Here is a 162,182-nt window from a genome sequence, read left to right on the forward strand (position 1 = left end):
AAAGGTGACTGTGCGCCACCCCCGCCACTGAATATCTAATCGATACAAGCGCCCCCGCCAAAATTCCTATCTCACATAAAACATGGACTATAGAATCTGGAACTTGAAACTTAAGGTTGAATAACCTACGTAGTCCCCCAGAACCCAATCAAACCGTCCCAATCTCCCCCCCATCCTCCCGCTGAATCACCACCGTGGAAGACCGCGGCCTAACCCGCTTCCCCCCAACAGCCCCCTCGGTAGCATCCTCCGAAACTGGCCAATTCCCCGGATGCTGAATATTGACAAACAACGTCCTGTTATCCGGCGTAAACGCAATCCCCGTCACCTCACACCCGTTGGGCCCCACGAAAAACCGCCGCAACCCCCCTTGGTTCTGCCCATTGACCGGCACCTGCCGCCCCGCCGCATCCACCAGCAGACCTGGAATCACCGCCAACAGCTGGTCGTTGGTGTAGTCACTGACCGTCGACTCACTGTTGTCCGTCTCGAACCACAGCACCCCGCGACTATCGAATCGCATCCCGTCAGGGCTGGCGAACTGGTTGAGTTCCGTCAGTCCAGAACGGTTGATCTCGGCCCCACCGCCCGCATTGGCGCCAAACACGAAGATGTCCCAGGTCAAGCGCAGGTGATCGTCGCTGTCATGCCAGCGAATGATATGGCCATGACGGTTGGGCCCGCGTGGATTGACCGCGTCGACCTTGTCCGGCGTGCGCGTACTGTTATTGGTCAGTGTGAGGTACACATCGCCGTTGAGCGGATTGACAGTGGTCCACTCCGGCCGATCCATCGGCGTAGCGCCCACGGCGTCGGCAGCGCCACGGGTATTGAGCAAGATGCCCGGCAGGTCACCAAAGCGTGCACCCAGCGTGCCACCCCCGGTGGTAGGGGTAAGCACGTCCAGCGGTAACCATACCCCCGTGCCATCGGCCTCGAAGCGAGCCACGTACAGCGTGCCGTGGTCGAGGTACTTGGCCCCTGTGGCCAGGCGGTTGGCAGCCTGAGCGTCGGCGGGGTCCCACGGTGCCTGCGACACCCACTTGTAAAGGTACTCGTTGTTCGAATCGTCACCCATGTACCAGACCAGAGGCTTGCCAGCGACTGGCACGCCCGGTGCACAGCCTTCGTGACGAAAGCGACCCAGCGCCGTGCGCTTGGTGGCCAGGGTGGTGCGGTCATACGGGTCGATTTCGACGATGTAGCCGTAAGTGCTGGCTTCGTTGCGGTAATCCTCCAGTGCACTGGTGCCTTTGGCCGTTACATCGAATCTGGCAAACTCGCCAGCGTCTTCACCGCTATCACCCGCGGCGCTTTCCCACTGGTACTGGCTGCTGGAGGTGGCCACGCCCAAGCGGCGCTGATCCTCCGGGCACGTACCGTGGTTGACGAAAATGCCTGGCCAGTTCTCTTCGCAGGTGAGGTAGGTGCCCCAAGGCGTGTAGCCATTGCCACAGTTGTTGTTGGTGCCACGGCAGTGGGTGCCGGCAGTGGAGTATGGGGTCTTGACATGAGCGGTGCCGCGCAGCGGGCCGCTGATGTGCATGGGCGAGGCGGTGGTGAAACGCCGGTTCAGTGGATCGTTCTCCACCACCTGCCAGTGGCCATGCACGTTGCGCAGGCGTACCACGCCAGCGCCATGTGCGTTGATTTCCTTGCGAACTTCTTCTGCCGGCCGCTTGCCGTTAGCTGCCCTGGTGGGGCCGGCCGGGTGCAAAGCTGCAGGGTCGATGTACTCGAAGTTAATGGCCAACAGGCCATCATCCGAGCTGCCATCGATGGGGAAGAAATGCATGCCGTCATGGTGCATGCCCATGGCGTTGGCCTGGTCGACAGCGGTATTGCTGCCGTCAGGCTTCCAGGGCGCGGCTTTCCGGTTGAGTGGTGTTCCCCAGGGGGCCAGGACGCGTGCACGATAGCCCTTGGCAATGGTGCACGCATCGGTGCGTGACCCGGGGATCGAGTCGAAGCCCAGCGTCAGCCCTGACCTGGCAGCGTTACCGCTGGCCGACACACCAGGGCCGGCAGGCCTGCGAATCTCAGCCCCATTGACACAACCGCCCAAGCCGGTGCCGGCGATCAAGGTGACGGCGGCGGCCAGACCGCCGCGCATCACACTGCGTCGGCTCAGGTAAATGTCCATGACAGTGGCCATGGCCGTGTTGGTGCCGGGGTTTCGGTCCAGGTTGTCGCCGGTATCACGACTCATCACATGTCCTTGGGTTGCAGAATTGATCCAGACCGCACTCTAGTGGGCAATTGTGATATTTCGTTTGCAGAACCATGAACGGACGTTGCAACCCTGTGGTGTATCTGGCAGGAGCCTCGGAGAAGGGCGCCGTCCCAAGGTTGCTAAGTGGCGCCTGGCGCCCAGGCTCGATGCCCACTGCTCAGAGCGGTTATGCCTACTGGTGCGGATCAGCCCAGGATCCACCGCGTTTCAGCCCTGGGCAGCCTTCGGTGGTGACCTAGAGCAGCGCGTTGATCTGGGCAACGCCCATGCACGGCATGCGATGCGGTACGGGCCTCGTACCCGATTGCGTGGATGCTTTAAGCCGCTGCATTCACTTGGATGCCGTCCCGTGCCTAAGACACTGTCAGGCAGGTTCCAGCAAATAGGTGGGGTCTTTCCTGCAAAAACAGATGAATTGCGCTAAATCAGGGCCGAATCTCGATCATCGTGCCATCGCGCACCAGGCTCCAGACTTCTTGCATGTCGCGGTTACGCATGGCGATACAGCCGTCTGTCCAGTCCAGCGTATGGAAATACCACTCGGGGTATTCGTCATTGATCGGCGTGCCGTGGATCATGATCATGCTGCCGGCCTTCACGCCTGCCTGGCTGGCCCGGGCCGCATCGCTGACGTTGGGGTAGTCGATGTGCATGGCCAGGTTGAAGCGCTCGCTCTGCTTGCGCCAGTCCAGCCAGTAGAAGCCTTCCGGGGTTTTCTTGTCGCCTTCGCGCTGCTTGGGGCCCTTCGGTTGCTTGCCCAGGGAAATGCGGTAGGTCTTGATTGGCTCGCCGCGGCTGATCAGTTGCAGGCGACGCTCGGACTTGATGACCAGTACCTTGTCGACCTGAGGCTGCACGGCCGGTTGCGCAGGCGAGCCCGTCTGCACCGCCGAGACCGGTTTGCGGATGATGGTTTCGGTGTAGGCCGCCTGGGACATCGAGGCAACGCCAAGGCAGAGGAGGGCAAGCAACCAGCGCATGTAGCAATATCCTGAAGGCTCTGTGCCGGGCTTCGCGAAAGGCCCGCGGCGGTAATCATCACCGGGCGGCATTTCGTAAACCCTAACGGGGTGTGGGCGACACGTTCATCGGCGGCAGGTATTCATGGCCTATGGGGAACTGCTGCTCGATTCGGTCGCGATAGTAGCATTCTAATGTCCGCGCCACGGTCCGGAAAGCCAGGGCATCCCAGGGGATCTCATGCTCCTCGAACAGCCTTACTTCCAGGCTCTCGACCCCGACGGCAAACTCAAGGTCCGCCAGCTCGGCGCGAAAGAAGACATGCACCTGGTTGATGTGCGGCAAATCGAACAGCTGGTACAGCGTCATCGAGCCTACACGCGCGCAGGCTTCTTCGATGGTCTCGCGACGGGCGGCCTGGTCGAGCGTCTCGCCGTTTTCCATGAAGCCGGCTGGCAATGTCCAGAAACCACGGCGCGGCTCGATGGCGCGGCGGCACAGCAGCACTCGGCTGCCATGGGTAGGCAGTACACCGGCCACCACGTTGGGGTTCTGGTAGTGGATGGTGTGGCACGCGGGGCAGACGTACCGCAACCGTGTGTCGCCCTGGGGGATCTGCTCGATGACCGGCTGACCGCACGCACTGCAGAAATTCATGGAGGCTTCCTTTTGTCGTGGCCTATCTTGGCGCGGCGGGTCGGTCGCCGCAAGCAGCAGGGGTTGGGTGGCTGACGGCTTTCGTGCATCATGCAGGGCAGGCCTTGGATACGAGTGAGCGCGATGCTGGACGAGCTACTTCGCCGAATGAGCAACCACCAACCTGCAACCCTGGAATCGGATCGGCGGTTCCCGGAAGCGGCGGTACTCTTGCCCATTACCCGCAGCGAAGTACCTGAGCTCGTGCTGACCCTGCGTGCCAAGGGGCTTTCGACCCACGGTGGCGAAGTCGCATTCCCGGGTGGCCGGCGCGATCCCGAAGACCCGGACCTGGTCTTCACCGCCCTGCGCGAGGCTGAAGAAGAAATTGGCCTGCCGCCGGGGTTGGTAGAGGTGCTTGGCCCGCTCAGCCCCCTGATATCTCTGCATGGCCTCAAGGTAACGCCGTACGTCGGCGTCATTCCCGACTTCGTCGAATACCGCCCCAACGATGCCGAGATCGCGGCGGTGTTCACTGTTCCGCTGGAGTTCTTTCGCCAGGACCCACGTGACCATACCCACCGCATCGATTACCAGGGCCGCAGCTGGTATGTGCCCAGTTACCGCTACGGCGAATACAAGATCTGGGGGCTGTCGGCAATCATGATCGTCGAACTGGTCAACCTGTTGTTCGACGCCGGAATCTCCCTGCACCATCCCCCTGTACGTCCTACCGACAAACGAGCAGGGCCCACCCTGCCATCTGCACCCCAGCCTGAGGAGCAACCATGAAATATCGCCTGGGCGACCTGCGGGTCGAGACTCATCCCACCAGCTGGGCTGCGCCCAACGCCACGCTCATCGGCAATGTCCGTCTCCAGGCCCATGCCAGCGTCTGGTTCGGCGCTGTGCTGCGTGGCGACAACGAGCTGATCGACATCGGTGAAGGTAGCAACGTGCAGGACGGCACCGTGATGCATACCGACATGGGCTCGCCCCTGACCCTGGGTAAAGGTGTGACCGTTGGGCATAACGCCATGCTTCATGGCTGCACGGTGGGCGACTACAGCCTGATTGGCATCAACGCCGTCGTGCTCAATGGTGCGCGTATTGGCAAGCACTGCATCATCGGCGCCAATGCCCTGATTGCCGAGGGCAAGGAAATTCCCGATGGCTCTCTGGTCATGGGCTCGCCCGGCAAGGTGGTGCGCGAGCTGACCGAGCAACAGAAACGCATGCTCGAGGCCAGCGCAGCGCACTATGTCCATAACGCCCAGCGCTACGCAAAGGAACTGGTGCCCGACGATGAGTGAGGTGAGCGAGCGCCCCGTGGCGTCCCCGTGCGTCAATATCTGTGCCCTGGATGAGCAGGATATCTGTACCGGCTGCCAGCGCAGCGTTGCAGAGATCGGCCAGTGGGGCCGGATGAGCAACGACGAGCGGCGTGGGGTGCTCAGGCGCTGCCACGAGCGCGCTACCGAAGCCGGGCTGGTGCTCTAGCGGTCCTGCGGTTGCCTCCCAGGGCGGGCGACGGTAATCTGTGCCGCTTGCCCAAAGACTACCCGCCATGCTCTTTCTGATTGCCTATATCAGCAGTGTCGTGCTGATCAACTACGCCTTCTCCAGCGCCCCGCACCTGGACGTCATCTGGTCCGCCTGGGGTGGCCTGGTCTTCATCCTGCGCGACATGGTGCAGACCCGCTTCGGGCATGGGGCACTGGTGGCCATGCTGGCGGCCCTGGTGCTGTCCTACGTCACCTCCGAACCCGCTATCGCCCTGGCCAGCGCCACGGCGTTCTTCGTCTCCGAGCTGATCGACTGGCTGGTCTTCAGCGTCACCCGACGCCCGCTGCGCGACCGGCTGTGGTTGAGCTCGGCCTTGAGCATCCCGGTCGATACGTTCATCTTCTTCGGCATGATCGGTGCGCTCACACCCATGGTCATCGGTACCGCCATGGCGTCGAAGTTCGCCGGCGTCACGGCCGTCTGGCTGGCCATGGCATTTCGCGCCCGACGGGCTGCCGTGGCGGGCTGATGGTGTAGAATAGCGGTCCTTTTTCAGCGGGTGGTGCCGAGTCAGGCGCGGCCCCGGATGCCTTCGAGGACCTGAAATGACCCGTATCGGAACCCCCCTGTCGCCGACCGCGACCCGTGTACTGCTCTGTGGCTGTGGCGAGTTGGGTAAGGAAGTGGTGATCGAGCTCCAGCGCCTGGGTGTGGAAGTGATCGCCGTCGACCGTTACGCCGACGCGCCGGCCATGCAGGTGGCCCACCGCAGCCACGTGGTCAACATGCTCGATGGGGTGGCGCTGCGCGCTGTCATCGAGGCCGAGAAGCCGCATTACATCGTGCCGGAAATCGAAGCCATCGCCACCGCCACGCTGGTGGAGCTGGAAAACGAAGGCTTCAACGTGGTGCCCACTGCACGCGCCACGCAACTGACCATGAACCGTGAAGGCATTCGTCGTCTGGCTGCCGAAGAACTGGACCTGCCCACCTCGCCCTACCACTTTGCCGACACCTACGAAGACTATGCGGTGGCTGTCGCCGATGTCGGCTACCCCTGCGTGGTCAAGCCTGTGATGAGCTCGTCCGGCAAGGGGCAGAGCCTTCTGCGCAGCGATGCCGACCTGCAGAGCGCCTGGGCCTACGCACAGGAAGGTGGGCGCGCCGGCAAGGGGCGGGTGATCGTCGAAGGCTTCATCGATTTCGATTACGAGATCACCCTGCTGACCGTGCGTCATGTCGGGGGCACCACCTTCCTCGAGCCGGTTGGGCACCGTCAGGAAAAAGGCGACTACCAGGAGTCCTGGCAGCCGCAGGCCATGACCCCCAAGGCGCTGGCCGAGTCGCAGCGGGTTGCCAAGGCGGTCACCGATGCCCTGGGCGGGCGAGGGCTGTTCGGTGTCGAGCTGTTCGTCAAGGGCGATCAGGTCTGGTTCAGCGAGGTGTCGCCACGCCCGCACGACACCGGCCTCGTCACCCTGATCTCCCAGGACCTGTCGCAGTTTGCCCTGCATGCCCGCGCCATTCTCGGGTTGCCGATTCCGGTAGTGCGCCAGTTCGGTCCAAGTGCTTCGGCTGTCATCCTTCCGCAGGGGCACTCGAAGCAGACCGCCTTCACCAATCTCGGCGCTGCGCTGAGCGAGCCGGATACCGCGATCCGCCTGTTTGGCAAGCCTGAGATCAGCGGCACTCGTCGCATGGGTGTTTGCCTGGCCCGTGACGAATCCATCGAAGCGGCGCGCGCCAAGGCGACCCGTGCGGCCCAGGCCGTGCAAGTAGAGTTCTGATAGGCCGTTGGGGCCGCTCAGGCGGCCCCAACGCTCCTGCTATGAGGCCACCCTGAGCGTCCTAGAGCTCGGTATTGCGCGTCTCCTTCAGGCACAGCACGGCAATCAAGCTGATCACGGCCGCCGCTGAAACATACCCGCCCACCCAACTCAGGCCGCCCATGCTCACCAGCTTCTGAGCGAAGAACGGCGCTGCCGACGCGCCCACGATACCGCCCAGGTTATAGGCTGCCGAAGCGCCGGTATAACGCACATGGGTCGGGAACAGCTCTGGCAGCAAGGCGCCCATCGGCGCGAAGGTCACGCCCATCAGGAACAACTCGATGGTCAGGAACAGCGCCACGCCCGTGGTCGAACCCGAGGTCAGCAGCGGTTCCATGGTAAAGCCCGAAGCCACGGCCAGCAGGCCGCCGACGATCAGCACAGGCTTGCGTCCGTAGCGATCGCTGAGCCAGGCCGACAGCGGCGTCGCCAAGGCCATGAACACCACCGCAAAGCACAACAGCCCCAGGAACGTTTCACGGCTGTAGCCCAGCGTGCTTACGCCGTAGCTCAAGGAAAAGACGGTGGAGATGTAGAACAGTGCGTAGCACACCACCATGGCGGCGGCACCGAGCAAGGTCGGGCGCCAGTGCTTGGCGAACAGGTCCACCACCGGCAGCTTCACGCGCTCCTGGCGGGCCACCACCTTGGCGAACACCGGGCTTTCCTCGAGCTTCAGGCGCACATACAGCCCCACCAGGACCAGGGCGGCGCTGAGCAGAAACGGTATGCGCCAGCCCCACTCGCGGAACTGTTCGTCGCTAAGCGTCAGTGCCAACGTGAGGAACAGGCCATTGGCTGCCAGAAACCCGATCGAAGGGCCTAGTTGTGGGAACATCCCGAACCACGCCCGTTTACCGTGCGGTGCATTTTCGGTGGCCAGCAGTGCCGCACCGCCCCATTCGCCGCCCAGCCCCAGCCCTTGGCCAAAGCGCAACAGGCAAAGGATGATCGGTGCCCACACACCAATGCTGTCATACCCCGGCAAAACGCCGATGGCGGTGGTGGAAACGCCCATCAATAGCAGTGAGGCAACCAGGGTGGACTTGCGTCCGATACGGTCGCCGAAGTGACCGAACAGTGCTGAGCCCAGTGGCCTGGCCAGAAAGGCGATGCCAAAGGTCAGGAAGGCCGCCAGCATCTGGGCAGTGCCGGACCCGGACGGGAAGAACACCGGCCCGATGACCAATGCGGCTGCCGTGGCGTAGACATAGAAATCGTAGAACTCGATGGCGGTGCCGATGAAGCTGGCAGTGGCAACCCGCGCGGGCGAGTTGACCGGCGCGGCAGGTGCGCCGGCGTAGGTGCTGGTTGTCATTCAAAGGTCCCTGGCAGTCTGGGGCAACGCCATGGTGCTCTGTCAGCCTGCAACGGACACACCGATTGCAGCCGGCTGAACAGCGGTTCGCATGGCGCTGGCGCGATTGTTGTTGTGTTCGCCTGGCTGACGATAGCCCAAGGGGATAGGGGCGGGCGGACACTGCTCAGGATGGTGAAGCAGGGCCGCAGGGCGTTTCAGCGAAGCGGACTGACCGTGGAGCGCCGAGTGCGGGTAGCAGGCGGGACGGCAGGGCTGGGTAAGCGTTGCCCGAGTATAGCTATCGGGTTGCCGTCCATACCAGTACCTTGCTGGCGCAATTGTCTTCGGTTTCAAGGATTTCCAGGCGATAGCGGCCGATTTTCAGGCACACCGCACTCTCCGGGATGCTTTCCAACGCTTCGGTCACAAGGCCGTTGAGGGTCTTTGGTCCGCCATCGCACGGCAGGTGCCAACCCAAGCTACGGTTGATCTCCCGCAGCGAGGCCGTGCCGTCGATGACATAGGTACCGTCAGGCTGCTTGTGCACATGGGGATTGCCCAGGCTCTGGTCATCTTCGAACTCGCCGACGATTTCCTCGAGAATGTCTTCCAGGGTGACGATACCCAGTACTTCACCGTACTCATCCACCACCACGCCCAGGCGCCGCTGCTGCTTGTGGAAATTGAGCAACTGCAGGTTCAAGGGCGTGCTTTCGGGCACGAAATAGGGCTCGTAGCACGCCTGGCGCAGTGCTTCGAGGGTCAGCTCGGCCTGCGGCAACAAGTGGCTGATCAGCTTGGTGTTGAGGATGGCTTCAACCTGGTTGATGTCGTTGTGATACACCGGCAGACGGGTGTGGCGGCTGACGATCAGTTGCTCGATGATGCGCGCGATCGGCTCGTCGAGGTTGATGCCATCGACCTCGTTGCGCGGCACCAGAATGTCGTTGACGGTGATCTTGTCCAGCGACTGGATGCCGTCGAGCAAGCCCCGTCGTGGTGTTTCCGGGTGCTCGTCGTCCTCGAAGGCGTCGGCTTGCTCGGGGTGCAGGGCGACTGCGGCGGGCTGCTTGCGCAGTGGGCGCAGCAGCAGCTTGGCGCAGCCGTCGAGTACACCGGCCAGCGGTTGCAGCAGTACCAGTGGCGGCTTGAGCAAGGCGCCCAGGCTGACGAAGACGTGCGGGTTGCGTCTGGCCAGGCGACGCGGCAGGTACTCGGCGAACACCAACAGAACGGCAGCGGCAGCAAGGCCTGCCTGCCACAGGCCATTGTCACCGCCTTGGCGCAGCCCGATCAGGCAGGCCAGCGCCAGCACCAGCCATTTGCCCAGGCTGGCGCCCAGGACCAGGGCAGGGCCCGAGAGCTTGGGTGGGCTGTCATTCTCGCCGCCCGACACCATCGTGTGCAGGCGTGCGGTCTCGATGGCGGTGAGCAGTGCAGACCACAGCAGGGCGATTGCCGAGGTGCCGAGAAGAGGTGCGTACGGCAGGATGTTCATGTAAGGCCGTCAGATGTGCAGGATGAATTCGCGAACCAGCTTGCTGCCGAAATAGGCCAGCATCAGCAGGCAGAAGCCTGCCAGGGTCCAGCGGATGGCCTTGTGGCCCCGCCAGCCCAGGCGGGTACGCCCCCACAACAATACGCTGAACACAACCCAGGCCACGCAGGCCAGCAACGTCTTGTGCACCAGGTGCTGGGCGAACAGGTTGTCAAAGAACAACCAGCCGGACACCAGCGACAGGGACAGCAGGCACCAGCCTGCCCAGAGAAAGCCGAACAGCAGGCTTTCCATGGTTTGCAGTGGCGGGAAGTTTCGAATCAGGCCTGAGGGGTGCTTGTGCTTGAGTTGATGGTCCTGGACCAGCAACAGCAACGACTGGAACACGGCGATGGTGAACAGCCCGTAGGCCAGAATCGACAAGAGGATATGGGCAAGAATGCCCGGTTCCTCATCGATCAGCGGCACGGTCCCCGGCGGCGCGAATTGGGCCAGCAGCGCAGTGACCGCACCGAGCGGGAACAACAGCACCAGCAGGTTCTCCACCGGGATGCGCAGGCATGCCAGCAAGGTCAGGGCGATGACGGCCACGGCGATCAGGCTGGCGGCACTGAAGAAATCCAGGCTCAGGCCAAGCGGGGTGATCAGCTGGAAGAACAGCGCACCGCCCTGGGCGATCACGGCAATGGTGCCCAACAGACCGGGTAGCCGTTTGTCGATCTTGCGGCCCTTGGCCAGGGATGAGCCCTGGTAGATGGCCGCGACGATGTAGAGCGCAGCGGCAATCAGGTTGGGGATGAGGCTGGGAGAGGAGACCATAAGTCCTGGTGGGCGAGCCTTAAAGAGACGGAGTTTGGCATAAACCGCGCCGCTCTAGGAAGACTGACGGGCGCGCAAGGCGGAGGCGGCGCAGGCACGGGGCAAACCCACGTCGCGACTGGCGAGTGCCACTGAAGGTGTGCGCGGTCGCTTCACTTCGCTATAATCGCCGCCTTGCTGTGCCTGGCGGGTGTGCATTTCCCCGCGGGCGCCTGACAACCTCGGCTTTTACTGGGCCAGAAAGGATCATCATGTTCGAAAACCTGACCGACCGCCTGTCACAGACGCTGCGCCATGTCACCGGCAAGGCCAAGCTGACCGAAGACAACATCAAGGACACGCTGCGCGAAGTGCGCATGGCCCTGCTCGAGGCCGACGTTGCCCTGCCGGTGGTGAAGGATTTCGTCAACAGCGTGAAGGAACGTGCCGTCGGCACAGAAGTGTCGCGCAGCCTCACCCCAGGCCAGGCCTTCGTCAAGATCGTCCAGGCCGAACTCGAAAGCCTGATGGGGGCGGCCAACGAGGACCTGGCGCTCAATGCCGCCCCGCCTGCCGTGGTGCTGATGGCCGGCCTGCAAGGTGCGGGCAAGACCACCACCGCCGGCAAGCTGGCGCGCTTCCTTAAAGAGCGCAAGAAAAAGAGCGTGATGGTGGTGTCTGCCGACGTCTATCGTCCCGCGGCTATCAAGCAGCTCGAGACCCTGGCCAACGACATCGGCGTCACCTTCTTCCCGTCCGACATCAGCCAGAAGCCGGTCGCCATCGCCGAAGCCGCCATTCGCGAAGCCAAGCTCAAGTTCATCGATGTGGTCATCGTCGATACCGCAGGCCGTCTGCACATCGACGCCGACATGATGGACGAGATCAAGGCCCTGCACGCCGCGGTCAAGCCCATCGAAACGTTGTTCGTGGTCGATGCCATGACCGGCCAGGACGCCGCCAACACCGCCAAGGCGTTCGGGGAAGCCTTGCCGTTGACCGGCGTGGTGCTGACCAAGGTCGATGGTGATGCGCGTGGTGGTGCGGCGCTGTCGGTGCGCGCCATCACCGGCAAGCCGATCAAATTCATCGGCATGGGCGAGAAGAGCGAAGCGCTCGAGCCGTTCCACCCCGACCGGGTGGCCTCGCGCATCCTGGGCATGGGCGACGTGCTCAGCCTGATCGAGCAGGCCGAGCAGACCATCGACAAGGCCAAGGCCGACAAGCTGGCCAAGAAACTGAAGAAGGGCAAGGGCTTCGACCTTGAAGACTTCCGTGACCAGCTTCAGCAGATGAAGAACATGGGCGGCCTGGGCGGGCTGATGGACAAGCTGCCGAGCATCGGCGGCGTCAACCTGTCGCAGATGGGCAATGCCCAGGGCGCTGCCGAGAAGCAGTTCAAGCAGATGGAGGCGATCATCAACTCCATGACGCCGGCCGAGCGCCGCGATCCCGACCTGATCAGCGGCTCGCGCAAGCGCCGCATTGCCCTAGGCTCCGGTACCCAGGTGCAGGACATCGGCCGGCTGATCAAGCAGCACAAGCAGATGCAGAAGATGATGAAGAAGTTCTCCAGCAAAGGCGGCATGGCCAAGATGATGCGAGGGCTCGGCGGCATGCTGCCGGGCGGCGGCATGCCCAAGCTGTGAAGTTTTCGGGGCAGACCGTCTTCGTGCCGGCCCCTCACCCCGCGCAAGCGGGACAACGGTCGCGATTTTCGCGGCTTACGCAGCAAGTCTGGACGGTCGGGCAAGCTTCGACCGAAAAAGTCATTTGCAAATGTCCGTGTATTCCTTGAGAATATGCGGCCTTTTGGGCACCCGTGTGCCTATTTGGCATTCAGATTTGCAGTACCAACTGCAGCACCGACTATAGGAACGATGTTCACATGGTAACCATTCGTCTGGCCCGTGGCGGCTCGAAAAAGCGCCCTTTCTACCACCTGACCGTGACCAACTCGCGTAACGCCCGTGACGGCCGTTTCGTTGAGCGCGTAGGTTTCTTCAACCCGATCGCTGCTGGCGCCGAAGTCAAGCTGTCGGTCAACCAAGAGCGCGTCACCTACTGGCTGAGCCAGGGCGCACAGCCGTCTGAGCGTGTTGCTCAGCTGCTGAAGGACGCTGCCAAGGCTGCCGCCTGAGCAATATGAACGCGACGCCAGAAAAGGCTGACGACCTCATCGTCGTTGGCAAGATTTTTTCGGTTCACGGCGTTCGCGGCGAGGTGAAGGTGTATTCCTTTACCGATCCGATTGAAAACCTGTTGGATTATCCAAGCTGGACGCTTCGGCACGAAGGCAAGGTAAAGCAGGTCGAGCTGGTCAGCGGTCGTGGCTCCCAAAAGGGCCTGGTCGTGAAACTGAAAGGTCTCGAGGATCGTGACGAAGCCCGTCTTCTGAGCGGTTACGAAATCTGCATTGCGCGGAGCCTTTTGCCCAACCTGGCCGCCGATGAGTACTACTGGTACCAGTTGGTAGGTCTGAAGGTCATCAACCAGGACGAACACCTGTTCGGCAAGGTCGATCATCTGTTGGAGACCGGTGCGAACGATGTAATGGTGGTCAAGCCGTGTGCAGGCAGCCTGGATGATCGCGAGCGTTTGTTGCCCTATACGGCGCAATGCGTGCTCGATATCGACCTGGATGCAGGCGTGATGCGGGTTGAGTGGGACGCGGACTTCTAATCGATGGGTAACCTTCGCGTAGACGTCATCACGTTGTTCCCCGAGATGTTTTCGGCCATCACGGAGTACGGCATTACCAGCCGCGCGGTGAAACAGGGGTTGCTTCAGGTAACGTGCTGGAACCCGCGGGACTACACCACAGATCGTCACCATACGGTAGATGATCGGCCGTTTGGCGGTGGTCCTGGCATGGTGATGAAAATCAAGCCTCTGGAAGATGCCCTGGTCAACGCCAGGCAGGCAACCGGAGCTGCGGCGAAGGTGATCTATCTCTCGCCACAAGGCCGCAAGCTGACTCAGCAGGCGGTCAAAGGCCTGGCCGAACAGGAATCATTGATCCTGATCGCCGGTCGTTATGAAGGCATCGACGAGCGTTTCATTGAAGCTCATGTCGATGAGGAGTGGTCGATTGGCGACTATGTGCTTTCCGGTGGCGAGCTGCCGGCCATGGTACTGATCGATGCGGTTACACGGCTGCTGCCCGGAGCTTTAGGGCATGTGGACTCGGCGGAAGAAGACTCTTTCACCGATGGTCTGCTTGATTGCCCGCACTACACCCGACCTGAGGTGTATGCGGATCAGCGTGTTCCCGACGTGTTGCTTAGTGGCAACCATGCACACATCCGGCGTTGGAGAATGAAGCAGTCCCTTGGTAGGACCTTCGAACGACGCGCCGATCTTCTGGAAAGTCGCTCGCTTTCTGGAGAAGAGAAGAAGCTGCTCGAGGAATACCTCCACGAGCGGGACGATAGTTAAACGTATCGATGGTGGATCACGATCCATCTTAGGAGCACAGCATGACCAACAAGATCATCCAGCAGCTCGAAGCCGAGCAGATGAGCAAGGAAATCCCGACCTTCGCACCCGGCGACACCGTTGTCGTTCAAGTTAAAGTGAAGGAAGGTGAGCGTTCCCGTCTGCAGGCGTTCGAAGGCGTCGTTATCGCCAAGCGCAACCGTGGTCTGAACAGCGCCTTCACCGTGCGCAAGATCTCCAGCGGCGTTGGTGTAGAGCGTACCTTCCAGACCTTCAGCCCACAGATCGACAGCCTGGCCGTGAAACGTCGTGGTGACGTGCGTAAAGCCAAGCTGTACTACCTGCGCGATCTGTCCGGCAAAGCCGCTCGCATCAAGGAAAAACTGTCCTGAGTACAGTTTGCCCGGCGGCCCAGGTCGCCTAGCGAGAAAGAAGCAGCCTTCGGGCTGCTTTTTTGCGTTTTGAACTTCGTACAGGTGACAGCCATGACCACCCGAGACCAGGAAATTCAGCGCCGCACCGAGCTTTCGGTCACCCGCGTGACCAAGGCGGTGTTCCCCAACACCACCAACCATCACAACACCTTGTTCGGTGGCACGGCCCTGGCGTGGATGGACGAAGTGTCCTTCATCGCGGCCACGCGTTTCTGCCGCTTGCCGTTGGTGACTGTTTCCACCGATCGCATCGACTTCAAGCACCCGATCCCGGCGGGCTCAATCGTCGAGCTGGTGGGTACGGTGATCAAGGTAGGCAATACCAGCTTGCAGGTGCAGGTGGATGTCTTCGTCGAAAACATGTATCTCGATGGCCGGGAGCGGGCGATTCACGGCGTCTTCAGTTTCGTTGCCATCGACGAGGACAAGCGTCCGGTGCCGGTACTGCAGGAAATATCAAAACCTGCATAGGCAAGGCGTCGCCGGAGCGCCGCTCCCGCACGAAATTCGACAGGCTTCTTGCCAGTGCCAGTGCCAGTGCCGTTGCTTTAGCTTTTGCTTCTAAGCGCGCGGTAGCCCAGGCACCGCAGATCGCGACTTCAGGAGGCCGAGCGCAGGGCTTGCGCAGGGAGGTGACAGGCATGGATGCCTGTCAAGCGCTGGGCCCCAGGATGGGGCCTGCAGCGCGGTCCTCCCGGGAGCAAGCCCGGAGCGAGGGAACCCCGGAGCGCAGCGTAGGGGCCGGATGACAGGAGCAGGCGGTTTTTGCTTACTTTTTGCCAAGACAAAAAGTGAGCCGCCGTAAGGGCGGAAGGGTGACTGTGCGCCCCCCTCGCCAATGAATACCAACTTGCCACATACGCCCAAGCTAAGGCGCCAAGGCCCCAAGGCGCTCAAACGTTCATACCGATTATTTAATCTCACCGCGCCCCCTTCGCCGCCGGTCCATAAAAACCCGCGAACCTCGATAAGCACTGCAAGCCAGCCCACCCCAAATACAGACAACCCGCCAATCGCTATGAAACACTACCGCCCCCACAGCCGCAAATAGCCCCCAGCATGCCCGCCCTGGACCACCCGCTCATCGATCAATTCCTGGACGCCCTGTGGCTCGAAAAGGGATTGTCCGACAATACTCGCACCTCTTACCGCAGCGACCTCGCCCTGTTCAACGGCTGGCTACAAGCACACTCGGTCAACCTCCCCGATGCGGGCCGCGAACTGATTCTCGACCACCTGGCCTGGCGCCTGGACCAAGGCTACAAGCCGCGCTCGACCGCACGTTTCCTGTCCGGGCTACGCGGTTTCTTCCGCTACCTGCTGCGCGAAAAGCTCATCGCCATCGACCCGACGCTTCAGGTAGACATGCCACAACTGGGCAAACCGCTGCCCAAGTCGCTGTCCGAGGCCGATGTGGAAGCCTTGTTGCAAGCCCCGGAGCTTGGCGAGGCCATCGGCCAGCGCGACCGCGCCATGCTCGAAGTGCTGTATGCCTGCGGCCTGCGCGTCACCGAGCTGGTCAGCCTCACGCTCGATCAGGTCAATCTGCGCCAGGGCGTACTCAGGGTGATGGGCAAAGGCAGCAAGGAGCGGCTGGTGCCCATGGGCGAGGAGGCGGTGGTGTGGCTGGAGCGCTACCTGCGCCACGGCCGTGCCGAATTGCTCAACGGCCGTCCCAGCGATGTGCTGTTCCCTAGCCTGCGCGGCGAGCAGATGACCCGGCAGACCTTCTGGCATCGCATCAAGCACCATGCCCAGATGGCGGGCATCGACAAGGCCTTGTCGCCGCACACGCTGCGACACGCATTCGCCACGCACCTGCTCAACCACGGTGCGGACCTTCGCGTGGTGCAGCTGTTGCTGGGCCACAGCGATTTGTCGACCACGCAGATCTACACCCACGTGGCCAAGGCACGGTTGCAGCAACTGCACGCCGAGCACCATCCACGCGGATGAATGTTTTTCATGTTCGCCCAACCGGCAGTCTGCGGCGGCTTCAAGCCAGGCGTGATGTGGTAGGCTTGGGCGGTTAGCACCAAGGGCCGCCCAGTCACCTCGTCGTTTTACTCAGGTGACGCTCTGCGGCCCCTGTCCGCCCTCAGGAGTATCCATGCGCGTGACCCCGTTTTTCGCCGCCGCCGCCTTGGCGCTGGCCAGCACCTTTGCCGTGGCTGCGGCGCCCGATACGCCAGTCGGCGCCGAGCAGGCCATTCGCAAGTCATTGCAGAACCTGTCCCTGGAAGTGCCTGTCGAGAGCGTGGCCAGCAGCCCGGTCAGCGGCCTGTACGAAGTCAAGCTGCAAGGCGGGCGTGTGCTGTACGCCAGCGCTGATGGCCAGTTCGTGATGCAGGGCTACCTGTTCCAGATCCAGGACGGCAAGCCCGTCAACCTGACCGAAAAAGCCGAGCGCCTGGGCATAGCCAAGCTCATCAATGGCATTCCGGCAGGTGAGATGGTGGTGTATCCGGCCAAGGGCGAAACCAAGTCCCATATCACCGTCTTCACCGACACCACGTGCCCGTACTGCCACAAGCTGCATGCCGAAGTGCCCGAACTCAACCGCCGCGGTATCGAAGTGCGTTACGTCGCCTTCCCGCGTCAGGGCCTGGGCTCGGCCGGCGACCAGCAATTGCAGGCGGTGTGGTGCTCCAGCGACCGTCGCAAAGCCATGGACAAGATGGTCGAGGGTGATGAAATCAAGGCAGCCAAGTGCACCAACCCGGTCAGCAAGCAGTTCCAGCTGGGGCAGTCGATCGGCGTCAACGGTACACCGGCCATCGTGCTCGAAAATGGCCAGGTGATTCCGGGTTACCAGCCTGCACCGCAGGTCGCCAAGCTGGCGCTTGCCAAGTAATACAGTTCTATACGCCGTCGTCATGGGGTGACGGCATGTTTCACGGTCGGCAAAGGTGTCGGCCGTTCAATGGGGAGTTCACAGTGAAACCGGTCAAAGTAGGCATCTGTGGGTTGGGGACCGTCGGTGGCGGAACCTTCAATGTACTTCAGCGCAACGCCGAGGAGATTGCCCGCCGTGCCGGGCGCGGTATTGAAGTGGCACAGATCGCCATGCGCTCGCAGAACCCGAACTGCCAGATTACCGGTACCCCCATTACCGCTGATGTGTTCGAAGTCGCGAGCAACCCCGAGATCGATATCGTCATCGAGCTCATTGGGGGCTACACCGTGGCCCGCGACCTGGTGCTCAAGGCCATCGAGAACGGCAAGCACGTGGTCACCGCCAACAAGGCGCTGATCGCCGTGCATGGCAACGAAATCTTCGCCAGAGCCCGTGAAAAGGGCGTGATCGTCGCCTTCGAAGCAGCGGTGGCCGGCGGCATCCCGGTAATCAAGGCCATTCGCGAAGGCCTGTCGGCCAACCGTATCAACTGGCTGGCGGGGATCATCAACGGTACCGGCAACTTCATCCTCACCGAAATGCGCGAAAAAGGCCGTGCCTTCCCGGATGTGCTGGCCGAAGCCCAGGCGCTTGGCTATGCCGAAGCCGACCCGACGTTCGACGTCGAAGGCATCGACGCGGCGCACAAGCTGACCATCCTGGCATCGATCGCGTTCGGCATTCCGCTGCAGTTCGACAAGGCCTACACCGAAGGCATCACCCAGCTGACCACGGCGGACGTGAACTACGCCGAAGCCCTGGGCTACCGCATCAAGCACCTGGGCATGGCACGCCGTACCGCCGAAGGTATCGAGTTGCGCGTGCACCCGACGCTGATTCCGGCCGACCGCCTGATTGCCAACGTCAATGGGGTGATGAATGCCGTGATGGTCAACGGCGACGCCGCCGGCTCGACGTTGTACTACGGTGCAGGCGCAGGAATGGAACCAACCGCGTCCTCGGTGGTGGGTGACCTGGTGGACGTGGTCCGTGCCATGACCTCTGACCCGGAAAACCGCGTACCCCACCTGGCGTTCCAGCCCGATTCGCTGTCAGCGCACCCGATCCTGCCGATCGAAGCCTGCGAGAGCGCCTATTACCTGCGTATTCAGGCCAAGGATCATCCAGGGGTGCTGGCCCAGGTGGCGAGCATTCTGTCCGAGCGTGGCATCAACATCGAATCGATCATGCAAAAGGAAGCCGAAGAGCAAGACGGCTTGGTGCCGATGATCCTGTTGACCCACCGGGTGGTGGAGCAGGGCATCAACGACGCTATCGTTGCCCTCGAGGCCCTGCAGGATGTGGTAGGCCAGGTCGTGCGCATTCGCGTCGAGCAGCTCAACTAGGGTTGGCCTGAACAGCCTTGTGACGAACGTCCGGCAATGCTGTTTTCGGACATGCGTGACCGAGTACCGGGGCTTCTCGCACAGAGCCCCAGCGACACCCCCGGCGCTGCAGCCATACGCAGCGTAGGGGCTTTAGAACACCCTATAGTCACGGCAAGCCAAGGCGTGCCGCCCAGGAACGAGGCCTCCGGCCCTTTTCTGCTGCGGGTAAACCAGGCTTGCCGCTCAAACCAAAGGTTTGTCCCATGCGCTATATCAGTACCCGCGGCCAGGCACCGGCCCTGAACTTTGAAGACGTATTGCTCGCCGGCCTGGCTACCGACGGTGGCCTGTACGTCCCGGAAAACCTGCCACGTTTCACGCAGGAAGAAATCGCATCCTGGGCGGGCCTGCCGTACCACGAGCTGGCCTTCCGCGTCATGCGCCCGTTCGTCGAGGGCAGCATCGCCGATGCCGACTTCAAGAAAATTCTCGAAGAAACCTACGGCGAATTCGCCCATGCTGCCGTTGCCCCGCTGCGCCAGCTCAACAGCAACGAGTGGGTGCTTGAGCTGTTCCACGGGCCGACCCTGGCATTCAAGGATTTCGCCTTGCAACTGCTCGGTCGCTTGCTCGACCACGTGCTGGCCAAGCGTAACGAACGTGTGGTGATCATCGGTGCCACCAGCGGCGACACCGGCTCTGCGGCCATCGAAGGTTGCCGTCGGTGCGACAATGTCGACATCTTCATCCTGCACCCGCACCAGCGGGTTTCGGAAGTGCAGCGTCGGCAGATGACGACCCTCTTCGGCGAGAACATCCACAACATCGCCATCGAAGGCAATTTCGATGACTGCCAGGAAATGGTCAAGGCGAGCTTCGCCGACCAGTCGTTCCTCAAGGGCACCCGCCTGGTAGCTGTCAATTCGATCAACTGGGCGCGGATCATGGCCCAGATCGTCTACTACTTCCACGCAGCCCTGCAGCTTGGCGGCCCGGCCCGTTCGGTGGCCTTCTCGGTGCCCACCGGCAACTTCGGCGATATCTTCGCAGGCTACCTGGCACGCAACATGGGCCTGCCGATCAGCCAGCTGGTGGTGGCCACCAACCGCAACGACATCCTGCACCGCTTCATGAGCGGCAACCAGTACGTCAAGGAGCAGTTGCACGCCACCTTGTCGCCGTCGATGGACATCATGGTTTCGTCCAACTTCGAGCGCCTGCTGTTCGATCTGCACGGTCGCAACGGCGCGTCGATTGCCGAGTTGATGGCCAACTTCCGCCAAGGCGGCGGCTTCACCGTCGAACAGGACCGCTGGACCGAGGCGCGCAAGCTCTTCGATTCGCTGGCCGTCACCGATGAACAGACCTGCCAGACCATCGCCGAGGTGTTTGAGACGACCGGCGAGGTGCTGGACCCGCACACGGCCATCGGCGTCAAGGCCGGTCGCGAGTGCCGCCGTAGCCTGGATACGCCCATGGTTGTGCTGGGTACCGCACACCCGGTCAAGTTCCCTGAAGCGGTCGAGCAGGCAGGCGTTGGCAAGGCGCTTGAATTGCCCGTGCACATGAGCGACCTGTTCAGCCGTGAAGAGCGATGCACCGTATTGCCCAATGACCTCAAGGCAGTACAAGGCTTCGTCAGCCAGCACGGCAATCGCGGCAAGCCGCTCTGACCTTGCAGGCTCCGGGTCGGGCCGATCCGGAGCCTCAGTGGTTTCGATGCATTAATTCAGAAAAATCCTATTCTGGCCGATCGTCATCGCGCCTAGATTAGCCGGTCCTCCCAGCAGGAGCGGCTCATGCAACAGCCCCATGTACTGATTCATCAGGTGCGCCCGTCCCACCAGATCCTTCTGCACCAGGCCCTCAATGCCCAGGGCGTGTTTCGGGTGCGGGTCTGTCAGGACAAGGCCGAGCTCGACGCGTGCCTTTCGGGCGCATTCTCCCCGGATTTATTGATTTTCGACCATGCCATGCCCACCCGCACAGGCATTGCGATACTCAAGCGGCTACCGATGGCCTGCCCGGTGCTGTTCGTCGGTCAGGCAGGTGCCCGGCGACGCAACCTGGCTGATCAGGCCCGCGGTTTTGGCTTGCAAGTCATTGCGGAGTTGCCATGGCCATTGTCTTCCCCGGCCCTGCAAAGGGTGTTGCAAATACTGCCAAGCCCGTCCGAACGTGAAAGGTCGCAACCCATCAACGCACCGACGGCGCATTCAACAGCATGAAGGGTTAGAACTTTCCGCTTTGCTTGCAGGTCTGCTCCTTACAACTCATCAAGCAAGCGAGTAATCCGGATGGAACGAATCTGCAGACTGCTCAACCAAGCCCTCACCCCTTACCAGGCGCACTTGGGCCTGGCCGATAGCCACGGTAACCGGCAATTGACCGTCCACGACCACCTGGCCAGGGTGGTATTACAGCGCACGGTCAGCGAGCGTCAATTGCAGGAGCAACGTCTGCTGGTGGACATGGTCGATGGTCTGCACCGTGATCTGCAGATCGCCGAAGGGCGGCTGCAACCTTGCGTGATTGCTGCATTGCAGCAGCGTCAGCAACCTCAGGGAACCTTTGCCTGAGCGAGTCATCAGATTGATCAGTACAGCCGGCCACTGCTTTGCTCCCGCATGGCCACTGCTGTCGCTGGAAGCCCAAGGGCTTTCGCTTGACCCCGGACGTTCTTCCCCAGCGTCCGGGGTTTCTTTTTATCTGGGTTGGGGATCTTGAAGGTTGATCGGCCCAGCGGCGTGGCGCTCGTCCTGTTCAGGGCGTTCGGCGTGTGCCGCCGTGTGCTCGCTGAAGAAAGCGCGACTGTGTTCAAGGTAGTCCGCCCGCTGAGCGAGGTCGAGCCAATGCGCATACAGGTTCGGTAGCACCGTCTGGCGCAGCTGGGTCAAGACCTGATCGATGTGGGCCATGGCGGCTTGCCCTTGCGGGCTGGCCGAGCAGCCTACATGCAGGAATTGGTAGGGCTTCACACCCTGAACCGGGTGAAATTGGTAGTCAGCAGGCGATCCGCCCTGTTGCTGGATCAGATAGCGAACTTCCGGCCAGTAGCCGAGCACCAGGCGCAGTCGGCCCAAGCGTTGCATCTGCAGCAGGTTGGCGGTGGCCTGCGTGCCGTAGTGCCGGCTGACGGAGGCATCTGGCAAGTGGCTCAGCGTATCGTCGATCACAGCCCCGTAACTGCGCTCTGCCACTACCCCAAGGCGTAGCGATGGGTCGCTCAGCAGGCCTTGAAGATCGACCGCCTCACCGTCGAGGTGGGGCGCCACCAGGGCGTGGTTTTCCTTGCGCACGACCAGGCCGCTGGTTTGCACGCCCAGCAACGGGATGGAAAAGCGCACATAGCGAGCGCGCTCGGCAGTCCACAGCAGCATCGGATCACAGGTCAGGCTGCTGCTGTCCTGCAGCATCTGCAAGCCACGCGCACGATTGACCCGCACGGTGCTGTGGGCATATTCGGGCATCTGCTGGATCAGCTGCGGTAACAGCTGGTCGATCACCCCACGACCTTCTTCCGGGCCCTCGGATACGCTGAACGGTGGCAGATCGCGCATCAGCCACAGCAATCGCTCCTGAGCGCTTGATGGCACGCTCAGCAGTGCAGCCAGTAGGGCACCCGTCCATGCCAACCTAACGGGGCGCAGGCAATGGAACAGCGACAGGCTCAGACAGCGCCCGCCTGACGCAGGGCGGCGACGGCGGCCGCATCATAGCCCAGCTGGCTTAGCAGCTCGTCGGTGTGTTCGCCCAGTGCTGGCCCGACCCAATCGGCAGAGCCTGGGGTGTCGGATAGCTTTGGGACGATGCCCGGCATGCGCACTGCCTTGCCATCGGGCAGGCGCGCCTCCAGAAGCATCTCGCGCGCCAGGTACTGAGGGTCGCTGAACATGTCTTCGGCCGAGTAAATGCGGCTGGCCGGCACCTCGGCTGCGGTCAGGGCCTGCATAAGCTGCTCCAGTGGCAATCCGTTGGCCCAGCGATCGATGACCCCGTACAGCTCATCGCGGCGCAGGTCTCGCCCGTCATTGGTGGCCAGGCTCGGGTCCTCGGCCAGGTCGCTACGGCCGATGGTCAACATCAGGCGCCTGAAGATGGCATCGCCATTGGCGCCGATCTGTACATGCTTGCCGTCTGCGCTGGTATGGATGGAGGAGGGCGTGATGCCCGGCATGATGTTGCCCGTGCGCTCGCGGATGAAACCGAAGACGTCGAACTCCGGCACCATGCTCTCCATCATGGCGAAGATGGCCTCGTACAGCGCCACGTCGACCACCTGGCCCAAACCCCCGTTGACCTCGCGATGACGCAGGGCCATCAGTGCGCCGATCACCGCCCACAACGCCGCTATGGAGTCGCCGATGGAAATACCGGTGCGCACGGGCGGGCGATCCTCGAACCCAGTGATGTAACGCAAGCCACCCATGGACTCGCCCACCGCGCCAAAGCCTGGTTGCTCCTTCATGGGCCCGGTCTGGCCGAAGCCTGACAGGCGCACCATGACCAGCCGTGGGTTGAGCGCATGGAGCACGTCCCAGCCAAAACCGAGCTTCTCGAGCACGCCCGGACGGAAGTTTTCGATCAGGATGTCCGCCTCGGCCAGCAGTTTGCGCAGGACGTCGCGCCCGTCGGGGTGCTTGAGATTGAGGGTGAGCGAGCGCTTGTTGCGCGCCTGCACGAACCACCACAGCGAGGTGCCCTCGTAAAGCTTGCGCCACTTGCGCAACGGGTCGCCGCCGTCGGGCGATTCCACCTTGACCACCTCGGCGCCGAATTCGGCGCAGATGCGCGATGCGAATGGCCCGGCGATCAAGGTGCCGAGCTCGACCACTTTAAGGCCGGCGAGGGGTTTGCTTGACGTCGACATGGGGCATCCGTGGCAGCTATGAAGAGCGGTGTTTTTATCACAGCTGCGATGCGGCAGATACTGCCGCGGCGCAACCGTGGACTGGATCGGTTAGACTGTGCGACTTTTCTTCAGGCAAGAAGCACCCCGACCATGGCCCAGCCGTCCACCACCTACAAATTCGAACTGAACCTGACCGACCTCGACCGCAATGTCTACGAGAACGTCAAGCAGACCATCGCGCGGCACCCGTCGGAAACCGAGGAGCGTATGGCGGTTCGTCTGTTGGCCTATGCGCTGTGGTACAACGAAAACCTGACATTCGGCCGGGGGCTGTCGGACGTCGATGAGCCGGCGCTCTGGGAAAAGAGCCTGGACGACCGCGTGTTGCACTGGATCGAAGTAGGCCAGCCAGATGCCGATCGCCTGACCTGGTGCTCGCGCCGTACCGAACGCACCAGCCTGCTGGCCTACGGTAGTCTGCGTGTGTGGGAAGGCAAGGTGGTGAGCGCGGTGAAGAACCTCAAGAACCTCAGCATCGCGGCCGTGCCTCAGGAGGTGCTCGAGACCCTGTCCACCGACATGCCCCGCAGCATCAAATGGGATGTGATGATCAGCGAAGGCACGGTGTTCGTGACCGATGACCGTGGCCAGCACGAAGTGCAATTGCAGTGGCTGCTGGGGGAGCGTGGCTGAACCATCCCATGCGTATCGAATCTCGCCCGCTGCCCCCGACCCTGCCGTTTCTTGGCAACCTGCCACCCTTGCTGACGCGCCTGTACGCCGCCCGTGGCGTGCTAAGCGAGGCCGAGCTGGACAAGAGCCTGGCGCGCCTGCTGCCCTACCAGCAGCTCAAGGGCATGGACGCGGGCGTCGACCTGCTGGTGCAGGCCATCGACCAAGGCCAGCGCATTCTGATCGTCGGTGACTTCGATGCCGATGGCGCCACGGCCAGTACCGTCGGCGTGCTGGGTTTGCGCCTGCTCGGTGCGGCCCACGTGGACTACCTGGTACCCAACCGCTTCGAATACGGGTACGGCCTCACGCCGGAAATCGTCGAAGTGGCATTGCAGCGCCAACCGCAGCTGCTGGTCACGGTCGACAACGGGATTTCCAGCGTCGACGGGGTCGCGGCGGCGAAGGCGGCTGGCCTCAAGGTCCTGGTGACCGACCACCACTTGCCTGGCGAGGCGCTGCCGGACGCCGATGCCATCATCAACCCCAACCAGCCAGGCTGCCCGTTTCCGAGCAAGTCGCTGGCAGGCGTCGGGGTGATTTTCTACGTGCTCATGGCCCTGCGCGCGCGCTTGCGCAGCCTGGGCCGCTACGACACCCGGCCGCAGCCGAACATTGGCGAACTGCTGGACCTGGTTGCCTTGGGCAGCGTAGCTGACGTGGTGCCGCTGGACGCGAACAATCGCATCCTGGTGCATCAGGGCCTGGAGCGCATTCGTGCCGGGCGCGCCCGGCCTGGCCTCAAGGCAATTCTGGAGGTAGCCAAGCGCGACCACCGGCGCATCACCTCCACCGACCTGGGTTTCATTCTGGGCCCGCGGCTGAACGCCGCCGGGCGCCTGGACGACATGAGCCTGGGTATCGAGTGCCTGCTCTGCGAGGATTATGCCCTGGCGTTGGACATGGCTCAGCAACTGGATGGCCTGAACCAGGACCGCAAGTCCATCGAACAGGGCATGCAGCGTGAAGCACTGGCCCAGTTGCGGGACTTGCCGGTCGAATCGATGCCCTATGGCCTGTGCCTGTTCGATGCAGAGTGGCACCAGGGCGTCATTGGCATCCTGGCTTCTCGCCTCAAGGAACGGTATCACCGCCCAACCATCGCTTTCGCCGATGCCGGTGACGGCATGCTCAAGGGCTCTGCGCGCTCCGTGCCGGGGTTTCACATCCGCGACGCGCTCGATGCGGTGGCCGCGCGCCATCCGCAGCTGATCAGCAAGTTCGGTGGCCATGCCATGGCGGCTGGGCTGTCCCTGCCCGAAGCCAACTATCCCGCGTTCGCCGAGGCCTTCGACCAGGAGGTCCGCCGCCAACTGTGCGAGGACGACCTCACCGGGCGACTGCTGTCTGATGGCAGCCTGGCGGTGGAGGAATTCCACCTGGACCTGGCCAAGGCGCTGCGCCAAGCCGGGCCTTGGGGGCAACATTTTCCGGAGCCGCTGTTCCACGGTGTGTTCCAGCTGGTCGAGCAGCGCGTGGTGGGTGAGCGCCATCTGAAAGTCGTGCTCAAAAGCGAGTGCGGCACGGTGCGCCTGGACGGCATCGCCTTCGGTATCGACCGCGAGGTTTGGCCCAACCCGACCGTGCGCTGGGTGGAGCTGGCCTACAAGCTGGATGTGAACGAGTTCCGCGGCAATGAAAGCGTGCAACTGATGATCGCCCACATGGAGCCGCGCTGAGCCAGGATCTGTGTGAAACGTTTCGAGAAGAGGCCTGGCTGTATTTAACCCAGCCTCACCGCGTATCGAGGCTTTTCACACAGCGCCCCGGGGCATCACTGCCAAATCCCATGGAACCTTCCCCCTACCCAATCTGGTCTAGTCTGAACACAGACCGGTACCGGGCCAGGAATGTGTGAACGAGTGCCCGGCCGGATCACTTTGCAGCCATTGGGAGGTGCCCTCATGAGCATGCTGCTCGAGCCTTACACCCTGCGTCAGCTGACCCTGCCGAACCGTATCGCCGTATCACCGATGTGCCAGTATTCCTCGGTCGATGGCCTGGCCAACGACTGGCACCTGGTGCACCTGGGCAGTCGCGCTGTCGGCGGTGCGGGCCTGGTCGTCACCGAGGCCGTGGCGGTCACGGCCGACGGGCGCATCACCGCTGAAGACCTCGGCCTGTGGGAGGACGCGCAGATCGCCCCCTTGCAGCGCATCACCCGTTTCATCACCGCTCAAGGGTCCATCCCGGGTATCCAGCTCGCCCATGCCGGGCGCAAGGCCAGCACCTACCGCCCTTGGCTGGGCAAGCATGGCAGCGTCACATTGGAGGAGGGCGGCTGGCAGCCGGTCGGGCCGTCGAAGATCGCGTTCGATCCTGAGCACACCGTGCCCAGTGAGCTGACCCATGCGCAGATCCAGGACGTGGTGCAGGCCTTTGTCGCCTCGGCCAGGCGTGCGCTGGACGCGGGCTTCAAAGTGGTCGAGGTGCACGCTGCCCACGGTTACCTGTTGCACCAGTTCCTGTCGCCGTTGAGCAATCAGCGTCAGGATGAATACGGCAGCTGCTTCGAGAACCGCATCCGCCTGACCTTGCAGGTGGTCGAAGCGGTTCGCGCAGTCTGGCCGGCCGAGTTGCCATTGTTCGTGCGGGTGTCGGCCACCGACTGGGTGGAAGACGGCTGGAACCCGGACGAAACCGTCGAGCTGGCCCGGCGCCTGCGTGTGCTTGGTGTGGATCTGATCGATGTGTCTTCAGGTGGCACGTCCAGCAATGCCGAGATTCCGACCGGCCCTGGCTACCAGACCCGCTTTGCCGAGCGCGTGCGCAAGGAGTCGGAGATGGCCACGGGCACCGTGGGCATGATCACCGAGCCTGCCCAGGCCGAGCACATCCTGCGCACAGGCCAGGCCGACTTGATTTTCCTGGCCCGGGAGCTGCTGCGCGACCCGTACTGGCCGTTGCATGCAGACGACGACCTGGGCGGGCACCAGGCCACCTGGCCGGCGCAATACCAGCGGGCCACCAGCCGGTCGAGCCCAATTCACGAATCGGACCTGCGCGACTGAAAGGACGTGGATGCCGGCGGCGGGTGTGCAGGCACCGGCAAGCCGCCTCCGGCGATGCAACATCTGGAAGCAAATCCTCTGTGCCGTGTTGTGGGGCAAGTCTTAATCTGGCTGCTGACTTCCATGATGTGGAGATGCGCATGATGAATACCCGGGGTTTGCTTGATCAATTGCTCAAATCCGGCCAGCAACTGCTAGAAAAGCAGGCAGGCGGGGCCAAGACGGGTGCAGGCGCCGGCGGGCTCGGCGGGTTGCTGTCAGGCGCAGGTGGTGGCCTGCTTGGCGGCGGTGCGCTGGGCGTGTTACTCGGCAGCAAGAAAGCCCGCAAGTTTGGTGGCAAGGCGCTTACCTACGGGGGGCTCGCCGCGCTTGGCGTGCTTGCCTACAAGGCCTATGGCAACTGGCAGGCCCAGCAGGCCAACCAACAGACCCCCACCCCAGAGCCCCAGACGGTAGACCGCGTACCTGCGGCCCAGGTGGAGCAGCACAGCCAGGCGGTGCTGCGTGCACTGGTCGCTGCGGCCAAGGCCGATGGTCATGTGGATGAGCGCGAACGCGCGCTGATCGAGGGGGAGTTCACCCGCCTGGACGGTGACCGTGAAGTGCAGCAGTGGCTGCATGCGGAGCTCGACAAGCCGCTGGACCCGGCCGAGGTGGCCCGGGCGGCCCAGACGCCGGAAATCGCTGCCGAGATGTACCTGGCCAGCGTGATGATGGTCGATCAGGAAAACTACATGGAACGTGCTTATCTGGACGAACTGGCGCGCCAGCTGGGGTTGGCCCAAGGGTTGCGCGAGGAGCTGGAAAAGCAGGCGCGGCAGGTCTGAGCCGCGCGTGCAGTTTTGGCCTGATCGGGAGGGTCACTGCGTTGTCTGGGCGTTCTGTCAGAACATGACACGCAATTCTGTAGGACGCCTGGGCTATACTTCGGCGATTTTTCCTGCTCGTAGTGAATCCCTGAGGGCTGAATGTGAAGAACTGGACGTTGCGCCAACGGATCCTGGCAAGTTTCGCCGTGATCATCGCCATCATGCTGCTGATGATCGTGGCGGCCTATTCGCGCTTGGTGACCATCGAATCTGCCGAGCAGGAAGTTGGGGCCGACAGCATTCCAGGGGTCTACTACAGCTCGATGATCCGCAGCGCATGGGTGGACAGTTACGTCACCAGCCAACAGTTGGTCGGGCTTTCTGACCGGCGCGAGATCAGCTCGGCCGACATGGAACTCTTCAAGAGTTTCGAAGACCGGCTCAAGCAACACATGGCCAGTTACCAGACCACCATTCGCGATGGCGAGGACCAGGCCCGCTTCGACGCCTTCGTGAAGCTCGAACAAGCCTACATGCAGAACGTCAACCAGGTGCTCAGTGCGTATCGCGAACGCAATTATGCCGAAGCCCAGCGTTTGATCGCCCAAGTGCTGACCCCCACCTGGGTCGAAGGGCGCAAGCACCTGAACGAGGTGATCGAACAGAATCGCCTGTCCGCCGACGCGGCCACCCGAGAAATCGTCAGCGCGGTGAACACGGCCAAGGGCAGCATGGTTGTGTCACTGTTGCTGGCCATCGTGGCCGCCGGTATCTGTGGCTTGCTGCTGCTGCGCGCCATCACCTCGCCCATGAGCCTCATCGTGACTGCGCTGGACAGGCTTCGCTCGGGTGACCTGAGCATGCGCCTGAACCTGGATCGCCAGGACGAGTTCGGCGCGGTTCAGGGTGGCTTCAATGAAATGGCCGAGGCGTTGGCCAATCTGGTGGCGCAGGCGCAGCGCTCGTCGGTGCAGGTCACCACCTCGGTGACGGAAATCGCGGCCACCTCCAAGCAGCAGCAGGCCACCGCCACCGAGACGGCCGCCACCACAACCGAAATCGGTGCCACCTCGCGTGAAATCGCCGCCACTTCCCGCGACCTGGTGCGCACCATGACCGAAGTCACCTCGGCCGCCGATCAGGCGTCGAGCCTGGCCGGCTCCGGGCAGCAAGGGCTGGCGCGCATGGAAGAAACCATGCACCAGGTCATGGGTGCGGCCGACCTGGTCAACGCCAAGCTGGGCATCCTCAACGAGAAGGCCAGCAACATCACCCAGATGGTCGTCACCATCGTCAAGGTGGCCGACCAGACCAACCTGCTGTCGCTCAACGCGGCCATCGAAGCCGAGAAGGCCGGGGAATACGGCCGCGGTTTCGCCGTGGTGGCCACCGAAGTGCGCCGCCTGGCTGACCAGACGGCGGTGGCGACCTATGACATCGAGCAGATGGTGCGCGAGATCCAGTCGGCCGTGTCGGCCGGGGTCATGGGCATGGACAAGTTTTCCGAAGAGGTGCGCCGCGGCATGTTCGAGGTTCAGCAGGTCGGTGAGCAACTGAGCCAGATCATTCATCAGGTCCAGGCACTGGCGCCGCGTGTACTGATGGTCAACGAAGGCATGCAGGCCCAGGCCACCGGTGCCGAGCAGATCAACCAGGCGCTGGCGCAACTGAGCGACGCCAGTACCCAGACCGTGGAGTCGCTGCGCCAGGCCAGTTTTGCCATCGACGAGCTGAGCCAGGTCGCCGCCGGCCTGCGCGGCGGCGTGTCGCGCTTCAAAGTCTGAAGGCGATGATCGACATGCAACCGCGCGCCGTGCCGGCAGGCCACGACAACGGTGCGCTGTACCTGCAGTTTCACCTGGGTGACCAGCGTTTTGCCCTGTCTGTGCAGGACGTGATCAAGGTGCTGCCCCGTCAGCCCCTCAAGCCAGTGCTGCAAGCGCCGCACTGGGTGGCGGGCATTCTTGCCTACCGGGGGCAGTTGGTGCCGGTGGTGGATTTGGCTGCCCTGTGCGTGGGGCGGCCGGCGTTGCAGCGTACCAGTACCCGCCTGGTGCTGGTGCGCTATCGCAGCGCACTGCAACTGGGCCTGATTCTGGAGCATGCCACTGAAACCCTGCGCTGCCGTGCTGATGAATTCAAACCCTATGGCGTAAACAATGACCCCGCACCTTACCTGGGGCCGGTCCGCCAGGATGCCCTGGGTCTGGTGCAGCGCATCGAGGTCGACCAGGTGTTGCCCGAGGCCGTGCACCGAGTGCTGTACCCTGACCCACAGGGCGGGACCTGCACATGAACGAACGGCATTTCTTTCATTTTCTGCGTGAGCGCATAGGTTTGGATGTCGAATCGGTAGGCGCGTCGATGGTCGAGCGTGCCCTGCGTCAGCGCAGCGCGGCACTGGGTGCCAGCGGCCTGGACGACTACTGGGTGCGCCTGCAGCAATCGCTGGCCGAGCAGCAGGCGCTGATCGAAGCGGTGATCGTGCCGGAGACGTGGTTTTTCCGCTACCGCGAGTCCTTCACTGCGCTGACAGGCCTTGCGCACAAACGCCTGGCCAAATTGGCCGCCGCTCGCCCACTGCGCTTGCTCAGCCTGCCCTGTTCGACAGGGGAGGAGCCCTATTCACTGGCGATGGCGCTGCTCGATGCCGGCATTCCCCCGGCATCCTTCCTGATCGACGGTATGGACATCAGCCCTGCGTCCGTGGCCAAGGCCAGCCAGGGTCTCTACGGGCGCAATGCGTTTCGTGGCGATGACCTGGGTTTTCGCGAACGTTATTTCGATGTCGCTGACGAAGGCCATCGCGTGCATGACCGTGTGCGCCAGCAAGTGACCCTGCAGGTGGGCAATGTCCTCGATCCGGCATTGGCCAACCGGGAGGGCCTCTACGACTTCGTGTTCTGCCGCAACCTGCTCATCTATTTCGATGTGCCTACTCAGCAACGGGTGTTCGAAACCCTCAAGCGCCTGCTTCATCCTCAAGGCGTGCTGTTCATCGGGCCTGCCGAAGGCAGCCTGCTGGCTCGCCTTGGCATGCGCCCGGTGGGTATTGCCCAGTCGTTTGCCTATGTCCGCCAGGACGATGTGACCCAGCAACGCCCGGCGCCGGCCGTGCCGATTCAACGCGACCCCATCAAGCCGTTGACCGGCTACCGCTCGGCCAGCGCCCCGGTGCCGCGCTTGCGCGGGTCCCTTGGGCCTGTGCCTGACCGGCAGACCGTCGAAGCCCCCCGGACCGGCCCCCACGAATTGCTGGCAAGCATTGCCGAGCATGCCAATGCCGGCAATAGCCAGCAGGCGCGTGATGCCTGCCAGCGCTACCTGCGCCAGTACCCGCCGTCGGCCCAGGTGTACTACTGGTTGGGCCTGCTCAGCGACACCGAAGGTGATTTGCAACAAGCACAGGTTCACTACCGCAAGGCGCTGTACCTTGAGCCGCAGCACCCAGAAGCGCTCGTTCACCTGGCCGCGCTGTTGCAGGCCCAAGGTGACCAGGCCGGGGCCCTGCGTTTGCAGAGCCGTGCCATGCGTGCCGGTCGGGAGGCTGACCGATGAACGATGAGGCTGTGACCGACCTGCTCGCCGAAACCGATGTGCGCATCGACGACTGCTGGAATCGCATCGGTGTGCATGGCAACAAGCAGTGCCCGCTGCTTGAGCGTCATGTCCATTGCCGCAACTGCGAGGTGTACGCCGCCGCTGCCACGCGTCTGCTGGACCGCTATGCACTGGTGCAGGACACCGATGCCCAGCCGGACTTGGAGCCAGTCGAGCAGGCCTGTACAGGGCGCTCGATGCTGTTGTTCCGCCTGGGGGAGGAGTGGCTGGCGTTGCCTACCGCATGCCTGGCCGAGATCGCGCCCTTGCAGGCCGTGCATTCGCTACCCCATCAGCGCTCGCGCGTGCTGTTGGGCGTTGCCAATGTACGCGGTGCCTTGGTGCCGTGCCTGTCGTTGCAGGAGCTGCTGGGTACGCCTGGCAGCGTGACTGAACAGCGCAGCACTCGTGGCTTGCCGCGCATGCTGATCCTGGCGGCCGAGGGTGGCCCGGTGGTCATGGCCGTCGAGGAAATCGACGGCATTCATCGGCTTGATCGGCCCATGGACCCTGCTCACGACGCCATGCGCTTCACGGCAGCGGTGCTGCAATGGCGCGGGCGCAGCGTGCGTGTGCTGGATGAACAACAGCTGTTGTCTGCCGTACAGCGGAGCCTGTCATGACACCTGAGCAAATGCGCGACGCCTCGTTGCTCGAACTGTTCAGCCTTGAAGCCGAGGCCCAGACGCAGGTGCTCAACGCCGGGCTGCTGGCCCTTGAGCGCAACCCCACGCAGGCCGACCAGCTAGAAGCCTGCATGCGCGCGGCCCATTCCCTCAAAGGGGCTGCACGCATCGTTGGGGTGGATGCCGGTGTCACCGTTGCGCACGTGATGGAGGACTGCCTGGTGGCAGCCCAGGAAGGTCGCCTGCGCCTGAGCGCGGAGCATATCGACGCGCTGCTGCAGGGCACCGACCTGTTGATGCGCATTGCCACACCTGGCGACACCGCCGCCCAGGACGATGTGCCCGGCTTCCTGGTGCTGATGGCCGCCGTATTGGAGCCCGGGGGGCCGAGCGCAGCACCTGCCGTTCCCGCACAGGCCGGTGCACCGATGGCGCCGCCGCCGGTGGCGAGCCAGGCACCGGCGGCGGCGCCTGTACCAGCGTCTGAGCCGCCAGACGATGCTGAGCCTGCGCCGCGTCGCAAGGCCGGCAAGCGCACAGTAGAGGGGGGCGAGCGGGTGCTGCGGGTGACCGCCGACAGGCTCAACAGCCTGCTCGACCTGTCCAGCAAGTCCTTGGTGGAAACCCAGCGTCTCAAGCCCTACCTGGCCACCTTGCAGCGTCTCAAGCGCATGCATGGCCAGGGCATGCAGGCGCTCGATGGGCTGCGCCTGCAACTCGAAGACAGCGGCCATGGTGGCGAGGTGCTCGAGGCCTTGGCCCAGACCCAACGCTTGTTGGCCGAAACCCAGCAGATCCTGCGTCAGCAAGCGGCCGACCTGGACGAGTTCGGCTGGCAGGCCAGCCAGCGTGCACAACTGCTCTACGACACCGCCCTGGCCTGTCGCATGCGACCATTTGCCGATGTGCTGGCCGGGCAGAGCCGCATGGTGCGCGACTTGGGCCGCGCCCTGGGCAAACCGGTGCGCCTGATCATCGAAGGGGAGAAAACCCAGGTCGATCGTGACGTCCTGGAAAAACTCGAAGCGCCGCTGACCCACTTGCTGCGGAACGCGGTCGATCATGGCATCGAACTGCCAGACAGGCGGCTGTTGGCGGGCAAGCCCGAAGAAGGGCTGATCCGCCTGCGCGTCTCGCACCACGCCGGGATGCTGAGCCTTGAGCTGATGGACGACGGTGCCGGCGTGGACCTGGATCGCCTGCGTGCCAGCATCGTGGAACGTACCCTGTCTCCGGCCGAAACCGTCGAGCGCATGAGTGACGATGAATTGCTCACCTTCCTCTTCCTGCCGGGTTTCAGTCTGCGGGATACGGTGACCGAAGTGTCCGGGCGGGGTGTGGGGCTTGACGCCGTGCAGCACATGATCCGCGAATTGCGCGGGGCAATCGAACTGACCCAGACGCCTGGGTTGGGGTGCCGCTTCCACCTGCAGGTACCGCAAACCTTGTCAGTCGTGCGCAGCCTCGTCGTGGAAGTCGGCGGGGAGGCCTATGCCTTCCCTCTGGCGCATATCGAACACACCCTGGCGGTGGACGCCAACGACATCGTGCAGATAGAAGGGCGGCAGCACTTCTGGCATGACGGCCAGCACATCGGCCTGGTAGCCGCCAGCCAGTTGCTGCACCGGCCGGCCGGGCAAACCGATCAGAACAGCCTGCGGGTCGTGGTCATCCGCGAGCGCGAGCGCTTGTATGGCGTGGCGGTCGAGCGGCTGATCGGCGAGCGGGTGCTGGTGGTGATGCCGCTCGATCCGCGTCTGGGCAAAGTGCAGGACATTTCTTCAGGGGCGCTGCTGGACGACGGCTCGGTGGTGCTGATTGTCGATGTGGAGGACATTTTGCGCTCGGTCGACAAACTGCTCAGCACCGGTACGCTCGAGCGCGTCGAGCGCGGCGGTGCCGGCGCCTCTGGCCTGGCGCGCAAACGCATCCTGGTGGTCGACGACTCGCTGACCGTGCGTGAGCTGCAGCGCAAGCTGCTGGGCAATCGCGGCTATGACGTCGCGGTGGCGGTCGATGGCATGGATGGCTGGAACGCTCTGCGCGGCGACGATTTCGACTTGCTGATCACCGACATCGACATGCCGCGCATGGACGGCATCGAGTTGGTCACCCTGGTGCGCCGTGACCAACGCTTGCAATCGCTGCCCGTCATGGTGGTTTCCTACAAGGACCGGGAGGAAGACCGACGGCGCGGCCTGGATGCCGGGGCCGACTACTATTTGGCTAAAGCCAGTTTCCACGACGATGCGTTGCTGGATGCTGTAGTCGAACTGATCGGAGGTGCTCACGGATGAAGATCGCCATCGTCAATGACATGCCCTTGGCAGTGGAGGCCTTGCGCCGGGCCGTCGCGCTGGAACCTGCCCATGAGGTGGTGTGGGTGGCCAGCAACGGCGCCGAAGCCGTGCAACGCTGTCAGGAGCTGCAACCGGACCTGATCCTGATGGACTTGATCATGCCGGTGATGGATGGCGTGGAAGCGACTCGCCGGATCATGGCCGACACCCCGTGCGCCATCGTCATCGTTACGGTCGATCGCAAGCAGAATGTGCACCGGGTATTCGAAGCCATGGGGCATGGTGCACTGGATGTGGTCGACACACCGGCGCTGGGTGCGGGCGACGCCCGCGAAGCCGCCGCGCCATTGCTGCGCAAGATTCTCAACATCAGCTGGCTGATTGGACAGCAGCGCCCGCCGACGCCCAGGCCGGTTGCCGCACCGCTGCGTGAAGCGAGCCAGCGACGAGGGTTGGTGGCCATCGGTTCCTCGGCAGGTGGTCCGGCGGCCCTGGAAATACTGCTCAAAAGAGTGCCAGCCGGGTTCCCGGCCGCGATCGTGCTGGTCCAGCATGTGGATCAGGTCTTTGCCGCTGGCATGGCCGAATGGCTCAGCAGTGCGGCCGGGCTGCCGGTGCGCCTGGCGCGCGAAGGCGAGCCACCGCAACCTGGGCAGGTGCTGCTGGCCGGAACCAACCACCATCTGCGCCTGCTACAGAACGGGCAACTGGCCTACACTGCCGAACCGGTCAATGAAATCTACCGCCCCTCCATCGACGTTTTCTTCGAAAGCGTGGCGCGCTACTGGTCAGGCGAGGCAGTGGGGGTATTGCTCACCGGCATGGGGCGTGACGGAGCACAGGGGCTCAAGATGATGCGCCAACGGGGTTTTCTGACCATTGCCCAGGACCAGGCCAGCAGTGCTGTCTATGGCATGCCCAAGGCTGCTGCGGCGATCGATGCCGCAGTGGAAATCCGCCCGCTTGAAGGCATAGCCGGGCGTCTGACGGAAATTTTTTCACAATGATGAAGCGTAACGAATCATGCCGCCCGGCCGGCAGTGTTCAGGTGAACAGCCATGAATGAGCTCCCCATCGAAGGGTTCGCCGCCGCCGATGAAAATTCGGCGATGGTGCTGCTGGTCGACGATCAGGCCATGATCGGGGAAGCCGTGCGGCGGGGCCTGGCCCATGAGGACAACATCGATTTTCATTTTTGCGCCGACCCGCACCAGGCGGTGCAGCAGGCCATGCGCATCAAGCCCACGGTGATCCTGCAGGACCTGATCATGCCCGGGCTCGATGGCCTGACGCTGGTGCGTGAGTACCGCAGCAACCCGGCCACCCAGGACATCCCGATCATCGTGCTGTCGACCAAGGAAGACCCGCTGGTCAAGCGCGCCGCGTTCGCGGCCGGGGCCAACGATTACCTGGTCAAACTGCCCGACACCATCGAGCTGGTGGCGCGCATTCGCTATCACTCGCGTTCCTACCTGACCTTGTTGCAGCGCGACGAAGCTTACCGCGCCCTGCGGGTCAGCCAGCAGCAGTTGCTCGATTCGAACCTGATGCTGCAACGGCTGATGAACTCCGATGGCTTGACGGGCCTGTCCAATCGACGCCATTTCGATGAGTACCTGGAGCTTGAGTGGCGACGGGCGATGCGCGAGCAGCAACAGTTGTCGCTGTTGATGATCGACGTCGATTATTTCAAGGCCTACAACGACACCTTTGGCCACCTGGCCGGAGACGAAGCGCTGCGGCGCGTGGCAGAAGCCATCCGTGGCTCGTGCTCGCGGCCTAGCGACCTTCCGGCCCGCTACGGCGGCGAGGAGTTCGCCCTGGTGTTGCCCAACACCTCCCCAGGTGGCGCCAGGCTGGTTGCCGAGAAACTGCGCCAGAGCGTGCTGGGCCTGGCGATCGAGCACACGGCACCGGCTGCCGGAGCGTACCTGACCGTCAGCGTGGGCCTGGCCACGCAGGTTCCCGCTATCGGCAGCCTCTGTCGGCAATTGATCTCGGCGGCGGACAAAGGGCTGTACCAGGCCAAGAACGGTGGCCGCAACCAGGTGGGTGTCGCCTAGCGCGCTGGGCGAGGGGTGCTCCTTTCGAGCGGCTGCACCCGGCGGCTGGTTGTCGATGCCTGCCAGGCGGGTCTGCCGCCACGCGGCCGACTCGGTTATACTCGCAGGCTTTTCACCGAATTCGCACGAGTAGCCTGCCCATGGAAATCCAACCGATCCTGAACACCATCAAGGACCTCTCCGACCGCTCCCAGTCCATTCGGGGGTATCTTTGACTACGATCTCAAGCATGACCGCCTGATCGAAGTCAATCGCGAGCTGGAAGACCCCAACGTCTGGAACAAGCCCGAGTACGCCCAGGCCCTGGGCCGTGAGCGGTCCATGCTGGCGCAGGTCGTCGAGACGCTGGACAAGCTGTCCAACGGCCTGGCCGATTGCAAGGACCTGCTGGACATGGCCGTCGAAGAGGGCGACGAGGGCGCTGTCGGCGACGTCGTGACCGAACTGCATGGCCTTGAAGAAAACCTGGCCCAGCTCGAGTTCCGTCGCATGTTCAGCGGCGAGATGGACATGAACAACGCCTACCTCGACATCCAGGCCGGCTCCGGCGGGACCGAGGCGCAGGACTGGGCCAACATTCTGTTGCGCATGTACCTGCGCTGGGCCGACAAGCGTGGTTTCGACGCCACCATCATCGAACTCTCCGAGGGCGAAGTGGCTGGCATCAAGGGCGCCACCGTGCACATCAAGGGCGAATATGCCTTCGGCTGGCTGCGCACCGAGATCGGCGTGCACCGCCTGGTGCGCAAGAGCCCGTTCGACTCCGGCGCCCGCCGCCACACCTCGTTCTCGGCCGTGTTCGTCTCGCCCGAAATCGACGACAAGGTCGAAATCGAGATCAACCCGTCGGACCTGCGCATCGACACCTACCGCTCCTCGGGCGCCGGCGGCCAGCACGTGAACACCACCGACTCGGCAGTGCGTATCACCCACGTGCCGACCAACACCGTGGTGGCGTGCCAGAACGAACGCTCCCAGCATGCCAACAAGGACACCGCCATGAAAATGCTGCGGGCCAAGTTGTACGAGCTGGAGATGCAGAAACGCAATGCGGCCTCGCAGGCGCTGGAAGACAGCAAGTCGGACATTGGCTGGGGCCACCAGATCCGCTCGTACGTGCTGGACGACTCGCGCATCAAGGACCTGCGTACCGGCGTGGAACGCAGCGACTGCCAGAAAGTGCTGGACGGTGACCTTGACCAGTACCTGGAAGCGAGCCTCAAACAGGGGCTGTAAGCCACACCCTATCGCCGCGCCACCGGCCTCGTGCCGGTAGCGCGCGCCCTGCCCGCCAAGGGCAACGAATACCTGATGGAAACAAAGACGACATGAGCGACCTGAAGACCGAATCGCAAGACCTGCAACAGGAAGAAAACGCCCTGATCGCCCTGCGCAAGGAAAAGCTTGCAGCAGAACGCGCCAAGGGCAATGCCTTCCCCAACGACTTCCGTCGCGACAGCTACTGCAACGACCTGCAGAAACAGTACGCGGACAAGACCAAGGAAGAGCTGGAAGCAGCCGCGATCCCGGTCAAGGTGGCGGGCCGCATCATGCTCAACCGTGGCTCGTTCATGGTCATCCAGGACATGACCGGCCGCATCCAGGTCTACGTCAACCGCAAGACCCTGCCCGAAGAAACCCTGGCTGCGGTCAAGACCTGGGACCTGGGCGACATCATCAGCGCCGAGGGCACCCTGGCTCGCTCGGGCAAGGGTGACCTGTACGTCGAAATGACCCAGGTGCGCCTGCTGACCAAGTCGCTGCGTCCGCTGCCCGACAAACACCACGGCCTGACCGACACCGAGCAGCGCTACCGCCAGCGCTACGTCGACCTGATGGTCAACGAAGAGACACGCCACACCTTCCGCGTGCGCTCCCAGGTCATCTCGCACATTCGCAAGTTCCTCATCGAGCGCGACTTCCTCGAAGTCGAGACGCCGATGCTGCAGACCATCCCGGGCGGTGCAGCGGCCAAGCCGTTCGAAACCCACCACAATGCGCTGGACATGGCCATGTTCCTGCGTATCGCGCCTGAGCTGTACCTCAAGCGTCTGGTCGTCGGTGGTTTCGAGAAGGTCTTCGAAATCAACCGCAACTTCCGCAACGAAGGGGTTTCGACGCGCCACAACCCCGAGTTCACCATGCTCGAGTTCTACCAGGCCTACGCCGACTACCGCGACAACATGGACCTCACCGAGGAACTGTTCCGCGAGCTGGCGCAGCTGGTGCTGGGATCTACCGATGTGCCGTACGGTGACAAGGTCTTCCACTTCGGCGAGCCCTTCGTGCGCCTGTCGGTGTTCGACTCGATCCTCAAATACAACCCGGAGCTCACCGCTGCCGATCTGCAGGATGTCGACCGCGCCCGCGACATCGCTCGCAAGGCCGGTGCGAAGGTGCTGGGCCATGAAGGCCTGGGCAAGCTGCAGGTGATGATTTTCGAAGAGCTGGTCGAGCACAAGCTGGAGCAGCCGCACTTCATCACCGAGTACCCGTTCGAGGTCTCGCCGCTGGCCCGTCGCAACGACGAGAACCCTGCGGTGACCGACCGTTTCGAACTGTTCATCGGCGGGCGCGAAATCGCCAACGCCTACTCCGAGCTCAACGATGCCGAAGACCAGGCCGAGCGCTTCCTGGCCCAGGTGGCCGAGAAGGATGCCGGTGACGACGAGGCCATGCATTACGACGCCGACTTCGTGCGCGCGCTGGAATACGGCATGCCGCCAACGGCGGGCGAGGGCATCGGCATCGACCGCCTGGTGATGCTGTTGACCAACTCGCCATCGATCCGCGATGTGATCCTGTTCCCGCACATGCGTCCGCAGGGCTGAGTGAAGTCGAAAAAGCCGCCTTTTCAGGCGGCTTTTTCTTGCCTGAAGCATTATGTTGTCATTACCGGCCCGCTCGCGATCCAAGCGCCTGCGAAGCAATCTGCGATTCCAACGCCTGGGGGCAGATCGGACGCGAACGGGCATGCTCCGACCAGACACCGTACATGAGGTACTCCATGACAACCGCCATGGCTCAACAAGGGGCTGCAGGCATCGCCACTGCCGTTGCCGAAAGCGTGCGCTACCAGGGCCGCAAGACGGCCCGGCAAGGCAGTGAGCAGCGTCGCCAACTGATTCTGGACGCCGCCATGCGCATCGTGGTGCGCGATGGCGTGCGGGGCGTGCGACACCGTGCCGTCGCCGCAGAGGCAGGGGTGCCGCTGTCGGCCACCACCTACTACTTCAAGGACATCGAGGACCTGCTCACCGACACGTTCGCCCAGTACGTCGAACGCAGCGCCGCCTACATGGCCAAGCTCTGGCTCAACACCGAAGCAGTGTTGCGCCAACTGCTGGCCCAAGGTGACGGCAGTCCCCAGGCACGGGCAAAACTGGCCGATGAAGTGGCGCGCATGACGGCCGATTACGTGCAGCGCCAACTGCTCACCCGCCGCGATTTCATGATGGCCGAGCAGGCGTTTCGCCAGGAAGCGCTGCTGTGCCCACGCCTGGCCGATCTGGTCTGTGCTCACGAGCAGATTCTGCTGCACGGTACGCGCCAACTGCTGCAGGTCGTTGGCTCGCGACAGCCCGAACAGGATGCACAGATGTTGACGGCGATTATCGAGCAGATGGAATATCAGGGCCTGCTCAAGCACGCCGAGGCGCAGGCCGATGGGCCGATGCTGGCGATGCTTACCCGATACTTGCAGTTGGTGCTGGCGTCGGCTTGAGCCCGACCTTTTCGAGGAAGAAACCTGATGAAAGCCTGGCGTGTGGTGCTGTTGACGCTGTCATTCCTGATGCTGGGCGGTTGTCTGGTGACCTTTTCCGAACCGCTACCCGGTAAGTCCTCGGCCCCCAAGGGGCTGGTGGGCAGCTGGACCACCAAGGACGCCTGGGGCGAGCCGCTGAAGCTGGTCATCACGCGTGCCGACGCAGGTGCCTACAAAGCGGTGGCCACACCCAAGGGCAAATCTGCCCAAACCTATGTATTCAATGTGGCCCAGCAGGGTAACCGCTGGTACCTGTCGGCGCGAGTGCCTGGCGACCTGGGCGGCAACTACGTGATCGGTGGTTTCGATATCGTCGATGGCAAGGAGCTGGTGGTCTATAACCTCGATCTGCAGCAAGTGCAGCAGGCCGTGAACAGCAAGGAATTGAGCGGGCACAGCACCGAGGTGGCGCAGGACAACGGCGAGGGTCTGCTGGTCGACAGCCCACCAGCGCGTGTCCTGGCCTACCTCAACGACCCAGCGAATTCGGACCTGTTCGTGGAGGCAGTGCGCTTCAAACGCGCTGGCCAGTGACAGGGCAAGTCTCTGGTGATTCGCGGATGCGCCAAGGGCGCACTCTCGCCTCGGCTGCTCGACACTTGAGTCGGCTGACACGAGCGGGACATGGCTTGGCCTGATGGCCGATAAGGATTTCTTTGTGGACGAGTACCAGCAAACCATTCGCGCACTGTCCGACCGCATCGTGGCTGCGCAAACGCCGATTCGCGTGCTCGATGCAGTCAAGTGGGACGATGGCATCCGTCGCGGCTTCTTCGAGGCCAAGGGCAAGGTCCCGCCTGCCGTGGACCGTGCCTATTATCAGGCGCGCTCACTGGGGTTCGACTCCAGCGCTGTAAAGGCGGAGTTCCAGGCTATCGAGCGTGACATCATTCGCCAGCTTGGCCAGTTCAGCCCCGTGGGGCAGATCATGAAACGCATGTGCCGCGAGTACCGCATGGTCGTGCGCATGCTCGAGGCCAGGGGTACGCAAGATTTCGGTCTGATTTCCCAGGAGCTGTACGGCGCTGCCTCCGATGTTTTCCATGCCGGTGACCCGACCCTGGCCGACCTTGGCCTGATGCTGTCGGACTACCTGAACAACATCGATGGACGCGGTGACCTCAAGGACGAGCCGAAGGACCTGACGGCCAAGCAGGCGGTGGAAATCCTCCAGTGCCGGTTGAACAAGGTGTTCGGTGAAGCCGAGGGGACCATTCGCGTGTTCGAGTCCGACGGTATCGTGGCCGATGCCGCCGCCGGTGCCGACTACATCAAGGTGCGTGCCGATGCCATGTTCAACGCGCGCGATGTACGGGCCCTGGAAGTGCACGAGGGGTTGGTGCACGTGGGCACTACCCTCAATGGCCTGAACCAGCCTATCTGCACGTTCCTGGCCAAGGGCCCGCCGTCCTCGACGGTGACCCAGGAAGGCCTGGCCATCCTGATGGAAGTCATCGCTTTCGCCTCCTACCCCAGCCGCCTGCGCAAACTGACCAACCGCACCCGCGCCATACACATGGTCGAGGACGGTGCGGACTTCATGCAGGTGTACCGGTTCTTCCAGGAGTAGGGCTTCGACATGGGGCAAAGCTACAGCAATGCCAGCCGGGTATTCCGTGGGTCGGTGCCCAATGGCTTGCCATTCACCAAGGACTTGTCCTACCTCAAGGGCTTCATCATGGTTTACAACTACATTCAGTTGGCTGTGAAGAAGGGCAAGCTGGAGCAGATACCGCTGCTGTTCTGTGGCAAGACCACCCTCGAAGACATGCGCACCCTGCGCCAGCTTGTCGAGGAGGGCCTGGTGGAGCCGCCCAAGTACCTGCCTGAGCAATTCCGCGACTTGAACGCCTTGTCGGCCTGGATGTGCTTTTCCAACTTCCTCAACCACTTGAGCCTGGACCGTATTGAAACCGACTACGCGAATATCCTTTGACGGGCTCCGCCTGCTGACGGCGGGCATGGTGCTGGTGCTGCTGGGCGGGTGCAGCGGCTTGCTGTTCTACCCTGAGCGGGGCCAAGCGTTCACGCCAGAGCGCGCCAGGCTCGCCTACAGCGATGTCACCCTGGTCGCCGCCGACGGTGTACGCCTGCATGCCTGGTGGCTGCCGGCCAAGCCAGGTGTGGCGGTCAAGGGCACGATACTGCACCTGCACGGTAATGGGGGCAATCTGCCCGGTCACCTGGGCGGCAGCTACTGGTTGCCGGAGCAGGGTTACCAAGTGCTGATGATCGACTACCGAGGCTACGGCCTGTCCGATGGCAAGCCGCGGCTACCTGAGGTCTATCAGGATATCGCCGCCGCCATGGCCTGGCTCGACCAGTCTCCGCAGGTCAAGGGCAAACCCCTGGTCTTGCTGGGGCAGAGCCTGGGCGGTGCCATGGCCATCCACTACCTGGCGGCCCATCCCGAGCAGCGCGAACGCTTCAGCGCTCTGGTGTTCGACGGCGTTCCGGCCAGCTACCGGGCGGTGGGCCGATACGCCTTGAGCACCTCGTGGATGACCTGGCCGCTTCAGGTGCCGTTGTCCTGGCTGGTGCCCGATGCCGATAGCGCCATCGAGTCCGTCGGGCAGCTGACCAGCCCGCCCAAGCTCTTTTTCCACAGCATCGATGATGACCTGGTGCCCATGAACAACGTCATCCGCCTGTATCAGCAGGCACCCCCTCCACGGGTGCTGCAGTTGACCCGAGGTGGACACGTGCAGACGTTCGCCGACCCTACCTGGCGTGAAGTGATGCTGCGTTTTCTGGATGACCCCAGCCACTTCACCGGCCTGCGGCGGCTCGCCGAAGTGCCCAATGCCTATGACGAGAAGAACCCGCAATGAGCGAAGAACGCAACGCCATACCGCTGATCCTGACAGGAGTCGGCAGCATTATCGTGACGGTAGGGGCCCTGTGGTACTACGGCTACCTGCACTTCGCCAAGCCTGAGGATGCCTTGTTGCTGCAGGATTTCACCATGCTCAAGACGGTACCGGGCGAAGACTACAAGGTGTCACTGGAGCCGGCAGCGCAGGTAGCCCAGTGCGCCGATGGCGTGCTGGTACTGTTCGACACCCAGCAAAAAGGCCTCAGTGGCGTGCTCGTCGACAGCCGCAAGCGCGCCGTACGCTGCGTGGGCGCCGATACGCCGCAGCAGGTGCGATAGGGCCTACTTGGCTAACCGGTAGCACCAAAAAAGAACCCCGCGCTGGAGGGACGCTCCAGCGCGGGGTTCTTGTTCCTGCCGTGCAGCGTTACTTCATCGAAGAACGCGGTGCAACTGGCTGGTTGTCATTGGAAATGGTCACTTCCACACGACGGTTCTGGGCGCGGCCCGAGTTGCTGGAGTTATCCGCTACCGGATATTCCTTGCCATAGCCCTGGGCAACGATGCGCGCTGGGTCTACGCCTGCGCGGACCAGTGCCATGCGTACGCTGCCGGCGCGACGCTCGGACAGGGACTGGTTGTAGCTGGCCGAGCCGACGCTGTCGGTGTAACCCTCGACGATCACTTTGCGCTCAGGGTTTTCCTGAAGGAACTGAGCCAGCTTGGTGATATTCGGGTAGGCATTGCTCTTGAGCTCAGCCTTGTTGAAGTCGAACAGCACGTCGCCGAAGGTTACCAGGGTGCCGCGCTCGGTCTGCTTGGCGTTCAGGCTTTGCTGCAGCTTGGCGATCTGGGCGTCACGGGCGTCCAGCTTGGCCTGTGCGCGCAGCGCGGCGGCGTTTTTCAGGTCGCCTTCAGCAGTGCGCAGGGCGATGGTCTGCTTGGCCACTTCAACACGCTGGTTGGTCAGGTAGGCCAGTTGGTCGACCTTCTGCTCGTCTTCGCGGTCCATGTAGGCTTTGTCAGCCTTGTTCAGCCAGTCCTGGGCATCCTTGGTTTCAAGGGCAGCCACTTTGCTGGCCTGCGGATCGCTCTGCAGGGAAGAGAAGTTGGTGCGAGCCGCTTCCAGGTTGGCGTTCGGGTCGTGCGAGCAGGCAGCGAGACCGACGCTCAGGGCCAGGAGGGCGGGAATCATGACGTGTTTGCGCATAGTGTTCATCCTTTGATCGAGTGCGAAGGCTAAGGGAGACAGGGCAGGGCTCATTGAGCGCTGCGCAGGCCTTCCTCACGTACGTCCTGGGCGCCTTGACGGGCGTCCTGTACGGCCTTCTGGGCCTTGGCCGCCTGGGCCTTACGTTCGGCGAGACGCGCGTCCCATTCGGCCTGTTCGGCCAGACGCTTGGCTTCGTCGTACTTCTTGTCATGCATGGCGATTTCGGCCTGCTTGAACTTGTCCTGAGCTGCTTTCATTTCGACAGCAGCGTACTCGGTGCCGCCTGCGCTGACGGCAGAGTTCACGGCGGACTGGGTCACAGCATACTGTTCGGTTGGCGGGTTGCCTGCACAGCCAGCCAGGACCAGGCTACTGCCCAGGGCCAGCGCGGCCAGCTTGAACCCGCGCACGTAAGTGGATGAAGGTTTGACAGTGCGGGTTTTCATGGTGGTCAGCTCCATTGGATCACTCCTGATAATGACGATGTCCGTAGCAGTCCATCGCTCATTCCCCGGACCGTTTTCATGCGCTTCAGCTGAATGGCGCACAAGTACCGGTGTGCAGGGTTTTAGCGTGATGGCTATTGGCTCCGACTGGAAGAATTTTCGAATAGTTCAGTAAAAAGTCCAGATTACGAGTAACTCTTTCTGACTAATCGGTCAGCTGAAATTCAGCGGAACTTTTGCCTGCCCAAGCGGTTTTCGCTACGGCCAGCAACCGAAGTCTTGGTCGGGCGACGGTCATTTCTCATCTCCCCCCGCCCCGTTCAGCGCATGCAAATGCTGACGCGAAAGTGCGAGGAAGCGGGGCGTGGGCCCTACGTCTTCGTACAAGGGATCACCCTCTTCATCGGTGGCGATGACCTGGCGTCCCTGGACATAGGGGAAGCTTGCCTCCAGCTCCTCCAGCGCCGCACCGACCAGTTCGCCAAGTAGCGCTTCGGCGGTTCGCTTGGGGTACATGTCGATGAGCGCTGCCAGGCGCGCTTCGGACTCCAGATCAAGGTGCAACACATGTTCGGTACGGCTGAGGGTGCCGGCCGCGTTCTGTTCCCAGTGCTGGGCGAGTTCACGAATTTTCATGATGACCTCTGTTAGCGCCTGCTAGGGCATGCAAGGCATGAGAGTGGTGAGCATCGACATTAGTTTGCTTTGGGTGTGCATGGCTTGCCATCGCCGCCTTGCTCTTGGCACTCTGGCATGAGGTCGCGGCCTCACAGGCAGCGCGATGAGCCTAACAAGGCATGCCAGGCGCTTGAGCTGCGCCACGGAGAGGGCCAATGACCGATATCGATGTGCGTTTGCGTGAAGATGTCCATGTGCTGGGAGAGCTGCTCGGCGACACGATTCGTCACCAGTATGGCGATGAATTTTTGCAGAAGATCGAGGATATTCGTCACAGCGCGAAAGCTGATCGACGCAATGCCGGCGAAGAGCTCAGCTCGACCCTGGGTGATCTGGACGATGACGAACTGTTGCCGGTGGCCAGGGCATTCAACCAGTTCCTCAACCTGGCCAACATGGCCGAGCAATACCAGTTGATACGACGCCGCGATGCCGACCAGCCCGAGCCCTTCGAGGCCCGCGTGCTGCCGGAGCTGCTGGCCCGCCTCAAGCAGGCCGGCCATGACGATCAGGACCTGGCGCGGCAGTTGGCTGGCCTGGATATCCAGCTGGTGCTCACAGCGCACCCTACCGAAGTCTCGCGGCGTACCCTGATCCAGAAGTACGACGCCATCGCCGCCCAGCTGGCTGCCCAGGATCATCGCGACCTGACCCCCGCCGAAACCGCGCAGATCCGCGACCGCTTGCGCCGTCTGATTGCCGAGGCCTGGCATACCGAGGAAATCCGCCGTACACGCCCCACGCCCGTGGATGAGGCCAAATGGGGCTTCGCCGTGATCGAGCACTCGTTGTGGCACGCCATCCCCAACCACCTGCGCAAAGTCGATCACGCCCTGCAGGAGGCGACCGGCCAGCGGCTGCCACTGACGGCGGCCCCCATCCGCTTCGCTTCGTGGATGGGCGGCGACCGGGACGGCAACCCCAATGTTACCGCCAAGGTCACCCGGGAAGTCCTGCTGCTGGCGCGTTGGATGGCAGCGGACCTGTTCCTGCGCGATATCGATGCGCTGGCGGCCGAGCTTTCCATGCAACAGGCCAGTACGGCCTTGCGCGAGCACGTGGGCGACAGCCCGGAGCCTTACCGTGCGCTGCTCAAGCAACTGCGCGAGCGCTTGCGGGCAACTCGCAGCTGGGCCCATTCGGCACTGTCTGCCAACGTACCGCCTGGGCCTGACGTGCTGGTGGACAACCGCGAGCTGGTTGCACCGTTGCAATGGTGTCACCAGTCGCTGCATGACTGCGGCATGGGCATCATCGCCGATGGCCCGCTGCTGGACTGCCTGCGCCGGGCCGTGACCTTCGGCCTCTTCCTGGTCAGGCTGGACGTGCGCCAAGACGCCGCGCGTCACCGTGATGCGCTGAGCGAAATCACCGAGTACCTAGGCATGGGCCGGTATGCCGACTGGGATGAGGAACAGCGTATTGACTTCCTGGAACAGGAGCTGGCCAACCGTAGGCCGCTGCTGCCAGCCCACTTCGAGCCTCAGGACGAGACGGCCGAGGTGTTGGCCACCTGCCGGGAGATCGCCGCGGCGCCAGGCGCCTCGCTGGGCTCGTACGTGATTTCGATGGCAGGTGCTGCGTCGGACGTGCTGGCGGTGCAATTGCTGCTCAAGGAAACCGGCCTGACCCGTCCGATGCGGGTGGTGCCGCTGTTCGAAACCCTGGCTGACCTGGATAACGCGGGCCCGGTGATGCAGCGTCTGCTGGCGCTGCCCAGTTATCGCGCCGGCCTGCATGGCCCTCAGGAGGTCATGATCGGCTATTCCGATTCGGCCAAGGATGCGGGCACCACGGCCGCGGCCTGGGCCCAGTACCGCGCCCAGGAAAGCCTGGTGCGCATTTGCGCCGAGCACCAGGTCGAGTTGCTGCTGTTCCATGGCCGGGGCGGTACGGTGGGGCGCGGCGGCGGCCCGGCTCACGCCGCCATTTTGTCGCAACCGCCGGGTTCGGTCGCCGGGCGGTTCCGCACCACCGAACAGGGGGAGATGATCCGCTTCAAGTTCGGCTTGCCTGGCATTGCCGAGCAGAACCTCAACCTGTATCTGGCCGCCGTGCTCGAAGCCACGCTGCTGCCACCGCCGCCCCCGCAGCCGGCCTGGCGCGACCTCATGGATCAGATGGCTGCCGATGGGGTCAAGGCCTACCGCGACGTGGTGCGTGAGCACCCGGACTTCGTCGAGTACTTCCGCCAGTCGACCCCCGAGCAGGAGTTGGGGCGCCTGCCGCTGGGCAGTCGCCCGGCCAAGCGACGTGCCGGCGGTATCGAAAGCCTGCGCGCCATCCCCTGGATCTTCGGCTGGACCCAGACTCGACTGATGCTCCCAGCCTGGCTGGGTTGGGAGACGGCACTGAACAACGCGCTGGCTGCCGGGCAGGGCCCGTTGCTTGCGCAGATGCGCGAGCAGTGGCCGTTCTTCCGCACGCGCATCGACATGCTGGAGATGGTCCTGGCCAAAGCCGATGCCCAAATTGCAGAGGCCTACGACCAACGTCTGGTGCAACCGCACCTGCTACCTTTAGGTACACAGCTGCGCGACCTATTGTCGCAGTCGTGCCAGGTCGTGCTGAGCCTGACCGGGCAGCAGGTGCTACTGGCGCATAGCCCCGAAACCCTGGAATTCATCCGCCTGCGCAACACCTACCTGGACCCGCTGCATCGGCTGCAGGCAGAACTGCTGGCGCGTTCGCGTGACCGCCAGGCCGCTCTGGACAGCCCGCTGGAGCAGGCGTTGCTGGTGACCATCGCCGGTATCGCCGCGGGGCTGCGCAACACCGGTTGAGGGGAGGGGGCGGGGCTGCTTCAGAAAGGTGCAGGGGGGCATCGAACAGCGACGGCACGGGGGTTGCGCTGGGCGCAACCACTGACCCGCTCGACCTGAAGTGGTGCATTCATGCAACTTTGGGACGCTTGTCGGGCTGGCAGGCGCTGTGTATCTTGAGCAGCCTTCTGACCGATTCATGGTCATACCTAATTTCCGGACTTGGCCCTGGTTGCCGAATCCATTGAATTGCATACAAAAATTTGAGGAGCACAAGATGCGCGTAATTCTGCTGGGAGCTCCCGGGGCCGGTAAAGGTACTCAGGCAAAGTTCATCACCGAAAAGTTCGGTATTCCACAGATCTCCACCGGCGACATGCTGCGTGCGGCGGTCAAGGCCGGCACGCCCTTGGGCCTGGAGCTGAAAAAAGTCATGGATGCCGGCCAACTGGTCTCCGACGAGTTGATCATCAGCCTGGTCAAAGAGCGCATCGCCCAGCCTGATTGCGCCAACGGCTGCCTGTTCGACGGTTTCCCGCGCACTATCCCACAGGCAGAGGCCATGGACGATGCGGGCGTGAACATTGATGCCGTGGTCGAGATCGCCGTGGACGACGAAGAGATCGTTGGCCGCATGGCAGGCCGTCGTGTGCACCTGGCCTCGGGCCGTACCTACCATGTCCAGTACAACCCGCCGAAAATCGAAGGCAAGGACGATGTCACTGGCGAAGACCTGATCCAGCGCGATGACGACAAGGAAGAAACCGTTCGCCATCGCCTGTCGGTCTACCACAGCCAGACCAAGCCACTGGTAGACTTCTACCAGAAGCTGTCGGCGACCAACGGTGGCAAGCCCAAGTACAGCCACATCGAAGGTGTGGGCTCGGTAGAAGCGATCACTGCCAAGGTACTGGCCGCGCTGAGCTGATCGGCACATTGTCATTGAACGACGGCCCGCTTGCGGGCCGTTGTCGTTTTTGGCCTTGTGCGGTGTGGGCGTATCCCCGGCAGCCCACACGGCGGCCCTTTGGGACACGAAGGCGCGGCTGCTCTATACTCGCGCTCTTTCCCACTCACACCTGGATACCTGTTCGATGACCACCTTGTTGGCCCTGGATACCGCCACCGAAGCCTGTTCCGTTGCACTGCTGCATAACGGTGAGGTAACCAGCCATTACGAGGTGATCCCACGCATGCATGCCCAGAAGTTGCTGCCAATGATCAAGCAACTGCTGGCCGAATCCGGCGTAGCCCTGGGCACGGTCGATGCCATTGCGTTCGGCCGTGGCCCGGGTGCGTTCACTGGTGTGCGCATTGCCATCGGCGTGGTGCAGGGGCTGGCTTTCGCCCTGGAGCGGCCCGTGTTGCCGGTGTCCAATCTCGCAGCGCTGGCCCAGGGCGCACTGCGTCAACAGGGTGCCCAGCAAGTGGCCGCCGCCATCGATGCGCGTATGGACGAAGTGTACTGGGGCTGCTATCAGGCCGTAGCCGGGGAAATGCGCCTGCAAGGTGCTGAAGCGGTGCTGCCACCCGAATGTGTGGCGTTGCCAGCAGGGGCGCAAGGACCATGGTTCGGAGCAGGTACGGGTTGGGGCTATGCCGAGCGCCTGGCGGTCACTGCTGACGCAAGCGACCCCTCGGCCTTGCCCAGTGCCCTTGATGTGCTGAGCCTGGCGCGCTTTGCCTGGGCCCGGGGTGAAGCCATCGCAGCTGAGCAGGCTCAGCCGATTTACCTGCGCGATAACGTGGCAACGCCCAAAAAGCAGTAAGGCTGTTCGTCGGGCACGCTCGATAGTGCTACAACCTTTTGCATAAAGTGTGGTCAAGTTCTCAATCGAGCATTAGCGGCGGGCCATCAATGCTGCTAAATTGCCATCATTGGTCCTGGGTGCTCATGCCATGCGTGTCGACGGTTTCTCATCACAGTCCTTTCCGATCAAGCGCACGCCGCGCAAGGCAGCGGTGCATGATGACGTGGCCGATGATGGCGAACTGGTGGAAGAGATCGCCATGGCAGCCCAGGAGCCTGCTGCTCGTCGCCGTACCGGGACGCTGCCAGCCCGTCAGCAGGACATGGTGTTCCCCCGCGCCCGTGACCGGCGCACCGCCTCGGCACTCGCCAGTTACCTGAGCACAGCGGGCTTTACCGACTGGGACATGGAAGTACTGGGGCTAGACCTGTACATTTGACGGATGAGCCTGCCGTCCATCCCCTATTTCATTGGCTGCCCCTCGTGGAGCGAAAACGCCTGGCGTGAGTACCTGTACCCTGCCGACGCCAGCGCCGCGCAGATGCTTGGGCTGTACAGCCAGGTCTTCAATGCCGTCGAAGGCAATACCACGTTCTATGCCAGGCCATCGCCTGCCACGGTGGTCCGGTGGGCGGCAACGATGCCAGCGCATTTTCGCTTCACGGCCAAGTTCCCCCGCGACATCAGCCACGGTGGCGACCTGCGCGACCATCTCGAACCTGCCTTTGACTTCATTCGCCTGATGGCGCCGCTCGGGCCGCGCGTGTCCCCTTACTGGCTGCAGTTGCCCGCTTCGTACGGCCCGGGGCGACTGGCAGAGCTGAGCCAGTTCCTGCAGCAGGTGGGTGTAAACGTTGCAGTGGAGGTGCGCCATCCGGCGTTCTTCGCCAAGGGCGAGGATGAACGCGCGCTCAACCGCCTGCTGGCCGACTTGGGTGTCGAGCGGGTGTGTCTCGATCCCAGGGCGCTGTTCAGCTGTACCTCCACTGACCCCGCCATCGTGCATGCCCAGTCCAAGAAGCCCAACGTTCCGCCGCGACCAGCCGCGTTCAGTCAGCGTCCGCAGGTGCGCTTCATCGGCCATCCGGCGCTTGAGTACAACGAACCCTTCCTGACCCCTTGGGTGGACAAGTTGGCTGCGTGGATCGAAGAGGGGCGCAGCCCGTACATCTTCTTGCACACTGCTGACAACCGCCTGGCGGCCGCGTTGGCGCAACGTTTCCACCAGCGGCTCATGCTACGCCTGCCCGGGCTGGCCGCACTGCCGGAATTGCCGCGAGCGCCGGAGGTCGAACAGCTGGGCCTGCTCTGATTTCTTCCCCATTGCCGGAGTGCTTGATCATGGATGTGCAAACCCTGCGAGCCGAAGCCTTCAAGGCCTTGCATCAACGCGATGGCGCCTTCGTCATGGCCAACCCCTGGGACGCCGGTTCAGCCAAGCTGCTGGCCAGCCTGGGTTTCGAGGCCTTGGCCAGCACCAGCGCCGGGCTTGCCTTCAGCCTGGGGCGCCCGGATGCCGAAGGGGCGCTAAGCCTCGATGACGTGCTGGACAACGCAGGCGAAATCGTCGACGCCACCGCATTGCCAGTGGCTGCGGACCTTGAGAACGGCTTCGGGGATCTGCCCGAGGATTGCGCCCAGGCCATTCTGCGCGCTGCTGAAGCAGGGCTGGTCGGTGGCTCCATCGAGGACGCCAGTGGCCGCGCCGCGTCACCTATCTACGACAAGGGCCTTGCGGTGGAGCGTGTTCGTGCTGCCGTGCAGGCGGCGCGCAGCCTGCCTTTTCCCTTCACCGTGTGCGCGCGCGCGGAAAACCTGCTGCACGGGCGCCAGGACCTGGACGACACCATCGAGCGCCTGCAGGCTTTCGCCGAGGCGGGCGCCGATGTGCTCTACGCCCCTGGGCTGCGTACGGCCGAGGAAGTGCGGGCAGTGGTGCAGGCGCTGGCGCCTCGCCCAGTGAACGTGCTGATGGGCATGGCGGGGGTGCCGTTATGCGTCAACCAGCTTCAGGACCTGGGTGTACGGCGCGTTAGCGTCGGTTCGTCGATGGCGCGTGCGGCCTTTGGCGCCTTACAGCGGGCTGCGCAGGAAATCCGTGAACAGGGTACGTTTGGCTACGCCGAGCAGGCCTTGCCGTTCGATCAGCTCAATGAGCTGTTCCGCCGCGGATGAAAGTCGTTCTGCTGCTTCTGGGCGTGCTGGTGCTGGCCGCCGGCCAGGCGTGGCACCTGGGCTGGCGCCCGCCTGCGCAGTGGAACCCGCTTGCCCCCTTGGACGTCAGCCAGCCGCCCAACTGGCTGACTGGCTTCAAGCTCAAGCGTCTGCGCGACGACCCGGCGCTTTGCCAACAGGCGCTTCAAAGCAGTCAACTGCGCTACCGGGCGCAGGCTGACAGCCCAGCCTCGGCCAAATGCCCACTGAGCAATGTCTGGCGTATCGAAGGTGGGCAGGCCCGCCTGAGCAGCAGTTTCCTGGCCAGCTGCCCGCTGGCGGTCGCCTACGCCCTGTTCGAGCGCCACGGCCTGCAGCCGGTGGCTCAGCGCGTGCTGGGCCAGTCGGTGGTGCAGGTCGATCACCTGGGTAGCTTTGCCTGCCGCAACGTCTACAACCGCAAGGCAGGGCGCTTGAGCCAGCATGCCAGCGCCAACGCCCTGGACATTGCAGGTTTTCGTCTGCGGGACGGCCAACGCATCGTCCTGGCGCGCGACTGGCAGGGGACCGGGGACAAGGCGATGTTCTTGCGTGAGGTACGTCAGGCGGCGTGCGAGCACTTCAGCACGGTGCTGGGGCCGGAGTACAATGCTGCGCACCGCGATCACTTTCATGTAGACATGGGCCGTTGGCAGGTGTGCCGTTAGCCTCAGGCGTAAGCGCGCACGTTGTTCAACACCACTGGGCGCGCCCAGTGCATGTCGAAGGCCAGGTCGTGCTGCTGGCGTGCCAGGGTCGGTTCATCGAACGGTTCGGGGGCCGGGTCCAGCAAAGTGCTGTCGAACTCGGCGATCGGCAGGAACAGAGGCCGTGGTGCAGGGCCGGGACCCGGTTCAGCTAAGGGTTGGCCCTGACGGGCGACCACGGGCCGAACCCAACTGTTGTCGATATCAAGCTGACGCTGCTGCTCGATCATTTCCAGCGCACCGAACGGCTCGGGGGCGGGCGGCAGCAGGTTGGCCTCCAGTTCGGCCTTGGGCAGGAACAACGGCTCGGGTGGCGCGACCACGGTGTCTTGCACCGGGCAGGCGCGTTGCGTGTCGATCAAGGCCAGGGCACGGGCGCCGCCGACAGGTTCTCCGCTGGCCTGGTCGTACTGCACGAATGACTGGCTGACGCTGTCGACGGGCGTTTCAGATTGCTCCGCCATTGCCCGGGCGAAGAAATCCTGCCACAGGTGGCTGACGCCCCCCAGTGCCTGGGTGTTGTGCTGACTGTAGTTGTCGACAGGCGACAGGTAGGTCAAGCCGATAGGAAGAATTTCTGACATGGCAGTCGCGCGCGTTGTGCTCTGGCAGAATAGCGGGATATTGCCTGTATCGGCCGCGTTGGCCGGTTCATTAAGGGCCAGGTTGTTTTTTTCAGGTGTGAGCGATGCAAGAGCAAGGCGTGGGGATCAGGGTCGAGGCGATGTCCGAGGAGTATGCGGGCCAGGCGCAGGCATGGGCGCAGCGCTTGGGCTTGCCCTTGCAGGATGACGACGCGCAGTTCGCCGTTCAGCTGGGCCCCGAGGGTTTGCAGGTCCAGCAGTTGGGGCCCCAGGCCCCCGGCCCGGTGCGGGTCGACTTCGTCGAAGGCCAGGCTGCCCACCGGCGCCAGTTCGGCGGTGGCAACGGGCAGATGATCGCCAAGGCCGTGGGCATCGCCCAGGGTGTGAGGCCGGTGGTACTCGACGCTACCGCAGGGCTTGGCAAGGACGCCTTCGTGCTGGCCAGTCTGGGTTGCCACATGACCCTGATCGAGCGCCAGCCGCTTGTGGCTGCGCTACTGGAAGACGGGTTGGCGCGGGCCCGTGCCGATGAGGACGTCGGGCCAATCGTCGCGCGCATGCGCCTGCTGACGGGCAACGCCATCGAGTGCATGCGCAACTGGGAAGGCGAGCCGCCGCAGGTGATCTACCTGGACCCGATGTTTCCCCACCGGGACAAGAGCGCACTGGTGAAAAAGGAAATGCGCGTGTTCCGCCCGTTGGTCGGCGACGACCTGGACGCCCCGGCGCTGCTCGACGCGGCGCTGGCGTTGGCGACCCACCGCGTGGTGGTCAAGCGACCGCGCAAGGCGCCGATCATCGACGGACCCAAACCCAGCCACGGCCTTGAGGGCAAGTCGAGCCGCTATGACATCTACCCCAAGAAGGCCTTGAAAGGCTGAGCACCGCATGAGAGTGGCCGGGCCCTGCGCCGCAGGCAACCCTGGACGATCAACGTGGGTTGTCGAGTCTGGTCCGACTCAGGGCCTGAATGCGCGCAGAAACACCTCGACCACCTCGCACACATGCGCCTCGGCCGCTTCGCCGCACAGCGGCTCGGCGCAGCCCAGCATCAGGCGGTAATCCGGCGCGCCTTTTACCAGGCAGAAGAAATGCTCCGCTGCCCTGAGCGGGTCATCGATCCGCAACAGCCCGCGCTCGTCGGCCCCGCGCAGCAAGGCCTCCATTCCCGCCAGCACCCGCTTGGGCCCGGCCTCGTAGAAATACTCGCCAAAGCCTGGATCGCTATTGCCCTGGGCCATGATCAGGCGACTGAGCTTGACGGCTTCGTCACTGCTGATCAGGGCCTGGAAACTGCGGGCGATGGTCAAGAGCACTTCTTCTATCGGCGCGTGCTCGGGGTATTCGAACAGTTGATCGGGCAACTGCAACTGACACGTGGCCATGACCGCCGAGCAGAACAGTGTCTGTTTGTCGGTGAAGTGGCTGTACACCGTGAGCTTCGATACACCCGCTGCCGCCGCGACCGCATCCATGCTGGTACTTGCGTAACCCAGGCTCAGAAACAGCGACTTGGCCGCTTCGAGAATGGCCTGGCGCTTGGCAAGGTCCTTTGGGCGGCCTGGGCCGCTGGAGACGTCGTTGGACATTGGGATCTGCATCTGCCTTGAAGGTTGCCTATCTTATACGGCTTGAGCGTGGCTCGCTGTTCTTGACCGCAATAGCGCGCAAACGCTCCAAAAAAACCTCGGGATGCTCTTCCCGTGCCTTGATGGCTGACTTACTATACCGGCCAGTTCAAATATTCGATCAGCATTTTGCGAAGGGATTCCCGATGTTGCCCCGTGCCCTCAGCCTTGCCCTGCCCATGGTTCTCTTGATGCTTACGGCGTGCAATCAGGAACCTGCATTACCTGCGGTGGTTCGCCCTGCTTTGGTGGTTCAGCCGCGGCCAGCCGAGGCGATGGCCGATAACTACCCAGGCGAGGTCAGGGCGCGACTGGAGCCGGAACTGGCTTTTCGCATTAGTGGCAAGGTCAGCAAGCGGCTTGTCGAAGAAGGGCAACGGGTCAAGCTCAACCAGCCGCTGGCTGAGCTGGACCCGCAGGATGTGCGCCTGCAGTTGGAGGCTAACCGCGCGCAGGTAGCCGGTGCCGAGGCCAACCTGGCGCTGGTGCGCACCGAGCGTGACCGTTACCAGAAGTTGCTCGACAAGCAGATGATCAGCCACTCGCAGTACGACAACGCCGAAAACCTCTATCGCGCTGGGGTCGCCAGGCTCAAGCAGGCCAAGGCCGAGTTCGACGTGGCGGGTAACCAGGCCGACTACGCTGTGTTGCGCGCGCCTCAGGCAGGGGTGATAGCCAGGCGCCTGGTCGAAGTCGGTCAAGTCGTCGCTGCGGGTCAGACGGTATTGACCTTGGCAGCTGACGGCGAGCGCGAAGTGGCCATCGCCGTCCCCGAGCAGCAATACGCCCGCTTCGCCGTGGGCCAGCCGGTCACCGTGGAGCTGTGGTCGCACCCGGGGCGGCGCTTCGAGGGGCGGATCCGCGAGCTGTCGCCGGCCGCCGATCCGCGCTCCAGAACCTACGCGGCTCGGGTTGCCTTTACCTCCAACGAGGTGCCGGCAACGCTGGGGCAGAGCGCCAGGGTATTGGTCGCCCACCCAGGGCAGGTGCCGTTGTCGGTTCCCCTGTCGGCCGTCACGGCTGAAGCCGGCCAGGCGTACGTCTGGCGGGTCACTGGCGAGCACCGTGTGCAGCGGGTCACGGTGCAGCTTGGCGCCTATGGGACTGACAGCGTGCCTGTGCTCGCGGGGCTTGCGGCTGACGACTGGGTGGTGGCAGCCGGCGGTCATGTGCTGCGCGAAGGCCAGCAGGTGCGACCCGTGGACCGCGCCAACCGTACAGTCGACCTGACGGGCAAGGAGTAACTCGGGATGGGTTTCAACCTCTCTGCCTGGGCGCTGCGCAACCGCCAGATCGTACTCTTTTTGATGATACTGCTCGCGGGCGTTGGCGCGCTGTCCTACACCAAGCTGGGTCAGAGCGAAGACCCGCCCTTCACCTTCAAGGCCATGGTCATCCGCACCCTGTGGCCCGGCGCCACCGCTGAGGAGGTGGCGCGCCAGGTCACGGAGCGCATCGAGAAAAAGCTCATGGAAACCGGCGAGTACGAAAAGATCGTCTCGTTCTCGCGCCCCGGTGAATCGCAGGTGACCTTCATGGCCCGCGACGCTCTGCACTCGGCCGATATCCCCACATTGTGGTACCAGATACGCAAGAAGGTCGCCGACATCCGCCACACGCTGCCACCCGAGGTGCAGGGCCCGTTCTTCAACGATGAGTTCGGCACCACGTTCGGCAACATCTATGCGCTGACTGGGCCGGGTTTCGACTACGCGGTCCTCAAGGACTATGCGGACCGTATTCAGATCCAGCTGCAGCGGGTCAAGGATGTGGGCAAGGTCGAGCTGATCGGTTTGCAGGACGAGAAGATCTGGATCGAACTGTCCAACGTCAAGCTGGCCACCCTCGGCATCCCTTTGCAGGCGGTGCAGCAGGCGTTGCAGGAGCAGAATGCGGTGAGCACGGCCGGGTTCTTCGAAACGCCCAGCGAACGTGTGCAACTGCGGGTCAGTGGGCGATTCGACAGTGTCGAGCAGATTCGCCAGTTGCCACTGCGCGTGGGCGAGCGCACGTTTCGCCTGGGCGATGTGGCGCGCGTGTACCGGGGCTACAACGATCCGCCTGCGCCGCGGATGCGCTTCATGGGCGAAGACGCCATCGGCCTGGCGGTGTCGATGAAGGATGGGGGTGACATCCTGACCTTGGGCAAGGCCCTGGAAGCGGAATTCGAGCGTCTGGCCCGCGGCTTGCCGGCCGGCTTGTCGCTGCGCAAGGTGTCCGACCAGCCCGCTGCGGTGAAGGCAGGGGTTGGCGAGTTCGTCCAGGTGCTGTGCGAGGCGCTGGTGATCGTGTTGTTGGTCAGTTTCTTTTCGCTGGGCGTGCGCACGGGGTTGGTGGTGGCGCTGGCCATCCCCCTGGTGCTGGCCATGACCTTCGCCGCCATGTACTACTTTGGCATCGGCCTGCACAAGATCTCACTGGGTGCGCTGGTGCTCGCCCTGGGGTTGCTGGTCGATGACGCCATCATTGCCGTGGAGATGATGGCGATCAAGATGGAGCAGGGCTTCGACCGCCTGAAAGCGGCAAGCTATGCGTGGACCAGCACGGCATTCCCCATGCTGACCGGCACCCTGATCACCGCAGCCGGGTTCCTGCCCATTGCCACGGCTGCCTCCAGCACCGGCGAGTACACACGGTCGATCTTCCAGGTGGTGACCATTGCGTTGCTCACCTCCTGGGTGGCCGCCGTGCTCTTCGTGCCCTACCTGGGCGAGCGGTTGCTGCCGGATCTGGCCAAGCGACACGCCGCTCGCCACGGTAACGGCGGCGCTGCACCGGACCCGTATGCCACGCCCTTCTACCAGCGTGTGCGCCGTGTGGTGGCATGGTGCGTGCGGCGCCGCAAGACCGTTATCGTGCTGACCATCGCCGCGTTCGTGGGCAGCGTGTTCCTGTTTCGCTTCGTACCGCAGCAGTTCTTCCCGGCCTCCGGGCGTCCTGAGCTGATGGTCGACCTGAAGCTTGCCGAAGGCGCATCGCTGGTCAACACGGGCGAGAAAGTCCGGCAGCTTGAGCAGTTGCTCAAGCAGCAACAGGGCATCGTCAACTATGTCGCCTATGTCGGTTCAGGGTCGCCGCGCTTTTATTTGCCTTTGGATCAGCAACTGCCCGCTGCCAGCTTCGCCCAATTCGTGGTATTGGCTGACTCCATGCAAGCACGCGAAGACTTGCGCAGTTGGCTGATCAGCACGGTCGAGCAGCAGTTCCCTGATCTGCGCGCGCGCGTCACCCGGTTGGAAAACGGCCCACCGGTGGGCTACCCCGTGCAGTTCCGAGTGACAGGCGAGCACATCGAACAAGCACGCGCCCTGGCCCGGGAAGTGGCAGAAAAGGTGCGGGAGAACCCCCATGTGGTCAATGTGCACCTGGACTGGGAAGAGCCCAGCAAAGCCGTGTTCGTGGAAATCGACCAGGACCGCGCCCGCGCCTTGGGCGTCAGCACCCGCCAGTTGTCCAGTTTCCTGCAAAGCTCGCTCACAGGCACCGCGGTCAGTCAGTACCGCGAAGACGATGAGCTGATCGAAATCCTGCTGCGAGGCACCTCACAGGAACGCAACGACCTGAGCCAGCTCGCCAGCTTATCGCTGCCCACGGACAACGGGCGTAGCGTGGCCCTGTCACAGGTGGCCACGCTGACCTACGGCTTCGAGGAAGGCATCATCTGGCACCGCGACCGTCTGCCGACGGTGACCGTGCGGGCCGATATCTACGACAAGGTACAGCCGGCCACTGTGGTCAAGCAGGTACAGCCTACCTTGCAAGGCATCCGGGCCAAGTTGCCCGATGGCTATCTGCTAGAGGTGGGTGGCACGGTGGAAGATGCCGAACGTGGGCAGAAATCGGTGAATGCCGGCATGCCGTTGTTCATCGTGGTCGTGTTGAGCCTGCTGATGATTCAGCTGCGCAGTTTTTCTCGCACGGTCATGGTCTTTCTGACGGCGCCGCTGGGCTTGATTGGCGTGACCCTGTTCCTGCTGGTGTTCAACCAGCCGTTCGGGTTCGTCGCCATGCTGGGGACCATTGCCCTGGCGGGCATGATCATGCGCAACTCGGTCATTCTGGTGGACCAGATCGAGCAGGATATCGCATCCGGGCTAGGGCGCTGGCAGGCCATCGTCGAAGCCACGGTGCGCCGTTTCCGGCCTATCGTGCTGACGGCCTTGGCGGCCGTGCTAGCCATGATCCCGTTGTCGCGCAGCGTGTTCTACGGGCCAATGGCCGTGGCGATCATGGGCGGGCTGATCGTCGCCACCGCCTTGACCCTGCTGTTTCTGCCGGCGTTGTACGCCGCCTGGTTCAAGGTCAGGGAACGCGACTAGCGGCCTTTTTGCTGCGGTGTAAAAAGGGCCCGCGGCGGGGCCCCTTTCAGGTAGCGATCAGAGTGCGCCAAATACCTTCTTGGCCAGGCTCGTGGCGGCCTGGGCAGGGTTCTGCCGAATGCTCTGCTCCTGCTTGGCGATCATCTCGAACAAACCGTCCATTGCCTTTTCCGTCACGTAGTTCTCGATATTGGCGTCATTCTTGATCAGCCCCAGGCCTTTGGCCTGTGCGGCGAAGGCGTTGTACTGCTGGGCCACGCCGACCTGGTCGGTCGCTTGCTTGACGATGGGCAGGAACTTGGCACGGATCTGCTCGCGGCTGCTTTTGTTCAGGTACTGGGTGGCCGAATCCTGACCGCCGCTTAGAATGCCCTTGGCATCGGTCACGGTCATGTTTCTCACGGCGTTGACGAGAATCGCCTGGGCCTGCGGCACGGCCGCCTCAGCGGCCTTGTTCATGCCGGCTTCGAGCGCGTCCACCTGGTCGCCTTTGCCGAACATTTTCATGGCCTTGGCCGCCTTGCCCAGGTTGCCGGGCAGCTCGATACGCACGTCCGGGTTGTTGCTGAAGCCGCCCGGCGTGCTCAGCTGCTTGACGGCCAGTTGCGCGCCTTGGGTCAGTGCGTCTTTCAGGCCACCGGTGGCGTCCTTCTGGCTGAGGTCGCCAAGCGACAGGGCAAAGGCGCTGGCCGACAGCAGCAGGCCGGCGCACAGGGTGGTCAGACGCAGGGAGAAGCGGGTCATGGCAGTGTCCTTGTATTCAGAAAAAGGTTCATAGTGTCGCCGTTGCCAGGCCATCATCCCCGTGCAGGGCAACCTGGCGGATCGACAAGCGCAACTCGGCCGACAGCACGCGCTTGGCCACGCCTTCGGCCAACCCGCCTAGCTTGTTGCTGTAGCTCAGTTTGCCGTGTGCATTCTCGCGCAGCACACCTTGGTCGATCAGCGTCTGGATGAAGTGGCGGAACAGGCTTTTGTCGAAAAATTCCGGTGCGTTCAGGCCATGCAAGATCGAAAGGCGCTGGGCCATCATCACGCACAGTGCTTCGAGCGCTTCGGCGCTCAGGGTACCTTGGCCGCTGTTGAGCAGCAGCGAAGTCGCCATGTAGAAGCGCTGCAGGGTCTGGGTGATGCTGCGCGCCAGCAGGGTCAGCAGCACGAACTGACGAGAACTGGGCGCTGCACGGACAAAGATGTCGTGGTCCTGGCGAAGCAGGCCTTGCTCGACCAGCGCGCCAAGCCACTGGTCGATCACCTCGTCCAACTGCTCAGGTTCCCAGCGCAGGAACAGCTCCGCCTGCAGGTAGGGGTACAAGGCATGGACATATTGGCCAAGCAAGGCGCGGCTCATGCGCGAGCTACTCAGGAAGAAGCTTGCCAGCAGGGCCGGCAGGGCAAAGATGTGCAGGACATTGTTGCGGTAATAGGTCATCAGTACCGCGTTGTTTTCATCCAGGTACAGAATGCGCCCAAGCGCGTCCTTCTGCTCTGCCACCAGGTCCATCCCGCGCACATGCTCGATCAGGGCCTGACCGTCGCCTTCGGGCACTGTGGTATGTGAGGAGTAGGGCACCTGGCGCATTAACGCCAGGTACAGGTCGAGCACGCGCACCAGCGCACGTTCGTCCAGGGCCAGCTTGCTGGTGGAAAGCAGGGCCAGCGCCACCAGGTTGACCGGGTTGATGGCCGCTGCGCCGTTCAGGTGCCTGGCGACGGTATCGCCCAGGCGCGTCGTGGTTTCGCTGAGCCAAGCCGGACGGTACTGTGGCCCGTGGTCCTGGTCTCGCCAGCCGGGTTGCTGCTGGTCGAGAAAGCTGGCCAGGCGGATGGGTTCGCCGAAGTTGACGTAGACCTGGCCAAAGCGTTGCTTGAGCGCACCCAGCACTTTGAAAATGTCGAAAATGGATTCTTTCTTCTTGCTCGCCCCGCGCAACTCCCCGAGGTAGGTACGGCCTTCGAGTACGCGCTCATACCCAATGTAGACAGGCACGAACACGATCGGCGTGCGTGAGGAGCGCAGGAAGCTGCGCAGGGTGATGGCCAGCATTCCCGTGCGCGGCTGGAGCATGCGGCCGGTACGCGAGCGGCCGCCCTCGACGAAGTACTCCACCGGGAACCCTTTGGTGTACAGCGTATGCAGGTATTCGTTGAACACGGCGGTGTAGAGCGGGTTGCCCTTGAACGACCGGCGCATGAAGAACGCGCCACCACGGCGCAACAGGTTGCCCACCACGGGCATGTTCAGGTTGATGCCGGCCGCCACATGCGGTGGTGTCAGGCCGTTCTTGAACAGCAGGTAGGACAGCAGCAGGTAGTCGATATGGCTACGGTGGCAAGGGACGTAGATCACCTCGTGGCCCGGGGCGATGCCCTGGACCTGCTCGATGTGGTTGACCTTGATGCCGTCATAGATCTTGTGCCAGAACCAGCTGAGTACCACTTCGAGAAAGCGAATGGCCGTGTAGGTGTAGTCCGAGGCGATTTCGTTACCGTAGTGGCGGGCCTGTGCCTCGGCCTTGGCTTGGGGCACGTGCTCGCGCTCAGCGTGCTCGGCGATGGCCTGGCGCACCAACGGCGCATGGATCAAGCCTTTGACCAGGTTGCGTCGGTGGGAGATGTCCGGCCCGATGACCGCTGTCTTGAGGTTGCGCAGGTGCACGCGCATCAGGCGCTGGGCCATGCGCACGGTGCGGGCGTGGCCCTTGTTGTGCTGCACGAGTTCGCGCAGGTGAATCGGGGTGGAGAACTGCACCCGGGTCTTGCGTCCCAGGATCAGCACGGTCAGCAAGCGGCGCAAGCGGCCGGTCACCGCCCAGCTGTCGGCAAACAGCAGCTTCCACGGGCTTGACTCGCTGTCGGGCGATTGCCCCCAGAACACACTGACCGGAATGATCTGCGCATCTTCCTCGGCGTGCTGGCCGAGCACTTCGACCAGACGCTCCAGGGTAGGCGGGGCGCCACTTTTGTCATGGCGCCCCAGCCAGTCCGGGTCGGGGGTGAGGTAGAAGAACGCAGCCGCCTCGTGCAGGGGGCCGACGACCACTGGCAGTACCGGGCGTGGCAGCCCTGCCTTGGTGCATTCGTGGTCGAGCACCGCCAGGTCCGTCAGCGCAGGCGAAGGCAAGGCGTAGAACACAGGGCGACTGCGGTCGAGCTTGAGGGTCAGGGCTGACTGATTGATGGTTTCGGAGCGCACCCACAGGTACAAGAACCGGCGCAGAACGCCGAATACCAAGCGGTGCAGGGGAGAACGGGTCATGAAAAGAGCCCTGGTTGAGGGTGAAGAGTGCCGAGCGCAGCGATCACTGCGCGGTTAGCCCAGATAGGCCAGTCGTTCGCATTGCGCCTAGCTTGACGTGCACGTGGCCTGTCTTCAATTTTTTTATGCGCCAGCACCGATCAGGCCTGCCGCTTGCAGGAGATTTACGCACGCGGCGCTGATTCGGGGCGATTGTCTCGTGTCTGCAAGGCGATTTTCACAATAAAAATCCGGAGTAGTGCAGATGTCGTCTCGTGAGACTGGGAACGTGAAGTGGTTCAACGATGCCAAGGGCTATGGCTTCATTCAACGGGAAGGGGGCGCAGATGTCTTCGTTCACTACCGGGCCATCCGGGGTGAGGGGCATCGTAGCCTGGTCGAGGGCCAGCAGGTCGAGTATGCCTGCGTGCAGGGCCAGAAAGGCCTGCAGGCCGAGGATGTCGTGGGTCTCTGAGCGACCAGGCTCAAGCCTGAAGCTGCAAGCCGGCTGTGCTTGCAGCTTCAGGGACGCCCATCAGGGCGACGTGCGCCAGGTGATTTCCTCTTCGCCGTCGGCACTGATACGCACCCAGCGGTCAGCATCTTCCTCGCCGTCTTCCTCTACCCAGCCGCCGGGTGCACAGCGTACTTCCACACCCAGAGCCGCGTGGGCATCACGACCACAGGCGATATCATCGGCCCAGGGCGTCTGGTCGCTTTCCAGGTACAGGCTGTTCCATTTCCCTACAGCCTTGGGTAACCAAGTGACCGGAATGTTACCGGCCTGGCACTTGTAGGTCTGGCCTTTCTGCTTCCATTCGGTGCACGGGCCGATGGCCTGGGTCAGCCAGGCTGCAATCTGCTTGTGGTCGACTTCGGCGTCTTTGAGATAAATCTCGATATCAGGTTGGCGCATAACACCTCCGGGTGTGCTCATGCTTGGCGCACGAAATAGTCAAAACGCATGGAGACGGTGACCTCGAACGGTTCCGGCTGCTCGATCACGCGCGCCCGACGCTCTGCACTGGCGCGCCAGCCATGCGGGGTCATGGCGAGCAGGGCAGCGCGGGCTTGGGGTTCGGCCAGGCTCAGGCGAAATTCCAGGACCTCGCCATGGGCGTGATACATGCCCTGGGGCACGAGGGCCAGGTGCTTGTCGTCAGCATAGGGGCGCACGTGGTCGTAGAGCACTTCGCGCAGCTCCATCAGGTGGCCGCTGGTAGGGCCTACGCGCATCAGGCCACCGCCTGGGCTCAGCACACGGCTGGCTTCGGCCCAATCGAGCGGGCTGAAGACGCTGGCGATGAACTGGCAGCTGGCATCGGCCAGCGGCACGCGCGCCATGCTGGCTACCATCCAGGTGACGTCCGGTGCGCGGCGGCAGGCACGCTTGATGGCCTCGCGGGAGATATCCAGGGCGTAGCCTTGGGCATCAGGCAGTGCCTGGGCCAATTGCGCGGTGTAGTAGCCTTCGCCGCAACCGATGTCCAGCCAAGTACCTGGCTGGCGCTCGACCGCCAATTGCGCCAGCCGTCCGGCCACCGGTGCATAATGGCCAGCGTCCAGAAAATGACGGCGTGCCTCGACCATGGCCTGGTTGTCACCTGGGTCGCGACTGTTCTTGTGCTGCACCGGCAGCAGGTTCAGGTAGCCCTGGCGCGCGCGATCGAAGCGGTGGCCCGCTGGGCACACCACACCGTTGTCCAGCGGGCTCAGGGCAGCCTGGCAGAGTGGGCAGGTCAGCATCAGACGAGCAACCGTACCAGGGTCTGGTAGTAGATTTCGGTCAGCAGGTCCAGGTCGCTGGCCAGGATGCGCTCGTCGACCTGGTGAATGGTGGCGTTGACCGGGCCAAGTTCGACCACCTGGGTGCCCATGGTGGCAATGAAGCGGCCATCGGAGGTGCCGCCGCTGGTCGAGGGTTGGGTGTCGCGGCCGGTGACGCCCTTGATGCTGGCCGAAACCGCATCGAGCAGCTCGCCCGGCTCGGTCAGGAACGGCAGGCCGGACAACGCCCACTCCACCGACCAATCCAGTTCATGCTTGTCCAGGATCGCCGAAACCCGAGCCTTCAGGCCCTCCACGGTGGACTCGGTGGAGAAGCGGAAGTTGAACAGCGCCGTCAGTTCGCCGGGCACCACGTTGGTTGCACCGGTCCCGGCGTTGAGATTGGAAATCTGGAAGCTGGTTGGGGGGAAGAAGGCGTTCCCCTGGTCCCAATGCTCGGCTGCCAATTCGGCCAGCGCTGGCGCGGCCAGGTGGATCGGGTTGCGCGCCAGGTGCGGGTAGGCGACGTGGCCTTGCTTGCCGCGTACGGTCAGCGTGGCGCCGAGCGAGCCGCGACGGCCATTCTTGACCACATCGCCCAGCACGTTGGTGCTGGAGGGCTCGCCGACGATGCACCAGTCCAGGCGCTGGTTGCGCGCCTTGAGGCGCTCGACCACGGCCTTGGTGCCGTGATGGGCCGGGCCTTCCTCGTCACTGGTGATCAGGAAGGCAACCTGGCCCCGGTGGCCTGGGTAGTCACGCACGAAGCGCTCGCTGGCCACCACCATGCACGCCAGGCTGCCCTTCATGTCGGCCGCGCCACGGCCGCAGAGCATGCCGTCGGCATCGATCAGCGCCTGGAACGGCTCGTGTTGCCACTGCTGGACCGGGCCGGTAGGCACGACATCGGTATGGCCAGCAAAGCACAGCACCGGGCCTGCCTGAGTGCCATGGGTGGCCCAGAAATTGTCGACGTCCTCGATGCGCATCGGTTCAAGCTCGAAGCCCACGGCGCCCAGGCGCTGCATCATCTGCGCCTGACAATCGGCGTCGACGGGGGTGACCGAGGGACGACGTATCAGGTCGCAGGCCAGTTGAAGGGTAGGCGAGAGCTCGGCAGGGGCCGTCATGGGGAACTCCGGGGCAAGGCAAGGCGGGAAAACTGAGGGGCGTTATCTTATATCAAATGATGCCGGGCTTCACGGCCCAATCGCCGACAAGCCCGCCCCTGCACGCATTCGCACAATACGCAGTCCTTTTGCAGGCGACTTGCCGGTGATGGCCGGCAGGTCGGCCTGCAAGGCCTCACGCCTAGGGCGTCTCGACAGCCTTTTCCGTAGCCTTTGCTTCAGGCTTGGGCAGTGATGACAGAAACGCCATCACCAGCGCGGCCAGGTAGGGCAGCGACTGCACCAGGAGCATGGCGACCCAGAAGCGCATGTCCGAGCTCGGCAAGCCCTGCACCAGGTAAATTCCGGCTGCAGCGCCCCACAACAGCAGCATGATGAACAGTTCTTCCCGCGCTTCGGAAATCGCCACCAGCAAGCCATGGCTGTCGGCATTTTTCGGCGTGCGGAAGAACGGCATGCTGCTGGTGAAGAACCCGTACAGCACGGCCTTGGCGATGGTGTGCGACAACGCCAACCCGGCCAGCGCAGCGGCCAGTGCATCCTTGAGGTTGACCCCAACGGCGCGGCGATACAGGAACACGATCTTGCCGACCTTGAAGAAGAACAGCGCCAGCGGCGGGATGGCGAAGATCATCAGCGGCGGGTCCACCCGGTGCGGCACGATGATCATGGCGGCAGACCACAACAAGGCCCCCACCGTGAAGAAGATGTTCATGCCGTCGGCAATCCACGGCAGCCAGCCGGCCAGGAAGTGGTAACGCTGGCCGCGGGTCAATTCACTGCCTTTGCCGCGCAGCAGGGCAGCGGCGTGGTGCTTGATGATCTGGATGGCGCCATAGGCCCAGCGGAAGCGCTGTTTCTTGAAGTCGATGAAGGTGTCAGGCATCAAGCCCTTGCCATAGCTGTTGTGGGCGTAGGCCGCCGACAGGCCCTTCTCGAACACCCGCAGGCCAAGTTCGGCGTCTTCGCAGATGCACCACTCGGCCCAGCCCAGTTCGTCCAGCACGCTGCGCCGGGTCATGGTCATGGTGCCGTGCTGGATGATCGCATCGCGGTCGTTGCGGGTGACCATGCCAATGTGGAAGAAGCCCTTGTACTCGCTGTAGCACAGCTTCTTGAAGGCGCTCTCGTGCTGGTCGCGGTAGTCTTGCGGCGACTGCACCACGGCGATCTTCGGATCGGCGAAATGCGGCACCATGTGCTTGAGCCAGTTGCGGTCGACGCAGTAGTCCGAGTCGATCACCGCGATCACTTCGGCATCCTTGGCCGTGTGCGGGAGCAGGTAGTTGAGCGCTCCGCCCTTGAAACCGGCCAGGGGTGCGACGTGGAAGAACCGGAAGCGCTCGCCGAGCTTTTCACAGTGGGCCTTGAGCGGCTCCCACACGGCCAGGTCCTTGGTGTTGTTGTCGATGACCAGCACTTCGTAGTCCGGATAATCCAGCGCGGCCAGGGCATCGAGGGTCTGTTTGACCATTTCCGGCGGTTCGTTGTAGCACGGCACATGCACCGACACTTTCGGTCGGTAGGCACTGTCGCCGTGCACCGGCAGGAATTCGCGCCGCCGCTTGTGCGTCCATACCGCCTCGGCCAGCTCATGGGCTTCGGTCAGCAGCACGATGAACACCCCCAGTGCGCCAAGGGCCAGGAGCACGCCTACCGTAAGGCTGAACCAGGTGCTGTACTGCTGGCTGTAGTCGTAGGCGATCCACACCAGCACCGATCCGCACAGGAACGTGATGAACGTCAGGAAGGTGCGCCCACGCTGGCGCAGGGCCGAGCCATCGATGAACAGCACCATCAGTGCAATCATCGCCAGCACCACCGAGGCCACTGCCAAGGCTCGCCATTGGGGAATGGCGACCACGGGGCCTTCGAAGTTGAATTTCTGCTGGCGTTCGGCGTTGAATACGCCCCAATAGGCCCCGACCGAGCCTTCATCGCTGGCTTTCCAGGGTTGGTCGTAGGCTTCGATCACAAAATAGTTGAAGCCGCGTCGGTTGAGCGTGTTGACCAGGGTGCGCAGGTAGATGGCCTGGTCGGCCTGGGTGGCATCGGCACCACCGCGCATCCGGCCATTGCTCGGCCAGCCCACTTCCGAAAGCAGCAGCGGCTTGCGGGGAAACTGGTGTTTCAGCTCCCGCGCACGGTCGAGGACGAACTCGACCGAGTCCTTCATGGGCACGAATTCCCAGTAGGGCAGGATGTGGGCGGCGATCAGGTCCACATGCTTGGCCAGTTGCGGGTTCTGTTTCCAGATGTGCCACTGCTCGCTGGTGGTCACCGGCACTTTCACGGCCGCGCGTACACGGTCCAGGTACTGGATGAGGTTTTCCGGCGTCACTTCCTCGCGGAACAAGGCTTCGTTGCCGACCACCACCCGTACCACGCTGCGCGAGGTGTTGGCCAGTTCGATGGCCGTGGCGATCTCGCGCTCGTTACGCTCAAGGTCCGGGCTGATCCAGATCCCCACCGTTACCCGCAGGCCGAATTCCTCGGCCAGCTTCGGGATGTGCGCCTGGGTGCCTTCGACGGTGTAGATACGGATGCTGTCGGTGAGCTTGCTCATCTGCTCCAGGTCCTGACGCATCTCGTTGTCGTCCGGGTACTGACCCTTCTGCGGGCTTTCACCCAGGCGAAACGGCGAGTAGGAAAAGCCGGAGATTTGTTCGGGCCAGGCCGGTGCCGATACCGGGCGATTGATCAGCGCCCAGAAACCGGTGAACAGCGCCGCGATGGCCAGGACCACTACCAGGTTCAGGCCGAATTTACGTGAAGACATTGTCGTCCATAAGTGTCGAAGTGTTACGACATTAAAGCAGGGTTAAGGTGTCTTTCCTAACCGTGCAGGGCATGGCCTGGCTGGCCTATAATGCGCGCCGGTTTTTTGGGGTATTGACATGAGCACAGAAGATCCACGTTTTGCAGGGGTGGCCCGGTTGTATGGCGACCAGGGCCTGCAGCGCCTGCAGCAGGCCCACGTGGGCATCGTCGGGATTGGCGGGGTGGGCTCGTGGGTGGCCGAAGCCTTGGCCCGCTCGGGGGTGGGTGAGATCACCCTGTTTGACTTGGATGATGTGTGCGTGAGCAATACCAACCGTCAGGCCCATGCGCTGGAAGGGCAGGTGGGCCGGCCCAAGGTCGAGGTGATGGCCGAGCGCCTGCGGGCCATCAACCCGGCGTGCAAGGTCCACGCGGTGGCCGATTTCGTCACCCGCGAGACCATGGCCGAGTACATCACCGAACAGTTCGACTACGTGGTGGACTGCATTGACAGCGTCATGGCCAAGGCAGCCCTGATAGCCTGGTGCCGGCGGCGCAAGATCGGCATCGTCACCACCGGTGGTGCAGGTGGCCAGATCGACCCGACCCAGATCCAGATCGCGGACTTGAACAAGACCTTCAACGACCCGCTGGCCTCAAGGGTGCGCTCGACCTTGCGCCGCGACTACAACTTCTCGCGCAATGTCAGCCGTAACTATGGCGTGCCCTGTGTGTTTTCCAGTGAACAGCTGCGTTATCCCAAGGGGGATGGCAGTGTATGCCTGCAGAAGAGTTTCGTGGGCGAAGGCGTACGGCTGGACTGCTCCGGCGGCTTTGGCGCGGTGATGATGGTGACGGCCACGTTCGGCATGGTTGCCGCCAGCAAAGCCGTGGAGAAGCTGGTAGCGGGCGCCAGGCGGCCATCGGAGCGTGTCCGGCCGGAGTGAATGCGCAGTGGCATCAACGCCCAGAAGCCAGCACCGCCATTCGCTGCACCACGGCATGCAAGCCGTTGCTGCGTGAGGGTGACAGCTGGCGTTCAAGGCCCAGTTGCCCGAACCAGTCCTGCACGTCCAGCGCCAGCAGCGCCTCACCACTCAAGCCCTGCACCCTCACCAGCAGCAGCGCCAGCAGACCGCGCAGCAAGCGTGCATCGCTGCTGGCCTTGAATTGCCAGTGGCCGTCCACGGCATCGGCCACCAGCCAGACCAGGCTTTCGCACCCGTGAACGCGATTGGCTTCGGTCTTCTCGGCTTCAGTCAGCGGTTCCAGGCGGTCCCCCCACTGCATCAACAACCTCGCGCGCTGCTCCCAGCCCTTGCTCTGCGCAAAGGCCTCCAGTGCCTGATCGGCTTGTGCTGGCAAGGTCATCGCAGCAACTCCAGCGCCTGGTCCAGCGCCTCGAAGAAGCGTTGCAGGTCGGCCTGGTCATTGTAGAGGCCCAGCGACACGCGGATCGCCCCGTCCAGGCCCAACCCCTGGAGCAGGGGCATCGCACAGTGATGGCCTGCCCGCACGGCAATGCCTTGTTCGGTGAGCAGGTGCGCGATATCGGCGTTGTGCACCCCTTCCACGACGAAGCTGGCCAACGCACACTGCGGCAGGCCTAGCAGGCGAATACCTTCGCGTTGCGTGAGGCCCTCGATCAACCGGGCATGCAACCCGGCCTCGTGAGCCAGCACCGCCGCCGCGTCCAGGCTCGCCAGATAATCGAGCGTAGCGCCAAGGCCGATCACCCCGGCGATGGGCGGTGTGCCGGCTTCCAGGCCCAGCGGCGCCGGCCTGAAGCTCGCGCGCTGGTACTCGGCCAGTTGCACCATCTCTCCGCCGAACTGCCAATGGCGCAGCAGCCCTAGCGCCTGGTCGCGCCCGTACAAAACGCCCACCCCGTCCGGCCCGTACAGTTTGTGACTGGAGAACACATAGAAGTCGCACCCCAGTTGCTGCAGGTCCTGGCGCCCATGCACCACACCCTGGGCGCCGTCTACCACCGTCAGTGCACCCTGTGCGCGGGCATGGGCGAGCAGGGCCGGCAGCGGCTGCCAAGTGCCCAGCACGTTGGACAACTGGCTGACGGCGAGGACGCGGGTGCGTGGCCCGATCATCTGCAGCGCCCGCTCCAGGTCGATGAAACCGCGTGCATCGACCGGCAATATCACCAGGCGCAGGTTGCGTCGGTGTGCCAGCTGCTGCCACGGGAGCAGGTTGGCATGGTGTTCGAGGGCGCTGATGGCAATCTCGTCGCCGGCCTCGAAACGAGACTCCAGGCCGTAGGCCAGCAGGTTCAGCGCAGCCGTGGCGCCATGGGTGAACACGATCTGGCCGGTCTGTCCGACATTCAACCAGCGGGCGACCTTGTCGCGGCTGGCTTCGAAGGCCTGGGTTGCCCGCGCGCCAGGCAGGTGCTGGGCACGGTGGACATTGGCCGCGCCGCTGCCATAGTAATGGCCTAGAGCGTCGAGCAGCGCCTGGGGTTTCTGAGCGGTGGCGGCGCTGTCCAGGTAGGTCTGGTGCTGGCGTTGCAGGGCGTCGATGGCAGGAAAATCGGCACGCCAGGGGGAGGGCTGGAACATATTCGCGGGGCCTGGAATGAAAATCGGGTCTGGCGCTGAGGCGCCAGACCCGATCTTAACACTTCATACCCGGTGGGGTTTTCAGTTGTGTGCGTGCAAGGCTTCGTTCAGCTCGATGGCCGATTTGTGGGTCTTGCACTCCACGGCGCCATTGAGCGAGTTGCGGCGGAACAACAGGTCGGCCTGGCCCGCCAGGTCGCGTGCCTTGACGACCTTGACCAGTTCGTTGTGCTCGTCCAGCAGGTTCACCTTGGTCCCGGCGGTGATGTACAGGCCCGCTTCGACGGTATTGCGGTCGCCCAGTGGAATGCCGATACCGGCGTTGGCACCGATCAGGCAGCCTTCGCCGACCTTGATGACGATGTTGCCGCCGCCGGACAGGGTACCCATGGTCGAGCAGCCGCCACCGAGGTCCGACCCTTTGCCGACGAAGACACCGGCCGACACACGACCTTCGATCATGCCCGGGCCTTCGGTGCCGGCGTTAAAGTTGACGAAACCTTCGTGCATGATGGTGGTGCCTTCGCCAATGTAGGCGCCCAGGCGTACCCGTGCAGTGTCGGCGATGCGCACGCCGGCCGGGACCACGTAGTCGGTCATCTTCGGGAACTTGTCCACCGAGAACACTTCCAGCAGCTCGCCACGCAAGCGCGCTTCGAGTTGCAGCTCGGCGAGCTCGGCCAGGTCCACGGCGCCGATGTTGGTCCAGGCCACGTTTGGCAGCAGGGGGAAGATACCGGCCAGGCTCACGCCGTGCGGCTTGACCAGGCGGTGGGACAGCAGGTGCAGCTTGAGGTAGGCCTCGGGCGTGGAGGCCAGTGCGGCGTCTTCAGCCAGCAGGGTGGCCACCAGCGGCTTGTGGCTTTCTGCCAGACGCGTGAGCAGGGCGGCTTGTGCGGCATCGACGCTTCTGACGGCGTCGGCCAGTTGCGCGGCCTGGGCGTTGCTGAAGGTGATGGCCTGGTTGCCACCCTCATAGCCAAGGATTGGTGCGATGGCCGCGACCAGCTCGGGGCTCGGGTCGATCAGGGGCTGTGCGTAGAACACTTCCAGCCAGGCGCCCTGGCGGTTCTGGGAGCCGACACCAAAGGCCAGGCTGAACAGGGAATTGGACATGTGGTTACCTCTTGCTAAATAGGGTAGGGACTCAGGCCAGGGCGGCGGCGTACAGGTCGGGTTTGAAGCCCACCAGCGTGCGCGTACCCAGGTCGAGTACCGGGCGCTTGATCATCGAAGGCTGGGCCAGCATGAGCTCGACGGCCTTGGCCTGGTCGAGATCGGCTTTGCTGGCGTCGTCGAGCTTGCGGAACGTGGTGCCGGCGCGGTTGAGGAGGGTTTCCCAGCCGTGCTCGTCGCACCAGCGGTTCAGGCTGTCACGGTCGATGCCTTGAGTCTTGTAGTCATGGAATTCGTAGGCGATGGCCTGGTCGTCGAGCCAGGTGCGAGCCTTTTTCATGGTGTCGCAGGCTTTGATGCCGTAGAGCGTGTAGGTCATTGTGTGCATCGGGGATACGTGTCGCCCCAATCTCTCCATTTCCGAATGTCAGTCGCGCGATTATGCGATAACCCTCCGCACGGCGCCACGGGAGGTTGTCCTGAACGGGCAGCGGTTGCTTCTGCAAACGCGTGCTGCCTTCCTTCATGGGCGGGAACGTGCGTCCAATTGAGCGAAACCACCGGTCATTTCCCGATACCGGCTGAACCCTTGGGCGGTAGATGTATCTTCATGTTACACATTAGTTCGCCACCTGCGACCTTGGTGCAGCGGCCAGGCACGCTTGTCACCCGTTACCATGCTGATCCAGGTGTACGTTTTGTCCTCGGGTACGGGGCCGTTTGAAGAAGGAAGACCCACTGGATGCAGTCCGCCTATACCGTCCTTATCCTGCTGATGCTGGTCAGCGTGTCGAAATTGGTCGGCCGCCTGATTCCCCTGCCTCTGCCGCTGGTACAAATCGCAGCTGGCGCTTTGCTGGCCTGGCCGACACTGGGGCTGCATGTCGCCCTCGACCCCGAACTGTTTCTGTTTCTGTTCTTGCCGCCGCTGTTGTTCGCCGATGGCTGGCGCATTCCCAAACGCGCGTTGTGGCGCATTCGCGGCCCGGTGGTGGCCCTGGCGGTGGGCTTGGTGTTGTTCACCGTGGTCGGTGCGGGCTATTTCATCCACTGGTTGTTGCCGAGCATCCCGTTGCCGGTGGCATTCGCGCTGGCAGCCGTACTGTCGCCGACTGACGCGGTGGCCGTGTCGGCCATTACCCAGGACCGCCTGCCTACGCCGTTGATGCACATGCTCCAGGGTGAGGCCCTGATGAACGATGCCTCGGGCCTGGTTACCTTCAAGTTCGCCCTGGCTGCGGCCATCACCGGTGTCTTTTCACTGACCGATGCCAGCCTGAGCTTCGCACTGGTGGCGCTTGGCGGTCTGGCCGTGGGGGTGGCGCTGAGTTGGCTGGTCGGCCGCCTGCGTGCCTGGATGATCGGCCGCGGCTGGGACGACCCGGCCACCCATGTGGTGTTCATGCTGCTGCTGCCGTTCGCGGCCTATGTGCTGGCCGAGCGCCTCGGGGTGTCGGGCATCCTCTCGGCAGTGGCGGCCGGCATGATGCAGAGCTGGCTCGACCTGCTGCCACGCCAGACCAGCACCCGCCTGCTCAATCGTAGCGTGTGGTCGCTGCTGGAGTTCGCGTTCAATGGGCTGATCTTCCTGTTGTTGGGCTTGCAACTGCCCGACATCGTCAAGGCGGTGGTCAGCCATGAAACCACGCTGTGGCCGACCCTGGCCTGGCGCTGCCTGGACGTGGTCGCCATCTTCGCGGCGCTGATCGTGCTGCGGTTCATCTGGGTGCAGAGTATCTGGCGCCTGGTGGGGGTTCTGCGCCGTTGGCGCGGCAAGCCTGCGCTGGTGATGTTGCCCACCGCACGCTCGTGCTGGTTGCTCACGCTGGGCGGTGTGCGAGGGGCCGTCACCCTGGCGGGTGTGATGTCGATTCCGTTGCTGATGGGCGCGGACAAGGCGTTTCCAGAGCGCGATCTGCTGATCTTCATTGCCGCCGGTGTCATCCTGCTGTCGTTGATCGGTGCCTGTGTCGCACTGCCGCTTTTACTGCGCGGCGTGACCAAAAGCCCTGACGAGCGCATGCAGCAAGAGGTGCATGAAGCCTGGCGACGCACCGCTGAGGCCGCGATTCACGCCTTGGAGGCCGAGGAGGTGGTCGATGCCAACGCGCCGCAGGATGCCGCCCAGGCCACACTGGCTACAGAATTGAAGGCTCGGCTGATGGCTGAGTATCGCGACCAGCTGGACCGGCACAATGACAGTGAAGAGGCCAGGGCCTTGGCCGAGCAGATGGACCTGCTCGAGCGCCGCCTGCGCTTGCGTGCGCTGCGGGCCCAGCGCTTGGAGCTCTACAACCTGCACCGCCAGCACCTGCTCGGTGACGAGGTGGTGCGGCATGTACTGGGCGACCTGGACATGAGCGAGGCTAACCTGGGCCAGGTCAAGTGAACTGGCCCCGTCTTGCCTAAAAGGCTTCAGCGCGTGTGCAAGAACGCGCGAATACGCTCGGCCGCCTCGATGCATTCGGACAGCGGGGCAACCAGGGCCATGCGCACGCGTCCGGCGCCGGGGTTGACCCCGTCCACTTCACGGGACAGGTACGAGCCGGGTACCACGGTCACGTGCTCGGCCTCGAACAGATCGCGCGTGAAGTCGGCATCGCTACCCGGCACCTTGGCCCACAGGTAGAAGCTGCCGTCCGGGCGCTGCACATCCATGACCGGCTCGAGGATGGCCAGCACGGCGTCATACTTGGCGCGGTACTGGTCGCGGTTTGCGCGCACATGCGCCTCATCCTCCCAGGCGGCGATGCTGGCCAACTGTGTCTGCACCGGCATGGCGCAACCATGGTAGGTGCGGTACAGCAGAAACGGCTTGATGATGTCGGCATCGCCGGCCACGAAGCCCGAGCGCAGCCCCGGCAGGTTCGAACGCTTGGACAGGCTGTGGAACACCACGCAGCGCTTGAAGTCATTACGCCCCAGCTCCGCACAGGCCGACAACAGCCCCGGTGGCGGTGCATCCTCATCGAAATACAACTCGCTGTAGCATTCGTCGGCAGCGATCACGAAATCGTGCGCATCGGCCAGTGCGATCAGCTTTTTCAAGGTGTCCATGGGCACCAGGGCGCCGGTGGGGTTGCCGGGTGAGCACAGGAACAGGACCTGGCAACGGGCCCAGACGTGGTCGGGCACCGCGTCGAAGTCGGGGTTCAAGCCGTTGCTTTCCAGGCACGGCAGGTAGTACGGGGTGGCACCGGCCAACAGCGCAGCCCCTTCATAGATCTGGTAGAACGGGTTGGGGCTCAACACCAGGCCATCGGCACTACGGTCGACCACCGCCTGGGTAAAGGCGAACAGCGCTTCGCGGGTGCCGTTCACCGGCAGGATATGACGATCGGCATCCAGCCAGCCAGCAGGCACGCCAAAGCGGCGCTCGCACCACTGCCCGATGGCCTGGCGCAAGGCAGGCAGGCCCAGCGTGCTGGGGTATACCGCCAGCTTGTCGAGGTTGTCGGCCATCGCCTGGGCCACGAAGGGTGGCGAGGCGTGCTTGGGCTCGCCAATCGACAGGGCAATGGCGCGTTTGTCAGCAGCGGGCGTAACGCTGCCCAGCAGGGCACGAAGCTTTTCGAAAGGGTAGGGCTGAAGCTGGCTCAAGGCAGGGTTCATTGGCGCAAGGTCTCGTCAATCATGTCGTCAAAAGGTCACGCGGGCAGGGCTGGCGCTGGCCTGCCCTGCTTGCAGTTGTTGCACGATGGCTTCCTGCAGGCGGCTGCACAGTTGCGGGTCGGACAGGGGCTGGTTGTCGGCGTCGGTGATGAAGAACACGTCCTCCACACGCTCGCCCAGGGTGGCAATCTTGGCGTTCTGCAACGACAGGTCGAATTCCAGGAAGATGCGCCCCAGCCGCGCCAGCAGGCCCGGCCGGTCGGGCGCGGTGATTTCGAGAATGGTCACCGGGCGCTGGGCGTCGTTGAGGATGGTCACCTGCGGCGGGAAGTCGAAGTGCTTGAGTTGGCGCGGCACCCGACGCTGGATGATCGTGGGGTAGTCTTCGGGGTTGCGCAGCGCCTCGGTCAGGCCGTCGCGAATCTGCCTGACCCGTTGCGGGTTGTCGCCGATCGCACCGCCGTCGTTGTCCAGCACGATGTAGGTGTCCAGGGTGAACTGGCTGCTGGAGGTGATGATGCGGGCGTCGTGGATGTTCAGGTTCAGCTGCGACATGGCCGCCACCGTCACGGCGAAGAAATCGTGCTGGTCAGGGGCATAGATGAAGATCTGAGTCCCGCCTTCGAATTCGCGCTGGGTGGTTTCCTTGATCAGTACCAGCGGGCCACCGTCAGCCGGCTGTTGCAGGATGGCGTCGGTGTGCCAGGCCACGTCGGAGGCGGTGTGCTTGAGGAAGTAGTCATCCCCCAGCTGCGACCACAGCTGCTCCACGTCATCTGGGTCGGTGCCTTCGCGCACCAGCGTGTCCAATGCCGAGGACTGGGTCTGGCGAATCTGCTCCTCACGATCCAGCGGGTTTTCGAGCCCACGGCGCAGGGCACGCTTGGTCTCGGTGTACAACTGGCGCAACAGGCTGGCTCGCCATGAATTCCACAAGGTGGGGTTGGTGGCGTTGATGTCCGCCACCGTCAGCACATAGAGGTAGTCCAGCCGTGTTTCATCCCCCACGTGCAGGGCGAAGTCGTTGATCACCTGCGGATCGGACAAGTCCTTGCGCTGGGCGGTGGTGGACATGACCAGGTGGTTCTGCACCAGCCAGGCGATCAACCGGCTGTCCCAGGCTGGGAGCTGGTGGCGCTCGCAGAACTTGAGGGCATCGACCGCGCCGAGCTCGGAATGATCGCCCTGACGGCCTTTGCCGATGTCGTGGTAGAGACCGGCCAGGTAGATCAGCTCGGGCTTGGGCAAGCGGCCCATGAGCTTGCTGGCCAGCGGGAATTTCTCCGACACCGGTGTGTACTGCAGCTTGCGCAGGTGCTTGATCAGGTTGAGGGTATGGGCATCGACGGTATAGATGTGGAACAGGTCGTGCTGCATCTGCCCGACGATCAGCCCGAACTCCGGCAGGTAGCGCCCGAGGATGCCGTAGCGGTTCATGCGCCGCAGGTTGCGATGAATACCGATTTCACACTTGAACAGTTCGATGAACAGACTGGTGTTGCGAATATCGTTGCGGAAGGTGTCGTCGATCAGGTGCCGATGCTCGCGCAGCAGGCGTACCGTGTCGGCACGCACACCCTTGATGTCCGGGTGCTGGGCCATCAGCACGAATATTTCCAGCATGGCGAACGGCGTGCGCTTGAACACGTTCGGGCGCACGGCCTCGATGTAGCCGTCATGCAGGCGGAAGCGCGCATTGAGCGGTTGAGTGGTACCACTGTCGTCGTCGGCGAGAATGACTTCCTCGAAATGCTGGATGATCAGGTCGCACAACTGGCTGATGCTCATCACCACCCGGTAGTACTGCTGCATGAACTGCTCGATGGCACGCTTGGGGTTTTCGTCGCTGTAGCCCAGCAGGGCGGCAATGCTGCGCTGGTGGTCGAACAGCAGGCGATCCTCGGCACGGCCGGCGAGCATGTGCAGGGCGTAGCGCACCCGCCACAGGAAATCCTGGGAGGAGGCCAGGAGCGCATTCTCGCTTTCCAGTAGGAAGCCTTCGCCGGCCAGGGCATGCAGGTTCAGGGTACCGTACTGGCGGCGCGCCACCCACAGCACGGTCTGGATGTCGCGCAGCCCCCCAGGCGAGCCCTTGACGTTGGGCTCGAGGTTGTACTCGGTGTCGTTGTACTTGTGGTGGCGCGCCTGCAGCTCGGCGCGCTTGGCCAGGAAGAACTCGCGGCTCGGCCACATGTGCGCCGTGCTGGTGACCTCGAGCATGCGCTGGCGCAGGGCTTCCGGGCCGGCGATGGTGCGGCTTTCCATCATGTTGGTGATGATGGTGAGGTCGGCGCGGGCCTGTTCGGCACACTCATCGACGGTGCGCACGCTCTGGCCGACCTCCAGGCCGATGTCCCACAGCAGGGTCAGAAAGCGCTCGATGGCATCGCGATACCGTTCGTGCTCGGCCTCTCCCAGCAGGATAAGCAGGTCGATGTCCGAGTGCGGGTGAAGCTCACCGCGCCCGTAGCCGCCGACCGCCACCAGGGAAATGCCGCCCTGCTCGCCCCAGTCGAACTGGTTCCACGCCTGCTGCAGGACGTTGTCCACCAGCCAGGCCCGAGCTTGGATCAGCGGGCGGATGGCGTGGCCTGCGCGAAAGCGCTTGTCCAGCACCTCGCCCGCCTGGCGAATGGCCTTCTTGAAGGCGGGTATGGGGCTGGCCTTGAGGGCCAGTTCCGCCTGGAACTGACCACGGTCGAACAGTTCGGGGTCGAGCTGGAGCATGGGGTCAGGTTCCTGTCATCGAAGGCTGCTGGGGTGGCTCAGGCCGAGGTGCGGGCGATGGTGTCGTCCTTGCGCAGGGTGAAGATCTCGTACCCGGTCGCCGTGACCACCAGGGTATGCTCCCACTGCGCCGAGAGCTTGCGGTCCTTGGTGATCGCGGTCCAGCCATCGCCCAGCACCTTGGTGTCGGCCTTGCCCTGGTTGATCATCGGCTCGATGGTGAAGGTCATGCCTTCCTTGAGTTCCATGCCGGTGCCGGCGCGGCCGTAATGCAGGATCTGCGGCTCTTCGTGGAATACCTTGCCGATGCCATGGCCGCAGAACTCGCGCACCACCGAGAAACCGTTCTTCTCGGCATGCTTCTGGATGACTTCGCCGATGTCGCCCAGGCGACAGCCCGGCTTGACCAGTTCGATGGCCTTGTACAGGCATTCCTGGGTGACTTGGGACAGACGCTCGGCCCACACCGGCACGGTGCCGACGTGGAACATGCGGCTGGTGTCGCCGTGGTAGCCGTCCTTGATCACCGTGATGTCGATGTTCAGGGTATCGCCGTTTTTCAGGGGCTTGTCATTGGGGATGCCGTGACAGACCACGTGGTTGATCGACGTGCAGATCGACTTGGGGTAGCCCTTGTAGTTGAGCGGCGCCGGGATGGCCTGCTGGACGTTGACGATGTAGTCGTGGCACAGGCGGTCGAGCTCCTCGGTGGTGACACCGGGCTTGACGTGCTCCTCGATCATTTCCAGCACGTCGGCTGCCAGGCGGCCGGCGATGCGCATCTTCTCGATGTCTTCTGCAGTCTTGATGGTGACGGTCATTACAGGCTCTCTACTCGGCGCCGCAGGCGGCGCGTTCAAATCGGGAAAGGCGTCATTCTATCAGAGGTGCGGGCTCGTAGCGGCACGCAGCCCTTGCAAACACGCCACACCTGCACCGTCGCTGGTCGTGCGCTGGCGCACATGCCCTGCCGTCCGGCGGTTGGCGGGTGAGTTTCGTGTTTTGTTTGCGCGCAGCCTGTGGTATAACATGCGCCGCTTTCGGAGCCAGCTCCGTCTGCATCCAAACCCACACACGTGTCGACACGATGGCCTGGGTGCCCCGAGCTTCAGGGTTCGTGGGTTGGTCATTGGGATACGTGGAGGCCCAACCCGACTTATCAAGGAACTATCATGTCCCAAGTCAACATGCGCGATATGCTGAAGGCCGGTGTGCACTTCGGCCACCAGACCCGTTACTGGAACCCGAAAATGGGCAAGTACATTTTCGGTGCGCGCAACAAGATCCACATCGTCAACCTGGAAAAAACCCTGCCGATGTTCAACGACGCCCTGTCGTTCGTTGAGCGCCTGGCCCAGGGCAAGAACAAGATCCTGTTCGTCGGCACCAAGCGTTCCGCCGGCAAGATCGTCGCCGAGCAAGCTGCTCGTTGCGGTTCGCCGTACGTTGACCACCGTTGGTTGGGCGGCATGCTGACCAACTACAAGACCATCCGTGCTTCGATCAAGCGTCTGCGCGACCTGGAAACTCAGGCCGAAGATGGCACCTTTGCCAAGCTGACCAAGAAAGAAGCCCTGATGCGCTCCCGCGATCTGGAAAAACTGGACCGCAGCCTGGGCGGCATCAAGGACATGGGCGGTCTGCCTGACGCTCTGTTCGTCATCGACGTTGATCACGAGCGCATCGCGATCACCGAAGCCAACAAACTGGGTATCCCGGTCATTGGCGTTGTCGATACCAACAGCAGCCCGGAAGGTGTTGACTACATCATCCCAGGTAACGATGACGCCATTCGCGCTATCGAGCTGTACATGACTTCCATGGCTGACGCTGTCATCCGTGGCCGCAACAACGTTGCTGGCGGCACCGAAGTCTACGCTGAAGAAGCGGCTGCACCTGCTGCCGAGTAATAGACGCTAGCGTCGACTTGGCACGCGAAAAGGGGGCTATGCCCCCTTTTTGCCACCTTGAAATCCTGCTGTCGGCAGCCGTCCCTTTCATGGGCATGCAGGCACAGACAGCGGATTAGCAGAATTGAACGCCCGTCACAAACGGGTGGAATGGTTGAAAAACTTTCCAAGAGGATTTTGAAATGGCAGCAATTACTGCAGCGCTGGTCAAAGAACTGCGCGAGCGTACCGGCGAAGGCATGATGGATTGCAAGAAAGCCCTGGAAAAGGCTGACGGCGACATCGAAAAAGCCATTGACGACATGCGTGCCTCGGGCGCCATCAAGGCCGCCAAGAAGGCTGGCAACGTGGCTGCCGAAGGCGCTATCGCCGTCAAGACCGACGGCAAGGCCGCCGTACTGCTGGAAGTGAACTCGCAGACCGACTTCCTGGCCCTGCAAGACGACTTCAAGAACTTCGTCGCCGAAAGCCTGGAAGAAGCCTTCGCCCAGAAGCTGACCGACGCCGCTCCGCTGATCGCCTCGCGTGAAGCTGCCCGTGAAGCCCTGGTCGCCAAGTGCGGCGAAAACGTCAACATCCGCCGCCTGGTACGTGTGGAAGGCGACGTGGTCGGCGCCTACCTGCACGGCAACAAGATCGGTGCTGTCGTTGTCCTGAAAGGCGGTGACGTCGAGCTGGCCAAGAACATCGCCATGCACGTTGCAGCGTCCAACCCCGAGTTCCTGGACTCGTCGGAAATCTCCGCCGAAGCCATCGAGCGCGAGAAGGGTGTCTTCCTGCAGCTGAACGCCGACAAGATTGCCGGCAAGCCGGAAAACATCGTTGAAAACATGATCAACGGCCGTATCACCAAGTTCAAGGCTGAAGCCTCGCTCAAAGAGCAGGCGTTCGTCATGAACCCGGAAGTCAAGGTCGGCGAGCTGGCCAAGAAAGCCGGTGCTGAAATCGTTTCCTTCACCTACTTCAAGGTTGGCGAAGGCATTGAGAAGCCAGTCGACGACTTCGCTGCCGAAGTTGCCGCACAGGTTGCTGCTGCCAAGCAGTAAGACAGCCCCGTCTGTCGCCCCAAAGAGGCTGCCCGCTCACGCGCGCAGCCTCTTTGTCAAAGCGGCGAGGCGTTTACACGACGCTGCCGCCGCTGGCGCCAAAACGGTGCCACGCTACAGTTAGCAGGCTGCAAACAGCCCGCACGAATTTTCTACAGTACGCCGCAGGAGAGACTCGCAATGGCTCAGCAGGTGAGTGGTCGCCAACCTCGCTATAAACGCATTTTGCTCAAACTTAGCGGCGAGGCCCTGATGGGCTCCGAAGACTTCGGGATCGACCCGAAGGTGCTCGATCGCATGGCCCTTGAAGTAGGGCAGCTGGTCGGTATCGGTGTGCAGGTCGGCCTGGTCATCGGTGGTGGCAACCTGTTCCGAGGGGCTGCGCTGAGCGCCGCCGGCATGGACCGCGTTACCGGCGACCACATGGGGATGCTGGCTACCGTGATGAACGCCCTGGCCATGCGCGATGCGCTGGAGCGCTCGAACATCCCGGCACTGGTCATGTCGGCCATCTCCATGGTGGGCGTCACCGATCACTATGACCGTCGCAAAGCGATTCGCCACCTCAACTCCGGGGATGTGGTAATTTTCTCCGCCGGTACCGGCAACCCGTTCTTCACCACCGACTCGGCAGCCTGTCTGCGAGCCATCGAAATCGATGCCGACGTGGTGCTGAAGGCGACCAAGGTCGATGGTGTGTACACTGCCGATCCATTCAAGGACCCGCACGCCGAGAAGTTCGATCGCCTGACCTATGACGAGGTCCTGGATCGTAAGCTCGGCGTGATGGACTTGACCGCAATCTGCCTGTGCCGTGACCACGGCATGCCATTGCGGGTATTCAACATGAACAAGCCAGGCGCCCTGCTGAACATCGTGGTGGGCGGCGCTGAAGGCACTCTGATCGAGGAAGGCCAAGCATGATCAACGACATCAAGAAAGACGCGCAGGAGCGCATGACCAAGTCCATCGAGGCCCTGGGCCGCAACCTGGCGGCCATCCGCACCGGTCGCGCGCACCCAAGCATTCTGGACAGCGTCAAGGTCACTGCCTGGGGTAGCGAGATGCCGCTGAACCAGGTCGCTGCGATCAGCGTCGAGGACGCGCGCACCTTGAAGATCGTCGCTCACGACAAGAACCTGAGCGCTGCCATCGAAAAGGCCATCCTGACCTCCGACCTCGGGCTGAACCCGTCGAGCGCCGGCACCACCATCCGTGTGCCGATGCCTGCCCTGACCGAAGAAACCCGCAAGGGCTACACCAAGCAGGCCAGCGGCGTTGCCGAAGACGCCAAGGTCGCCGTGCGCAACGTGCGTCGTGATGCCCTGGCGGACTTGAAGAAGCTCACCAAGGACAAGTCCATCAGCGAAGACGAAGAGCGCCGCGCTGCCGATGACATCCAGAAGCTGACGGACAAGTTCGTCGCCGAGGTGGATGCAGCCTTCAAGGCCAAGGAAAAGGACCTGATGGCCGTCTAAGGCCGGGTTTTTTTAATGGAAAAGACCAAGCCAGCGGTGCCTCCCTCGGTGCCGCGTCACGTCGCGATCATCATGGACGGCAACAATCGCTGGGCGAAACGGCGCTTGTTGCCTGGCGTTGCCGGGCACAAGGCAGGCGTCGATGCCGTGCGCGCAGTCATCGAAGTGTGCGCCGAGGCCGGCGTCGAAGTGCTGACCCTGTTTGCCTTCTCCAGTGAAAACTGGCAGCGACCTGCCGATGAGGTCGGTGCATTGATGGAGTTGTTCTTCTCGGCGTTGCGCCGCGAGGCGCGTCGCTTGAACGACAACAACATCAGCCTGCGCATCATCGGCGACCGCTCGCGCTTTCACCCGGAGCTGCAGGCTGCCATGCGCGAAGCCGAGGCGCTGACCGCAGGCAACAGCCGCTTCATCCTGCAGATCGCCGCCAACTACGGTGGGCAGTGGGACATCGCCCAGGCCGCGCAGCGGCTGGCGCGTGAAGTTCAGGCTGGCCATCTTCGCCCCGACGACATCACCCCAGGGTTGTTGCAGACGTGCCTTGCGACCGGCGAGCAGCCTTTGCCGGACTTGTGCATCCGCACCGGCGGCGAGCATCGCATCAGCAATTTCCTGTTGTGGCAACTGGCCTACGCCGAGTTGTATTTCTCCGACCTTTACTGGCCGGACTTCAAACACGAGGCCATGCGCAGTGCATTGGCTGATTTCGCTTCGCGCCAGCGCCGCTTTGGTAAGACCAGCGAGCAGGTCGAGGCTGGAGCGCGTGCTTAATGCTTAAACAACGCATCATTACCGCGCTGATCCTGTTGCCCATAGCGCTGGGTGGGTTCTTCCTGCTCGAGGGGGGCAACTTCGCCCTGTTCATCGGTCTGGTGGTAACGCTCGGCGCCTGGGAGTGGGCACGGTTGGCGGGGTTGATGGCTCAGCCCCTGCGTGTCGCCTATGCCTTGGTCGTTGCCGGGGCGTTGATGCTGCTGTACATCCTGCCGGAGCTTGCACCCTGGGTGCTTGGGGCTGCCGTCATCTGGTGGGGGTTGGCCACTTGGCTGGTGCTGACGTACCCACGCACCAGCGAACTGTGGGCCAGCGCTGCCTGCCGGCTGCTGATCGGCCTGCTGGTGTTGCTGCCGGCCTGGCAAGGCCTGGTGCTGCTCAAGCACTGGCCGCTGGGCAACTGGCTGATCCTGTCGGTCATGGCTCTGGTCTGGGCCGCCGACATCGGTGCGTACTTTTCCGGCAGGGCCTTCGGCAAGCGCAAGCTGGCGCCGCAGGTCAGCCCTGGCAAAAGCTGGGAAGGCGTGTACGGCGGGCTGGCGGTCAGCCTGGTGATCACCCTGGTGGTGGGTATCAGCCGAGACTGGAGCATTGGTCAGCTGCTGCTGGGTCTGGCAGGCGCTGCGCTGGTGGTCATGGCCTCGGTGATCGGCGACCTGACCGAAAGCATGTTCAAGCGCCGCTCGGGCATCAAGGACAGCAGCAATCTGCTGCCTGGCCACGGTGGCGTGCTCGACCGCATCGACAGCCTGACGGCGGCCATCCCATTGTTCGCCGTGCTGTTGTGGGCGGCTGAATGGGGTGTGATGTGAGTCAAGTGCAACGCATTACCGTGCTGGGGGCCACCGGCTCCATTGGTCTGAGTACCCTGGACGTGATTGCCCGCCACCCTGAGCGCTATCAGGCCTTCGCCTTGACCGGCTACACCCGCGTCGAGGAGCTGTTGGCCCTGTGTGTGCGGCATCGCCCGGCCTACGCCGTGGTGCCGAGCGCCGACGCGGCGGGGCGCCTGCGTGCAGGCCTGGCAGCGGCAGGGTGCGCTACCGAAGTGCTGGAAGGCGAGGCCGGGTTGTGCCAGGTCGCCTGCGCCAGCGAAGTGGATGCGGTCATGGCCGCCATCGTCGGCGCCGCCGGCCTGCGGCCGACCCTGGCCGCCGTGCAGGCCGGCAAGAAGGTGCTGCTGGCCAACAAGGAGGCCCTGGTCATGTCGGGCGCCTTGTTCATGGACGCCGTGCGTCAGTCGGGCGCCGTGTTGTTGCCCATCGACAGTGAGCACAACGCCATCTTCCAGTGCATGCCCGGCGACTACGCGCGCGGGCTGAGCGCTGTGGGTGTGCGCCGCATTCTGCTGACGGCCTCGGGTGGACCGTTCCGCCAGACATCGACCCAGGCCCTGCAGGACGTCACGCCCGAACAGGCGTGCGCCCACCCGAACTGGTCGATGGGGCGCAAGATTTCCGTCGACTCGGCCAGCATGATGAACAAGGGCCTGGAGTTGATAGAGGCATGCTGGCTGTTCGATGCGCCGCCCAGCTTGGTCGAGGTGGTGGTGCATCCGCAGAGCGTGATCCACTCCCTGGTTGATTACGTCGACGGTTCGGTGCTGGCACAGTTGGGTAACCCGGACATGCGTACGCCCATCGCCAATGCCCTGGCCTGGCCAGAGCGAATCGATTCCGGGGTCGCGCCGCTGGACCTGTTCAGCATTGCGCGCCTGGATTTCGAGGCGCCCGATGAGCAGCGTTTCCCTTGCCTGCGCCTGGCACGACAGGCGGCGCAGGCAGGCAACAGCGCCCCAGCTGTGCTCAATGCGGCCAACGAAGTGGCGGTGCAGACGTTCCTCCAGGGCCGTATCCGCTTCCCGGAGATCGCGAGTATGATCGAACAGGTACTGGACCAGGAGCCCGTGGTGCCGCTGACTTCGCTGGAAGCAGTGTTTGCCGCCGACCAGCGCGCGCGCGAGCTGGCCTGGGCCTGGCTGCACCGCAACGGCCGCTGAGGCGGGCTCGCCCGGTCATCGACGACAGCACCCTATTGACCCATTGCTCATCATTCGGAGATGGACATGACAGCGCTCTACATGATCATCGGTACGCTCGTCGCCTTGGGTGTGCTGGTCACCTTCCATGAGTTCGGCCACTTCTGGGTGGCGCGTCGCTGTGGCGTGAAAGTGCTGCGGTTTTCCGTGGGCTTCGGTACGCCACTGGTGCGCTGGCATGATCGCCAGGGCACCGAGTTCGTCATCGCAGCCATTCCACTGGGCGGCTACGTGAAGATGCTCGACGAGCGCGAGGGCGACGTGCCCCCTGCACTGGTGGGTCAATCGTTCAATCGCAAGCCCGTCGGCCAGCGCATCGCGATCGTTGCCGCGGGGCCGGTCGCCAACTTTTTGCTGGCCATCTTCTTCTTCTGGGTACTGGCGATGCTAGGCAGCCAGCAGATCCGACCGGTAATCGGCACCGTCGAGAATGGCAGCCCGGCGGCAGCAGCTGGGCTGACGGCCGGTCAGGAAATCGTCTCAGTGGATGGCAAGCCGACCAACGGTTGGTCGGCGGTCAACCTGCAATTGGTTCGCCGCCTGGGTGAGAGCGGCACGCTGAACATCGGTGTGCGCGATGAAGGCAGCAGTACCGAGCAGCAGCGCCAGGTGAAACTCGACCAGTGGTTGAAGGGCGCCGATGAGCCCGATCCGATTCGCTCGCTGGGGCTTCAACCCTGGCGCCCGGCCATCGAGCCGGTGCTGGCCGAGATCGACCCCAAGGGGCCGGCCGGGGCGGCGGGCTTGAAGACCGGCGACCGGTTGCTGGGCATCGGCGGCCAGTCGGTGAACGAATGGCAGCAGGTGGTCGATAGCGTGCGCGCGCGGCCCGGCGCCCAGGTGGTAGTGCGTGTGGAGCGCGACGGTGCGCCCTTGGACGTACCGGTAACGCTGGGCGTGAAGGGCGAGGGTGAGGCGGCGGCAGGCTACCTGGGGGCGGGCGTCAAAGCCGGTCAATGGCCGGCCTCGATGCTGCGTGAAGTCAGCTATGGGCCGCTGGAGGCGGTGGGTGAAGGCCTGTCGCGCACCTGGAACATGAGCGTGCTCACGCTTGGGTCACTGAAGAAAATGCTGTTCGGTGAGCTCTCGGTAAAAAACTTGAGTGGACCGATAACCATTGCTAAAGTGGCGGGCGCTTCAGCCCAGTCCGGCGTGGGGGATTTCCTGAATTTCCTGGCCTACCTGAGCATAAGCCTGGGGGTTCTTAACCTGCTGCCCATCCCGGTACTGGATGGGGGGCACTTGCTGTTCTACCTGGTTGAATGGGCGCGCGGTCGTCCGTTGTCTGACCGGGTACAAGGTTGGGGGGTCCAGATCGGTATCAGTTTGGTCTTGGGGGTGATGTTGCTCGCCCTGATCAACGATCTGGGTCGACTATAAAAGCTTCGCTCAATTGCGAAACCTGTCGTTCATGACGGCAGGTTGTTTATTGCCAGTTGGAATAAAAGGACTTCATGAAACGTCTGTTGCTAACTGCGGTGCTCTCCGCACTGATGATCGCTGAAGTTCACGCCGAGTCCTTCACCATCTCCGATATCCGCGTCAATGGCCTGCAGCGGGTTTCCGCCGGCAGCGTCTTCGGTGCCTTGCCCCTGAACGTGGGCGACCAGGCCGATGACCGGCGCCTGGTGGAGTCGACCCGCTCGCTGTTCAAGACCGGGTTCTTCCAGGACATCGAGCTGAACCGTGATGGCAACGTGCTGATCATCAATGTGGTCGAGCGCCCGTCGGTGTCGAGCATCGAGATCGAAGGCAACAAGGCGATCAGTACCGAAGACCTGATGAAGGGCCTGAAGCAATCGGGCCTGGCCGAAGGCGAGATCTTCCAGCGTGCTACCCTCGAAGGCGTGCGTAACGAGCTGCAGCGCCAGTACGTGGCCCAGGGCCGCTACTCGGCCGAGGTCGACGCCGAGGTGGTGCCTCAGCCGCGCAACCGTGTGGCCTTGAAGATCAAGATCAACGAGGGCACCGTCGCTGCCATCCAGCACATCAACATCGTTGGCAACAACGTGTTCGATGACGACACCCTGGGTCAGCTGTTCGAGCTCAAGACCACCAACTGGTTGTCGTTCTTCAAGAATGACGACAAGTATGCCCGCGAAAAACTGTCCGGTGACCTGGAGCGTCTGCGTTCCTACTACCTGGACCGCGGCTACATCAACATGGACATCGCGTCCACCCAGGTGTCCATCACGCCTGACAAGAAACACGTCTACATCACCGTCAACATCAACGAAGGCGAGAAGTACACCGTCCGTGACGTGAAGCTCTCCGGTGACCTCAAGGTGCCGGAAGACCAGGTCAAGTCGCTGCTGCTGGTGCAGCCGGGCCAGGTGTTCTCGCGCAAGGTGATGACCAGCACGTCCGAGCTGATCACCCGCCGCCTGGGTAACGAAGGCTATACCTTCGCCAACGTCAACGGTGTGCCTCAGCCAAACGACCAGGATCACACCGTCGACATCATGTTCGTGGTCGATCCGGGCAAGCGTGCCTACGTCAACCGCATCAACTACCGCGGCAACACCAAGACCGAAGACGAAGTGCTGCGCCGCGAAATGCGTCAGATGGAAGGCGGCTGGGCCTCGACCTACCTGATCGACCAGTCCAAGACCCGTCTGGAACGGCTGGGCTTCTTCAAGGACGTGAACGTCGAGACCCCACCGGTGCCGGGCACCGACGATCAGGTCGACGTGAACTACAGCGTCGAAGAGCAGGCCTCCGGTTCGATCACCGCCAGCGTCGGCTTTGCCCAGAGCGCAGGCTTGATCCTGGGTGGCTCGATCAGCCAGAGCAACTTCCTGGGTACCGGTAACAAGGTTTCCGTTGGCCTGACCCGGTCCGAGTACCAGTCGCGATACAACTTCGGCTTCGTCGATCCCTACTTCACTGCCGATGGCGTGAGCCTGGGTTACAACGCCTTCTACCGCAGCACCAACTACGACGACCTCGATGTCGACGTGGCGAGCTACGCGGTGGACAGCCTGGGTGCCGGTGTGAGCCTGGGTTACCCGATCAGCGAGACGTCGCGCCTGACCTATGGGTTGAGTGTGCAGCAGGACAAGCTCAAGACCGGTAAGTACACCGTTGACGAGATCTTTGATTTCATCAACAAGGAAGGCGAGAACTTCACCAACTTCAAAGCCTCGATCGGCTGGTCCGAATCGACGTTGAACAAAGGTGTGCTGGCGACACGCGGTCACTCTCAGAGCCTGAGCCTCGAAACCACGATTCCAGGCAGCGACTTGTCGTTCTACAAACTGGACTACCGCGGCCAGCTGTTCAAGCCATTGAGCCAGAACTACACCCTGCGTCTGCACACCGAACTGGGTTACGGTGACGGCTTCGGGGGTACCTCCGGTCTGCCGTTCTACGAGAACTACTACGCGGGCGGCTTCAACTCGGTTCGCGGCTTCAAGGACAGCACCCTGGGGCCGCGCAGTACGCCAAGTAAACTTAACGAGAAGAACGGAACTCTGCTTGACCCCGACCAAGACCCGCTTCCATTCGGCGGCAACGTCCTGGTCCAGGGCGGCGTCGAGTTGCTGTTCCCGCTGCCGTTCGTCAAGGACCAGCGTTCCCTGCGCACCTCGGTCTTCTGGGACGTGGGTAACGTGTTCGACACCAACTGCGGCAACAAGCCGGACTGCACCAAGGTCGGTTTCTCCGACATGGCCAGTTCGGTCGGTCTTGGCGTGACGTGGATCACGGCCTTGGGCCCGTTGAGCTTCAGCCTGGCGATGCCGATCAAGAAGCCGGACGAGGCAGACACCCAGGTGTTCCAATTCTCTCTGGGCCAGACCTTCTAAGGTCGGCCCTTGCTTAACGACAACGGTTTATCCAGGAGTTCATCGTGCGCAAGTTGACCCAAATGGCCGTAGTGGCCGCGGCGCTGGTCGCCACCCCGGCTTTCGCCGAAATGAAGGTTGCCGTTCTGAACTATCAGATGGCACTGCTCGAGTCCGATGCCGCCAAGAAGTACGCCGTGGATGCCGAAAAGAAGTTCGGCCCTCAGCTGACCAAGCTCAAAGGCCTGGAAAGCAGCGCCAAGGGCATCCAGGATCGCCTGATCAAGGGCGGTGACAAGATGCAGCAGCAGGAGCGTGAGCGCCTGGAGCTCGAGTTCAAGCAAAAGGCCCGTGACTTCCAGTTCCAGTCCAAGGAGCTGAACGAAGCCAAGGCTGTTGCCGACCGCGACATGCTCAAGCAGCTCAAGCCCAAGCTGGACGGCGCCGTCGAGGAAGTGATCAAGAAGGGCGGTTACGACCTGGTGCTCGAGCGCGGTGCGGTCATTGATGTCAAGCCTCAGTATGACATCACCCGCCAGGTTATCGAGCGTATGAACCAAGCCCGTTGATATGACCGTGACCATGACGCTTGGCCAACTGGCCGAGACCCTCGGGGCCACCCTCAAGGGCCCCGAGACGCTGCAGATCACAGGCCTTGCCACCTTGCAGGAGGCCGGGCCGGGTCAGTTGAGCTTTCTTGCCAACCCGCAGTACCGCAAATACCTGGACGAGAGCCAGGCGGCTGCCGTGCTGCTCAAGGCCGCCGATGCCGAGGCGTTCGCCGGTCATGCCCTGATCGTTGCCGATCCCTACCTGGCATATGCCCGCATTTCCCACCTGTTCGACCCCAAACCCAAGGCTGTGGCGGGGATTCACCCCAGCGCCGTGGTGGCCGGGGATGCCCAGGTAGACGCGACGGCCAGTGTCGGGCCTTTCGCGGTCGTTGAAAGCGGTGCGCGTATCGGCGCCCATGTCACCATCGGTGCCCACTGCTTCATCGGTGCCCGCTGCGTGATCGGCGAAGGGGGCTGGCTGGCGCCGCGGGTCACGCTGTATCACGATGTCACCATTGGCAAGCGGGTGGTCATCCAGTCCGGCGCAGTGATCGGTGGTGAAGGCTTTGGCTTTGCCAACGAGAAAGGCGTGTGGCGCAAGATCGCCCAGATCGGCGGGGTCAGCATTGGTGACGATGTGGAGATTGGTGTGAACACGGCCGTGGACCGTGGCGCCTTGTCCGACACCTGCATCGCCGACGGCGTCAAGCTCGACAACCAGATCCAGATTGCCCACAACGTGCAGATCGGGGAGCATACGGCCATGGCCGCGTGCGTGGGTATCTCCGGCAGCACGCGTATCGGCAAGCATTGCACCATCGCCGGTGGCGTGGGCATGGTCGGTCATATCGATGTCTGCGACAACGTTTTCGTGTCCGGAATGACCATGGTGACCCGCTCGATCACCGAGCCGGGTGGCTATTCTTCCGGGACTGCCATGCAGCCTCTGGCTGACTGGCGCAAGAGCGCCGCGCGTATCCGCCACCTGGACGACATGGCCAAGCGTCTCCAGCAGTTGGAAAAACGCGTCGATACCGTGACCTCAGGTGGGCAGCCGACATCAGAAGGCTGATACCATTTCCTGAGCAAGAGTGAACAGTCGCTAGCTGGCTCCTCTTTGGATTGCAAAAGGAGCGTGTGGTCAGCACCTGCGCTCCCTATTCTTATACAGGCTTCCCCCCCGAAATGATGGACATCAACGAGATTCGCGAATACCTGCCTCACCGTTACCCGTTCCTGCTAGTGGACCGCGTGACGGATCTGGATTACGAGGCCCAGAGCATTCGTGCCTACAAGAATGTCAGCATCAACGAGCCGTTCTTCAACGGTCACTTCCCGGCGCACCCCATCATGCCCGGCGTCCTGATCATCGAAGCCATGGCCCAGGCGGCCGGCATCCTCGGTTTCAAGATGCTCGATGCCAAGCCTGCCGACGGCACCTTGTACTACTTCGTAGGCTCCGACAAGCTGCGTTTCCGTCAGCCGGTGCTGCCGGGTGACCAGCTGGTGCTGGAAGCGAAGTTCCTGAGCCGCAAAAGCATGATCTGGAAATTCGAATGCCGTGCCCTGGTCGACGGCAAGGCAGTATGCTCGGCCGAAATCACCTGTGCGGAACGCTCCCTATGAATTCGATTGATCCTCGGGCCATCATCGACCCTTCGGCCAAGCTGGCCGAAGGCGTCGAGGTGGGCCCTTGGTCGATCGTTGGCCCCGATGTCGAAATCGGGGAGGGCACCCTCATCGGCCCACACGTTGTGCTCAAGGGGCCGACCCGGATCGGCAAGCACAACCGTATCTTTCAGTTTTCCTCGATTGGCGAAGACACCCCGGACCTCAAGTACAAGGGTGAGCCCACCCGCCTGGTGATCGGCGATCACAACGTCATCCGTGAAGGCGTCACGATCCACCGCGGTACCGTGCAGGATCGCGCCGAAACCACCGTCGGCGACCATAACCTGATCATGGCCTATGCCCACATTGGCCATGACAGCGTGATCGGCAGCCACTGCATTCTGGTCAACAACACTGCGCTGGCGGGCCATGTGCATGTGGGCGACTGGGCGATCCTGTCCGGGTTCACCCTGGTGCACCAGTATTGCCACATCGGCGCCCATGCGTTTTCTGGCATGGGCACGGCCATCGGCAAGGACGTACCCGCGTTCGTCACCGTTTTCGGCAGCCCCGCCGAAGCGCGCAGCATGAACTTCGAAGGCATGCGCCGCCGTGGTTTCAGCGACGAGGTCATCCATGTGCTGCGTCGCTGCTACAAGATCGTCTACCGCCAGGGCCTGACGGTGGAGGATGCATTGCGCGAACTCGAAGCGCCGGCGGCGCAGCATCCCGAGGTCGAGCTGTTCCGCCAGTCGATCGTGAGTTCGGCCCGCGGCATCACTCGCTGACATGGCCCAGCTCTGCGTAGCCCTGGTCGCCGGTGAAGCCAGCGGCGACATCCTCGGTTCCGGCTTGATGCGCGCCTTGAAGGCGCGCCATCCCGATGTGCGCTTCATCGGTGTCGGTGGCCCGCTCATGGAGGCCGAAGGCCTGCAATCCTACTTCCCCATGGAGCGCTTGGCCGTCATGGGGCTGGTCGAGGTGCTCGGTCGCCTGCGTGAATTGCTCAAGCGCCGCAAGCTGCTGGTCCAGACACTCATCGAGCAGAAGCCGGACGTGTTCATCGGTATCGATGCGCCCGACTTTACGCTGGAGATCGAACTCAAACTGCGCCAGGCGGGGATCAAGACCGTCCATTACGTCAGCCCTTCAGTGTGGGCATGGCGGCAAAAGCGCGTGTTGAAGATACGTCAGGGTTGCGACCTGATGCTGACATTGTTGCCGTTCGAGGCCCGCTTCTATGAAGAGCAGGGCGTGCCGGTGCGATTCGTCGGCCACCCGCTGGCCGATACCATTGCCCTGCAGGCGGATCGGCCCGCGGCGCGCGCCGCCCTGGGCCTGGGCGATGGCCCGGTGGTCGCCCTGATGCCAGGCAGCCGTGGGGGCGAAGTCGGGCGCCTGGGTGCGCTGTTCCTGGATGCAGCGCAACGTCTGCAGCAGCAGGTGCCGGGTGTGCGCTTCGTGCTGCCCTGTGCCAACGCCGCTCGCCGCGCGCAGCTCGAGCAAATGCTCGAGGGCCGCAACTTGCCGTTGGCCCTGCTCGATGGCCGCTCGCACGAGGCGCTTGCCGCGTGTGACGCCGTCCTGATCGCATCGGGTACGGCCACCCTGGAAGCGCTGCTGTTCAAGCGACCCATGGTAGTCGCCTACCGCCTGGCGCCGCTTACCTACTGGATACTCAAACGGCTGGTGAAAAGCCCCTACGTGTCCTTGCCCAACCTGCTGGCGCGCCGTGCACTGGTGCCCGAGTTGCTGCAAGACGCCGCGACCAGCGAAGCGCTGGTCGATGCGCTGCTGCCCTTGCTGCGCGACGGTAGCGGGCAAACCGACTCGTTCGACGAGATTCACCGCACGTTGCGCCGGGATGCCTCCAATCAGGCCGCCGACGCCGTGCTGGCCCTGCTGGAGAAACGCTGAGATGCAGTTCGGTCTGGATTTCAACCTGGTCGAAGACTTGGTCGCCGGCGTCGACGAAGTGGGCCGCGGCCCCCTGTGTGGCGACGTGGTGACGGCTGCCGTGATCCTTGACCCAGCACGCCCGATCCTGGGGCTGAACGACTCGAAGAAGCTGACCCAGGCACGCCGTGAGGCCTTGTTCGACGAAATCTGCGACAAGGCCCTGAGCTTTTTCATTGCCCGCGCTGAAGTCGAAGAAATCGATCGCCTCAATATCCTGCATGCCACCATGCTGGCCATGCAGCGCGCGGTGGAAGGCTTGCACATCACCCCGAACATGGCCTTGATCGACGGCAATCGCTGCCCGCAGCTGTCGGTGCCCTCGGCACCGGTCGTGCAGGGGGATGCCAAGGTGCCCGCCATCGCGGCGGCTTCGATCCTGGCCAAGGTGACGCGGGATCGCGAAATGGGCGCCTTCGAGCTGATCTACCCCGGGTACGGCATAGGCGCGCATAAAGGCTACCCGACGCCGGTCCACCTGGAGGCACTGGCACGGCTCGGGCCGACGCCCATTCATCGTCGATCGTTTGCGCCCGTGCGTGCCGCCTGGGGTGTGCGTGAGGCTGTGACCGCCTCGCTGATCTGATACCCAACCCTGCCGTATCCAGGGGCTTGAGGCCCTGTGGGGTCGGGCTGGACCACGTTCCCGGGCATTTGCTCAGGCCGCCCTGCCGTCGCGCAGGGGCAACCGGCCCTCAAAACCCCTGCCCAATTGAGCTACAATCGCGCCCTTGTCGTTAAGCACTGCTACAGGATCATTCATGTCGGTTTCCTTCGTTCACCTGCGCGTCCACTCCGAATTCTCGCTGGTCGACGGTCTGGTCCGGATCAAACCGCTGGCCAAGGCGCTGGCCGGGATGAACATGCCTGCGGTGGCGATCACCGACCAGAGCAACATGTGCTCGCTGGTCAAGTTCTACAAGGCGGCCATGGGGGCGGGCATCAAGCCGATCTGTGGTGCGGACCTGTGGTTGGCCGGTGAAGATGCGCAGGCGCCGCTGTCGCGTATCTGCTTCCTGGCCATGAACCCTCTGGGCTACCGCAACCTGACCGAGTTGCTTTCCCGGGGCTGGACCGAGGGCCAGCGCAATGGCCTGGTCATCATCCAGCGTGACTGGATTGCCGCGGCCAGCGAAGGCCTGATCGCGCTTTCGGCGGGCAAGGAAGGCGACATCGGCATGGCGTTGCTGGGGGGGCGTAGTGAGGAGGCGCAAGCGCTGCTCGAGGACTGGATGGCCATGTTCCCCGAGCGCTTTTATGTCGAAGTCCAGCGCACCAGTCGCCCCAGGGACGAAGAGTATGTGCATGCCGCCGTGGCCCTCGCCGATCGGCTGGGTGCGCCGCTGGTGGCCACCAACGATGTGCGTTTCATCAAACAGACCGATTTCGACGCCCACGAAACCCGTGTATGCATCGGTGAAGGCTGGACGCTGGACGATCCGCGTCGCCCGCGCCTGTACAGCGACCAGCAATACCTGAAATCGGCCGAGGAAATGGCCGAGCTGTTCAGCGACCTGCCGGACGCCCTGGCCAACACCGTCGAAATCGCCAAGCGCTGCAATATCCAGGTGCAACTGGGCAAGTACTTCCTGCCTGACTTCCCCACGCCCAATGGCATGGGGATCGACGATTACCTGCGGCACGTGTCCCACGAAGGGCTGGAAGAGCGCCTGGCGGTGCTGTGGCCTAAAGAGACCACGCCCGACTACGAGCAAAAGCGCCAGGTCTACCTCGATCGGCTGAAGTTCGAGCTGGATATCATCATCCAGATGGGCTTCCCCGGTTACTTCCTGATCGTGATGGACTTCATCAAGTGGGCCAAGAACAACGGCGTACCGGTGGGACCTGGCCGAGGCTCGGGTGCAGGCTCGCTGGTGGCCTATGTGCTCAAGATCACCGACCTCGACCCGCTGGCCTACGACCTGCTGTTCGAGCGCTTCCTGAACCCTGAGCGGGTGTCCATGCCCGACTTCGACGTCGACTTCTGCATGGACGGCCGGGACCGGGTCATCGACTACGTGGCAGAGGCCTACGGGCGTAATGCCGTGAGCCAGATCATTACCTTTGGCACCATGGCGGCCAAGGCCGTGGTGCGCGACGTGGCACGCGTGCAAGGCAAGTCCTACGGCCTGGCCGATCGTCTGTCGAAGATGATTCCGTTCGAAGTGGGCATGACCCTGGAGAAGGCCTACGAGCAGGAAGAAATCCTGCGCGACTTCCTCAAGGGTGACGAGGACGCTCGCGAAATCTGGGACATGGCCCTGAAGCTCGAAGGCGTCACGCGCGGTACCGGCAAGCACGCCGGTGGCGTGGTCATTGCGCCGACCAAGCTTACTGATTTCTCGCCCATCGCCTGCGACGAAGAAGGCGGTGGCCTGATCACCCAGTTCGACAAGGACGACGTGGAGGCGGCGGGCCTTGTGAAGTTCGACTTCCTGGGCCTGCGCACCCTGACCATCATCAAGTGGGCGATGGAGATCATCAACCGTGAGCAGGCCAAGAAAGACCTGCCCGACCTGAACATCGACTTCATCCCGCTCGATGACCGCAAGACCTACGAGCTGTTGCAGAAGGCCGAAACCACAGCGGTGTTCCAGCTCGAATCGCGCGGCATGAAAGAGCTGATCAAGAAGCTCAAGCCCGACTGCCTCGAAGATCTCATCGCCTTGGTGGCGCTGTTCCGCCCCGGCCCGCTGCAGTCGGGCATGGTGGACGACTTCATCAACCGCAAGCACGGACGTGCCGAGCTGGCCTACCCGCATCCGGACTATCAGTATGACGGCTTGCAGCCGGTGCTGGCGCCGACCTACGGCATCATCCTGTATCAGGAGCAGGTGATGCAGATCGCCCAGGTGATGGCGGGGTACACCTTGGGTGGCGCCGACATGCTGCGTCGGGCAATGGGCAAGAAGAAGCCCGAGGAAATGGCCAAGCAGCGCGGCGGTTTCATTGAAGGCTGTGCCAATAATGGAATCGATGGGGATCTTGCGGGCAACATCTTCGACCTGGTAGAGAAGTTCGCAGGTTACGGCTTCAACAAGTCTCACTCGGCCGCCTATGGCCTGGTGTCCTACCAGACAGCCTGGCTCAAGACCCACCACCCGGCACCGTTCATGGCCGCGGTGTTGTCGGCGGACATGCACAACACCGACAAGGTGGTGGTGCTGGTCGAGGAAGTGCGCACCATGAAGTTGCGTCTGGACGCGCCAGATGTGAACTTCTCGGACTTCAAGTTCACCGTCAACGACGATGGCCGCATTGTGTATGGCCTCGGCGCCATCAAGGGCGTGGGTGAGGGGCCTGTGGAGGCGATCGTCGAGGCCCGTGCCGAGGGCGGCCCGTTCAAGGACCTGTATGACTTCTGCGAGCGTATCGACCTCAAGCGCGTCAACAAGCGCACCCTCGATGCGCTGGTACGCAGTGGCGCGCTGGACCGGCTCGGCCCGCATTTTCATGACGAGATCAAGGCTTACCATGCCCACATCGACATCAACCGGGCCATCCTGCTGGCGGCACTGGGCGATGCCATCAAGGCGGCCGAGCAGACGGCCCGCACGGCCGACAGCGGTCACATCGACCTGTTCGGCGGCATGTTCGACGAGCCGGACGCCGACGTGTATGCCAGTTATCGCAAAGCGCGACCACTGACGCTCAAGGAGCGGCTCAAGGGCGAGAAGGACACGCTGGGGCTTTACCTCACCGGTCACCCGATCGATGAATACGAGGCTGAAATCCGCCGCTTCGCGCGCCAGCGCATCATCGACCTCAAGCCCTCGCGCGAAACCCAGACCATCGCCGGCATGATCATCGCCCTGCGAGTCATGAAGAACAAAAAGGGCGACAAGATGGGGTTCGTCACCCTGGATGACAGGTCTGGCCGCATCGAGGCCTCGCTGTTTGCCGATGCCTATATCACGGCCCAGTCACTGCTGCAGAACGATGCGATGGTGGTGGTCGAAGGGGAGGTCAGCAACGACGATTTCTCAGGCGGCCTGCGGCTGCGGGTCAAGCAGGTGATGACCTTGGAGGATGCCCGTACCAAGCTGGCCGAGAGCCTGCGCCTGAAGGTCGCCCACGAGGCGCTCAAGGGCGATCGCCTCAAGTGGTTGGGTGAGTTGATCACCCGTCACCGCGGCGCCTGCCCGATCACGCTGGAATATACCGGCAGCGATGCCAAGGCCATGCTGCAATTTGGCGACCAGTGGGCCATCGACCCCGCAGACGTGCTGATTCAGACCCTGCGTGACCAGTTCGGACGTGAGAACGTCTTTTTGCAATACCGTTGAGCCGCTCAACATTTAATCTCGACCTGAAGGCGCCTGATCCCTTAAGGTATGGCGCCAAACGGATCAACCGGCCGGCCGCCTGGCCGTAGACCCAAGACGGATGACTATGAACCCGAACTTTCTCGACTTCGAACAGCCGATTGCCGACCTGCAAGCCAAGATCGAAGGCCTGCGCCTGGTAGGCAACGACAATTCGCTGAACATCAGCGATGAAATTGCCCGTCTGCAAGACAAGAGCAATACCCTGACCGAAAGCATCTTCGGCAACCTGACCAGCTGGCAGATCGCTCGCCTGGCACGTCACCCGCGTCGTCCCTATACCCTGGACTACCTGCAGCACATCTTCACCGAATTCGAAGAACTGCACGGCGATCGCCACTTCTCCGACGATGCTGCCATCGTTGGCGGTACCGCACGCCTGGACGGCAAGCCGGTCATGGTCATCGGGCACCAGAAGGGCCGCGAAGTGCGGGAGAAGGTTCGCCGTAACTTCGGCATGCCGCGCCCTGAGGGCTACCGCAAGGCGTGCCGTCTGATGGAAATGGCCGAGCGTTTCCGCATGCCGATTCTGACCTTCATCGACACGCCGGGTGCCTATCCAGGTATCGACGCCGAAGAGCGTAACCAGAGCGAGGCCATCGCCTGGAACCTGCGCGTGATGGCGCGCCTGAAGACGCCAATCATCGCTACGGTGATCGGTGAAGGCGGGTCGGGCGGCGCGCTGGCCATCGGCGTGTGCGACCAGCTGAACATGCTGCAGTACTCCACCTACTCGGTCATCTCGCCCGAAGGCTGCGCTTCGATCCTGTGGAAGACGGCCGACAAGGCTGCCGATGCCGCCGAGGCCATGGGCATCACGGCTGAGCGCCTCAAGAGCCTGGACATCGTCGACAAGGTTATCCCGGAGCCACTGGGTGGCGCTCACCGTGACCCTGCCGCCATGTCCGAAAGCATCCGCGCCGAGCTGGTGCAGCAGTTGGACATGCTCAGCGGGTTGGACCACGACGCACTGCTGGCTCGCCGTTACGATCGTCTGATGAGCTACGGCGTCTGATCGCCTTCGGGGCCGTCTGTCGGCCCCTCGGGTGAGCCTGGAACCCAGGCTCACCCGCATCCGTCACTCAGGTTGATGGAAGCCTTGATGATTGATCCCGCCCCCTGGCTTTGCGCCCGCACCTGGTACGTCGCCCTCTCTGGCGGCCTGGACTCCACCGTTCTGCTGCACTGGCTCGCCGCCTACGCCCGCAGCCATCGTGCACCGCCGCTGCGCGCGATTCACATCCAGCATGGCCTGCAACCGGTCGCGCAGGCGTGGCCTGCCCATTGCCAACGCGTCTGCGATGACCTGGGCATCGAGCTGCAGGTCATCGAGGTCGACGTCGCCCCGGGCCCGAGCCTGGAGCAGGCTGCCCGCCATGCCCGTTACGCCGCCTTCGAGCGGGTGTTGGCGGCAGATGACATGCTGTTCACTGGCCAGCACCGCGACGACCAGGCTGAAACGCTGCTGTTTCGCCTGCTGCGGGGCGCGGGGTTGCGCGGCCTGGCGGCGATGCCGAGGGAGCGGGCGATGGGGCAGGGCAGGCTGGTCAGGCCTTTGCTCGGTTGCTCCCGGCGACAGTTGCAACACTATGCACAGGCGCACGCGTTGGGCTGGGTCGAGGACCCTTCGAATGCCGACACCCGGTTTGCCCGCAACTATCTGCGCAGGGAGGTTCTGCCGTCCCTTCGGCAGCGCTGGCCGCACGCCGGGCAGAGCCTGGCCCGTGCCGCCGACCACCTGGGCGAAGCCCTGAGCCTGCTGGACGAGCTGGCCGAGAGCGACCTGGCGCCGGTACGCCAAAATGCCCCTGCTGTTTGGCCTGGACTCGATTCGCTGGACCTGGCCGGCCTGCTCGCGCTTTCACCTGCACGCCAACGCAATGCGTTGCAGTATTGGCTCAGCCACCGAACCCGCTTGCCCGACACGCGCCACTGGGCCGGCTGGGCGGACCTGCGCGACGCCGCTGGCGATGCCTGCCCCGTGTGGCAACTGAGCGATGGCCAACTGGTGCGCAGCCAAGGGCGCATCTGGTGGCTGAGCGGCGACTGGTTGCAAACGCCGCGTCAGGCCATGGCTTGGGAAAACGCCGATGAGCCGTTGGCCTTGCCGGGCAACGGCAGTGTGCGACTTGTTGGCGCAGGCTCGCTGACGGGCCTGCGTATCGGCTACCGTCAGGGCGGGGAGTGGCTGGACATCCCAGGACGCGGGCGGCGTGATCTCAAGCGCCTGCTCAATGAGCTGCAAGTGCCGCATTTTCTGCGCATGCGCCTGCCTCTGCTTTTCCAAGGTGAGCGGCTGCTGGCGGTGGCCAACCTGCCCAGTTTGGCTCAGGGGGATTACCGGCTGCATTGGCAGTTGCCGACGCGCGCGCAAGGTTTGAGCTAGTGGGTACATTCGGGTAGACTACCCTCCCTTCTTGATACAGCTTCTGTGGGTTCCGCGAAAACACAGGAGTTGCCGATTACCAAGCAGTTTTTTGCTGGGCTGATTCTTAGAAATGACGAGCGAGCGCCCTGCCAGGGTTACCCCTGGTCTGTACACACGCGGCAGTTTTTCGAGATGCACTGTGATTGACGCAGGTGATCGGGGGCGTTTGCCCTCCTTCGCTATCTCCGGCGGCGCTGGCCGCTTTAACGCAGACTTCTAGGGTTTTTCATGACGCGCTACATATTCGTCACGGGCGGTGTTGTTTCTTCATTGGGGAAAGGCATTGCCTCGGCTTCCCTGGCGGCCATCCTGGAGGCGCGGGGCCTGAAGGTCACCATGCTCAAGCTGGATCCGTACATCAACGTCGACCCAGGCACCATGAGCCCGTTCCAGCACGGTGAAGTATTCGTCACCCAGGATGGCGCCGAGACCGACCTGGACCTGGGCCACTACGAGCGGTTCATCCGCACCACCATGACCCAGAACAACAACTTCACCACCGGCCGCGTCTACGAGCACGTGCTGCGCAAGGAACGCCGTGGTGACTACCTGGGCGCGACCATCCAGGTCATCCCGCACATCACCGATGAAATCAAGCGCCGCATCATCAAGGGTGCAGGCGATGCCGACGTGGCCCTAGTCGAGATCGGCGGCACCGTGGGCGACATCGAGTCCCAGCCGTTCCTCGAAGCCATTCGCCAACTGCGCGTGGAAGTGGGTTCCAAGCGCGCGATGCTGATGCACCTGACGCTGGTGCCTTACATCGCCACCGCCGGTGAAACCAAGACCAAGCCGACCCAGCACTCGGTCAAGGAGCTGCGCTCCATCGGCCTGCAGCCTGACGTGCTGATCTGCCGCTCCGACCACCCTGTCGATGCATCGTCGCGCCGCAAGATCGCGTTGTTCACCAACGTTGAAGAGCGCGCGGTGATTTCGCTGGAAGACGTCGACACCATCTACAAGATTCCAGGTGTCTTGCACGCCCAGGGTCTGGACGACTTCGTCGTCGAGCGTTTCGGCATGCAGTGCAGCAGTGCCGACCTGTCCGAGTGGGACAAGGTGGTTGACGCCAAGCTCAACCCGGAGCATGAAGTCACCATCGCCATGGTCGGCAAGTACATGGAGCTGCTCGATGCGTACAAGTCGCTGATCGAAGCGATGAGCCACGCGGGCATCACCAACCGCACCAAGGTCAACCTGCGCTACATCGATTCCGAAGACATCGAGAACCAGGGCACCAGCCTGCTCCAGGGCGCCGATGCCATCCTGGTACCCGGTGGTTTCGGCCTGCGCGGTGTCGAAGGCAAGATCACGGCGGTGCAATACGCCCGTGAGAACAAGGTGCCGTACCTGGGTATCTGCCTGGGCATGCAAGTGGCGGTCATCGAGTTCGCCCGTAACGTGATGGGCTGGAGCGACGCCAACTCCACCGAGTTTGATCGCGACAGCGGCCACCCTGTCGTCGGTCTGATCACCGAGTGGGCCGATGCCACCGGCGCGGTCGAAACCCGTAGCGAGGCGTCGGACCTGGGCGGCACCATGCGCCTGGGCGCCCAGGACTGCCAGCTGGCTGCCGGTTCCAACGTGCATGCGTGCTATGGCAAGGACATCATCACCGAGCGTCACCGTCACCGCTACGAAGTGAACAACAACCTGCTGCCGCAGCTGGTGGACGCAGGCCTGGTGGTTTCCGGTCGTTCCGAAGACGGTGCCCTGGTCGAGGTGGTGGAGTCCAAGGACCACCCGTGGTTCGTCGCCTGCCAGTTCCACCCGGAGTTCACCTCCACCCCACGCGATGGCCACCCGCTGTTCAGTGGCTTCGTCAAGGCGGCGCTCGCCCAGAAGAACAAGGCCTGACCCATGCCCCAGAAGATCATCCGCGTCGGTCACATCGATATCGCCAACGACAAGCCATTCGTCCTGTTCGGTGGCATGAACGTTCTGGAGTCCCGCGACCTGGCCATGAAGGTGTGCGAAGAATACGTGCGGGTTACCGAAAAGCTCGGTATCCCGTATGTGTTCAAGGCCAGCTTCGACAAGGCCAATCGGTCCTCGGTCACTTCCTACCGCGGCCCTGGCCTGGAAGAGGGCCTGAAGATCTTCGAGGAGATCAAGCGCACCTACAACGTGCCGGTGATCACCGATGTGCACGAGCCCTACCAGGCCGAGCCGGTGGCCAAGGTCTGCGACATCATCCAGTTGCCGGCTTTCCTGTCGCGCCAGACCGACCTGGTGGTGGCGATGGCCAAGACCGGCGCGGTGATCAATATCAAGAAGGCTCAGTTCCTCGCACCCCAGGAGATGAAACACATCCTGACCAAGTGCGAGGAAGCCGGTAATGACCAATTGATCCTGTGCGAGCGTGGTTCGAGCTTCGGTTACAACAATCTGGTCGTGGACATGCTCGGCTTCGGTGTCATGAAGCAGTTCGAGTACCCGGTGTTCTTCGACGTGACCCATGCCCTGCAGATGCCGGGTGGTCGTGCCGACTCCGCAGGCGGGCGCCGCGCTCAGGTGACCGACCTGGCCAAGGCCGGCATGAGCCAGGGGCTGGCAGGGTTGTTCCTCGAAGCTCACCCCGATCCGGACAACGCCAAGTGCGACGGCCCGTGTGCCTTGCGCCTGGACAGGCTGGAGCCGTTCCTGGCTCAGCTCAAGCAACTGGATGACCTGGTGAAAAGTTTTCCGACGGTAGAAACCGCGTAAAGCACTTTTCTCGGGTAAAGTACCGTCCGATTCACCCCTGACCACTCGGTCAGGGGCTCCCTTCGCCGGGCCTGCCTCTGCATCCTCGTCCGGTGAACGGCAAGAATTTTCTAAGCTGCGTTGTTTTCGTCAATTCTGGAGTGCTTACAACAATGGCAAAAATCGTCGACATCAAAGGTCGTGAAGTTCTCGATTCACGTGGCAACCCCACCGTGGAAGCCGATGTACTGCTCGACAACGGCATCATCGGCAGCGCCTGCGCGCCGTCCGGTGCTTCCACCGGCTCGCGCGAAGCGCTGGAGCTGCGTGATGGCGACAAGAGCCGTTACTTGGGCAAGGGTGTGCTGAAGGCTGTCGCCAACATCAATGGCCCAATCCGCGACCTGCTGCTGGGCAAGGACCCTTCCGACCAGAAGGCCCTGGACCACGCCATGATCGAGCTGGACGGTACCGAGAACAAGGCCAAGCTGGGCGCCAACGCCATCCTGGCCGTGTCCCTGGCGGCTGCCAAAGCGGCAGCCCAGGATCAGGACCTGCCCCTGTACGCCCACATTGCCAACCTCAACGGCACTCCAGGCCAGTACTCGATGCCGGTACCCATGATGAATATCATCAACGGTGGCGAGCATGCCGACAACAACGTCGATATCCAGGAGTTCATGGTTCAGCCAGTGGGCGCCAAGACCTTCTCCGACGGCCTGCGCATGGGGACCGAGATCTTCCATCACCTCAAGGCCGTGCTCAAGGCCCGTGGCCTGAACACTGCCGTGGGTGACGAAGGCGGTTTCGCCCCTAACCTGGCCTCCAACGAAGACGCCCTTGGCGCCATCGCCGAAGCCGTCGAGAAAGCCGGCTACAAACTGGGCACCGACGTGACCCTGGCCCTGGACTGCGCCGCCTCCGAGTTTTATGAAAACGGCAAGTACAACCTGTCCGGCGAAGGCAAGTCGTTCGACGCCGAAGGCTTTGCCGACTACCTCAAAGGCCTGACCGAGCGCTTCCCGATCATTTCGATCGAAGATGGCCTGGACGAGTCCGATTGGGCTGGCTGGAAGATCCTCACTGACAAGATCGGCGAGAAGGTGCAACTGGTCGGTGACGACCTGTTCGTGACCAATACCAAGATCCTCAAGGAAGGCATCGAGAAGGGCATCGGTAACTCGATTCTGATCAAGTTCAACCAGATCGGCTCGCTGACCGAGACCCTGGAAGCCATCCAGATGGCCAAGGCTGCCGGTTACACCGCCGTGATCTCCCACCGCTCGGGTGAAACCGAAGACTCCACCATCGCCGACCTGGCTGTGGGTACTGCGGCCGGTCAGATCAAGACGGGTTCGCTGTGCCGCTCCGACCGCGTGTCGAAGTACAACCAATTGCTGCGCATCGAAGAGCAACTGGGTGCCAAGGCGGTTTACCGTGGCCGTACCGAGTTTCGCGGCTAAGCAAGAGATGGTAAAAAGACAGCAGCCGGAGCTGTAGGAACGTTCGTACCGTAACTTCCTACGTTCCATCGGGTTTCTGTTTGAGAAGCCTGGCCTCGGCCAGGCTTCGTGCTATCTGAGACCCTGAACCAACAGGGTCTTTCAACCTGGATATCTTGATGCGCAGTCCTTATTGGTTGTTCCTGGTCCTGCTTCTGCTGCTGGGCGGCCTGCAATACCGTTTGTGGGTAGGCAATGGCAGCCTGGCGCAGGTGGCCGAGCTCAAGCAGCAGATTGACGAGCAGCATGCCGAGAACGAGCGGCTGCTGGAGCGTAACCGTGTGCTCGACGCCGAAGTACTGGAGTTGAAAAAAGGCATGGAAACCGTCGAAGAACGTGCCCGCCACGAGCTTGGCATGGTCAAGGAAGGCGAAACCCTCTTTCAGTTGCCACAGAAATGAGTGAGCGCTTGCCGGCCTTCTGGGCCGTGATCCCTGCGGCGGGAGTGGGCGCCCGCATGGCTGCCGATCGCCCCAAGCAATACCTGTCGTTGGCGGGGCAGACCATCATCGAGCACAGCCTGGCGTGTTTTCTCGATCACCCCGCCCTCAAGGGGGTCGTGGTCAGCATCGCTGAACATGACCCTTACTGGCCCGGCCTTGGGTGCGCCAGCGACCCGCGCATCCGCCGGGCTGCCGGGGGGCGCGAGCGTGCTGACTCGGTACTCAATGCCTTGCTGCTGTTGCACGCTCAGGGCGCGCAAGATGATGACTGGGTGTTGGTGCACGATGCGGCGCGGCCCAACCTGGCACGCAGTGACCTGGACAAGCTGCTGGCCGAATTGGCAGATGATCCGGTGGGCGGCCTGTTGGCGGTACCTGCTCGCGATACGCTCAAAAAATCCGACGGCCATGGGCGCGTCAGCGCCACGGTTGACCGCAGCACCATCTGGCAAGCCTATACGCCGCAGATGTTCCGTTTAGGGGCGCTGCATCGGGCGCTGGCCGAGTGCCTGGTCTCGGATGTGGTGGTGACCGATGAGGCGTCGGCCATCGAATGGTCCGGTCAGTCGCCACGGCTGATCGAAGGCCGCAGTGACAACCTCAAGGTTACGCGCCCCGAAGACCTGGAGTGGCTGCGCCAACGCTGGAATGGGCGGCGTTGACAGGGCCCCGTTCAACTCCCCGGTGATTGAGTCAGGCTCCCACCACCCGCCATTCTGACTGAGCGCCGGTCATGCCCGGTACTCAGGCAGACCTGCCAAGCCCTCTTTCAGATAGTCCACCAGGCGCCGCACCTTGGGCGACAAATGCCGCTGTTGCGGGTACAAGGCCCATACTGCCGTATTGGGGGGTTGGTGGGCTTGCAGCAGCGGGACCAATGCGCCGCTGTGCAGGTGTTCGAGCACGTAGTAATCCGGCAGTTGGCATAAACCGATGCCCTGGAGCGCCGCATCCAGCACCGCCTGGCCGCTGTTGCACCGCCAGTTGCCCTGAACACGCTGGCTGATTTCACGCCCCTCCATTTGCAATGCCCATACATCCGAGCTGCCTATCAGGCAGTTGTGCCTGGCCAGTTCCGACAGGCTGTGGGGCCTGCCATAGCGCGCCAGGTAGCCCGGCGAGGCGCACACGTACATGCGCCGGGGCGCAAGGCGCGTCGCGATCAGGCGCGAGTCGGCCAGGCGACCGAGGCGGATGGCCAGGTCCATGCCTTCGTGCAGCAGGTCCAGGGTCTGGTTGCTCAGTTCGACGTCCACCCTCAACTGCGGGTACAACGCCATGAAACGGGTCACCAGCGGCACGATGAAGCGCTCGCCGTAGGCCACGGCGCACGTCATGCGCAGCAGCCCCTTGGGCTCGCTGGCCAGGTCGCCCATTGCCCGCAGCGCTTCCTCACGCCCATCCTGCAGGCGCTGGCAGTGCTGCAGGAACGTCTGACCGGCCTCGCTGAGCGTAACCCTTCGCGTGCTGCGGTACAGCAAACGTGTCTGCACGCGTTCTTCCAGGCGCGCTATCTGCCGGCTCACATGGGACGAGGATACGCCCAGCCGTTCAGCCGCCGCCGTAAACTGCCCCAATTCGGCCACCGCCACGAACTCATCGATGCCCTCCCAGCGGTTGCTCATGATTATCCCTGCACAGCAATAATGTTTTGTCTTTCACCCGATTATTCAGCAATTGCGGGTGAATTACACTGTCTGCCGATTTCATTGACCTGTCTGGAGCCCCTGCGATGATCAAGTCCCGCGCTGCCGTAGCATTCGAAGCCAAGAAACCCTTGGAAATCGTTGAAGTCGATGTGGCCATGCCCAAGGCTGGCGAGGTATTGCTGCGCGTGGTCGCCAGCGGCGTGTGCCACACCGATGCCTATACCTTGTCCGGTGCTGACCCCGAAGGCATCTTCCCGTCCATCCTGGGCCACGAAGGCGGTGCCATCGTCGAAGCCGTGGGCGAGGGCGTGACCTCGGTGGCGGTGGGTGATCATGTGATTCCGCTGTACACGCCCGAGTGTGGCAAGTGCAAATTCTGCCTGTCTGGCAAGACCAACCTGTGCCAGGCCATCCGTGCCACCCAGGGCAAGGGCCTGATGCCCGACGGCACCACGCGCTTCTCCTACAAGGGTCAGCAGCTGTTCCACTACATGGGCACCTCGACGTTCTCCGAATACACCGTATTGCCGGAAATCTCGGTGGCCAAGATCCAGAAAGAAGCGCCGCTGGAGAAGGTCTGCCTGCTGGGTTGCGGCGTGACCACGGGTATTGGCGCCGTGCTGAACACCGCCAAGGTGCAGCCGGGTGATACCGTCGCCGTCTTCGGCCTGGGCGGCATCGGCCTGTCGGCCATCATTGGTGCAGTCAAGGCCAAGGCTTCGCGCATCATCGCCATCGACATCAACCCGGCCAAGTTCGAAATCGCTCGCCAGCTGGGCGCTACCGATTGCATCAACCCCAAGGAGTACGATCGCCCCATCCAGGAAGTGATCGTCGACCTTACCGACGGCGGCGTGGACTTCTCCTTCGAGTGCATCGGCAACGTGCAACTGATGCGTGCGGCCCTGGAGTGCTGCCACAAGGGCTGGGGCGAGTCGGTCATCATCGGTGTCGCTGGCGCCGGTCAGGAAATCGCCACCCGGCCATTCCAACTGGTCACCGGACGCGTCTGGCGCGGTTCGGCGTTCGGCGGCGTGCGTGGCCGCAGCGAACTGCCTAGCTACGTGGAAATGTCCGAGAAGGGCGAGATTCCGCTGGATACCTTCATCACCCACACCATGGGCCTGGAGGACATCAACAAGGCCTTCGACCTGATGCACGAAGGCAAGAGCATTCGCAGCGTCATCCACTTCTGAGGCTTGCCATGACCCTGGACAATATTTCCTGCCAGAAGAGCTTCGGCGGCTGGCACAAGCGTTACCGCCACACCTCCAAGGTGCTGGGTTGCGACATGGTCTTCGCCGTCTACCTGCCACCCCAGGCCGAGCAGGGCGAAAAGCTGCCGGTCCTGTACTGGCTCAGCGGGTTGACCTGCAACGACGAGAACTTCATGCAGAAAGCCGGCGCCCAGCGCCTGGCCGCAGAGCTGGGGCTGATCATCGTGGCGCCCGATACCAGCCCTCGCGGCGAGCAGGTACCCGGTGATCCCGACGGTGCCTGGGACTTTGGCCTGGGTGCTGGCTTCTACCTCAATGCCACGCAGCAACCCTGGGCTCAGCACTACCGCATGCACGATTACGTGGTGCAGGAGCTGCCAGCCCTGATCGAGGCGCATTTCCCGGCCTCCGGCGAGCGCAGCATCAGTGGGCATTCCATGGGCGGGCACGGCGCCCTGGTCTGCGCATTGCGCAACCCAGGCCGCTATCGCTCGGTGTCGGCGTTTTCGCCGATCTGCAACCCGATGGATTGCCCTTGGGGCGAAAAGGCCTTCAGCCGCTACCTGGGTGAAGAGCGCACGCGCTGGCGTGAGTGGGATGCCAGCGTGTTGCTGGCCGAAACCCCGTCGGGGCAGTGCCCTGCGTTGCTGGTGGACCAGGGCGATCGCGACGACTTCCTCGAAAAGCAGCTCAAGCCCGAAGCCCTGGAGCAGGCGGCGCGCAAAGGCGGTCATGAGCTGACCCTGCGTCTGCAACCGGGCTACGATCACAGCTACTACTTCATCGCCAGCTTCATCGAGGAACACCTGCGTCATCACGCGGTGGCTTTGGGCCGGGTGTAGCCGCAGGGCAGCCAGCCGGCGACGTTGGCCGGCTCTGCACCTTGGCGTTGCAAATGCAGGTAGAATCACGCCCTGACTCATTCAGGGCGTTTTCTTATGCGTATTGGCCACGGCTACGATGTGCACCGGTTTTGCGACGGTGATTTCATTACCCTGGGCGGGGTGCGTATCCCCCACAAGTACGGCCTGCTGGCCCATTCCGATGGTGACGTGCTGCTGCATGCCCTGAGCGACGCATTGCTCGGCGCCGCCGCGCTGGGTGATATCGGCAAGCACTTCCCCGACACCGACCCGCAGTTCAAGGGCGCCGACAGCCGCGTGCTGCTGCGTCATGTGCTGGATGTCGTTCGGGCCAAGGGCTGGCAAGTCGGCAACGTCGACGCCACCATCATTGCCCAGGCGCCGAAGATGGCACCCCACATCGAGGTCATGCGCCAGCGCATCGCCGACGACCTCAAAGTGGGCCTGGACCAGGTCAACGTCAAGGCCACCACCACCGAAAAGCTCGGCTTCGCCGGGCGCGAGGAGGGGATCGCCGTGCATGCGGTTGCCCTGTTGCTGCCAGCATGACCGAATTGGATCTGCTGGGCCCACAGGCATCGGGGCAAGCGCTCGGTACGGCTGTGCTCAAGGCCGTTGCCGAAGATTTTCAGGTCGACGAAGTGCTTGATATCCCGCTGTCTGGCCAGGGCGAGCACCTGTGGCTATGGGTGGAAAAGCGTGAGCTCAATACCGAGGAAGCGGCCCGCCGGCTTGCAAGGGCCGCGGGGGTGCCTGCGCGCGCGATCAGCTACGCCGGGCTCAAGGACCGCCAGGCCTTGACCCGCCAGTGGTTCAGCCTGCATTTGCCGGGCAAGGCCGACCCCGACCTGTCGCGGGCCGAGGATGCCAATCTGCGCGTCCTCAAGCAGATGCGCCACCAGCGCAAGTTGCAGCGCGGCGCGCATTCGTCCAATGGCTTCACGCTGCGCCTGACCCAGCTGGCAGCCGATCATCAGGCAGTCGACGCGCGCCTGGCCCAGCTCAAAGCGAACGGCGTGCCCAATTACTTCGGTACCCAGCGCTTCGGGCATGCCGGCGGCAATGTGCATGACGCCCTGGCCTGGGCCGAGCGCCAGGCCTTGCCTGAGCAACGTAACGTTCGCTCGCGCCTGCTTTCAGCCGGTCGCAGCTACCTGTTCAACCAGGTCCTGGCCGCACGGGTAGCCGATGGCAGCTGGGCCAGTGCGCAAGTGGGCGATCTGCTGGCATTCACCGACAGCCGCAGCTTTTTTCCGGCTGCTGAAGCTGAATGCGCTGATCCTCGCCTAGCCGTTCTCGACCTGCACCCTACAGGCCCCCTGTGGGGCGAGGGCGATTCGCCAGCCAGCGGTCGAACCCGGGCATTGGAAAATTCGGTCGGTGCTGCCCAGCCCGCGCTGTGCCAGTGGTTGGCAAAGGCGGGCATGGATCACGAACGGCGTATTCTGCGGCTCCCTATTGCTGGCCTTACGTGGCATTATCCCGAGCCTGATATCCTGCAACTGGAATTCGTCCTTCCGGCCGGATGCTTCGCCACCGTCGTGGTGCGCGAGGTGGTGGATCTGGTGTCGGCAGGGCAGACGGACAGCCCATGCGTATTCTGATTTCGAACGACGACGGTGTGACTGCACCAGGCATCGCCGCGCTGCACGCTGCGCTTGCCGATTACGCGCAGTGCGCGGTCATTGCACCTGACCAAGACAAGAGCGGCGCCGGCAGCTCGCTGACGTTGGACCGGCCGCTGCATCCGCAGACGCTGGCCAACGGCTTCATCAGCCTCAATGGCACGCCGACCGACTGCGTGCACCTGGGGCTCAACGGGCTGTTGCCGTATACGCCAGACATGGTCGTGTCGGGCATCAACCTGGGGGCCAACCTGGGCGATGACGTGCTGTACTCGGGCACCGTGGCCGCTGCGCTGGAGGGTCGTTTCCTGGGCGGTACGTCGCTGGCGTTCTCACTGCTTTCGCGCCAGCCGGACAACCTTCCGGCCGCGGCTCATATTGCCCGTCGTCTGGTCGAGGCACAGTCGCGCCTGACGCTGCCGCCGCGCACCGTGCTCAATGTCAACATACCCAACCTGCCGCTTGAGCGCATTCGTGGCATCCAGCTGACGCGACTCGGCCATCGGGCGCGGGCCGCGGCACCCACCAAAGTGGTCAACCCGCGTGGTAAGGAAGGTTACTGGATCGCAGTCGCCGGCGATGCAGAGGACGGCGGCCCGGGCACTGACTTCCATGCCGTGATGCAAGGCTACGTTTCCATCACCCCGTTGCAGCTCGACCGCACCTTCAACGACGCTTTCGAGCAGCTCGATGGCTGGCTGGAGGGCTTGCTTTGATGCGTGAGGACGATATGTTGCGTCGGGGCATCGGCATGACGTCCCAGCGCACCCGCGAGCGTCTGATCCAGCGGCTGTGCGAGGAGGGCGTGTCCAGCCCCCAGGTGCTCGATGTGATTCGCCGCACGCCACGCCATCTGTTCGTGGACGAGGCACTGGCCCATCGCGCCTATGAAGATACCGCGCTGCCCATCGGCCACAACCAGACCATCTCGCAACCGTTCATGGTGGCGCACATGAGCGAATTGCTGCTCGAGGCGGGTCCGCTGGATAAAGTCCTGGAGATCGGCACCGGTTCTGGCTACCAGACCGCCGTGCTGGCGCAACTGGTCGAGCGGGTGTTCTCGGTCGAGCGCATCAAGGTCTTGCAGGACCGCGCCAAGGAACGCCTGGTGGAGCTGAACCTGCGCAACGTGGTGTTTCGCTGGGGCGATGGGTGTGAGGGGTGGCCGGCACTGGCCCCCTACAATGGCATCATCGTGACCGCCGTTGCTTCGGAAGTGCCCCAGGCGCTGCTCGACCAACTGGCGCCGGGTGGGCGGATGGTGATTCCAGTGGGTTCACCCGGTGAAGTGCAGCAGCTGATGCTCATCGTCCGAGAAGAGCATGGGTTTTCACGCCGTGTGCTTGGGGCGGTACGCTTCGTGCCTCTGCTCAATGGACCGGTAACCTGATTCATCTGGGCATCGACGGGCTATTTTTGCACCTGCGTCGAATTCTTGCAGGATCGACCTGTCTATCTGGCGGTGCACGCACGTTGCGCAAGTGTGTTGCAGCCGCCTGCCAAGACTGGCGAGCTTCGTTATAATTGCAACAATATTGCATTCATGTCTTGAAACGTTTTCGGCACCATGAGGGGAGCGCGGGTGGGTCACACAGTCTTTCGGCAGCGCAAGGACAGCTCGGGTCTCAGGCTCCTGGTGCTGGTACTGGCCATGGGCACACTGTTGGTGGGGTGCTCGAGCTCCGGCAGCAACAGTGCGCGTGTCGTCGACCGCAACAGCAGCGCGCCCAAACGGCCTACCGTGACCTCCGGTCAGTATGTGGTCAAGCCAGGCGACACGCTGTTCTCCATCGCGTTTCGCTATGGCTGGGACTACAAAGAGTTGGCGGCCCGCAACGGTATCGCCCCGCCGTATACCATTCGCCCTGGCCAGCCAATTCGCTTCAGTAGCGGGGCCTCGGGCAGCACCACCGTAGTGGCCAGCCCGTCCTCGTCCAGCCGAACCACGGTCACCCGCCGTCCTGTGGGTGCCACGGCCTCTACTCCTGCCACGACCACCAAGACCGTCACCACATCCAGCTCGGCGAGCACGCCGGTAGTCGCTACCGTGCCTGCCGCCGAACGTGCGGCCGGTGGCTGGACCTGGCCGGCGAACGGGGTTTTGATCGGCAAATTTGCTTCAAACGGTAGTTTGAATAAAGGCACTGATATCGCCGGTGATTTGGGACAGCCTGTTTTTGCTGCGGCCAGTGGATCAGTGGTGTACGCCGGGAGTGGTTTGAGGGGCTACGGCGAGCTGATCATCATCAAGCACAGCGATACCTATGTCAGTGCCTACGGCCACAACCGCAGGCTCTTGGTACGGGAGGGGCAGCAGGTCAAGGCAGGGCAGTCGATTGCTGAAATGGGGTCTACAGGCACAGATCGGGTGAAGTTGCATTTCGAAATTCGCCGTCAGGGCAAACCCGTCGATCCGCTCCAGTTCCTGCCACGCCGTTGATTGTTGTTTCCGGTCTGTTCCGCTGACATGGAGGGGACAGGCTCCAGCGCTGCCAAGGAGAAAGGCGCCGCTTGAGTCTGAGTTCGAACTCAGCAAAGGACTATAACAATGGCTCTCAGCAAAGAAGCGCCGGAGTTTGACATCGACGATGACGTCCTCCTCATGGAGACGGGCATCGTTTTGGAAACGGATGTGGTGTCAGACGAACCTGCTGTACCTTCGGTTCGGACCAGGGCCAAATCAGGCTCTTCACTTAAACAACACAAGTACATCGATTACAGCCGCGCCCTCGATGCGACTCAGTTGTACCTCAACGAGATTGGCTTTTCGCCTCTGCTTTCGCCGGAAGAAGAAGTGCATTTTGCGCGCTTGTCGCAAAAGGGCGACCCTGCCGGCCGCAAGCGCATGATCGAAAGCAATCTGCGCCTGGTGGTGAAAATCGCTCGCCGCTACGTGAACCGGGGGTTGTCATTGCTCGATCTGATCGAGGAGGGCAACCTTGGGCTGATTCGCGCGGTGGAGAAGTTCGATCCTGAGCGGGGCTTCCGTTTCTCGACCTATGCTACCTGGTGGATTCGGCAGACCATCGAGCGGGCGATCATGAACCAGACCCGCACCATTCGCCTCCCCATTCATGTGGTCAAGGAACTCAACGTTTACTTGCGCGCGGCGCGCGAACTGACCCAGAAGCTGGATCACGAGCCTTCGCCCGAAGAGATCGCCGCCTTGCTGGAGAAGCCGGTTGCCGAGGTCAAGCGTATGCTGGGTCTCAACGAGCGGGTGTCCTCCGTGGACGTGTCTCTGGGTCCTGACTCGGACAAGACGCTGCTCGACACCCTGACGGATGATCGCCCCACTGACCCGTTCGAGTTGCTGCAGGACGATGACCTGTCGCAGAGCATCGATCAGTGGCTCGGTGAACTGACCGACAAGCAACGTGAAGTGGTGGTGCGCCGGTTCGGCTTGCGTGGACACGAAAGCAGTACGTTGGAGGACGTCGGTCTGGAAATCGGCCTGACCCGCGAGCGGGTGCGGCAGATACAGGTCGAGGGGCTCAAGCGCCTGCGTGAGATTCTGGAAAAGAACGGCTTATCCAGCGAGTCGCTTTTTCGTTAGTCCCTGGTCTTACGCTGCGTACAGAAACGCCCCGATAAAAAGGGGCGTTTTTGCGTTTGGGGTTTGGGGAGCCGTGCTGTCGACCCGCTCTCTGCGGTGAGCGGTGCTCGGCCCGGTTTGCAGATTCACAGGTGTACTCAGCGATGTGCTCACCCTGACAGTTCGGCCTGTAAGCCTTTGCTTACTCGTTGCGTAAGCCTTTGAAGGGTGTGGCGGTAAATCATTGTCGTTTTCAAAAGCAACCTTTTCTTAAGTCATTGAAAAGGCTGAAGTATTTAGATGTGTGAAAGTTTGTAGGTCGCAACATCCTGTGAGGAGGACGCGTTGCACATCCTGCTCAGATCGCTAGTATTCGAACTGTGCACACGGACACGCACAGGCACTCAGGAAGAGCGCCAAGGACATCGCAAGAAGCGATTTCATCAGGACGATGTACAGGACAAGCAGGGACTACGGAAAAAAATGTGGGCGGGTCAAACCGCCCCTTTTTTTTGCCTTTTTTTCAGGATCTGAGCTTTTCGATTCCAGCGCCAGATTGCATGACGCTTGTGAACAGCTCTGCCAGAACCCGCGTGACGGCGGCCACGTCTGCATGCAGGTTTTTCGCGCTAAACAAAAAGGCCCTTGCGGGCCTTTTTGTTTTTTCATGCGACGTTAACGCTGCAAGTCGGCAATCTTGCCTGGCTTGCCGTCCCACTCCTCAGCATCAGGAAGGGCATCCTTGCGCTCGGTGATGTTGGGCCAGATTTCAGCCAGTTCGGCGTTCAACTCGATGAAGTTCTCCATGCCCGATGGCACTTCGTCTTCCGAGAAAATGGCTTGTGCCGGGCACTCTGGTTCGCACAGTGCACAGTCGATGCACTCATCCGGGTGGATGACCAGGAAGTTCGGGCCTTCGTAGAAGCAGTCCACCGGACAGACTTCCACGCAGTCGGTGTATTTGCATTTGATGCAGTTGTCGGTGACGACGAAGGTCATTTCTAGTTCTCTCCTCAGGCGACGGCGGCGGCCCTTCCTCTCGGGCCGCGCGGTTTGCGGGTTTTGGCTGCAGGCCAGGCTAATAACCGTGCAGTACCAGCAAACCGCGGCGGATTCTACCAGCTTGTCATGGCTGCCGTTATAACAGGTTCTTTAGTTGATATAGCATTTCGATAGCTTGGCGCGGTGTCATGTCATCAAGCTGCAGCTTGCCCAGTTTCTCGATGGCTGGGTGAGGCAGGCTGGCGAACAGGTCGCTCTGGTGCGGCACTTGTGGTGCATCCTGCGCTTTCGTGACCTGAGTCGAGTCGTGCGGCAGGCTGGTGGTTTCCAGGCGTGACAGGTGCTCACGGGCGCGCTGGATGACCACCGCCGGTACACCTGCCAGTTGCGCAACCGCCAGGCCATAGCTCTGGCTCGCAGGCCCTGGCAGCACGTGGTGCAGGAACACGATACGGTCGTTGTGCTCCGTTGCATTGAGGTGCACGTTAGCCACCAGCGGCTCACTGTCGGGCAACACGGTCAGTTCGAAATAGTGGGTAGCGAACAAGGTGTAGGCCCGCAGGCGCGCCAGGCGTTCGGCTGCTGCCCAGGCCAGCGACAGGCCATCGAAGGTACTGGTGCCGCGGCCAACTTCGTCCATCAGCACCAGGCTGCGGTCGGTTGCGTTGTGCAGGATATTGGCGGTTTCGCTCATTTCCACCATGAAGGTGGAGCGCCCGCCTGCCAGGTCGTCGCTCGAGCCAATGCGGGTGAAGATGCGGTCGACCACCGACAGCTCGCAGCGCGCTGCTGGAACGAAGCTGCCGATGTGCGCCATCAGCACGATCAGTGCGGTCTGGCGCATGTACGTGGACTTACCACCCATGTTCGGCCCGGTGATGATCAGCATCCGCGTACTGTCGTCCAGGCCCAGGTCGTTGGCCACGAACGGCGTGGTGAGCACCTGCTCGACCACCGGGTGACGCCCCTGCTCGATGCGCAGGCACGGCTCGTCGACGAAGCGTGGGCAGTTCAGGTCCAGGTTCAGGGCACGCTCTGCCAGGTTGCTGAGCACGTCCAGTTCGGCCAGGGCGGCGGCACTGTCCTGCAGTGGCGCCAAGTGGCTGATCAGGGTCTCCAGCAGCGCGTCGTAGAGCATCTTTTCCCGGGCCAGGGCGCGGCTCTTGGCCGACAGCGCCTTGTCCTCGAATGCCTTGAGTTCCGGCGTGATGAAACGCTCGGCGCCCTTGAGGGTCTGCCGGCGGATGTAGTCGACCGGGGCCTGCTCGGCCTGCTTGGAAGGCAGCTCGATGAAATAGCCATGCACACGGTTGTAGCCGACCTTGAGGTTGGCAAGGCCGGTGCGCGCCTTCTCACGCGCCTCGAGGTCGATCAGGAACTGCCCGGCGTTTTCGCTGATGGCCAGTAGCTCGTCGAGCTCGCTGTCGTAGCCGGTCTTGAGCACGCCTCCATCACGGATCACGGCAGGCGGGTTGTCGACCACCGCACGCTCCAGCAGGCTGGCCAGCTCCGGGTAGGTGCCGGTGATCGCGGCCAGGCGTGCCAGGTGCGGCGCCTCGAGCTCGGTCATTGCATTCTGCAGCTCGGGCAGGGCGCCCAGTGCGTCTCGCAACCGCGCCAGGTCGCGTGGGCGGGCGTTGCGCAAGCCGATACGGGCCAGGATGCGCTCGATATCGCCGATTTCCTTGAGCTGGGGTTGCAGCTTTTCGAACCGGTAGCTGTCGAGCAGGCAGCGGATCGAATCCTGGCGGGCCTGTATGACCTTGAGGTCGCGCAGCGGACGGTTCAGCCAGCGGCTCAGCAGGCGGCTGGCCATGGCCGTCTGGCAGCGATCGACGACCGATTGCAGGGTATTGTCACGCCCACCTGCCAGGTTGACGTCCAGCTCCAGGTTGCGACGGCTGGCCCCGTCGAGGATGACGGTGTCGTCCAGGCGCTCGTGACGCAGGCTGCGCAAGTGCGGCAGGGCCGTACGCTGGGTTTCCTTGGCATAGGCCAGCAGGCAGCCGGCGGCGCCGATGGCCAGGGTCAGCTTGTCACAGCCAAAGCCCTTGAGGTCCTTGGTGGCAAATTGTTGGCAGAGCGCTTTGCGCGCCGAGTCGCGGTCAAAGTCCCAGGGCGCTCGGCGACGCGCACCGGGGCGTTTCTCGGCAGGCAGGTCGCGTGGCCAGTCATCCGGGATGAGCAGCTCGACCGGGTTGAGGCGGTCCAGTTCAGCCAGCAGGGTTTCCCAGCCTTTGATCTCCTGGACGCCGAAGTGACCGCTGGTGATGTCGAGCACGGCCAGGCCAAACAGGCGCTCGTCGCCCAGCAGCGCTGCGATCAGGTTGTCACGGCGCTCATCGAGCAGCGCTTCGTCGCTGACGGTACCTGGCGTGATGATGCGCACGACCTGGCGCTCGACCGGCCCCTTGCTGGTGGCCGGGTCGCCGATCTGCTCGCAGATGACCACCGATTCGCCCAGCTTGACCAGCTTGGCTAGGTAACCCTCGAGGGAATGAAACGGCACCCCGCACATGGGAATGGACTGGCCGGCGGACTGCCCGCGCGCGGTCAGGGTGATGTCCAGCAGGCTGGCGGCCTTTTTCGCATCTTCATAGAAGATCTCGTAGAAGTCGCCCATGCGATAGAACATCAGCTGGTCCGGATGCTGGTTTTTCAGCTTCCAGTACTGCTGCATCATTGGGGTATGTGCGGAGAGATCGGACATGGTCGGCCTTACAGCGGGTGATCTGGTTGGCAAGGGTAAACCGGCAATGGTACAGGCTTTTTCGGTGCGATGCAGGCGCCGAACGCCGTGCCTGCCCACCATGGGTGCCGCGCCAGGGGCTTGGAAAACCTGAACGTTTGCCGGGCAAGCTTCTCTATTGGGGTGATAGGGTAGTAGTCAGTCTACAAGGAGCCCTCGCATGGACCCGATTACCACACTCGCCACTCGCCTGGGTGACCACCTTCAACGCCTGGGGGCGCATGTGAGCACCGCCGAATCCTGTACCGGCGGCGGCATTGCCGAGGCCATTACCCGGATTGCCGGCAGCTCGGCCTGGTTCGAAGCCGGCTACGTGACCTATTCCAACCGGCAAAAAACGCGTCAGCTGGGGGTGCCCGAAGCGTTGTTCGGGCAGGTGGGCGCCGTAAGTCAGGAGGTGGTCGAGGCCATGGTCAAGGGCGCGCAGCTGGCCAGCGGCGCCCGCTTTGCCGTGGCGGTCAGCGGAGTGGCCGGCCCCGGCGGCGGTTCGGCCGACAAGCCCGTGGGGACTGTATGGTTGGCCTGGAGCGATGGCCAGCAGGTCGTCAGCGAGCGTCGTCAGTTCGACGGCGACCGCGAGGCCGTGCGGCGCCAGACCGTCATCGCCGCCTTAGAAGGCTTGTTACAGCTTGGCATCGGTTAAATCGAAATCGGGGGTTTGCTCGAACGCTCGCCTGTGGAATAATACTGGCTACTTATACAGTTATCCGGCCATCAGGGCCAAGTCGAACACGTGAGGATTTCAATGGACGACAACAAGAAGCGCGCCTTGGCTGCGGCCCTGGGTCAAATCGAACGTCAATTCGGTAAGGGCGCGGTCATGCGCATGGGCGACCATGAGCGCCAAGCCATCCCTTCCATTTCTACCGGCTCTCTGGGGCTGGACATCGCCCTGGGTATCGGCGGTCTGCCAAAAGGCCGTATCGTCGAAATTTACGGCCCGGAATCGTCAGGTAAAACCACGCTCACGCTCTCGGTCATCGCCGAAGCCCAGAAAAGTGGCGCCACCTGTGCGTTCGTCGATGCCGAGCATGCTCTTGATCCGGAGTACGCTGGCAAACTGGGCGTCAACGTAGACGACCTGCTGGTTTCGCAGCCTGACACGGGTGAGCAGGCGCTGGAAATTACCGACATGTTGGTACGGTCCAACGCGGTCGACGTCATCATCGTCGACTCCGTGGCGGCGCTGGTACCCAAGGCTGAAATCGAAGGCGAAATGGGTGACATGCACGTGGGCTTGCAGGCTCGTCTGATGTCCCAGGCGCTGCGCAAGATCACCGGTAACATCAAGAACGCCAACTGCCTGGTTATCTTCATCAACCAGATCCGTATGAAGATCGGCGTGATGTTCGGTAGCCCGGAAACCACCACCGGCGGCAACGCACTGAAGTTCTATGCCTCGGTTCGCCTGGACATCCGCCGCACCGGTGCAGTCAAGGAAGGCGACGAGGTGGTGGGTAGTGAAACCCGCGTCAAGATCGTCAAGAACAAGGTGGCGCCACCGTTCCGTCAAGCGGAATTCCAGATTCTGTACGGCAAGGGTATCTACCGTAACGGTGAAATCATCGACCTGGGCGTGTCTCAGGGCCTGGTCGAGAAATCGGGCGCCTGGTACAGCTACCAAGGCAACAAGATCGGTCAGGGCAAGGCGAATGCTGCCAAGTACCTGCATGAGAATCCCGCTATCGGTAGCGAAATCGAGAAGCAGATCCGCGACAAGCTGCTCAATGCCGGTGCTGTAGCCGCTGCTGCCAAGGCTGCAGCCGCACAGGCCGATGCGGGTGACGTGGCCGAAGCCGAAGCTGGCTATTGATCACGCGACCGTAGCCGAACATGCCTGCCGTACTCGACACTCCCGTCGCCATTCGGCGGGCAGCCATGGACCTGCTTGCGCGACGTGAGCATGGTCGCGTGGAATTGACCCGCAAGTTACTTCAGCGCGGGGCGTTGCAGACGCTGATCGAGCCTGAGCTCGATCGGCTGAGCGACGAAGGCCTGCTGAGTGAAGCTCGTTATCTGGAAAGCTTCATTCGCTATCGATCCAGTTCAGGTTATGGCCCTGCCCGAATCCGTGAGGAGCTCGGGCAGCGCGGCTTGGCGCGTGGTGATATCGACGCGGCGCTTCGCGAGAGTCAAATCGACTGGGGCGAGCGGCTGTTTGAAGTATGGCAGCGCAAATATGCCGGGCAACGCCCTGAAGACCCCAAGGCGCGTGCGCAGCAAATGCGTTTCCTCGCTTATCGCGGTTTCCCCATGGACATGATTGGCAGGCTGCTTAGTGGTCGAGGCTGGGACGACTGAGCGCACAGCCTGCGCCTAGGATAGATCCGGCAAACGCTGTTCAAGGCAGGTCGGTGGCGCAACAGCCCAATGTTGCGGCAGATTGATGAAGTCCACCAGCTCTCGCAGTCGGCCTTGATCACGGCCGGTAAAAGCGAAGCACAGGCGTGTCAGGTGCCCAAAATCCCCGGTCTCGTTTTCGACATTGCTGTCAGGCGTTTGCTCGAAGCTGCCGCTCAGGCAGAGATCACTAAACCGCTCGCCAATTGCGTGCAACGCTTCGGGCGTGAGTGGCCGGTGCATGCGCAGGACGAACTGGCGTTTCAGCCAGCGGCTGGAGTGGTAGTTTCGGTAAAACTGATTGATTTCCTCGACAGCTTCGTCAGCACTGTGCACCAGGCGCAGCAGCTTGAGGTCGCCTGGGAGGATGTAGCGGTTGTCTTGCAACTGATGGCGAATGAACGTCAGGCAGTCCTGCCAGAAAGTACCCTGCGGCGAGTCCAACAGCACCACCGGTACCAGCGGGCTCTTGCCTGTCTGGATAAGCGTCAGCACTTCCAGTGCCTCATCGAGCGTACCGAACCCTCCGGGGCACAACACCAGCGCGTCTGCTTCCTTGACGAAAAACAACTTGCGAATGAAAAAGAAGTGAAACGACAGCAGCTTGTCGGTGCCGTCTATGGTTGGGTTGGCATGTTGCTCGAAGGGCAGGGTGATGTTGAAGCCAAGGCTGTTGTCGGCGCCTGAACCTTCATGGGCGGCGGCCATGATACCGCCACCACCCCCGGTGATGACCATCAGGTCCGAGCGGGCCAGCGCAGCACCCAGCTCACGGGCCAGGGCATACATGGGATGCTCCAGCGGCGTACGCGCCGAGCCGAAGACGGTGACCTTGCGGCGATGCTTGTGGCGACGCAGTGCGCGAAAGGACTGGTCGAGTTCGCGCAGCGCTTGCAGGGTGATCTTGGTGCTCCAGCGGTCGGCATCGTCATGGGCCATGCGCAGGACCGTCAGCATCATGTCGCGATAGAGGGGCAGGTTGGGGCTATCGGGGGCCACGCGTTCGAGTTGCGCGTCGATGTAGCTCAGGTCGATGTCATGATCGCGGAAGTGGCTGTAAAGCAGGTCATTCGATTGATAGGGCATGCAACTTCTCCTTCTGCACCTCATCAATCTAGCCCTTTAGCACCGGTCACGCCCAGCCCATATCAGGGCGTCGGGCGCATGAGGGCGCCCGGACGGGGCTTGAGCGGTAGTCGAAGATTTACTTCTTCTTGTTACCGGCAACGCAGCTGGCGCTGTCGAAGGCCTGATCCATCAACGGCTGATTGGTCTTGTAGACCGTGAAGCGGTACACCATCACTGCGCCCTTGGACATCAGGTTGCGGAACCCGCTGTTGCGGCAAACGCTGTCGCCCAACTGGCTACGCACCTGCTCAGGGTTGGCCTGCATGCGCGCAGCATGGTCGGCGCGTACGCTGAGATGATTGATCAGGGCCTTGCCTTCGACGGTATAGCCTTGGTCGAGAATGTCTTCGTTGATGGCGCGGGGTGTGCCGACGCTGCTTTCCTTGGCAACCTTTTGCAGCATCGTGTTCAGGTCATAGTCCTGCTTGGAAGCCGCCTGGGCTGCAAGTGGCAATGCGAGCAGCAAGCTCAGGGCGGGGGCGATAAGGCGCAGCATGGATCTCTCCTGGTTCGGTGACTGGCGCTTGGACAGGCAAGGACAGGCGGCGTTCCGTAATCGCTGCCGCCCGTATGGCGCTTGAAATCGCGAGTATAGGGGCGCACTGGTCGTCTGCACAGCAACTGGCCAGCATTCTGGTAAACTGCCGGCCGTTTTCAATCGAGCAATTGCTGTGACTGCCACCTCTCTTCTGCACCGCGTGCCGGCATGAGTCATGCCGTCGCACGGCTGCGCGCCGAACGCCTGGCACGCAGCAACAAACCCTTCGTCGCACGCGGCTCACGTGCCGAGCGTTGCCCGGGCTGCCGGGTCATCGCCACGCATTGCCTGTGTGACTGGAAGCCCAGTGTCAGTGCCGAGTCGGGCATCTGCCTGTTGATGCACGATACCGAGCCGCTCAAGCCAACCAACACCGGCTGGCTCATCGCTGACCTGATCGAAGACACATCAGCCTTCGGCTGGCTGCGAACCTCGGTAAACGAAGGCTTGCTGGCATTGCTCGATGACCCGCAATGGCAGCCGTACATCGTGTTCCCGGGTGAATTCGTGGCGCCGGAGCGCGTCGTGACGGACGTGGTGCGCTCGCCTGAGAAGCGGCCATTGTTCATCCTGCTCGACGCCACCTGGACCGAGGCGCGCAAGATGTTCCGCAAAAGTCCGTACCTGGAGCGTTTTCCGGTGCTCAGCCTGCAGCCCGAGCAGATGTCGCGCTACCGCCTGCGCCGCTCGCGGCGCGATGACCACTTCTGCACGGCGGAAGTAGCCGCCATGTGCCTGGACCTGGCTGGGGACCACCTCGCCTCACAGGCACTGGATGCCTATCTGGACGTCTTCAGCTTGCACTACCTCAGTGGCAAGCGTCGCCTGCCTCTGGATGAGCAGGATGCTGTTCACCAGCGCCTGCATACCTTCCTATAGTCCAAGGGGCAGCCTACCGGCTTTGGTTCATAATGGCCGGCATGCCGCCGAGGCGGGTTGAACGACTGGCAGGCTGGCTTGACCTTTGCCGTTGCCGCTCGGCATCCTTGGCGCCGATTCCCGCCAACGTGCCCGTGTCGACGGGCCCTTGGTACAGAACAGGATCCTTAGATCGATGGCCACATATGAAATCCTGATTGCCGATGACCACCCGCTGTTTCGCGGTGCACTGCGCCAGGCCGTAACCCTGGGCATGGGCCCGGACGTGCGCCTGGTGGAAGTGGCAAGTATCGCCGAGCTGGAAAACCGCCTGAGCGAGAAGGCAGACTGGGACCTGGTGCTGCTGGACCTGAACATGCCGGGTGCCTATGGTTTTTCCGGATTGGTCCTGCTGCGCGGGCAGTACCCGCAGATACCGGTGGTGATGGTTTCGGCGCAGGAGGAGGCTGCGGTCGTGGTCAAGTCCCGCGAGTTCGGCGCCAGCGGGTTCATTCCCAAATCGAGCACCCTTGAAGTGATTCAGGATGCGGTGCGCAAAGTGCTCGATGGCGACGTGTGGTGGCCACCGCAGGCGTTCGAGAAGGTCGATGTGCCTGCCGAAGCGAAGGCTGCCAGCGAAGGCCTCGCTAGCCTCACGCCGCAGCAGTTTCGGGTGCTGACCATGGTCTGCGAGGGCTTGCTGAACAAGCAGATCGCCTACGAGCTGAGTGTGTCCGAAGCTACCATCAAGGCCCATGTGACGGCCATTTTCCGCAAACTGGGCGTGCGCACGCGCACCCAGGCCGCTTTGTTGCTGCAACAACTTGAATCGGTTGCAAGCACCTGACTGTACGTGGCTTCACGCTTTTTTGACCCTTGCCAGCCTAGTCTGCCGGCCTTTTTGTAGCTAAGCGAACCTCATGACGCCATCACCTTTTAAGGGCCAGACTGGCCTGAAACGAATCCTCAACGCCGCAGGCTATTCCCTGGACGGGCTGCGCGCCGCCTTCAAGGGCGAGGCTGCGTTCCGCCAGCTGGTGCTGCTCAACGTCGTGCTGGTGCCTGTTGCATTCTGGTTGCCGGTAAGCCGTGCGGAGCGGGCGATCATGATCGCGGTGTGCCTGCTTGGACTGATCGTCGAGCTGTTCAATTCGGCGGTGGAGGCGGCGATCGATCGCATTTCTCTCGAACGCCACCCGTTGTCGAAAAACGCCAAGGACATGGGCAGCGCTGCCCAGCTGGTGTCGTTGTGCATGGTGGCGATCGTGTGGGGCGTGATCCTGCTGTAGAGCTGCACCGTGGGGCGCAGCGCCTGGACGGCTCAGGCGATGGGCGGCAGCACGATCTCGTCGCTGCGCGTGACGCCAGCTGTGAAGTGGCGACAGAGTTCCAGAAACTCGCGCATCGCCGAGGTCTGGTATTTCTGCTTGTGCCAGATGAAGTAGAACTGGCGCATCAAGTCCACCTCGGGTGTTTCCACTGCCACCAGGCTGCCTCGGCGAAAGGCATCGCGCAGGGCGAGGCGTGAAATGCATCCGATGCCCAGGCCCGATTCCACGGCGCGCTTGATGGCCTCGGTGTGCTCCAGTTCCAGGCGGATGTCCAGCTGTGCGCGGTGGTGCCGCATGGCCTGGTCGAACGTCAGGCGCGTGCCCGAGCCTTGCTCGCGCAGGATCCAGGCCTCACGGGCCAGCGTGGCGATGTCGGCGCGGCCCTGCCTGGCCAATGGATGTTGAGGGGCGCAGAACACCACCAGTTCATCCGCCACCCAAGGCTGCACCTCAAGGTCCGGATGATTGCAATCACCTTCGATCAGACCCAGGTCAATTTCGTGGTGGGCAACTTGCTGCACGATATGCACGGTATTTTGTACGTGCAGCTTCACCTGGCTTTCGGGGTGTCGCTGCATGAAGCTGCCGATCAGCAGGGTTGCCAAGTAGTTGCCAATGGTGAGCGTAGCGCCCACGGCGAGGGAGCCGAAGCCTGACTTGCCGTTGAGCAGGTCCTCGATCTCCTTGGCCTGGTCCAGTAACGCCACAGCTTGTGGCAGCAACTGGTGACCCAAGGCATTGAGGCTCAGGCGCTTGCCCGCGCGGTCGAACAGCTGGCAACTGCTCTGGCGCTCAAGCTCGGTGATGGAGGTGCTGGCAGCCGACTGCGACAGCGCGAGCACGCTGGCAGCGCGTGAAACGCTCTGGTGCTGGGCGACGGCCACGAAGACCTGCAGTTGACGTAGTGTGAATCGCATATCGATATAACCGATAACACATATCTTGATAATCCAGTTAACAGATATTGTCGCTGCCCCTAAACTATCGCGCAACTCTGCGCCTCGTGCGCGCTGCGACTTTTTTCAGGAGCCCCATTAGATGAGCAACATGAACCACGAACGTGTCCTCAGTGTGCACCACTGGAACGACACGCTGTTCAGCTTCAAGTGCACCCGTGATCCGGGGCTGCGCTTCGAGAACGGTCAGTTCGTGATGATCGGCCTGCAGCAGGACTCCGGCCGTCCGCTCATGCGCGCCTACTCCATCGCCTCGCCGAACTGGGAGGAGCACCTGGAGTTCTTCAGCATCAAGGTGCCCGACGGCCCGCTGACCTCGCAGCTGCAGCACCTGAAGGAAGGCGATGAGATCATCATCAGCAAGAAGCCTACCGGTACGCTGGTGCTCGACGACCTCAACCCTGGCAAGCACTTGTACCTGCTCAGCACCGGCACTGGCCTGGCGCCGTTCATGAGCGTGATCCAGGACCCTGAAACCTACGAGCGTTTCGAGAAGGTGATCTTGGTCCACGGCGTGCGCTACGTGAACGAAGTGGCCTACCGTGAGTTCATCACAGAGCACTTGCCGCAGAACGAATTCTTCGGCGATGCCGTACGCGAAAAGCTGATCTATTACCCGACCGTTACCCGCGAGCCTTTCGAGAATCAGGGCCGTCTGACCGACCTGATGCGCAGCGGCAAGTTGTTCAGCGACATCGGCCTGCCGCCGATCAACCCGCAGGATGACCGCGCGATGATTTGCGGCAGCCCGAGCATGCTCGATGAGACCAGCGAAGTGCTGGACAGCTTCGGCCTGAAAATCTCCCCACGCATGCGCGAGCCGGGCGATTACCTGATCGAGCGAGCGTTCGTCGAGAAGTAAGGCGCGCTCAGCATGACCAGACGGTCCGTTGACCCCGCGTCAACGGACCGTTTTTTTGCCTGCTTCATCACTCAGGCCGCTATTCGACCCGCGTCTGGCCGCTGTAGACCAGCAGCTGCCTGCAACGTTTGCACAGGTACCGACGGCCTTGCCCTACCAGCGCATGCCGCTGCGCCGTGAACGCAAACTCGCTTTGCGGGCAGGGGCAGGGGCAGCGGTAGAGGTAGCGGGTCACCACGCGGCGCTTGACGGCGTAGTTGTGACAGCGCGCGGGCGGTAGTTCGTAGACGCCGCGCATGATCAACTGCCACTCCTGCCCGTGGGCCTGGATACCTTCGCCGAAGACCTGGTGTGCGACCAGGTGGGCGACCTCGTGCGCCACGGTCTGGCGCAGGAAGTCTTCGTGGTTCTCGCGGTAGAGCTGCAGGTTGAAACGCAGCTTGTTTTCGTGCAGGTGAGCGACCCCGGCTTTTTGCCCGCGCAGCTTGAAACTGATCTGCGGGCGGGGGAAGGCGCGATCGAAAAACCGTTCAGCTTGCTGATAGCAGGTTTCAACGCGTTGGATGAGCAGTTCGGGCATGGGGCAATGAATCCTCTGGCGGCCATTATGCCGCAGCGGCAGTGCGCTCACCCAGCCATTGGTCACACGGCGGGTTATTCGAGCGTGATCGCCCTGAAGTCTTTGTCGGAATGCCTACAGCCCTGCTGGAATTGTGCGTAAAATAGCCGGCTTTTGTCACACCTCGCGGATTCAAGCGCTATGGGCACCCTTTCGGTCAACCAGAACAAACTGCAAAAACGCCTGCGTCGTCTCGCCGGCGAAGCCATCACCGACTACAACATGATCGAGGATGGCGACAAGGTCATGGTCTGCCTGTCCGGCGGCAAGGACAGCTACACCATGCTCGATGTTCTGTTGCACCTGCAGAAGGTGGCGCCGATCTCGTTCCAGATCGTGGCGGTGAACATGGACCAGAAGCAGCCGGGCTTCCCCGAGCACGTGCTGCCGGCCTACCTCAAGGAACTGGGCGTCGAGTACCACATCGTCGAGAAGGACACTTACTCGGTGGTCAAGGAGCTGGTCCCGGAAGGCAAGACCACCTGCTCGCTCTGCTCGCGCCTGCGCCGCGGTACCTTGTACACCTTCGCCGATGAAATCGGCGCCACTAAGATGGCGCTGGGCCATCATCGTGACGACATCGTCGAAACATTCTTCCTCAACATGTTCTTCAACGGTGCTCTCAAAGGCATGCCGCCAAAACTGCGTGCCGACGACGGCCGTAACGTGGTGATCCGTCCGCTGGCCTATTGCAGCGAGAAAGATATCCAGGCGTACTCGGACATGAAGGCGTTCCCGATCATCCCCTGCAACCTGTGCGGCTCGCAGGAGAACCTGCAGCGTCAGGTGGTCAAGGACATGCTGGTCGAATGGGAGCGCAAGCACCCAGGTCGTACCGAAAGCATCTTCCGCGCCCTGCAGAATGTTGCGCCGTCGCAGTTGGCCGACCGCAATCTCTTCGATTTCACCAGCCTGACGATCGATGAAAACGCCACCCCGCGTTTTCTTGACGTGGTGAACATCTGACTCATGCGTGATTATCAGTGGTTGCACGAGTTCTGCCTGAACCGCTTCGGCTCTGCCCGCGCCTTGGAGGCGGCCTTGCCGCACCCCCGTAGCCCGGAGCAGCTAAGGGCGACCAGCGCTGATCGCTACTTGTCGACCCTTGCCCTGCGTGTATTTCGCGCCGGGCTCAAGCACAGCCTGGTGGACGCCAAGTGGCCGGCCTTCGAGCAGGTGTTCTTCGGCTTCGACCCGGAAAAGGTCGTGCTGATGAGTGCCGAGCACCTTGAGCGGCTGATGCAGGACACCCGCATCATCCGGCACCTGGGCAAGCTCAAGAGCGTGCCGCGCAACGCCCAGATGGTGCTGGACATCGAAAAACAGTGGGGCAGCTTCGGCGACTTCATCGCCGATTGGCCAGTCACCGATATCGTGGGTTTGTGGAAATACCTGACCAAGCACGGCAACCAGTTGGGCGGTTTGTCCGCGCCACGTTTCCTGCGCATGGTCGGCAAGGACACCTTCGTGCCTACCGACGATATGTCGGCAGCGCTGATCGCTCAGAAGGTCATCGATAAGAAGCCCACCAGCCAGCGCGACCTGGCCCTGGTGCAGGACGCCTTCAACCAGTGGCACGAACAAAGCGGCCGGCCGTTGTGCCAGCTGTCGGTGATGCTGGCCCACACCGTCAATCACTGAGCCGGCGGGGCGGGCCCGCCCCCCATCAGTTGCCTTCGCCGGCCAGGCGCCTTTGGTACTGGAACTTCCAGCGCACATACAGCAGCGCAGCCGTGAACAGCCCCAGGCTGAGCAACAGCTCAAGCCAGCCAGACAGCGCCCGGGCAGGATCGAACGCTGCCACCACCCCCTTGATGAAGTAGATGTTGACCACGAAACAGGCCCAGGCATGAGCCCGGGCGCTGGCGCTTAACATGCCTGGCAATACCAGCAGCAGTGGCAGCAGTTCGATGGCCAGGATCACGCTCACCCGCGCGCCATGCAGGTTGGCGAACCACAGGTTGTTGACCACCAGCAGCGCGATCAACCCCAGCACGAAGGCCAAGCTCAGCGCCCGCGTCACCCGCACCCGGGGTGCCAGCCATGCTTGCGCAGGCAGCGGTTTTCGCGCCTTAGCCACGCGTGGTCTCCAAAGCTTTGGCCGTGGTCGCCAGGCGTTGCCCCAAGGCGCGGCACAAGGCGATTTCGTGCTCATCGAGGTCACGCTTGCCGTCGGCGCCGGCGTGGTGGCTTGCCCCGTAAGGTGTGCCGCCGCCACGGGTCTGGATCAGGGCTGACTCGCTGTAGGGCAGGCCCAGTACCAACATGCCGTGGTGCAGCAAGGGCAGCATCATCGACAGCAGGGTGCTCTCCTGGCCACCGTGCAAGCTCGCGGTGGAGGTGAACACACCGGCGGGCTTGCCCACCAGCTCGCCGCCCAGCCACAAGGGGCTGGTACCGTCCAGAAAGTATTTGAGCGCAGCGGCCATGTTGCCGAAGCGGGTAGGGCTGCCCAGGGCCAGCCCCGAGCAGTGGCGCAGGTCGTCGAGGGTGGCGTAGGGTGCGCCACTGGTCGGCACGTCGGGCGCGACCGCCTCGCATTCGCTGGACACTGCCGGTACGGTGCGCAGGCGTGCTTCCATGCCGCCCAGCTCGATGCCACGGGCGATGTGCCGGGCCATCTCGCTGGTCGAGCCATGGCGGCTGTAGTAAAGCACCAGGATGTAAGGTTCGCTCACGGCAGGATCTCCAGGATTTTTTCGGGTGGGCGGCCGATCACGGCCTTGTCGCCGGCTACCAGAATTGGCCGCTCGATCAGCTTGGGATGGGTCGCCATGGCGTCGATCAGCTGGGCGTCGCTGAGTGTCGGGTCGGCCAGGTTCAGTTGAGCGTAGTCGTCCTCGCCCGTACGCAGCAGTTGACGGGGCGGCATGCCCAGCTTGTCCAACAGCGCCTTGAGCGTGGCCACATCGGGGGGTGTTTCCAGGTAGCGCACCACGGTAGGCGCCAGGCCGCGGGCCTCGAGCAGATCCAGCGCGCCGCGGGATTTGGAGCAGCGCGGGTTATGATAGAGCGTCAGGTCAGTCATGTGGGGTCGCATCCGGCAAGGTGTGACCGGTATTCTAACCGCAGCGACTGTCCCATTTGCTCTAAAACTCGAGAAGGATTGACCCATGGCAAGGCGTCTGGCAGCAGTAATGGCCATCACCGCGAGCCTGTTGCTTGGTGGCTGCGGTGCCGATTATGGCGTGGACCAGCATGGCAACACGGTAAAGGCCGAACACCTGGATGGGCACTGGCTGGTGCTCAACTACTGGGCGGAGTGGTGCGGGCCCTGCCGCACCGAAATTCCCGAGCTCAATGCCGCTGCCAAGCGATGGGCCGCTGACGGCATCAAGGTGGTGGGGGTGAATTTCGATGGCCTGCAAGGCGCGGACCTCAAGCAGGCGGCCGACACGCTGGGCATCGGTTTCACCGTGCTGGCCCAGGACCCCGCCGAGCGCTACGACCTGCCCCGCAGCGAAGCGCTGCCGGTGACCTACATCATCGATGACAAGGGCAAGGTGCGTGAGCAGTTGCTCGGTGAGCAGACGCTCGAAGGCTTGAAGGCCAAAATCAAGGCCCTGAAACAGGGCTGACACTGGCACGGGCGGTGCGAACGGGGCGCTGACCTGTCACGCCAGGCCAGGCCCCGTGGGTAACGGGCCGCCTGATCAGCCCTCTTCAGGCCACAGGCGCAGCGGCTTGCCGTCGGTTGGCCACAAGCGCAGTTGCTGATCGGGCGCCAAGTCCCAGCGCGTCACCTTGCCAAGGGCCTGCAGGAAGCGTTTTTCCTGTTCCATCAAGGCCGGTGCACACAGCTTGCGGGTGCTGCCGACGCTGCCAAAACTCAAGCGCCCGCCGTCGAGGGTGTAGGCCGCGAACCAGTGATTGCAGCCTGCATTGCCGTAGGCGCGCCCGTCGCTGCCCAGGGTCATGCTCAAGTGGCTGTCGTCGAGCAGGGGGCGCTCCCCGATCCACTCCAGTACGTAGCTGCGGTCTTGCTGCAGGTCCGAAGGGGCTGTCGCGCAGCCAAGCAGGCCGGTGACGATCAGTGCGCTGGTGAGCAGGTGTTTCATTGTGCAGGCTCCTGGCAACGGGGGCAGAGGTGCCGGGCGTCCTGGCTTGCCCAGCCCAGTTCGGCGATGCGGGCGTTGGCTGCAGGCTGACGCGCTGCTTTGCCCAGCTTGGCATCGACCGCAAATTCGAAATCCAGTACCGCATCGCAGCTGTCGCACGCCACTTGCCAGGCCAGAATCTCCAGTTCGTGGAAGACCGGCCCGTTGGCCACGGCAACCCACTGTCCACGCGGGTTGATCAGGTGCCGGACGCTGTCCACGGTCAGGCGCATGGTCAAGTCCTTGCTGCCCTTGAGGGTGACCAGCAGGGTATCGCCCTTGTGCATCGAGCCGCCGTTGCCTGTGACCTGGTAGCGACCAGGCACCAGGGCGCGGCACTCGATCAGCGTGTGCTGCGGGTTGAAGAGGGTGTAACGAAAATCGTGTTCGACCATGGGTCCTCCCTAAATGCCGCGTATCCTAGCATTAACCGGTCACCAGGTTCTGCGCCCTGCCTGCCGCCCAGCTGGCAATGTTCTCGAGGGTCGTCTGGGCAATGGCCTGCAAGGCCTCGTGGGTGAGGAAGGCTTGATGGGCAGTCACGATCACATTGGGGAATGTCAGCAGGCGCGCCAGCACATCGTCCTGCAGGGGCAGGTCCGAACGGTCTTCGAAGAACACTTTGGCTTCTTCTTCGTAGACGTCAAGGCCCAGGTAGCCCAGCTGGCCGCTCTTGAGCGCATCGAGCAATGCCGGCGTATCGACCAGCGCCCCGCGCCCGGTATTGATGAGCATGGCGCCAGGTTGCAGGTGCGCCAGGCTCTGCGCGTTGATCAGGTGCCGGGTGCCTGGCGTCAACGGGCAGTGCAGGCTGATGATGCGTGCCTGGCCCAGCAACGCTGGCAAACTCATGTAGCGCACGCCCAAGGCCTCAAGCTGCGGGTCGGGGCAGGGGTCGTAAGCCAGCAGTTGGCAGCCGAAGCCAGCCATGATGCGCGCGAAGGCCGCGCCGATCTGGCCGGTGCCGACCACCCCGACGGTCTTGCCATGCAAGTCGAAACCGGTCAGGCCGTGCAAGGTGAAGTCGCCTTCCCGTGTGCGGTTGTAGGCCCGATGCAAGCGCCGATTGAGCGCCAGTATCAGCGCCACGGCGTGCTCGGCCACGGCTTGGGGCGAGTAGGCCGGCACGCGCACCACGTCTATCCCCAGTCGCTTGGCCGCAGCCAGGTCGACATGGTTGTACCCCGCCGAACGCAACGCCACCAGGCGCGTACCACCGCGCGCCAGGCATTGCAGCACCGTCGCGTCGAGCTCGTCGTTGATGAAGGGGCAGACCACATCAAAGCCCTGGGCCAGCGGCGCGGTATCGGCCGTAAGTCGGGCGGACTGAAAGTGCAGTGCCACGCCGCCGCCTAGGGCGGCCTGGGTGAAACTCTCCTGGTCATAGTGCTGACTGCTGAAGAGCAGGGCGCGCATGGTGGCTCCTTGTGCATGGGCACTGGTCGGTGGAAAGGGCGGGTGCCTTCAAATACTCAGCCTGGCCTCGGCTGCCAGCCGGCTGATCGCGTTGTCCAGTTCATCGAGCGCCTCCCCAGCCAAGGGGCTGTCCTGTTTGAGCAGGGTTTCGCTGCGTTGGCAGGCGGCACGTAGTTGAGGTACACCGCAGTAGCGAGAAGCGCCGTTGAGCCGGTGCACCTGCTCGATGAGCGTATGACGGTCACGCGCTTCACGCGCACCCAGAATGGCGGCGCGGTCATCTTCTAGCGAGGCCAGCAGCATGCTCAGCATGTCGGCGGCCAGATCGGCTTTGCCTGCCGCCAGGCGCAGGCCTTCGTCATGGTCAAGCACCTTCAACTCGTCAGGCCCGGTGGGCAGGCCCGACGGCATCTGCGGCGAAGGGCCAAGGCTCAGGCCGGTCCACTTCATCACCACCTGTGCCAGCTGCCGCTCGCTGATCGGCTTGGTCAGGTAGTCGTCCATGCCGCCATGGAGCAAGGCGCGTTTTTCATTGGCCATTGCGTGGGCGGTCAGCGCAACGATCGGCAACGGGTTGCCGCTCTGGGTGTTTTCCCAGAGGCGAATCTGTTCGGTACAGGCGCGTCCGTCCATGCCAGGCATCTGCACGTCCATCAGTACCAGGTCGAACGGTTCGCTCTGCACGGCCTGTACCGCCGCGTAACCATTGTCGACAGCCGTCACCCGGGCGCCCAGGTCTTCCAGCAAGGTCTGCACCAGCAAGAGATTGGCCGCATTGTCATCCACGCACAGCACCTTTGGCTGGCGCTGCTGGCCCGCCATGGCGCTGACCTCGCCCTGCAACCGGCGGGGCTGGACCATTTCCAGCAGCAGGCGGCGCAGCTTGCGTGTGCAGGATGGCTTGGACAACAGCTGACCGTGGCCATTGGACAGGTAAGGGTGATAGAGCGCCTGTTCGGTGGTGGGGCACAGCACCACGCACTGGCAATGATGCCGCTCCAGGTGCTGGTAGTACTGGCCCAGTTGTTCGGGCGCCAGGGAGCCCACGTTGGCGCCCAGCACGGCGAAGTCGAACGGCTGCCCCGCCTGGCTGGCAGCTTGCACCGCCTGCACCAGTTGCTCGTAGGAGGTAAAGACACAGACGCTCAGGCCGCAGTCCTGCAATTGGTGCTCCAGAGCCTGTCGCGCCAGTTCGTGGCCATCGACGATGGCGGCGCGACGCCCGAGCAAGGGCTGCAAAGGGAGCTCCTCGGCATCGTCGTGCGCCTTGGGCAGGTTCAAGCTGATCCAGAATTGCGAGCCCTCGCCAGGGGTACTGTCGACGCCGATCTCGCCACCCATCTGCTCGATCAGGCGCTTGGAGATCACCAGCCCCAGGCCAGTACCACCTGGCTGGCGGGCCAGGGAGTTGTCAGCTTGGCTGAAGGCCTGGAACAGCGTACGTACGTCTTGAGGCGACAGGCCGATGCCGGTGTCCTGGACACTGATGCGCAACTGGGCGCTGTCCTCGTGCTCGTCCTCGAGCATGGCACGCACGACGATGGTGCCTTCGCGGGTGAACTTGATCGCGTTGCTGACCAGGTTGGTGAGGATCTGCTTGAGCCGCAGCGGGTCACCGATCAGCGAGGAGGGCGTATCGCGGTAGATCAGGCACAGCAGCTCAAGCTGCTTGGCATGGGCCGCCGGCGCCAGGATGGTCAAGGTGTCCTGGATCAGGTCGCGCAGGTTGAAGGGGATGCTGTCGAGCACCAGCTTGCCCGCCTCGATCTTGGAGAAATCGAGAATCTCGTTGATGATCCCGAGCAAGTTGTCAGCTGACTTCTCGATGGTGTTCAGGTAGTCCACCTGGCGTGGCATCAGCTCGCTTTTCTGCAGCAGGTGGGTAAAGCCCAGAATGCCGTTGAGCGGCGTGCGGATTTCATGGCTCATGTTGGCCAGAAATTCCGACTTGATCCGACTGGCTTCCAGGGCCTCCTTGCGGGCCATGTCCAGCTCGATGTTCTGGATCTCGATGGTTTCAAGGTTTTGCCGGACGTCTTCGGTGGCCTGGTCGATGCTGTGCTGCAGCTCTTCGTGGGCACTGTGCAGGGTCTCGGCCATGCGGTTGATGCCGTGGGCCAGTTCGTCCAGCTCGTGACTGCCCATGGCCGGCAGGCGTTCCTCCAGGTGGCCGTCCTTGAGCTGGTTGACGGCATGCTTGATGCGCTCGATCGGGGTGTTGATGGCACGGCTCATGCGCAGGGCCAGCAGCCCGCTGACCACCAAACAGGCCAGGATCAGGAGCAGCGTGGTGAAGAGGTTGCGGTAGCCGCGCAGCAAGGTGCCGTCATGGGACAGTTCGATTTCCACCCAGCCCAGCAAGCGTTCGGCTTCGGCAGGCACGGCGTCGGTGGCCAGGTCGCGGTGGTGGCCGAACACCGGCATCAGGTAGCGAGTGGCATCGTTGCCACTGCGTTGTAGCAACTGGGTGCCGCTGCCGCCGCTGGGCGGTTGGTTGAGCATGCTCGGGCCGGCATGGGCCAGCCGACTACGGTCCGGTGTCAGGAAGGCGACGGCGCGTACGTCGGCCTGTTCGAGGGTCTGCGCGGCAATGCGCTCCAGTTGTGCAGGCGCCTTGCGGGCCATGGCCGGGGCTGCCAGCGGCGCCAGCTGCTCGGCCAGCATCTTGCCCCGTTGCAGCAATTGCGTGCGCAGGTCGCTCTGTTGCAGCCAGGTGAAATAGCTGCCCAGTACCAAGGCCATCAATCCGGCTGGCAGCAGCGCCAGCAACAGCACACGGCTGCGAATTCCCAAACGGTCGAGCACACTCGCCTCCTGTCAATGTGCCTGGATGCCGCCTTGCAAGGCGGCCAAGCGGGGACGTTACTCCGCCTCGCCAGCCATTGCACGAGTTAACTCCGTGCGCATGGGCAGCCTGCGCATTGGCATGGGTCCACAGGGCCTGCGCAGTGCGTGGGCAAGGCATTGCACAGGCTTTATAGCTTGCAGCTATATGCACCTCAGATTGCGTGATATGGCGAAGCAGGGTTTGCCGGTATGATGGTCGCCCCTGCCGTCCGGATTGTGAAAGACACCATGACCTTGCAGTATCCAACCATCGCCGATTGCGTCGGCAATACGCCCCTGGTTCGCCTGCAGCGCCTGGCTGGCCAGACCAGCAATACCTTGCTGCTCAAGCTCGAGGGCAACAATCCTGCCGGCTCGGTCAAGGATCGCCCCGCGCTGTCGATGATCGCCCGTGCAGAATCGCGCGGTCAGATCAAACCCGGCGATACGCTGATCGAAGCCACTTCCGGCAACACCGGCATCGCCTTGGCCATGGCGGCGGCAATCAAGGGTTACAAGATGATCCTGATCATGCCCGACAACTCCACGGCCGAACGCAAGGCGGCGATGGCAGCCTACGGCGCCGAGCTGATCCTGGTGACCAAGGAAGAGGGCATGGAAGGGGCCCGCGACCTGGCCCAGCAGCTGGAAGCCGATGGCCGTGGCGTGGTGCTCGACCAGTTCGCCAACGGTGACAACCCGATTGCGCACTACACCAGTACCGGCCCGGAAATCTGGCAGCAGACCCAGGGGCGCGTTACCCACTTCATCAGTTCGATGGGCACTACCGGGACCATCATGGGGTGCTCGCAGTACCTCAAGGAGCAGAACCCTGCGGTGCAGATCGTCGGCTTGCAGCCGATGGAAGGCGCGGCCATTCCGGGTATTCGCCGCTGGCCCCAGGAATACCTGCCAAAAATCTTCGACGCAGCCCGGGTCGATCGCATCGTCGACATGTCCCAGGACGAGGCCGAGCAGACCATGCGCAGGCTTGCTCGTGAAGAGGGCATTTTCTGCGGCGTGTCTTCCGGTGGTGCAGTCGCCGCCATGCTGCGCCTGTCCCGGGAGGTGGAAAATGCCACGTTGGTGGCCATCATCTGCGACCGCGGCGACCGTTACCTGTCCACTGGCCTGTTCGATCCGAGCTAAATGTCCAAGAAGAAAACCAACAGCGGCCTGCGCTTTCAGCCAGCCGGTGGCAATCGTAGTCCCCAGGTTCCCGTGGGCAAGAAGCAACGGCTGGTCGTCGAGCGCCTGTCAGGGGACGGTCGCGGTATTGCCTTCCATGAAGGGCGCACCTGGTTCGTCACCGGCGCCCTGGCAGGCGAGGAGGTCGAGTCGAGGGTGCTCAATGCCCGTGGCAAAGTGGTCGAGGCGCGGCTGGAGCGGGTGCTCCAGGCCAGTCCCGAGCGCCGCGATGCCCCGTGCAAGTACTACGGCCAGTGCGGGGGGTGCAACCTTCAGCACCTGCCCCACGAGGCCCAGCTAGCGCTCAAACAGCGCACCCTGGCCGAGCAACTGCAACGGGTGGCCGGTGTGCAGCCCGAGCAGTGGGCCGCGCCCTTGACCGGGGCCGCTTTCGGCTACCGTCGTCGCGCCCGTGTGGCCGTGCGCTGGGACCCCAAGACCCGCCAGTTGGCCGTCGGCTTCAGGGCGCAGGCCAGTCAGGACATCGTTGCCATCGATGATTGCCTGGTGCTGGTACAGCCCTTGCAGTCGATCCTGCGTCACTTGCCTACGGTGCTGCGCTCGTTGGTCAAGCCCCAGGCCCTGGGCCATGTGGAACTGTTCAGCGGCACGGCCGAGGCGGTGCTGGTGCGTCATGTCGCGCCGTTGCCGCCCGACGATGTAGCGCGCTTGCAGGCGTTCTGCGCCGAGGCCAACGCGCAGCTGTGGTTGCAGGGTGAAGGCGAGCCGCAGCCGGTGGATGCCACTGGGCCGTTGGGTTTCGTCCTGGCGCCTTGGCAGCTGCAGCTGGACTGGCGCCCCGGCGACTTCGTGCAGGTCAATGCCCAGGTCAATACCGCCATGATCGAGCAGGCCCTGGCCTGGCTCGCTCCGCAGCCCGAAGAGCGGGTACTGGACTTGTTCTGCGGCCTGGGCAATTTTGCCTTGCCGCTGGCACGGCACGCTCGTGAGGTGGTGGCGGTAGAGGGCGTGCAGGCCATGGTCGATCGCGCGGCGGCCAACGCCCGCGGCAACGATGTGCATAACGCGCAGTTTTTTCAGGCCGATTTATCGCAGCCGTTGACGGGCATGGAATGGGCCGCCGAGGGCTTTTCTGCGGTACTCTTGGACCCACCGCGCGACGGTGCATGGGAGGTGGTGCAAGGCATCGCCCGTCTTGGGGCCAAGCGGCTGGTCTATGTATCGTGCAACCCGGCCACGCTGGCGCGAGACGCCCAAGTGCTGGTCGGGCAGGGGTACCGGTTAACAAGGGCCGGGATTCTCGACATGTTTCCTCAAACGGCGCATGTCGAAGCCATGGCGTTATTCGAAGTGGGCTAGCCAGCTGGCCCCTTGGTGCGGCTTCCAGGGAATGGCAGCCGTGCGGTGATTGCCAGTGCACCCGCAGGGTGCGCTGTATGGAAAGGTAAAACAAAGATGGTACAGGTGAGAGTGCACCAGCCGGTCAATACCGACGGCAGTATCAATCTCGAAGCGTGGTTGGACCATGTGGTCAGCGTCGATTCGGCGCTCGACCGCGCAGCGCTCAAAGAGGCCTGCGAGTTTGCCCAGGAAGTCGAGAAGAAGGGCAACCCGGCCAAGCATTCCTGGGCCGATGGTACGTCGAGCTATCAGGCAGGTCTTGAGATCGCCGAGATCCTCGCGGACCTCAAGCTTGACCAGGACTCCCTGGTAGCGGCGGTCATCTACCGCGCTGTGCGAGAAGGCAAGGTCACCCTGGCCGAAGTCAGCCAGCGCTTCGGGCCGGTCGTGTCCAAGCTGATCGATGGCGTGCTGCGCATGGCTGCGATCAGTGCCAGCCTCAGCCCCCGCCAGTCGCTGGTGCTCGGCTCCCAGGCGCAGGTCGAGAACCTGCGCAAGATGCTGGTGGCGATGGTCGACGACGTTCGCGTGGCGTTGATCAAGCTGGCCGAACGCACCTGTGCCATTCGGGCGGTCAAGTCCGCTGACGACGAGAAGCGCCTGCGGGTGGCGCGGGAAGTGTTCGACATCTACGCCCCCCTGGCCCACCGTCTGGGTATCGGGCATATCAAGTGGGAACTGGAAGACCTGTCGTTCCGCTACCTCGAGCCCGAGCAGTACAAGCAGATCGCCAAGCTGTTGCACGAGCGCCGCCTGGACCGTGAACGCTTCATCAGCGATGTCATGAACCAGTTGCAGAACGAACTGCTGGCCACCGGGGTGAAGGCGGACATCAGTGGCCGCGCCAAGCACATCTACTCGATCTGGCGCAAGATGCAGCGCAAGGGCCTGGAATTCAGCCAGATCTACGACGTGCGCGCCGTGCGGGTTCTGGTCCCCGAGATACGCGACTGCTACACCGCCCTGGGTATCGTGCACACCTTGTGGCGTCACATCCCCAAGGAATTCGACGACTACATCGCCAACCCCAAGGAAAACGGCTACCGCTCCCTGCACACGGCTGTGATCGGCCCGGAAGGCAAGGTGCTGGAAGTGCAGATCCGCACCCACGGCATGCACGAGGAAGCGGAGCTTGGCGTCTGTGCCCACTGGCGATACAAGGGCACCGACGTCAAGCCCAGCTCAAACCACTACGAAGAAAAGATTTCCTGGCTGCGCCAGGTACTGGAGTGGCATGAAGAACTGGGCGACATCGGGGGGCTGGCCGAGCAACTGCGGGTCGACATCGAGCCCGACCGGGTGTACGTATTCACCCCGGACGGTCACGCCATCGACCTGCCAAAAGGGGCGACACCCCTGGACTTCGCCTACCGGGTACACACCGAGATCGGCCACAACTGCCGGGGTGCCAAGATCAACGGGCGCATCGTGCCGCTCAACTACAGCCTGCAGACTGGCGAGCAGGTCGAAATCATCACCAGCAAGCATGGCAACCCGAGCCGTGACTGGCTGAACTCGAACCTGGGCTATGTCACCACCTCGCGCGCGCGGGCCAAGATCGTGCACTGGTTCAAGCTGCAGGCGCGCGACCAGAACGTTGCCGCCGGCAAGACGCTGCTCGAACGCGAGCTCAGCCGGTTGGGCCTGCCGCAGGTCGACTTCGAGCGCCTGGCCGAGAAGACCAACGTCAAGACGGCCGAGGACATGTTTGCGTCCCTGGGGGCTGGGGACCTGCGCCTGGCGCACCTGGTCAACGCGGCGCAACAGCTGCTGGAGCCCGAGCGCATCGAGCAGATCGAACTGGTGCCGCGCAAGCCCAGTGGGCCGCGTGGGGGTAAGCGTGGCGACATCCAGATCCAGGGCGTGGGCAACCTGCTGACGCAGATGGCCGGTTGCTGCCAGCCCTTGCCTGGCGATGCCATCGTCGGCTACATCACTCAGGGGCGCGGGGTGAGCATCCACCGCCAGGATTGCGCCTCGGTGTTGCAGCTGGCCGGCAAAGAGCCAGAGCGCATGATCCAGGTCAGCTGGGGGCCGATACCGGTACAGACCTATCCGGTCGATATCGTCATCCGTGCCTATGACCGCCCCGGTTTGCTGCGCGATGTCTCCCAGGTGCTGCTCAACGAGAAGATCAACGTGCTGGCGGTCAACACCCGCTCGAACAAGGAAGACAACACGGCGCTGATGTCGCTGACCATCGAGATTCCCGGTTTGGACGCCCTTGGGCGCTTGCTGGGGCGTATCTCGCAGTTGCCGAACATCATCGAGACACGGCGTAATCGTACGCCCTGAACCACGTGTGCACGATTTGCGGGTAGACCGCCTCACCTGTGGGGCCGGTTTGCCCGCCAAGCCCGACCGTCAAGGACTTGCCTGAATGACCTACACCCTCCAGGACCTGCTTCACCTCATGGCTCGCTTGCGCGACCCGCACTACGGCTGCCCCTGGGACCTGAAGCAGGACTATGCCAGCATCGTCCCGCACACCCTCGAAGAAGCTTACGAGGTGGCGGACACCATCGAACGCGGCGATTTCGAGGACTTGCAAGGCGAGTTGGGTGATCTGCTGTTCCAGGTGGTCTACTACAGCCAGCTTGCTCGGGAGGAGGGCCGTTTCGCGTTCGACGGCGTGGTGGATGGCATCACCCGCAAGCTCATTCGTCGCCACCCGCATGTCTTTCCGACCGGGGACCTGTATGCGCCGCTGGAGACGCCCAGCCTGAGCGATGCGCAGGTCAAGTCACGCTGGGAAGAAATCAAGGCGCAGGAGCGGGCGCAAAAAAGCCGACCAGAGCAGCTGTCGTTGCTCGACGATGTGCCGACGGCATTGCCTGCCTTGTCCCGGGCGGCCAAACTGCAAAAACGTGCGGCCACCGTCGGTTTCGACTGGCCCGAGGCCTTGCCGGTTGTGGACAAGGTGCGTGAGGAACTCGGCGAAGTGTTGCAGGCCATGGCCGACGGGGACAACGATGCGCTGGAAGACGAAGTAGGCGATTTGCTGTTCGCGGTGGTCAACCTGGCGCGTCACTTGAAACATGACCCTGAAAACGCCTTGCGCCGAGCCAATCGCAAGTTCGAGCGACGTTTTCGCTTTATCGAGCAGGCGTTGCGTGACAGCGGCACTGCCATTGAAGATTGTAACCTTGATGCGCTGGACACCCTTTGGGGTGAAGCCAAGCGTCAGGAAAAGAACCTGCCCAGCTGCGGCTGAGCTGTTGCATAAGTGAGTGAACATTCATGAGCCTTTCCCTTCGCGACCAATTGCTCAAAGCCGGGCTGGTCAACCAGAAACAGGTTTCTCAGGCCAACAAGGCTGAAAAGAAACAGAAGCGCCTGGAGCACAAAGGCCAGGTCGACGTGGACGATACCCAGCAGCGGCTGGCCAAGGAAGCCATGGCTGAAAAGGCCAAGCGTGATCAGGCGCTCAACCGTGAACAGCAGGAAAAAGCCGAAAAGAAGGCACGCGCCGCGCAGATCAAGCAACTGATCGAAGCGACCCGCCTGCCCAAGCTCACGACCGAGGATTACTACAACTTCGTCGACGACAAAAAGGTCAAACGTATCGCGGTCAACGCCCTGATGCGCAGCAAGTTGAGCAATGGTGCGCTGGCGGTGGTGTCCTACGGGGGCGGCTATGAGGTCATTCCCCGCGAGGCTGCCGTCAAGATTCAGGAACGCGACCCGGGCCGGGTATTACTGCTCAATACCCATGTCGAGGAAGCCGATGACGACGATCCGTATGCGGCGTACAAGATCCCTGACGATCTGATGTGGTAACGCTGCAAGGCCCTGTCTGATCGTGAATCGGTTAGGCAGGGCCGCATTGTGTGCGCTGGGCCGCGAGGCGGCCCCTGGCACCACGACGACTATTCACGTCATGGTTTTTCAGAAGATCGCTGTCACTGCGTCGTGCGCTGCTTTTCCAGGTCTTCCAGTTCGACACGGTACTGTTGCGCCTCGTGCTCGTTGTGGAACATCCCGACCAACTGGCCCTGCTGGTGCACATCCCAGATCCGCACGCCTGCGGCCAGGCCTTCGTGGGACATTTTCGATTCGTCGCGTTCGGTCACTTGAACTGTCATCGTTAAACTCCACTTTTTCGGGTTGGGTGCGACAGTCTGTCGCACGCCTTATTTATAGAGTTTGTTAGCAGCCTAAGTAAATAAAACGGTCATGAAACAAGTTTCATGTAGCCATGGCATGCCCTGGCGCGACTGCCTTATGCCCGGCCAAAGAAAAGCCCCGCACAGGGCGGGGCTTTGCGTTGATTACGGCTAAACGCCGACAAACTCGAACGTTAGTTACCTTTGACCGACTTGCCATCGACCGTGCCGTCCTGCAGGACGATCACGTATTCCTTGCCATCGGTTTCCACTTGGCGCAATTGCACCAGCAGGTAGTCCCAATTCTTGGCAAACCATAGCTCGGTGATGCGCTTGCTCTGGCTTGGATCACGCACACGTTCGACCTTGACGGCATCCACCTGGCCGGTCTTGGTGGTGACTTTTTCGGTGCCTAGCACGCGGAAGTCATAGGTATCGATCTCGTCACCATCGACCACCTGATAAGTCATGCTCTTCTTGCCTGCGGCGACATCGTGCTGCAGCGCCAGTTGATAGGACGACTTGTCGAGCACCCCACGGTTGAGCGGCAGGGTGATGGCATCGCCACGATCGCTACCGGTCACTTTCTTGGCAGCCCAATCGAAGTTCAAGTCGACCTTCTTGGCCTTGCCAAGACCGCCGCGCTCGAAGTGGTAACGCTGCGGCAGCAAGGTATCGTTTTCCAGGCGCAACGAGCTTTGCTCGGTCAGGCTGGCGATCATCATTGACGCCTTGAAGTTCAGGTCCCAAGTGCCATCGGCATTCTTGACCAGGCTACGTTCGGCGGTGCCGCTCATGGGCAGTTGCTTCCAGTCGGCGGTGTAGCTGGCCGAGAACGGCTTCAGGTCTGCTGCCTGGAGGGGCAGGGCAAGCACGGCAAGAGCCAAGAGCAGGGCGCGACGCATAGTATCTCCTAGGATCGAATCAAATGACCGCTGGCCGACAGGGGCTGGCCATCCAGTAATGCACCTTGTTCGCCAAGACGCAAGCGGCCGTTGGCGAACCAGTGAACAGCCATTGGGTAGATGACGTGTTCCTGTGCGTGAACCCGCTGAGCCAGGCTTTGGACCGTGTCATCGGGTGCCACCGGCACGACAGCCTGTACGACCAACGGGCCCCCATCGAGTTCCTCGGTGACGAAATGGACACTGCACCCATGCTCGGCATCCCCTGCTTCCAGGGCGCGTCGATGGGTGTGCAACCCTTTGTAGCGAGGCAGCAGCGAAGGATGGATGTTGAGCAGGCGACCCTGGTAGTGGCGCACGAAGCCGCCACTGAGGATACGCATGAAACCCGCCAGCACCACCAGGTCCGGGGCGAACCCATCGATACACGCCACCAGGGCCGCATCGAAGGCTTCGCGGCCTTCGAATTCGGTATGGTCGAGTACTGCGGTTTCGATACCGGCAGCGGCTGCGCGCTGCAGGCCGTAGGCATCGGCGCGGTTGGAGATGACCGCGCCGATGCGCACGGCGCTGTCCGGGATGGCGCTGTCGATCAGCGCTTGCAGGTTGCTGCCGGAACCCGACAGCAGTACCACGACATTGCAGGGCTTGCTCGGCATCAGTGTGCCTTGAGGTTCTGCAACTCGACCTGAGCAGCGCCCTCTGCGGCCTCGGTGATATGGCCGATGACCCAAGGCTGTTCGCCGGCGTTGCGCAGTTCGCTCAGGGCAGTTTCGACCTGGTCCTGGCCTACGCAGATCACCATGCCCACGCCGCAGTTGAGCACGCGGTGCATTTCATGCTCGTCGACGTTGCCCTTTTCCTGCAGGAAATCGAAGACGGCTGGGCGCTGCCAGCTGGCCACGTCGATGACCGCCTGGGCATTGGCCGGCAATACGCGCGGGATGTTGTCCAGCAGGCCGCCACCGGTGATGTGGGCCATGGCCTTGACTGCGCCAGTGTTCTTGATCAGTTGCAGCAGCGGCTTGACGTAGATGCGCGTTGGCGCCATCAGCAGGTCGGTCAGTGGCTGGCCGTCGAGCTGGGTGCTTTCGACGTCGGTGCCCGAGACTTCGAGGATCTTGCGGATCAACGAGTAACCGTTGGAGTGCGGGCCCGAGGATGGCAGAGCGATGAGCGCATCACCGGTGGCCACGCGCGAGCCGTCGATGATCTCGGCCTTTTCCACTACACCTACGCAGAAGCCCGCCAGGTCGTAGTCCTCACCTTCGTACATGCCCGGCATCTCGGCGGTTTCGCCACCAACCAGCGAGCAGCCCGCCAGTTCGCAACCTGCGCCGATACCGGTGACCACGGTAGCCGCCACGTCCACGTTCAGCTTGCCAGTGGCGTAGTAATCCAGGAAGAACAGCGGTTCGGCGCCGCAAACTACCAGGTCGTTCACGCACATGGCGACCAGGTCCTGGCCGATGCTGTCGTGCTTGTTCAGGTTCAGCGCCAGGCGCAGCTTGGTGCCCACGCCGTCGGTGCCGGAGACCAGCACCGGCTGCTTGTAGCCGGCCGGGATCTCGCAAAGGGCGCCGAAGCCGCCCAGGCCACCCATGACTTCAGGGCGTGCGGTGCGTTTTGCCACGCCCTTGATGCGTTCGACCAGTGCTTCGCCGGCGTCGATGTCTACACCGGCGTCCTTGTAGCTCAGGGAGGGTTGCTTGCTCATTGATCCAGGCCTTTAGGAGGGAGGGATTCGTAAAAACGACCCTGACGGCAAGGGCCGGCAGCCATGCAGCGGCTAACCGTGACATCAGTGGTCTGTGAAGGCGCGCGATTTTATCAGGGTTGCCGGGCAGCGGCCATCCTCCGGCCGACGGGCAGGTGAATTTAGGGCCCTTGCCCCTGCAAGATCGCCAGAAGCCTGGCCTTGCCGGTGCTACCTTTAACCGTGCCGCTTGAGGTGTGAGCGCTGAAGCTTGAAACTCGCCGTTCCAGATCACAAGGACACAACGATGCGCTTCTTCACTACTTGGGTCATGGGATGTCTGGCGTTGATCGCAGGCGCGGCCCAGGCCGAAAACGTCTCCGGCCTCTATCAGGTACGCGAGCCAGTGGCCGGGCAGGGCGCCGAGGCGCGTGCGGCGGCGACCAGCCAGGCCTTCGACACCTTGGTGCTGCGCCTGACCGGCGACTCCAAGGCCGTGCAGAGCCCGGCGCTGGCCGCACTGCGCAAGGACCCGCAACCGATCGTCAACCAGGTGGGCAGCGACGCTGGCCCGCCCGAAACCGTGCGGGTCGAGTTCGACCCCGGTAGCACCGAACGTGCCCTGCGCAAGGCGGGCCTTAGTCTGTGGGGCAGCAATCGCCCGTCGATTCTGGGTTGGTGGCTCGTCGAGAGCGTTGACGGCACCAGCTTGGTAGGGGACGGCCAGCCCAGCGCCCAGCCGTTGCGGCGCGCGGCCCGTCACCGGGGCTTGCCGCTGCGCCTGCCTCTGGCCGATCTCCAAGAGCAATTGGTGGCCGATGCCAAGCATATCGACGCCAAGGACCCGGGGCCGCTGCGTGAAGTCTCCCAGCGCTACGGCGCCGATGCTCTGCTGGCTGTGCACGCCCAGCAGGTCGACGGCAAATGGCAAGGTAAATGGCAATTGTGGCTGGGCGGTGAGCGCGAGCAGGGCAGCGCCGAAGGAGCGGACCCGGCAGCGCTTGCCGACGCCGTGATGCTTGCGGTGAGTATGCGGCTGGCACCGCGTTACGTGACGCGACCCGGGGCCGGTGGCCAAGTGCAGATGCAGGTCCAGGGCATGAACCTGCCGCGCTACGCTGAGCTGGCCCGGGTTCTGGAGTCCTACGGCGCGCAGTTGAAGCGGGTCGACGGCGACGTGCTGACCTATTCGGTCACCGCCAGCCGCGAACAACTACGGGCTCAGCTGGCATTGGCCAAGCTCAGGGAAGTCCCGGCCGAGCAGATACCTGCGCCGCAGGTGACCCCTGGGCCAGTGGGTACGTCCCCAGACGAGCCACCAGTGTCGCCTGCGGCTGGTGCCGAACCGTTCGATGGCTTGCGCTTTGGTTGGTGAGAGGGTCGTTCATGACTGACATGCGTCGTTGGATCTGGCTGGGCGTGGCATTGATCGTCATCGCCCTGCTTTATAGCCTGCACAACATTCTCACACCTTTTCTGGTCGGCATTCTGCTGGCGTATCTGGCCGACCCGCTGGTCGATCGCCTGGAGCGCCTGGGGTTGTCACGGACCTGGGGCGTAGTGGTGGTGTTCGGGCTGTTCACGTTGCTGATGCTTGCACTGTTGCTCGTGCTCATCCCCATGCTGGCCAAGCAGTTGGTGCGCCTGTATGCGCTGGCGCCGCAAGTGCTTGACTGGCTCGAGCACGTCGCCTTGCCTTGGGTGCAGGGGCGCCTGGGCCTTGCCGACGGGTTCTGGAAATTCGACAAGATCAAGGCGGCCATCGGCGCTCACATGGGGCAGACCACCGATATCGTCAGCATGCTCTTGTCCCAGGCAACGGCCTCCAGCCTGGCGTTGATGGCCTGGGTGGCCAACATGGTGCTGATTCCCGTGGTGGGGTTCTACCTGTTGCGTGACTGGGACTTGATGATGGCCAAGTTGCGCAGCTTGTTGCCGCGGCAGAGCGAGCCGAAAGTCGTCGAGCTGGCCAGCGAGTGCCACGAGGTGCTGGGTGCGTTCGTGCGTGGGCAACTGCTGGTGATGGTCGCGTTGGGCATCATCTACTCGGCAGGCTTGATGCTGGTCGGGCTTGAACTGGGGTTGTTGATCGGCATGCTGGCCGGTCTGGCGGCCATCGTCCCCTACATGGGCTTCATCATTGGCATCGGCGCGGCGCTGGTGGCAGGACTGTTTCAGTTCGGTGGCGATCTGTATCCCATGCTCGGCATCGTTGCGGTCTTCATGGTCGGTCAGGCACTCGAGGGCATGGTGCTGACACCGCTACTGGTAGGCGACCGGATCGGTTTGCACCCTGTGGCGGTGATCTTCGCCATCCTGGCCGGCGGTGAGCTGTTCGGTTTCACGGGCGTGCTGCTCGCGTTGCCGGTGGCGGCGGTCATCATGGTGCTGCTGCGCCACGTGCACGGCTTGTACAAGGAGTCGGACATGTATGCAGGGGATGCTCCAGTCCCAGTCCCCCTTGATCCCCCCGCACCCGATCAGCCGTGACAGGGCGCAGGTAAGTCTCGGGTTGGCGCTGGGAGAGTGCAACCCATTGATTTTGCTTGGACTCTGCAGCGGCGTGATTGTGCACCCCGCTTGGCAGGTATAGACTTTGCAGATTGTCCACAAAAGGCCCCCTGCGGTCCTGTCGACCGCCCGCGAGCATGAAACCACCGATCCAGTTGCCCCTGGGTGTGCGCCTGCGCGACGACGCCACCTTCATCAACTACTATCCGGGCGCCAATGCCGCTGCGTTGGGGTATGTCGAGCGGCTTTGCGAAGCCGACGCCGGCTGGACCGAGAGCCTCATCTACCTGTGGGGCAAACAAGGCGTGGGCCGCACGCATCTGCTGCAAGCAGCCACCCATCGTTTCCAGCAACGGGGCGAGCCTGCCGTCTACCTGCCCTTGGCGCAGCTGCTCGAACGCGGTACCGGTCTTCTGGACTACCTGGCCCAGTACGAACTGGTGTGCATCGATGACCTGCACGTCATCGCCGGCAAGCCGGACTGGGAGGAGGCCATGTTCCACCTGTTCAATCGCTTGCGCGACAGTGGCCGTCGGCTGCTGCTGGCAGCATCCGCTTCCCCGCGGGAATTGCCGGTGAAGCTGCCTGACCTGAAATCCCGCCTCACCCTTGCCCTGGTGTTCCAGATGCGCGGGCTGTCCGACGAAGACAAGCTACGTGCCTTGCAATTGCGGGCATCCAGGCGCGGCCTGCACCTGACCGACGAAGTGGGTCACTTCATCCTTACCCGCGGCGCGCGCAGCATGAGTGCGCTGTTCGATCTGCTGGAACGGCTCGATCAGGCATCTCTGCAAGCCCAGCGCAAACTCACCATTCCTTTCCTCAAGGAAACCCTGGGCTGGTGACCCCCTGAAAACACGGGGCCAGAGCCATCCCACGGAAAAGTCACATCTTTTTCGATAAAATTTGCAAATGGAACTTATAGTGGGCATAGTTCCACCCCACTAAAGGATTACAGACACGGTTGTGCCCATGCTCAAGCGCTTCGCACCCCTCGTGCCACTCGCACTCGTGACCCTGCTTTTTGGCTGCGCGGCCCAAGGCCCGGTATCCCAGCCCCAGGATCACACCCCGGTCGCCGTACAGCCGGCGATCAAGGCCAAGGCCTCGTCTTCGCCAGTGTTTGGCGAACCCCAGGAAGTGGCTACTGACGATGAACTGGAGGTCTTCTCCAGCAGCAAGCCCTATCAGCTGCCAGTGCTGGCCGACAGCATTCTGGAGCGCGGCATGTCGTTGATCGGCACCCGCTATCGCTTCGGTGGTACCTCGGAGCAGTCCGGCTTCGATTGCAGCGGCTTCATCGGCTACCTGTTCCGCGAAGAGGCAGGCATGACCTTGCCGCGCTCTACCCGCGAGATGATCAACGTCGATGCGCCGAAGGTGGCACGCAACAAACTCAAGCCTGGCGATCTGCTGTTCTTCAGCACCAACGGCCGTGGTCGTGTCAGTCATGCTGGCATCTACCTGGGCGACAACCAGTTCATTCACTCCAGCAGCCGCCGTAGCGGGGGCGTGCGCATCGATAGCCTCGGTGACCGTTACTGGAGCAAGACCTTCCTCGAGGCCAAGCGTGCCTTGGCCATGGCGCCGACGCATATCGCGCGCAACTAATGGCAATCTGATGTGTCCTAACCACGGCGTCGCTGCTTTGCAAAAAAGCTCGACGCCGTGCGTATTTACAGAAAGCGTCTAATCTAATTTCTCAACTCTATCCCGCTGCGGCCCAGCGTTCCCATACAGGATGTTTTGGCCATGACAACGATGGCGCGCTTCGCTTTCATTTCCCTGGCAGCCTTATTGGCGGCCTGCTCCAGCCAACCTCAGGCGCCTGCCCCTGTGCGGGTTGTGCAGCCCCAGGTTACCTACAGCCAACCCAGCTTCTCGCCCACTGCCGATGACGTACTGATTCGCGCCATTGGTCTGGTTGGCACGCCCTACCGCTGGGGCGGCAATACGCCCGATTCAGGTTTCGACTGCAGTGGTCTGATCAAGTACGTCTACCGCGATGCCGCCGGCATCAGCCTGCCGCGCTCCACGCGCGAGATGATCGGCATGCGTGCGCCTACCGTGGATGTGAAATCCTTGCAGTCGGGTGATCTGGTGTTTTTCGCGACCAGTGGCGGCTCGCAGGTGAGCCATGCCGGCATTTATGTAGGGGACGGGCGCTTCGTGCATGCGCCTCGCACTGGCGGTACGGTGCGTTTGGACTATTTGTCCAACAGCTACTGGGCCAAGGCCTACCTGCAGGCCAAGCGGGTCATCCCTCAGGGGCACCTGGCACAGAACCCCTGAGACGGGTTACCGAGCTTTGCTGACGCGCCAGATGGCATTGCCCACATCGTCCGCGACCAGCACGGCCCCGCGACCCTCCAGGGCAACCCCTACCGGGCGGCCCATGGCTTGGCCGCCTTCATCCAGAAAACCGTCGAGCACGTCCATGGGCCGGCCCGACGGCTTGCCTGAGGCGTCGAAGGGTACGAATATCACCTTGTAGCCGCTGTGGGGCTTGCGGTTCCAGGACCCATGCTGGCCAATCAATGCGCCTGCTCCAAAACGAGCAGGTAGCACATCCGGCCCGGCGAAGGCCAATCCCAGTGAAGCAGTATGCGGTCCAACGGCATAGTCGGGTACCTGTGCTCGGGCGACCTTGGCGGGGTCCTGGGGCTGCACGCGCTCATCCACGTGCTGGCCGTAGTAGCTGTAGGGCCACCCATAGAATCCACCCGCGTGTACCGAGGTGATGTAGTCCGGTACCAGATCGCTGCCGATTTCGTCACGCTCGTTGACCGCCGTCCACAGTGCGCCACTGTTAGGCTCCCAGGCGAGCCCGTTAGGGTTGCGCAGGCCGGTGGCGAACAGGCGGTGCTTGCCGGTGCTGGGGTCGATCTCCCAGATTGCGGCGCGACCCTGCTCCTGGTCGAGTCCGTTTTCACCCACGTTGCTGTTTGAGCCCACGGTGACGTAGAGGCGCTGCCCATCAGGGCTTGCGATGACATTCTTGGTCCAGTGGTGATTCAGCGGGCCGGCTGGCAGCAGGGTAACTACTTCTGCCGGGCCGGTTACCTGACGTGCCCCGGGCTGGTAGTGAAAACGCAGCAGCTTGTCCGTATCGGCTACGTAAAAATCATTGCCCACCAGCGCCATACCAAAGGGCGAGTTCAACCCGTCGGCAAAGGTATGGCGGATTTCCGCAACGCCATCCTGGTCGGCGTCGCGCAACAGGGTAATGCGATCAGGGCTGGGCACGGCAGCCCCCGCGCGTGCCATGACCCGCTTCATGGCCCATCCGCGGATACCCTTGGCGTCTTCGGACTTGGCAGGTGCGTTGGTTTCTGCCACCAGCACGTCGCCATTGGGTAGCACGTACAGCCAGCGCGGATGGTCGAGGTCACCGGCAAAGCGCGACACCTGTAACCCGGGTGCAGCCTGAGGCATGCGCCCGGCGGGCCAGCCGACGGCTGGCGCGATGTTCACGGTGGGGAGCAGGGTCTTGGCGGGGGAGGGCAACTGCGGCGCAGGGCCGGTGCCGTCGGCCACTGTCAGGCGCGCCGTTTCGCCGCAGCCACCCAAGCCCAGGCTTACAAGAAGTGCAACAGGCAGTGCCACGCGGTTCATGGTCGACGTCCTCGGCAGGTTCTATTGATTCAGAGGCTGTGGAACGCGGCGGGTTCAGTCGCACAGGCGGCGGAGCTGACGCGGGTGGCTCGACCATCCCTCCTGCGCCGCCAGGCGAGCCGCGTCGATTGACGCTCCGGGTGCAACCCTCTAACCTTCGCGCGTGTTTCAGGTGCCCCGCCAGCAACGTCTGGCCAGGGTGAAACTGGGAAGTCGGTGAGTGCCCACAGGGTGCGATTCCGGCGCTGCCCCCGCAACGGTAAGTGAGTGACGGCCGCGCAGGGCCACTGGGTGACCATACCCGGGAAGGCGCGCAGGTCAGGGCCAGCGGCCCGCTCACGAGCCCGGAGACCGGCCTGATACTGCCAACGGCATCACGGAGGGTGATGCGCGGTGACCACTGGCCTTGGCCAATGCCCCTGCGCGCGCTCCGTTTGCCTGCCCATTCCCTGACACGGCGCTCGATCGCGGTGTCAGCCAGCGGAGAACCTCCCATGAGCGACGCCACCGAGCGCGACGAACGCCATCTGGCACGGATGCAGCGCAAGAAAGCGGTCATCGACGAACGCATTGCCAATTCCCCCAACGAATGCGGCCTGCTGCTGGTGCTCACCGGCAATGGCAAAGGCAAGAGCAGCTCGGCCTTCGGCATGCTTGCCCGGGCCCTGGGCCACGGCATGGAGTGCGGGGTGGTGCAGTTCATCAAGGGCCGCAACAGTACCGGCGAAGAGCTGTTCTTCAGGCGCTTTCCCGAACAGGTGCGCTATCACGTGATGGGCGAGGGTTTCACCTGGGAAACTCAGGACCGCCAGCGTGACATTGCGGCGGCAGAAGCGGCATGGGCCGTCTCCAGGCAACTGCTGCAGGATCCTGCGGTGCAGTTCGTGGTGCTCGACGAGCTCAACATTGCGCTCAAGCACGGCTACCTTGATCTGGACCAGGTGCTATCGGACATCCAGGCTCGCCCCCCCATGCAGCACGTCATCGTCACCGGTCGCGCGGCCAAGCCGGAAATGGTCGAGCTGGCCGACACCGTGACCGAAATGGGCATGCTCAAGCACGCCTTCCAGGCCGGTATCCGTGCCCAGAAGGGCGTCGAGCTGTGAGCCAGGCCCGCCATTGCCCCGCCGTCCTGATTGCCGCGCCGGCTTCTGGCCAAGGCAAGACCACGGTCACTGCCGCGCTGGCGCGCCTGCACCGCAATCTGGGCCGCAAGGTGCGGGTGTTCAAATGCGGGCCTGACTTTCTCGACCCCATGATTCTCGAGCGCGCCAGCGGTGCCCCCGTCCGCCAGTTGGACCTGTGGATGATCGGTGCCGAGGAAAGCCGCCGGCTGCTCTGGGAGGCGGCAGGTGAAGCCGACCTGATCCTCATCGAAGGGGTGATGGGGCTGTTCGACGGCACCCCTTCGAGCGCCGACCTGGCACGTCACTTCGGCGTGCCGGTGCTGGCGGTTATCGACGGTACGGCCATGGCCCAGACCTTTGGCGCGCTGGCCCTGGGCCTGGCGCGTTATCAGCCGGATCTGCCGTTCGCCGGGGTGCTGGCCAACCGGGTGGGCAGCCTGCGTCATGCGCAACTGCTCGAAGGCAGCCTCACCGAGGGCCTGCGTTGGTATGGCGGCTTGTCCCGCGAGCGCGGCATCGAACTGCCCAGCCGTCACCTGGGGTTGGTGCAGGCCAGCGAGTTGAACGACCTGGACGCACGCCTGGACGCTGCCGCCCAGGCATTGGGCGCCAGTTGCGATGCCGCCTTGCCACCGGCGGTCACCTTCGAACCGGCCGATCCGTTACCCGCCCAGGCCACCTTGGCGGGCGTACGTATCGGTGTGGCCCGCGACGAAGCCTTTGCCTTCCTCTATGGCGCTAACCTGGACCTGTTGCGCCGTCTAGGCGCACAGGTGCAGTTCTTCTCCCCCCTGCATGACGTCGAATTGCCCCCAGTGGACAGCCTGTACCTGCCCGGCGGTTACCCCGAGCTGCACCATCATGCCTTGGCGCGCAACACCTCGATGTGCCAGGCCATCCGCGGCCATCATGCCCAGGGCAAGCCGTTGCTCGCCGAATGCGGCGGCATGCTGTATCTGCTCGACGCACTGACCGACGTGGCCGGGGACAGGGTCGAGTTGCTTGGGTTGCTGCCGGGGGAGGCGACCATGCAAAAGCGCCTGGCGGCCCTGGCTCTGCAGGCGGTCGAACTGCCCGAGGGCATACTGCGCGGCCATACCTACCACCACTCCTTGACCAGCACCGCGCTCGAGCCGCTGGCACGTGGGTTGAGCCCCAACGGTGGGCGCGGCAACGAAGCGGTCTATCGCCTGGGCCGCCTGACCGCGTCCTACGTGCACTTCTACTTCCCCTCCAACCCGGAGGCAGCCGCAGCGCTGCTCTGCCCATGAACGAGCATGCGTTCAGCGACCAGGAGCGTGCCGCGGTCTACCGCGCCATCGGCGAGCGACGCGACATGCGCCATTTCGCTCAAGGGGAGGTGGCGCCGCAGGTCATGACACGGTTACTCAGCGCAGCCCACCAGGCACCGAGCGTGGGCTTGATGCAGCCATGGCGGTTCATCCGCATCACCGAGCGGGCCCTGCGTGGGCGCATCCAGGCCCTGGTGGAGGCCGAACGGGCGTTGACTGCACAAGCGCTGGGCGAGCGCTCGGACGAATTCATGAAGCTCAAGGTAGAGGGCATCAACGATTGCGCCGAACTATGGGTCGCCGCCTTGATGGACAACCGTGAGCCTCACATTTTCGGGCGCCGCACCCTGCCTGAAATGGACCTGGCCTCGCTCGCCTGCGCGATCCAGAACCTGTGGCTGGCCGCCCGTGCCGAAGGGCTGGGCATGGGCTGGGTATCGCTGTTCGATCCCCAGGCGCTGGCAGCGTTGCTTGGCATGCCCAGCGGCGCCAAACCCGTGGCCGTGCTGTGCCTGGGGCCGGTGGCGGCATTCTATCCTGCGCCCATGCTGGTCATGCAGAGCTGGACCGAAGAACGACCGTTGCACGAGATGCTGTTTGAAAACCGGTGGGGAGAAGGCGTATGAGCGTGGCGTTGCTGAGCGTGGCCGGTGTGGCCCTGGATGCGTTGCTCGGTGAGCCGCGGCGGCGCCACCCGCTGGTCGCTTTCGGCAACATGGCCAGCAGCCTGGAGCGGCGCTTCAATGCCGGCGGGCGCGGTTGGCGCAGTCATGGCGTGAGCGCCTGGTTCCTGGCCGTGGTGCCGCTGACCTTGCTGGCCCTCATGCTCTCCTGGCTGCCGGTGATCGGCTGGCTGGTCGATGTGCTGGCGCTGTACTGCGCCCTGGGGCTGCGTAGCCTGGGCGAACATGTGCTGCCGGTGGCCACGGCCTTGCGCCAGGGCGATCTGGAAGAAGCACGGCGGCGAGTGGGGTATCTGGTCAGCCGTGAAACCCGTGAGCTGGACGAGACGGCGGTGGCGCGGGCGGCCACCGAGTCGGTGCTGGAAAACGGCAGCGATGCCGTGTTCGCCGCCTTGTTCTGGTTTGCCGTGGCCGGGGCGCCGGGGGTGGTGCTTTATCGACTGAGCAACACCCTCGATGCCATGTGGGGCTATCGAAACGAACGCTTCGAGCGCTTCGGCTGGTGCGCGGCGCGCATCGATGACGTACTCAATTATGTGCCGGCGCGCCTGGTCGCACTCACCTACGCAGTGCTGGGCAAAACCCGCCTGGCGCTGGCCTGCTGGCGCCGCCAGGGGCCGCTATGGGACAGCCCCAATGCTGGCCCGGTCATGGCGGCCGGGGCAGGGGCGCTGGGTGTCGAGTTGGGCGGGCCGGCGGTGTACCACGGCCAACTGCACGACCGCCCGCGCCTGGGCGACGGCCCTGCGGCCAGCCCCGATGCCATCGAGGGCGGCTGGACACTGGTGCAGCGTGGGGTATGGCTGTGGCTGTTGGTGTTGTGTCTGGGAGCTTACCTGAATGCTTGAACATGGAGGCCGGCTGCTGCGTGCGGTTCGGCAATATGGCATCGCCCGCGAGCAGTGGCTGGACCTGTCCAGTGGCATTGCACCCTGGTCCTTCCCGATACCGCCGATCCCTATCGAAGCCTGGGCACGCCTGCCGGAAACAGACGATGGTCTTGAGCAGGCGGCGTGCAGCTACTACGGCGCCACGCGATTGCTGCCCGTGGCGGGCTCACAGGCTGCCATCCAGGCCCTGCCCCTGTTACGCAGCCCGAGCCGAGTCGGAGTGCTGACACCCTGTTATGCCGAGCACCCCTATGCCTGGCAGCGGACTGGGCACACGTTGCTTGAGCTGGATGAGCACCAGGTCGACGACGCGATCGACAACCTCGACGTGCTGGTCTTGGTCAATCCGAACAACCCCACCGGCCGCGTCGTGCCTGCGCCCACACTGCTGGGGTGGCATCAGCGCCTGGCAGCACGCGGCGGCTGGCTGGTGGTCGATGAAGCCTTCATGGACAACAGCCCCGCAAACACTGTGATCAAACGTGCCGAATGCCCGGGCTTGATAGTGCTGCGCTCGTTCGGCAAGTTCTTCGGCCTGGCCGGTGTGCGCCTGGGCTTCGTGGCCGCAGAGCACAGCGTGCTGCAGCGCCTGGCCGAATTGCTCGGCCCGTGGACCATCAACGGCCCCAGCCGGGTGCTGGCCCAGGCCAGCCTGACCGACCTGGCCACGCAGCAGCTGCAGCGCCAGCGCTGTGCAGGCGCCAGCGAACGCCTGGCGGCTTTGCTGTCCCATGCAGGGCTGGCGCCCGCCGGCGGCTGTGACCTGTTCCAGTACGTGCGGTGCGAGCATGCCGCCCGGTTGCACGATCACCTCGCACGACACGGGGTGCTGGTGCGCCTGTTCGAGCAGCCGGCGGCCCTGCGTTTCGGGTTACCGCCCAGCCAGGCGGACGAACGACGATTGGCCCAAGCCCTCAGTGCCTACCGCAAGGACCTTACATGACGACCCTGATGGTGCAAGGCACCACCTCCGACGCCGGCAAGAGCACCCTGGTGACTGCCCTGTGCCGCTGGCTGCTGCGCCAGGGCATCGGCGTGGTGCCGTTCAAGCCGCAGAACATGGCCCTCAACAGCGCCGTGACCGCCGACGGCGGCGAGATCGGCCGGGCCCAGGCGGTGCAGGCCCAAGCCTGTCGCCTGGCGCCGCACACCGACATGAACCCGGTGCTGCTCAAACCCAACAGCGACACCGGCGCCCAGGTGATCATCCATGGCCGTGCGGTGACCAGCATGAACGCGGTTGCCTACCATGATTACAAGGCCATCGCCATGCAGGCCGTGCTGGCCTCGCACCAGCGCCTGAGCCAGGGCTGGCCGGTGGTCATGGTGGAGGGCGCAGGGTCGCCGGCCGAGATCAACCTGCGGGCTGGCGACATTGCCAACATGGGGTTTGCCGAGGCTGTGGACTGCCCGGTGATTCTGGTCGCCGACATCAACCGCGGGGGTGTGTTCGCCCACCTGGTCGGTACCCTCGAACTGCTGTCGCCCAGCGAGCAGGCGCGCGTCAAAGGGTTCGTCATCAACCGCTTCAGGGGCGACATCGCCCTGTTGCAACCCGGGCTCGACTGGCTGGAGCAGCGCACCGGCAAACCCGTGCTCGGCGTGCTGCCGTACGTCACCGACCTGCACCTTGAAGCCGAGGACGGCATCGACCGGCGCCAGGGCGAAAAGCAGCAGCGTGTGCTCAAGGTGATCGTGCCTGTGCTGCCACGTATCAGCAACCACACCGACTTCGACCCGCTGCGCCTGCACCCGCAGGTCGACCTGCAGTTCATCGGCCCCGGTCAACCGGTGCCGCCAGCGGACCTGATCATCCTGCCAGGCTCCAAGAGTGTCCGTGGCGACCTGGCGCAACTGCGTGCGCGCGGCTGGGACAAGGCCATCGAACGCCATCTGCGTTATGGCGGCAAGGTGATCGGTATCTGCGGCGGCCTGCAGATGCTTGGGCGCGAGGTGCACGATCCGCTGGGCCTGGAAGGCGCTGCAGGCTCCAGCCCCGGGCTCGGCCTGCTGGACTACGCCACGGTGCTGGAAGCCGACAAGCAGTTGCGCAACGTCGCCGGGACCTTGCACCTGGATGCATCGCCTGTGACCGGTTACGAGATCCATGCCGGTGTCACCACTGGCCCTGCGCTGGCGCAACCAGCTATACGCCTGGCCGACGGTCGCTGCGAGGGTGCCATCAGCACGGACGGCCAGGTGTTGGCCACTTACCTGCACGGGTTGTTCGAGGGCAGCGCCTCCTGCGCGGCCCTGCTGCGCTGGGCTGGGCTTGAAGACGTGCTACTGATCGACTACGAGGCGTTGCGCGAGCGCGACATCGAACGCCTGGCTGACCTGGTGGACAAGCACCTGGACACCCAGCGCCTGCGCCAATTGTGTGGAGTACCTTGACGTGCGTACGTTCGTGATCGGCGGAGCCCGGTCTGGCAAGAGCCGCCTGGCTGAGCAGCGGGCAGCCGCCTGCGGCCTGCCCGTGACCTATATCGCCACCAGTCAACCGCTGGACGGCGAACTCGATGAGCGGGTGCAGCTGCACCGCCAGCGCCGGCCAGTGGAGTGGGGGTTGATCGAAGAACCCTTGGCCCTGGCCGCCGTACTGAAGGCCGAAGCGGCCGTTGACCGCTGCCTGCTGGTGGACTGCCTGACGCTATGGCTGACCAACCTGCTCATGCTGGACGACCCGCGCCGGCTGGCCGAGGAGCTTGATGCCTTGTTGGGCTGCCTTGAGCACCTGCCCGGCCACATCATCCTGGTCAGTAACGAGACCGGCCTGGGCGTGGTGCCCATGGGCGAGCTGACGCGACGTTACGTCGACTTGGCCGGTGTCGTGCATCAGGCGGTGGCCGAACGCTGCCAGCAGGTGATCCTCACGGTCGCCGGCCTCCCACTCACGCTCAAAGGACCTGCATCATGAACCCTGTCTGGTGGCAGATGCCCTGCCAGCCCCTTGACGAGGCGGCCATGGCCGCAGCACGCGAGCGGCAGCAACAATTGACCAAGCCTGCCGGTTCGCTCGGCCAGCTCGAAGCGCTCGCCATTCAGTTGGCAGGCCTGCAGGGCTGCGAACGGCCGTCGCTGGAGCACGTCGCCATCAGCCTGTTCGCGGGCGACCACGGCGTGGTCGAGGAGGGCGTTTCGGCGTACCCTCAGGCCGTGACAGGCCAAATGTTGCGCAATTTCGTCGGTGGGGGTGCAGCCATCAGCGTACTGGCGCGCCAACTGCACGCCACCCTGGAGGTGGTCGACCTCGGCACTGTCGACCCGACGCTCGCATTGCCGGGCGTTCGCCACATGCACCTTGGCCCCGGTACGGCTAATTTTGCCCAACAGCCCGCCCTGAGCGAGGCACAACTGCAAGCCGCCCTGCAGGCAGGTCGTGACAGCGCGCTGCGGGCGGCGGCCCACGGTGCACAGCTGTTCATCGGCGGCGAAATGGGCATCGGTAACACCACCGCAGCGGCGGCGCTGGCCAGCGTACTGCTCGCCTGTCCGCCAGCCACATTGAGCGGGCCAGGCACCGGGTTGGACAGCGCCGGCGTGCAGCACAAGGCGTACGTCATCGAGCGAGCCCTGGCCTTGCACCGCCTGGCGGCCGATGAGCCGCTGCGTGCGCTGGGCTGTGTGGGGGGCTTCGAGCTGGCGGCGCTGGTCGGCGCTTATCTCGCATGCGCCCAGGCGGGTGTGGCGGTGCTGGTGGACGGGTTCATCTGCACCGTGGCGGCCTTGGTGGCCGTGCGCCTCAACCCGCAGTGCCGCGCTTGGCTGTTGTTCGCCCACCAAGGTGCGGAGCCTGGTCACCAGGCGGTGCTGAGCGCCTTGCAGGCCGAGCCTCTGTTGGCCCTGGGGCTGCGCCTGGGTGAGGGCAGCGGTGCCGCGCTGGCCGTGCCCTTGCTGCGGCTGGCCTGCGCGCTACACGCGCAGATGGCGACCTTTGCCGAGGCTGCCGTGGAGGACCGCCCGGCATGAGGCTCGACCTGCTGCGCCACGGGGAAACCGAGCAAGGTGGCCTGCGTGGCAGCCTCGATGACGCCCTGACCGAAAAGGGCTGGGCCCAAATGCGCGCTGCCGTGGCCGACGCAGGGCCTTGGCAGGCATTGGTCAGTTCGCCGTTGCAGCGCTGTGGCCGATTCGCCGATGAATTGGGCGCCAGGCTGGGCCTGCCCGTGCAGCGCGAGCCTGCATTGCAAGAGCTGCATTTCGGCGATTGGGAAGGGCGTACGGCGTTGCAGATCATGGAACACGACGCACAGGCGCTTGGGCAGTTCTGGGCTGACCCCTATGGCTATACGCCGCCCAATGGCGAGCCGGTCCAGGCGTTTGCGCAGCGCGTCCTGACAGCCATCGAGGGGTTGTACCGCCAGCATGCCGGCAAGCGCGTACTGCTGGTCACCCATGGGGGTGTCATGCGCCTGCTGCTGGCCCGCGCCCGGGGCCTGCCCAGGGCGCAGCTGTTGCAGGTGGAAGTCGGCCATGGCGCACGGGTGCGCTTGCAAGTCGGCGAGGATGGCCAGCTGGTTGAGGAGGGTTAGCATGCAGCCATTCTGGATTGCCCTGCAGTTTCTAAGCAGCCTGCCTGTCACCTTGCCTGGCATGCCAACGCCACGCCAAGTGGGCCGCTCGTTGTTGTACTACCCCTTGGTCGGGCTGCTGTTCGGTCTGGTGCTGTGGCTGGCCAGCCACTGGCTCGAAGGCGTTCCGGCGGCGCTGCATGCTGCCTTGCTATTGACCCTCTGGGTGCTGCTCAGTGGCGCGCTGCACTTGGACGGCCTGGCAGACAGCGCAGATGCCTGGCTAGGCGGGTTTGGTGATCGTGAACGCACGCTGCAGATCATGAAGGACCCGCGCAGCGGGCCGGCAGCGGTGGTGACGCTGGTTTTGGTGCTGCTGCTCAAGTTCTGCGCCTTGTGGGCACTGATCGAGCAGGGGGCTGGCCTGCAACTGATGCTTGCACCGGTCATTGGTCGAGCAGCGATGCTGGGGTTGTTCCTGTGTACTCCCTATGTGCGCCCTGGCGGGTTAGGCCAGGCACTGGCCGATCACATGCCCCGCCGCGCAGCGGGATGGGTACTGTTGACCTGTGCTGGCCTGGGCCTGGCTTTGACCGGCTGGGCAATGGTGCTGACGGCGGTCGTGTTCGTGGCATTGCGCAGGGTGATGTGCAATCGTCTGGGCGGCACCACGGGCGACACCGCAGGTGCACTGCTGGAACTGCTTGAGCTCACCGTCCTGCTGGGCCTTGTCGTGATCCGCTGAGCAAATCGCGGCAGCGCGGTCTTCCGGCCAGCCTCAGCAAGGGGACGGCCAGCGCGTGGCGCAGTACCTGCAGGCCCCGCTGAACAGGGCCGAAGCCACGAACGTGCCCCGTTCGCGCCTGGTGGTGGGCGAGTCCGGCTGCACGCGCCGCCTGTCAGGCTGCCGGCAGTACCTGGAGGACGTACTGGGCGTGCTCGATCAGCACCGCGTGCACTGGGCGTTCTACAGTTTCCGCGAAGACAGCTGGGACGGGATGGATTACGAATTGGGTACCGCCAAAGTGCCCTGGCGTTACTGGCAGGCGATCGACCAGGGGTTGCCCGACCCGCTGCCACGGCAGGCGACGCCGGCGTTCGAACCGATACGCAAACGACTGGCCATAGACCAATGGCGACGTCTGCTGATGTCCTGCTTGCTGTCAGTCGGCTCCAGCGTTCATGCTGTAACCAAATGCTTCCTTGATAACTCGACGTACAGGGCGGTCACCGTCCCTGGAATATCAGGTTTTATCAGCGGCAGCACCTGACGACCTTGCGATGGGCTGGAGACAATAACAATGACGTCTGTATGGCGAACCAGTGGATGGGTGTTGGCTGGGGCGGCGCTGATCCTCGCGCTGTCACTGGGCGTCAGGCACGGCTTTGGCCTGTTCCTGGCGCCGATGAGCGCCGATTTCGGCTGGGGTCGAGGGGTCTTTGCCTTCGCCATCGCCTTGCAGAACCTGATCTGGGGCCTGGCCCAGCCGTTCGCCGGGGCGTTGGCCGATCGTCTTGGCGCATCGCGGGTGGTCATGGTGGGCGGCGTGCTGTATGCGGTGGGCCTGGCGATGATGGGGATGGCCGATTCTGCCTGGTCGTTGTCACTGAGCGCGGGTCTGTTGATCGGCATCGGCCTGTCGGGTACGTCCTTTTCGGTCATCCTGGGCGTCGTCGGCCGGGCCGTGCCGCCTGAAAAGCGCAGCATGGCCATGGGCATTGCCAGTGCCGCCGGTTCGTTCGGTCAGTTCGCCATGCTGCCCGGCACCCTCGGCCTGATCCAATGGCTGGGCTGGTCGGCCGCCTTGCTGGTACTGGGCCTGCTGGTCGCCTTCATCGTGCCGTTGGTAGGCCTGTTGCGCGACCGGCCTTTGCCCGCGTACGGCAACGAGCAGACCCTGGGCGAGGCGCTGCGTGAGGCCTGTGGGCATGCCGGCTTCTGGTTGCTGGCGCTAGGTTTTTTCGTGTGTGGCTTCCAGGTGGTGTTCATCGGGGTGCACCTGCCGGCGTACCTGGTAGACCAGCATCTGCCAGCCACCACGGGCACGACCGTGCTGGCCCTGGTGGGCCTGTTCAATATCGTGGGCACGTTCACGGCCGGTTGGCTGGGCGGGCGCCTGTCCAAGCCACGGTTGCTGACCGGGCTCTACCTGCTGCGTGCAGTCGTCATCGTGCTGTTTCTCTGGGCGCCGGTGAGTGCCTTCAGCGCGTACCTGTTCGGTATTGCGATGGGCCTGTTGTGGCTGTCCACCGTACCGCTCACCAACGGTACCGTCGCGACGGTCTTTGGCGTGCGCAACTTGTCGATGCTTGGCGGTATCGTCTTCCTGTTCCACCAGCTTGGGGCGTTTCTGGGCGGTTGGCTGGGAGGCGTGGTGTATGACCGTACTGGCAGTTATGACCTGGTCTGGCAGATCGCGATCCTGCTGAGTGTCTTGGCTGCGGCGCTCAACTGGCCGGTTCGTGAACGGCCTGTGGCACGCTTGCAGGCAACAGCGGCATGAGCCCTGGACTGATCCGTATCGCCCTCGCGGTGGCGGCGCTTTTGGTGCTGACGCTGGTCTGGTGGGGGTGGCACGAGGGCGGCATGGCGCTCATGCAATTGGGCATGGGCGCCTGTTAGGCACTACGCTGCCAGTTCAAGGTTGATCGAGCAGGAGCGAGATGTCATGAGCGTGAAGTGGATGGTGGTGCCGGTATTGGCGTTGATGGCCAGCGCGTCCAGCTGGGCGACCGAATGCCCGGCCGTGTTGCAGGGTTCGTTGCCGGAGTTGCGGGGCAAGGGTGAGGTCGCTTTGTGCGAGCGGTTTGCCGGCAAGCCCTTGGTGGTGATCAACACGGCCAGTTATTGTGGGTTTGCGCCGCAGTTCGAGGGGCTTGAGGCGGTGTACAAGCAGTACCATGGCCGTGGGTTGGAGATGCTGGGTGTGCCTTCGAACGACTTCAAGCAGGAGGATGCGGACAGCGAGAAGACGGCGAAGGTGTGTTATGCGAATTATGGTGTGACGTTCACCATGACCAAGGAGCAGGCGGTGCGGGGCAAGGATGCGATTCCGATGTTCGCTGAATTGGCCAGGCAGAGCAGTGCGCCCAAGTGGAACTTCTACAAGTATGTAATTGATCGCCAGGGCAAGGTGATTGGTAGTTTTTCGAGTTTGACGAAACCGGATGACGTCGAGTTTAGAACAGCGATTGAGAAGGCTATCGCCTCGCAGCCCTGATCTTTTTGGTTTGATCAAGTAGCGATCCCTGTTAGAGCATGGGGGCTTCCAGTGATGGAACTGTATAGGTGATCTGTGGCAAGTATATATAAGGTGCTTAAGTGTACTTAGCCAATTACCCACAGTAGCTTGTAGGGGCGGCCTTCCTGGGGTACCGGGCCGACCGCTCCTACAGGGGTGATGTGTAATCCAGAAAGTTGGGCAGCTGCTCAACTCTCAAGTTCAGAGAAATGCGCTGTTTTGGCTCTTGCTCTTGCTAATGCTTTTGCTCTTGCTTCTAAGCGCGCGGTAGTCC

Annotated in this window: 156 protein-coding genes, 2 pseudogenes and 1 riboswitch; of the genes and pseudogenes, 113 read left to right on the forward strand and 45 right to left on the reverse strand. The window is 63.1% G+C overall.

Going from position 1 to position 162,182, the window contains the following annotated elements; all coding sequences use genetic code 11:
- Positions 1 to 148: 148 nt before the first annotated feature.
- From PFU01S_RS12320 to PFU01S_RS12330, 3 genes are all read right to left on the reverse strand, one after another.
- Positions 149 to 2,209, reverse strand: coding sequence for a PhoX family protein (locus PFU01S_RS12320; RefSeq protein WP_028686923.1), 2,061 nt, complete (start codon positions 2,207 to 2,209; stop codon positions 149 to 151).
- Between the two features lie 449 nt (positions 2,210 to 2,658).
- Positions 2,659 to 3,213 (reverse strand): L,D-transpeptidase family protein, encoded by a 555-nt coding sequence (locus PFU01S_RS12325; protein WP_023533642.1) that lies wholly within the window; start codon positions 3,211 to 3,213, stop codon positions 2,659 to 2,661.
- Positions 3,214 to 3,295: 82 nt separating this feature from the next.
- Positions 3,296 to 3,850: an NUDIX hydrolase gene (locus PFU01S_RS12330; protein WP_028686922.1), complete on the reverse strand. Its 555-nt coding sequence runs from the start codon at positions 3,848 to 3,850 to the stop codon at positions 3,296 to 3,298.
- Between the two features lie 114 nt (positions 3,851 to 3,964).
- Here PFU01S_RS12330 and PFU01S_RS12335 point away from each other — a divergent pair, with 114 nt between their 5' ends.
- The 5 genes from PFU01S_RS12335 to purT all read left to right on the forward strand — a co-directional run bounded on the left by PFU01S_RS12335 (position 3,965) and on the right by purT (position 7,122).
- Positions 3,965 to 4,621 carry a CoA pyrophosphatase gene (locus PFU01S_RS12335; protein ID WP_225806658.1) on the forward strand — a complete coding sequence of 219 codons (657 nt, stop codon included), beginning with the start codon at positions 3,965 to 3,967 and terminating at the stop codon, positions 4,619 to 4,621.
- Positions 4,618 to 5,142, forward strand: coding sequence for a gamma carbonic anhydrase family protein (locus PFU01S_RS12340; protein ID WP_023533654.1), 525 nt, complete (start codon positions 4,618 to 4,620; stop codon positions 5,140 to 5,142). Before PFU01S_RS12335 ends, PFU01S_RS12340 begins: the two co-directional genes overlap by 4 nt.
- Position 5,143: 1 nt before the next feature.
- Positions 5,144 to 5,329 carry a DUF1289 domain-containing protein gene (locus PFU01S_RS12345; protein WP_371920335.1) on the forward strand — a complete coding sequence of 62 codons (186 nt, stop codon included), beginning with the start codon at positions 5,144 to 5,146 and terminating at the stop codon, positions 5,327 to 5,329.
- Positions 5,330 to 5,396: 67 nt separating this feature from the next.
- A complete protein-coding gene (locus PFU01S_RS12350) occupies positions 5,397 to 5,864 on the forward strand; it encodes a VUT family protein (protein ID WP_023533643.1) in 468 nt (155 codons plus the stop codon).
- Positions 5,865 to 5,940: 76 nt separating this feature from the next.
- Positions 5,941 to 7,122, forward strand: coding sequence for a formate-dependent phosphoribosylglycinamide formyltransferase (gene purT, locus PFU01S_RS12355; RefSeq protein ID WP_028686921.1), 1,182 nt, complete (start codon positions 5,941 to 5,943; stop codon positions 7,120 to 7,122).
- 61 nt (positions 7,123 to 7,183) lie between these two features.
- Here the strand turns inward: purT and PFU01S_RS12360 are convergent, their stop codons facing one another.
- From PFU01S_RS12360 to PFU01S_RS12370, 3 genes are all read right to left on the reverse strand, one after another.
- Positions 7,184 to 8,482, reverse strand: coding sequence for an MFS transporter (locus PFU01S_RS12360; RefSeq protein WP_028686920.1), 1,299 nt, complete (start codon positions 8,480 to 8,482; stop codon positions 7,184 to 7,186).
- Positions 8,483 to 8,762: 280 nt separating this feature from the next.
- Positions 8,763 to 9,962 carry a transporter associated domain-containing protein gene (locus PFU01S_RS12365; protein WP_028686919.1) on the reverse strand — a complete coding sequence of 400 codons (1,200 nt, stop codon included), beginning with the start codon at positions 9,960 to 9,962 and terminating at the stop codon, positions 8,763 to 8,765.
- A gap of 9 nt (positions 9,963 to 9,971) precedes the next feature.
- On the reverse strand, positions 9,972 to 10,781 hold the full coding sequence (locus tag PFU01S_RS12370) for a cytochrome C assembly family protein (protein ID WP_028686918.1): 810 nt from the start codon (positions 10,779 to 10,781) through the stop codon (positions 9,972 to 9,974).
- 251 nt (positions 10,782 to 11,032) lie between these two features.
- On the opposite strand from PFU01S_RS12370, the gene ffh reads away from it, so the two are divergent.
- The 12 genes from ffh to PFU01S_RS12430 all read left to right on the forward strand — a co-directional run bounded on the left by ffh (position 11,033) and on the right by PFU01S_RS12430 (position 21,435).
- Positions 11,033 to 12,409 (forward strand): signal recognition particle protein, encoded by a 1,377-nt coding sequence (ffh, locus tag PFU01S_RS12375; RefSeq protein ID WP_023533651.1) that lies wholly within the window; start codon positions 11,033 to 11,035, stop codon positions 12,407 to 12,409.
- A 239-nt stretch (positions 12,410 to 12,648) separates the two neighbouring features.
- Positions 12,649 to 12,900 carry a 30S ribosomal protein S16 gene (rpsP, locus tag PFU01S_RS12380; RefSeq protein WP_023533649.1) on the forward strand — a complete coding sequence of 84 codons (252 nt, stop codon included), beginning with the start codon at positions 12,649 to 12,651 and terminating at the stop codon, positions 12,898 to 12,900.
- 5 nt (positions 12,901 to 12,905) lie between these two features.
- Positions 12,906 to 13,442 carry a ribosome maturation factor RimM gene (gene rimM / locus PFU01S_RS12385; protein WP_027913820.1) on the forward strand — a complete coding sequence of 179 codons (537 nt, stop codon included), beginning with the start codon at positions 12,906 to 12,908 and terminating at the stop codon, positions 13,440 to 13,442.
- Positions 13,443 to 13,445: 3 nt separating this feature from the next.
- Positions 13,446 to 14,198, forward strand: coding sequence for a tRNA (guanosine(37)-N1)-methyltransferase TrmD (gene trmD / locus PFU01S_RS12390; RefSeq protein ID WP_023533658.1), 753 nt, complete (start codon positions 13,446 to 13,448; stop codon positions 14,196 to 14,198).
- A 41-nt stretch (positions 14,199 to 14,239) separates the two neighbouring features.
- Positions 14,240 to 14,590 (forward strand): 50S ribosomal protein L19, encoded by a 351-nt coding sequence (gene rplS, locus PFU01S_RS12395; RefSeq protein WP_023533640.1) that lies wholly within the window; start codon positions 14,240 to 14,242, stop codon positions 14,588 to 14,590.
- A gap of 93 nt (positions 14,591 to 14,683) precedes the next feature.
- Positions 14,684 to 15,103 (forward strand): acyl-CoA thioesterase, encoded by a 420-nt coding sequence (locus PFU01S_RS12400; RefSeq protein WP_027913821.1) that lies wholly within the window; start codon positions 14,684 to 14,686, stop codon positions 15,101 to 15,103.
- A 588-nt stretch (positions 15,104 to 15,691) separates the two neighbouring features.
- Complete coding sequence (xerD, locus tag PFU01S_RS12405; RefSeq protein WP_027913822.1) at positions 15,692 to 16,588, forward strand: site-specific tyrosine recombinase XerD; 897 nt, start codon at positions 15,692 to 15,694, stop codon at positions 16,586 to 16,588.
- A 154-nt stretch (positions 16,589 to 16,742) separates the two neighbouring features.
- Positions 16,743 to 17,486, forward strand: coding sequence for a thioredoxin fold domain-containing protein (locus PFU01S_RS12410; RefSeq protein WP_027913823.1), 744 nt, complete (start codon positions 16,743 to 16,745; stop codon positions 17,484 to 17,486).
- 83 nt (positions 17,487 to 17,569) lie between these two features.
- On the forward strand, positions 17,570 to 18,874 hold the full coding sequence (locus tag PFU01S_RS12415; protein ID WP_023534107.1) for a homoserine dehydrogenase: 1,305 nt from the start codon (positions 17,570 to 17,572) through the stop codon (positions 18,872 to 18,874).
- 245 nt (positions 18,875 to 19,119) lie between these two features.
- The gene (gene thrC, locus PFU01S_RS12420) at positions 19,120 to 20,529 is read left to right on the forward strand and encodes a threonine synthase (RefSeq protein ID WP_028686917.1); all 1,410 of its coding nucleotides are present in this window, start codon (positions 19,120 to 19,122) and stop codon (positions 20,527 to 20,529) included.
- Positions 20,530 to 20,655: 126 nt separating this feature from the next.
- A complete protein-coding gene (locus PFU01S_RS12425; RefSeq protein WP_028686916.1) occupies positions 20,656 to 21,084 on the forward strand; it encodes a response regulator in 429 nt (142 codons plus the stop codon).
- Between the two features lie 69 nt (positions 21,085 to 21,153).
- A complete protein-coding gene (locus PFU01S_RS12430) occupies positions 21,154 to 21,435 on the forward strand; it encodes a DUF3509 domain-containing protein (RefSeq protein ID WP_023534040.1) in 282 nt (93 codons plus the stop codon).
- A 126-nt stretch (positions 21,436 to 21,561) separates the two neighbouring features.
- On the opposite strand, the gene PFU01S_RS12435 is transcribed toward PFU01S_RS12430, so the two are convergent.
- Together PFU01S_RS12435 and PFU01S_RS12440 are read right to left on the reverse strand one after the other, a co-directional pair.
- Positions 21,562 to 22,524, reverse strand: coding sequence for a TIGR02285 family protein (locus PFU01S_RS12435; protein WP_371259660.1), 963 nt, complete (start codon positions 22,522 to 22,524; stop codon positions 21,562 to 21,564).
- A 2-nt stretch (positions 22,525 to 22,526) separates the two neighbouring features.
- Positions 22,527 to 23,726, reverse strand: a complete 1,200-nt coding sequence (locus tag PFU01S_RS12440; RefSeq protein WP_027913827.1) for a CaiB/BaiF CoA transferase family protein — start codon at positions 23,724 to 23,726, stop codon at positions 22,527 to 22,529.
- Positions 23,727 to 23,858: 132 nt separating this feature from the next.
- Here PFU01S_RS12440 and PFU01S_RS12445 point away from each other — a divergent pair, with 132 nt between their 5' ends.
- From PFU01S_RS12445 to PFU01S_RS12530, 18 genes and pseudogenes are all read left to right on the forward strand, one after another.
- Entirely contained in the window at positions 23,859 to 24,401 is a 543-nt protein-coding gene (locus tag PFU01S_RS12445; RefSeq protein ID WP_028686915.1) for a YaeQ family protein, read from the forward strand.
- A gap of 8 nt (positions 24,402 to 24,409) precedes the next feature.
- A complete protein-coding gene (gene recJ / locus PFU01S_RS12450) occupies positions 24,410 to 26,119 on the forward strand; it encodes a single-stranded-DNA-specific exonuclease RecJ (protein ID WP_027913828.1) in 1,710 nt (569 codons plus the stop codon).
- Between the two features lie 225 nt (positions 26,120 to 26,344).
- Positions 26,345 to 27,451 (forward strand): NADH:flavin oxidoreductase/NADH oxidase, encoded by a 1,107-nt coding sequence (locus tag PFU01S_RS12455; RefSeq protein ID WP_028686914.1) that lies wholly within the window; start codon positions 26,345 to 26,347, stop codon positions 27,449 to 27,451.
- Between the two features lie 143 nt (positions 27,452 to 27,594).
- A complete protein-coding gene (locus tag PFU01S_RS12460) occupies positions 27,595 to 28,278 on the forward strand; it encodes a tellurite resistance TerB family protein (protein ID WP_028686913.1) in 684 nt (227 codons plus the stop codon).
- A gap of 143 nt (positions 28,279 to 28,421) precedes the next feature.
- Positions 28,422 to 30,044, forward strand: a complete 1,623-nt coding sequence (locus tag PFU01S_RS12465) for a methyl-accepting chemotaxis protein (protein ID WP_028686912.1) — start codon at positions 28,422 to 28,424, stop codon at positions 30,042 to 30,044.
- A gap of 5 nt (positions 30,045 to 30,049) precedes the next feature.
- Positions 30,050 to 30,556, forward strand: coding sequence for a chemotaxis protein CheW (locus PFU01S_RS12470; protein WP_028686911.1), 507 nt, complete (start codon positions 30,050 to 30,052; stop codon positions 30,554 to 30,556).
- Positions 30,553 to 31,818 (forward strand): CheR family methyltransferase, encoded by a 1,266-nt coding sequence (locus tag PFU01S_RS12475; protein ID WP_028686910.1) that lies wholly within the window; start codon positions 30,553 to 30,555, stop codon positions 31,816 to 31,818. Before PFU01S_RS12470 ends, PFU01S_RS12475 begins: the two co-directional genes overlap by 4 nt.
- Positions 31,815 to 32,483 (forward strand): chemotaxis protein CheW, encoded by a 669-nt coding sequence (locus PFU01S_RS12480; protein ID WP_028686909.1) that lies wholly within the window; start codon positions 31,815 to 31,817, stop codon positions 32,481 to 32,483. The genes PFU01S_RS12475 and PFU01S_RS12480 overlap by 4 nt, the downstream gene beginning before the upstream one ends.
- Entirely contained in the window at positions 32,480 to 34,783 is a 2,304-nt protein-coding gene (locus PFU01S_RS12485) for a hybrid sensor histidine kinase/response regulator (protein ID WP_028686908.1), read from the forward strand. The genes PFU01S_RS12480 and PFU01S_RS12485 overlap by 4 nt, the downstream gene beginning before the upstream one ends.
- Positions 34,780 to 35,793: a chemotaxis response regulator protein-glutamate methylesterase gene (locus PFU01S_RS12490; RefSeq protein WP_028686907.1), complete on the forward strand. Its 1,014-nt coding sequence runs from the start codon at positions 34,780 to 34,782 to the stop codon at positions 35,791 to 35,793. Before PFU01S_RS12485 ends, PFU01S_RS12490 begins: the two co-directional genes overlap by 4 nt.
- Before the next feature lie 51 nt (positions 35,794 to 35,844).
- Positions 35,845 to 36,849, forward strand: coding sequence for a response regulator (locus PFU01S_RS12495; RefSeq protein WP_028686906.1), 1,005 nt, complete (start codon positions 35,845 to 35,847; stop codon positions 36,847 to 36,849).
- Positions 36,850 to 36,989: 140 nt separating this feature from the next.
- Positions 36,990 to 38,085 (forward strand): peptide chain release factor 2 gene (gene prfB, locus PFU01S_RS22150; RefSeq protein WP_097223500.1). Its coding sequence is split into 2 segments (ribosomal slippage): positions 36,990 to 37,061 and positions 37,063 to 38,085, totalling 1,095 coding nucleotides; the frame shifts between segments, so codons are not numbered across the junction.
- Positions 38,086 to 38,177: 92 nt separating this feature from the next.
- Positions 38,178 to 39,680 (forward strand): lysine--tRNA ligase, encoded by a 1,503-nt coding sequence (gene lysS / locus PFU01S_RS12505; protein WP_028686905.1) that lies wholly within the window; start codon positions 38,178 to 38,180, stop codon positions 39,678 to 39,680.
- A 188-nt stretch (positions 39,681 to 39,868) separates the two neighbouring features.
- Positions 39,869 to 40,573 carry a TetR/AcrR family transcriptional regulator gene (locus PFU01S_RS12510; protein WP_028686904.1) on the forward strand — a complete coding sequence of 235 codons (705 nt, stop codon included), beginning with the start codon at positions 39,869 to 39,871 and terminating at the stop codon, positions 40,571 to 40,573.
- A 27-nt stretch (positions 40,574 to 40,600) separates the two neighbouring features.
- Positions 40,601 to 41,149: a hypothetical protein gene (locus tag PFU01S_RS12515; protein WP_027913841.1), complete on the forward strand. Its 549-nt coding sequence runs from the start codon at positions 40,601 to 40,603 to the stop codon at positions 41,147 to 41,149.
- A 103-nt stretch (positions 41,150 to 41,252) separates the two neighbouring features.
- Positions 41,253 to 42,551 (forward strand): annotated as a pseudogene (locus PFU01S_RS12520) (flavohemoglobin expression-modulating QEGLA motif protein).
- Complete coding sequence (locus tag PFU01S_RS12525) at positions 42,523 to 43,446, forward strand: alpha/beta hydrolase (RefSeq protein ID WP_028686903.1); 924 nt, start codon at positions 42,523 to 42,525, stop codon at positions 43,444 to 43,446. Before PFU01S_RS12520 ends, PFU01S_RS12525 begins: the two are co-directional and overlap by 29 nt.
- On the forward strand, positions 43,443 to 43,769 hold the full coding sequence (locus PFU01S_RS12530) for a PA3694 family proteiin (RefSeq protein ID WP_023534135.1): 327 nt from the start codon (positions 43,443 to 43,445) through the stop codon (positions 43,767 to 43,769). The genes PFU01S_RS12525 and PFU01S_RS12530 overlap by 4 nt, the downstream gene beginning before the upstream one ends.
- A gap of 88 nt (positions 43,770 to 43,857) precedes the next feature.
- On the opposite strand, the gene lptF is transcribed toward PFU01S_RS12530, so the two are convergent.
- The 3 genes from lptF to PFU01S_RS12545 all read right to left on the reverse strand — a co-directional run bounded on the left by lptF (position 43,858) and on the right by PFU01S_RS12545 (position 45,725).
- Positions 43,858 to 44,640, reverse strand: coding sequence for a lipotoxin F family OmpA-related lipoprotein LptF (gene lptF, locus PFU01S_RS12535; protein WP_027913844.1), 783 nt, complete (start codon positions 44,638 to 44,640; stop codon positions 43,858 to 43,860).
- A gap of 50 nt (positions 44,641 to 44,690) precedes the next feature.
- Positions 44,691 to 45,104: a DUF4398 domain-containing protein gene (locus PFU01S_RS12540; protein WP_023534068.1), complete on the reverse strand. Its 414-nt coding sequence runs from the start codon at positions 45,102 to 45,104 to the stop codon at positions 44,691 to 44,693.
- Positions 45,105 to 45,383: 279 nt separating this feature from the next.
- Positions 45,384 to 45,725 (reverse strand): hypothetical protein, encoded by a 342-nt coding sequence (locus PFU01S_RS12545; protein ID WP_027913845.1) that lies wholly within the window; start codon positions 45,723 to 45,725, stop codon positions 45,384 to 45,386.
- A 197-nt stretch (positions 45,726 to 45,922) separates the two neighbouring features.
- Here PFU01S_RS12545 and ppc point away from each other — a divergent pair, with 197 nt between their 5' ends.
- The 7 genes from ppc to PFU01S_RS12580 all read left to right on the forward strand — a co-directional run bounded on the left by ppc (position 45,923) and on the right by PFU01S_RS12580 (position 53,141).
- On the forward strand, positions 45,923 to 48,550 hold the full coding sequence (gene ppc / locus PFU01S_RS12550; RefSeq protein ID WP_028686902.1) for a phosphoenolpyruvate carboxylase: 2,628 nt from the start codon (positions 45,923 to 45,925) through the stop codon (positions 48,548 to 48,550).
- A gap of 256 nt (positions 48,551 to 48,806) precedes the next feature.
- A complete protein-coding gene (adk, locus tag PFU01S_RS12555; protein WP_028686901.1) occupies positions 48,807 to 49,457 on the forward strand; it encodes an adenylate kinase in 651 nt (216 codons plus the stop codon).
- A 166-nt stretch (positions 49,458 to 49,623) separates the two neighbouring features.
- Positions 49,624 to 50,298 carry a tRNA (adenosine(37)-N6)-threonylcarbamoyltransferase complex dimerization subunit type 1 TsaB gene (gene tsaB / locus PFU01S_RS12560; RefSeq protein ID WP_027913848.1) on the forward strand — a complete coding sequence of 225 codons (675 nt, stop codon included), beginning with the start codon at positions 49,624 to 49,626 and terminating at the stop codon, positions 50,296 to 50,298.
- Between the two features lie 130 nt (positions 50,299 to 50,428).
- Complete coding sequence (locus PFU01S_RS12565) at positions 50,429 to 50,719, forward strand: hypothetical protein (RefSeq protein ID WP_027913849.1); 291 nt, start codon at positions 50,429 to 50,431, stop codon at positions 50,717 to 50,719.
- A gap of 3 nt (positions 50,720 to 50,722) precedes the next feature.
- Positions 50,723 to 51,592: a DUF72 domain-containing protein gene (locus PFU01S_RS12570; RefSeq protein WP_027913850.1), complete on the forward strand. Its 870-nt coding sequence runs from the start codon at positions 50,723 to 50,725 to the stop codon at positions 51,590 to 51,592.
- 29 nt (positions 51,593 to 51,621) lie between these two features.
- Positions 51,622 to 52,455: an isocitrate lyase/PEP mutase family protein gene (locus tag PFU01S_RS12575; protein WP_028686900.1), complete on the forward strand. Its 834-nt coding sequence runs from the start codon at positions 51,622 to 51,624 to the stop codon at positions 52,453 to 52,455.
- Positions 52,452 to 53,141 (forward strand): extensin-like domain-containing protein, encoded by a 690-nt coding sequence (locus PFU01S_RS12580; protein WP_027913852.1) that lies wholly within the window; start codon positions 52,452 to 52,454, stop codon positions 53,139 to 53,141. The genes PFU01S_RS12575 and PFU01S_RS12580 overlap by 4 nt, the downstream gene beginning before the upstream one ends.
- Positions 53,142 to 53,143: 2 nt before the next feature.
- Here the strand turns inward: PFU01S_RS12580 and PFU01S_RS12585 are convergent, their stop codons facing one another.
- A complete protein-coding gene (locus PFU01S_RS12585; protein WP_028686899.1) occupies positions 53,144 to 53,764 on the reverse strand; it encodes a hypothetical protein in 621 nt (206 codons plus the stop codon).
- A 104-nt stretch (positions 53,765 to 53,868) separates the two neighbouring features.
- Here PFU01S_RS12585 and PFU01S_RS12590 point away from each other — a divergent pair, with 104 nt between their 5' ends.
- Complete coding sequence (locus PFU01S_RS12590) at positions 53,869 to 54,645, forward strand: class I SAM-dependent methyltransferase (protein WP_028686898.1); 777 nt, start codon at positions 53,869 to 53,871, stop codon at positions 54,643 to 54,645.
- Positions 54,646 to 54,723: 78 nt separating this feature from the next.
- Here PFU01S_RS12590 and PFU01S_RS12595 read toward each other — a convergent pair whose 3' ends face one another.
- Positions 54,724 to 55,365, reverse strand: coding sequence for a TetR/AcrR family transcriptional regulator C-terminal domain-containing protein (locus tag PFU01S_RS12595; protein WP_027913855.1), 642 nt, complete (start codon positions 55,363 to 55,365; stop codon positions 54,724 to 54,726).
- A 173-nt stretch (positions 55,366 to 55,538) separates the two neighbouring features.
- On the opposite strand from PFU01S_RS12595, the gene PFU01S_RS12600 reads away from it, so the two are divergent.
- Both PFU01S_RS12600 and PFU01S_RS12605 read left to right on the forward strand, forming a co-directional pair.
- Entirely contained in the window at positions 55,539 to 56,636 is a 1,098-nt protein-coding gene (locus PFU01S_RS12600; RefSeq protein ID WP_028686897.1) for an efflux RND transporter periplasmic adaptor subunit, read from the forward strand.
- A 6-nt stretch (positions 56,637 to 56,642) separates the two neighbouring features.
- Positions 56,643 to 59,711, forward strand: a complete 3,069-nt coding sequence (locus PFU01S_RS12605) for an efflux RND transporter permease subunit (protein ID WP_028686896.1) — start codon at positions 56,643 to 56,645, stop codon at positions 59,709 to 59,711.
- A 57-nt stretch (positions 59,712 to 59,768) separates the two neighbouring features.
- Here the strand turns inward: PFU01S_RS12605 and PFU01S_RS12610 are convergent, their stop codons facing one another.
- Both PFU01S_RS12610 and plsB read right to left on the reverse strand, forming a co-directional pair.
- A complete protein-coding gene (locus PFU01S_RS12610; protein ID WP_028686895.1) occupies positions 59,769 to 60,455 on the reverse strand; it encodes a DUF4197 domain-containing protein in 687 nt (228 codons plus the stop codon).
- A gap of 28 nt (positions 60,456 to 60,483) precedes the next feature.
- On the reverse strand, positions 60,484 to 62,970 hold the full coding sequence (gene plsB / locus PFU01S_RS12615) for a glycerol-3-phosphate 1-O-acyltransferase PlsB (protein ID WP_028686894.1): 2,487 nt from the start codon (positions 62,968 to 62,970) through the stop codon (positions 60,484 to 60,486).
- A gap of 244 nt (positions 62,971 to 63,214) precedes the next feature.
- On the opposite strand from plsB, the gene PFU01S_RS12620 reads away from it, so the two are divergent.
- Positions 63,215 to 63,424 (forward strand): cold-shock protein, encoded by a 210-nt coding sequence (locus PFU01S_RS12620; protein ID WP_023534051.1) that lies wholly within the window; start codon positions 63,215 to 63,217, stop codon positions 63,422 to 63,424.
- Between the two features lie 60 nt (positions 63,425 to 63,484).
- Here PFU01S_RS12620 and PFU01S_RS12625 read toward each other — a convergent pair whose 3' ends face one another.
- From PFU01S_RS12625 to PFU01S_RS12640, 4 genes are all read right to left on the reverse strand, one after another.
- Complete coding sequence (locus PFU01S_RS12625; protein ID WP_023534045.1) at positions 63,485 to 63,865, reverse strand: hypothetical protein; 381 nt, start codon at positions 63,863 to 63,865, stop codon at positions 63,485 to 63,487.
- 17 nt (positions 63,866 to 63,882) lie between these two features.
- A complete protein-coding gene (locus PFU01S_RS12630; protein ID WP_027913860.1) occupies positions 63,883 to 64,695 on the reverse strand; it encodes a putative RNA methyltransferase in 813 nt (270 codons plus the stop codon).
- The gene (dapE, locus tag PFU01S_RS12635; protein WP_028686893.1) at positions 64,695 to 65,846 is read right to left on the reverse strand and encodes a succinyl-diaminopimelate desuccinylase; all 1,152 of its coding nucleotides are present in this window, start codon (positions 65,844 to 65,846) and stop codon (positions 64,695 to 64,697) included. Before dapE ends, PFU01S_RS12630 begins: the two co-directional genes overlap by 1 nt.
- A 181-nt stretch (positions 65,847 to 66,027) precedes the next feature.
- Entirely contained in the window at positions 66,028 to 68,625 is a 2,598-nt protein-coding gene (locus PFU01S_RS12640; protein WP_028686892.1) for a glycosyltransferase, read from the reverse strand.
- Positions 68,626 to 68,743: 118 nt separating this feature from the next.
- Between PFU01S_RS12640 and tcdA the strand changes: the two genes are divergently transcribed.
- Positions 68,744 to 69,553 carry a tRNA cyclic N6-threonylcarbamoyladenosine(37) synthase TcdA gene (gene tcdA / locus PFU01S_RS12645; protein WP_023534048.1) on the forward strand — a complete coding sequence of 270 codons (810 nt, stop codon included), beginning with the start codon at positions 68,744 to 68,746 and terminating at the stop codon, positions 69,551 to 69,553.
- Between the two features lie 13 nt (positions 69,554 to 69,566).
- Here tcdA and PFU01S_RS12650 read toward each other — a convergent pair whose 3' ends face one another.
- The 4 genes from PFU01S_RS12650 to PFU01S_RS12665 all read right to left on the reverse strand — a co-directional run bounded on the left by PFU01S_RS12650 (position 69,567) and on the right by PFU01S_RS12665 (position 72,674).
- Positions 69,567 to 69,977 carry a SufE family protein gene (locus PFU01S_RS12650; protein ID WP_028686890.1) on the reverse strand — a complete coding sequence of 137 codons (411 nt, stop codon included), beginning with the start codon at positions 69,975 to 69,977 and terminating at the stop codon, positions 69,567 to 69,569.
- Entirely contained in the window at positions 69,974 to 71,179 is a 1,206-nt protein-coding gene (locus PFU01S_RS12655; protein WP_027913865.1) for an aminotransferase class V-fold PLP-dependent enzyme, read from the reverse strand. Before PFU01S_RS12655 ends, PFU01S_RS12650 begins: the two co-directional genes overlap by 4 nt.
- Before the next feature lie 81 nt (positions 71,180 to 71,260).
- Positions 71,261 to 72,295 carry a 2,3,4,5-tetrahydropyridine-2,6-dicarboxylate N-succinyltransferase gene (gene dapD, locus PFU01S_RS12660; protein ID WP_027913866.1) on the reverse strand — a complete coding sequence of 345 codons (1,035 nt, stop codon included), beginning with the start codon at positions 72,293 to 72,295 and terminating at the stop codon, positions 71,261 to 71,263.
- A gap of 31 nt (positions 72,296 to 72,326) precedes the next feature.
- Positions 72,327 to 72,674, reverse strand: a complete 348-nt coding sequence (locus tag PFU01S_RS12665) for an ArsC family reductase (RefSeq protein WP_027913867.1) — start codon at positions 72,672 to 72,674, stop codon at positions 72,327 to 72,329.
- Between the two features lie 363 nt (positions 72,675 to 73,037).
- Between PFU01S_RS12665 and PFU01S_RS12670 the strand changes: the two genes are divergently transcribed.
- Complete coding sequence (locus PFU01S_RS12670; protein ID WP_028686889.1) at positions 73,038 to 74,684, forward strand: Na+/H+ antiporter; 1,647 nt, start codon at positions 73,038 to 73,040, stop codon at positions 74,682 to 74,684.
- Between the two features lie 26 nt (positions 74,685 to 74,710).
- On the opposite strand, the gene dapC is transcribed toward PFU01S_RS12670, so the two are convergent.
- From dapC to map, 3 genes are read right to left on the reverse strand one after another with little or no spacing between them, the layout of a single operon-like run.
- Positions 74,711 to 75,907 (reverse strand): succinyldiaminopimelate transaminase, encoded by a 1,197-nt coding sequence (gene dapC, locus PFU01S_RS12675; protein WP_028686888.1) that lies wholly within the window; start codon positions 75,905 to 75,907, stop codon positions 74,711 to 74,713.
- Positions 75,908 to 75,934: 27 nt separating this feature from the next.
- Positions 75,935 to 78,634, reverse strand: a complete 2,700-nt coding sequence (locus PFU01S_RS12680) for a [protein-PII] uridylyltransferase (protein ID WP_027913870.1) — start codon at positions 78,632 to 78,634, stop codon at positions 75,935 to 75,937.
- Positions 78,635 to 78,672: 38 nt separating this feature from the next.
- Positions 78,673 to 79,455 carry a type I methionyl aminopeptidase gene (gene map, locus PFU01S_RS12685; protein WP_028686887.1) on the reverse strand — a complete coding sequence of 261 codons (783 nt, stop codon included), beginning with the start codon at positions 79,453 to 79,455 and terminating at the stop codon, positions 78,673 to 78,675.
- Positions 79,456 to 79,806: 351 nt separating this feature from the next.
- Here map and rpsB point away from each other — a divergent pair, with 351 nt between their 5' ends.
- From rpsB to ispD, 23 genes are all read left to right on the forward strand, one after another.
- The gene (gene rpsB / locus PFU01S_RS12690; RefSeq protein WP_003252287.1) at positions 79,807 to 80,544 is read left to right on the forward strand and encodes a 30S ribosomal protein S2; all 738 of its coding nucleotides are present in this window, start codon (positions 79,807 to 79,809) and stop codon (positions 80,542 to 80,544) included.
- A 182-nt stretch (positions 80,545 to 80,726) separates the two neighbouring features.
- The gene (tsf, locus tag PFU01S_RS12695) at positions 80,727 to 81,590 is read left to right on the forward strand and encodes a translation elongation factor Ts (RefSeq protein WP_023534066.1); all 864 of its coding nucleotides are present in this window, start codon (positions 80,727 to 80,729) and stop codon (positions 81,588 to 81,590) included.
- 180 nt (positions 81,591 to 81,770) lie between these two features.
- The gene (gene pyrH, locus PFU01S_RS12700) at positions 81,771 to 82,514 is read left to right on the forward strand and encodes a UMP kinase (protein WP_023534028.1); all 744 of its coding nucleotides are present in this window, start codon (positions 81,771 to 81,773) and stop codon (positions 82,512 to 82,514) included.
- Positions 82,511 to 83,068 (forward strand): ribosome recycling factor, encoded by a 558-nt coding sequence (frr, locus tag PFU01S_RS12705; RefSeq protein ID WP_023534036.1) that lies wholly within the window; start codon positions 82,511 to 82,513, stop codon positions 83,066 to 83,068. Before pyrH ends, frr begins: the two co-directional genes overlap by 4 nt.
- Before the next feature lie 15 nt (positions 83,069 to 83,083).
- The gene (gene uppS / locus PFU01S_RS12710; RefSeq protein WP_027913873.1) at positions 83,084 to 83,839 is read left to right on the forward strand and encodes a polyprenyl diphosphate synthase; all 756 of its coding nucleotides are present in this window, start codon (positions 83,084 to 83,086) and stop codon (positions 83,837 to 83,839) included.
- A complete protein-coding gene (locus tag PFU01S_RS12715; protein WP_028686886.1) occupies positions 83,839 to 84,654 on the forward strand; it encodes a phosphatidate cytidylyltransferase in 816 nt (271 codons plus the stop codon). Before uppS ends, PFU01S_RS12715 begins: the two co-directional genes overlap by 1 nt.
- Positions 84,651 to 85,841 carry a 1-deoxy-D-xylulose-5-phosphate reductoisomerase gene (gene ispC, locus PFU01S_RS12720; RefSeq protein WP_028686885.1) on the forward strand — a complete coding sequence of 397 codons (1,191 nt, stop codon included), beginning with the start codon at positions 84,651 to 84,653 and terminating at the stop codon, positions 85,839 to 85,841. The genes PFU01S_RS12715 and ispC overlap by 4 nt, the downstream gene beginning before the upstream one ends.
- A gap of 66 nt (positions 85,842 to 85,907) precedes the next feature.
- Complete coding sequence (rseP, locus tag PFU01S_RS12725; protein ID WP_028686884.1) at positions 85,908 to 87,260, forward strand: sigma E protease regulator RseP; 1,353 nt, start codon at positions 85,908 to 85,910, stop codon at positions 87,258 to 87,260.
- A 74-nt stretch (positions 87,261 to 87,334) separates the two neighbouring features.
- Positions 87,335 to 89,686, forward strand: coding sequence for an outer membrane protein assembly factor BamA (bamA, locus tag PFU01S_RS12730; RefSeq protein WP_027913877.1), 2,352 nt, complete (start codon positions 87,335 to 87,337; stop codon positions 89,684 to 89,686).
- 44 nt (positions 89,687 to 89,730) lie between these two features.
- Positions 89,731 to 90,234 (forward strand): OmpH/Skp family outer membrane protein, encoded by a 504-nt coding sequence (locus PFU01S_RS12735; protein ID WP_023534153.1) that lies wholly within the window; start codon positions 89,731 to 89,733, stop codon positions 90,232 to 90,234.
- 1 nt (position 90,235) lies between these two features.
- A complete protein-coding gene (gene lpxD / locus PFU01S_RS12740; protein WP_023534150.1) occupies positions 90,236 to 91,291 on the forward strand; it encodes a UDP-3-O-(3-hydroxymyristoyl)glucosamine N-acyltransferase in 1,056 nt (351 codons plus the stop codon).
- Positions 91,292 to 91,404: 113 nt separating this feature from the next.
- Positions 91,405 to 91,845 carry a 3-hydroxyacyl-ACP dehydratase FabZ gene (gene fabZ, locus PFU01S_RS12745; protein WP_023534097.1) on the forward strand — a complete coding sequence of 147 codons (441 nt, stop codon included), beginning with the start codon at positions 91,405 to 91,407 and terminating at the stop codon, positions 91,843 to 91,845.
- The gene (gene lpxA, locus PFU01S_RS12750) at positions 91,842 to 92,618 is read left to right on the forward strand and encodes an acyl-ACP--UDP-N-acetylglucosamine O-acyltransferase (protein WP_028686883.1); all 777 of its coding nucleotides are present in this window, start codon (positions 91,842 to 91,844) and stop codon (positions 92,616 to 92,618) included. Before fabZ ends, lpxA begins: the two co-directional genes overlap by 4 nt.
- A gap of 1 nt (position 92,619) precedes the next feature.
- Entirely contained in the window at positions 92,620 to 93,747 is a 1,128-nt protein-coding gene (gene lpxB, locus PFU01S_RS12755; RefSeq protein ID WP_027913880.1) for a lipid-A-disaccharide synthase, read from the forward strand.
- 1 nt (position 93,748) lies between these two features.
- Complete coding sequence (gene rnhB / locus PFU01S_RS12760) at positions 93,749 to 94,372, forward strand: ribonuclease HII (RefSeq protein ID WP_027913881.1); 624 nt, start codon at positions 93,749 to 93,751, stop codon at positions 94,370 to 94,372.
- Positions 94,373 to 94,547: 175 nt separating this feature from the next.
- Entirely contained in the window at positions 94,548 to 98,072 is a 3,525-nt protein-coding gene (gene dnaE / locus PFU01S_RS12765) for a DNA polymerase III subunit alpha (protein WP_028686882.1), read from the forward strand.
- 106 nt (positions 98,073 to 98,178) lie between these two features.
- Complete coding sequence (locus tag PFU01S_RS12770) at positions 98,179 to 99,126, forward strand: acetyl-CoA carboxylase carboxyltransferase subunit alpha (protein WP_027913883.1); 948 nt, start codon at positions 98,179 to 98,181, stop codon at positions 99,124 to 99,126.
- A gap of 87 nt (positions 99,127 to 99,213) precedes the next feature.
- Positions 99,214 to 100,497, forward strand: a complete 1,284-nt coding sequence (tilS, locus tag PFU01S_RS12775) for a tRNA lysidine(34) synthetase TilS (RefSeq protein WP_027913884.1) — start codon at positions 99,214 to 99,216, stop codon at positions 100,495 to 100,497.
- Between the two features lie 270 nt (positions 100,498 to 100,767).
- Complete coding sequence (gene pyrG / locus PFU01S_RS12780) at positions 100,768 to 102,396, forward strand: CTP synthase (protein WP_028686881.1); 1,629 nt, start codon at positions 100,768 to 100,770, stop codon at positions 102,394 to 102,396.
- A 3-nt stretch (positions 102,397 to 102,399) separates the two neighbouring features.
- The gene (kdsA, locus tag PFU01S_RS12785) at positions 102,400 to 103,245 is read left to right on the forward strand and encodes a 3-deoxy-8-phosphooctulonate synthase (protein WP_028686880.1); all 846 of its coding nucleotides are present in this window, start codon (positions 102,400 to 102,402) and stop codon (positions 103,243 to 103,245) included.
- Between the two features lie 152 nt (positions 103,246 to 103,397).
- Positions 103,398 to 104,687, forward strand: a complete 1,290-nt coding sequence (gene eno, locus PFU01S_RS12790) for a phosphopyruvate hydratase (protein ID WP_023534096.1) — start codon at positions 103,398 to 103,400, stop codon at positions 104,685 to 104,687.
- 158 nt (positions 104,688 to 104,845) lie between these two features.
- Entirely contained in the window at positions 104,846 to 105,127 is a 282-nt protein-coding gene (gene ftsB / locus PFU01S_RS12795) for a cell division protein FtsB (protein ID WP_023534037.1), read from the forward strand.
- Positions 105,124 to 105,831, forward strand: coding sequence for a 2-C-methyl-D-erythritol 4-phosphate cytidylyltransferase (gene ispD / locus PFU01S_RS12800; protein ID WP_027913888.1), 708 nt, complete (start codon positions 105,124 to 105,126; stop codon positions 105,829 to 105,831). Before ftsB ends, ispD begins: the two co-directional genes overlap by 4 nt.
- Before the next feature lie 69 nt (positions 105,832 to 105,900).
- Here ispD and PFU01S_RS12805 read toward each other — a convergent pair whose 3' ends face one another.
- Positions 105,901 to 106,794, reverse strand: coding sequence for a LysR substrate-binding domain-containing protein (locus PFU01S_RS12805; RefSeq protein ID WP_027913889.1), 894 nt, complete (start codon positions 106,792 to 106,794; stop codon positions 105,901 to 105,903).
- A gap of 107 nt (positions 106,795 to 106,901) precedes the next feature.
- Between PFU01S_RS12805 and PFU01S_RS12810 the strand changes: the two genes are divergently transcribed.
- The 8 genes from PFU01S_RS12810 to rpoS all read left to right on the forward strand — a co-directional run bounded on the left by PFU01S_RS12810 (position 106,902) and on the right by rpoS (position 114,079).
- Positions 106,902 to 108,014: an S-(hydroxymethyl)glutathione dehydrogenase/class III alcohol dehydrogenase gene (locus PFU01S_RS12810; protein ID WP_023534027.1), complete on the forward strand. Its 1,113-nt coding sequence runs from the start codon at positions 106,902 to 106,904 to the stop codon at positions 108,012 to 108,014.
- Between the two features lie 8 nt (positions 108,015 to 108,022).
- Positions 108,023 to 108,877 (forward strand): S-formylglutathione hydrolase, encoded by an 855-nt coding sequence (gene fghA, locus PFU01S_RS12815; protein WP_028686879.1) that lies wholly within the window; start codon positions 108,023 to 108,025, stop codon positions 108,875 to 108,877.
- A gap of 96 nt (positions 108,878 to 108,973) precedes the next feature.
- A complete protein-coding gene (gene ispF / locus PFU01S_RS12820) occupies positions 108,974 to 109,447 on the forward strand; it encodes a 2-C-methyl-D-erythritol 2,4-cyclodiphosphate synthase (RefSeq protein WP_027913891.1) in 474 nt (157 codons plus the stop codon).
- Positions 109,444 to 110,502, forward strand: a complete 1,059-nt coding sequence (gene truD / locus PFU01S_RS12825) for a tRNA pseudouridine(13) synthase TruD (protein WP_028686878.1) — start codon at positions 109,444 to 109,446, stop codon at positions 110,500 to 110,502. Before ispF ends, truD begins: the two co-directional genes overlap by 4 nt.
- Complete coding sequence (gene surE, locus PFU01S_RS12830; protein ID WP_033694933.1) at positions 110,490 to 111,239, forward strand: 5'/3'-nucleotidase SurE; 750 nt, start codon at positions 110,490 to 110,492, stop codon at positions 111,237 to 111,239. Before truD ends, surE begins: the two co-directional genes overlap by 13 nt.
- A 35-nt stretch (positions 111,240 to 111,274) precedes the next feature.
- Entirely contained in the window at positions 111,275 to 111,913 is a 639-nt protein-coding gene (locus PFU01S_RS12835; RefSeq protein WP_161780410.1) for a protein-L-isoaspartate(D-aspartate) O-methyltransferase, read from the forward strand.
- A 192-nt stretch (positions 111,914 to 112,105) separates the two neighbouring features.
- The gene (locus PFU01S_RS12840) at positions 112,106 to 112,963 is read left to right on the forward strand and encodes a peptidoglycan DD-metalloendopeptidase family protein (RefSeq protein WP_028686877.1); all 858 of its coding nucleotides are present in this window, start codon (positions 112,106 to 112,108) and stop codon (positions 112,961 to 112,963) included.
- A gap of 108 nt (positions 112,964 to 113,071) precedes the next feature.
- Entirely contained in the window at positions 113,072 to 114,079 is a 1,008-nt protein-coding gene (gene rpoS / locus PFU01S_RS12845; protein WP_023534146.1) for an RNA polymerase sigma factor RpoS, read from the forward strand.
- 654 nt (positions 114,080 to 114,733) lie between these two features.
- Here rpoS and fdxA read toward each other — a convergent pair.
- Together fdxA and mutS are read right to left on the reverse strand one after the other, a co-directional pair.
- On the reverse strand, positions 114,734 to 115,057 hold the full coding sequence (gene fdxA / locus PFU01S_RS12850; protein WP_023534129.1) for a ferredoxin FdxA: 324 nt from the start codon (positions 115,055 to 115,057) through the stop codon (positions 114,734 to 114,736).
- Between the two features lie 139 nt (positions 115,058 to 115,196).
- Positions 115,197 to 117,770 (reverse strand): DNA mismatch repair protein MutS, encoded by a 2,574-nt coding sequence (gene mutS / locus PFU01S_RS12855; RefSeq protein ID WP_023534160.1) that lies wholly within the window; start codon positions 117,768 to 117,770, stop codon positions 115,197 to 115,199.
- A gap of 199 nt (positions 117,771 to 117,969) precedes the next feature.
- Here mutS and PFU01S_RS12860 point away from each other — a divergent pair, with 199 nt between their 5' ends.
- The 3 genes from PFU01S_RS12860 to recX all read left to right on the forward strand — a co-directional run bounded on the left by PFU01S_RS12860 (position 117,970) and on the right by recX (position 120,110).
- The gene (locus tag PFU01S_RS12860; RefSeq protein ID WP_027913896.1) at positions 117,970 to 118,452 is read left to right on the forward strand and encodes a CinA family protein; all 483 of its coding nucleotides are present in this window, start codon (positions 117,970 to 117,972) and stop codon (positions 118,450 to 118,452) included.
- A gap of 102 nt (positions 118,453 to 118,554) precedes the next feature.
- Positions 118,555 to 119,622 (forward strand): recombinase RecA, encoded by a 1,068-nt coding sequence (gene recA, locus PFU01S_RS12865; protein ID WP_023534161.1) that lies wholly within the window; start codon positions 118,555 to 118,557, stop codon positions 119,620 to 119,622.
- A 20-nt stretch (positions 119,623 to 119,642) separates the two neighbouring features.
- On the forward strand, positions 119,643 to 120,110 hold the full coding sequence (gene recX / locus PFU01S_RS12870; RefSeq protein ID WP_027913897.1) for a recombination regulator RecX: 468 nt from the start codon (positions 119,643 to 119,645) through the stop codon (positions 120,108 to 120,110).
- 15 nt (positions 120,111 to 120,125) lie between these two features.
- Here recX and PFU01S_RS12875 read toward each other — a convergent pair whose 3' ends face one another.
- The gene (locus PFU01S_RS12875) at positions 120,126 to 121,235 is read right to left on the reverse strand and encodes an LOG family protein (RefSeq protein ID WP_042139551.1); all 1,110 of its coding nucleotides are present in this window, start codon (positions 121,233 to 121,235) and stop codon (positions 120,126 to 120,128) included.
- Positions 121,236 to 121,353: 118 nt separating this feature from the next.
- Positions 121,354 to 121,773, reverse strand: a complete 420-nt coding sequence (locus tag PFU01S_RS12880) for a quorum-sensing-regulated virulence factor family protein (RefSeq protein WP_027913898.1) — start codon at positions 121,771 to 121,773, stop codon at positions 121,354 to 121,356.
- A 210-nt stretch (positions 121,774 to 121,983) separates the two neighbouring features.
- Here PFU01S_RS12880 and PFU01S_RS12885 point away from each other — a divergent pair, with 210 nt between their 5' ends.
- The 3 genes from PFU01S_RS12885 (at position 121,984) to PFU01S_RS12895 (ending at position 123,962) form a co-directional block, all read left to right on the forward strand.
- Positions 121,984 to 122,694 carry a tRNA-uridine aminocarboxypropyltransferase gene (locus PFU01S_RS12885; RefSeq protein ID WP_027913899.1) on the forward strand — a complete coding sequence of 237 codons (711 nt, stop codon included), beginning with the start codon at positions 121,984 to 121,986 and terminating at the stop codon, positions 122,692 to 122,694.
- 175 nt (positions 122,695 to 122,869) lie between these two features.
- A complete protein-coding gene (gene erdR / locus PFU01S_RS12890) occupies positions 122,870 to 123,520 on the forward strand; it encodes a response regulator transcription factor ErdR (protein ID WP_027913900.1) in 651 nt (216 codons plus the stop codon).
- A gap of 73 nt (positions 123,521 to 123,593) precedes the next feature.
- Positions 123,594 to 123,962, forward strand: a complete 369-nt coding sequence (locus tag PFU01S_RS12895; RefSeq protein ID WP_027913901.1) for a diacylglycerol kinase — start codon at positions 123,594 to 123,596, stop codon at positions 123,960 to 123,962.
- A gap of 32 nt (positions 123,963 to 123,994) precedes the next feature.
- On the opposite strand, the gene PFU01S_RS12900 is transcribed toward PFU01S_RS12895, so the two are convergent.
- The gene (locus PFU01S_RS12900) at positions 123,995 to 124,921 is read right to left on the reverse strand and encodes a LysR family transcriptional regulator (protein WP_027913902.1); all 927 of its coding nucleotides are present in this window, start codon (positions 124,919 to 124,921) and stop codon (positions 123,995 to 123,997) included.
- A 121-nt stretch (positions 124,922 to 125,042) separates the two neighbouring features.
- On the opposite strand from PFU01S_RS12900, the gene fpr reads away from it, so the two are divergent.
- Positions 125,043 to 125,822 carry a ferredoxin-NADP reductase gene (gene fpr, locus PFU01S_RS12905; RefSeq protein WP_023534074.1) on the forward strand — a complete coding sequence of 260 codons (780 nt, stop codon included), beginning with the start codon at positions 125,043 to 125,045 and terminating at the stop codon, positions 125,820 to 125,822.
- A 79-nt stretch (positions 125,823 to 125,901) separates the two neighbouring features.
- On the opposite strand, the gene PFU01S_RS12910 is transcribed toward fpr, so the two are convergent.
- The gene (locus tag PFU01S_RS12910) at positions 125,902 to 126,414 is read right to left on the reverse strand and encodes a SprT family zinc-dependent metalloprotease (RefSeq protein ID WP_255212322.1); all 513 of its coding nucleotides are present in this window, start codon (positions 126,412 to 126,414) and stop codon (positions 125,902 to 125,904) included.
- Between the two features lie 168 nt (positions 126,415 to 126,582).
- On the opposite strand from PFU01S_RS12910, the gene ttcA reads away from it, so the two are divergent.
- Positions 126,583 to 127,407: a tRNA 2-thiocytidine(32) synthetase TtcA gene (gene ttcA, locus PFU01S_RS12915; protein WP_023534071.1), complete on the forward strand. Its 825-nt coding sequence runs from the start codon at positions 126,583 to 126,585 to the stop codon at positions 127,405 to 127,407.
- 3 nt (positions 127,408 to 127,410) lie between these two features.
- Complete coding sequence (locus PFU01S_RS12920; protein ID WP_028686875.1) at positions 127,411 to 128,082, forward strand: DNA-3-methyladenine glycosylase I; 672 nt, start codon at positions 127,411 to 127,413, stop codon at positions 128,080 to 128,082.
- A 25-nt stretch (positions 128,083 to 128,107) separates the two neighbouring features.
- On the opposite strand, the gene PFU01S_RS12925 is transcribed toward PFU01S_RS12920, so the two are convergent.
- From PFU01S_RS12925 to arsC, 3 genes are read right to left on the reverse strand one after another with little or no spacing between them, the layout of a single operon-like run.
- Positions 128,108 to 128,521: a DUF2069 domain-containing protein gene (locus tag PFU01S_RS12925; protein WP_027913905.1), complete on the reverse strand. Its 414-nt coding sequence runs from the start codon at positions 128,519 to 128,521 to the stop codon at positions 128,108 to 128,110.
- Positions 128,514 to 129,119: an NAD(P)H:quinone oxidoreductase gene (wrbA, locus tag PFU01S_RS12930; protein ID WP_027913906.1), complete on the reverse strand. Its 606-nt coding sequence runs from the start codon at positions 129,117 to 129,119 to the stop codon at positions 128,514 to 128,516. Before wrbA ends, PFU01S_RS12925 begins: the two co-directional genes overlap by 8 nt.
- Positions 129,116 to 129,469: an arsenate reductase (glutaredoxin) gene (gene arsC / locus PFU01S_RS12935; protein ID WP_027913907.1), complete on the reverse strand. Its 354-nt coding sequence runs from the start codon at positions 129,467 to 129,469 to the stop codon at positions 129,116 to 129,118. The genes wrbA and arsC overlap by 4 nt, the downstream gene beginning before the upstream one ends.
- An 85-nt stretch (positions 129,470 to 129,554) precedes the next feature.
- Here arsC and PFU01S_RS12940 point away from each other — a divergent pair, with 85 nt between their 5' ends.
- Entirely contained in the window at positions 129,555 to 130,019 is a 465-nt protein-coding gene (locus PFU01S_RS12940; RefSeq protein WP_028686874.1) for a TlpA disulfide reductase family protein, read from the forward strand.
- A gap of 75 nt (positions 130,020 to 130,094) precedes the next feature.
- Here PFU01S_RS12940 and PFU01S_RS12945 read toward each other — a convergent pair whose 3' ends face one another.
- Genes PFU01S_RS12945 through PFU01S_RS12960 form a run of 4 tightly spaced genes read right to left on the reverse strand, consistent with a single transcriptional unit; the run spans position 130,095 to position 134,759 of the window.
- Positions 130,095 to 130,499 carry an META domain-containing protein gene (locus tag PFU01S_RS12945; RefSeq protein ID WP_028686873.1) on the reverse strand — a complete coding sequence of 135 codons (405 nt, stop codon included), beginning with the start codon at positions 130,497 to 130,499 and terminating at the stop codon, positions 130,095 to 130,097.
- A complete protein-coding gene (locus tag PFU01S_RS12950; protein ID WP_027913910.1) occupies positions 130,496 to 130,933 on the reverse strand; it encodes a hypothetical protein in 438 nt (145 codons plus the stop codon). Before PFU01S_RS12950 ends, PFU01S_RS12945 begins: the two co-directional genes overlap by 4 nt.
- A 31-nt stretch (positions 130,934 to 130,964) precedes the next feature.
- Positions 130,965 to 131,954: a 2-hydroxyacid dehydrogenase gene (locus PFU01S_RS12955; RefSeq protein ID WP_027913911.1), complete on the reverse strand. Its 990-nt coding sequence runs from the start codon at positions 131,952 to 131,954 to the stop codon at positions 130,965 to 130,967.
- 48 nt (positions 131,955 to 132,002) lie between these two features.
- Positions 132,003 to 134,759: a response regulator gene (locus PFU01S_RS12960; protein WP_028686872.1), complete on the reverse strand. Its 2,757-nt coding sequence runs from the start codon at positions 134,757 to 134,759 to the stop codon at positions 132,003 to 132,005.
- A gap of 270 nt (positions 134,760 to 135,029) precedes the next feature.
- Here PFU01S_RS12960 and cysM point away from each other — a divergent pair, with 270 nt between their 5' ends.
- The 5 genes from cysM to PFU01S_RS12985 all read left to right on the forward strand — a co-directional run bounded on the left by cysM (position 135,030) and on the right by PFU01S_RS12985 (position 141,110).
- Positions 135,030 to 135,929: a cysteine synthase CysM gene (gene cysM, locus PFU01S_RS12965; protein ID WP_027913913.1), complete on the forward strand. Its 900-nt coding sequence runs from the start codon at positions 135,030 to 135,032 to the stop codon at positions 135,927 to 135,929.
- The gene (gene rlmD / locus PFU01S_RS12970; protein ID WP_028686871.1) at positions 135,930 to 137,288 is read left to right on the forward strand and encodes a 23S rRNA (uracil(1939)-C(5))-methyltransferase RlmD; all 1,359 of its coding nucleotides are present in this window, start codon (positions 135,930 to 135,932) and stop codon (positions 137,286 to 137,288) included. It begins immediately after the preceding gene.
- Between the two features lie 96 nt (positions 137,289 to 137,384).
- Entirely contained in the window at positions 137,385 to 139,625 is a 2,241-nt protein-coding gene (gene relA / locus PFU01S_RS12975; protein ID WP_027913915.1) for a GTP diphosphokinase, read from the forward strand.
- A gap of 85 nt (positions 139,626 to 139,710) precedes the next feature.
- Positions 139,711 to 140,544, forward strand: a complete 834-nt coding sequence (gene mazG / locus PFU01S_RS12980; RefSeq protein WP_027913916.1) for a nucleoside triphosphate pyrophosphohydrolase — start codon at positions 139,711 to 139,713, stop codon at positions 140,542 to 140,544.
- Positions 140,545 to 140,570: 26 nt separating this feature from the next.
- Positions 140,571 to 141,110, forward strand: a complete 540-nt coding sequence (locus PFU01S_RS12985; protein WP_023534063.1) for a DUF2058 domain-containing protein — start codon at positions 140,571 to 140,573, stop codon at positions 141,108 to 141,110.
- Between the two features lie 122 nt (positions 141,111 to 141,232).
- Here PFU01S_RS12985 and PFU01S_RS12990 read toward each other — a convergent pair whose 3' ends face one another.
- The 4 genes from PFU01S_RS12990 to purM all read right to left on the reverse strand — a co-directional run bounded on the left by PFU01S_RS12990 (position 141,233) and on the right by purM (position 144,058).
- Entirely contained in the window at positions 141,233 to 141,415 is a 183-nt protein-coding gene (locus PFU01S_RS12990; RefSeq protein WP_023534042.1) for a hypothetical protein, read from the reverse strand.
- Between the two features lie 215 nt (positions 141,416 to 141,630).
- The gene (locus tag PFU01S_RS12995; protein ID WP_028686870.1) at positions 141,631 to 142,341 is read right to left on the reverse strand and encodes a DUF3108 domain-containing protein; all 711 of its coding nucleotides are present in this window, start codon (positions 142,339 to 142,341) and stop codon (positions 141,631 to 141,633) included.
- 8 nt (positions 142,342 to 142,349) lie between these two features.
- Positions 142,350 to 143,000 (reverse strand): phosphoribosylglycinamide formyltransferase, encoded by a 651-nt coding sequence (gene purN, locus PFU01S_RS13000; protein ID WP_028686869.1) that lies wholly within the window; start codon positions 142,998 to 143,000, stop codon positions 142,350 to 142,352.
- Positions 143,000 to 144,058, reverse strand: a complete 1,059-nt coding sequence (gene purM, locus PFU01S_RS13005; RefSeq protein WP_027913919.1) for a phosphoribosylformylglycinamidine cyclo-ligase — start codon at positions 144,056 to 144,058, stop codon at positions 143,000 to 143,002. The genes purN and purM overlap by 1 nt, the downstream gene beginning before the upstream one ends.
- Before the next feature lie 286 nt (positions 144,059 to 144,344).
- Between purM and PFU01S_RS13010 the strand changes: the two genes are divergently transcribed.
- From PFU01S_RS13010 to PFU01S_RS13030, 5 genes are all read left to right on the forward strand, one after another.
- On the forward strand, positions 144,345 to 145,412 hold the full coding sequence (locus PFU01S_RS13010; protein ID WP_028686868.1) for a DUF2066 domain-containing protein: 1,068 nt from the start codon (positions 144,345 to 144,347) through the stop codon (positions 145,410 to 145,412).
- Positions 145,413 to 145,423: 11 nt separating this feature from the next.
- Entirely contained in the window at positions 145,424 to 146,527 is a 1,104-nt protein-coding gene (locus PFU01S_RS13015) for an AI-2E family transporter (protein ID WP_042139556.1), read from the forward strand.
- A 158-nt stretch (positions 146,528 to 146,685) separates the two neighbouring features.
- A complete protein-coding gene (gene hda / locus PFU01S_RS13020) occupies positions 146,686 to 147,393 on the forward strand; it encodes a DnaA regulatory inactivator Hda (protein ID WP_027913921.1) in 708 nt (235 codons plus the stop codon).
- 127 nt (positions 147,394 to 147,520) lie between these two features.
- A complete protein-coding gene (locus tag PFU01S_RS13025) occupies positions 147,521 to 148,159 on the forward strand; it encodes a C40 family peptidase (protein ID WP_028686867.1) in 639 nt (212 codons plus the stop codon).
- Positions 148,160 to 148,300: 141 nt separating this feature from the next.
- Positions 148,301 to 148,840, forward strand: coding sequence for a C40 family peptidase (locus PFU01S_RS13030; RefSeq protein WP_027913923.1), 540 nt, complete (start codon positions 148,301 to 148,303; stop codon positions 148,838 to 148,840).
- A 6-nt stretch (positions 148,841 to 148,846) separates the two neighbouring features.
- Here the strand turns inward: PFU01S_RS13030 and PFU01S_RS13035 are convergent, their stop codons facing one another.
- Positions 148,847 to 150,163, reverse strand: coding sequence for a PQQ-dependent sugar dehydrogenase (locus tag PFU01S_RS13035; protein ID WP_028686866.1), 1,317 nt, complete (start codon positions 150,161 to 150,163; stop codon positions 148,847 to 148,849).
- Between the two features lie 153 nt (positions 150,164 to 150,316).
- A riboswitch (cobalamin riboswitch) is annotated at positions 150,317 to 150,537 on the forward strand.
- 120 nt (positions 150,538 to 150,657) lie between these two features.
- Here PFU01S_RS13035 and cobO point away from each other — a divergent pair.
- The 14 genes and pseudogenes from cobO to PFU01S_RS13100 all read left to right on the forward strand — a co-directional run bounded on the left by cobO (position 150,658) and on the right by PFU01S_RS13100 (position 161,887).
- Positions 150,658 to 151,269 (forward strand): cob(I)yrinic acid a,c-diamide adenosyltransferase, encoded by a 612-nt coding sequence (cobO, locus tag PFU01S_RS13040; protein ID WP_028686865.1) that lies wholly within the window; start codon positions 150,658 to 150,660, stop codon positions 151,267 to 151,269.
- Positions 151,266 to 152,561: a cobyrinic acid a,c-diamide synthase CobB gene (locus PFU01S_RS13045; RefSeq protein WP_028686864.1), complete on the forward strand. Its 1,296-nt coding sequence runs from the start codon at positions 151,266 to 151,268 to the stop codon at positions 152,559 to 152,561. Before cobO ends, PFU01S_RS13045 begins: the two co-directional genes overlap by 4 nt.
- Positions 152,558 to 153,208, forward strand: a complete 651-nt coding sequence (gene bluB / locus PFU01S_RS13050) for a 5,6-dimethylbenzimidazole synthase (protein WP_028686863.1) — start codon at positions 152,558 to 152,560, stop codon at positions 153,206 to 153,208. Before PFU01S_RS13045 ends, bluB begins: the two co-directional genes overlap by 4 nt.
- On the forward strand, positions 153,205 to 154,113 hold the full coding sequence (gene cbiB / locus PFU01S_RS13055) for an adenosylcobinamide-phosphate synthase CbiB (RefSeq protein WP_027913928.1): 909 nt from the start codon (positions 153,205 to 153,207) through the stop codon (positions 154,111 to 154,113). Before bluB ends, cbiB begins: the two co-directional genes overlap by 4 nt.
- Complete coding sequence (cobD, locus tag PFU01S_RS13060; protein ID WP_027913929.1) at positions 154,106 to 155,098, forward strand: threonine-phosphate decarboxylase CobD; 993 nt, start codon at positions 154,106 to 154,108, stop codon at positions 155,096 to 155,098. The genes cbiB and cobD overlap by 8 nt, the downstream gene beginning before the upstream one ends.
- Positions 155,095 to 156,549, forward strand: coding sequence for a cobyric acid synthase (locus PFU01S_RS13065; RefSeq protein ID WP_028686862.1), 1,455 nt, complete (start codon positions 155,095 to 155,097; stop codon positions 156,547 to 156,549). Before cobD ends, PFU01S_RS13065 begins: the two co-directional genes overlap by 4 nt.
- Before the next feature lies 1 nt (position 156,550).
- Positions 156,551 to 157,072, forward strand: a complete 522-nt coding sequence (gene cobU, locus PFU01S_RS13070) for a bifunctional adenosylcobinamide kinase/adenosylcobinamide-phosphate guanylyltransferase (protein ID WP_028686861.1) — start codon at positions 156,551 to 156,553, stop codon at positions 157,070 to 157,072.
- Positions 157,069 to 158,124 carry a nicotinate-nucleotide--dimethylbenzimidazole phosphoribosyltransferase gene (gene cobT / locus PFU01S_RS13075; RefSeq protein WP_027913932.1) on the forward strand — a complete coding sequence of 352 codons (1,056 nt, stop codon included), beginning with the start codon at positions 157,069 to 157,071 and terminating at the stop codon, positions 158,122 to 158,124. Before cobU ends, cobT begins: the two co-directional genes overlap by 4 nt.
- A complete protein-coding gene (gene cobC, locus PFU01S_RS13080; RefSeq protein ID WP_027913933.1) occupies positions 158,121 to 158,687 on the forward strand; it encodes an alpha-ribazole phosphatase family protein in 567 nt (188 codons plus the stop codon). The genes cobT and cobC overlap by 4 nt, the downstream gene beginning before the upstream one ends.
- Position 158,688: 1 nt before the next feature.
- Complete coding sequence (locus PFU01S_RS13085) at positions 158,689 to 159,411, forward strand: adenosylcobinamide-GDP ribazoletransferase (RefSeq protein ID WP_027913934.1); 723 nt, start codon at positions 158,689 to 158,691, stop codon at positions 159,409 to 159,411.
- Positions 159,412 to 159,433: 22 nt separating this feature from the next.
- Positions 159,434 to 159,796, forward strand: a pseudogene (locus tag PFU01S_RS13090) (glycosyl hydrolase); the annotation flags it as partial.
- A gap of 171 nt (positions 159,797 to 159,967) precedes the next feature.
- Positions 159,968 to 161,170, forward strand: a complete 1,203-nt coding sequence (locus tag PFU01S_RS13095; RefSeq protein ID WP_028686859.1) for an MFS transporter — start codon at positions 159,968 to 159,970, stop codon at positions 161,168 to 161,170.
- The gene (locus tag PFU01S_RS22650) at positions 161,167 to 161,289 is read left to right on the forward strand and encodes a hypothetical protein (RefSeq protein ID WP_255212321.1); all 123 of its coding nucleotides are present in this window, start codon (positions 161,167 to 161,169) and stop codon (positions 161,287 to 161,289) included. The genes PFU01S_RS13095 and PFU01S_RS22650 overlap by 4 nt, the downstream gene beginning before the upstream one ends.
- Positions 161,290 to 161,335: 46 nt before the next feature.
- On the forward strand, positions 161,336 to 161,887 hold the full coding sequence (locus PFU01S_RS13100; protein WP_027913937.1) for a glutathione peroxidase: 552 nt from the start codon (positions 161,336 to 161,338) through the stop codon (positions 161,885 to 161,887).
- Positions 161,888 to 162,182: the final 295 nt, after the last annotated feature.

The organism is Pseudomonas fulva NBRC 16637 = DSM 17717 (genome assembly GCF_000730565.1).
GTDB classification, from domain to species: Bacteria; Pseudomonadota; Gammaproteobacteria; order Pseudomonadales; family Pseudomonadaceae; genus Aquipseudomonas; species Aquipseudomonas fulva.

Coding starts and splice junctions, on each gene's coding strand:
- PFU01S_RS12985 (WP_023534063.1), top strand. CDS start 140,571: ATGAGCCTTTCCCTTCGCGACCAATTGCTCAAAGCCGGGCTGGTCAAC.
- frr (WP_023534036.1), top strand. CDS start 82,511: ATGATCAACGACATCAAGAAAGACGCGCAGGAGCGCATGACCAAGTCC.
- PFU01S_RS13095 (WP_028686859.1), top strand. CDS start 159,968: ATGACGTCTGTATGGCGAACCAGTGGATGGGTGTTGGCTGGGGCGGCG.
- PFU01S_RS12715 (WP_028686886.1), top strand. CDS start 83,839: ATGCTTAAACAACGCATCATTACCGCGCTGATCCTGTTGCCCATAGCG.
- ispF (WP_027913891.1), top strand. CDS start 108,974: ATGCGTATTGGCCACGGCTACGATGTGCACCGGTTTTGCGACGGTGAT.
- PFU01S_RS12360 (WP_028686920.1), bottom strand. CDS start 8,482: ATGACAACCAGCACCTACGCCGGCGCACCTGCCGCGCCGGTCAACTCG.
- PFU01S_RS12565 (WP_027913849.1), top strand. CDS start 50,429: ATGCGTGTCGACGGTTTCTCATCACAGTCCTTTCCGATCAAGCGCACG.
- mazG (WP_027913916.1), top strand. CDS start 139,711: ATGACCTACACCCTCCAGGACCTGCTTCACCTCATGGCTCGCTTGCGC.
- PFU01S_RS13085 (WP_027913934.1), top strand. CDS start 158,689: ATGCAGCCATTCTGGATTGCCCTGCAGTTTCTAAGCAGCCTGCCTGTC.
- dapD (WP_027913866.1), bottom strand. CDS start 72,295: ATGTCCAATTCCCTGTTCAGCCTGGCCTTTGGTGTCGGCTCCCAGAAC.
- lpxB (WP_027913880.1), top strand. CDS start 92,620: ATGGCCCAGCTCTGCGTAGCCCTGGTCGCCGGTGAAGCCAGCGGCGAC.
- PFU01S_RS12875 (WP_042139551.1), bottom strand. CDS start 121,235: ATGCCCTATCAATCGAATGACCTGCTTTACAGCCACTTCCGCGATCAT.
- rpsP (WP_023533649.1), top strand. CDS start 12,649: ATGGTAACCATTCGTCTGGCCCGTGGCGGCTCGAAAAAGCGCCCTTTC.
- PFU01S_RS12460 (WP_028686913.1), top strand. CDS start 27,595: ATGAATACCCGGGGTTTGCTTGATCAATTGCTCAAATCCGGCCAGCAA.
- lptF (WP_027913844.1), bottom strand. CDS start 44,640: ATGCGCAAACACGTCATGATTCCCGCCCTCCTGGCCCTGAGCGTCGGT.
- PFU01S_RS13065 (WP_028686862.1), top strand. CDS start 155,095: ATGACGACCCTGATGGTGCAAGGCACCACCTCCGACGCCGGCAAGAGC.
- relA (WP_027913915.1), top strand. CDS start 137,385: ATGGTACAGGTGAGAGTGCACCAGCCGGTCAATACCGACGGCAGTATC.
- PFU01S_RS12940 (WP_028686874.1), top strand. CDS start 129,555: ATGGCAAGGCGTCTGGCAGCAGTAATGGCCATCACCGCGAGCCTGTTG.
- bamA (WP_027913877.1), top strand. CDS start 87,335: ATGAAACGTCTGTTGCTAACTGCGGTGCTCTCCGCACTGATGATCGCT.
- truD (WP_028686878.1), top strand. CDS start 109,444: ATGACCGAATTGGATCTGCTGGGCCCACAGGCATCGGGGCAAGCGCTC.
- recA (WP_023534161.1), top strand. CDS start 118,555: ATGGACGACAACAAGAAGCGCGCCTTGGCTGCGGCCCTGGGTCAAATC.
- PFU01S_RS12770 (WP_027913883.1), top strand. CDS start 98,179: ATGAACCCGAACTTTCTCGACTTCGAACAGCCGATTGCCGACCTGCAA.
- PFU01S_RS12325 (WP_023533642.1), bottom strand. CDS start 3,213: ATGCGCTGGTTGCTTGCCCTCCTCTGCCTTGGCGTTGCCTCGATGTCC.
- PFU01S_RS12410 (WP_027913823.1), top strand. CDS start 16,743: ATGCGCGTGACCCCGTTTTTCGCCGCCGCCGCCTTGGCGCTGGCCAGC.
- PFU01S_RS12445 (WP_028686915.1), top strand. CDS start 23,859: ATGGCCCAGCCGTCCACCACCTACAAATTCGAACTGAACCTGACCGAC.
- map (WP_028686887.1), bottom strand. CDS start 79,455: ATGACCGTCACCATCAAGACTGCAGAAGACATCGAGAAGATGCGCATC.
- surE (WP_033694933.1), top strand. CDS start 110,490: ATGCGTATTCTGATTTCGAACGACGACGGTGTGACTGCACCAGGCATC.
- purM (WP_027913919.1), bottom strand. CDS start 144,058: ATGAGCAAGCAACCCTCCCTGAGCTACAAGGACGCCGGTGTAGACATC.
- PFU01S_RS12490 (WP_028686907.1), top strand. CDS start 34,780: ATGAAGATCGCCATCGTCAATGACATGCCCTTGGCAGTGGAGGCCTTG.
- PFU01S_RS12880 (WP_027913898.1), bottom strand. CDS start 121,773: ATGCTGCGCCTTATCGCCCCCGCCCTGAGCTTGCTGCTCGCATTGCCA.
- PFU01S_RS12895 (WP_027913901.1), top strand. CDS start 123,594: ATGACGCCATCACCTTTTAAGGGCCAGACTGGCCTGAAACGAATCCTC.
- mutS (WP_023534160.1), bottom strand. CDS start 117,770: ATGTCCGATCTCTCCGCACATACCCCAATGATGCAGCAGTACTGGAAG.
- eno (WP_023534096.1), top strand. CDS start 103,398: ATGGCAAAAATCGTCGACATCAAAGGTCGTGAAGTTCTCGATTCACGT.
- plsB (WP_028686894.1), bottom strand. CDS start 62,970: ATGACCCGTTCTCCCCTGCACCGCTTGGTATTCGGCGTTCTGCGCCGG.
- PFU01S_RS12990 (WP_023534042.1), bottom strand. CDS start 141,415: ATGACAGTTCAAGTGACCGAACGCGACGAATCGAAAATGTCCCACGAA.
- lysS (WP_028686905.1), top strand. CDS start 38,178: ATGAGCGACCTGAAGACCGAATCGCAAGACCTGCAACAGGAAGAAAAC.
- PFU01S_RS12610 (WP_028686895.1), bottom strand. CDS start 60,455: ATGACCCGCTTCTCCCTGCGTCTGACCACCCTGTGCGCCGGCCTGCTG.
- lpxD (WP_023534150.1), top strand. CDS start 90,236: ATGACCGTGACCATGACGCTTGGCCAACTGGCCGAGACCCTCGGGGCC.
- PFU01S_RS12590 (WP_028686898.1), top strand. CDS start 53,869: ATGCAAGAGCAAGGCGTGGGGATCAGGGTCGAGGCGATGTCCGAGGAG.
- cobO (WP_028686865.1), top strand. CDS start 150,658: ATGAGCGACGCCACCGAGCGCGACGAACGCCATCTGGCACGGATGCAG.
- erdR (WP_027913900.1), top strand. CDS start 122,870: ATGGCCACATATGAAATCCTGATTGCCGATGACCACCCGCTGTTTCGC.
- PFU01S_RS13010 (WP_028686868.1), top strand. CDS start 144,345: ATGCGCTTCTTCACTACTTGGGTCATGGGATGTCTGGCGTTGATCGCA.
- PFU01S_RS12595 (WP_027913855.1), bottom strand. CDS start 55,365: ATGCAGATCCCAATGTCCAACGACGTCTCCAGCGGCCCAGGCCGCCCA.
- PFU01S_RS12995 (WP_028686870.1), bottom strand. CDS start 142,341: ATGCGTCGCGCCCTGCTCTTGGCTCTTGCCGTGCTTGCCCTGCCCCTC.
- PFU01S_RS12950 (WP_027913910.1), bottom strand. CDS start 130,933: ATGGTCGAACACGATTTTCGTTACACCCTCTTCAACCCGCAGCACACG.
- rlmD (WP_028686871.1), top strand. CDS start 135,930: ATGTCCAAGAAGAAAACCAACAGCGGCCTGCGCTTTCAGCCAGCCGGT.
- PFU01S_RS12340 (WP_023533654.1), top strand. CDS start 4,618: ATGAAATATCGCCTGGGCGACCTGCGGGTCGAGACTCATCCCACCAGC.
- ispD (WP_027913888.1), top strand. CDS start 105,124: ATGAGTGAGCGCTTGCCGGCCTTCTGGGCCGTGATCCCTGCGGCGGGA.
- fdxA (WP_023534129.1), bottom strand. CDS start 115,057: ATGACCTTCGTCGTCACCGACAACTGCATCAAATGCAAATACACCGAC.
- tsf (WP_023534066.1), top strand. CDS start 80,727: ATGGCAGCAATTACTGCAGCGCTGGTCAAAGAACTGCGCGAGCGTACC.
- PFU01S_RS12885 (WP_027913899.1), top strand. CDS start 121,984: ATGAGTCATGCCGTCGCACGGCTGCGCGCCGAACGCCTGGCACGCAGC.
- cbiB (WP_027913928.1), top strand. CDS start 153,205: ATGAGCGTGGCGTTGCTGAGCGTGGCCGGTGTGGCCCTGGATGCGTTG.
- recX (WP_027913897.1), top strand. CDS start 119,643: ATGCCTGCCGTACTCGACACTCCCGTCGCCATTCGGCGGGCAGCCATG.
- bluB (WP_028686863.1), top strand. CDS start 152,558: ATGAACGAGCATGCGTTCAGCGACCAGGAGCGTGCCGCGGTCTACCGC.
- PFU01S_RS12400 (WP_027913821.1), top strand. CDS start 14,684: ATGACCACCCGAGACCAGGAAATTCAGCGCCGCACCGAGCTTTCGGTC.
- pyrG (WP_028686881.1), top strand. CDS start 100,768: ATGACGCGCTACATATTCGTCACGGGCGGTGTTGTTTCTTCATTGGGG.
- PFU01S_RS13035 (WP_028686866.1), bottom strand. CDS start 150,163: ATGAACCGCGTGGCACTGCCTGTTGCACTTCTTGTAAGCCTGGGCTTG.
- PFU01S_RS12650 (WP_028686890.1), bottom strand. CDS start 69,977: ATGACCTTGCCAGCACAAGCCGATCAGGCACTGGAGGCCTTTGCGCAG.
- PFU01S_RS12515 (WP_027913841.1), top strand. CDS start 40,601: ATGAAAGCCTGGCGTGTGGTGCTGTTGACGCTGTCATTCCTGATGCTG.
- PFU01S_RS12350 (WP_023533643.1), top strand. CDS start 5,397: ATGCTCTTTCTGATTGCCTATATCAGCAGTGTCGTGCTGATCAACTAC.
- purN (WP_028686869.1), bottom strand. CDS start 143,000: ATGCCGAGCAAGCCCTGCAATGTCGTGGTACTGCTGTCGGGTTCCGGC.
- PFU01S_RS12480 (WP_028686909.1), top strand. CDS start 31,815: ATGAACGATGAGGCTGTGACCGACCTGCTCGCCGAAACCGATGTGCGC.
- PFU01S_RS12640 (WP_028686892.1), bottom strand. CDS start 68,625: ATGTCTTCACGTAAATTCGGCCTGAACCTGGTAGTGGTCCTGGCCATC.
- PFU01S_RS12320 (WP_028686923.1), bottom strand. CDS start 2,209: ATGAGTCGTGATACCGGCGACAACCTGGACCGAAACCCCGGCACCAAC.
- rseP (WP_028686884.1), top strand. CDS start 85,908: ATGACAGCGCTCTACATGATCATCGGTACGCTCGTCGCCTTGGGTGTG.
- PFU01S_RS12510 (WP_028686904.1), top strand. CDS start 39,869: ATGGCTCAACAAGGGGCTGCAGGCATCGCCACTGCCGTTGCCGAAAGC.
- PFU01S_RS12945 (WP_028686873.1), bottom strand. CDS start 130,499: ATGAAACACCTGCTCACCAGCGCACTGATCGTCACCGGCCTGCTTGGC.
- cysM (WP_027913913.1), top strand. CDS start 135,030: ATGACCTTGCAGTATCCAACCATCGCCGATTGCGTCGGCAATACGCCC.
- PFU01S_RS12530 (WP_023534135.1), top strand. CDS start 43,443: ATGAGCGAAGAACGCAACGCCATACCGCTGATCCTGACAGGAGTCGGC.
- PFU01S_RS13030 (WP_027913923.1), top strand. CDS start 148,301: ATGACAACGATGGCGCGCTTCGCTTTCATTTCCCTGGCAGCCTTATTG.
- PFU01S_RS13025 (WP_028686867.1), top strand. CDS start 147,521: ATGCTCAAGCGCTTCGCACCCCTCGTGCCACTCGCACTCGTGACCCTG.
- tcdA (WP_023534048.1), top strand. CDS start 68,744: ATGAGCACAGAAGATCCACGTTTTGCAGGGGTGGCCCGGTTGTATGGC.
- dnaE (WP_028686882.1), top strand. CDS start 94,548: ATGTCGGTTTCCTTCGTTCACCTGCGCGTCCACTCCGAATTCTCGCTG.
- PFU01S_RS12430 (WP_023534040.1), top strand. CDS start 21,154: ATGGAACGAATCTGCAGACTGCTCAACCAAGCCCTCACCCCTTACCAG.
- PFU01S_RS12900 (WP_027913902.1), bottom strand. CDS start 124,921: ATGCGATTCACACTACGTCAACTGCAGGTCTTCGTGGCCGTCGCCCAG.
- PFU01S_RS12475 (WP_028686910.1), top strand. CDS start 30,553: ATGAACGAACGGCATTTCTTTCATTTTCTGCGTGAGCGCATAGGTTTG.
- ftsB (WP_023534037.1), top strand. CDS start 104,846: ATGCGCAGTCCTTATTGGTTGTTCCTGGTCCTGCTTCTGCTGCTGGGC.
- tsaB (WP_027913848.1), top strand. CDS start 49,624: ATGACCACCTTGTTGGCCCTGGATACCGCCACCGAAGCCTGTTCCGTT.
- fabZ (WP_023534097.1), top strand. CDS start 91,405: ATGATGGACATCAACGAGATTCGCGAATACCTGCCTCACCGTTACCCG.
- PFU01S_RS13015 (WP_042139556.1), top strand. CDS start 145,424: ATGACTGACATGCGTCGTTGGATCTGGCTGGGCGTGGCATTGATCGTC.
- fghA (WP_028686879.1), top strand. CDS start 108,023: ATGACCCTGGACAATATTTCCTGCCAGAAGAGCTTCGGCGGCTGGCAC.
- PFU01S_RS12485 (WP_028686908.1), top strand. CDS start 32,480: ATGACACCTGAGCAAATGCGCGACGCCTCGTTGCTCGAACTGTTCAGC.
- rplS (WP_023533640.1), top strand. CDS start 14,240: ATGACCAACAAGATCATCCAGCAGCTCGAAGCCGAGCAGATGAGCAAG.
- PFU01S_RS12495 (WP_028686906.1), top strand. CDS start 35,845: ATGAATGAGCTCCCCATCGAAGGGTTCGCCGCCGCCGATGAAAATTCG.
- dapC (WP_028686888.1), bottom strand. CDS start 75,907: ATGAACCCTGCCTTGAGCCAGCTTCAGCCCTACCCTTTCGAAAAGCTT.
- rpsB (WP_003252287.1), top strand. CDS start 79,807: ATGTCCCAAGTCAACATGCGCGATATGCTGAAGGCCGGTGTGCACTTC.
- PFU01S_RS12330 (WP_028686922.1), bottom strand. CDS start 3,850: ATGAATTTCTGCAGTGCGTGCGGTCAGCCGGTCATCGAGCAGATCCCC.
- cobT (WP_027913932.1), top strand. CDS start 157,069: ATGAACCCTGTCTGGTGGCAGATGCCCTGCCAGCCCCTTGACGAGGCG.
- adk (WP_028686901.1), top strand. CDS start 48,807: ATGCGCGTAATTCTGCTGGGAGCTCCCGGGGCCGGTAAAGGTACTCAG.
- thrC (WP_028686917.1), top strand. CDS start 19,120: ATGCGCTATATCAGTACCCGCGGCCAGGCACCGGCCCTGAACTTTGAA.
- PFU01S_RS12545 (WP_027913845.1), bottom strand. CDS start 45,725: ATGAAAATTCGTGAACTCGCCCAGCACTGGGAACAGAACGCGGCCGGC.
- lpxA (WP_028686883.1), top strand. CDS start 91,842: ATGAATTCGATTGATCCTCGGGCCATCATCGACCCTTCGGCCAAGCTG.
- PFU01S_RS12605 (WP_028686896.1), top strand. CDS start 56,643: ATGGGTTTCAACCTCTCTGCCTGGGCGCTGCGCAACCGCCAGATCGTA.
- fpr (WP_023534074.1), top strand. CDS start 125,043: ATGAGCAACATGAACCACGAACGTGTCCTCAGTGTGCACCACTGGAAC.
- PFU01S_RS12425 (WP_028686916.1), top strand. CDS start 20,656: ATGCAACAGCCCCATGTACTGATTCATCAGGTGCGCCCGTCCCACCAG.
- PFU01S_RS12665 (WP_027913867.1), bottom strand. CDS start 72,674: ATGACCTACACGCTCTACGGCATCAAAGCCTGCGACACCATGAAAAAG.
- ttcA (WP_023534071.1), top strand. CDS start 126,583: ATGGGCACCCTTTCGGTCAACCAGAACAAACTGCAAAAACGCCTGCGT.
- PFU01S_RS13100 (WP_027913937.1), top strand. CDS start 161,336: ATGAGCGTGAAGTGGATGGTGGTGCCGGTATTGGCGTTGATGGCCAGC.
- PFU01S_RS12470 (WP_028686911.1), top strand. CDS start 30,050: ATGATCGACATGCAACCGCGCGCCGTGCCGGCAGGCCACGACAACGGT.
- PFU01S_RS12620 (WP_023534051.1), top strand. CDS start 63,215: ATGTCGTCTCGTGAGACTGGGAACGTGAAGTGGTTCAACGATGCCAAG.
- purT (WP_028686921.1), top strand. CDS start 5,941: ATGACCCGTATCGGAACCCCCCTGTCGCCGACCGCGACCCGTGTACTG.
- pyrH (WP_023534028.1), top strand. CDS start 81,771: ATGGCTCAGCAGGTGAGTGGTCGCCAACCTCGCTATAAACGCATTTTG.
- uppS (WP_027913873.1), top strand. CDS start 83,084: ATGGAAAAGACCAAGCCAGCGGTGCCTCCCTCGGTGCCGCGTCACGTC.
- xerD (WP_027913822.1), top strand. CDS start 15,692: ATGCCCGCCCTGGACCACCCGCTCATCGATCAATTCCTGGACGCCCTG.
- PFU01S_RS12625 (WP_023534045.1), bottom strand. CDS start 63,865: ATGCGCCAACCTGATATCGAGATTTATCTCAAAGACGCCGAAGTCGAC.
- PFU01S_RS12955 (WP_027913911.1), bottom strand. CDS start 131,954: ATGCGCGCCCTGCTCTTCAGCAGTCAGCACTATGACCAGGAGAGTTTC.
- kdsA (WP_028686880.1), top strand. CDS start 102,400: ATGCCCCAGAAGATCATCCGCGTCGGTCACATCGATATCGCCAACGAC.
- PFU01S_RS12805 (WP_027913889.1), bottom strand. CDS start 106,794: ATGAGCAACCGCTGGGAGGGCATCGATGAGTTCGTGGCGGTGGCCGAA.
- PFU01S_RS12370 (WP_028686918.1), bottom strand. CDS start 10,781: ATGGTCTCCTCTCCCAGCCTCATCCCCAACCTGATTGCCGCTGCGCTC.
- PFU01S_RS12670 (WP_028686889.1), top strand. CDS start 73,038: ATGCAGTCCGCCTATACCGTCCTTATCCTGCTGATGCTGGTCAGCGTG.
- PFU01S_RS12810 (WP_023534027.1), top strand. CDS start 106,902: ATGATCAAGTCCCGCGCTGCCGTAGCATTCGAAGCCAAGAAACCCTTG.
- PFU01S_RS12585 (WP_028686899.1), bottom strand. CDS start 53,764: ATGTCAGAAATTCTTCCTATCGGCTTGACCTACCTGTCGCCTGTCGAC.
- PFU01S_RS12455 (WP_028686914.1), top strand. CDS start 26,345: ATGAGCATGCTGCTCGAGCCTTACACCCTGCGTCAGCTGACCCTGCCG.
- rnhB (WP_027913881.1), top strand. CDS start 93,749: ATGCAGTTCGGTCTGGATTTCAACCTGGTCGAAGACTTGGTCGCCGGC.
- dapE (WP_028686893.1), bottom strand. CDS start 65,846: ATGACGGCCCCTGCCGAGCTCTCGCCTACCCTTCAACTGGCCTGCGAC.
- rpoS (WP_023534146.1), top strand. CDS start 113,072: ATGGCTCTCAGCAAAGAAGCGCCGGAGTTTGACATCGACGATGACGTC.
- PFU01S_RS12600 (WP_028686897.1), top strand. CDS start 55,539: ATGTTGCCCCGTGCCCTCAGCCTTGCCCTGCCCATGGTTCTCTTGATG.
- PFU01S_RS12540 (WP_023534068.1), bottom strand. CDS start 45,104: ATGGAGCTGACCACCATGAAAACCCGCACTGTCAAACCTTCATCCACT.
- arsC (WP_027913907.1), bottom strand. CDS start 129,469: ATGACTGACCTGACGCTCTATCATAACCCGCGCTGCTCCAAATCCCGC.
- cobC (WP_027913933.1), top strand. CDS start 158,121: ATGAGGCTCGACCTGCTGCGCCACGGGGAAACCGAGCAAGGTGGCCTG.
- PFU01S_RS12920 (WP_028686875.1), top strand. CDS start 127,411: ATGCGTGATTATCAGTGGTTGCACGAGTTCTGCCTGAACCGCTTCGGC.
- PFU01S_RS12630 (WP_027913860.1), bottom strand. CDS start 64,695: ATGCTGACCTGCCCACTCTGCCAGGCTGCCCTGAGCCCGCTGGACAAC.
- rimM (WP_027913820.1), top strand. CDS start 12,906: ATGAACGCGACGCCAGAAAAGGCTGACGACCTCATCGTCGTTGGCAAG.
- PFU01S_RS12575 (WP_028686900.1), top strand. CDS start 51,622: ATGGATGTGCAAACCCTGCGAGCCGAAGCCTTCAAGGCCTTGCATCAA.
- ffh (WP_023533651.1), top strand. CDS start 11,033: ATGTTCGAAAACCTGACCGACCGCCTGTCACAGACGCTGCGCCATGTC.
- PFU01S_RS12655 (WP_027913865.1), bottom strand. CDS start 71,179: ATGTTCCAGCCCTCCCCCTGGCGTGCCGATTTTCCTGCCATCGACGCC.
- hda (WP_027913921.1), top strand. CDS start 146,686: ATGAAACCACCGATCCAGTTGCCCCTGGGTGTGCGCCTGCGCGACGAC.
- cobD (WP_027913929.1), top strand. CDS start 154,106: ATGCTTGAACATGGAGGCCGGCTGCTGCGTGCGGTTCGGCAATATGGC.
- ppc (WP_028686902.1), top strand. CDS start 45,923: ATGACCGATATCGATGTGCGTTTGCGTGAAGATGTCCATGTGCTGGGA.
- tilS (WP_027913884.1), top strand. CDS start 99,214: ATGATTGATCCCGCCCCCTGGCTTTGCGCCCGCACCTGGTACGTCGCC.
- trmD (WP_023533658.1), top strand. CDS start 13,446: ATGGGTAACCTTCGCGTAGACGTCATCACGTTGTTCCCCGAGATGTTT.
- recJ (WP_027913828.1), top strand. CDS start 24,410: ATGCGTATCGAATCTCGCCCGCTGCCCCCGACCCTGCCGTTTCTTGGC.
- PFU01S_RS12440 (WP_027913827.1), bottom strand. CDS start 23,726: ATGTCGACGTCAAGCAAACCCCTCGCCGGCCTTAAAGTGGTCGAGCTC.
- PFU01S_RS12860 (WP_027913896.1), top strand. CDS start 117,970: ATGGACCCGATTACCACACTCGCCACTCGCCTGGGTGACCACCTTCAA.
- PFU01S_RS22650 (WP_255212321.1), top strand. CDS start 161,167: ATGAGCCCTGGACTGATCCGTATCGCCCTCGCGGTGGCGGCGCTTTTG.
- PFU01S_RS12680 (WP_027913870.1), bottom strand. CDS start 78,634: ATGCTCCAGCTCGACCCCGAACTGTTCGACCGTGGTCAGTTCCAGGCG.
- PFU01S_RS12580 (WP_027913852.1), top strand. CDS start 52,452: ATGAAAGTCGTTCTGCTGCTTCTGGGCGTGCTGGTGCTGGCCGCCGGC.
- PFU01S_RS12835 (WP_161780410.1), top strand. CDS start 111,275: ATGACGTCCCAGCGCACCCGCGAGCGTCTGATCCAGCGGCTGTGCGAG.
- PFU01S_RS12570 (WP_027913850.1), top strand. CDS start 50,723: ATGAGCCTGCCGTCCATCCCCTATTTCATTGGCTGCCCCTCGTGGAGC.
- PFU01S_RS12365 (WP_028686919.1), bottom strand. CDS start 9,962: ATGAACATCCTGCCGTACGCACCTCTTCTCGGCACCTCGGCAATCGCC.